The organism is Trujillonella endophytica, from assembly GCF_900110555.1.
GTDB lineage: Bacteria > Actinomycetota > Actinomycetes > Mycobacteriales > Geodermatophilaceae > Trujillonella > Trujillonella endophytica.
This window is the reverse complement of the sequence record NZ_FOEE01000001.1, coordinates 110,925-337,525: the sequence shown is the minus strand read 5'-3', so window position 1 is coordinate 337,525 and position 226,601 is coordinate 110,925. Positions and strand designations below refer to the sequence as shown.

The window sequence follows — 226,601 nt, the reverse complement described above, 5'->3', positions numbered from 1 at the left end:
GCCGGTCGTCGGAGAGCACGAGGAGCTCCGGCGGCAGGCTCGCGGCCACCGAGGAGAGCGCCTCCTCGAGTTGCCCGGTGAGGCGGCGCAGCGACTGCCGGGCCTCGTCCCGCTGGCGACGCAGGTCGTCGACCTCCACCTGGACACCGGCCAGCCGGGACGCAGCGGCCGCCTCGGCCGACTCGCGGTCCCGGTGGGCCCGGGCGTCCTCGTCCGAGCGCCGCTCCCGTGCCGCGGCCAGGAGGGCGGCCGCGTCCGCCCGCGCGGCGGCGAGGACCGCCTCGGCCTCGGAGCGCAGCCCGCGCGCCTCGATGCGCGCGGTGTCACGCTCAGCGACGGCCGCCGCGCGGATGTTCTCGACCTTCTCCAGGCGGGCCTGGGCCTCGGTCCGGGCCTCCGCGCCGATGCGCTCGGCCTCCTCCAGCGCCTGTGCGACGGCGGCGGCAGTCAGCGCCTCGGCCTCCGCCCGCGCGCGTGCCAGGACCTCCTCGGCCTCCCCGCGCCCCTGCGCGGTCTCCCGGTCGCGGGCGAACTGGGCGAGGCGGAGCCGGGCGCTCTGCAGGTCGGCGGAGCAGCCGGCGTACCGGCTCAGCAGGTGGTCGACCTCGCGGCGCGCCAGGGCGATCTCGGACTCCGCCCAGGCCACGTAGTTGTCCACCTGGAGCCGGTCGTAGCCGCGCAGCGCGCCGGGGAACGCCGGGCCGGTGCCCAGCAGGCCGTCGAGGCCGCCCGGGCCGGATCCGGCACGACCGGCGTCGTCCACTCGGTGCTTCCGCTGCGACATCCGGCGCCCCCTGGTTGCCCGTGGCCCCCGGTCGGCGGGTGGCCGCCGGCCCCGTGGGCGAACACTCGCAGACACGGACGGCGCGGCGACGGCGGCGCAGGCGGTGGCCGCGGCGACACCGGCGTAGTCCAGCGGGGCGTGCCCGGCCGGCCACGCTCCGCGGTCGCCAGGTCACGGGCGGATCACGCCGACACCCCCGGAGAGCGCAGCGGGAGCCGGCCCCGGAGGGCAGGCTCCCGCGCGTCGTTCCACCGGCCGTCAGCCGGCGCCGGCTGGGCTCAGAGGGCCCCGCCCGTCATGGGCCGGATCATCGACTCCTGGGTGCAGGTGGCCACGAGCCGGCCGTCCTCGGTGAAGACCTCGCCGACGCCGAAGGCGCGACCGCCGCCGGTGAAGGTGCTGCGCAGCGAGTACAGCAGCCACTCCCCCGCGGCGAAGTCGTCGTGGAAGAACAGCGCGTGGCTGAGCACCCCGGTCGACAGGTTGCGGTGCGCCCGGGAGAGCCCGACGCCCTCGTGCGGCCGCATCGCCGTGCCGATGAACGAGTTGGTGCTCGCCCACGTCAGCAGCGCCTGGGCCACGTCGCGCTCCGTACGGTCGGTGGCCCAGCGCGACCAGTACTGCAACTCCGGCGGGCCGACGAGGGCGGGGTCGAACACGTCGACGGCGCCCACGGTCCGCTGCTCGTGACCCTCCAGGTGGCTGTCCTGCGCCGCGGAGGCGTCCGGGCCCCCCGTGGCCGGCGGCTCACTGTCGTGCCGGATCACGTCGGCCTCGTCAGCACCGAGGAGTACTAGGGAGCGGGCCAGCCGCCGCTCGCCCTGGGTGACCGTCACGGTGATCGACGCCAGGGAGCGACCCTCGTGGAACTTATCGACCTCCAGCGTCACCGGCTGGTCGGCGCGCCCGGTGCGGGCGAAGTTCGAGTGGATCGACGTCACGCGCTTGCCCTGGGCCTCCGCGGTGGCGGCCACGATCGCCTGGGCGATCATCTGCGCGCCCGGGACGACCGGCCCCTCGGTGGCCAGGCAGGAGGCGGTGTACCGGCCCTCCCCCTCGCGCTCCAGCCGGAGCACCGCCAGGAGACCGTCGAGCGTCGGCCGTGCGGGCGCCTCGCCGGCGCTCACGCCTTCGTCCCGTTGGCGGCGGCCTTCTCGGCCTGGATGGTGCCCTGGATGCCGTCCTCGGCGCGGGCGCCGGGGTAGCCGTCCTCGTGGATGGTCGACCAGTGCGCGTGGTTGAGCTCGTGCAGCGTGAAGCACGCCTTGAGCGCGTTCTGGAAGCCCATGTTGTCCACCGACTGGTTGACCGACTCCTTGATCAGCAGCGAGGTGACGGTCGGCAGCGAGGCGATGCGGCGGGCCAGGGCGAGGGTGCCGCCGGCGAGCTCCTCGCGCGGGTAGACCTTGCTGACCATGCCCAGCGCGTGGGCCTCGACGGCGCCGATGGAGTCGCCGGTGAGCAGCAGCTCCTTGGTCTTGCGCGGGCCGAACTCCCACGGGTGGGCGAAGTACTCCACCCCGCACATGCCCAGCCGCTGCCCGACGACGTCGGAGAACTGGGTGTCCTCGGCGGCGACGATCAGGTCGCAGGCCCACATCAGCATGAGGCCGGCCGACATGACGTTGCCGTGCACCTCGGCGATGGTGATCTTGCGGATGTCGCGCCAGCGGCGGGTGTTCTGGAAGTAGTAGTGCCATTCCTGCAGGAACAGCTTCTCCGGGCCCAGCCGGGTGCCGCCGTCGATCTTCACCGTGGGGTGCTGGTCGGGCCCGGGGCTCCACTCGGCGATGGACTGCTTGGAGCCGGTGTCGTGGCCGGCGGAGAACATCGTGCCCTCGGCGCCGAGGATGATCACGCGCACGGTGTCGTCCATCTCGGCGGCGCGGAACGCCTCGTCGAGCTCGACGAGCATGCCGCGGTTCTGCGCGTTGCGCTGCTTGGGCCGGTTCAGGTTGATCCGGACGATCGCGCCGTCGTCGTAGGACTCGGTGGCGATGAACTGGTAGTCCGTCATGCGGTGTTGCCGCCTCTCCGCCCGGCGCCCTCGCCGGGGTGGGTCCGATCGGATGGGAGTGCAGACGTGCAGGGGGTGCGAACACGGCTGAGGCGCCGGCCGGACGGTCGAACTCGTCCGGCCGGCGCCTCAGCAGCGGGTCACGGCCCCGCGAGCGGGGCCCGTTCTCAGGCGGCGATCGCCTTGCTGTCGGCCGCGAAGCCGAACAGCTTGTTCAGGTTGCCGCCCATGACCTTGGCCTTGTCCACGTCGGACAGACCCTCGAGCTCGTTCATGTACTCGATCGGGTCGTGCAGGCCCTCGGGGTGCGGGTAGTCCGAGCCGAAGACGACGTTGTCGACGCCCATGGCCTCGATCACGCCGAGCACGTCCTCCTCGAAGAAGGGGTGCAGCATGATCGAGCGACGGAGGGCCACGACCGGGTCCTCGTCGAAGGCGCCCGGGTTACGGCTGTAGACCTTCTCCATCGTCCCGATGAGGGGCTTGATCCACGAGCTGCCGTTCTCCACCGGCATGAACCGGATGTCGGGGAACCGGGTCGCCAGGCCGTGGCCGATGATCGAGGTCACCGTGTCCTTGATGCCGCGGTACTCGGCGTTCACCAGGTGCCAGAAGGCCGACTTCTTCACAAACGGCATGTGCTCGCCGCCGCTGCCCTCCCACTCGTTGAGGTAGCGGGTCTGGCCGTCGTCGGAGGAGTGCATCCCCACGACGACGCCGGACTCCTGCACGCGCTTCCAGAACGGGTCGTACTCCGGCAGCGCGAACGAGCGGCGGCGGCCGTTGTAGCCGGGCACCGGAGCCGGCCGGATCAGGATCGCCTTGGCACCGCGCTCGAGGACGTAGTCGAGCTCGGCGAGCGCCTTGTCCAGGATCGGCAGCGTGATGACCGGGGTCGCGAAGATCCGGTTCTCGAAGTTGTAGGTCCAGTGCTCGTGCATCCACTCGTTGAGCGCGTGGACCATGACGTGCGTGGCCTCGGGGTCGTCGGCCATGCGCTCCTCGAGCAGCGAGGCCAGCGTCGGCCACATGACCGCACGGTCGAGGCCGAGCTCGTCGAGGACGACCAGCCGGTCCGCCGGGTTGAAGAAGGCCGGAGGCGACTCGATGACCTTGGGCGGCATGCCCTCGATCGACTTGCGCTCCTCGTTGGTCACCTCGCCGAAGCTGGTCTTGTTGCTCAGCGGCTTGTGCTTCGACGAGGGGTTCTTCGCGCGGAACTCGAGCTCGAGGGCGCCGGGAGGGGCGACCTTGCTGAAGGTCGGGTTCGGGATGTACTCGCTGATCACATTGCGCAGCGCGATCTTGGTGCGCCCGTTGACCTGGACGTACTTGACGAGGCCCTCGTACTCCTTCGGGAGGTACTTGGTGAAGGCGTCGGTGGTCTCGTACATGTGGTTGTCGGCGTCGAACACCGGGAAGTCGAGTCGTCGGGACACGAAGGGCCCTCTCTCTGTCAATCGCGGACGCGCCCCGGCCGTACGGCCAGCGGGGCAGCGCGGGGAACTGCGGCCATCCTCGACGCTATCAGTGGGCTGAGTCACTTTCAAGATCTTGAACGGCGTTCACCGCTCCGCAGGGGCGTGTTCCCCGACACAGTCGGGAGCGCTGCGGAGCCGGCCGGCCGGGCCGCGACGGCGGCCCGGCCGGCCATGCGTCAGGCGGCGGCGGGCAGGGCCCCGCTCTCGGCCGGGAAGCCGAGCAGCTTGTTCAGGTTGCCGCCCATGATCTTGGCCTGGTCCGCGACCGGCAGGCTGGCGATCTCGTCGACGAAGCTCGTCGGGTCGTGCAGCCCCTCCGGGTGCGGGTAGTCCGAGCCGAAGACCACGTTGTCGGCGCCGATGGCCTCGACCAGGCCCAGCACGTCCTCCTCGAAGAACGGGTGGATCATGATCGACCGCTTGAGGGCCACCAGCGGGTCCTCGTCGAAGGCGCCGGGGTTGCGGCTGTAGACCTTCTCCATCGTGGTCATCAGCGGCTTGAGCCAGGAGCTGCCGTTCTCCACCGGCATGAACCGGATGTCGGGGAACCGGGTCGCCAGGCCGTGCCCGATGATCGAGGTCACCGTGTCCTTGATCCCCCGGTACTGCGCCCCGAGGACCTTCGAGAAGCCCGACGGCTTCTGGCCGAACGGCAGGAACTCACCGACGTGGCCCTCCCACTCGTTGAGGTAGCGCTGCTGGCCGTCGTCGGAGGAGTGCATGCCGACGAGCACGCCGGACTCCTGCACGCGCTTCCAGAACGGGTCGTACTCCGGCAGCGCGAACGAGCGGCGGCGGCCGTTGTAGCCGGGCACGGGAGCCGGCCGGATCAGGATGGTCTTGGCGCCGCGCTCGACGACGTAGTCGAGCTCCGCGATCGCCTTGTCCACCAGCGGCAGGGTGATCACCGGGGTGGGGAAGATCCGGTTCTCGTAGTTGTAGGTCCAGTGCTCGATCATCCACTCGTTGAGCGCGTGGACCATCACGTGCGTGGCCTCCGGGTCGTCGGCCAGCCGCTCCTCCAGCAGGGAGGCCAGCGTCGGCCACATGATCGCCCGGTCGATCTTCAGCTCGTCCAGCAGCTGCAGCCGCGGGCCGGGCTCGAAGAACGCCGGCGGCGACTCGATGTACTTGGGCGGCATCCCGGCGAGCTTCTCGTCACCGGCCTGCCGCTCCGTGAACTGCGTGGCGCCCCCGACCGGCACGTGCTTGGACGAGGGGTTCTTGGCGCGGAACTCCAGCTCCTGAGCACCGGGCGGGGCGACCTTGTTGAAGGTCGGGTTCGGGATGTACTCGCTGATCGTGTTCTTCAGGGCGATCTTGGTCCGGCCGTTGATCTGCACGTACTTGACCAGGCCCGCGTACTCCGCCGGGAGGTACTTCGTGAAGGCATCGGTGGTCTCGTACATGTGGTTGTCGGCGTCGAACACCGGGAAGTCGAGTCGTCTCGACACGCTGATCTCCTCTTCCTCTGCCTCGTGAGCGCGGCGGGCCGGGGGTGGACACGGATCGGCCGGTCGGGCACGCCTCCGCACCGGCGACCCGAGCCTATCGCGTGGGCTGAGTCACCTTCAATGAGCTGAACCCCCTTCATTCCGAGCCGTTTGCTGGCACACTCGGCCCGTGACAGCAGCACAGCAGCCCCGGCCCGGCGGCGAGGCCGGACCGCGATCCGGCGCGCGCCCTCCTGCGCGGGGGCTCCCGGCCGAGGCAGCCGCGGCGGCGCGCGAGCGTCGCCGGCTGGAGCGGGTCGAGAGCGGCCGGCGCGAGATCCTGGCCGTGGCCGAGGACCTGTTCCTGCGCCAGGGGTTCGACCGGACGAGCCTGGAGCAGATCGCGACCGGCTCGGGCTACTCGGTCGGCAGCATCTACAACTTCTTCGCGGGCAAGGACGCCGTCTACTCGGCGGTCCTCGAGCGGCACGCGACCTCGCTGGGCGACCTCCTGCGCACCGCCGCCGAGTCGGCCGGCACCGGCATCGACAAGGTGGTCGAGATGGCCCGGGCCGCGGTGCTCGACCTGCGCGGCGCGCCCGGCCGCGCCCGCCTGACCGCCACCTCGATGACGACGAACGACCGCGAGCCGGAGGAGAACCGGGGCGCGTTCGGGGCCGTGCTCGCCCGCTACGCCGAGGCGCTCGGCGAGGGTCAGCGCGACGGGACGGTGCGCGGCGGCAACCCGCGCCACCTGGCGCAGTTCGTCGGCGGCCTGGTCCTCGCCCAGGCCCAGGTGGACCCGGAGATCACCGGCGCCCCCGACGGCATCGACCTCGGCGACTTCCTGGACATCGTCCGTGGCGCCCTGGCCCGCCCCGGCTCCGAGGCGCGCCCCGCCTCCTGAGCACTCCCCCGCCGGGAATCCCTCCGACCGGTGCACGGTTGAGAAGGTCAGTAGTTGAACTCTCAACCTAAGAGGCGGGTCCAGTGCAGTTCGGCATCTTCACGGTCAGCGACATCACTCCCGATCCCACGACCGGCCGCACGCCGAGCGAGGCGGAGCGGATCCAGGCGGTGGTGGCCATCGCCAAGAAGGCCGAGGAGGTCGGCCTCGACGTCTTCGCGCTCGGCGAGCACCACAACCCGCCGTTCTTCTCCTCCTCGCCGACGACGACGCTGGCCTACATCGCCGCGCAGACGCAGACCCTGCAGCTGTCGACGGCCACCACGCTGATCACCACCAACGACCCGGTGAAGATCGCCGAGGACTACGCGATGCTGCAGCACCTGGCCGGTGGCCGGGTGGACCTGATGATGGGCCGCGGCAACACCGGCCCGGTCTACCCGTGGTTCGGCAAGGACATCCGCGACGGCCTCCCGTTGGCGGTGGAGAACTACGCGCTGCTGCGCCGGCTCTGGGACACCGAGGTCGTCGACTGGACCGGGAAGTACCGGACGCCGCTGCAGGGCTTCACGTCCACCCCGCGGCCGCTGGAGGGCGTCGCGCCCTTCGTCTGGCACGGCTCGATCCGCAGCCCCCAGATCGCCGAGCAGGCCGCGTTCTACGGCGACGGCTTCTTCGCCAACCACATCTTCTGGCCGCCCGAGCACACCGCGAAGATGGTCGAGTTCTACCGGGGCCGCTACGCCCACCACGGCCACGGCAGCGCCGACCAGGCGATCGTCGGCCTGGGCGGGCAGGTGTTCATGCGCCGGAACAGCCAGGACGCCGTCAACGAGTTCCGCCCCTACTTCGACGAGGCGCCCGTCTACGGCCACGGCCCGTCGCTGGAGGAGTTCAGCTCCGAGACCCCGCTGACCGTCGGCAGCCCGCAGCAGGTCATCGAGCGCACCCTCGGCTTCCGCGACTACGTCGGCGACTACCAGCGGCAGCTGTTCCTGGTCGACCACGCCGGGCTGCCGCTGAAGACCGTGCTCGAGCAGCTCGACCTGCTCGGCGAGGAGGTCGTGCCGGTGCTGCGCAAGGAGTTCGCCGCGCTCAAGCCCGCGCACGTCCCCGACGCCCCCACGCACGCCGCCCGCGTCGCGGCCCGCCGCGCCGCCCAGGCCCGGACCGAGACCCCCGAGGGGGCGAGCACCCGATGACCACGCGCACGCTCGCCGTCGTCAGCGCCGGGCTGAGCACGCCGTCGTCCACCCGGCTGCTCGCCGACCGGCTGACCGCGGCGACCGTCGAGGCCCTGCGGGCGCGCGGGGACGACGCCACCGTCGAGGTGGTCGAGCTGCGCGGCCACGCCCGGGAGCTGGCCGACCACCTGGTGACCGGCTTTCCGGCCGGGGGCCTGCGGAGCGCGCTCGACACCGTGGCCGGCGCCGACGCCCTGATCGCCGTGACCCCGGTGTTCGCCGCCTCCTACAGCGGGTTGTTCAAGACCTTCTTCGACGTCCTGGACGCCGACGCGCTGGCCGGTACGCCGGTGCTGCTCGGCGCGACCGCCGGCAGCGCGCGGCACTCCCTGGTGCTGGAGCACGCGATGCGGCCGCTGTTCGCCCACCTGCGGGCGGTGGCGGTGCCCACGGCCGTGTTCGCCGCGTCCGAGGACTGGGCCGGCGGCGACGGCGGCACCCTCACCCCGCGCATCGAGCGCGCGGCCGGCGAGCTGGCCGACCTGGTCTCCGGGCGGCGGTCGGCCGGCGACGGCGGGGCCCCGCGCCGGTCGGACCCGTTCGCCGACGTCGTCCCGTTCGACCAGCTCCTCCGGGGGCAGTGACCGGGCAACTCCGCGCTTCTGCACGGTGCAGGAGCGCGGAGTTGCCCGTCCGGCGTCAGGCGGCGGCGTCGGGGGACGGCTCGGCGGAGCCGCCGTGCGTGGCCTCGCCGCGCATGATCCGGGCGATCTCCGCCCGGTCGGCGGCCGACGGCAGCCCCCACCCGGGCTCGTACCCGTAGACCTCGCCGAGCGGGGTGGACGACGTCCGGCCCTCCAGGATCTCCACCGCGTCGGAGGCGATCAGGCCGGGGTGCTCGACCCCGCACGCCTCGGCCACCTTCACCAGGTCCCGGCGCAGCGTGGCCACGTAGTTGGCCAGCCGCACGGACTTCAGCTGCGGGTCCAGGCCGCGGGCCAGCCACGCGTTCTGGGTGGCCACGCCGGTCGGGCAGGAGTCGGTGTGGCACCTCTGCGCCTGGATGCAGCCGATGGCCAGCATCGCCTCGCGCGCGACGTTGACCATGTCGCACCCCAGGGCGAAGGCGACGATCGCGTTGTCGGGCAGCCCGAGCTTGCCGCCGCCGATGAACGTCACCTGCTCGGCCAGCCCGCGCCGGGCGAAGGCGGCGTACACCCGCGCGAAGCCGAGCTGGAACGGCAGCGACACCGAGTCGGCGAACACCATCGGCGCGGCGCCGGTGCCGCCCTCGCCGCCGTCGACGGTCACGAAGTCCACGCCCCGGCCGGTGGTGGCCATCAGCTCGGTCAGCTCGTCCCAGAACCCCATGTCGCCGACCGCGGCCTTGATGCCCACCGGCAGCCCGGTCGCGGCCGCCAGCAGCTCCACCCAGTCCAGCAGCCCGTCGGTGTCGGCGAACTCCGCGTGCCGCGACGGGCTGACGCAGGTCTCCCCCACCGGCACCCCGCGGGCCGCGGCGATCTCCGCCGACACCTTCGCCGCCGGGAGCACCCCGCCCAGCCCCGGCTTGGCGCCCTGGCTGAGCTTGATCTCCAGCGCGCGCACCGGGGCGCCCGCGACCAGGTCGCACAGCCTGTCGAGGTCGAAGCGGCCGCGCTCGTCGCGGCAGCCGAAGTAGGCGGTGCCGATCTGGAAGACCAGCTCCCCGCCGTGGCGGTGGTGCACCGACAGCCCGCCCTCGCCGGTGTTCTGCAGGCAGCCGGCGAGCGCGGCGCCCCGGTTCAGCGCCTCGATCGCCGACCCCGACAGCGAGCCGAAGCTCATCGCCGACACGTTGACCACCGACGCCGGCCGGAACGCGTGCGCCCTCCCCCGCGGCCCGCCGAGCACCTTGGCCGAGGGCAGCGCGACGTCGGTGGCCGAGGCCGGGTGCGACGGCGGCACGGTCGAGCCGAACGTCCGGTGCTTGATGATCGGGTAGCCGGAGGCGTGCTCCATGTCGTTGTCCGTGCCGAACCCGAAGTAGTTGTTCTCCCGCTTCGCCGAGGCGTAGACCCAGCGGCGCTGGTCGCGGGTGAACGGCCGCTCCTCCTCGTTGCCGGCGACCAGGTACTGCCGCAGCTCCGGGCCGATCGACTCCAGCAGGTAGCGGGCGTGCCCGATCACCGGGAAGTTGCGCAGCAGGGTGTGCTCCCGCTGGAGCAGGTCCCGGGCGGCGACGGCGGCGACCGCTCCCATCCCGGCCACGGCGGTGCGGACGATGCCTCTCATGCGCCACACCATGCCTCCGCCCGACCGGAGCGGCGAGCGGGGGTCGGCCGGCGAGGTCGCGACCGGTCAGCGGGCGGCGGATTCTCCGCGCAGCCGGGTGACGACCGCCACGCGCAGCGGCACCAGGACGACGCCGTCCCGGGCCAGCCGGTCGCGCAGCAGGCGGCGGTGGCGGAACACCCCGACCGCCCCGATCGCCCAGAACACGTACTGGACGGCGAACGCGCCCCGGAAGGCGTCCCGGTCGTAGGCGGTCGAGCCGCCCGGGGTGAGCACGTCGAGGACCACGCCGATGGCCAGGATGGTCAGCAGCGAGGCCACGAACCCGCCCACGTTGACCACGCCGCTGGCGCTGCCCTGCCGCTCGACCGGGTTCCAGGTGCGGGCGAAGTCGAACCCGATCATCGAGCCGGGCCCGTTCGTGCCGAGCACGACGACGAGCACGACCAGCACCGGCAGCGGCACCCGGCCGGGCCACAGCAGGACGACGGTCCACACCGCGACCGTGGCCACCAGGATCGCGAAGACGAGCGTGGAGCGGTGCAGCGGCCAGCGGCCGCAGAACCGGCCCAGCAGCGGCCCCACGACCATCCCGACGAGGACCAGCAGGGTGAGCAGGGCCGCGGCGGTGCCCGGCGCCAGTCCCTGGCCGACCGTGAGGAAGGGATACCCCCACAGCAGCGCGAACACGGTGCCCGAGAACTGGGTGACGAGGTGGGTGTAGAGCCCGATCCGGGTGCCCGACTCCCGCCAGGTGGCCGCGAGCGACTCGCGGACGGCGGCGAGGCCCGGCGCGGCCGGGCGGACGACGCCGGCGGGGGCGTCGCGCAGCGTGGTCGCCACCAGCACCGCCGCCAGCAGCCCGACGGCGGCCGCGCCGAGGAAGGTGTTCCGCCAGCCGGCCCCGTGCAGCAGTGCGACCAGCGGGGTCGCCGCGATCACCTGGCCGAGCTGGCCGAGGATCCCGGTCAGCTGGGTGATCACCGGGACGGTGCCCCCGGAGAACCACGCGCCGATCACCCGGAGCACGCTGATGAAGGTCATCGCGTCCCCGGCGCCGACGAGCACGCGGGCGACGACCGCGGTCGGCACGTCGGTCGCCAGGGCCAGCACCAGCTGGCCGGCGGCCATCGTGAGGCCGCCGACGACGATGAGCCGGCGGGCGCCGAACCGGTCCAGGGCGACGCCGACCGGCACCTGCATGCCGGCGTACACCGCGAGCTGGAGCACCACGAACAGCGAGACGGCGGACGCGCCGGCGGAGAACCGCTCCTGCGCCTCGGGCCCGGCGACGCCGAGCGACGCGCGGTGGAACACGGCCACCACGTAGGCGGCCAGCGCCACCAGCCAGACGGCGTAGGCGCGCAGCGTCGGCGGGGCACTCACCTCTGGGAAGACGCCCGGCACCCCCCGTGTTCTTCCGCCCGCCGAGCGTGACCTCGCCCACCGGGCGCCGGAGGTCAGGCGGTGGGCGGCACGCCGCCGTAGACCTGGAGCTCGCCCTCGACGGCCAGGATCTGCTGCCAGGGCTCGGGCGGCGGGGAGGAGCCGTCGGCGTAGGCCAGGGTCACCACGTAGCCGGCGTCGTCGGCGCGGTCGGTGTAGCGCGGCCCGAGCTGCAGCTCCCAGAAGTCCGACACCTGGACGTCGACCCCGTCGCGATGGAGGTGCAGCACCACCCCGGTGCCGGGCCAGAACGTGCCGACGAGCTCCTGTCGGGTGGTCCCGGCCATGTCGACGCGGACGACCGGCGGATCCGGGACCGTGCGCAGCCCGAGCCGGTCCAGATCGGCGACCACCGCCGACGCGAGCCCGCTCAGCTCGCCGGTCGTGTCCGTGAACGGCGTCTGCGCGCGGGCCGCCCCCTGGCCGGCGCCCACCACCGCGACGGCGGCGAGGACCGCGAGCGGCGCGCCCACCACTGCTGCGGGCAGCAGGGCCGGACCGCGTCGCCCGGCGAGCGCCCGGACGCCGGTCACCAGTTCGGGCAGCAGGCCCAGCCCCACCGTGATCCAGGCCAGGATGCCGACGACGACGGTCCACCGCGTGATGTAGACGAACGGCAGCCCCTCGATGCGGGTGAGGGCGACGACCCCGGCGGCGGCGACCGCGAGGGTCAGGCCCCCCAGCCACAGCACGTCACCCCGCCGACGGAACGCGGCGACGGCCAGCGCGGCCGCGAACAGCCCGAGGCCCGCCACGACCGCCCACGTCGGCCAGAGCCCGTCCTCCACCAGGTCCTGCTCGGGCGGCACGGCGCCGCCGACGTACGCCGGGAGCTTGGCGAACTCCTCCGCGATGAGCCGCACGGCCTCGGAGGACGAGAAGGCGGCCGGTTCGCCCGAGCCCTCCCGCAGATAGTCCAGCAGCAGGGTGATGTTGCCCGGCTCACCGGTCAGCTGCTCGGTGATCGGCGGCAGCCAGAGCAGCAGCGCCACCAGGGCTGCCGCGAGGAACGAGACCGGCCACCGCAGCCACCACAGGGGGCGGCGCGGTCGCCCGGTCCGCCCCGACCACAGCCGGACGGCCGCCCGGACGCCGAGCCCGAGGACGACCACCGCCGCCACGGCGCCGACCACGGGCGCGAACCCGACGTGGGCCTGGACGGCCAGCGACATCGGCAGCACCGCGACCGGAAGCGCCCAGGCGGACCCGCGGATCACCGCCCAGCACAGGAGGACCCCGGCGAGCAGGGGCAGCACCGGCAGGTGGGGGTTCCAGGAGTCGCGGACGAAGTCGTCACCGAGCAGGCGCACGCTCACCGTCAGCACCAGCAGCGCCCAGGCTCCGGCCAGCAGGCCGCCCCGGCGCGCGACCAGGGCCACCACCGCCATCGAGCTGATGCCGGCCACGGCAACCGCCCCCACGGCGAGGGCCTCGTGGGCGCCGTCCAGCAGCCGGAAGGGAACGGACAGGACGTAGGCGAGCAGCGGACCGGGGTGGTGCCACAGGAAGCGCGAGTAGGCGCCGAGCAGCACCTCGTGCTCGCCGACGTCGTCGACGGTCAGTTCGAGCAGCGCGTGGTCCCCCAGGGGCAGGTAGGGCTCGCCGCGGCCGCGCAGCAGGTCGACGAGGGCCACCAGCGCGGGCAGGGCGGCGGCCAGTACCAGCACCAGGCCGGCCGGCCAGCGCAGCCACCCGGCACGCGGGCGGGCGTCGGTGGGCACCGCCTCCGCGGCCGCGGACCCGTCGTCCCCCTGGTCGCCGACGGCCGGCAGGCCCACGGGCACCGTGTCCGGCGGCCGCTCCCGGTCCTCGACCGGCGCGTCGGCGGGTGAGCTGCTGGTCACCGGGTTGCGGGGCCCGTGCCCGGCATCAGCTGCCCGGCGCCCGGCATCAGGTGCCCGGCCCGCGCGGGATCTCGGCGAACAGCGGCCGCCCCAGGTCGGGCCGGCGGAGGAGCAGGTCGTAGTCGGAGACGTTGCGGGAGACCGACACGAGCAGGTTGCCCGGCGTCGTCGGGATGTCGGGGTGCGCCAGCGGCGTGTACTGCAGGTAGCCCTCGTCGAGGCCGCTGGGCGACTCGAGCACGGGGCGGCCGGGGCCGAACGGACCGGCCGGGCCGTCGGCGGTCCAGATCGCCGCCCAGTCGTTGGGGTCGCCGCCGAGCTTGGAGTAGGCCAGGAACCGGCCGTCCACCACGTCCACCGACAGCATCTGCGACACGCCCTCGACGGCACCGATGAGCGGGGCCGCCCGGCCGCGGTCGTCCTGCCACGTCGCGCCGTCCCAGTACTCCATCGCCGCACCGCTGGTCGGGTCCGTCGCCGGCACCCGCGCGACGTACAGCTCGTGGCCGTAGACGAAGGCCTCGCCGGTGTTGCGGGTGCCGTACAGGTACACCCAGTCGCCGTCGAGCACCGAGGCCGCGCCCCAGTGGATGGCGCCGAGGTCGGGGTCGTCGGGCGTCAGCTGCGCGGCGTCGGCCAGCCGCGGCACGCCGTCCGCACCGACCTCGTACACGGCCACGGTGATGCCGCGGACGATGAAGTCCCACATCCGGTCGCCGCGCTGCACCCGCGTGCAGTAGACGACGACGACGTCGGTCACGTCCGCCGCCGCCTCGGGGCCGGGCTCCATCCGGATCACCGACATCGGCCACACCGACAGCCCGTTGGGGTCGGGGGGCAGGACAGGGCCCTTCGGCTCGGTGACCAGCTGGGAGATGCAGGTGCCGGAGGTGACGAGGATGGAGTTGTCGACCATGCGCGGCTGCACGCCCAGCTTGCGGATCGTGTCCCCCCATACCCAGAGGACACGACCGTCGGCCAGCACGGCGCTGGCCCCGACGTCCGCGGACTGCCAGTAGCGCAGGTCCGCCTCGTCCATCGCCTCGTTGAGGTCGTCGGCGGTGAGGGGCTCCGACGGGTCCGCCGGCGGGCAGGACGGCTCCAGCGTCGCGGTCGCGGCCGCCTCCCCGGTGGACACCTCGATGAGGGCCGAGTCCGGCTCGCCCGAGGGCTCCTCCGCGGTCGGCGCCTCCAGCCGCAGGCAGCCGGTCAGCAGCAACCCCACCACGGGCAGGAGGGCGAGACGTCGGCGGAACACTCCCCCATGGTGCCCGATCACGGCGCTCCGCCGGCCGTCCGCGCGCCGTGCGCCGCGACCCGCCTGCCGGTCCGCCGGCTCGGCAGGCCGGGCAGCACCCCCGCGACCACCGCGGCCAGCGCCACGACCGCCGCCACCTGCTGCCCGGTGGCGGTCGCGTCGGGGTCGGCGATCAGCAGCCCACCGGCGGTGAGCAGCGCGCCGGCGGCCACGGTCGCGAGCACCCCGGCCCGCCACCGCCCGCTGCACTGCGCCAGCAGCCACGCGCCGGCCAGGGCGGCCAGGCCGAACACCCCGCCGACGAGGGCCGTGCCGAAGACCCCGGCGGCGACGATCGCGACGCCCGACAGGACCGGCCCGAGGGCCGGGCGACGCGAGCCGCGGCGGGCGCCGACGGGGATGGTCCGGCGCACCGGGAGGACCGCCAGCACGACGAGCAGCAGGACCGCGCCCGCGCCCGCGGCCAGCACCGTCCGGTAGTCCGAGCCGGGCGGGTAGTCCAGCCGCACCGTGCCCGCGGGCCCGGCCGGCAGCACGTAGCCCTGCTGCCACCCGTCCACGGTCACGGCCTCGAGCGCCTGACCTTCGAGAGTCGCCGTCCACCCGGGGTTCGGGTTCTCCGGGACCACCAGCAACGTGGGCTCGCTGCGCTCCGCGACGTCGACGACGCGGTGCTCGGGATCCCAGCGGACCAGCTCGACCGGCTCGCGGACGCCCGCGTCCTGCTTCACCGAGCGACCGAAGCGGGTGAGCTGGACGGAGTCGACGGCCAGGGCGTCGCTGCTGCGCGCCTGGATCCGGTGCTCGCCGGGGGGCAGCCGGAGCGCGGGGATCGTGTCGCAGGGCTTGATCCGGACCGGGGTCCCGGCCAGCAGCTCGCCGACCGTCGTCCGGACCTCGGTCGCGATCACGGCCGCGTCGACGCGGATCGTGGGGCCGCCACCGGACTCGCAGGTGAGCACGACCGAAGTCTCCCGGGCCGTGACCGGGTTGGCCTCGCCGACCTGCAGCTCGCTGACGCCCACGCCGAGCCGCTGCTCCCAGCGGGTGCCGGGGTCCAGCGAGGTCACCTCGTCGGCGAGGTCGAAGCTCACGGACAGCCGGGAGGTGGTGACCGGGACGAACTCCGCGAGCCCGTCGCCGTTGAGCGCGACGGTGCGGGGAAGCCCGCTGCCGTCGTCGATCGTGATGGCCGTCGGCACCGCCGCCGCCAGGCCCGGCGCCGTGATCACGCGGATCGCCCCGACGGTTCGCTCCTCGGGGAAGTCCACGACGAGGGTCGGCCGCGGGTCGTCGCCGGCGGCGATCCAGGAGGTGGTCGGGTCCCCGTCGAGAGCCGCCACGGGGCTGCCCCGGGGGTCGGCCACCGCCGAGCTGCTGCCGGTGACCGGCAGGGTGCCGCGGACCGAGGTGAGCAGCTCGTCGAGCGCGGCGCCCGGGCGGGCCACCCCGGTGGCCCGCAGGTCGTAGTCGGCCCACGCCGGGACCGAGAACGTTCGGTCGAGGAACACCGGCTCCTCGGTGCCGCTGATCAGGGACCCGGCGCACCGCGGCACGCCCGTGGTGTCCACGACGCAACCGGACCGCCCGCGCTCGGCGTCGAAGGCGTAGGCGGTGACCGGGCCGCCGGCCGGCGGGACGACGACGGTGCGCTGCACGCTCACCCCGGGGATGCGGACCTCGGCCAGGGCGAGGGCCTCCGGGCGCTCCCCGGTCGTGGCCGCGATGGTGAGCGCGGAGGTGTACCCCTGCGGCAGCGGGAGCGTCTGCTCGTCGCCGGTGTCGGCCACCGGGACGACGACGGACCCGGCGTCGGTGGTCAGCCGCAGCTCGCGGGGCCGGGCCACGCCGAGCTCCTCGCCGAGGGAGACGACGACGGTGCTCGCGACGAACTGCCGGTCGGTCGTCAGCCGCCACCACGGGGCCTCGCCGGACTCGTCCCAGGGCGCGGGCCGCCAGGCGGTCGTCGGGTCGCCGTCGGCCGCCGAGAACGGCTGGGTCTCCAGGCGGGTGGGGTTGAAGCCGTCGGGGTCCGACGCGGAGCTCGACGCCGTCGGCGTGGCGCCGATGTAGCGGACCACGCTCTCGGCCGACGCCGCGTTCGACACCACGTAGTCGCGGACCGGCTGGTCGAGACGGGGCTCGTCGTCGACGCTCAGGGCGCCGGAGACGGCGCCGTCGAGCCGGCCGAAGTTGCGCTCCCGGCGGATCAGGGCGTCGGTCACCATCGCGGGCCCGGTCGTCGGTCCGCTGCCCGCCATGAGGGTCGGCCGGCCGGTGATGAGGTCGTGCTCCTCCAGCGCGAGCACCGCCTCGGGGCCGCCGACGACGGTCACGGCCTCCGAGAGGGGCGTCGTGTACGCGCGGGGCGCGGGGTCGGCGACGGCGTAGACCTCGATCGCCGGGGCCTCCTCCTCCAGGCCCGCGTCCCAGACCAGGTCGTCGTCGACCGGCGTGGAGGTCAGCGGCCCGAAGGACGCGACCGGCGCGATGCCGGGCGACAGGCGCAGCGACTGGCGGACCAGCGCCGAGCGCGTCGACCGCGCGTCGCTGGCGTCCAGGTCGTTGCGCAGCACCAGGTGGGAGATGCCGGCGCGCGCCAGGTACCGGGCGAGCCCCTCCGACCCCTCCCCCAGCGCGAGCCGCTCCTCGATGGCGTCCAGCACGCGGATGTGGGCCTCGGGGCTGAGCGGGATGGCGCTGCGGACGTCCCAGGCCGACTCCGCCAGCGGCTGGATGACCTCGTCGTTGGGGCTGCCCCACCGGTAGGTGCCGAACGAGGAGCCCGGCACCAGGAGCGCCCGCCCGCTGGGCTGCTCGGCCTCGAGGAACGCGGCGGTCTGCCGCCAGTAGCCGGGGACCTCGGTGAACCCGGTCGGGGGCGCCAGCTGCCCGGCGACGGCCGGGGAGACCGTGGCCACGAGGGCCAGGACGACGGCGACCAGGCCGCCGCGGGCGGCGACCCGCCCGAGCCGGCGCGCGCCCGGCCGCCCGGCGGGGGCGTGCCGGCCGTCTCGGCGCCGCGCGGCCCACCGCAGCAGCACGGCGCCGAGGTGGGCCGCGCCCAGCACCAGCGGCAGCCGCACGATGAGCTCGAACTTGTGCACGTTGCGCAGCGGGGCCAGGGCGCCGTCGAGGGCGTCGTGCAGCGGCTGCGCCCACAGGCCCTGGACCGTGGCGAGGTGGCCCAGCGTCACCAGGCCGACGCCGGCGAGCAGGCCCAGCACGAGCCAGAGCCGCTCCGGGAGGTCGCGGCGGCACAGCCCGGCCACGCCCGCCGCCACCAGGACGACGGTGCCGGCGACGGGGAGCGCGTCGTGGATCAGCGCCCAGCCCGCGGGCCAGGTCGGGCCGGTCGGCGAGGCGAGCCCGGCGATCCAGTGCGAGGTGCCGCGCAGCGCGCTCAGCAGGCTGGTCGGGAACGTCGTCGCGTGCGCGTTCTCGATGTAGTAGAGGAACGGCGGGCTGAACTTGCCGAGGAGCACCAGCGGGCCCGCCCACCAGGCCACCGCCAGGGCGACCGACGGGACCCACCAGGCGAGCAGCCGGCGGCGCAGCGGCCCGGCGGGCCGGGTCAGCAGGAAGAGCACGGCCAGGGGCAGGACGGCGGCCGTCGCCACGGCGTTGACGCCACCGACGCAGAAGACGGCCAGCGCGGACAGGGTCGCCGCGCGCCGGGCCGAGCCGTGCCGCACCGCGCCCGCGAGGGGCACGATCACCCAGGGGGCCAGCGCCATCGGCACCAGCTCGATCGAGGTCTCCCCCATCTCAGTGACCATGCGCGGCGCCAGCGCGTAGGCGATGCCGGCCACGAGCGCGGTCGCCGGCGTGCCGATCCGCAACCGGCGGGCGAGGACGACGATCCCGGTGAACGCGACGCTCATCAGCGCCGCCCACCACAGCCGCTGCACGACCCACACGGGGAGCCCGGCAAGGTCGCCCAGCGCGAAGAACGGCCCCATCGGGAAGAAGTAGCCGTAGGCCTGGTTCTGCACCTGCCCGGCCGACCCCAGGGGCTCCCACAGCGTGAGCGCGCGGCCGAGGAAGCCCAGCGGGTCCACCGCGAGGTCGATCTTGGTGTCGCCGACGATCCGGCCCGGCGCCTGCAGCAGCGCCAGCACGAGGAAGCCGACGCAAACCAGTGCCAGCCGGAAGCGCACGGCGAGCGCGGTCAGCCGGCCGCGCAGCGGCACCCGCGGACCCGGGGGCGGCGGGAGCTGGGCCGCTGCGGGCCCGGCCGGGGTGTCGGTGACCATCGTCGCCATGGGGACGGCGACCTCGCCGGCGCTCAGGCGGTGAGGACGGGGACCCGTGCGGGCTCGTCCTCACCGGGCTGGGCGGTCGCCGGACGGCTGCGGACGGCCAGGAGGGCGCCGAGGACGACCAGCGCGAGACCGGTGCCACCGAGCGCCCAGCGCAGGCCGTCGTCCATCCCGTCCTGCCGGTCGAGGGCCTGCCGGGCGCGGGCGACCGCGTCGGCGACGGTCGCGTCGGTGGAGCGGAAGGTGCCCGACAGCAGAACGGGTCCGGCCCGGCCGTCGGGGGCGCGGAGCACCGTGAGCACGCTCTCCTCGGCGGTCACGACGACGCCGCTGACCGGCTCCACGAGCAGCGTGCGGGTGCCGCTGTGCAGCACGTCGGCGGACAGGTCGCCCGCCGGCTCGTCGTCGTCGGCTGCGGCGTCGTCGTCGGCGTCCGCATCGGGGGCCGGGCCGAACCACTCGCCCGGCACGGCGACGGTGGCCACGGCCTGCTCGGGGACCTCCTGCTCGAAGCGGAGGACCGCCAGCCCGCGCACCTCGTCCGTGCCGGCGAAGCGGGCCGGGAGCGCCTGCCGCACGGCGCCGTCCCACACGTCGTGGTCGCGGCGCTGGGTGTCGGGCGGGAAGGCCACGGTCAGCCCCGCGACGTCGACCGGCTCGCCGTCGACGGACTCCGCGGCGCAGGGCTGGGCCTCGGCGGTGCGCCGGTCGAGGCAGGCGATGGTGACGCCGGTGTCGATCAGCGTGCCGTCGGCGTCGCTCGTGGTGGTCTGCGCGGTCCAGACGACCGTGTCGTCGTCGGCGTCGCCGGTGTCCTCGTCGCCGCTCACCCGGACCGACCGCGAGAGCTCGGCACCGGTGCGCGGCACGAGGTCAGCGGGGTCGAGGTAGCTGCCCTCACCGGTGGCCACGGTCTCGAACGACTCGTCCAGGGCCAGCTCCTCCGGCGACGGGGTCGGCCAGGTGCCCGCCAGCAGGGCGACGGCGAGCGCGCAGCCCCCGAGCCCGACCACGGTCAGCCCGACGACACGTGCCCGCATGCACTTCCTTCCCCCGCCACGGCCGGGTCGCGACAACCCGCCCAGGCTACCCCGACCGAGCGCCCGGACCGGTGCCGACGAGCCGACGCCGAGGCGGGTTTCAGCCCCGCTTGCGCAGGACCAGCACGAAGTTCCAGGACGCGAACTCGCGCAGCCCCGGCACCCGCGCCACCCAGGCCGCCCACCACGGGTGGTACCGCGGCAGCACGGCGAGCAGGTCGGCGTCCGGGCACGACCGGGCCCACCGCGCGGCCCCGCCGGCCGTGACCCGGAACAGCGACTCGCCGAACCGGTTCTTCGGTTCCGCGCCGGTCTGGCGCACGTACCGCCGACGCGCCCGCATGCCGCCGAGGTAGTGCCACGGCGAGGTCTCGTGCCCGCCCCACGGCGACAACCACGGGGTGTAGGAGAGGTAGACGAGGCCGCCGGGGCGGGTCACCCGCACCATCTCGTCGGCCATGGCCCAGGGACGGCGGACGTGCTCGAGGACGTTCGAGGAGTAGCAGACGTCGACCGCCCCCGTGCGGATGGGCAGTTCCTCGCCGCTGCCGCGCAGCGTGCCCGGCTCGATCTCCCCGCGGGCGGCCATCTCGCCGGCGTCCGGCTCCAGGCCGACGTAGGTGGCGCCGGCGCCGCGGAACGCGTCGGCGAAGTACCCCGGACCGCCCCCGACGTCGAGCACCGTGGTGCCCGGGAGGTCGACCCAGCGGGACAGTTGGGCCACCGAGTCGGCGGCCAGGATGCCGTAGAAGTCGTCGGGGTCCGACTGCTCGCGCCGGAAGGCCCGGAAGAGCGTGACCGACCGTGAGAAGGTGGCCGATCGGTCCATGCGAGCACTCCATTCGGGTTGCCGGTCCCGCGTGTGGGATCGATGGAGTCTGTCACGTGCATTAATGTGCCCCGGGTGCTCGACCGACCCGTGGACACCGACGTCCTGATCGTGAACTGGCGCGACACCACCCACCCCGAGGGCGGCGGGTCGGAGCGCTATGTCCACCAGGTCGCCCAGGGGCTGGCCGCCGCCGGGCTCCGCGTCACCCTGTTCTGCGCCGCCCACGACCGGGCCCCGGCCGACGAGGTCGTCGACGGCGTCCGCATCGTCCGCCGCGGCAGCCGGCTGAGCGTCTACCCGCGGGCCCTGGCCTTCGTCCGGCGCACCCGCCCCCGCCTGGTGGTCGACGTGCAGAACGGCATCCCGTTCTGCAGCACGCTGGTCCGCCGCGGGCCGGTGACCGCCGTCGTCTACCACGTGCACCGCGAGCAGTGGCCGATCGTCTTCGGCCGCGTCATGGGCCGGGTCGGCTGGTGGCTGGAGTCGATCATCGCGCCGCGCGTCTACCGGCGCTCCCGCTACGTGACGATCTCCGAGGCCACGCGCGGCGAGATGGTCGGGCTCGGCATCGGGGCGGAGCGGATCACCGTCGTCCCCGTGGGCATCGAGCCGATTCCGTCCGTGACGACCCGGCGGTCGGCCATCCCCGAACTGGTGGCGCTGGGGCGGCTGGTTCCGCACAAGCGCGTCGAGCACGCCCTGGAGGTCCTCGCCCGGCTGAGCGACCGCTGGCCCGACCTGCGCCTGACCATCATCGGCGACGGCTGGTGGGAGGACCAGTTGCGCGCCGAGGCCGAGCGGCTGGGCGTCGCCGAGCGGGTGACGTTCGCCGGCTACGTCGACGAGCAGGGCAAGCACGAGCTCCTCGCCTCGGCATGGGTGCACCTGTGCCCGTCGATCAAGGAGGGCTGGGGGCTGGTGGTCAACGAGGCCGGCGGCCACGGCGTCCCCACCGTCGGCTACCGCTCGGCCGGTGGCCTGCGGGAGTCGGTCCTCGACGGGGTGAGCGGCGTGCTCGTCGACGACCTCGACGAGATGACCGCCGCGGCCGCCCGGCTGCTGGAGGACGACGAGACGCGCGCGGCGATGGGGGCCGCGGCCGCCCGCCACGCCGCCTCGCTGGAGTGGCCGGTCACCGTCCGCAACTTCGCCGCGGTCCTGGCCCGCTCCGTCCGTGACGCGATCCCGGCCGGCGGCGATCCCGACCTCGCGCACCTCAGCAGCACGCTCGACCGCGTGGCGATCGGGGGCGCCGGCACCGCCGACGGCGCCGTCCCCCCCGCCCTCGACGACCCCGGCACCGCCGCGGTGGCCGGTCGGGCGGGAACGGCATGAGCGGGCGCGCCCGGTGCACCACGCGGCAGCGGGCCGCGGTCGTCCGGGCGCCTCGGTCCGGGGTGCCGCGATGACCGCGACCCCGACCGTCCCCGGCATCGCCCGCACGCGGCGCCAGGCCGCCGTCCCGGCGGCGCTGGTCTCGCTCGCCCTGCTGGGCGTCAACGGGCTGGCCTACGTCTTCACGGTCGCGGCCGCCCGGCTGCTGGCCCCCGAGGCGTACGGCGAGCTCGCCGCCCTGCTCAGCGTCATGTTCATCGGTGTGGTGCCGATGACGGGCCTGCAGACGGCGGCCGCGCTGCGGCTGGGCGCGCTGCGCCGGGACGCCGGCCCCGACGAGCAGCGCCTGACCATGGCCCGGCTGCACGCGGCCCAGCTCGCCGGTGCGCTCGCCGTCGGCGTGCTGGGGCTGCTGGCCGTCGGCCCCCTCGTGGCCCTGCTGCACCTGGACCGCCCGTCGACGGTGCTGTGGCTGGTCGCCGTCCTCGTGCCGCACACGCTGGTCGGCGGCTACGACGGCCTCCTCCAGGGGTGCGGCCGCTACCACCGGCTGGCGATCCTCACCGGCCTGTTCGGCGTGGCCAAGACCGGCGGCGGCGTCGGCGGCCTGCTCATCGGGGGGACCCCCGGGTCCGCGCTGATCGGCATGGCCCTCGGCTGCACGGCCAGCGCGGTGCTGGGCTGGGTGGCCTGCGGCCGGCCGGGGATCGCGCGCGGTGCCCGACCGCACGTCGTCGCCGCCGCGCGGGCGTCGGTCCCGCTGCTCGGGCTCGTGCTCCTGGTGAACCTCGACGTCCTGCTGGCCCGCCACTACCTGCCCGCGGAGCTCGCCGGCGAGTACGCGGTCGCGTCCATCTTCGCCAAGATCGCCTTCTGGCTTCCCCAGGGCGTCAGCGTGGTGCTGCTGCCCCGGCTGGCCAACGCGCGGTCCCGCCGGCGGGTGCTCCCGGCCGCCGTCGCCCTCGTCGGCTCGGTCGGCGCGCTGCTCACCGCCGCCACGGCGATCCTGGGCGCCCGGGCGCTCCCGCTCGTCGGCGGCGCGGAGTACGGCGCGGCCCTCCGCGACGCCTCCTGGGTCTTCGCCCTGCTGGGCACCCTGCTGGCACTGGCCCAGCTGCTGCTGTACTCGGGGATCGCGGCCGCCGACCGGGTGGCCGCCGCCGCGGTGTGGGGCGCCGTCGTGCTCGAGGTCGTCCTGGTGGAGCTGCTGATCGCCCTCGACCTGCTGACCGTGCTGAACGTCGTGTTCGCGGCCGTCACGGCCAGCGTCCTGCTCGTCGCCACGGGCCTGGTGCGGCTCTGGCGCGCCCACATGGCCGGGAGTGTCACCGCCGCGTAGGCCCGGCGCCGCCACCGGACAGCTCACACCTCCGGGACGACTAATCCGCGCTCGCACCGGGCAGGAGCAGGGCGTTCGCCGTCCGGGCCCTCGCCCGGACGGCACCTGCGCTGCACGACGAGAGGAGCCGACGATGGCCGTCATCCACTACACCATCGCCACCGAGGCGGAGAAGTCCGCCGACTTCCGCCGGGTCCTGTGGACCGGGGACAAGACCCAGCTGGTCATCATGACCATCCCGCCGGACGGGGAGATCGGCGAGGAGGTCCACGAGGACATCGACCAGATCCTGACCTTCGTCAGCGGCACCGGCGAGGCGCGGGTCGGCGGCTCGACGAAGAAGGTCGTGCAGGGCGACCTGGTCGTCGTCCCGGCCGGCACGAAGCACAACTTCGTCAACACCGGACCCAACCCGCTCGTCCTCTACACGGTCTACGGCCCGCCGGAGCACGCCGACGGCGCGGTGCACGCGACGAAGGAGGAGGCCGACGAGCTGGAGGAGGCGGGCAAGGACGAGCCGCCGACGTCCGACTGACGTGCGGGCGGGGCTCCCGGACCGGGGGCCCCGCCGCCGTCGGACCCTGCCGCCGTCGCGCCCCGCCGACGTCGCTCCCGCCCCTGCGCCCGCCCCCGCGCCCGCGCCCGTCAGGCCACCTCGCCGTCCCGGCGCGCCCGCGCCGCGTCCAGCACGAACGGGACGAGGACCGCGGCGATCGCCGCGTAGCCCGCCGACGACGGGTGGTAGCGGTCGGCGGCGAACATCGACAGGTCGCCGTCGAACGTGCTGCTCACGTGCGCCGCGACGGCGGCCACCCGCGCACCGGCGGACTCGGCCACCTCCTCCTGCCGGCGCTGCAGCTCGGCGCAGGCCGCGCGCACGACCGGCCGCAGCGCCGGGGGCACGAGCGGGAGCGACGACATGTCCGGCGCCGGGACGACGACGACGTCGGCGCCGGCCGCGCGCAGCGCCCGGACCGCCTCGCCCAGGGCGGTGGCCGCGCGCTCCGGGGCCACCATCCGGGCGAGGTCGTTGGCGCCCACCACCACCACGGCCAGGTCGGTCCCCGGCACCGCCCGGCGCACCTGCGCGGCGAGGTCGGCCGAGACCGCTCCGGGAACGGCGAGGACCGCCAGCGCGACGTCGTGCCCGTCGGCGCGCAGGGCCACGGCCAGCCGGGGGCCGAGGCCGTCCTCGACGCGTTCGGTGCCGGTGCCGAACGCGATGCTGTCTCCGAGGAGGGCCAGGTGCAGGCGGGGAGAGTCCGTCACCCCCGGCACAACACCGGCCGGCCGGGCGTTCTGCCCGCCGGCCGGCGCGCCGGTCAGTGCGCCGGTCAGTGCGGGATCGGGGCCTGCTCCGCGGCGAGCCGCTCGGCACCCGAGGTGGTCTTGAGCGCCTTCTCCCGGATGAACAGGACGGCGACCAGGGCCAGCGCGGCCAGCGGCGTGGCGATCAGGAACAGGTCGGCCGTGGCGCCGGCGTAGGTGTCCTGGACCAGGGTCACGGCCTCCGGGGGCAGCTCGGAGATGTCCGGCGCAGTGGCCTCTCCGTGCCCGCCCGAGCCGCCGCCGGCCGTCCCGAGCCCGTCGGCCACCTTCGCCGCCAGCACCGCGCCCAGGACGCTGACGCCGATGGTGCCGCCGAGACTGCGGAAGAAGGAGACGACCGATGTCGTCGTGCCCAGCTCGGCGGCCGGCACGTCGTTCTGGGCGGCGAGCACCAGGTTCTGCATGAGCAGGCCGACGCCGGCGCCGGTCACGGCCATGAAGATCCCGAGCAGCGACATCGACGTCGCGGCGTCGATCGTGGACAGCAGGCCGAAGCCGAGCGTCATGAGGACGCCGCCGGCGATCAGGTAGCCCTTCCAGCGGCCGCTCCGGGTGATCAGCGCGCCGGCCACGGTGGAGGACACCAGAAGGCCGCCCACCAGCGGCAGGGAGAGCAGGCCGGCCTTCGTCGGCGAGTAGCCCAGGGCCACCTGGAAGTACTGGGTGAGGAACACCGTGCCGCCGAACATCGCGATGCCCACCAGCGCGCTGGCGACGATCGCCAGCGACACGGTGCGGTTGCGGAACAGCCCCAGCGGGATCACCGGCTCCGGCGAGCGCGCCTCGACCAGCACGGCCAGCGCCAGCAGGACGACGCTGCCGAGGACCATGAGCGCGGTCGGGGTGGAGATCCAGTCGAAGTCGTTGCCGGCCAGCGTCACCCAGATGAGCAGCGTGCTGACGCCGGCGGTGAGCAGCAGCGCACCCTGCCAGTCGACGTGCACCTCGCGGCGGCGGACGGCGGTCAGGTTCAGCGTGCGCTGGATGAGCACCATCGCGGCCACCGTGAAGGGGACGCCGAACAGGAAGCACCAGCGCCAGCCGAGCCAGGAGGTGTCGACGATGACGCCGCCGATGAGCGGCCCGGCGACGGTGCCGACGGCGAAGATGGCGCCGAAGACGCCGGCGTAGCGGCCCAGCTCGCGCGGCGGGATCATCGCCGCCATCACGATCTGCACGAGCGCGGTGAGGCCACCGGCTCCGGCGCCCTGGAGCACGCGGGCGAGGATGAGCATCGTGGTGTCCTGCGAGAGCCCGGCGAGCAGCGAGCCGGCCAGGAACAGCGCGAACGACAGCTGGATGAGCAGCTTCTGGTCGACGAGGTCGGCGAGCTTGCCCCACAGCGGCACCGTGGCGGTCATGGCCAGGAGCTCGGCGGTGACGATCCAGGTGTAGACCGACTGGCTGCCCCCGAGCTCGGGGATGATCGTCGGCAGGGCGTTGGTGACGATGGTGGCCGCCAGGATGGCGACGAACATGCCCATGAAGAGGCCGGACAGCGCCGACAGCACCTCCCGGCGGGTCATCGCCGCCGGCGGGCCGTCGTCCGCCGGGCTCGTCGGGGCGGCGGGATCGGCCATCGCGGACACGGGTGCTCCTCGGTTCGTGGTGCTGGATGGTGTCGGTCGGCCGCGCGCCTGCACGGCCGGCGGGGCGGGGCCGGGCGGGTCAGGAGAGCGCGGCGGGACCGGGCAGGCCGGTGGCGACGAGCTCGACGGCCTCGTCGAAGAGCGCGGGCAGATCGACCGGACCCGGGGCGCACGCCCAGCGGACCAGCGTGACGCGGAGGGCGGCCCCGAGGACCGCGGCCAGCAGCACCGGTTCCAGGTCCCGGTCGGGGTCCTGCCCGGCGCGCCGGGCGAGGGCCTCGGCCATCTCCCGCTCCCCCGCGGTGCTGACCTCGACGGCGCGGGCCAGCAGCGCCGGATCGCTGCCGATGACCTCCATGCGGACCCGCCAGCCGCCGCCGTCCTCGTCCGCGGCGATCTCGGCGAGCCCGGCGCGCAGGACGGCACGGGCCGCCTCGCGGGCGGGCAGCGCCGCGGGCTGCTCGGCCAGCTGCCGCGCGAACCGCCCGGGCTCGGCCCCGGCGGGCTGGAGGAGGGCCTCCTCCTTGGAGGAGAAGTGGTTGAAGAACGTGCGGGAGGAGACGTCGGCCGCCGCGGCGATCTGCTCGACCGTGACCTCGGCCCAGCCCTGCTCCCGGGCCAGCCGCAGCGTCGCGCGGGCCAGCGCCGCCCGGGTGTCGGCCTTCTTGCGCTCGCGCAGCCCCGGTCCGGTCACGGGGACCACTTCAGCACATTCGCTTCAGTGCACGCAATCTTTCAGCGTGTGCAGCGTGTCGCACCCGGGAACGCCGAGGGCCCGGACGGCATCGCCGTCCGGGCCCTCACGGAACCTGCCGTCAGTTGCGGGGGCCACCCGCGGCGTAGACGACCTGGCCGGAGACGAATCCGGCGCCCTCGCTGGCGAAGAACGACACGAGGTGCGCGATGTCCTCGGGCTGGCCGACGCGGGCCACCGGGATCTGCGACGCGTTGAACTGGATGAAGTCCTCGAAGCCGACGCCGAGCCGGTCAGCGGTCGCCTTGGTCATCTCGGTCTGGATGAACCCGGGGGCGACGGCGTTGGCGGTGACGCCGAACTTGCCGAGCTCGATGGCGAGGGTCTTGGTGAAGCCCTGCAGCCCGGCCTTGGCCGTCGAGTAGTTGGCCTGCCCGCGGTTGCCCAGCGCCGAGGTCGACGACAGGTTGATGATCCGGCCCCACTTGGCGTCGATCATGTGCTTCTGGGCTGCGCGGGACATCAGGAAGGCACCCTTGAGGTGCACGTTCATGACGATGTCCCAGTCGCTGTCGGACATCTTGAACAGCATGTTGTCGCGCAGGACGCCGGCGTTGTTCACCAGCACCAGCGGCGGGCCGAGCTCGGCGGCGATGCGGTCGACGGCGGCGGCCACCTGGTCGGCGTCGCTGACGTCGGCCCCGACGGCCAGCGCGCGGCCGCCGGCGGCCTCGATCGCCTCGACGGTGCTCTTGCCCGCCGCCTCCTCCAGGTCCACCACGGCGACGGCGTACCCGTCGGCGGCCAGGCGGATCGCGGTCGCTGCGCCGATGCCACGGGCCGCGCCGGTCACGATCGCCACGCGGCTCTGTGCGTCGGTCATGTCACTCCTTCTCCTGCCGGCACCACACGGCGCCGGGTCGTCTCGCTGAGGCTCGACCGACACGGTACGGCCGCGGAACCGGCCTACGCGCGCTGGTCCCCGGGCGTGGCGCTCACGGCCAGATGCTGGCGACGATGATCGCCGCGACCGACAGCTGCGCCGCCGCGCTGACCAGGCTGGCGGGGTGGAAGTCCGGCTCGGTGAGGTGCTGACCGAGGCGGCCGGGCGCGACCAGGTCGAGTGCCACGAACGCGACGGCCTGCAGCAGCACCCCGAGCACGCCGAAGACCACGGTGTAGCCCAGCGCCTCGCCGAACCCGCTGGTCGCGTTGGTCCAGATGGTGGCGAAGGCGATCACCCCCTGGCCGAGGAAGCCCGCCGCCAGGGTGATCGCCGCGTTGATCGAGCGGTGCTCGTAGATGTGGCGCCCCAGGTGCCCGGGGGTCAGCAGGTCGAGGGCGAAGAAGCCGAGGACGAGCAGCGCGAGGCCCACGCCGGTGTAGGCGACGGCGTAGCCGATGCTGGCCAGCATGGGGCGGGAACCTCCGGGCAGGGGGACGCGGGCCTGCTGTGTCTACCTCAGTCCTCGGGGTTCTCGCTCCGCGCCTCACCGGCCTGTCCGCGCCGCCCCGGCCGGGGCACGTGCGGCCGCGGGACGTGCAGGGCCCGCACCGAGGCGAGCGCGGCGCGGCGGGCCTGGGCGCGCTGGCGCGCCCGGCTGGTGCGGGGGGCCCGGGGTTCCTCGCGCAGCAGGGCGTCCAGCCAGTGACCGCGCGGGTCGACGTCGACCAGGAGCGCCTTGACCAGCAGGGTCAGGGGGATGGCCAGCAGCGCACCCAGGGCGCCCAGGGCCCAGCCCCAGAACAGCAGGGCGACGAAGGTGACCGTCATCGACAGGCCCACCGAGTCGCCCACGAAGCGCGGCTGGATCAGCGTCTGGATGACGAAGTTGAGGACGGCGTAGACGATGACGACCGCCCACATGTCCGACCAGCCGCCGTCGAGCAGGGCCAGCAGCGCCGGGGGCAGCAGCCCCAGCACGAAGCCGATGTTGGGGACGTAGTTCGTGATGAACGACAGCAGGCCCCACAGCAGCGGCAGCGGCACGCCGATGATCGCCAGGGCGATGGTGTCCCCGACCGCCACGACGAAGCCGAAGACGGTGCTGACGAGCAGGTAGCTGCGGGTGCCGCGCGCGAACAGCCCCATGGCGATGAGCAGGTGCGGGCGTTCGCCGGCGATCAGCGCGAGGCGCCGCCCGAAGCCGCCGGACTCGATGGCGAGGAACACCAGGGCCGAGAGCAGGAGCAGCAGCGTGGAGGCGGCCTCGGTGAGGCTGGACAGCAGCCCCGTGGCCACGCCCACCAGCTGGCCGTAGTCGATCTCGGAGAGGAGGTCCGACAGCTGGCCGGAGACGACGCCGGCGTCGTTGAGGTCCTCCTGCACCGACTCCAGCAGGCGGTTGAACTCGGGCGCGTAGTCGGGCAGCAGCGCGGCCAGCTGGGCCACGGAGACGACCAGCAGCGCCACGAACGACAGCAGGACCGCCCAGACCAGCAGCAGCAGCACCGAGGCGCTGGCCCACCGCGGCCAGCCGTGCCGCAGCAACCAGCGCTGCACCGGCATGAGCGCGACGACGATGACCAGCGCCAGCAGCACCGGTGCGATCAGCCAGGCCAGGGTCCGGATGCCGCCCAGGGCGATGGTGGCCGCCGCTCCCCCGACCAGCAGCACCAGCCAGCGCGGCAGGCCGCCGGGGGACTCGGGGATCGCGGCCGCGCCGGCGCCCGGTGGGCCCGTCTCGGCCTGGCGGCCGGCGACCTCGAGGCCGACCCCCTCGGGGCCGGACGCCTCGGGCCCGGTGGCCTCCTCGGCGGCGGCCTCGGCCACGGAGGTGTCTGCGTCGGCGGCCTCGGCGGCGGCGGCCCCCAGGGAGTCGGCGCCCGGGGCGTCACCGGCCCGTCGCGCCTCCACGGCGGCGTCGGCAGCGCGAGCGGGGGCGAGACCGCGTCCCCGTCGGGACCGCTCCCCCGGCAGCTCGGGTCGGGCCACCATTCGTTCTCCGCTCTCCCCCGCGCGGCGCCCGCGCCGCTCGCTCGGCGGACGGTGCGCCGCCGCCCCTCTTCAGGGTGTCACGGCCGCGACGGGCGTCAGCGGCCCCCGCCGTCCAGCAGCGCCGCCATCTCCGGCAGGACGAAGAAGGTGGCGGTGTCGCGGGCGCTGGGTCCCCCGGCGTCGGGATCGGCCCCGGCGTCGAGCAGGAGGCGCACGATCTCCGCCGACTGCCGGAAGACGGCGGCGGCCAGCGCCGTCTGCCCCCGATCGTTGGCCCGCCCGTGGTCGGCGCCGCGCGCCAGCAGGGCCGCGACCGCATCGGCATGGGCGTGGTACGCGGCGAGGACCAGCAGGGTGTCGCCCTTGTCGTTGGTGAGGTTCGCGGGCACGCCGGCATCGACGTAGGCCGCCAGCTCCTCGGCGCGCCCGTCGCGGGCCAGGTCGAAGACCCGGTGCGCCAGCTCGATCACCTCGGGGTCGATGCCCCCCACCGGACCGGTTCCACCCGCCGGGCCCGTCACGCGGCCGGCCCGCCGTCGCCGATCCGGTCCAGCAGCGCCAGGACGCGCCGCCAGGCGTCCGCGGAGGCCTCGGCCCACTGGTCGGAGGCGCGGTCGAAGAACGAGTGCGGGGCGCCGTCGTAGACGGCGGTCTCGACCTCCGCGCCGGCAGACCGCATCGTGTCCGCGAGCGCGAGCTGGTCGGCCACCGGCGTCGCCATGTCGTCGCCGGCGATGAGCATGAGCACCGGCAGGCGCGCCGAGGCCGCGGCCTCCCCGACCATCTGCGGCCGGCCGTAGAAGCCGGCGGTGGCCGCCAGCGGGAGCGCGCCCGCGCTCTGGCGCCAGGCGTTGCTGCCGCCGAAGCAGAAGCCGACGGTGATCACCGGGAGGCCGGGCCGGGTGCGCTCGCGCAGGTAGGCGATCGCCGCGGAGGTGTCGCCGTCGATCCCCTCGGCGGTCGCCTGCGGCACGTGCGCCTTCCAGTCGAAGTCCTGGTCGCGGACGCCCTGCTCGGCCCGGCCCGCGGTGCGGGCGAAGTAGTCGATGGCCACCGCCGGGAAGCCGGCCTCGGCGAACCGCTCCGCCAGCGCGACGTAGTACGGGTGCAGGCCGCGGACGTCGGGCAGCACCACCACCCCCGCGGCGGCCTCGCCGGCCGGCGCGGCGAAGGCGGCGTCGAACTCGGTGCCGTCGGGCGAGGTGAGCGTCAGCAGACCGCGCTCGGCGACCTCACCGGAGCGCGGCGGGGCGGGCGGGCGGCTGTCGGCGTCGTGGCACATGGGTCCCTCCCTACCAGGGCGGCCGGGCGGCTCAGGTGTCGGCGGCCCGGTCGGCGGCGCCCGCGCTGCCGCCGAACAGCTGCGCGGCCACCTCGCGCCGCGCGTCGGCGAGCCACTGGTGCTGGTCGTCGGCCTGGGCGACGAGCCGCTCGAGCAGCGCGCGGTCCAGACGCGGCTCGACGGCGGCGAGCTCCAGCAGCGTCTCGAAGCCGGCGCGCTTGGCGAGGACGGCGGTGGCGATGAACTCGAACTCCACGAGGTCGCTGAGCGGGGAGCGCGTGAGCAGGCGCCCGTTGAGCTTGGCGCGGGAGAGCTTCTCCGCCACCCAGGTGCCCAGCTGCTTGTACGTCCGCACCGGGATGCCCAGCGCCCCGGCCATGGACACGTGGGCCGACCGCTCCTCGCGGAGCTCGTCGAGCAGCATCTCCAGGTGGGGCTCGTACGCCGTCCCCCGGTGCCGCGACAGCATCCGGGAGACGAGCTCCACGCCACCGGTGGCCGCGGCCATGTGGTCGTTGACGTAGATGCCCAGCAGGTCGGCGTGGCGGATCCCGCCGGACGCTGTGGACCCGGGGGAAGTGGACTCGGACACGCAGGCCTCCAGGGCCGACCGGACGGGACCGGCCCATTCTCACCGCCGCATGATCACCGCGCGCGGTGACCGGCGGGCCGGTCAGGCCTCGGCGCGGGCGAGCAGCCGGGCCGCGGTGGGGCGCAGCTCGCACTCGAGCTCCCAGCCGCCGGCCGCCAGCCGCTGCCCGACCGCCTGGCGGCTGACGCCCAGCTCCGTCGCCGCCGCGGCCTGCGTGCGGCCGGCGGCCAGGAGGTCGGCCGCCGCCCACGCCGCCGGGCTGCGCCGGCCCACGAGGACGGCCAGCGCCGCGAGCACGGCCTGGGCGTCCAGCGCCTCCCCCGGTCGGACGCCGCGCACCGCCACCCGCCCCGGCCGGCGGGCCGCCGCCGCCAGCGCCGTTCCCGCGGCGAGGACGGCGGGCCCCTCGGCGCGGCCCCGCGTCCGGGTCACGGGCCCGGCGCCCACCCCGATCGGCCCGCGCCCGCTCCGCACCAGCTGCAGCACCCGGTCGACGGCGGCCGCCGCGTCGGCGACCACCACGGGGTCCCCGTTCGCGGCCACGGCGAGCACGAAGGGCATCCCGCGAGACTGCGGCAAGCCTCAGAGCTTGTCGAGCACCTCGGCGGGGAAGCCGCCGGTGGCGACCGGTCCCCAGCGGTCCGGGGTGATCCGCAGCAGGGACTTGCCCTGCTTCGCCATCGCCGCGCGGTACTCGTCCCAGTCGGGGTGCTCGCCGCTGATGGAGCGGAAGTACTCGACGAGCGGTTCCAGCGCCTCGGGCAGGTCCAGCACCTCCGCCGTCCCGTCGACCTGGACCCACGGGCCGTCCCAGTCGTCGGAGAGCACGCACAGCGAGACGGCGGGGTCGCGGCGGGCGTTGGCCACCTTGGCCCGCTGCGGATACGTGGAGACGACGACGCGGCCGCCGGCGTCCACCCCGAAGGTGACCGGGGAGAGCTGGGGACCGCCGGAGCCCCGCCTGGTCAGCAGCACGGCCTTGTGGCGGGGGCGGAGGAAGTCGAGCAGCGCGGCCCGGTCGACCCGGTCGGCGGTGGCGGTCCTGGGCATGCCGATCACGGTAGTGCGAGGTCACGGAAGGGCGACGCCCCCGGCGGTCGTCCGGTGCACGGACGCGGTGTGTGCTGCGATGACGACCATGAGGCTGCTCCCGTCGCGTCGGTCCGGGCCCGGGGACGCCCCCGCCACGACCACCCCCGCCAACAGCCCGCACGCGCTCACCGACGTCCCCGGCGCCGCCACCTCGGCGCCCGCTCCGTCGGACGAGCGCGGACCCAGGCTGCAGCGCGGCATCCGCGCGCTCGCGATCGGCTCGGCCGAGGTGCTGCTGATCGTCCTGGCGATCTACGTGCTGGGCGAGGTCCTCGGCGCGCTGTGGGTGATCCTGCTGCCGATCGTGATGGGGCTGCTGATCACGACGGTCCTCTGGCCGCCCACGCGCTTCCTGCGCCGGCACGGGTGGCCGCCGGCGCTGGCCGCCGCGGTCGTGGTGCTCGCGGCGATCGGCGTCTTCGGCGGGATCATCGCCGTGATCGCCCCCCAGGTCGTCGACCAGGTGGAGACCCTCGCCGACCAGGTCGGGGAGGGGCTGCGCGACGTCCAGGAGTGGGTGCAGGGCCCGCCGTTCAACGTCGACCCGGAGCAGATCGACGACGCGGTGGACGACGCCATCGCCACCCTGCAGGGCCGGGCCGGCGACATCGCCGGCTACGCGGCCACCGGGGCGACCGCGATCGGCAACGCGCTGATCAACATCGTCCTGGCGCTGGTCCTGTGCTTCTTCTTCCTCAAGGACGGGCCGCGCTGGGTGCCGTGGCTGTGCGCGCAGACCGGCCGCCGCGCCGCGCCGCACGTCGCCGCGCTGTCGGCCAAGACCTGGACGACGCTGTCCGAGTTCATCCGCCAGCAGGCCTACGTCGGGTTCATCGACGCGTTCTTCATCGGTGTCGGGCTGTGGATCCTCGACGTCCCGCTGGTGCTGCCGCTGGCCGTGATCACGTTCTTCGCGGCGTTCGTCCCGATCATCGGGGCGTTCGTCGCGGGCGCGTTCGCCGTCCTCATCGCGCTCGTCGACGAGGGCTGGGGCGTCGCCCTGGCGGTGCTGGTCATCGTGCTGGTGGTGCAGCAGATCGAGGGCAACGTGCTGCAGCCGATCATCCAGGGCCGCGGCTTCAACCTGCACCCCGCGATCGTCATCCTGGCCGTGACGGCCGGCACGAGCCTCGCCGGCATCACCGGAGCCTTCCTGGGGGTGCCCGTGGCCGCGCTGATCGCCGTGATCTACCGATACGTCCGCGACGAGCTCGACGGCCGATCACCGGAGGTGGACGGCGCCGGCATGCAGACCCAGGTGGTCGACGACGGGAACGGGGCCACGCTCGCCGCCGAGCACGTCGGACGACCGGACGACAGCGGTCCCGCCCCCGAGGAGGGCTCCGCGCGCTGACCCGACCGGGGGACCATGGGGAATGCCGGCCCCCGCCGCGGGCTTGGCGCAGAGGACGTCATCGATCCGAGGAGCACCCGTGCCGCAGCTACCTGAGGATCTCGTGGAGCTCCTGCCCACGGCCTCGCCCTTCCTGGACCGGGAGAGCGCGCTGGCGCAGCACGCCGACCCGGCCGCGGCCCGCCGCGGGCTGGTGCTGGTGCACGACCTGGCCGGCGACTTCGACGCCGCACGGTCCGGCGCCCTCGCCGGGGCGCACCTGCTGGCCAGCCTGCCGCACGAGGCGATCGCCCGGTTCGACGCCGACGCCCTGGTCGACTACCGGGCGCACCGGCCGCGGATGACCTTCACCGGCGACAGCTACGCCGACGCCACGCTCCCCGAGATCGTGCTGTACGCGCTGGAGGACGACGCGGGCGAGCCGTTCCTGCTGCTGCACGGCGCCGAGCCGGACTTCGCGTGGGAGCGGTTCGTCGCCGCCGTCCGCGACCTCGCCGAGCGGCTGGGGGTGACCTCCGTGGCCGCGCTGCACGCCATCCCGATGCCCGTGCCGCACACCCGGCCGGTCACCCTGACCGCGCACGCCACCCGGCGGCAGCTGATCGAGGACTACCCCGTGTACTGGGGTCAGGTGCGCATCCCCGGCAGCGTGGGCGCGCTCCTGGAGCTGCGGATGGGCGAGGCCGGCGTCGACGCCTACGGGATCGCCGCGCACGTGCCGCACTACCTGGCCCAGGCCACCTACCCGGCGGCGTCGCTGACCCTGCTCGAGCACCTGTCCCGGCTGACCGGTCTGCACCTGCCCACCGAGGCGCTGCGCGAGGCGGCCGAGGCCAACCGCACGGAGGTCGACGAGCAGATCGGCCGCTCGCCGGAGAACACCGCCGTCGTCGCGGCGCTCGAGCAGCAGTACGACGACTTCACCACCGCGCACGGCGACACCGGCCTGCTGGGCAGCAGCGGCCAGGTGCCCAGCGGCGAGGAGATCGCCGACGAGTTCGAGCGCTTCCTGGCCGAGCAGGAGAAGCGCCGCGGGGAGTAGGGCGACGGCGCCCCGCCCGGCCCGCTCACCCCTGGGCGGGCGCGCTCTCCGCGGTATCAGCCCGGCAGTCCGCGCAGAATCCCCAGAACACGACCTCGGCCTCGTCGACGACGAAGCCGGAGGCGTCCGACGGGGTCAGGCACGGGGTGTAGCCGACGGCGCAGTCGACGTCGACGACGACGCCGCAGGCCCGGCACACGAGGTGGTGGTGGTTGTCGCCCACGCGGAGCTCGAAGAGCGCGGGGGCGCCGGCAGGCTCGACGCGGCGGGCGAGCCCCGCGGTGACGAGGGCCTGCAGGACGCCGTAGACCGACTGCGGCGACAGGGTCGGGTGCGCGGCGCGGGCCGCGGTGACGATCGTGTCGGCGTCGGCGTGCGGGTGGGCGCCCAGGACGTCGAGCACGGCCAGCCGCGGGCGCGTGACGCGCAGGCCGGAGTCGCGCAGCCGGGTCGTCCAGGTCGTGTCCATCCCGACCAGTCTCCCCGCTTTTCTTGATCCGGTCAAAAGAGACGGGGAGATCTCACCCCTTCGCCGGACCCGATCCGGGGGTGGAGCCGCGCCGCCGACCGCGGGGCCGCGCCGTGCCACGGCTGCACGGTCACCGGGGCGGCCCTCACGCGAAGACGATCGTGCGGTCGCCCTCCACGATGACCCGGTCCTCCACGTGCCAGGTCACGGCCTGGGCGAGCACCTGGCGCTCGACGTAGCGGCCGACCCGGCGCATGTCCTCCACGGTGGCGCGGTGGTCGACGCGGGCCACCTCCTGCTCGATGATCGGGCCGGCGTCGAGCTCCGGGGTCACGTAGTGCGCCGTCGCCCCGATGAGCTTCACGCCGCGGTCGTGCGCCGCCTGGTACGGATTCGCGCCGACGAAGGCCGGCAGGAAGCTGTGGTGGATGTTGATCAGCCGCTCCGGGAAGCGACCGCAGAAGTCCGCCGACACGATCTGCATGTAGCGCGCGAGGACCACGAGGTCGGCGTCCCCCACGATCTCCAGCGCGCGTGCCTCGGCCTGCTCCTTCGTGCCCGGCGTGACCGGCACGTGGTGGAACGGGATGCCCGCCGTGCGGGCCACCGGCTCGAGGTCGGGGTGGTTGGACACGACGGCGGTGATGTCGGCGCGCAGGTCCCCGGCGCGGACGCGGTAGATGAGCTCCTGGAGGACGTGGTCGGTCCGGCTCACGAAGATCGCCACCGTCGGGCGGTGCGCCGCCTCGGTGAGCCGCCAGGTCATCTGCCACTGCCGCGCCAGCAGGTCCAGCGCGCCCTCCAGCTGGCGCCGGCGCTCGGCCAGGTCGGCGAGGACGAACTCCAGGCGGAGGGTGAACGTGCCCCCGGTCGGGTCGGACGAGTGCTGCTGGGAGTCGGTGATGTTCGCCCCGACGTCGGCGAGCAGCCGGGAGAGGACGGCGACGATGCCCGGCCGGTCGGGGCAGCGCACCACGAGGCGGCCGGCGTCGGCGGTGCTGGGGTCGTGCGGAGCGGGGGCGAGCACGGCGGCCATCGTCCCAGAGCCCCCGCCGGACCGATCCGCCCCCGCCGGACGCGGCCACCCGCGGGGGTGAGGAGGGCGGGCTCCGCCCCCCGTCAGGCCGCGACGTCGGGCAGCCGGGAGCGGGTGCGGTCGGCGACGTCGAACAGGTCCCCGTAGTCCTCGACGCGGTGCAGCACGTCCTCGGTGCGGAAGCGCAGCAGCCCCGGATCGGCGCCGGCGTTCACGGCGTCCACCTCGTCCCAGCCGATCGGGGTCGAGACGGTCGCGTCGGGCCGGGCCCGCAGCGAGTAGGGCGCCACCGTGGTCTTCGCCGGGTTGTTCTGGCTCCAGTCGATGAGCACCTTGCCCGGCCGCAGCACCTTCTCCATCCGCCACACGACCTGGTCGGGCGTCTCGGCGGCGAGCTCCTGGGCCAGCGCCTTGGCGTACCGGCTGGGGTGCTCGCGGTCGTTCACCCGGATCGGGGCGTACACCTGCATGCCCTTGGAGCCCGAGGTCTTGACCACCGGGTCCAGCCCGTCGGCGACCAGCCGCGCCCGCAGCCGCTCGGCGAGCCGGCAGCACTCGGCGATACCGGTCTCGGGCCCAGGGTCGAGGTCGAGCACGAGCAGGTCGGGGAGCGTCGGCTGCCGCTTGCCGCCGATCTGCCACTGCGGCACGTGCAGCTCCAGGGCCGCCAGGTTGGCCGCCCACGCCAGGTCGGCGACGGTCTCGAGCACGACCATGTCGAGCGTCTCGCGGCCCGTGCTGCTGCCGGGGCTCGGGATGGTCACGCGGCGGACCCAGTCGGGCGCGTGCCGGGCGCTGTTCTTCTCGAAGAACGCCTGCCCCTCGACCCCGTCGGGCCAGCGGGTGAACGTCACCGGCCGGCCGGACAGGTGCGGCAGCAGCACCGGCGCGATCCGGACGTAGTAGTCGATCACCTGCGCCTTGGTGAACGACACCTCCGGGAAGAGCACCTTCTCCAGGTTCGACACCTCGAGCTGGCGCCCGTCGATCCGCACCCGCTGCCGGCTCACGCCTGCCACTCCTCGGTCACCTCCTCGGGCTCCAGGTCGTCGCGCAGCCCGCGCCAGGAGGGGTGCCGCATCCGGCCGTCCGCCGTCCACCCGGCGAAGGCCACCTCGCCGACCAGCTCCGGCTCGGCCCAGCGGGCGTCCCGGGTGACCTCGCGGGGCAGTGCGTCGGCGAAGGGCGGGGCGCTGCGGGCGGTGAGCATCCCGTCGAGCTCCCGCAGCGCGGCGTCGGTGAACCCGGTGCCCACGTGCCCGGCGTAGACCAGGCGGCCGTCGTCGTCGTGCACCCCGACCAGCAGCGACCCGACACCGCCGGCGCGCCGGCCCTGGCCGGGCCGCCAGCCGCCGACGACGACGCTCTGCATCCGGACGTGCTTGACCTTGCGCCACTCCGGCGCCCGCACGCCCGCCCGGTAGAGGCTGTCCAGCCGCTTGGCGACGACGCCCTCCAGCCCGTTCTCGAGGCTGGCGGCGTGCACGTCGGCCCCGCCGCCGCGGAACCAGGGGGTGCTCGCCCACCGCTCCCCCGACGGGGCCAGCTCGTCCAGGCGCGCGCGGCGCTGCTCGTACGGCAGCCCGGTGAGGTCCACGCCGTCGAGGGCGAGCAGGTCGAAGACCAGGTAGGTGACGGGCGCGGCCGCGGCCATCCGCCGCACCTCGGGGCCGGTGCGGTGCATCCGGCCCTGCAGGGCGCCGAAGTCCGGCCGGCCGAGGTCGTCCAGGGCCACCACCTCGCCGTCGAGCACGGCGTCCCGCCCGGCGAGGGCGGCCGGGAGCCGGGCGAGCTCCGGGTAGCGGACGGTGATCTCGGTGCGGCTGCGGGCCCACAGCCCGACCCGGCCGGCGCGCGCCAGGGACACGGCGCGGACGCCGTCCCACTTGAACTCGTAGCCCCAGCGGTCGTCCTCGCCGGCCGGGGGCAGCTCGCCGGGGATGGCGAGCATCGGCGCAGGGACGGGCGACGGCTCGGGTCGGACCACCTCAGGCGCTGCGGCGGGTCCGCTTGGCCGGGGCCTTCTCGGCCGTGGCCGTCTTCTTCGCGGCGGTGGTCTTCTTCGCGGGCGCCTTCTTGGCCGGCGTCCTCGCTGCGGGCGCCTTCTTCGCCGTCCGCTTCGCCGGGGCCTCGTCGGCGTCCTCGGCGGTGTCGTCGGCGGCGTCGGCCTTGCGCGGCGCCGTCGCCTTCTTGGCCGGGGCGCGGCGGGCGGGAGCCGGCTCGTCCTCGTCGGCGCTGCCGCCGCGGGCCTTCTCCACGCTGCGGCGCAGCGCGCTCATCAGGTCGACGACGGCGGCACCGGGGTCCGCGGTCTCGGGCACCGGCTGCACCTCGCCGCCGGACTGCTTGGCCTCCAGCAGCGCCGTCATGGCCTCGCGGTAGTCGTCGGTGAACTCGCCCGCGTCGAACGCGCCGGTCATGGAGGAGATGAGCGCCTCGGCCATCTGCAGCTCCTGCGGCCGGACGGTGACGTCCTCGTCGAGGAACCCGAAGTCGGGACGGCGGATCTCGTCGGGCCAGCGCATGGTGTGCAGCACGAGCACGTCGTCGCGCACGCGCAGGGCGGCGAGCGACTCCCGCTGGCGCAGGGCGATCTTGGTGATGGCGACCTGGCCGGCGTTGGCCAGCGCGTCGCGCAGCAGCACGTACGGGCGCACCGCCGGGCCGTCGGGCTCGAGGTAGTAGGTCTTCTCGAAGTGGATCGGGTCGATCTCGTCCTGGTCCACGAACTGCAGGACGTCGATCTCCCGGCGCGTGGACAGCGGCAGGTCGTCGAAGTCCTCGTCGGTGAGGATCACCAGCTGCCCGTCGGGGAGCTCGTAGCCCTTGGCGATCTCGGAGTACTCGACCTCCTCGCCGTCGATGGAGCAGACCCGCTTGTACTTGATCCGCCCGCCGTCGGGGGCGTGCACCTGGTGGAAGCGGATGTCCTTGTCCTCGGTCGCGGAATAGAGCTTCACGCCGATGCTGACCAGCCCGAAGGAGACCGCACCCCGCCAGATCGACCGCACGCCGCGCCTCCTCCCGCCCCCACCTGACCGCCGAACCCGCAGCGTAGGCCGGGAGGGCGACGTCCGGCAGGTCGACGGGAGCGCCCCTCCCCCGTACGGAGGACGCGCTCAGGCGACGCCCTGGGGCTCGTCCTTGGGCGCCGGCTCCAGGCCGCCGTTCTGGATGGCGTCGTAGGCGAACTGGAGGACGTCGGAGGAAGCCACCAGCGTCATCGTCAGCGCGGCCAGCCGGGTGGCCTTCGGCGCCGTCGCATAGCCGAACACCAGGCCGGTCGCCACCCACTGCGCCAGGCAGAACGGGCAGGTGAGCAGCTCGCCGACCGCGTGCTTGGCCCCGCCGTGCTCGCGCACCTCCTCGGCGATCTCCGCGTGGCCGGACGGCCCCTGGAACGACGTGAACGGTGCGCGCAGCGGCGCCGTCACCGGGTCCTTGGCGATGCGGCGGGCCAGCCGGAACGTGGCGACGGCGAGGAGCGCGGCGTCGCCGGGCGGGATCCGGTCGGGCAGCTCGCGGCCGGAGGCGCGGACGGCGGCGGCACCGGCGGTGACCAGCCCCAGGTAGACGCCCATCGCGCCGAGGTCCCCGGCCAGGGGTCGCGCCTCGCCCTGCGAGTACTCCCGCCCCTGGACGCGTGCCCATCGCCGGAACGGGGCCGCGGCCCGCTGCAGGTCTTTCCCGATCGCCATGGGCAGCGCGCTACCCGCCCGCGCCGGCTCCGACCCATGCGACGTCGACGGGGCGGGCTCCCGGCCGGCCGCATGGTCCGGACGCGGGCGGGTAGGCGGGGAGGGACCGCGGCCGTCGGATCGACCGGCCGCCGACGACGCAGCGCGACAGCGCGCGCAGGAGGAGGCAGCACCCCATGACCACGCCCGAGGGCCAGACCGCCCGCGACGTGCACCCCGAGGACGAGGGCATCCCCGAGGTCTCGCAGGACGACTCGCCCACCCAGACCTGGAACGAGGACCCGGAGTTCGCCCCGCTGCCCGGCGAGCGGGCCGGCGCCTCCACGGACTTCGGCACCACCGCGCTCGAGCAGGCAGAGGGCGAGTCGCTCACCGGGCGGCTGGACCGCGAGGTGCCCGACGTGCAGTCCGGCGCCCGGGCCGCCGAGGACCCGCAGCGCGCGACGATGCAGCTCGAGCAGGACGCCTCCACCTCGCCGTCGTCGGACTCCGGCACGAACAGCACGGCCGACGACGTCGAGGCCACGGCCGACGAGCCGGCCGGCGGCGAGGGTCCGGAAGAGGCCGCGATGCACGTGATCGACGGCTGAGGGCTCGGTCTCGGCGGGGTGCGGTCCGGTGGACCGCTGCGTGCAGGTGGACCCGGTGTCGGGGCGGGTTGGCGGCCCCCCGAGCGGTTGTCTACGTTGTATCCGCGGTTGAGCAGGCAGCCGCGCGTACCGTGCCGGGCAACCCGGTGCGGTCGACGTACCGGACGGGCCACGAGCCCAGGGGCGCCGACCCCGGCGTCCCCACGCACTAGAGTGATCCCGCGGCCGTGCCGCCGAGCACAGCCGTTGAGAGGAGCCAGCCCGTGACCACCCCCGACCTGCCCGCCGAGGGGCAGCCCGACGTGTCCACCGAGGGCACCGAGGCCCCCTTCGACGACGTGATCACGCTCTCCACCACCACCGGTGAGGACGGCGTCGTCACGGTGACGGTCGTCGGCGAAGTGGACACCTTCACCGCGCCGGTCCTCCGTTCGTCGCTGGACACCCAGCTCGAGCAGCAGCCCCGCGAGCTCGTGATCGACCTGTCCGGCGTCCAGTTCCTCGGATCCGCCGGTCTGGCCGTGCTCGTGGAGACGCAGAAGTCCGCGCGCAGCCGCGACGTCGAGCTCCGGCTCGTCGCCACCACCCGCGCGGTCACCCGGCCGCTCGAGGTGACCGGTCTCATCGACCTGTTCACCATCGTGGACGGCAGCGCACGCTGACCCCGCGGGCCGTCCGGCCCGCACGCACCGACGACGAGGCCCCGCTCCGGCGGGGCCTCGTCGCGTTCAGGCGTGCAGCAGCCGGCAGACCGCCGCCTCCAGCGCCCGCTGCGCGTCCCGGTCGCCCTCGGCCCCGGCGGCCTCCCGGAGCGCCGGTGCCACCGTCTCGCCGTGCTCGAACCGGTCGACCACCCGGGGGTCGACGTAGCTGGCCCGGCACACCGCCGGCGTGTTCCCCAGCTGCTCCGACACGGCCTTGTACGCCGTGCTGATCACCTTCTTGCGCCCCGTCCTCGAGCGCGGCGGCGGGGCCTCGGCCAGTCGCGCGGCCATCAGCACGGTCGCCGTCCAGGTGCGGAAGTCCTTGGCGGTGATCTCCGCGCCGCTGATCTCCTTGAGGTAGGCGTTGATCTCGGTGCTGGTGACGTCTCGCCACGACCCGTCGTCCACCTGGTAGGCGAGGAGCTCCTCCCCCGTGTCCTCCGGCCGCTCCAGCAGGGTGCGCACCACCGTCGCCGTGGGCCGGTCGGTGATCTCGACCTCCCGCTGGAGGCCGCCCTTGGCGGTGTAGCAGAAGTAGGTCCGCTCGCCGCGGACGGAGACGTGCTCGCGGCGGAGCGTGGCGAGGCCGTACGTGCCGTTGTCCTCGGCGTACTGCTCGCTGCCGACCCGGAACGCCCCCAGGTCCAGCAGCCGGATGGCGCAGGCGAGCACGCGTTCGCGGTTGAGCCCGCGCGTCCGCAGCGCCGCGACCACCTCGTCGCGGACGTCGGGGAGCTGGGAGGCGATCTCCAGCACCCGCTCGTGCTTCTCCGCGTCCCGGCGGGCGCGCCACTGGTCGTGGTAGCGGTACTGCCGCCGGCCGGCCGCGTCGACCCCGGTGGCCTGGATGTGCCCGTTGGGCCACGGGCAGATCCAGACGTCCTTCCAGGCCGGCGGGATCGCCAGGGCCCGCAGCCGGTCCACCCGCTCGTCCTTGATGAGCGCGCCGTCCTCGTCGTGGTAAGCGAACCCCCGGCCGGCGCGCCGGCGCCGCCAGCCGACCCCGTGCACGTCACTCCGGCGCAGTCTCACCCCCGCTGGATGCGCACCGCCGCCGTTCCCCAAACCGCAGGGGGACGACGGTCACCCGCTCAGCGGATGTCGACCAGCCCGGCGAGCCCGCTGATCTCCAGCACGTGCCGGGTGACCCCGCCCTCGGGGGCGTGCACGACCAGCTGCCAGCCCTCGTCCCGCGCGATCCGCGCCATCGCGAGGACCACCCGCACGGCGGCGCTGCTGAACAGGGTCACGCCGACGAGGTCCAGCTCGACCCGGCCGGTGCCGCCGTGGCTGGCTTCGAGCAGGCGGATCCGCAGCTGCTCCGCGCTGGTCAGGTCCAGCTCGCCGGTGACGCGGACGACGGGCCGGGAGCCGCTGCGGTCCACGACCACCGCGGCAGAACCCCCGGCCGGCGGATGCTGGGCCTCCGCGTCGGGGGACCGGCGCAGGCGCAGGCGCAGCGTGACCGTGGTGCCGCGCTCGCCCTGCAGGACGACGCCGTCGACGAGCTGCCGCATGATCAGCAGCCCGCGGCCCCGGCTGCCCGGGTCGCGGTCCGGCGGCCGCCAGGTGCCCTCGTCCCGGACGGTGACGGTGAGCACGCCGTCGGGATCGACCGCGGCCGAGACGTGCATCGGGCCGGGCTCGGAGCCGGAGTAGGCGTGCTCCGCCGCGTTCGCCGCCGCCTCCCCCACCGCGACCATGACCCCGACCCGGTCCTGCTCGCCCATGCCCAGGTGGTCCAGCCACGCGCCCAGCCGCCGGCGGATCGCGGGCAGGGACGCGGGGACCGCCGGCAGGTCGACCCCCAGCGTCGCGGGCGCGACGGCGAGCCGGTGCGCCACCAGGACGGCGACGTCGTCCGGCCGGCTCGCGGGGGCGGGGAGCAGCGCGGCGATCGCGGCGGCGAGCTCGGCCGAGCCGATGTCCTCGCGCGGGTCGGTGCCGGCGACCACCGAGCGCGCCACCTCCCCGAGGTGGGAGAGGCCCTGCGTGGGCGGGGAGCCGCCGGCGGCGACCGCACCGTCGGAGAACAGCACCAGCGTGGCGCCCCGCTCCAGCACGGTCTGCGAGACCTCGGTGCGGGTACCGGGCACGCTGCCCAGCGGCGGGCGCGGCACCAGCGGGAGGAACGTGGTGCGCCCGTCGCGGTCGACCAGCAGCGGGGCGGGGTGGCCGGCGGCGGCGTAGGTCAGCCGCCCGGTGCTCCCCTCCAGGACGCCGAAGAACACCGACGCGCCCTCGACGTCGTCCATCTGCGCCGCGAACTCGTCCAGCGCGGTCACGACGGCCGCCGGCCACGGATCGCGCAGCGCGCTGGAGCGCATCGCGCCGCGCAGGCGGCTCATGGCCCCGGCGGCCGGCATCCCGGCGCCCACCGCGTCACCGATCACGAGCGCGAGCCGGCCGCCGCCGAGGGGGACGGCGTCGTACCAGTCGCCACCGGCCGCGGCCACGGACGTCGCCCTGTCGTAGCTGCCGGAGAGGCGGATGTCGGGCAGCAGCGGCAGGAAGGGCGGCAGCAGCGCGGACTGCGCCTGCTCGACGAGGTCGCCGCCCGACGCGCCGTCGTCGGGACCGCGCGCCTCGAGCACCAGCAGCACGCCGGGCTCACCGGCGACCGACAGCGGCTGCACGACCAGCGTGGCCGCGGGGCCCCCGTCGGCGCCCAGCAGGCCGGTGACGGTCTCGGTCCGGCCGCTGCGCAGGACCTGCTCGGCCAGCTCGATCACGGGCCGGCCGGCCACCCGGGGCAGCGCCGACCGGTCGGTGCCGAGCGCGCGGCCGCGCGCGTTCGCCCACACCGGCGCCAGCCCGGCGCCGGCGAGGCAGTACATCGCCGCCGGGGCGTGCTCGAGAGCTGCCACGAACGCGGTCGGGACGCCATCGGCGGGCGAGCCGTCGGCGGACGGGGCGCCCGGGCTGGTGTCCATCACGGGCGAGGGATACCAGCGCCCGGGGTCCGGTAACCGGTGCGAGCGGGTGGTTTGCCGCCGGGCGGCACGGGTACGTCCTCTCCTCGGCGCCCGTCCGGGTCGCCCGTGCCGCCGGCCGGCCGCGGTTCTCGGGCAGGATGGGACCGGAACCGGCGCCGCCACGGTGGCCGGTCGAGACGAAGGACGAGGGAGCAACGACGCATGGTGGATCGCAGGGGTGCCGTTGCGCAGGACGGACGGCGGGCCGAACGGCTGGAACTGCGGGTACCCACCACGCCGACCCAGCTGCCCGCGGTGCGGGCGATGGCCGGTGACCTCGCCATCCGGATGGACTACGACCTGGACTCGGTCGAGGACCTGCGGCTGGCCGTCGACGAGGCGTGCGCCACGCTCGCGGCGATCGGGCTGCCGGAGGAGCCGCTGACCGTCGTGTTCGAGACGACGCGCACCGGCCTGCACATCGACGCCTGGGTGCCGACCGCCGAGGGCACCGACGTTCCGCGCGACGGCTTCGGCTGGGCGGTGCTGCAGACCCTCGTCGACGGCGTCGAGGCCCGGCCCGCCACGCAGGCGGAGGTCCCGGCCGGCAACGGCGCCGCCACCGCGGTGGCCCTCATCTCCGTGGACAAGTTCCTCCCGGGCCAGCACCCGACCCCGGTCGGTGGCCCGGACCGAAACGTCTCGGTCGCTCGGTGACCCCGGGGGCCGCCACCGGGAACACGACCGCCGAGGAGGAGACCCTGCGCGGGGACGAGACCGTGCCCACGGCCGACCGGGCCGAGGACGACGTCGAGGTCGAGGCCGAGGCCGAGGTCGAGGCCGGCGGGGAGACCGACGCCGACGAGGTCGACGCAGCCGTCGACGTGCCCGTCGCGCCCGACGACGACGTCCCCGTCGTCCCGGCGCCGCGGGCCGAGGACGTCGTCCCCGTGTCCGACAACCGCCGGCGCGCGGAGCGGACGGCGCCGCTGTTCGCCGAGCTCGCCACGCTGGAGAAGGACGACCCGCGGCGCGAGCGGCTGCGAGAGATCCTGGTCGAGGAGCACCTGCCGCTGGTCCGGCACTTCGCCCGCCGGTTCAGCAACCGCGGCGAGCCGTTCGACGACCTCCTGCAGGTCGGCACGCTGGGGCTCATCGCGGCCATCGACCGCTTCGACCCGACCCGCGGGGTGGAGTTCCTCTCGTTCGCCGTCCCGACCATCACCGGCGAGATCAAGCGGCACTTCCGCGACCAGGGCTGGTCGGTGCGGGTGCCGCGGCGGCTGCAGGAGCTGCACCTGTCGCTGAACTCGGCCGTCGGCGAGCTCGCGCAGAAGAACGGCCGAGCGCCGACGCCCAGTGAGCTCGCCCAGCACCTGGGCATCCCGCGCGAGGAGGTGCTGGAGGGCCTCGCGGTCGCGAACGCCTACCGCAGCAGCTCCCTCGACGAGCGGCTCTCCGGCGACGACGACTCCCCCACCCTCGCCGCCACCCTCGGCGAGGAGGACGCGGCGCTGGAGGGCGTGGAGTACCGGGAGTCGCTGCAGCCGCTGCTGGCCACGATCCCGGCCCGCGAGCGGCGGATCCTCATCCTGCGGTTCTTCGGCAACATGACCCAGTCGCAGATCGCCGCGGACATCGGCATCTCCCAGATGCACGTGTCGCGGCTGCTCAGCCAGACGCTCGCCAAGCTCCGCGAGGGCCTGCTCAAGGACTGAGCACCCCGGCGGCGGCGACCGGGACCACCGCGGTCCCGGTCGCCGCTGCGGCTACTGCCGCGGGGGCGCCTGCGGGGGCGGTGGCGGGATCTCCGGCATCGACACGGCCTCCTCGGCCTCCGCGGCGGCCGTGTGCGCCATCGAGTCCGTCGGCGGCAGCGTGGGCGAGGGCACGGCCGGCATCGTGTCGGCCATGCTGGTCATCTCGATCCTGGCCTCGGGCTGCGCGGCCGCCGGGGGAAGCTGGGACTCGAACCAATCGCTGGTGTCCATCTCCCGCGCCGGGCGGGCGCCGTCGGCCGAGGGTCCGACGTCCATCCAGGACTGCCCGTCGGCGTCCGCGCCGCCGAGCCGCGCCAGCCCCTCCAGCGCCTTGCTGAACTCGCTGGGCACGATCCACATCTTGTTCGCGTCGCCCTGGGCGATCTTGGGCAGCGTCTGCAGGTACTGGTAGGCCAGGAGCCCCTGGTCGGGCTTGCCGTCGTGGATGGCCTGGAACACGGTCTCGATCGACTTCGCCTGCCCCTGCGCCTGCAGGTACAGGGCGGCCCGCTCGCCCTCGGCCCGCAGGATGCGGCTCTGCCGCTCGGCCTCGGCCTCGAGGATGGCGGCCTGCTTCTTCCCCTCCGCGGAGAGGATCGCGGCGGCCTTCTGCCCCTCGGCGGTGGTGATCGCCGACTGCCGGGCGCCCTCGGCCGTCAGGATGATCGCCCGCTTGTCGCGGTCGGCGCGCATCTGCTTCTCCATCGAGTCCTGGATGGACGCCGGCGGGTCGATCGCCTTGATCTCCACCCGCGCGACCCGCAGGCCCCACGGACCGGTGGTGCCGTCGAGCACCGACCGCAGCTGGCTGTTGATCCCGTCGCGCCCGGTGAGTGCGCCCTCGAGGTTCAGCCCGCCGACCACGTTGCGCAGCGTCGTGGTGGTCAGCTGCTCCATGCCGGTGATGTAGTTCGCGATCCCGTAGACCGCCAGCCGCGGGTCGGTCACCTGGAAGTAGAGGACGGTGTCGATGCCGACCTGCAGGTTGTCCGCGGTGATCACCGGCTGCGGCGGGAACGAGATGACCTGCTCGCGCAGGTCGATCGTGGCGCGCACGCGGTCGATGAACGGCACGAGGATCGACAGGCCCGGGGAGAGGGTGCGGCTGTAGCGGCCGAGCCGCTCGACCACCTTGGCCTGCGCCTGGGGGACGATCGTCACGCTCTTGGCGATCACGAACGCCACCACCAGCGCGACGACGAGCAGCGCGATCAGCGCAGGGGTCACGGAAGAACTCCCTCGGTCGGGACGGATCGGGACATCACTCGAGCTCCAGCGCGTCGCCCACGACGGCGGTCGCCCCGTCGACCTGGAGGATCCGCACGGTGGCCCCCACGGGGAAGGTCTCGCCGCCGTACTGGCTGCGGGCGGTCCACTCGTCGGCGCCCAGCAGGATGCGGCCGCCGTGCCCGTCGACGGCCTGGCTGACCCGGGCGGTGCGGCCGATCAGCCGGGCGACGCCGTCGAGCTGCTCCGGCGTCCGGTCCAGCAGGTGCCGCTTGGCCAGCGGTCGCACGAGGGCCAGCAGCAGGGCGCTGACGACGATGAAGGCGGCCAGCTGGAGGACGACGGGGCCGCCGAGGAGCGCCACGGTCATCCCACCCAGCGCGCCGCCGCCGAGCATGAGGAGGAACAGGTCGCCGCCGGCCAGTTCGCCGGCCACGAACAGGCCCGAGGCGATCAGCCACACCAACCAGGGGTCCACCTGGCCACTCTCGCATCCGCGGCGCCGGCCAGGTACCGCCCGGACGATCACGTTGCGCGACCGTTGCCCGGGCGCCGGCGCGGCCCGCCGTAGCCTCGCGGGCGTGCACGAACTCCCCGCCGGCAGGTTCGCCGCCTGGGCCACCGCCTGGCTCGCGGGCCGCTGCTCCTTCGACGAGACCCTCGATGCGCTGACCGGCGACGCCGCCGCCTCCGTCACCGGCCTGCCCGGCACGGAGGGCGCGGTGCCCCTCGGGCAGGCGCTGGCCGCCCTGCGCGCGCTGGGCGAGCGCCGGTTCTCGCTGGTGCTGCCGGTGCCCGGCGACGTCCGCGGGCTGCCGCGCGCGCCGGGCCTGACCGAGCAGGCACTCGAGGCCGGCCAGGCTGCTGTCGGCGTCGCCCTGGCGCTGGTGCCGCGGCCGGTGGGCGCGGAGATGGTGGCGTGGACGGCGTTCCCGCTGGCCGGGCGCCTCGCCCCGCCCCCGGTCGAGGGCACGCTGCGGGCGGCGTCCGGCGCCCTCGACCTGGCCGTCACCGACGCGGCGCGCACGCTGGCCTCGCTGGACCTCGCCCGCTGGCACCCCGAGGTGCCCACGCTGCTGGCCGGGATGGCGCGGGCCGCGCAGGCGCCCGGCCTGCCGGACGACACCGACCCGCTCGCCCTGTCGGTGCTGGCGCGCGGGCAGCGGCTGGCCCGGGTGCTCGACCTGGCCAGGACCGACGCGCCCGGCGCCGCCGTCACCACCGCCCAGGCCGCCGCCCGGGACGAGGCGCTGCGGCCGCTGTCGGACGCCGTCCGCGAGGCGCTGGCCGCGGCCTACAACGCCGTCCCCCGCTGACCTCCCGTGATCATCGGCAGGTGGCTGCCGACCCGCCGGTCACCCGCCACCACCTGCCGATGATCAACGGCGGGCGGGCCGCGCCACGAAACAGCAGGCCGCGGGACAGTTCGTGCCCAGCCGCGGGGGGCCGCCCGCGCGGCGCTCCTCGAGCAGCTCCCGCACGGTCGCGACGAACGCCGGGTGCGTGCCCGCGGTCCCGGCCCGGACGAACGTCAGCCCGAGCTCGGCCGCCGTCTCCCGGGCCTCGGTGTCCAGGTCCCACGCGACCTCGAGGTGGTCGCTGACGAACCCCACCGGGAGGACGACGACCGCGGTCTCCCCCGCAGCGGCCAGGGCGCGCAGGTGGTCGTTGACGTCGGGCTCCAGCCACGGCACCGACGGCGGGCCGCTGCGGCTCTGCCAGACCAGGTCGACGGGCCGGCCGGGGTCGACGGCGTCCACGACGGCCCTCGCCGCGGCGAGCAACTCCTGCTGGTAGGCCCCGCCGTCCGGCCCCGCGACCGCCGCCATGGCCTCGGGGACGGAGTGGGCGGTGGCGACGAGCCGTGCGCTGCCGCGCACCTCGGGCGGCAGCCGGTCGAGGGCGGCGGCCAGCGCCTCGGCGTTCGCGCGCACGAACCCGGGAGCGTCGGAGTAGTGCGGCAGCTTCTCCGCGGTGGGCGCACCCGGCCCCAGCACGGCGCGGGCCCGGGCGATGTCCTCGTGGTACTGGCGGCAGCCGGACGCCGAGGCGTAGGCCGAGGTGGCGAAGACGTAGACGTGCTCGATGCCGTCGTCGGCCATCTGCCGCCAGGCGTCCTCGACGTAGGGCACCCAGTTCCGGTTGCCCCAGTACACCGGCAGGTCCACGCCGGCGGCCCGCAGGTCGGCCTCCACCGCCGAGATCAGCGCCCGGTTCTGCCCGTTGATGGGGCTGACGCCGCCGAAGTGCAGGTAGTGCTCGGCGACGGCCGCCAGCCGCTCCGGCGGGATGCCGCGGCCGCGGGTGACGTTCTCGAGGAACGGCAGCACGTCGTCGGGCCCCTCGGGGCCGCCGAAGGAGAGCACCAGCAGCGCCTCGCGGCGGCCGGGCGGCGCGGGCCGGGCCGCCGGCGCGGCGCCGCCGTTGTTGCGGACGGCGAGCGACGGATCGTCGTCGGGGGCCTGGCCGGGATGGATGTCGACGTCGGTCGCGAGGGGCACGACCGTCATTCTCCGTCGGCGCCGCGGCGGATGCGCTCAGACGCCGACGGCGTGGAATCCCCCGTCGACGTGCACGATCTCGCCGGTGGTGGCGGGGAACCAGTCCGACAGCAGCGCGACGACCGCCTTGCCGGCGGGCTCGGTGTCGGTGACCGACCAGCCCAGCGGCGCGCGCCCCTCCCACGCCTCCTCGAACTGCTTCGAGCCGGGGATCGACTTCATCGCCATGCTGCGCAGCGGCCCGGCGGCCACCAGGTTGACGCGCACGCCCTCGGGGCCGAGCTCGCGGGCGAGGTAGCGGGAGGTGGACTCCAGGGCGGCCTTGGCCGCGCCCATCCAGCCGTAGACCGGCCAGGCCACCGACGCGTCGAAGGTCAGCCCGACCACCGAGGACTTCTCGCCGAACAGCGGCCGGCACGCCTGGGTGAGGGAGGCCAGCGACCAGGTGGACACCTGGAAGGCGGTCGCGGCGTGCTCCCACGCGACCTCGGGGAAGCCGTCGCCCATGGCCTCCTGCGGAGCGAAGCCGATGGAGTGGACGACGCCGTCGAGGCTGTCGAAGCCCTGCTCGCGCAGCCGGTCGGCCAGCGTGGCCAGGTGCTCGGGGTCGGTGACGTCCAGCTCGATCACCGGTGGCTCCTGCGGCAGCCGCTTGGCGATCCGGCGGCACAGCGACAGCGTCCGGCCGTAGTTGGAGAGGACGACCGTGGCGCCCTGATCCTGCGCGATGCGTGCCGTGGCGAACGCGATCGACGCCTCGGTGAGGACCCCGGTGACCAGGATCTTCTTCCCCGCCAGCAGACCCGTGCCGCTCATCAGTGCCCCATCCCCAGTCCGCCGTCGACCGGGACGACCGCCCCGGTGATGTAGCCGGCGTGCTCGCCGGCCAGGAAGGCCACGACCCCTGCGACCTCCTCCGCCGAGGCGTACCGCCCCAGCGGGACCTGGCCGATGATCTCCTGCTGCCGCTTCTCGGGCAGCGACGCGGTCATGTCGGTCTCGACGAAGCCCGGCGCCACCACGTTGGCCGTGATCCCCCGGCCGCCCAGCTCGCGCGCGAGGGAGCGGGCCAGGCCGACCAGCCCGGACTTGCTCGCCGCGTAGTTGACCTGCCCGGCCGAGCCGAGCAGCCCGACCACCGAGGAGACGAACACCATCCGGCCCGCGCGGGCACGCACCATCTTCGGGGCGGCGCGCTTGGCGACCCGGAAGGCGGCGGTCAGGTTGGCGTCGACGACGTCGGTGAAGTCGGCCTCCTTCATCCGCATCAGCAACCCGTCGCGCGTGATGCCCGCGTTGCTGACCAGGACCTCCACCGGGCCCTGGTGCTCCTCGACCTCGGTGAAGGCGCGGTCGACGGCCTCGGTGTCGGTGACGTCGCAGGTCACCCCGAAGAGCCCGTCGGGTGCGCCGCTGCCGCGGTGGGTCACCGCCACCGAGTCGCCCTGCTCGGCGAACGCGCGGGCGATGGCCAGGCCGATCCCCCGGTTGCCGCCGGTCACCAGCACCGACCTGCCCACAGTCACTCCCCTGCGCCGACCGTCCCCGTCTCCGCTGGAGAACCTAGTGCCCGGGCCCGGGCGACCGGGGCGGCGGGCACGGCAGACTGGGGCGGTGAGCCTCTCCGACCTGCGCACCGCCCGGGGCGTCGTGCGGCTGCTCAACAGCGGCTCGGGCGGCGTGCTGTGCCTGGCCGGGGAGGTCGACGTCGCCGCGGTCAGCGACTTCGTCCGCCGCTACGGGCGCGAGCCGGCGCGGGTGACCGCGATCGACGCGGGGTCGGTGACCGCGCTCTCGCCGTCCGGGCTGGAGATCCTGCTCGACCACCTGGAGGCGGCCCGGCGCAGCGGCGCCCCGGCGGACCTGCGCACCTCCCCGGCGGTGACGCGCGGCCTGGCCGCGGCCGGTGTCCTCAGGGAGTGGTGGCCGCGCGGTGACGCTGCTTGTGCACCCAGCCGATGAGGCAGTACAGCGCGGCGTGCCCCTCCGCGGAGGCGTAGCCCTGCTCGACCCGGCAGGCCTCGATGAGCGCAGCGCTGTCGGCCGTTCCCGTGCGGGCGAACCGCTCGAGCACCTGACCCGACGGCGTGGTGCTGCGGAACATGTCCGCGATGCCCAGGGCGACGCGATCGGAGACCGCGGTGGTGACCGACGGGCGGCCCGTGGTGCTGCGGTGGTCGAGGACGTCGGCGACCTCGCCCATCACGGTCAGCGCGCTGGCCGGGCTCACGGCCCTGTTCCGGACGATCACGGTGCTCCCCCGTTCCCTGCTGGCGGCTCGGCGACGACGCCGCGCCTGCCTCCTCGCATCGGCGGCCGGCTCCCGCTCCCGTAGCCAGGGCGGGCCCGCACCGCTCCCAGGGGTGAGGCCCGTCCGCGTGGGGGTGACCGAGGTCACCGCGCGCACGGCCGGCGTCGGCGGGGCGTCCGGTCGGCCGGCTCGCCCGTCACGCCTGTCACCTCGGGCATCGCAGCGTCCCCGCCGTGCGCACGGGCAACATGTGACGAAGCGGTCCGCTTCCTCTCGTCCGCACTGTCCTGCCCTGTGACGGGTCGGTCCCCTTACGTTGAGTGCCAGCACGGACGCGCACCGTCGCCGGATCACCGAACCGGTCGAGCGCCCCCCGTGGCCCGCCACCGAGAGGACCTCCCGTGACCCTGCCCCAGCGCTCCCCCGCTCCCCTCCTCGCCCGTCCGGCCGCCTACGGCCAGCGCCCCGTCGCCCGCCCCGCCGCGGGCTGGCCGCAGCAGGGGGGACGCCTCGTGCCGGCCGGCGCCCGCCCGCAGCAGGGCGTCGCCCCGATGGTCCAGCGGCCGGCTCCGCGCCCCGCCGTCTCGTTCCTCACCGTCGCCGAGGTCGCGGCGATCATGCGCGTCTCGAAGATGACGGTGTACCGGCTCGTGCACGGCGGCGAGATGGCCGCCGTCCGCGTGGGCCGCTCCTTCCGGGTCCCCGAGACCGCCGTCCGCGAGTACCTGGCCGACGCCCGCACCGACGTCGCCTGACGCGGTTCGGCACCTCCCCGCAGCCACCCGCGGCGGGATGCCATGACGCGCATCACGCCGCGCCCGCGCGCCGCAGCGGCCAGACTCTTGCCCCCGCCGGTGGCGCCCCGGCACAGTGCGGGGGCCGCGATCCGGCGCGGGCCGACGAGCGGGCAGGGATGACAGAGCACGAGACACGAATGACCCCGCACACCGCCCCCCGCAACTCGCTCGCCGGACTCGGCTTCACCGATCCCGACGGGCGCTCCCGGGGCGAGAGCCTGGGCGAGCGGTTGCTCGGCTCGCTGCTCGACCGCGCGCACCTCATGCCGCCCCGGCTGGTGGGTCCCCTCGTCGCCCAGGAGATCGCCGAGATGGGCGGCCGGGACGTCACGATCTACCTGCAGGACTTCGAGCACGCCGTCCTCCGCCCGCTGGCCGGCCGCGGCCTGGTCGGCGAGCCGGCGGACATCGCCACCACCCCGGCCGGACAGGCGTTCCGCACCGATCACCGCTGCGAGGTGCCGCAACCCGACGGCTCCGTGCGGCTGTACGTCCCGATGCTCGACGGCTCCGACCGCGTCGGCGTCCTGGCGCTGACCCTCCCGGAGGTCGACGACAACGACCGCCGGCTGGCCCAGCGGCTGGCCGGTCTCACCGCGGACCTCATCGTCACGAAGTCCGGGTACACCGACACCTTCGCGCGGACGCGGATGTCGGCCCCGATGAGCCTGTCCGCCCACTTGCAGTGGCAGATGCTGCCGCCGCTGGTGATGACGACCCCGGACATCGCCCTCGCCGGCGCGCTGGAGCCCGCCTACGACGTCGGCGGCGACAGCTTCGACTACTCCCTCGACGAGAACACCCTGCACCTGGCCGTGTTCGACGCCATGGGGCACGGCGTCGAGGCCGCCACCATGGCGACCCTGCTCATCGCCGCCTACCGGCACGGCCGGCTCAGCGGCAGCGACCTCCCCGACATCTACGTCGAGATGGACTCGGTCATGGCCGGCTCGTTCCCCGGGCGCTTCGCCACGGCGCTCATCGGGCGGCTGGACACGACGACCGGCCGGCTGAGCTGGATCAACGCCGGCCACCCCGCGGGCCTGGTGATCCGCGGCGGCCGGGTGATCCAGGAACTGGCCGGGCCGGTATCCCGCCCGGTGGGCCTGAGCGACGCCGTCCCGGCCCTGCACTCCGCCCAGCTCGAGCCCGGGGACCGGATCCTGTTCTTCACCGACGGCGTGGTCGAGGAACGGCTGCCCGACGGCGCCCAGTTCGGCGAGCAGCGGCTGCGCGAGTTCATCGAGGACAACGCCCTGCACCAGTTGCCGCCGGCCGAGACGGTCCGGCTGCTCTCGCACGCGCTGCTCCGCGGCCGCGGCGGCCGCACCACCGACGACGCGTCGCTGCTGATGGTCGAGTGGAACGGGCCGCCGCGGGACGACGAGCTCGCCCGCGGCCTGGCCGGCGCGGTGCCGGCCGGCACGGTCCTGGCCTGAGCCGGGAGCCCTCCGGCTCCGGGCAGGACGTCCTGAGGACCCCGCCCACCGCTCCACCCGGGCCGCGCGGGGACCGAGGACCTGCGGTCGAGGCATGCGTGCCGTGCAGATCACCGAGTTCGGTGGCCCCGAGGTCCTGAACGTCGTCGACCTGCCCGACCCGGTCCCCGACTGCGAGCAGCTGTTCGACGTCGCCACCGCCGAGGGCGCGCGGTCCGGCCCTGCTCCGGCCGGCGAGGACGAGCTGGGGCCTCGGGGTCAGGCGCTCGACAGGAACGCCGTCCCGAACTGGACACGGTGCGCCGCCTCCGGGCGAGACGGCGCCGGACCGGCACGACGGCCGGTAGCCTCCGAGGCGCCATGACCCGCAGCCCTCGCCGGATCGGCGCGCTCGTCGCGGTGGGGGTCCTCGCGATCACGGCGGTCCTCGCGTGGCTCGCCTGGCGGGTCGAGGCCGATGCCAACGAGAACCTGCTCGACCGGCAGGTGGAGCAGGCCGCGAGCGTGCTCCGTGGCGGCGTCTCCCTCCTCCAGGTGCAGCTCGTCGACGCCGGACAGGTAGCGATGGCGACCGATGCCGCGACCGAGCCCTTCGAGCGGTTCGCGGCCGGCCGGATCAGCCCGGCCGGGACGTTCGCCTCCCTGTCCCTGCTGCGGACGGGCGATGGGCCGGCGGAGCTGCTGGCCACAGCGGGCGAGGAACCACGGCTGCCCGACGGCGGCCTGGAGTCGTCCTTCTTCACCGGGCTGATGCCGGACGCCCAGCTGGCCGTGGCCGGGATCCTGCCCGGTGACACGGATCGGCTGGCGGTCGCTGTGATGCCGCGGGACGGGGCGGGGCTGGTGGTCTACGCCGAGTCCGTCGTGTCGCCGGAACCTCAGCCGACGGACCCGGACGACGCCGCGTTCGGCGGGCTGGACTTCGCCGTCTACCTGGGCCGGACCACGGTGGCGGACCAGCTGCTGCTCTCCACCGCCCCAGCGCCGATCGGCGGACAGACCCAGACGGCCACCTTGCCGTTCGGCGACACCGTGCTCACCGTCGTCGGGGCTGCGCCGGAGCCACTGACCAGTCCGCTGTCCACCGCACTGCCCTGGATCGTGCTCGGGGCAGGGAGCGCGCTGGCCGTGGCCGGCGCCGCCGGCGTCACGGCGTTGTCCCGGCGGCAGGCGGTCGCCGAGCGGCTCGCGGCGGACAACGAGCGGCTCTATCAGCAGCAGCGCTCCATCGCCGGCACCCTGCAGCACGCGATGCTGCCCGAGGTACCGCGCATGGACGGGCTGGAGATCGCCGCCCGCTACGTCGCGGGCGTCGACGAGCTCGACGTCGGCGGAGACTGGTTCGACCTGATCCCTCGCGGGCCCGGATGCTGCGTGTTCGTCGTGGGCGACATCTCCGGCCGCGGGCTGCCGGCGGCCACCACGATGGCCTCGCTGCGGTTCGCCGTCCGCGCCTACCTCGCCCAGGGCGACGACATCGCCACGGTGGTCGCCAAGCTGCATCGGCTGCTGGACGTGAACACGGATCACCAGTTCGCCACGGTGCTCATCGGGGAGCTCGACTCGCACGCCGGCCGGCTGCGACTGGTCTGTGCCGGGCACTTCCCTCCGCTGCTGGTCACCGGCGGCCGCGCCCGGACACTCGACTGCCCGGTAGCGCCACCGGTCGGCGTGGAGACGCCCGCTCCGCCGGCGGCCACCGAACTGGCGTTGCCGCCCGCGGGCACGCTGCTGGCGTTCACCGACGGACTGATCGAGCGCCGCGGCGAGGACATCGACACCGGGCTGGCCCGACTGCACGACGCCGTGGTGTCCGCGGACGGAGCGCCACTGGACGGGATCGTCGACCAGGTGATGCGGACACTCACCGCCGACGGCGCGACGGACGACACCGTCCTCCTCGCGCTGCGCTGGACGACGTCGCGCGCCGACGCCCCGGAGTCCTGGACGACGCCGGCCGGGAAGCGCTGCGACGTCAAGACGGCCGGCGGGGCCACCAGCAGTGGCAGCGGCGACAGCGAGGGGGCGGGAACGGCGAACCTCACCGGGGGCCAAGCCCTGACCTGACCTCCAGCGAGCCGTGCAGATCACCGAGTTCGGTGGACCCGAGGTCCTGAACGTCGTCGACCTGCCCGACCCGGTGCCCGGGGACGGCCAGCAGCTCGTCGACGGTTCGGCCGCCGGCGTCAATGTCGCAGACACCCACCACCGGTTGTCTCGCAACTGACCTGAGACACCTCGCGTGCGCGACGCAGCCCGCGCGCATCCCCGTCGCTGCCACGACGTGCTGGTCGGCGATGCGGTCACTGGCTCCCCCGCGATCAGGCCAGTGGAACGGCGCTCGTCCGAACGACCTCGAGCAGACGGTCACACGCACCCGCCGGGCAGACTCCGCGGGACGAGCCCCGACGACGTGCGGGGCAGGGCAAGCTGACCCCGTGCAGCACATCGGGATCGACCTCGCCTGGGGGCTCAAGCAACCCACCGGCCTCGCCGTGCTGGACGACGACGGCCGGCTGGTGCACGTCAGCGCGGTGCGCACCGACGAGCAGATCGAGACCGCGCTGGCCCCGTTCACCGCCGGCCCGTGCATCGTGGCGATCGACGCCCCGCTGGTGGTCACCAACGCCACCGGGAACCGGGCCGCCGAACGGGCGCTGAACGCCGACTTCGCGAGGTTCCAGGCCGGAGCGCACCCCACGAACACCGGCAAACCGGAGTTCACCGACGGCGACACCCGCGGAGGGCGGATCGGCCGGCGCCTACGGCTGGACCTCGACCCCCGCTCGGGCCGCGACCGCCGGGCGATCGAGGTCTACCCGCATGCGGCGACGGTGGCGCTGTTCCGGCTGGGCCGCACGCTGAAGTACAAGAACAAGCCGGGCCGGGTGCTCGAGCAGATGCGCACGGAGCTGCTGCTGCTCATCGACCTCCTCGGCGCGGTGGTCGAGCTCGACCTCGGTGCACCGTTCGCCGCGCTGCGCCAGCAGGTGCAGGCCGCCACCCGCAAGAGCGAGCTACGAGTGGCGGAGGACCAGGTCGACGCCGTCGTGTGCGCCTACGTGGGATGGATCGCCGTCCGGCGCCCGGGCGAGGTGACCGTCTACGGCGACGCGGCCGGCGGTGCCATCGTGACCCCGACCCTGCCGCCGGACCTGGAGCCCGGCCCCCGGGTGACCGCTCCCCCGCCCGACCCGGTGCAGCAGGCCATCCAGGCGTTCGCCGACGGCCGGCCCGAGACCCTGGTCGCCGGGGCGCGGGCGCTCGCGCTCGTCACCGAGGTGCTCGACGACGCCGGGATCAACTACCTGTCGGTGACCGGGCGGACCAAGACCATCGCCTCGTTCGCGGAGAAGGCGGCTCGCGAGGTCGACGGCGTGCCTGTCTATCCAGACCCGGCGCGGGAGATCACCGACCAGATCGGCGTGCGGGTGATCACCTACGTGCAGAGCGACGTGGAGGCGGTCGCCGAGCTGCTCGCTGCGCAGGTGCGGGTGATCGACGACCGCGACATGGGGCGGCGGACCGCGCAGCAGGGCCGGTTCGGTTACTCCAGCCGGCACCTGCTGATCGGCGTGGACCCGGGTCGGGCGGCCGAGCTGCCGGAGCTGGCCGGACGCGTGGTGCAGGTGCAGGTGCGCACTGTGCTGCAGCATGCCTGGGCCGAGTTCGAGCACGACATCCGCTACAAGGGCACGGTGCCGGACGAGCACGCCTCCGAGTTCGACCGCCGGTTCACTCTCGCCGCCGGGTTGCTGGAGCTGGCCGATCGGGAGTTCACCGCGATCCGCGAGCGCCTTCGGGCACCAGTTCCCGGCGACGAGACCGACGACACCGACTCCGACGACCCCCGGATCGCGCCCCGAGAGCTGGCTGCGTTCCTGGCCGGGCAGTACGCCGACGCCGGCTGGTCGCGCCCGGATCACTACACCTGGATCTCCGGCCTGCTGCTCGAACTGGGCGTGACCAGCCTGGTGGAGCTGGGCGAGGTGCTGCGCGGCGCCGACGACAGCGGCATCACCGCCCGGATGGACTACCGCTACCCCCCGGGTGCCGTGCGCCGGCTGGACGACACGCTGCTGGCAAGCTTCGGGCAGCGGTACGTGGACCTGCACGGCAACGCCGACCGGCGGACCGCGCTGGCCACCCGGCTGCAGCGGCTCGCCGGCGGCTGACCGGCGGGACCGGCCGGAACGACGTTCGCGCGTGACGAGGTCATGGCCTCACCCCCATTCCTCACCGGTGCCGGTCGACGCGACGCCAGATGGACGGCTGCCTGCCGGGATCGCTGCTGCCGCCTGTCCGCCCCGTCGGCGACCTCCAGCAGCGGCGCGCTTCCAGGCCTGGCCGGATGTCGACGTCGCGGTGGGGCTCGGCTCGTGTCGCCCTGACCCGGAGCGGCTGAACGCCCGCCGTTCGTCGTCACCCTGCACGGTGTTCGGCCAGCACACTCCTCGGACCGGACGCGCTCGAAGCCCGTGATCGTGGGCCCCAGCCCAGATCGTCGACGGCGCCGCCGACCGCCCGGCAAGCGGCCCGATGGGGCTGGCGAGCGACCGCCGGTCCGACGTCCGCGGTCCCCCGACCGCGAGCACAGCAGTTCCGCGCCGCGTACCGGGGGAACGAGCCGTGCGGACAACGGCCCGGGTCCGGCAGGTGGACGCGGCGGGGGTGCGCCGGGTCGCGCCGCCAGCCCGCCGGCAGGTCCTCGTCGATCTCGCGCGGCACGGGGATGGGTGGCGTGTGCTGCCGCCCGGCGTCGTAGAGGACGAAACGGGCGCCTTCCCGGGGCCGATGCAGTGTCGACATCGTCATGACGCACTCCCGGCGAGATCCGACACCTCGGGCGCGCGCCCATGGCGGGAGCAACCGTGCAGCAGTGGTCGCGTCGGTGGCATGTATCGAACATACGTTCGACGTACGACGGTTGCCACCGCACATGGGGCGCGAACCATACGTCGACGAGGAACTGCAGTGCGCTCGCCGTGGCGAGAGGACCCCTGGCCCGAGCGCCTCCGCAGAGGATCTGGGGCGGCGCTCGGCCGCGTACCGTCGCGCCGGCGTCGTCCCCTAGCGTCCTCTCCATGCGCGCAGTTCAGATCACCGAGTTCGGTGGACCCGAGGTCCTGAACGTCGTCGACCTGCCCGACCCCGTCCCCGGGGACGGCGAGCAGCTGTTCGACGTCGCCACCGCCGGCGTCAACTACGCCGACACCCACCAGGCCGAGAACTCCTACCTGGCGCCGCAGACCCTGCCGCTGATCCCGGGCGCCGAGTTCGTCGGCACCCCCGCCGGCGGGGGCCCGCGGGTGGTGGGCCTGCTCGACGGCGGCGGCTACGCCGAGCGGACGGCCACCCACCCGCGGCTTACCTGGCCGGTCCCCGACGGCGTCTCCGACGAGCAGGCGCTGGCCGTCGTCCTCCAGGGCGCGACCGCCTGGCACCTGCTGCGCACCAGCGCGCACCTGGCCGCCGGCGAGACCGTCGTCGTCATCGCGGGAGCGGGCGGCGTCGGCACGCTGGCCGTCCAGCTCGCCCGCCGCTGGGGCGCGGGGCGGATCATCGCCACCGCCTCGAGCCCCGAGAAGCGCGCGCTGACCCAGGAGCTCGGCGCCGACGCCACCGTCGACCCCGCGCTGGCCGACGACGACCCGAAGGCGTTCGCCGCCGCGCTGCGCGAGGCCAACGGCGGCAAGCCGGTCGACGTCGTCCTCGAGATGACCGGCGGCAACGTCTTCTCCGGCTCGCTGTCGGCCCTCGCTCCCTTCGGCCGGCTGGTCACCTACGGCATGGCCGCGCGGCAGGAGACCCCGGCCGTGCCCCCGGGCGCCCTGATGCAGCGCAGCCGCGCCGTCATCGGCTTCTGGCTGGCCCACTGCATGGCCCGACCCGAGATGATGGACGACGCCATGACCGAGCTCCTGCAGCTCGTCGAGGCCGGCGACCTGCGCCCGGTGATCGGCGGCCGCTACCCGCTGTCGGCCGTGCGCGAGGCCCACCAGGACATCCGCTCGCGCCGCACCACCGGCAAGCTGGTCCTCGACCCTCGTCGCTGAAACGCACCCGGCCGGTCACGTCGAGTGACCGGCCGGGGCGTCTGCGTGACCGGCGCCTCACCCGCGCGGCGGACCTTGCTCGCCTGAACGGGTGGAGAGTCCCCCGCTGACCGTGTGGGATCCCCACACTCGGTGACGGCCGCAGTTGGGGGACAGCGCCGTTTCCTCTCCGTGTGCGGTCAATCGATCGACACGGGGGGAATTCGTGTACCGACGCATGTCCGGATCCGGGCGGCTGGGGCCAAGGGCCGCCACGCTGGGGATCTCACTCGCACTCACCGCCGGCCTCGCCGGCTGCTCCTGGCCCGACGTCAGCATGAGCCCGGATCTCGGCGGCGACTCCGCGTCGTCCGCGGACCCTGCCGAGCCGGCCGCCGAGCGCACCGCCGCCGAGCCCACTGCCGCGACCACCGCCGCCGTGGTCGCCGGGGTCCCCGAGACGCCGGCCCGCCCGGCCGGTGACCTCGACAGCGGCTCGGTCACCCGGGTCCTGGCCGCGGGGGCCCAGACCGTCGTCATCGACTACTGGACCACCGACGACGCCACCACCTGGACGGCGACCGGCGACAAGACCATCCAGCTCGCCTCGCACGTCGAGGGCGGGGACGGCGAGACCGAGGTGCTGGTCACCCGCTTCGTGGTCACCGCCGACGACGGCACCACCCGCACGGTCGCCGTCGAGGACCGCGGCGAGTTCGCGCTCATGCCGCCGTTCAGCTACAGCACCGCGTTCACCGTGCCCGAGTCCGCCGCGTCGGCCGACGCGGTGACCCTCTACGTCCAGTTCGACCTGCTCGTCGAGACCGAGCCGGGTTCCTCGCGCTACTACCGCCAGACCGTGCTCGACACCCTCGAGCTGCCGCTCCTCCAGGAGGTCTCCCAGTGACCGAGCTCGTCGTCCACGGCATGCGGCGGGCCACCGACCGCGTCACCCTGCTCGCCCGCGGGGACTCCAACGTCCCCGACATCAGCTCGCTCGTGCCCGCCGAGTTCGGTGGCTCCGCCGCCGACGAGCAGCGCCGCACCGCGACGATCAGCTGCATCATCCCGGCGTACAACGAGGAGTCGACGATCGCCGACGTCCTCACCTCGCTGCTCGCGCAGACCCGTCCGCCGGACGCGATCCACGTGATCATCAACAACACCGACGACGACACCCCGGAGATCGCCCAGCAGTTCGCCGGCGAGCACTTCCGGGTCGTCAAGGGCGAGGCGTACCACACCGTCGTCCACATCCACGACATCGGCGAGAACCCGGACAAGAAGGTCGGCGCGCTCAACTTCGGCTACTTCGTCAGCCGCGGCTACGACTACATCCTCGGCGTCGACGGCGACACCACCCTCGACCGGCACTGCGTCGAGTGGCTGGAGAAGGAGATGGTCACCGACCCGCGGATCGGCGGGCTGTCGGCGATCTACACCTTCGACAAGACCAAGGTGAAGGGCGCCATGGCGAAGTTCCTCGTCGCCGGGCAGCGCGCCCAGTTCGCCGGCTTCAACATGGACAACCTCGTGCGCGGCCGGAACATGGCCGTGCTCGGCGGCCAGTGCAGCCTCTTCAGCGTCCGCGCGCTGGAGATGGTCATGTACCGCAACCACCAGACCGCCCCGTGGGTGCGCGACTCCGAGGTCGAGGACTCCAAGCTCTCGCTGCAGATCAAGGACGCCGGCTTCAACACGAAGATCAGCGCCCGGGCCCGTGCCTTCGTGGGGCCGATGACCACCCTGCGGGCCCTGCACGGCCAGCAGGTGAAGTGGAACTTCGGCGGCATCGACCTGCTCTGGCCCGGCCAGCGCGGCGACACCAAGGGCCAGCCGCTGCACCCGAACCTGCGGCTGCGCTGGTACGAGAACATCTCGATGGTCTTCAACATCGGCACCCGCATGTCGTTCCTGCTGCTGCTGGCGGCCGCGATGTCGATCGACGCCTTCGTGTTCAACCCGATCTGGCTGATCCCGCCGGCGGTGGCCACGCTGCTGAACCTGCGGATCGCGCTCGCCATGCACGACAAGAGCGCCTCGGACCTGCTCTACGCGTTCCTGTTCGCCCCGGCCGAGTTCTACATGTGGATCCGGATGGGGCACTTCGTCAGCGCGTGGGTGCAGTTCCTGTCGCGGTCGGAGAAGGACAACTGGGCCGCCCAGGCCGCGGCGGAGAAGGGCCGGGGCTCGGCGTACGTCATGCCCGCGGTCTGCGCCGTCGTCACGTTCTGCGTGCTCATCTACGCGTGGGGCCAGCAGAGCGTCGACGTCCAGTCCGCGATCCTGTCGATCGGCTGGCCGGTGCTCTACCTGGTCACCGTGCTGCAGACGGTCTTCATGATCAAGAAGCTGCTCCGGCGCCAGAAGGGCTTCTCGGTCTGACGAAGGACCCCCTCGCCCCCCACCACTCACGCGCTCGCGGTGGGACCCTGAGAGGGGGCAGGGGGGCCCGCGGACGAGTTCGTCCGCGGGCCCCCCTGTCGTTCACAGGAGGCGGCTGGTGAAGAGCAGGCTCATCACGGCGCCGAGCATCGCCAGCAGCACGCCGCCGCGGACGAACCAGTAGCTGACGTCCTGCGGCTCGGTCGTGTAGCCGATCTGGCTGCCGAGGTCGGAGTAGACCTCCTCCAGCTCCTCGGCGCTGGCGGCCTCGCTGTAGCTGCCGCCGGTCTCCTCGGCGATCTCCTCCAGCGCCGCGCGGTCGACCGGCACCGGCACGGACTCGCCCTCGATCTCGACGCTGCCGTAGTCGGTGCCGAACGCGATCGTGGAGACCGGCACGGCGGCGTCGACGGCGGAGTCGATCGCCTGCGTGGTGCTCCGGCCGACGGTGTTGGAGCCGTCGGACAGCAGCACCACCCGCGCCGGCACCTCCTCCTCGGTCTCCCCCAGCGCCGACTGGAAGTTCGCGATCGCCTGCAGCGAGGTGAACACCGCCTCGCCGATCGCGGTGGCCTCCGCCAGCTCCAGGTTGTCGATCGCCGCGCGCACCTGGCCCCGGTCGGTGGTCGGCGTGACCAGCGTCGTCGCGGTGCCGGAGAACGCCACCAGGCCGAGGTTGATCTCCTCGGGCAGGACGTCGACGAACTCCTTCGCCGCCACCTGCATCGCCTCGAACCGGGTGGGCTCGATGTCGGTGGCCTCCATCGACATCGACACGTCGACGGCCATCACGACGGTCGCCCGCTCCCGCGGCACCCGCACCTCGGTGCTGGGCTTCGCGAGGGAGACGATCAGCACGCCCAGGGCCAGGGCCACCATCGCGAACGCGACGTGCCGCTTCCAGCCGGGCCGCTTGGGCACCAGGGTGCCCAGCAGCGCCACGTTGGTGAAGCGGGCGGCGTACTTCTTGCGGCGGAACTGGAGGACGACGTACAGCGCCACCAGCGCCGCCACCGCCAGCAGCCCGAGCAGCCACGCCGGGGACTGCAACGTCATCGGGATGCCCCTCCACTGCCGGCCCGTCGCCGGTCGGCGACGAACCTGACTACGTCCATGAGCCAGTCGCGGTCGGTCCGCAGCTGCAGGTGCCCGGCGCCGGCGCGGCGCAGCGCCCGCGCGATCGTCCGGCGCTCAGCGGCGGCGCCGGCGGCGAACCGGGCGCGGAACTCCGCGTCGCCGGTGGGCACCTCCAGGGTCTCCCCCGTCTCCGGGTCGACGACGGTCAGCAGCCCCACGTCGGGCAGCTCCAGCTCTCGGGGGTCGACGACCTCGATGGCCAGCAGCTCGTGGCGGGCCGAGAGGAGCCGGAACGGGCGCTCCCAGTCGCTGTCGCCGAGGAAGTCGGAGACGACCACCACCAGGCCGCGCCGGCGGGGTGGCCGGCGCAGCGTCTCCAGCGCGGCGGCGAGGTCGCCGCGGCGTCCCCCCTCGGCCCGCGGGGTCGCCACGACCGAGCGCAGCAGCCGGTCGGCGGCCAGCCGGCCGGAGGCGGCCGGGTAGCGGTCGATCCGCTCACCGGTGGTGACGATCGCGCCGAGCCGGTTGCCCCCGCGCACGGTGAGGTGGCTGACGGCCGCGAGGCCGGCGATCGCGAGGTCGCGCTTCTGGCAGTTCGCGGTGCCGAAGTCCAGGCTGGCGGAGAGGTCCACCACCGCCCAGGTCTCCAGCTCGCGGTCGGCGATGGTCTCCCGGACGTGCGGCACCAGGGTGCGCGCCGTCACGTGCCAGTCCATCCGGCGGACGTCGTCGCCGGGGTGGTAGGTCCGCGAGTCACCGGCCTCGGTGCCCGAGCCCGGCACCAGCCCGTGGTGGTCGCCCTGCAGCAGCCCGTCCAGGCGCCGCCGGATGGTCAGCTCCAGCCGCTGCAGGAGCACGTCGGCCGGCCCCTCCGCGAAGTTGGGCGGGGCGCCGTCGCCCCGGCCCGGGTCCACCCCGGACCCCGGCGTCGGGGCACGCCAGGCCTCCGCCGCCGGTACCGCGGCGTCGTCCGGGACCGGGTCGGTACCTTCCTCGCCGGCCTCGACCGGCGCCTCGTCGCGGGGCGCCTCGGGAGCGTCCTGACCGGGCGGCGCCGCCGCGGCCGCCCTGCGCCGCAGCCTCACGCCGACTGCGGCCCGCGCCCGTAGCCGTTGGCGCCCGGCACCTGCGGAGTACCCGGGCTCCCGGGGGCGCCGAGCCCGCCCGGGCCCTGGGCGGCGGGTACCTGCGGCCGCGGCGGCTGGCCGGGTGCGTAGGCCTGGCCGGGCGGGCCGAACTGCGGCTGCTGGCCGGCCGGACCGAACTGGGGGGCCTGACCGCCGAAGCCGGGCACCGCGGGGCCGCCGGGCGCCGAGGGCCCGAACCCGCCGGAGCGCTGCCGCGGGGTCACCTGCGGCAGCGGCACGGTCTGCAGGATCCGCTTCACCACGTGATCGGCGGGCACGCCGTCGGCCAGCGCGTCGTAGGAGAGCACCAGCCGGTGGCGCAGCACGTCGGCGGTGATGTCCAGGACGTCCTGCGGCAGGACGTAGTCGCGGCCGCGGATCAGCGCCAGCGCGCGGCTGGCGGCGATGAGGCCGAGGGAGGCGCGCGGGCTGGCGCCGTAGGAGACCCAGGAGGCGACGTCGTCCATGCCGTGCTCGCGCGGGGCGCGGGTGGCGACCACCAGGCGGACGACGTAGTCGACCAGCGCGTGGTGCACGAACACCTGCGACGCGGTGCGCTGCATGCGGCGCAGGTCGTCGGGGCCCAGCACCGTCTCGGCCACCGGCGGGGTCGACCCCATCCGGTAGATGATCTCCCGCTCCTCCTCCGGGGTCGGGTAGTCGACCAGCACCTTCATGAGGAAGCGGTCGCGCTGCGCCTCGGGGAGCGGGTAGACGCCCTCGGACTCGATCGGGTTCTGCGTGGCCAGCACGAGGAACGGGTCGGGCAGCGGGTGGGTGACCCCGCCGATCGAGACCTGGCGCTCGGCCATGACCTCCAGCAGCGCCGACTGCACCTTCGCGGGCGCGCGGTTGATCTCGTCGGTCAGCACGAAGTTCGCGAACACCGGGCCGAGCTCGGTGTCGAACGAATCGCGCCCCGACTTGTAGATCCGGGTGCCGATGATGTCGGCGGGCACGAGGTCGGGCGTGAACTGCAGCCGGGCGAACCTGCCGCCGACGACCGTCGCCAGCGTCTCGACCGCGAGGGTCTTGGCGACGCCGGGCACCCCCTCGAGGAGCACGTGCCCGCGGGCCAGCAGGGAGACGAGCATCCGCTCCACCAGCCGGTCCTGGCCGACGATGACCCGCTTGATCTCGAAGAGCACGCGCTCGAGACGGGCGGCGTCGGCCGCGGGCGGCACGGGCTGCCCTCCGGTGGAGGCGGCGACCGTGGCGCCCTGGGGGAGGTCGGAGGAGGTGCTGGCGGCCTGGCTCACGCAGCCACCTCGCCGGCGCTCTGCGGCGACGTCCGTCCGACTGCTGCGTTCCCTGGTTCGCTCGCGAGCTCGCTCACGTCGCTCCCTGCTCGTGCCGGATGCCGGCCTCGCGGAGGCCGGCGACGGGGCGGCGTGCCCGTCCCCGGCCCAGTGTCCTACACCGGGGGGTGAACCGGTCGCCGACAGCCGCGACACGACACGACACGGCCGTTCCCCTGCCCGTCGGGCGGGAGGGCTGCTAACCTCGCCGGTGCGTCGGGCAGCTCCCCCCGTGGCTGCCCGACGCCTCAACGCCCAGGGCCCCCGCGCATCGCGCAGGGGCCCTGTTCCGTGGGATCGCCTATCCGGTCGGGCGGACGGCGCCGAAGTACTGGCCCCACCACATGGTCGAGATCTTGACCTTCTGCCCGCTCTCCGGCGCCTGGACCACCTGGTTGCCGCCGATGTAGATGGCCACGTGGTAGATCGACTGATAGTTCGAGCCGGTCCCCCAGAACACCAGGTCACCGGGCTGCAGGTCGGCCCGGGCCACGGTCTGGTCGCGGAATCGGTAGAACTGGTCGCGGCTGGTCCGGGGAATGGAGACACCGGCCTGCGCGTAGGCGTACTGCGTCAGCGACGAGCAGTCGAAGCCGACGACGTCCGCGTCCTCGCCGATGCCGCGCCCGGGGCCGCTGGTGCTGCCCCCGCCGTAGGAGTAGTCGACGCCGATCTGGCTCCGCGCGGCGGTGATCGCACGCTGCACGGTGGAGGCCGACGGCGCGCCGACCGTCGTGGGCACGGGGGCGGGGGTGCCGCCCCCGGAGCCCCCACCGGAGCCGCCGCCGGAGCCGCCGCCGGAGCCGCCCGAGGAGGGCGCCGGGGTGCTGCTGGTCGGCGCGGCCGGGCCACTGCCGGTCTGCGGGGCGGGGCCACTGCCGGCCGGCGCGGCCGCACCGGCGCCGCCGGGGGACGGCGCGCTCGGCGCGGGACGGGCAGCCTGCTGCTGGGCGGAGAGCTGGCCGTACTCGGCCTCCGCGGCGGCAAGCTGCGTCTCGACGGCCGCGCGCTGCTCGCCGAGGGCCGCGGTCTGCGCGCGAGCGGCGCTCTCCTGTGCCTCGGCGCCGGCCAGCTGCGCGGCCGACTCCGCCTCGAGCGCCACGGCCTCCTCCGCCGCGACCGTCGCCTGCTGCTCGGCGGCGGTGGCCTGCTGCTCCAGCACGGTGAGCCGGCCGACGACGTCGACGCGGTGGGTGCCCGCGGCCTCGAGCAGGCTGGCGCGCTCGAGCATCTCGGCCGGGCCGCCGGCGCTCATCAGGGCGGTGATGCCGGGCGACGTGCTGCCCTGCATGTAGCTGCGACGGGCGAAGTCGGCCACGTCGGACCGGCCCTCGGACAGGGCGGCCTCCGCCTGCGCGACGGCCTCCTGGGCCGCGGCCTGCGCGGCCCGCGCGGCCTCCAGCGCGGCCTGGGTCTCGAGGTAGTCCTGCAGCGCGAGCTGGGCGTTCTGCCCGGCCTGAGCGGCGCCGGCCTCCGCGGCGGCGAGCTCGGCGCTCAGCCGGCCCACCTCGGCGGCGGCGGCGTCGCGCTCGGCCTGCGCCGCGGCGACGGCGGAGCCGCCGGGGGCGGCGCCGGCCACGCCGGGGGCGAGCCCCAGCACGACCAGCGCGGCGAGCCCCGTGCCCGCGGTCCGGGCCGCCCAGCGGGTGCGTCGGGTCGCTCGTCTGGTCGCGGATCCGGTGCTCACACCCGGGGCAACGGCGCCTCCCGGGCCCGCCTTGACCGCCGCCTCACCCTCCGGGGTGAGGCGGCGGTGATCGGCTCCCTCAGATGGAGCGGCCCGCGTCGACCCAGAAGCTCTCGCGCAGCTTGAACTTCTGGATCTTGCCCGTGGCCGTGCGGGCGAGCTCGTCGCGGAACTCCACCCGCTTGGGCACCTTGTAGCCGGCGAGCTTTCCGCGGCAGTGGGCGATGAGCCCGGCCTCGTCTGCCTGCTCGCCCTCGGCCAGCACCACGATCGCGGTGACCATCTCGCCCCACTTGTCGTCCGGGACGCCGATGACGGCGACCTCGGCGACCGCCGGATGGCTGAAGACGACGTCCTCGACCTCGATCGAGGAGACGTTCTCCCCGCCGGTGATGATCACGTCCTTCTTGCGGTCGGAGATGGTGAGGTAGCCGCCCTCGTCGACCGTGCCGCCGTCGCCGGTGTGGAACCAGCCGCCCTCGAGGGCCTCCCCCGTGGCGTCGGGGTTGTCCCAGTAGCCGGCGAGCACGGTGTTGCCCTGCGCGAGCACCTCGCCGGTCTCGCTGATCGCGAGGCGCGTGCCCAGCGCCGGCACCCCGGCGCGCGACAGCCGCCGGGCCCGCTCCTCCGGCTCCAGGTCGTCGAACTCGGCCCGCGGGCGGTTGACGGTGAGCAGCGGCGCCGTCTCGGTGAGGCCGTAGATCTGGTTGAACTCCCAGCCCAGCTCCGCCTCGATGCGGGCGATGGTCCGCGACGGCGGCGGCGCGCCGGCCACGATCACGCGCACCCGGTCGCGGCCGGGGATCTCGCCGTCCCACTGCTCGGCGGCGTCGAGCACGGAGTTCCACACCGCCGGCGCCCCGGACATCACGGTGACGCCGTGCTGCTCGACCCGGCGCAGGATCTCCGCGCCGTCGACCTTGCGCAGCACGACCTGCCGGGCGCCGACCCCGGCCATCGCGTACGGCAGCCCCCAGCCGTTGCAGTGGAACATCGGCAGCGTGTGCAGGTAGACGTCGCGGTCGCTGACCTGCATGTGCAGGCCGAAGGTGACGGCGTTGACCCACTCGTTGCGGTGGGTCATCTGCACGCCCTTGGGCCGCGCCGTCGTCCCGCTGGTGTAGTTGATCGTCGCCGTGGCGTCCTCGTCGGGCTCGGCCCAGGGAACGGGCTCGGTGTCGAAGCGGAGCAGCTGCTCGTACTCCTCGCCGATGATCAGCTTGTGCTCGGCCGGGACGCCCGAGAGCGCCGTCTCGAGCTCGGGGTCGACCATCAGCACCCGGGCACCGCAGTGCCCGACGATGTAGCGCACCTCCTCCTGCGACAGGCGGAAGTTGACCGGCACGGCCACCCGCCCGGACGACGGGACGGCGAGCAGCACCTCGAGCAGCCGCGCCGCGTTGTGGCTCACCACCGCGACCCGCTCGCCCGCGCCGACGCCGAGCGCGTCCAGGCCCGCCTGCAGGGCGCGGCCGCGCCGGGCCACCTCCCGCCAGGTCACGTCGCCGAGCGAGGGGGCGGGCTGGTCCGGCTCGTCCACGATGCCGATGCGGTCGCCGTAGACGAGCTCGGCGCGGTCGAGGAAGTCGCGGGTCGTCAGGGGCACGCGCATGGCGTCGACGGTAGTGCTCGACGGCCGCTGCGGCAGGGGTCGCGGACGCGGCCGTCAGGCGAGCAGCAGCCAGAGTGCCGCCGCGACGCCGCCGGTCGCCGTCAGCGCCCGGAGGGTGTCGACGTGCACCAGCCGGCGGTGGACGGCGACGTCCCAGCCGCGGTCCAGCCGCCGGTGCTGGGGCACCGCGCCCAGCGCGGTCAGCTCGAGGACGGCGGCCAGGCACGCCGCCGAGGCCAGCACCGGGAGCAGCGGCGTCCCCGCCGGCCGGTCCACGAGCAGCCACAGCGTGGTGACGGCCTGGCCGGCGAACAGGGGCCCCACCACCCGGGACACCCGCCGCTGGTGGGACCGCTCGTAGGCGGGGAACGCCTCGGGCGGCACGAGGGTCATCTGCGGGTAGACCAGGGCCCGCACCGTCCACTGGAACCCGGCGTAGGCGGCGGCCAGCGCCAGGTGCACGGCCAGCAGCGTCACGCCGCGAGCAGCCGGGGCAGCGCGGTGCCGATGGGCTCGCGGACGACGAGGTCCGCGAGGTCGTCGTAGGGCGTGGGCTCGGCGTTGACGATGGCCACCCGCGCGCCGGTCGCGGCCGCGACGTCGGTCAGGCCGGCGACCGGGTGCACGCCCAGCGAGGTGCCCACGGCGAGGAAGACGTCGCAGTCGGCCGCCGCCGTGACCGCCGCGTCGAGCACCGCGCCGTCCAGGGCCTGGCCGAAGCTGACGGTCGCCGTCTTGAGGATGCCGCCGCAGACCCGGCAGGCCGGATCGGGCTCGCCCGCGTCCACGCGAGCCAGCGTCTCCGCCGTCGTCGTCCGGTCGCCGCAGTCCAGGCACTCCACCCGGTGCACGGTGCCGTGCACCTCGAGCACGAGCCCGGGCGAGGAGCCGGCGGCCTGGTGCAGCCCGTCGACGTTCTGCGTGACCAGCGCACGCAGCCGGCCGGCCCGCTCCAGCCCGACGAGGGCGTGGTGGCCGGCGTTCGGCCGGACGTCGCCGATGCCCAGCTCGCGGCGCATGAGCCACGCCCGGCGGCGGATGTCGGCGTCGGCCACGTAGTAGGACAGCGTCACCAGCTTCTCGGCGTCCGGATCGCGCGTCCACACGCCGTCCGGGCCGCGGTAGTCGGGGATTCCGCTGTCGGTGGAGATGCCCGCGCCGGTCAGCACGGTGATCCGCCGGGCGTCGGTCAGCCAGTCGGGGACGGCGTCGGTCACGCCTCCACGGTAGGCAGGCCGCGGGGCGTGGGCGAGGTCACGGGTGAGGCAAGGGTGGCCTCACCTGCGCATCACCGCGTGGGGGCTGGGATGATCGGGGGTGGCAACGAGCGCGACGCGGACGCCGCGCGCAACCAGCGAGGGGTAGGCGCAGAAGAAGTGGCAGCCAGCAAGGACAGCTTCGGGGCACGGGCGACGCTGAGCGTCGACGGCACCGACTACGACATCTACCGGCTCGACGCGGTGGAGGGCTCCGAGAAGCTGCCCTTCAGCCTCAAGATCCTGCTCGAGAACCTGCTGCGTACCGAGGACGGCGCGGACATCACCGCCGACCACATCCGGACGCTGGCCAACTGGGACCCGTCGGCCGAGCCGAGCGAGGAGATCCAGTTCACCCCGGCCCGCGTCGTCATGCAGGACTTCACCGGCGTGCCCTGCATCGTCGACCTGGCCACCATGCGCGAGGCCATGGCCGAGATCGGCGGGGACCCGGACAAGATCAACCCGCTCGCCCCGGCCGAGCTGGTCATCGACCACTCGGTGATCGCCGACGTCTTCGGCACCCCGGACTCGTTCGAGCGCAACGTCGAGATCGAGTACCAGCGCAACGGCGAGCGCTACCAGTTCCTCCGCTGGGGCCAGGGCGCGTTCGACGACTTCAAGGTCGTCCCCCCGGGCATGGGCATCGTCCACCAGGTCAACATCGAGCACCTGGCCCGCGTGGTGTTCCCGCGGAAGGAGGGCGACCGCACGGTCGCCTACCCCGACACCTGCGTGGGCACCGACTCCCACACCACCATGGTCAACGGCCTGGGCGTGCTCGGCTGGGGCGTCGGCGGCATCGAGGCCGAGGCCGCGATGCTCGGCCAGCCCGTGTCGATGCTGATCCCCCGCGTCGTCGGCTTCAAGCTGACCGGCGAGCTGCCCGAGGGCGCCACCGCCACCGACCTCGTCCTCACGATCACCGAGATGCTGCGCCAGCACGGCGTCGTCGGGAAGTTCGTCGAGTTCTACGGCGCGGGCGTCACCGCGGTGCCGCTGGCCAACCGCGCCACGATCGGCAACATGAGCCCGGAGTTCGGCTCCACCGCGGCGATGTTCCCCATCGACCAGGAGACCATCACCTACCTGGAGCTGACCGGCCGCAGCGCCGCACAGGTGGCGCTGGTCGAGGCCTACGCCAAGGAGCAGGGCCTCTGGCACGACCCGTCGCGCGAGCCCGCGTTCTCCGAGTACCTCGAGCTCGACCTCTCCACCGTCGTCCCGTCCATCGCCGGCCCCAAGCGGCCGCAGGACCGGGTCTCGCTGTCGGACGCGAAGGCCGCCTTCCGCGAGGTGCTGCCGACCTACGCCTCGCACGACGTGGACGGCGACGAGGACCAGGCCGCCGAGGCCACGTCGAGCGTCGACGAGTCGGTCGAGGAGTCCTTCCCCGCGTCCGACCCGGCCAGCCCGTTCGCGTCCGGCAACGGCGAGGCGGGCAAGCCGCACGACGCCGTGACCGCCGGCGGCGCGAAGGGCCGCCCCTCCCGGCCCACCCGGGTGGTCATGGAGGACGGCACCGAGACCGTCGTGGACAACGGCCACGTCGTGATCGCGGCGATCACGTCCTGCACCAACACGTCCAACCCGCAGGTCATGATCGGCGCGGGACTGCTCGCCAAGAAGGCCGTCGAGGCCGGCCTGACGAGCAAGCCCTGGGTGAAGACGACGATGGCGCCCGGCTCGAAGGTGGTCACCGACTACTACGAGAAGTCGGGGCTGACCCCGTACCTGGAGAAGCTCGGCTTCTACCTGGTCGGCTACGGCTGCACGACCTGCATCGGCAACTCCGGCCCGCTGCCGGAGCCGGTGTCGGCCGCCGTCAACGAGGCCGATCTCGCCGTCGTCTCGGTGCTGTCGGGCAACCGCAACTTCGAGGGCCGGATCAACCCCGACGTCAAGATGAACTACCTGGCGTCGCCGCCCCTGGTCATCGCCTACGCACTGGCCGGCTCGATGGACATCGACATCACCACCGAGCCGCTCGGTCAGGGCACGGACGGTCAGGACGTGTTCCTGCGCGACATCTGGCCCTCCCCGCAGGAGGTTCAGCGCACGATCGACCAGGCCGTCTCCGCGGAGCAGTTCGGCCGCAGCTACGAGGACGTCTTCGCCGGCACCGAGCAGTGGCAGAACCTGCCCACGCCGACCGGGCGCACCTTCGACTGGGACGCGCAGAGCACCTACGTCCGCCGTCCCCCGTACTTCGAGGGGATGCCGGCCGAGCCGGCGCCGGTGCAGGACATCAGCGGCGCCCGCACCCTCGCGGTGCTCGGCGACTCGGTGACGACCGACCACATCTCGCCGGCCGGCTCGATCAAGGCCGACAGCCCGGCCGGGAAGTACCTGTCCGAGCACGGCGTCGAGCGGCGCGACTTCAACTCCTACGGCTCGCGCCGCGGGAACCACGAGGTCATGATCCGCGGCACCTTCGCCAACATCCGGCTGCGCAACCAGCTGGTGCCCGGCACCGAGGGTGGCGTCACGAAGAACCACCTGACCGGCGAGACGACGTCCATCTACGACGCCTCCCGCGCCTACATCGACGCCGGCATCCCGCTGGTCGTGCTGGCCGGCAAGGAGTACGGCTCGGGCTCCTCGCGCGACTGGGCCGCCAAGGGCACGGCGCTGCTCGGCGTCAAGGTGGTCATCGCCGAGAGCTACGAGCGGATCCACCGCTCCAACCTCATCGGCATGGGCGTGCTGCCGCTGCAGTTCCCCGAGGGCCAGAACCCCGAGTCGCTCGGCCTCACCGGCGACGAGGAGTTCGCCGTCACCGGCATCACCGCGCTGAACGACGGCGGGATCCCGCGCACGGTGCAGGTCACGGCCGGCGACGTCTCCTTCGAGGCCCGCGTCCGGATCGACACCCCCGGCGAGGCGAACTACTACCGCAACGGCGGGATCATGCAGTACGTGCTGCGCTCGCTGCGCAACGCGGGCTGACCGCCTGATGGACCTGGGTCTGGGCGGCCGCGGGTACCTGCTCACCGGCGCGAGCCGGGGGCTGGGGTTCGCGGCCGCCCGGGCCCTGGTCGACGACGGGGCGCGGGTGCTGGTCAGCGCCCGCAGCCCCGACTCCGTGGACGCCGCCGTCTCCTCCCTGGGGACGGCGGCGTCCGGCATCCCGGCCGACCTCGCCGACGCCGATGCGGCCGACCGCCTGGTCGCTGCGGCGCGGGAGCGGCTCGACCGGCTCGACGGCGCGCTGATCTCCGTCGGGGGGCCGGCCCCAGGCACCATCCTGCAGACGCCCGAGAGCGCCTGGCGGGACGGCGTGGAGAACGTGCTGCTCGGCCCGCTCCGGCTGGTGCGGGCCCTCGTCCCGCACCTGTCCGACGGCGCCTGCATCGGCTTCGTGCTCTCCACCTCGGTCCGCCAGCCGATCGGGCACCTGGCGATCTCGAACGGCCTCCGGCCCGGACTGGCCATGACCGCGAAGGCACTGGCCGACGAGCTCGGCCCGCGAGGCATCCGCGTGGTCGGCCTCCTGCCTGGCACGGTCGCCACCGACCGGATCGCAGAGATCGAGGCCGCCTCCGGCGACGCCGCCGCGATGCGCGCCCGTACCGAGTCCGGCATCCCCCTGCGCCGCGTCGGCCGGCCCGAGGAGTTCGGCCGGGTGGCCGCCTTCCTGCTCTCCCCCGCCGCCTCCTACGTCACGGGCACGATGGTCGCCGTGGACGGCGGCGTCACCCGGTCGCTGTGACGGCGACCCGCCCGCCCGTCCTCGTCGCCTGCGCGCACGGCACCCGCAGCCCCGCCGGCCGGCGCCTGGTCGCGGAGCTCGCGCTCGCCGCGCGGGAACTCCGGCCGGGACTGGACACCACCGCGGCGTTCGTCGACGTCCAGCCGCCGACGGTGGCCGACGTCGTCGCCGGGCTGGCCGCCGCGGGCCGGGCCGCCGTCGTCGTCCCGCTGCTGCTGTCCGGCGGCTACCACGTGCACGTCGACATCGCCGACGCCGTCGCCGCGGCCGACGGCGTCGTGGCGACCCGCGCGCTGGGGCCCGATCCGCGGCTGGTCGAGGTGCTGGCCGACCGCCTGCTGCAGGCCGGCGCCGACCCCCGTGATCCCCGCACCGCGGTCGTGCTCGCCGCCGCCGGGTCCAGCGATCCGCGATCGGTCGCCGACGTCGAGGACACCGCCGCCCTTCTCCAGCGTTCCTGGGCCGGCCCCGTCACCACCGGCTACGGCTCGGCCGCCCGCCCCCCGGTGGCCGACGCGGTCTCGGACGCCCGGCGGGCGGGCGCCGCGCGGGTCGTCGTCGCCGCCTACCTGCTGGCGCCCGGGCACTTCGCGGACAAGCTGGCCGGTGCGGGCGCCGACGCCGTCACCGCTCCCCTGCTGCCCGACGCGCGGATCGCCGCCGTCCTGCTGGACCGCTACGACGCCGCCCGGGGATGACGGGCGGCGACCCGCGCGGCTGGATAGCGTGAGGTGGTGCGCCTCCCGACCCGGATCCTCGTGCCCGCCGTCCTCGCCACCGGCCTCGTGCTGACCGCCTGCAGCGAGGAGGTCGACGGCACCGCCAGCCCGGGGAGCAGCGCCTCGAGCTCGTCCAGTTCCTCGAGCTCCTCCTCCAGCTCGTCCTCGACGTCCAGCTCGCCGTCCGGCGGGGGCGAGTACGAGGAGTTCTGCACCGAGGGCGAGGAGGTCTTCGGCGAGGTGGACGAGGCTTTCGACGCCGCCGAGGGCATGGGCGTGGACGGGCTGGTCGCCGCGCTGCAGCAGGCCGTGGACGCGTTCGACGCGCTCGAGCCCCCCGAGGAGATCGCCGACGACTGGGCGGAGTCGCGGGACGGCTTCGTGCGCCTGCGGGACACCGTGGCCGCGATCGACCCGGCCGCCCCGGACGCCGAGCAGCAGGCGCTGGACATCATCTCCGACGCCGAGATGACGGTCGGCCCGGCGTTCACGCGGGTCGGCGACTGGATCGACGAGAACTGCGACAACGCCTGACGGCGGCGACTCAGGCGCTGAACCCTCCCGGCGGCGGCAGCTCGCCGACCGGCGCCACCACCCGGCCGGTGCGCGGACACGCCCAGGCCACCGCGCCGTCGTGCACCTCGGCGGCCAGCGGGTGGCCGCCCTCGTGGTCCGGACACTCCGGCCAGGCACCCCACAGCAGGTCGACGGCCGCGTCCTGGACCCGCTCGGTCAGCTCGCGCACCTCCTCCGGGGAGCCGGCGATGCCGGTGACCCAGACCCCGACGGCGCTCGGCGTCGCCTCGTCCTGCAGCCACAGAAGCGGTTCCGGGCCGTCCTGCCACGTCACCCGCACCGCACCGGGGCGGGTCCGTTCCAGGTCGGCCAGGGCCGGTCCGCAGGCGGCCGGGAAGCGCTCCGGGGAGGTGGGCACGCGGGGAGGCTAGCCACCAGACAGCCCGGGCGCCGAGGATCGGGCCCATGCCGGCCTACCCGCAGTCGATCGTCCCCGTCGGCTCCGTCGAGCCTGTGCCGCGGCGCGTGCGTGCGGTGCTGGCCGGCCGGGTCGTCCTCGACACCACGCGTGCCCGGTACGGCTGGGAATGGCCGCCCTATCCGCAGTTCCACGTCCCGCTCGCCGACGTCGATCCGGACGTCCTCGTCGACGAGGGCCTCGACGAGGACCGGCCGCTGGGTCGCGCCCGGCGGTACGGCCTGCGCGCCGGCGACGTCGAGCGGCCGGCCGCGGGGTGGTGCTACGCGGACGGCCCCCTCGCCGGCCACCTGCGCGTCGAGTGGTCGGCCCTGGATGCGTGGTTCGAGGAGGACGAGGAGGTCTTCGTCCACCCCCGCAACCCGTACTCCCGGGTCGACGCGCTGCGGTCGCAGCGCCGGGTCCGCATCGAGTCGGGCGGGGTGGTGCTCGCCGAGTCGTCGTCCCCCGTGGTGCTGTTCGAGACCGGCCTGCCCCCGCGGTTCTACCTGCCGCGCCCCGACGTCCGGTTCGAGCACCTCGTGCCCAGCGACACCCGCACGGAGTGCCCGTACAAGGGGCGGACGACCGGCTACTGGTCGGTGCCCGGCGGCCCGGCCGACATCGCCTGGAGCTACGACTTCCCGGCCGCGGCGGTGCTGCCGATCGCCGGTCTGGTCGCCTTCTACGACGAGAAGGTCGACGTGGTGCTCGACGGCGTCGCGCAGGAGCGGCCGGTGACCCACTTCTCCGCCTGACCCGCGGCGGGCGTGGGACCATGGGGGTGAGCCTCGACGGCTCCCCGGACGAGCGGCGCCGTACCCGGACAGCGACAAGACGGCGACCCGTGGAGGCTGTCGTGTCCTGGCTCATGCTCGTCCTGTCCGGCGTCCTGGAGTCGGTGTGGGCCACCGCCCTCGGCCGCTCCGCCGGCCTCTCCCGGCTGGGCCCGTCGGTGGTCTTCGTCGTCGCGCTCGCGGCCAGCATGGCCGGGCTGGCCTACGCGCTGCGCGAGCTGCCGACCGGCACCGCCTACGCGGTCTGGGTCGGCATCGGCGCCGCGCTGACGGTGCTGATCGGCATGGTCACCGGCGCAGAGCCGGTCAGCGCGCTGCGGCTGCTGCTGGTGGCGGGCATCGTGGGCTGCGTGATCGGGCTCAAGGCGCTGCACTGATCCTCGGGTCGGCGCCGACCGCGGCCGGCCGGTCGGGGTCCGCCGACCATTGCGACCACGACCCGGGCCACAGGGCCGCCTCGACGCCGGCCGCGGCGAGCGCCGCCACCTCGTGGGCCGCGGTGACCCCCGACCCGCAGTAGACCCCGACCTCGGCCCCGGGGACCGCGCCCAGCGCGGCGAACCGCTCGCGGAGTACAGCGACCGGAAGGAACGTGCCGTCGGGCGCGAGGTTGGCCGTCGTCGGAGCACTCCGGGCACCGGGCACGTGACCGGCCCGCGGGTCGACCGGCTCCACCTCGCCGTGGTACCGCTCGGCGGCGCGGGCGTCGAGCAGCACCCCGCCGCCCCGCGGCAGGGCGGCGGCCTCGTCGGCCGTCACCGTGGGCATCCCGCCGCCGGGCAGCGTCACGTCGCCGGGCGGGGGGACGACGTCGCCGGCCTCGATCGGACCGCCGGCCGCCCGCCAGGCCGCGAGCCCGCCGTCCAGCAGCCGCACGTCGGCCTGCCCGCCCCAGCGCAGCAGCCACCAGGCGCGGGCCGCCGCCAGCCCGCCGGTGTCGTCGTAGACCACGATCCGGTCGCCGTCGCGGACGCCCCAGCGGCGGGCCGCGGACTGCAGTCGCTGTAACGACGGCAGAGGATGCCGCCCGGCGCCCGGCGCGGGCGGGGCGGCCAGCTCGGCGTCCAGGTCGACGAAGACGGCCGCGGGCAGGTGCCCCTCGATGTACCGCTCCCGTCCCCGGTCGTCACCGAGGGCCCAGCGGACGTCGAGGAGCACCACCCGGCCGGTGTCGGCCAGCAGTGCGACCGCGCCGACCAGGACGTCGTCCCGGGCCGCCGGGCCGCCTCCCGGACCGCCGCCTCCCGGACCGCTCACCGGACGGCGAGCAGGCCGCGCAGCTCCGTGGTGAGCGCCTCGCGCGCCGCGGGCTTGCCGGCGAAGGCGACGGGGGTGATCTGGAAGAGCGAGATCTTCCAGCGATCGGGCCCCTCCTCCACGGCGACGAGCGTCTGCTGGCAGTGCAGCACCGGGTCCAGGTCCTCCTCGCCGGGCGGGATCACGCCGGCGTGGGCGAGCAGGACGGCGACGCCCGGCGCGATCTGGCGCACCGACCGGACCAGCCCGACGTAGGTCGCCGTCGGATGGCTGCCGAACACGCGGCGCAACTCCGAGGCGATCGACAGCCGCCCGCTGGTGTGCGTGCCGTCGTAGCCGACGATGTCCCCGTCGTCGGCGAAGGTGGACGCGACCGCCGCGCCGCTGCGCCGGTTCCACGCCTCGAGGAACGCGGAGTACAGGGCGCGGATCTGCGCGTCCTGCGGATGAGCTGAAGTCAACGGTTCCCCCTGGGTCTGATGGGACAGGAGGAACGGTAGTGGTCAGGCGGCGGGGACCGTCCGACGCTCGCCGTCGGCGAACTGGGTCCGGTAGAGCTCGGAGTACCGCCCCCCGAGCGCCAGCAACTCGGTGTGCGTGCCCGACTCCACGATGCGACCGTCGTCGACCACGAGGATCTGGTCGGCGCTGCGGATCGTGGACAGCCGGTGCGCGATCACCAGCGACGTCCGACCCGCGAGCGCGGTGTCCAGCGCGTGCTGCACGGCCACCTCCGACTCGCTGTCCAGGTGCGCGGTCGCCTCGTCGAGGATGACGACCGCGGGCGCCTTGAGCAGCACCCGGGCGATGGCCAGCCGCTGCTTCTCCCCGCCGGAGAGCCGGTAACCGCGGTCGCCGACCACCGTGTCCAGCCCGTCGGGGAGCGACCCGACCAGCGCCGCGATCCGGGCCCCGGTCAGCGCGGCCCACAACTGCTCGTCGGTCGCGTCCGGCCGGGCGTAGAGCAGGTTGGCCCGGATCGTGTCGTGGAACAGGTGGGCGTCCTGGCTGACCACGCCGATCGTGTCGCGCAGCGACGCCAGGGTCGCCTGCCGGACGTCGACCCCGCCGACGCGGATCGTCCCGCCGGTGACGTCGTACAACCGCGGCACGAGGTTGGCGATCGTGGACTTGCCGGCGCCGGAGTGGCCCACGAGCGCCACGAGCCGGCCGGGCTCGACGCGGAACGAGACGTCGTGCAGCACCGCCGTCGGCCCGCCGTGCTCGGGCAGCGACACCTCCTCCAGCGAGGGCAGCGACACGTCGGAGGCGGCGGGGTAGCTGAAGGACACCGACTCGAACTCGATCGACCGGTCGCCGTCCGGGATCGGGACGGCGTCGGGCGCCTCGCGGATCATCGGCGGCAGGTCGAGCACCTCGAAGACCCGGTCGAAACTGACCATCGCGCTCATGACGTCGACCCGGACGTTGGACAGCGCCGTCAGCGGGCCGTACAGCCGCGACAGCAGCAGGGCCAGGGCGACGACGTCGCCGGGGCTCAGCGAGCCGTTGAAGGCCAGCGTCCCGCCCAGCCCGTAGACCAGGGCGGTGGCGAGGGCGGCCACCAGGGTCAGCGCGGTGAAGAAGGTGCGGCCGTACATCGCCGACAGGACGCCGATGTCGCGGACGCGGGCGGCGCGGCCGCGGAAGGCCTCCGCCTCGACCGCCGGGCGGCCGAAGAGCTTGACCAGGAGCGCGCCGGCGACGTTGAAGCGCTCGGTCATCGTCGCGTTCATCGACGCGTTCAGCGCGTAGGACTCCCGGGTGATCTCCTGCAGGCGCTTGCCGATCCGCCGCGCCGGCAGCACGAACAGCGGCACCATGACCAGCGACAGCAGCGTGATCTGCCAGGAGAGGCTGAACATCACGCCGGCGGTGAGCACCAGCCCGATGACGTTGGAGACCACCCCCGACAGCGTCGAGGTGAAGGCCTGCTGGGCGCCGATGACGTCGTTGTTGACCCGGCTGACCAGCGCGCCGGTCTGGGTGCGGGTGAAGAACGCGACAGGCATCCGCTGCACGTGCTCGAAGACCTGCGAGCGCAGGTCGTAGATGACGCCCTCGCCGATCCGCGAGGAGTACCAGCGGTTGCCGAGGGCGATCGCGGCGTCGACGACCGCCAGACCGGCGATGACCAGCGCGATCCGGACGATGTCGCCGGCGCTGCCCTGCAGCGAGGCGATCCGGTTGATGATGTCGCCGGCCAGCAGCGGGGTGATCACGCCGATCAGCGACGAGCCGACCACCAGCACCAGGAACCAGGACAGCTCACGCCGGTAGGGCCGGGCGATCCCCAGCACCCGGCGGACGGTGCCCTTGGGCAGCTCCCGCGCGGTGACCGACGGATCGCGGCGGAACGAGCGCATCGCCGCCATGGAGGTCATGTTGTTCAGGGCCGGACCTCCTCTTCTCTCGGTACCCGGCAACCATGTCCGGGGACCGGGGATTCCGCCGCCGCCGTCAGCCCTCGGCGAACGACGCCAGTTCGGCCAGCCGGCGGGACTGCGCGGCCCGCTCGGCCGCGTCCTGGGCGGCCGGGTCGTTGCGGACGGCGGAGCGCACCAGCGCCGCGGTCTCGCGGACCGCCCCGACCGGGTGCGCGGTCAGCGCCGCCACCAGCTGGGCCACCGCGGCGTCGAGCCCCTCGGGGGGCACCACCGCGTTGGCCATCCCCAGCGCCAGCGCCTCGGCGGCCGGGACCGGGCGCCCGGTCAGGCAGATCTCCAGCGCCCGCGAGTACCCGACGAGCTCCGCCAGCGTGCTGGTGCCGGTGAGGTCCGGGACCAGGCCCAGCGTCACCTCGGGCAGCCGGAGGCTGGCGTCGTCGGTCAGCACCCGCAGGTCGCAGGCCAGCGCGAGCTGGGCCCCGGCGCCGATCGCGTGCCCCTGGACCGCGGCGATGGAGACGATCCCCGGGGAGCGCAGCCAGCGGAACCCACCCTGGTAGGAGCGGATCCGCTCCTGGGCCTGCTCGGGGGGCATCCGGCCCAGCTCGCCCAGCCCGCCGGGCGTCGAGGGGTCGGCGCCGAAGAGGCTGCGGTCCAGGCCGGCCGAGAACGACCGGCCCTCCCCGCGCAGCACCACGACCCGCACGTCGTCGTCCAGCGACGCCCCCACGGCGGCCAGGGCCGCCCAGGTCGCCGGTGTCTGGGCGTTGAGCTGGTCGGGGCGGTCGAGCGTGACGGTGAGGACGGCGCCCTCGCGCGCCGTCCGCACCCAGCCGTCGGGCGCCGGGCTCACGCCTCCTTCTTGCTGTTGCGGTTCGCTCCCCCACGGCTGCGCAGGCTCGCACCCGACTCCGACAGGAGCCGGTGGACGAACCCGTACGAGCGGTTCGTCGACGTCGCCAGCGACCGGATGCTCTCGCCCCCGTCGTACCGCTTGCGCAGCTCGTCGGCCAGGGACGTGCGGTCCCCGCCGGTGATGCGCTTGCCCTTGCCGAGGTCCGCCGTGCTCGTGTCGGCCATGAGTCCCCTCCGTCAGCAGCCGTCCGGCCTGCCCGGTCGGGACCGCTGCTCGTCCCCTTGGCGCCGCCGTCCCGGTGACCACGGCATCCCGCGACACATGATCACCCAGCCGCTCCCCGCGCGCGCGGCGAGGCCCCGCCGCGCACCGGGCGCCGGTTCTGTCCCACCCCGGGGACACGATGGCGCGCATGACCGGAACCCCCTCCCCCCGCCACCACACCATCGACTACGTCGAGCTGACGGTGACCGACCTGGAGCGTGCGAAGCGGTTCCACGCCGAGGCGTTCGGCTGGCGGTTCACCGACTACGGGCCCGGCTACGCCGGCATCCGCGGGCCGGCCGGCGGCCCGGAGGAGGTCGGCGGCCTCCGGCAGGACGACGCCGTGCGACCGGGGAAGAGCCCGCTGGTGCTGCTCTTCTCCGCGGACCTGGACGCGACGGTGGCCGCGGTCGAGCGCGCCGGCGGGCGGGTCACCGACGGCCCCTACGCCTTCCCCGGCGGCCGCCGCTTCCACTTCACCGACCCGAGCGGCAACGAGCTCGGCGCCTGGTCCGAAGCCTGACGACGTGCCCGGGCGCAGGCCTCCCGCGCTCTCGCACCCCGCTCAGGCCAGCGAGACCAGGTCCGCGAGCTCCTCGCTCCAGGTGTCCTCCGTGCCGTCGGGCAGGATGATCACCTTGTCGGGGTTGAGCGCGCGGACGGCGCCCTCGTCGTGCGTGACCAGCACGATCGCCCCGGCGTAGGTGCGCAGCGCGTCGAGCACCTGCTCCCGGCTGGCCGGGTCCAGGTTGTTGGTGGGCTCGTCGAGCAGCAGCACGTTCGCGCCGGAGACGACCAGGGTGGCCATCGCCAGCCGGGTCCGCTCGCCGCCGGAGAGGGTGCCGGCGCGCTGGTCGACGGTCTCGCCGGAGAACAGGAACGCGCCGAGGATCCGGCGCAGCTCCGTGTCGGTGGAGTCCGGCGCCGACGACCGCATCACCTCGAGCAGGGTGCGGTCCATGTCGATCGTCTCGTGCTCCTGCGCGTAGTACCCGATCCGCAGGCCGTGCCCGGCCTTCACCTCGCCGGTGTCGGGCGTCTCGGTGCCGGCCAGCATCCGCAGCAGGGTGGTCTTGCCCGCGCCGTTGAAGCCCAGCACGACGACGCGGGTCCCGCGGTCGATCGCGAGGTCGACGCCGGTGAAGATCTCCAGCGACCCGTAGCTCTTGCTCAGGTGCTCGGCGGTCAGCGGGGTCCGGCCGCACGCCGCGGGCGTCGGGAAGCGCAGCTTGGCCACCCGGTCCTGCACCCGCACCGCGTCGAGGCCGGCGGCGAGGCGCTGGGCGCGCTTGTCCATGCTCTGCGCCGCCTTGGCCTTGGTGGCCTTGGCGCGCATCTTGTCCGCCTGCGCGGTCAGCTCGCCGATCTTCTTCTCGGCGTTGGCCCGCTCGGCCTTGCGCCGCCGCTCGTCGGTCTCCCGGGCATCCAGGTACCGCTTCCAGCCGAGGTTGTAGACGTCGACCGTCGCGCGGTTGGCGTCCAGGTGCCAGACCTTGTTGACGACGGCCTCGAGCAACTCGACGTCGTGGCTGATGACGACCAGGCCGCTGCGGTGGCTCGCGAGAAAGCCCTTGAGCCAGACGATGGAGTCGGCGTCGAGGTGGTTGGTCGGCTCGTCGAGCAGCAGCGTGTCGGCGTCGGAGAACAGGATGCGGGCGAGCTCGACGCGGCGGCGCTGGCCGCCGGAGAGGGTGCGCAGCGGCTGGGCGAGCACCCGGTCGGGCAGGCCCAGGTTCGTGCAGATGCGGGCGGCGTCGCTCTCCGCGGCGTACCCGCCCATCGCGGCGAACTGGTCCTCGAGGCGCCCGTACCGGCGGACGGCCTTGTCCTGCTCGGCGTCGTCGGCCGGCTCGGCCATGGCGATCTGCGCCTTGGTGAGCTGCGCCTTGAGGACGTCGAGCCCGCGGCCGGAGAGCACGCGGTCGCTGGCGGTGATGTCGAGGTCGCCGCTGCGCGGGTCCTGCGGCAGGTACCCGAGCTCGCCGCTGACGTCGACCTTGCCGGCGTGCGGCACGCGCTCACCGGCCAGCGTGGTGAGGGTGGTGGTCTTGCCGGCGCCGTTGCGCCCGACGAGGCCGATCCGGTCGCCGGGCTGCACCCGAAGGTCTGCGCCGCTGATGAGGATGCGGGCGCCGGCGCGCAGCTCCAGGCCGGTCGTCGTTATCACTGATCCCAGGGTAGGCGCTCCCCGGCGGTTCCCTCCCCCGCAGCGGCGGTGACATCGACTTCACTTCGCCGTCCACAGACGGGTGAGCCGTGACCCGCGCGGCGGGCGGGCCGACGACGATGCCCTCATGACGACGCCGGGCACGATCGGTCCCCCCTGGCTGCTCTGCCCCGTCTGCGGGCGGCCGGCGGCCGGGAGCGGGCCCGCGCCGTGCCCGACGTGCGGGCTGCCGGCCGTCGGCGAGGCGGCCCTGGTGGTGGCCCGCATCGGCGCGACGATCGACGAGCTCGGCCGGGACCGGGACCGGCTGCTGGCGACGCTGCGGGCGGCGACCCCGATGGGCCTCCCGGCGCCCGCTCCCCCGGCTGCCGCCCCGCCTCCCCCGGCTGCCGCTCCGCCGCCACCCCCGCCTCCTGCCCCGCCGGCCGCAGGGGCCGCACCGCCCGCGTGGGACGCACCGCCCGCGTGGGACGCACCGCCCGCCTGGGACGCACCGCCGGCGGGGGACGCACCACCCGCCTGGGACGCGGCCCCCGCGCGGCGACTCAGCCCGCAGCAGGTGCTGCTCGGGCTGGGTGCGCTGCTGCTGGTCGCCGGGGCCGTGGCGTTCGTCGCCGTCGCCTGGGACCGCCTCGGCGTCGCCGGGCAGGCCGCGATCCTGCTCGCCGTCACGGCGGCCCTGTGCGGCGCCTCGGCCCGGTCGGCGCGGCGCGGGCTGCGGGCGACCGAGGAGGCGCTGGCCGGGGCCGGGGCGGCGCTGCTGGCCGTCGACCTCGCGGCGGCCCACGCCCTCGGGCTGGGCGGCGCCGCCGAGGTACCGCCGCGGCTGTGGACGGCGCTGTCGTGCGCCGTCGTCGCCACGGTCGCGCTGGGGCTGGGCCGCCTCACCCGCAGCACCGTCGCCTGGCCGCTGGTCGCGCTCCTCGCCGCCCAGCCCGTTCCGCTGCTGGTCCTGCCCGAGGGGGCGGCGGCGGGCCCCTCCGGCGTGGCGGTCCTGCTCGGGCTCGCGGCGGCCGACGTGCTCGCCGCAACGCTGCTGCGCCCGCAGTTGCGGCGGATCGCCCGGGGCCTCGCCGCGCTCGCGGCGGCCGGGGCCACGGTGCTGGGGCTCGTCGTCGCCTGGGAGTTCTCCCCAGCGCCGTCCTGGACCGCCACCGGTCTCCTGCTGGCCGCCGCGGTCGCCGCGGCGCTCGCGAGCCGGCACCCCGCGCTCGCGGCGGCGTTCCCGGACTCCGGCTTCCCGACAGCGGTCGCCGCCGGGGCGACCGGCCTGGCCGCCACCGGCTCGCTGGACGCGCTGGGCCCGGCCGGGCCCGTGATCGCCACCGCCCTGGGCCTCGCGCTGCTGACCGTGGCGGTCCTGCTCGAACGGCTGCCGGTCGTACGCGCCGCCGCGCCGGCCGCGGGCGGAACCCTGGCCCTGGTCGGAGCGGTGCTGCTGCTGGACGCCGAGCGGCCCGCCGCGCTCGCTTGGCTCGTCCTGGCCGCCGCGGTGCCGGCCGCGCTCGCCGCCGTCCGGCTGGAGCCGTTGCGCGCCCCGGCCGTCGGCGCCGCCCTCGCGGCCCCTCTCGCGGCGCTCCTGCTGGCCGAGGAGGGCAACGCGCTCGGCCCGGCCGCCGCAGGCCTGCTGCTCGCGGGCACCGGCGCCCTCGCCTTCGGCATCGCCACCGCGCGCGCCGACCGTCCGGAGGAGCCGGTGGCCGCGGTCGCCGGGCTGGCGGGCGGGCTCCTCGCCGTGCTCGTCACCGCGCCCACCGGGGCCTGGGGCCAGATCGCGGTGCAGCTGTCGGTGGTCGGCGCAGCGGCCGCCGCGTACGGGCTGGTCGCCGGCCGCCCGCCCGTCGTCGCGCTCGCCGTCGCCGACGGGGTGGCCGCGAGCTGGATCGCCGTCGGCGGCGCGGGGGTGGAGACGGTCGAGGCGTACACCCTGCCCGCCGCGCTGGGGCTGCTGCTCGTCGCGCTGCCCGGGCTGCGGGCCGGCGCCGCGTCGTGGGCGGCCGAGGGGGCCGCGGTCGGCGTGGCACTGCTCCCGTCCGCGCTGGCGGTGGTCTCGGAGCCCTCGGCCGTGCGGCTGGTGCTCGTCGTCGCGGCGGCCGCGACCGCGACCGTCGTCGGCACGCTCACGCACCGGCAGGCGCCGTTCCTGCTGGGCGCCGGCGCCCTGGCCTGGGTGGTGCTCGGGCGGCTGACGCCCTACACACCGCTGCTGCCCCGCTGGATCACGCTCGGCACGGTGGGCGTGCTCCTGCTGGTCCTCGGAGCCACGTACGAGCGCCGCCGGCAGCAGGCCCGTGAGGCGGTCGCGTGGGTGGCCCAGATGCACTGACTCCGGGCCTGCCGGGAGCGGTCCGGACCCCTAGCGTGGACAGGGTGCCGGACCTCTCCTCCCGCGTCCGGCCGCCGCAGATCCTGCTCGCGGTCGGCGCGGTGCTGCTGCTCGCGGGCGCCGTCGGCGGCAGCGCTCCCGGCGCCCGCGCCGGACTGCTGGCCGGGGCGGTCGCGGCCGGGGTCCTGTCGGCACGGGCCGCGGGATCCGGATTGCTCGGCACCCGGGAGGCGCTGGCGGCGACCGCCGTCGTCCTCGCCGCGGTCGCCGTCGACGACGGCGGCCCGCTGCTCGACGGCAGCGCGACGGACGCCACGATGCTGGCGCTGGTGCTGGCGGGGGTCGCCCGGCTGCAGCCCGGGCCGCTGAGCTGGCCGCTGGGGGCGTGGGCGGTCGGGCAACTGGCCGCGCTGCGCGCGGTCGCCAACCTCGCCGCGGGAGTGCCGCGGACCTGCGCCGTGCTGGCCGTCGCCCTCGCCGGGCTGGTGGTCGTGCTCGGCGCCCGCCGGGTGCTGGCGCGGATCGCGCTGCTGACGACGGCGCCGTGGTGGATCGCGGGGGTGGCCGCGGGGATCGGCGCAGCCTGGACCGACGTCGGCAGCGCCGCCATGGCCGCCGCCGGCCTGACCGTCGCCGCGGCGGCCGGGCTCCTGGTCGCCCGGCTGGAGCCGCACATCGGCCCGCTGCTGGGCCCGCCCCGCGCCGCGCCGGTGCTCGCCGGGCTGGTGTCGGGCGGAGCGCTCGCCGGCGCCCTCTCGGCCGGGCCCGGTGCCGAGGTGGTGGCGGGCTACGCGGGGGTGCTGCTGGCCGCTGCTGCCGCGGCGGTGCTCGACGGCTGGCGGCGCGGGCTGCTGCTGCCCGCCGCCCTCGCCGCCGGCACGACCCTGCTCGCGTGCGCCCTGGTCCAGCTCACCGGGACGGCGGCCTGGCGGGAGCTCGCGGTCCTGCTCCTGCTCACCGCCCTCCCGGCCGTCGCGGTCGCGCACCGGCGGCACGAGGACCGGCCGGCCGCCGTCCCCACCGCCGTCGGGTGCCTGGCCGCGGCCGTGCTGCTGGCCGTTCCGGCCGGCCTGCTCGCCGCTCCGCCCGCCGCGGGCCTGCTCACCGCGCTCTACGTCGCCGCCCTGGCCGTCGGGGCCCGGCTCGCGCCCGGCACCCGCCGGCCGGCCGTCGCGGCGGGAGCCGCCGCCGCGGCCGCGGCGCTGGCGCTGCTGGTGGCCGCCGGGACCGGCGGGCAGCTCGCCGCGGCCCTCGCGGTCCAGGGCGCGGCCACGTGGGGCTGGGCCGTCGTCCTCGGGCAGCGCGACGCCGGGGAGGCCGCCCCGGCCCGGGTGGTCGGCGTGATCATGCTGGTGCTCGCCGCGTGGACCGCGGCCGCCGCGGCGGGCGGCGCCGCGCTGGAGGCCTACACGCTGCCGGCGGCCGCCGGGCTGCTGCTGGCCGCGGGCCCCGAGCTCACCCGGGGCGCCTCCTGGCCGGCGTGGGGGCCGGGGCTGCTCGTGGCCGCCGTCCCGTCGGTCCTGCTCTCGGTGGTGCAGCCGGGGGTCGGACGGCCGCTACTGGTGCTGGTGCTCGCCGCGGCCGCGATGGTGGGCGGCTCGGCCGCGGGCGTGCGGACGCCGCTGCTCGTCGGCGCCGGCGCCGCGGTGGCGCTGGCGGCGGGGCTGGCCGTCACGTCGCTGCCGCTGCCCCTGGCCGGCGCGCTGCTGGCCGGGGTCGCCCTGCTGGTCCTCGGCGCCCGGCGGGAGCTGCGCCCGGTCGGCGGGTTCGCCGCGCGCCTGGCCGACATGCGCTGAGCCGGCCCGCCGAGGTGGCGGACCGGCTCATGCGGTGCGGCTCAGACGCGGAAGCCGAGGGCCCGCAGCTGCTCCCGACCGTCGTCGGTGATCTTGTCCGGGCCCCACGGCGGCATCCAGACCCAGTTGATGCGGATGTCGTCCACGAGGCCGGGGCCGGGGCCGCCGGTCAGCGCCGTGCGGGCCTGGTCCTCGATCACGTCGGTCAGCGGGCAGGCCGCCGAGGTCAGCGTCATGTCGATGACGGCGACGTTGTTCTCGTCGACGTCGAGCCCGTAGACGAGCCCCAGGTCGACGACGTTGACGCCCAGCTCGGGGTCGACGACGTCGCGCATGGCCTCCTCGACGTCCTCGATCAGCGCCGACTTGTAGGCCGGCAGCTCCGCGGGGGCGCCGTCGGTCGCGGGTGTGGCGTCGGTGTCCTGGCTCATGCCTTGCCTCCGGCGGGAGTGGTCTCGGTGATCGACAGGGCGCGGGCGCTGGCGTCCTTGAGGGCCATCCAGCTCATCAGCGCGCACTTGATGCGCGCCGGGTACTTCGAGACGCCGGCGAACGCCACGGCGTCCTCCAGTTCGTCCTCGAGCTTCTCGGCCACCGCCGCGTCGCCCTTGCTCTGCATCAGGGTCACGAAGTGGTCGCCGGTCTCCAGGGCCTGCGGCACGGTCTTGCCGATGACGAGGTCGTACATCGCCGAGACCGACGCCTGGCTGATCGAGCAGCCCATGCCCTCGTAGGAGACGTCGGCGATGGTCTCGCCCTCCAGGTGCACCCGGAGGGTCACCTCGTCGCCGCAGGTGGGGTTTACGTGGTGGACCTCGGCCTCGAACGGCTCGCGCAGGCCGCGGCCGTGCGGGTTCCGGTAGTGGTCCAGGATGATCTCCTGGTACATCGACTCGAGCTGCACGCGCTCAGGCCTCCCTGGTCGGTCCGGCCGGCGGGGCCGCCTCGGCAGGCACAACACCGAAGAACCGCTGCGCCTTCCGGATGCCGTCGGCGAGCGCGTCGACGTCGTCGTAGCCGGTGTGCACGTAGAACGTGGCGCGCGTGGTCGCCGGGACGCCGTAGCGGCGCACCACCGGCCAGGCGCAGTGGTGCCCGACCCGGACGGCGATGCCCTCGTCGTCGAGCACCTGGCCCACGTCGTGCGGGTGGACGCCCTCGACGGTGAACGAGATCGCCCCGCCGCGGGCGACCGTGTCCGGCGGGCCGATGACGGTCACGCCGGAGATCTCGGCCAGCCGCTCGAGGGCGTAGGCGGTGATCGCCTCCTCGTGGGCCTGCACGTTCGTCATGCCGAGCCGCTGCAGGTACTCGACGGCGGCGGCCAGCCCGATCACCTGCGCGGTCATCGGGACGCCGGCCTCGAAGCGCTGCGGCGGCGGCATGAAGGTGCTGCCCTCCATCCGCACGACCTCGATCATCGAGCCGCCGGTGAGGAACGGCGGCAGGGCGTCGAGCACCTCGTAGCGGCCCCAGAGGACGCCGACGCCGGTGGGCCCCAGCATCTTGTGCCCGGAGAAGACCAGGAAGTCCGCGCCGAGCTCGGTCACGTCGACCGGCTGGTGCGGCACCGACTGGGCGCCGTCGACCAGCACCAGGGCGCCGACCTCGCGGGCGCGGGCGACGATCTCCCCCAGCGGGTTGATCGTGCCCAGGATGTTCGACTGCTGGGTGACGGCGACGAGCTTCGTGCGCTCGTTGACCACCGTGCCCAGGTCGGCGAGGTCCAGCCGGCCGTCGTCGGTGAGGCCGAGCCAGCGCAGCGTCGCGCCGGTCCGCTCGCACAGCTGCTGCCAGGGCACCAGGTTGGCGTGGTGCTCCATCTCCGTCACGACGATCTCGTCGCCCTGACCGACGGCGTACCGGCGGAACGCGTCCTCCTTGGCGGTGGCCGCGTTGGACAGCGCGTAGGCCACGAGGTTGATGGCCTCGGTGCTGTTGCGGGTGAAGACGACCTCGTCCGTGCGCGCGCCGATGAAGCCCGCGATCGTCGCCCGGGCCGCCTCGTAGGCACCGGTCGCCTCCTCGGCGAGCTGGTGCGCGCCGCGGTGCGGGGCGGCGTTGACGTTCTCGTAGAACCAGCGCTCGGCGTCCAGGACGCTGCGCGGCTTCTGCGAGGTCGCCCCGGAGTCCAGGTAGACCAGCCGCTTCCCGTCGCGGACGGTGCGCGACAGGATCGGGAAGTCCGCCCGGATCGCCTCGACGTCCAGCGGGAGGGGCTGCTGCTGCGCCCCGGCACCGGGACGCGAGACGGTCACTGTCACAGTGCTGCGGCCTCCGCAGCGGCCACCTCGGCCGAGTCCTTCACGTAGGCCGCGTAGCCCTCGCTCTCGAGCTTGTCGGCCAGCTCCGGGCCGCCCTCCTCGACGAACCGGCCTGCGATGAACACGTGCACGAAGTCGGGCTTGATGTAGCGCAGGATCCGCGTGTAGTGCGTGATCAGCAGGACGCCGAGGTCGCTGTCGGAGCGGGTGCGGTTGACGCCCTCGGAGACGATCCGCAGCGCGTCGACGTCGAGGCCGGAGTCGGTCTCGTCCAGGACGGCGATCTTCGGCTTGAGCAGCCGCATCTGCAGGATCTCGTGGCGCTTCTTCTCGCCGCCGGAGAAGCCCTCGTTGACGTTGCGCTCGGCGAACGCCGGGTCCATCTCCAGGCCGGCCATCTCGGTCTTGACGTCCTTGACCCAGGTGCGCAGCTTCGGCGCCTCGCCCTTGACCGCGGTGGCGGCGGTGCGCAGGAAGTTCGACACCGAGACGCCGGGCACCTCGACCGGGTACTGCATGGCCAGAAACAGACCGGCGCGGGCGCGCTCGTCGACGCTCATGGCGAGGACGTCCTCGCCGTCGAGGGTCACCGAGCCCTTGGTCACGGTGTACTTGGGGTGACCGGCGATCGAGTAGGCCAGGGTGGACTTGCCCGACCCGTTGGGGCCCATGATCGCGTGGGTCTCGCCCGAGCGGATGGTGAGGTCGACGCCGCGGAGGATCTCCTTCGCGTCGTCGCCCTCCCCCACGCTCACGTGCAGGTCGCGGATCTCGAGCACGGACACTGTTCTGCTCCTCAGTTGCCGATCGGGGAGTCGACGTCGACGAGAACGTCGTCGCCCTCCACGCGGACCGGGTAGACGGGGACCGGCTCGGTGGCCGGCAGGTTGGTGGGGCGGCCGCTGGTCAGGTCGAAGCACGACCCGTGCAGCCAGCACTCGATGGTCGGGGCGCCCTTGAACTCCTCGACCTCGCCCTCGGAGAGGGGGACCTCGGCGTGCGAGCAGAGGTCCTCGATGGCGAAGACCTCGCCCTCGAAGCGGACGACGGCGACGGCCTCGCGGCCCTCGATGCCGACGGCCTCGAGCTCGACGCGCAACGCGCCGGGCTCCTTGACGTCGGTCAGCGAGCAGAGGCGGGTGAAGGCCATCAGACCTCCACCGGCTGGTCGGCCAGGCCCGGGAGGGCACCCAGGCGCGCCTCCACGGAGGTCATGAGGCGCTCCTGCAGCTCGGGGACCCCGATCCGCTGGACGACGTCGGCGAAGAAGCCGCGCACCACCAGGCGGCGGGCGGTCTCGGCGTCGATGCCGCGCGAGCACAGGTAGAACAGCTGCTCGTCGTCGAACCGGCCGGTGGCGCTCGCGTGGCCGGCGCCGACGATCTCGCCGGTCTCGATCTCCAGGTTGGGGACCGAGTCGGCGCGCGCGCCGTCGGTGAGCACCAGGTTGCGGTTCAGCTCGTAGGTCTCGGTGCCGACGGCGGCCGGGCGGATGCGGACGTCGCCGACCCACACCGTGTGCGCCTGCTCGCCCTGCAGCGCGCCCTTGTAGAGCACGTTGCTGCGGCAGTGCGGGACCGAGTGGTCGACCCAGAGGCGGTGCTCCTGGTGCTGGGTCTCGTCGGCGAAGTAGACGCCGAGGAGCTCGGCCGTGCCGCCGGGGCCGGCGTAGGTCACGTTGCTGACCAGCCGCACGAGGTCGCCGCCGAGGGTGACCACGACCTGCTCGACCGTGGCGTCGCGGCCGACGACGGTGTCGTACTGGCCGCCGTGGACGCTGCCGGGCGCCCAGTCCTGCACCGAGACGAGCCGGACGTGGGCCCCGTCGCCGGCGAGGACGCTGACACCCCCGGAGTAGCGCGCGGAGCCGCTGTGGTCCAGGACGACGGTGACCTGCGCGAACGCGCCGACCTCGACGACCAGCTGCCCCCAGACGACGTCGTCGCCGCCGGTGCCGGTCAGCCGCAGGGTGACCGGCCGGTCCGGCTGCGCCTCGGCGGGCACGCGCACGACCGCGGCGCCGCCGCTGCGCTGCCGGGTGAGCGCGGCCAGCCGGTCGGCCGGCTCTGGCAGGCCCTTGAGCAGGGGGTCGCCGGCCTCGACGCGGGTCAGCTCGACCCCGTCGGGCAGGTCGGCGTCCCACTCCAGGGCGGCGTCGGACGGCGCGCCCTGCAGCAGCGGGCGGATCCGGCGCATCGGGGTGAAGCGCCAGTCCTCCTCGCGGCCGGTGGGGTCGCCGAACGCCTCCGGGTCGGTGGCGGTGAACCGCTCGGCCGGCGAGCCGGTCGGGGTCGGTCCGCCGGAGCTGTGCGCGCCGGGCGCCGCCTCCCCGGCGGAGCCGGTACCGGCCGCCGGGGTGGTCGGCGGGCCGGCCTGTGCGCCCACGCCCGGAGCGAAGAGCTCGCCGGCGAGGGTGGTGGTCTCAGAGCTCTCCGGCATCAGCCGACGGCACCTTCCATCTGCAGCTCGATCAGGCGGTTGAGCTCGAGGGCGTACTCCATCGGCAGCTCGCGGGCGATCGGCTCCACGAAGCCGCGCACCACCATCGCCATGGCCTCTTCCTCGGTCATGCCGCGGCTCATCAGGTAGAACAGCTGGTCCTCGCTGACGCGGGAGACCGTGGCCTCGTGGCCCATGGAGACGTCGTCCTCGCGGACGTCGACGTAGGGGTAGGTGTCCGACCGGCTGATCGTGTCGACCAGCAGCGCGTCGCACTTCACCGTCGACCGGGAGCCGTGAGCGCCCTCGTCGATCTGCACCAGGCCGCGGTAGGACGTGCGACCGCCGCCGCGCGCCACCGACTTGCTGATGATGTTCGACGACGTGTTCGGCGCCGCGTGCACCATCTTCGCGCCCGCGTCCTGGTGCTGGCCCTCGCCGGCGAAGGCGATCGACAGCACCTCGCCCTTGGCGTGCTGGCCGGTCATCCAGACGGCCGGGTACTTCATGGTCACCTTGGAACCGATGTTGCCGTCGACCCACTCCATGGTCGCGCCCTCGTGGGCGATCGCCCGCTTGGTGACCAGGTTGTAGACGTTGTTCGACCAGTTCTGGATGGTCGTGTACCGGCAGCGCGCGTTCTTCTTCACGATGATCTCGACCACCGCGGAGTGCAGCGAGTCGGACTTGTAGATCGGCGCGGTGCAGCCCTCGACGTAGTGCACGTAGGCACCCTCGTCGATGATCATGAGCGTCCGCTCGAACTGGCCCATGTTCTCGGTGTTGATCCGGAAGTAGGCCTGCAGCGGGATCTCGACGTGCACGCCCTTCGGCACGTAGATGAACGAGCCGCCGGACCACACCGCGGTGTTCAGCGCGGCGAACTTGTTGTCGCCGGCCGGGATCACCGAGCCGAAGTACTCCTTGAAGAGGTCCTCGTGCTCCTTGAGCGCGGTGTCGGTGTCCAGGAACAGGACGCCCTGCTCCTCGAGGTCCTCGCGGATCTTGTGGTAGACGACCTCGGACTCGTACTGGGCGGCGACACCGGAGACCAGCCGCTGCTTCTCGGCCTCGGGGATGCCCAGCTTGTCGTAGGTGTTCTTGATGTCCTCGGGCAGCTCCTCCCACGTGGCCGCCTGGGCCTCGGTGGAGCGCACGAAGTACTTGATGTTCTGGAAGTCGATGCCGGACAGGTCCGAGCCCCAGTCGGGCATCGGCTTGCGACCGAACAGCTTCAGCGCCTTGAGACGACGCTCGAGCATCCACTCGGGCTCGTTCTTGCGCGCCGAGATGTCCCGGACGACGTCCTCGTTGATGCCACGCCGGGCGGAGGAACCCGCGACGTCGGCGTCCGCCCAGCCGTACTGGTAGCGGCCGAGCTGATCGATCTGCTCGTCCTGGGTCAGCGGCACGGACTGCTGGGTGCTGGTCATGCGGGCGTCCTCTCCCGGTGGGTCTGGGTGGAGTCGGTGGACGGGGCGGCGGTCGCGGGTCGCGGCGCTCTCCGCTCACCGGGTACAGGGCGTGCGGGCGTGCTTCTGTTCCCCGCTCGGGTGTGCTCCCGGAGTCGCACGGAACCCCGCGGACCCGGCAGGTGCGGCCCCGGGATGTGCGTGGTGCACACCCCGTCGCCGTGGGCGATCGTGGCCAGCCGCTGCACGTGGGTGCCCACGAGCCGGCCGATGACCGCCGTCTCGGCCTCGCACAGCTGGGGGAACTCGGCCGCCACGTGCGCCACCGGGCAGTGGTGCTGGCAGAGCTGCCCCCCGCCGGCGATGGTCGAGGCCGCGGCAGCGTAGCCCTCGGCCGTCAGGGCGGTGGCGAGCGCCTGGGCGCGGTCGACCGGGGCACCGCCGCGCCCGGCCGTGGCCTGCTCGACCGCGGTCGAGCAGCGCTGCTCGAGACCGGACAGCTGGGCCTCGGCCACGGCCCGGACCGCGTCGGACCCCTGCGAGGTGGCGATGTGCCGCAGGGCCGTCAGCGCCAGGTCGTCGTAGGCGTGCGGGAACGTGGACCGGCCGACCTCGGTCAGGTGGTAGTACCGGGCCGGGCGCCCACGCCCGCGCTGGCCGCCCCCGGCACCCGGCATGCCCCGGCGCTCCTCGACGCGGCCCGTGGCGGCCAGCGCGTCGAGGTGCCGGCGGACGGCGGCGGGCGAGACGCCGAGCCGCCCCGCCAGCTCGGAGGCCGTCTGCGGGCCGTGCTCGAGCAGGAGGGCGGTCACGCGATGCCGCGTGCTCCGATCCTCGTTTTCCACAACACGAGTGTGACCTATTTCGGGGACCCCGCAACCAAGGTCGCCCTAACCCCGTGCGTGAGCTCCGTCCCGCCCGTGATCCACCTCACCGATCGGGAGGGCGAACTGCTGGAACGGCCCGTTGCAGGGCCCGCGGCGAGCGTGCGAGGCCCGGGGGCAGCGGGGTCCCTCAACTAGCATCGGTGCGTGCCGGTCCTGCCCGCCCCGCTCTCCACCCTGTCGTTCGGCCCCCGCACCATCAGCCGGGTCGCCCTCGCCAACGCGGTGGCCAACGGGCTCATCGTCGTGACCGGCGGCGCCGTACGCCTCACCGGCTCCGGCCTCGGCTGCCCGACGTGGCCCAACTGCACCGACGCGAGCTTCGTGCCCACCGAGGAGCTGGCCGGCCACGGCCTGATCGAGTTCGGCAACCGCACGCTCACCGGCGTCCTCGCGGTCATCGCGCTGAGCACGCTCGTCGTGGTGTGGCGTTCCCCTCGCCGCGATCTGCGACCCCTCGCCGTCCTGGGCTTCCTGGGCATCCCGGTCCAGGCGGCGCTGGGCGGGATCACGGTGCTGACCGGCCTGAACCCCTGGACGGTCGCCGCGCACTTCCTGCTGTCGGCGGTGCTGGTGGCGCTGATGACCGTGCTGTGGCTGCGCAGCCGCGAGCCCGGCGTCGGCCAGCTGCTGGTCCGTCGTCCGTTCGCCCTGCTGGTCACCGGCATCGCCGTGGCGACCGCCGCCGTCCTCGCGCTGGGCACGGTCGTCACCGGCAGCGGGCCGCACAGCGGCGACCTCGCCGAGGACGCCGACGGCACCCTGCGCGTCGACCGGATGGGCTTCGACCCGGAGCTGGTGAGCCAGCTGCACGCCGACGTCGTCTTCCTGCTCGTCGGCCTCGTGGTCGCGCTGCTGGTGGCGCTGTACGCGACCGACTCCGCCGGCCGCACCCGCCGGGCCGCCCGCGACCTGCTGGTCGTCCTGGCGTTGCAGGGCGTCGTCGGCTACGTGCAGTACTTCCTGCACCTGCCCGCGGCGCTGGTGCTGCTGCACATGGTCGGCGCCGTGCTGGTGACCGCCTACGCCGCGCGGCTGGTGTGGTCGATCCGCGGGCCGGCGTCCGAGCTGCCGCTGGAGGCCGCTCCCCGCGCCGAGGTCCCCGTCTCCCGCTGAGTCCGCGGCGCACGCCGCCATGGTGCGGGCACACGCACTGTGCGCCCGGGGACCGTTCGGGGGCCGGGACGGTCACCCACCGCACACCGCCGTGCAGGACCGCCCTAGACGAGGACGTCGATCGCGATGGCGACCGACAGCAGCGTCATCTGCGTGATCGACACCGAGAACAGCCGCATCGGCCGGTCCGGCACCGCACTGCGGATGCGGTTGAGCCACTGGTGGGACTCCGCGACGTACCAGGCGCCCAGCGCTCCGCCGCCGATGGCGAAGGCCCAGCCCAGCTGGGGGGTCAGCGAGCCCATGAGCAGGGTCGCGCCGAGCGTCGCCCAGGCCCAGGCCACGGACTGCCGGCCGACGCTGACCGGGCCGGCGACCACCGACAGCATGGGCACGCCGGCGCGCGCGTAGTCCTCGCGGAAGCGGCTGGCCAGCGCCCAGAAGTGCGGCATCTGCCAGCAGAAGACGACGGCGAAGAACGCGACGGCCGGCCAGTCCAGCGAGCCGGTCATCGCGGCCCACCCGATGAGCACCGGAGCCGCGCCCGGGAAGGCGCCGAAGACCGTGTTGTGGACCGTCCGGCGCTTGAGCACCATCGTGTAGACGACGGAGTAGGCCAGGATCGCCACCGCGGCCAGCACCGTGGCCAGCGGCGTGGTGGCCACCCACAGCAGGGCGAGCGACGCCGCGGCGAGCACGCCGCCGAAGACCAGCGCGGCGGTCGGCGAGACGACGCCGGCGGGGATCGGCCGGTCGACGGTGCGCGACATCAGGCGGTCGATGTCCCGGTCGTACCAGCAGTTGACGACGTTCGCGGCTCCCGCGGCGAACATGCCGCCCACGAGCGTGGCGGCCACCAGGCCGGTCCCGGGCCACCCGTCGGCGGCCAGCATCATCGCCGGCAGCGTCGTGACCAGCAGCAGCTCGACGAGCTTGGGCTTGGTCAGGGCGACGTAGCCGCCCACGACGGTGGCGAACCTGCGGGCCGGAGCGGCCGAGCGCTGCTCGGAGACCGCGGTCACCGGGTACCCGTCCGCGCGCGCAGGCGGTGCACCACCGGGGAAGGCGCCACCGGGGACGGAGACAGCACGGGGTCCCTTCCGGCCGGGGATCGGACTCGCCGAGGCGAACGGGGCCACTGTAGCCCGGGGCCGCCCCCAGACCCGGCGCGGATGACTAGGGTCGGACACGTTGGTGCTGCGGGCGCAGCGGGTAGGGCCAGGTCGCGACGACGGCGTCGAGGGCGACGCGGTCGTCGGTCCGGCACGGGCCGGGGCCGACCTGGCAGGTCGCCGCACCGCACACCCGTCCGCCGCTCGGGTCGGCCCCCCGACCCGGAGCGACCGACCCGGCCGACCGAGGAGCACCGCCACGATGACAGGCGAGACCAAGAGCACACCGGCCGAGGCGCCGGCCGAGGCCGCGAGCGACAGCCCGACCGGGGACCCTCGCCAGCCACGGCCGACCCTCCCCGCCGACTTCGGCGATCTGGACCGCCGCGCGATCGACACCGCGCGCGTCCTCGCCATGGACGCCGTCCAGAAGGTCGGCAACGGCCACCCCGGCACGGCGATGAGCATGGCCCCGACGGCCTACCTGCTCTTCCACAAGTGGCTGCGGCACGACCCGACGGACCCGAACTGGGTCGCCCGCGACCGGTTCGTCCTGTCGATGGGGCACTCCAGCCTGACGCTGTACGTACAGCTGTTCCTGGCGGGCTACGGCCTCGAGGTCGAGGACCTGCAGGCGCTGCGGACGTGGGGCTCCAAGACCCCCGGCCACCCCGAGGTCAACCACACCCCCGGCGTCGAGACCACCACCGGCCCGCTGGGTCAGGGCGTGGGCAACGCCGTCGGCATGGCGATGGCGGCCCGCCGCGAGCGCGGCCTGCTCGATCCCGACGCCCCCGACGGCGAGAGCCTGTTCGACCACACCATCTGGGCGTTCTGCTCCGACGGTGACCTGGAGGAGGGCGTCAGCGCCGAGGCCTCGTCGCTGGCCGGCACCCAGCAGCTGGGCAACCTCGTCCTCGTCTACGACGACAACCGCATCTCGATCGAGGACGACACGACCGTCGCCTTCACCGAGGACGTCGGCAAGCGCTACGAGGCCTACGGCTGGCACGTCCAGCGCGTCGACGACGGCGAGGACCTGGCCGCGGTCGACGCGGCGTTCGCCGCGGCCCGGGCCGAGACCGCCCGGCCGTCGATCATCGTGCTGCGGACGATCATCGCCTGGCCGGCGCCCACCAAGCAGAACACCGGGGCCGCCCACGGCTCCGCCCTCGGCGACGACGAGGTCCGCGCCACGAAGGAGGTGCTCGGCTTCGACCCGGAGCGCGCCTTCCAGGTGGACGACGACGTGCTGGCCCACGCCCGCTCAGTGGTCGAGGCCGGGCAGTTGGCCCACGCGGAGTGGCAGGAGCGCTTCGACGCGTGGGCGAAGGCCTCCCCCGAGCGCGCCGAGCTGCTGGAGCGGATGCGCGAGCGGCGGCTGCCCGAGGGCTTCGCGGCCGCTCTGCCGACCTTCCCGGCCGACGAGAAGGGTGGCGTGGCCACCCGCAAGGCCAGCGGCAAGGCGCTCGCGGCGCTGTACCCGGAGCTGCCCGAGCTGTGGGGAGGCTCGGCCGACCTCGCGGAGAGCAACAACACCGCGGTCGAGGGCGAACCGTCGTTCCTGCCCGCCAACCGGCAGACGAAGATGTGGTCGGGCGGTCCCTACGGGCGCACCCTGCACTTCGGCGTCCGCGAGCACGCCATGGGCGCGATCATGAACGGCATCGCGCTGCACGGCGGCACCCGCGTCTACGGCGGCACGTTCCTCACGTTCTCCGACTACATGCGCGGGGCGGTCCGGCTGGCCGCGCTCATGCAGCTCCCGGTCGTCTACGTGTGGACCCACGACTCCATCGGCCTGGGCGAGGACGGCCCGACCCACCAGCCGATCGAGCACTTCGCGGCGCTGCGCGCGATCCCGGGCCTGGACGTCGTCCGCCCGGCCGACGCCAACGAGGTCTCCGTCGCGTGGCGGACGATCCTGGAGCACAACGACCGCCCCGCCGGCCTGCTGCTCTCCCGGCAGAACCTGCCCGTGTTCGACCGCGAGCGGTTCGGGTCCGCGGAGGGCACGGCGCGCGGGGCGTACGTGCTGGCCGACGCCTCGGACGGCGAGCCGCAGGTCATCCTGCTGGGCACCGGCTCGGAGGTGCAGATCGCGGTGGCGGCCCGGGAGCGGCTCGAGGCCGAGGGCGTGCCCACCCGGGTGGTGTCCGTGCCCTGCGTCGAGTGGTTCGCCGACCAGGACCAGGCCTACAAGGACCAGGTGCTGCCCCCGACGGTCCGCGCGCGCGTGAGCGTGGAGGCCGGCGTGCCCCTGGGCTGGCGCGAGTTCGTCGGCGACGCCGGCCGGATCGTGGGCCTGACGCACTACGGGGCGAGCGCGGCGTACGGCGTGCTCTACGAGGAGTTCGGCCTCACCCACGAGGCGGTCGTGACCGCCGCCCGCGAGAGCCTCGCGGCAGCCGCCGCGGGCAACGCCGTCCCGGCCGGCCCGGTCGCCGCGACCGGCGGCCTCCCCCACCCCACCGGCGACCGCTGAGCGACCGCCGTCCCCACCACGAGAGGCACTGCCATGGCACAGAACGAGAGGCTCGCCGAGCTGTCGGAGGCCGGGGTCGCCGTCTGGCTCGACGACCTGTCCCGTGACCGGATCCGCAGCGGCAACCTGCAGTCGCTGGTCGACGAGCGCAGCGTCGTCGGGGTGACCACGAACCCGACGATCTTCGCCGCGGCCATCAGCGGGTCCGATTCCTACGACGACCAGTTGCACGCGATGGCCGTGCGGCGGGTCAGCGTCGAGGAGGCGCTGCGCACCATCACCGCCGCCGACGTCCGCGACGCGTGCGACCTGCTGGCACCCGTCGCCGCGCGCCGACCCGGCGACGGCCGTGTGTCGCTGGAGGTGGCGCCCGGCCTCGCGAACGACACCGATGCCACCGCGGCCGAGGCCGCGCACCTGTGGTGGCTGGTGGACCGGCCCAACCTCTACATCAAGATCCCGGCGACGGAGGCGGGCCTCCCGGCCATCCAGACCTCGATCTCGCGCGGCATCAGTGTCAACGTCACCTTGATCTTCAGCCCCGACCGCTACCGGAAGGTCATGGACGCGTACCTGTCCGGGCTCGAGCAGCGGCTGGCCGAGGAGCCGGGCGCCGACGTCTCGGGCATCGCGTCGGTCGCGTCGTTCTTCGTCTCCCGCGTGGACACCGAGATCGACAAGCGCCTGGACAAGGCGGGCGCGGACGCGTCCCTGAAGAGCAAGGCCGGCGTCGCCAACGCCCAGCTGGCCTACCAGGCCTACGAGGAGGTCTTCTCCTCCGACCGTTGGAAGGCGCTCGAGGCCAAGGGCGCCCGGCCGCAGCGGCCGCTGTGGGCCTCGACCGGCGTGAAGAACCCCGAGCTGCCCGACACGCTGTACATCGGCGAGCTCATCGCCCCCGGCACGGTGAACACGATGCCGGAGAAGACGCTGGCGGCCTACGCCGACCACGGCACGCCGGGCACCCCCGTGCAGAAGGCCTACGCCGACGCCGAGGAGGTCATGCAGGCCGTCCGCGACGCCGGCGTCGACCTCGACGAGGTCTTCCGCGTGCTGGAGGACGAGGGCGTGCAGAAGTTCGTCGACTCCTGGGACGAGCTGACCGCGTCGGTGGCGAGCGAGCTCGAGGACAAGAAATGAAGGACCTCGTCCTCCTCATCCCTCGCAAGCTCGGGACGAGCCTCTGGACGAGGCCGACACACTGACAGCTGACCTCCGGCTCCGAGGACGGACACATTGATCGTCAACCCCTTGCGCGACCCTCGGGACCGGCGGCTGCCCCGGGTACCGGACCCCTGCGCGCTCGTGGTCTTCGGCATCACCGGGGACCTCGCCCGCAAGAAGCTGCTCCCCGCGGTGTACGACCTGGCCAACCGCGGGTTGCTGCCGACCAACTTCGCGCTGCTCGGCTTCGCCCGCCGGGACTGGGGCGACCAGGACTTCGCCGAGCTGGCGCGTGAGGCGGCGCGCAAGGCCGCCCGCACTCCCTGGCGCGAGGAGGTGTGGGAACGGCTGGCCGGCAGCGTCCGGTTCGTCCAGGGCGCGTTCGACGACGACGACGCGTTCGACGAGCTGGCCGCCGCCCTCGGCGACCTGGAGAGCAGCCACGGCATCGGCGGCAACGCGGCGTTCTACCTCTCCATCCCGCCGGCGATGTTCCCGGTGGTGCTCAAGCAGATGGAGCGCACCGGGATGGCCGAGAGCACGGCGGAGCGGTGGCGCCGGGTGGTCGTGGAGAAGCCGTTCGGCACCGACCTGGCCTCCAGCCGGGAGCTCAACGAGCTGGTGGACTCGGTGTTCAGCGCCGACGACGTCTTCCGCATCGACCACTACCTGGGCAAGGAGACCGTCCAGAACCTGATGGCGCTGCGGTTCGCCAACACGCTGTTCGAGCCGATCTGGAACGGCCACCACGTCGACTCGGTGCAGATCACCATGGCCGAGGACGTCGGCATCGGCGGCCGCGCCGGCTTCTACGAGAAGACCGGCGCCGCCCGCGACGTGCTGCAGAACCACCTGCTGCAGCTGCTGGCGCTGACGGCCATGGAGGAGCCGGTCGAGTTCTCCGCCGAGGAGATCCGCACCGAGAAGCTCAAGGTGCTGCGGGCGATCTCGCTGCCCGACGACATGGCCACCGCGGCCATCCGCGGGCAGTACGAGCCGGGCTGGCTGGCCGGGCAGCGGGCGCACGGCTACCGGCAGGAGGAGGGGGTCGACGCGGCGTCGACCACCGAGACCTACGCCGCGGTCCGGCTGGGCGTGGAGACCCGCCGCTGGGCGGGCGTGCCGTTCTACCTGCGCACCGGCAAGCGGCTGCCGCGGCGGGTCACCGAGATCGCGCTGGTCTTCAAGCGCGCCCCGCACCTGCCCTTCGCCGACACCGACACCGAGGAGCTGGGCAACAACCAGCTGGTCGTGCGCGTGCAGCCCGACGAGGGGGTCACCCTCAAGTTCGGGTCGAAGGTGCCGGGCAGCGTCATGGAGGTCCGGGACGTCTCCATGGACTTCCTCTACGGCGAGCAGTTCACCGAGGCCAGCCCCGAGGCCTACGAGCGGCTCCTGCTCGACGTGCTGCTCGGGGACGCCACGCTGTTCCCCCGCAACGCCGAGGTCGAGGCCTCCTGGGCGGTGATCGACCCGCTCGAGGAGTTCTGGGCCGGGAGCCGGCCGCACCCCTACCGCGCCGGCGAGTGGGGTCCCCGCGCCGCGGACGAGATGCTCGCCGCGGACGGACGCCGGTGGCGGCGGCCGTGACCCCCTCCCGAGACGCCCGCACCGTTCACGAGGAGATCGCGTGACCACGCTCTGGGACACCACCGGCTCGGCCGTCGTCAAGGAACTGGCCGCGCAGCGGCGGACCGGTGGTGCGGTGCTCTCCGGCGTCGCCCTCACTCTCGTCGTCGTCGCCGACGAGAGCCGCGTCGCCGAGGCGGAGGAGGCCGCGACGGCCGCCGCCGCGCAGCACCCCTGCCGGATCCTCGTGGTGGTCCGCCGCCAGATCGACGCGCCGGTGCCGCGGCTGGACGCCGAGGTGCTGATCGGTGGCCGCCTCGGCCCGGGCGAGGCGGTGGTCATGCGGATGTACGGCCGCCTGGCCCTGCACGCCGAGTCCGTCGTGCTGCCGCTCCTGGCCGCCGACGCCCCGGTCGTCACCTGGTGGCACGCCCCTGCGCCCGAGCGGCTGCAGACCGACGCGCTGGCGGTCATCGCCGACCGCCGGATCACCGACAGCTCCATCGCCGAGGACCACGTGACGGCGCTGCGCACCCGGGCGGAGGACTACTCCCCCGGTGACACCGACCTGGCCTGGACCCGGACCACCCCCTGGCGCGCGGCACTGACCTCCACGCTCGACGCGGTCTCCGGGCGGCGCGGCGACGCGGTGCGGCTGCTCGGCGGCCGGGTGGAGGGCGACCCGGGCAACGCCTCGGCGCGGCTGCTGGCCGGCTGGCTGTCCTCCCGCTGCGGCTGCGGCCTCGACGTCGTCGAGGGCCCGCGCCGGCCCGGCCCCAGCGGTGTCGACGCCGTGGTGCTGCAGCTGGACCAGGACGAGGAGGTGGCGGTCCGCGCCGACCGGCGCGGCGGCGCCGTCCTCACCCAGCCCTACCGCCCCGACGCCACGGTCGCGCTGCCGGACCGCCCGCTGGGTGACCTGCTGGGCGAGGAGCTGCGCCGGCTCGACCCGGACGAGCCCTACGCCGAGGCGCTGGAGGAGGCCACCGGCGTGCGGGGGCTGTCGAACCGCGCCGCCGTGCGCGAGCACGTGTGGCTGGACCCCGCCCGTCCCGACGGCAACGGGGACCGCGACGACGACGCCGAGGAGCCGTCCAGCCCCGCGGCGCCGGTCGCATGAGCTCCTCCCCCGGCGACGACGAGCGGCCCGTGCCGGACGTCGTCGTCCAGCCGGACGCCGACCGGCTGGCCCGCGTGGTCGCCGAGGCGCTGGTGGCCCGGCTGGCCGCCGCCCAGGCCGTGCACGGCGCCGCCTCGGTGGTGCTGACCGGCGGGGGCATCGGGACCGCGGTCCTGCGTCACGTCGCCGAGCTGGCCGCCGAGCCCGTCCGCGAGCGCGTGGACTGGACCGCCGTCGACGTCTGGTGGGGCGACGAGCGCTTCGTCCCCGCCGGCGACGCCGACCGCAACGAGCGGGGCGCCCGGGAGGCCCTGCTCGACGCGGTGGGCGTGCCGGCCGAGCGCGTGCACGCGATGGCGGCCTCCGACGCCGGGTTCGCCGGCCCCGAGGAGGCCGCCGACCGGTACGCCGGTGAGCTGGCCGCCGCGGCGGGTGACGGCCGGTCGCTGCCCCGCTTCGACGTGCTGCTCCTGGGCATGGGGCCGGAGGGGCACGTGGCGTCGATCTTCCCGGGCACGCCCGCGGTGCGCGACGAGCGCCCGGTGGTGGCGGTCCGCGACTGCCCCAAGCCGCCGCCGACGCGGATCAGCCTCGGCTTCCCGGCGATTACGAGCGCCGAGGAGGTGTGGCTCCTAATCTCCGGCGAGGGCAAGGCCGAGGCCGTGGCGCTGGCGCTGGGCGGCGCGCCCCGCGAGGAGCTCCCGGCCGCCGGCGTCCACGGCCGGCGGGCGACGCGGTGGCTGCTCGACGCCGCCGCCGCGAGCCGGCTCCCCGCGGCCCGAGGCTGACCCTCCCGCTGCCAGCGGCCTGCCAGCCGGCTGCAAGCGCCCTCCGACAGGCTCGGGACGTCCCGATCAGCCGCCCCGGAGGACCCCCATGGCCGCCGTCCTGACCCGCACCCACACCTCCGACGACGACCTCCGGCCGCTGGAGATCGTCGCGCCGGCCGCGCCGAGCAGCCCGATCGTCCCGCCGGAGCCGGTCGACCAGCGCCCGCGGTACTGGGACTTCCGGGTCGCCGCCTGGCGGCCCAGCCCGATCGAGGACGGCTGCTGAGGCTGCCGTCAGGCGCCGCGGCGGGCCCGGAGCTTGGCGAGCGCCTCCTCGAGCAGCGCGTCGCCGTCGGCGTCGGTCCGCCGCTCGCGCACGTACGCCAGGTGTGTCTTGTACGGCTCGGTGCGCGGGGCCGGCGGCGGCGCCGCCTGGTCCTGGCCGGCCGGCAGCCCGCAGCGCGGGCAGTCCCACAGCTCGGGGACGTCGGCCTCGGACGCGAACGACACCCGCGTCTCGTGCGCCTGGGCGCACCAGAAGGCCACCCGCCGGCGGGGCGCGGCCTCGCCGCGCTCGGCCTCACCCATCGGACCCGCACCGACCCGCGTGCCGCGGATCGCGTTGCCACCAGCCACGAGCGCCCCCTGGACTCCGGTCCCGATCGCAGACGGCGCTGGACGCGCCGCCGTCGGAAGTCTAGGGCCTGGAGTGGGCGTTCCAGGTCACGTTTTCGCGCGGGATCGGCCGCGGAGCTCCTAGTTCGCCTTGAGCAGGATGCCCAGGCCGACGATGCACACGGCCCAGATGAGACCGGTGAACACGGTCAGCCGGTTCAGGTTCTTCTCGACGACCGACGAGCCGGACAGCGACGAGGACGCCGCCCCGCCGAACATGGAGGACAGGCCGCCGCCCTTCCCGCGATGCAGCAGGATCAGCACCACGAGGAGCACGCTGGTGAGCACCAGCAGCACGTTGAGGACCAGCTCGACCATGGGTCCAGGGTAGCCGAGCCGGTGCGGTGCTCCCGCCAACGACCCGGCACGCGGGCCGCGGACGTCAGCGGACGCCGGCGGTCGCCAGGTCGTAGCTGGCGTAGGGCTCCATGACCACGCCGTTGCGCAGCCGCTGCCCGGCGAGCAGCTGCGCCCGCGTCTCGGCCAGCGGCACGTACGCGGCCGTGTCCTGCGCCGCCGTCGCCACCTCGCGCCACGCCGCCCGGGCGGCGTCCGCGTCCGGCCCCACCGCGACCGCGGCGTCGATTAGTGCGCTGATGGCCGGGTCGACCAGGCGGGCGTAGTTGGTGTTGCCGACCCGGCTCACCGAGCGGCCGTCGACCAGCGGCACGAGGAAGGCCGACGGCGTCGGCACCACCGCCGTCCAGGTCGCGAGGATCATGCCGATGCCCTGGGCCCGCACGTTGTCCGGATCGCCGACGTCGCTGGCGTAGAAGCTGCTGGCCGGCTGCGACCGGACCTCGACGACGATGCCGACCTCGGCGAGCTGGTCGGCCAGTTCCTCCGCCACGGCGACGCTGGCGGTGGCGTCGGGCACCGCCAGCACGGTGCTGAAGCCGTCCGGCACGCCGCAGGCCGCCAGCGCCTCCCGCGCGGCGCCCCGGTCGGCGCCGTCGTCGCTCGCCTCGGGGCCGCCCTCGAGCCCGGCGGGCCAGAGCCGGGAGGCGACCACCGCGTCGGAGGGGCCGCCGAGCACGCGCTGCACCGCGGAGCGGTCGATCGCGGCGACGACCGCCGCGCGGCAGTTCGGATCGGTCATCGGAGCGACGTCCGTGGGCAGCGCCAGGATGCGGACCGCCCCCGTCGTGACCTCGTCCACCCGGTCCTCCAGCGGTACGCCGCCGCTGTCGCCGTCGGCCAGCCGGGCCTGCGTGACCATCTGGATCCCGGTGGCGGAGATGTCGACGTCCGCCGAGCCCGCCAGCAGGGCCTGGTCGCGCTCCAGGCCGGACAGCCCGGTGCGGACGACGACCTGGTCGGGCAGCGCGGTGCGGACGTCGTCGCTCGCCGGGTCCCACTCGGCGTTGCGGTCCAGCACGATCCCGGTCTGGCCGTCGACCGTGGTGATCGCGTACGGCCCGGAGCTCACCGGGTCCCCGCCGTAGGCCACCCCGGTGTCCGCGCCGATCGGGACGGGACTGCTGGAGGGCAGCGCGAGGACGACCGGGAAGTCCGGGGTCGGCGTGCGCAGCCGGAAGGTGATGGTCCGGTCGTCCGGCGTCTCGATCGAGGCGAGGCCGAGCCGGTCCGCCGCCTCGTCCTGGTAGGGGCCGGGATAGGGGTTGGCCGGGTCGTCGAGCAGGTCCACCACCGTGGTGGGGCCGCCGACGACGACGTCGGAGGCGAAGGAGCGCTCGATGCCGTACTTGACGTCGCGGGCGGTGATCGGCGCGCCCGTCTCGAAGCGCACCCCCTCGCGAAGGGTGAACGTCCAGGTCGAGCCGCCGTCCGGCGTCTGGCCCCGGTCGGTGGCGAGGTCCGGGACGAGGGTGTCGGTCTCCCCGGGTCGCGACGAGTAGGTCACCAGCGTGCGGGTGTACAGCCGCATGAGGTTCCACACACCCGACGAGTAGGAGCGCTGGGGGTCGAGGCTGTCGATGTCGCCGGCGACCACCCGCAGGGTGCCGCCGTCGGCGTCCGACGGGGACCGGACGCCGCTCAGGCCGGCGTCGGGACCGTCGCCGAGCACCGGGACCGACGCCCCCGCGTCCTGGCCGCCCGCGCAGCTGACGGCCACGGCGGCGACCAGGGCGACGACGACGGCCAGGCCGAGGATCCGGCCCAGGTTCCCGCGCAGCCACGACGGACGGCGCCGGGCGACCCGCTCCAGCGTGCTGCTCACGGCGCCGGCCGATCCGCTGCCGCGGGGCGCTGCGCTCCCCGCTCGCCGGCGCTCGCTGCGATGCTCACGCCCCTGTTCGCTCACGTACCCGCTCCCCCGGTTGACGGGGAGCGATCAGCCCCCGTCGGCGGCGATCCGACAGATCTGCGCGAACTCGTCGGCATCCAGGCTGGCACCGCCGACGAGCGCACCGTCGACGTCCGGCCCGGCCAGGATCCCGGCCGTGTTCGCGGCCTTGACCGACCCTCCGTAGAGGATACGGACCGCGGCGGCCGTCTCCGGGCCGAAACGCTCGGCGAGCCGGGACCGGAGTGCGCCGCAGACCTCCTGCGCGTCCTCCGGCGTGGCCACCTCGCCGGTCCCGATCGCCCACACCGGCTCGTAGGCGAGCACGATCTCGCCGCCGGGCGCGGTCCCCCGCACCTGCTCGGCGGTCAGCCCCTCGAGGGCGGCGTCGAGCTGCTCGGTGCAGTGCGCGACCTGGCGGCCGGCCTTGCGCACGTCGAGGCCCTCGCCCACGCACAGGATCGGCACGAGGCCGTGCCGCTGGGCGGCCTGCACCTTGCCGGCGACGACGGCGTCGTCCTCCCCGTGCAGCGCGCGCCGCTCGGAGTGCCCGACCACCACGTACGTGCAGGCCAGGGCCGCGAGCATCGCGCCGCTGACCTCGCCGGTGTAGGCACCGGAGTCGTGCAGCGACAGGTCCTGCGCGCCGTAGCCGATGCCCAGCTTGTCGCCGGTCACGAGGGTCTGGACGCTGCGCAGAGCCGTGAACGGCGGCACGACGACGACCTCGGCCGCCTCCAGCTGCGTCTCCTTGAGGGAGAACGCGAGCTTCTGCACCAGGCCGATGGCCTCCAGGTGCGTCATGTGCATCTTCCAGTTGCCGGCGATCAGCGGCCGGCGACCGGTGCGCGGCGCGGGGGCCGGGGTGCGGGCCATCAGGCGGCCCCGTCCTGCGCGAGCACCGCGAGGCCCGGCAGCTCCCGGCCCTCCAGGTACTCCAGCGACGCGCCACCGCCGGTGCTGATGTGGCCGTACGCGGCCTCGTCCAGGCCCAGGGTGCGGACGGCGGCGGCGGAGTCACCACCCCCGACGACCGACAGGCCGGCCACGGCGGCGACCGCGGCGGCGACGCCGCGGGTGCCGGCCTGGAACGGCACCAGCTCGAACACGCCCATGGGGCCGTTCCAGAAGACGGTGCGCGCTCCGCCGAGCTCGCGGCCGAAGACCTCGACCGTCCGCGGCCCGACGTCCAGGCCCATCCGGTCGTCGGGGATGGCGTCGACGTCGACCACGGAGACCTCCGCGTCGGCGCTGAACGCCGACGCCGCGACGACGTCCACCGGCAGCACGATCCGGTTGCCGGCCTCGGCCAGCAGCCGCCGGCAGGTGTCGACCTGGTCGGCCTCGAGCAGCGAGCTGCCGACGCCGTGGCCCTGCGCGGCCAGGAAGGTGAAGCACATCCCGCCGCCGACCAGCAGCCGGTCCACCTTGGGCAGCAGCGCCTCGATGACCGCCAGCTTGTCGCTGACCTTGGAGCCGCCGAGCACGACCACGTAGGGGCGCTCGGGGTCGGTGGTCAGCCGGGTGAGGACGTCGAGCTCGGTGGCGACCAGGCGGCCGGCCGCGTGCGGCAGCCGCAGCGCGACGTCGTAGACCGACGCGTGCTTGCGGTGCACCGCCCCGAAGGCGTCGTCGACGTAGACGTCGGCGAGGGCGGCCAGCCGGTCGGCCAGCTCCCCCCGCTCGGCGTCGTCCTTCGACGTCTCGGCCGCCTCGAAGCGGACGTTCTCCAGCAGCAGCACGTCGCCGTCGCCGAGCGCCGCGACCTTCGCGCGGGCGTCGTCGCCGGCCACGTCGGAGGCCAGCGGCACGTCGGTGCCCAGCAGCTCGCCGAGCCGCGCGGCCACCGGTGCCAGCGAGAACTGCGGGTCCGGGGCGCCCTTGGGGCGGCCCAGGTGGGCGGCCACGACCACGCGGGCGCCGCCGTTCCGCAGCGCCTGCACCGTCGGCAGGCTGGCGCGGATCCGGCCGTCGTCCGAGATGCGGGGCGAGGGCGTCGAGCGGTCCAGGGGGACGTTCAGGTCGGCGCGCACGAGCACGCGCCGGCCCGAGACGCCCTCGGCCAGGAGGTCGTCGAGGGAGCGCATGGTCCGCGTCAGAGCGAGGCGCCGACGAGCTCGACCGAGTCCACGAGCCGGTTCGAGTAGCCCCACTCGTTGTCGTACCAGCCGAGCACCTTGACCATCGGGCCGAACACCTTGGTGAGGCCGGCGTCGTAGATGCACGAGTGCGGGTCGGTGACGATGTCGCTGGAGACGATCGGCGCGTCCGTGTACTTGAGGTAGCCCTGGAGCGGGGCGGAGGAGGCGGCCGCCCGGTAGGCGGCGTCGATCTCCTCGGCCGAGGCCTCCCGGCTCAGCTGCACCGTCAGGTCGGTGGCCGAGCCGGTGGGGACCGGCACGCGGACGGCGTACCCGTCGAGCTTGCCCTTCAGCTCGGGCAGCACCAGGCCGATGGCCTTCGCGGCACCCGTCGAGGTCGGGACCATGTTCAGCGCGGCGGCGCGGGCCCGGCGGAGGTCGTTGTGCGGGCCGTCCTGCAGGTTCTGGTCGGCGGTGTAGGCGTGGATCGTCGTCATCAGGCCGCGCTCGATGCCGAAGGCGTCGTGCAGCACCTTGGCCAGTGGGGCCAGGCAGTTCGTGGTGCAGGACGCGTTGCTGATGATCGTCTGCGAGCCGTCGTACTTCTCGTGGTTGACGCCCATGACGATCGTCAGGTCGTCGCCGGAGGCCGGCGCCGAGATGATGACCTTCTTGGCGCCACCGGCGTCGACGTGCTTGCGGGCGAGGTCGGCCTTGGTGAAGAAGCCGGTGGACTCGACGACGACGTCGACGCCCAGGTCGCCCCACGGCAGGGCGGCGGGGTCGCGCTCGGAGAGCACCTTGATGGCGGCGCCGCCGACGCTGATGCCGTCGTCGGTGGCCTCCACGTCCTGCGGCAGGACGCCGAGGATGCTGTCGTACTTGAGCAGGTGGGCGAGGGTCGCCGGGCTCGTGAGGTCGTTCACCGCCACGATCTCGATGTCCTTGCCGCTGGCGGCGGCGGCCCGCCAGAAGTTGCGGCCGATGCGCCCGAAGCCGTTGATGCCGACCCGTACCGTCACTGCTGGACCTCCCGAGGACCCGTTCGCTGCAGCGGCGGCCGAGCGGGACGCCCGGCCGCGCGTCGGCGAGAACCCTAGCGGGCGCGGGGTCGGCCGGTGCCGGGCCGCCCGGTCGGGGGACCCCCGTCAGTGCACGGGCAGCGGTGGCACCACGGCGCCGTGGCGGTCGAGCGCGCGCCTCGGGTCGAGCGCGGACGCCGCCACGACGCGGTCCCGGCCGGTGGCCTTCGCCGTGTAGAGCGCCCGGTCCGCGGCGTCGAGCAGCGCCGCGCCGGACGAGCCGTCGTCCGGGGAGGCGGCCACCCCGATGCTGAGGGTCACCCGCAACTCGTCGCCGTCGAGGTGGTGCACGGCGGCGCGCACCCGCCGGCGGAGCTGCTCGGCCCGCTCGATCGCCCGGTCGCGCCCGGCGCCGGCCATCACCAGGACGAACTCCTCGCCACCCAGGCGGGCGGCGGTGTCGCCGGCGCGGACGGCGTCCTGCAGGATCCGCCCGAGCGCGGTGAGCACCCGGTCGCCTCCGGCGTGACCGAAGCGGTCGTTGACCGCCTTGAAGTGGTCCAGGTCGACCAGGACCAGGGACACCGGTTTCGCGTCCGTCGCGCCGGCCAGTGCGGCGTCGAGCGCCCGGTCGAGGTGGCGGCGGTTGTGCAGCCCGGTGAGCGGGTCGCGGACCGCCTCCTCCGCGAGCACCGCGCGCAGCCGCTCGATCTCCGCCACCTGCTCGGCGAGCTGCCGGTTGAGCAGCTCGACCGCGCGCTGCCGCGCCTGCTGGTCGCTGACGTCGCGCACCACGAGGATCCGGCCGAGGGGACGGCCGCGGGGATCGGACACCGGCGAGCTCCGGACGTCCAGCCAGCGACCCGGCCGGACCTCCGCGAGGCGGTGGCCGTCGCGGTCCTCCGTCCGTTCCAGGATCGCGACGGCGTGCGGCGCGACCTCGCCGAGGAGCCGACCGACGGCGTCGGCGGGCGCGTCGGGCCGGAACGCCTCGAGCAGCGCACGGGCTGCCGGGTTGAGGTCCAGGATGCGGCCGTCGGGGTCGACCACCAGCACCGCGTCCGGCACGGTGTCGACGACCTGGTCGCGGGCCACCGGCACCACCCGGAGCAGGCCGAGTCGCAGCAGCGCCCAGGAGTCGATGAGCCCGGTGAACAGGAAGCACAGCGGGGTGAGGTCGACGCCGTCGCCGTTGCCGTCGGCCTGGAGCGCCACGGCCAGGACGTTGCCCGCGGTGGACAGGGCCGCCGCCCCGAGCAGGACCCCGATCTGCCGCCGGAAGACGCCGGTGGCCCGCTTCCACCCCCGCGCCAGGCGCCGGTAGGCGAGGGCGACCAGGACGTAGGAGTAGGCGGTGTGGAGCCCGAAGATCGGCCCGAGGGTGATCCGGGCGTCGTCCCCGGCGGCGCCCACCGTGGGGAGGTGCAGCACCAGGTCACGGGTCGCGGGCACGGACGCCGCCACGACCATCACGACGGGCTCGATGGCCAGCAGGGCGGCCGACCGGCGGGCGAGCCGCCAGGAGGGGTCGACGACGGTGCGGGCCACCACGTAGACGGCGACGCACACCAGGCCGACCGAGGCCAGGAGCACCGGCGGGAACACCCGGCGCACGGCGTCGGAGGCGACCGAGTAGACGACCGCGTCGGCCGCCGACCAGGCCGCCACGCCCAGCATCGCCGCGGCCAGCGCGGTCGCGGCCGGGGTCCGGCCGCGCCGCCGCCAGGCCAGCGCCGCCGTGACGAGGGCGACGACCGCGGCACAGGCGAAGACCAGCGCCCAGTGCTGTTGCGTCATCCCGAGCTCCTCCGTCGGCCGCGGCCGACCGGATGGTCGCCACGCCCGGGAGATCGGCTCGGGAGGCGGGGTGCTGAACCGGCCTCCCCCCAGCGGGGGAGACCGGCCCGTTCCGCTACTGCGCGAGCATGTCGTCGGTGACGACGGACTCGGTGTCGGGGATCCCGAGGTCCTTGGCGCGCTTGTCGGCCATCGCCAGCAGGCGGCGGATCCGCCCGGCCACGGCGTCCTTGGTCATCGGCGGGTCGGCGCGCTGACCGAGCTCCTCCAGCGAGGCCTGGCCGTGCTCCAGCCGCAGCCGGCCGGCCACCAGCAGGTGCTCGGGCGCGTCCTGGGCGAGGATCTCCAGCGCCCGCTCGACCCGCGCGCTGGCCGCGACGGCCGCCCGCGCCGAGCGGCGCAGGTTGGCGTCGTCGAAGTTGGCCAGCCGGTTGGCCGTGGCGCGGACCTCGCGGCGCATCCGCCGCTCCTCCCACGCCATGACCGCGTCGTGGGCGCCCATGCGCGTGAGCAGCGCGCTGATCGCGTCGCCGTCGCGCACGACGACCCGGTCGGCGCCGCGGACCTCGCGGGCCTTGGCCGCGATGCCGAGCCGGCGCGCGGCGCCCACCAGCGCCATGGCGGCCTCCGGGCCCGGGCAGGTGACCTCCAGCGAGGAGGACCGGCCGGGCTCGGTGAGCGAGCCGTGGGCGAGGAACGCGCCGCGCCAGGCGGCCTCGGCGTCGCCGATGCCCCCGGACACCACCGACGGCGGCAGGCCGCGCACCGGGCGGCCGCGCTGGTCGACCAGGCCCGTCTGGCGGGCCAGCCCCTCGCCGTGCTTGGCGATGCGCACCAGGTAGCGGACCCCCCGGCGGATGTTGCCGCCGGCCAGCACGCTGACCCCGCTGGTGTAGCCGTAGACCTCGCTGATGTCGCGGCGCAGCCGGCGGGCCACCGAGCCGGTGTCCAGCTCGGCCTCGATGACCACCCGGCCGCCCACGATGTGCAGGCCGCCGGAGAAGCGCAGCAGCGCGGTCACCTCCGCCTTGCGCTCGGAGGTCCGCGAGCACTCCACGCGGGAGAGCTCGTCCTTCACCATCGCTGTCATCGCCATGCCGTCCACCCCCGTCCGGTCCCCACGGGCCCGCTCGTTCCCCCAGGGGTCATCCCCACCTCGTCCTCCCCCAGCAGTGCGGGAGACACCGCCACCACCCCTCGGGTCCGTGCCCAGTCAGGAGCCATGTCCGGCGTCCCCTCCCCCTCGTCGGTGCGCCCTGGCACGGATCGGTCCGTCCCGGGATCCGATCCTCCCGGTAGCACGGTCACCATCGCCATCCGTCAGCCCGCCCCGAGCACGTCGGCGAGTGCCTTCGCGAGCCGCTCGGGATCGTGCCGCGGCGCGCCCCCCGGCTCCGCCACCGGCGCGAGCACGAGTTCGGCACCGCACTCCCGTGCCGCTGACAGGAGACCACAGCGGTCAACAACCGAGTCGACATCGGCGATCACGGTGTGCAGCGCCACTCCGCCCAGATGCCCCTGGAGCACGCGCAGGTGCTCCTCCGGGGAGAAGCCGTCCGTCTCGCCCGGCTGCGGTTCCAGGTTGAGGACGACGACGACGCGCGCGGGGCTGGCGGCCAGCGCGGCCCGCAGCCGCGGCACCAGCAGGTGCGGGAGCACCGAGGTGTACCAGGAGCCGGGACCCAGCGAGACGACGTCCGCGGTGGCGATGGCCTCGAGCACCGCCGGGTGCACCGGGGGGTCCGCCGGTGCGACCAGGATGTCGCGCACCCGGCCCGGCGTGGAGGCGATCGCCACCTGGCCGCGGATGGTGCGGGTGCGCGCGGGGTCGTCGGGATCCACGGTCTCCACCCGGGCCACGAGGTCCAGCGGGACCTCGGCCATGGGCAGCACCCTTCCGCAGGCCCCCAGGAGCTCGCAGAGGGTGTCCAGGGCGCGCACGGTGTCCCCGCCGTGCAGCTCCACCAGCCCGGTCAGCACCAGGTTGCCCACCGGGTGCCCGGCGAGGACGCCGGTGCCGCCCAGCCGGTGCTGCAGCAGCGCGGTCATCTCCGCCCGCCGTTCGCCGTCACCGGCCAGCGCGGCCAGCGCCATGCGCAGGTCACCGGGCGGCAGCACGGGCATCTCCCGGCGGATCCGCCCCGAGGAGCCGCCGTCGTCGGCGACGGTGACGACGGCCGTGAGGTCGGGGGTGAGCTGCCGCCAGGCACCGAGGGCTGCCGCCAGCCCGTGCCCGCCGCCGAACGCGACCACGCGCGGCGGGGCGCCGGGCGTCGCCGCCACTACTCGCGCCCCAGGTCGCGGTGCTGGGCCACGGCCTGGACGCCGTCGGCGGCGAGCCGGCGGGCGAACTCCTCGGCGATCGCGACGCTGCGGTGCTTGCCGCCCGTGCAGCCGACGGCGAGGGTCAGGTAGCGCTTGCCCTCGCGCCGGTACCCGGGCAGGAGCAGCCGCAGGACGTCGAGGTAGCGGTCGACGAACGGGCCGGCGTCGTCCTGGCCGAGCACGAAGTCGCGCACCGCCGGGTCCTGGCCCGTGCGCGGCCGCAGCTCGGGCACCCAGTGCGGGTTGGGCAGGAAGCGCGCGTCGACGACGAGGTCGGCGTCCAGCGGCAGCCCGTACTTGAACCCGAAGCTGAGCACGGTGGCCGTCAGCGGCGGCGCGTGGCCCTCGCGGGCGAAGGCGTTCTCCAGGGTGGCGCGCAGCTGGTGGACGTTGAGGTCGCTGGTGTCCACCCACAGGTCGGCGTCGCCGGCGATGCCGGTGAGCAGCGCGCGCTCCGCGGCGATGCCGTCGGCCAGCCGCCCGCTGCCCTGCAGGGGGTGCTCCCGGCGGTTGGACTCGTAGCGGCGCACCAGCACCTCGTCGCGGGCGTGCACGTAGAGCACGCGCGGGCGGTGGCCGGCCGAGGCGAGCGCCTCGATCGACTCCTGCAGGTCGCTGGAGAAGGCGCGGCTGCGGACGTCGACGATCGCGGCGAACCGGCGCAGGTCGCCGCGGGCGCCGAGCTCGACCATGGGCTGCAGCAGCGCCGGCGGCAGGTTGTCCACGACGTAGAAGCCGAGGTCCTCCAGGACCCGCCCGGCGGTGTTCTTGCCCGAACCGGAGAGCCCGGTGACGACGACGACGTCCAGCGGCGCGGTCTCGGTGCCGGTGGGGTCGACCGGCGGGACGACGTCCCGCTGCGGCCCCGCGCCCTCCTGCGGCTCCGCGCTCACGAGGCCACCCCGCGGACGGGGGCGACCCGGCCGACCTCGGCGGTGGCGCCGGCGCCCGGCTGCGGGGTGCCGAGCTCGGCCGGCCCGTCGGGCCCGAGCGTCGACTCGTCCGGCTCCGGGGGCCCGGCGGGCGTCGCCTCCCCCGGCTCGGCCACGGCGGCCCTGACCACCTCCGCCGTCCGCCGGCCGATGCCGGGCACCTCCATGAGCTCCTCCAGCGAGGCGGCCCGCAGCCGCTTGAGCGATCCGAACCGCTTCATCAGCGCCTTTCGCCGGGTGTCGCCGAGACCGGGGACGTCGTCCAGGAGGGAGACCAGCATGCTCGCCGAGCGCTTCTGCCGGTGGTAGGTGATCGCGAACCGGTGGGCCTCGTCCCGCACCCGCTGCAGCAGGTACAGCGCCTCGGAGGTGCGCGGCAGGATCACCGGGTCGGACTCGCCCGGCAGCCACACCTCCTCCATGCGCTTGGCCAGCCCGCAGACGGCGACGTCGACGACGCCGAGCTCGTCGAGCGAGCGCGCGGCCGCCGCCACCTGCGGGGCGCCGCCGTCGACGACGAGGAGGTTCGGCGGGTAGGCGAAGCGGCGCGGCCGCCCCTCCTCCGCGGCGATCCCCTGGTCGTCGCGCCGGTCGGCCTCCTCCTTGAGGTGCCGGGCGAAGCGCCGCCGCACGACCTCGGCCATGGCCGCGGTGTCGTCGGTGCCGTGGGTGACGGAGAACCGCCGGTAGTCCGCCTTCTTCGCCAGCCCGTCCTCGAACACGACCATCGAGGCCACCACGTTCGTGCCCTGCACGTGCGAGACGTCGATGCACTCGATCCGCAGCGGCGCCTCGGGCAGCTCCAGGGCCTCCTGCAGCTCCGCGAGCGCCAGGGACCGCGCGGTGAGGTCGCTGGAGCGCTTCACCCGGTGCCGGACGAACGCCTCCTTGGCGTTGCGCTCGACGGTCTCCAGCAGGGAGCGCTTGTCGCCGCGCTGGGGCACCCGCAGGCTCACCCGGCTGCCGCGCAGCTCGCTCAGCAGCTCCTCGTAGACGTCGGCGTCGGCGGGGAGCTCCGGGACCAGCACCTCGCGCGGCACCGTCTCACCGGCCTCGCTGACGCCGGTCGCCTCGTCGATCCCCCCGTACACCTGGAGCAGGAACTGCTCGACCAGCTCGCCGGTGCCGATCTCCTCGACCTTGTCCACGATCCAGCCGCGCTGCCCGCGGACCCGCCCGCCGCGGACGTGGAACACCTGGACGGCGGCCTCCAGGTCGTCCTGCGCGAACGCGACGACGTCGGCGTCGGTGCCGTCACCGAGGACGACGGCCTGCTTCTCCATGGCGCGGTTGAGGGCGCCGAGGTCGTCGCGCAGGCGCGCGGCCCGCTCGTACTCCATCGCCTCCGCGGCCTCGGCCATCTCGCGCTCCAGGCGCTTGACCATCGCGTCGGTCCGGCCGGCCATGAAGTCGCAGAAGTCGTCGACGATCGCGCGGTGCTCCACGGCGCTCACCCGGCCCACGCAGGGGGCCGCGCACTTGCCGATGTAGCCGAGCAGGCAGGGCCGGCCGATCTGGCCGGCCCGCGTGAAGACGCCGTTGGAGCAGGTGCGGGCCGGGAAGACCCTGGTCAGCGTGTCGAGGGTCTCCCGGATCGCCCACGCGTGGGCGTAGGGGCCGAAGTACCGCACGCCCTTGCGCTTGGGCCCCCGCATCACCTGCAGGCGGGGGAACTCCTCGTTGAGCGTCACCGCCAGGGAGGGGTAGCTCTTGTCGTCGCGGTAGCGGACGTTGAACCGCGGGTCGAACTCCTTGATCCAGTTGTACTCGAGCTGCAGCGCCTCGACCTCGGTGCCGACGACGGTCCACTCGACGCTCGCCGCGGTCGTGACCATCTGCCGGGTGCGCGGGTGCAGGCCGGCGATGTCGGCGAAGTAGCTGTTCAGCCGCTGGCGGAGGCTCTTGGCCTTGCCGACGTAGATGACCCGGCCGTTCGGGTCGCGGAACCTGTAGACCCCCGGGGTCTCGGGGATGCTGCCGACCGCTGGGCGGTACGAGGACGGGTCGGGCATGGCTCCCAGCCTAGGTCGAGGGTCCGACACGCCGGGACGGGTGCGGACCCGTCCGTCCCACGCGCCACACCCGTCCTCCGCCGCCGCGCGCGGAGCGGGAGCGCGGCCGCCGCCCGCCCCGGTCCCGGAGCACGCCGCTACCCTCCGGCGCATGCCCCGAGGTGCCCGTCCGCCGTCGGCCACCGTCTACGGCATCGACCTGGGCACCACCTACAGCTGCCTGGCGCAGGTGTCGGGCACCGGCGGGGCCGAGGTCGTCCCGCTGCTCGACGGCACCCCGACGCTGCCCAGCGTCGTCCTCTTCGTGGGCCCCGACGACTACGTCACCGGCGAGCGCGCCCGGATCCTGGCCCGCGCGCAGCCCGACGACGTCTGCACCCTGGTCAAGCGGCGGATGGGCGAGAGCACCTGGCGGTTCGTCAGCCACGGGCGCTCCTGGTCCGCGCCCGCCGTCAGCAGCCTCGTCCTCAAGGCGCTGGTCAGCGAGACGGCGTTCAGCACCGCCGGCCCGGTGCAGGACGTCGTCATCACCGTGCCGGCATACTTCGGCGACGAGGAGCGGCGGGCCACCCGGCTCGCCGGTGAGTACGCCGGGCTGACCGTCCTCGACGTCATCAACGAGCCCACCGCCGCCGCGCTGGCGTACGGCTTCGCCCGGCTCGACGGCGCCGGCCCCGAGGACCACCTCGAGGAGGTCGCCCTCGTCTACGACCTCGGCGGCGGCACCGTGGACGTCGCGGTCGTGGAGCTCGCCGACCGCCGGCTGGCCGTCGTCGCCACCGACGGCGACCACGAGCTCGGCGGCGCGGACTGGGACGAGAAGCTCGCGGTCCACCTCTCCCGGGCGTTCCTCGCCGCGCACCCCGACGCGGAGGACCCGCTCGACGACAGCGCCGGCGGGCAGGCGCTCGTGCTCGCCGCCGAGCGCGCCAAGCGGGAGCTCAGCGCGCGCGAGCAGGTCGTGGTCCCGGTGGAGCACGACGGCCGCCGCGCCGACGTCCCGGTCACCCGCGCCGAGTTCGAGCACCTGACCGCCGGCCTGCTCGAGCGCACGATGGAGCTCACCCGGGCCGCCGTCGCCGCCGCCCGCGCCCGCGGGGTCGACCGGATCGACCGCGTGCTCCTGGTCGGCGGCTCCACCCGGATGCCGGCGGTGGCCCAGCGGCTGACGGCGGAACTCGGCGTCCCGGCGGAGGTGCACGACCCCGACCTCGCCGTCGCCAAGGGCGCCGCGGTCTACGGCCGCAAGAAGCAGCTCGAGCGGCTGCTCACCGGCGACCTGGCGACCCGCGGGCAGCTGCGCGACGGCACCCCGCTGGAGTACGCCGCCCCGGCCGACGTCGACGCGGCCTGCGCCCGGCTGGGCGACGCCGTCGGGCTGACCGCGGCCCAGGTCCGGCGCACGGTCGAGATCCAGGTCCTCAACACCGTCTCCCGCGGGTTCGGGGTGCTGGCCCTCGACCGCTTCGGCGAGCCGGCCACGGTCTTCCTGGTGCACCGCAACGACCGGCTGCCGATCGCCGTCCGCCGCTCGTTCGGCACCGTGCACGACGACCAGCGGGTGGTCACCATCCGGGTGGTCGAGCAGGGCGGGGGCGCCGAGTCGCCCCGGCCCGAGGACGCCAAGCTGCTCGCCGAGGCCTCGATCGAGGACATCCCGCCCGGCCATCCGGCCGGCACCGAGATCCAGGTGATCCTGCGGATGGGCTTCGACGGCATCCTCGAGCTCACGGCCCTGCACGAGGGCCTCGCCGACCGGCCCCTGACCGTGCGCGTCGAGACCGGGGCGGCGCTGAGCCAGGCCGACGTCGCCCGGGAGCGGGCGCAGGTCGGGCGGGTGCGCCGCCGGGAGTCATGACGGTGCTCCCCCCGTTCGACGGCAACGCCTACCGCAAGCGGGTGCTGGCCTCGGTCGAGGCCCGCGGCGGTCTCGACGACAGCGATCCGTTCGAGGTGTACGACCTCCCCCTGGACGCCGCCGGATCGCTGTCCGACGACGAGGTGGGCGGCCGGATCGACGCCGTCTGGGCCTTCTGGCAGAAGCAGCGCGACCACCCCAAGTACCGCGGGCTGGTCACCGCCCTGCTGGCCTCGCACGACCGGCTGGCCGCCCAGCTGCGCAGCGCCGGGAGCCGGCAGTGGCTGGCCGAGCAGACCCGCGCCGAGCGCGCCCGCCGCGACGCCGCCCGCTACGCCGAGCTCGACGCCGCACTGGCGCGGCTGGTCGAGCGCTTCGGCGGGGTGCCCGCGGACAAGGTCGCCGGGCTGCGCGGCCTGGCCGCGGCCGCCGGCATCGACGACGCCGCCTTCGAGGCGCGGCTGGACGGGCACCGGCTGCTCGGCGCCGTCGACGCACCCGCCGCGCCGCCCGCGGCCGCCGACCCGGCGGTCGTGCTGCGCCAGGTCCGCGACGGGCTCGAGGAGCTCGGCCGCATCGAGGGCGACCGCGTGCCCAGCCTGCACGCGCTGCTCGAGCTCCCGCCGACCGCCGATCGCGACACCGTCCGGCGGCGGCGGGACGCGCTGCTGGTGGTCAACCGGCAGCGCCGGCCCGACCGGCGGCGGGCGCTCGTCGACGACCTGCTCGCCGCCGCCGGCATGCTGCTGGTGGACGGCGACCCGGCGGTGTACCTCGACGCGCTGGCCGCCGACGTCCGCGAGGCGCTGCGGCCGCGGGTCGCCGCCGCGGTGCTGGTCGAGGACCGGCTGACCGCCGACGACGCGGCCGTGCTCGTGCAGGAGGCCCTGGCCGCCGGTCTCGACCCCGCGCGCGCTTCCGCGGTCGTGTCCGAGCTGGCCGCCGCCGCCGGGACGCCGGTCGACCTGGCTCCCCCGCCGGTCGCACCGCGCGGGCCGGGCGGACGGGTCGACTGGCAGGCGGAGCTGACGGCCGCGCGGGCGGCGCTGCGGGCGGGGCGGCCGACCGCTGCAGGCCGGCACGTCGACGCGGCCCTCGCCGCCGCCCGGGAGATGCTCCCGCCCATCCGGGCCCTGGCCGACGAGGTCGCGGCCGCGGCCACCCGGGCCGACGCCACCTGGCGGACGGTGGAGCCGGCCCTGGCCGCCCGCCGGCACGCCGCCGCGGCGACGGCGCTGGAGCACCTGGTGGCCACCGCTGCCGACGTGCGCGGACCGGCCGGCGACTCCGCCGAGGACCTGCTCGCCGCGAGCCGTGCCGCCCTCGCCGAGGCCGACGCCGCCCTCGCCGCCGCTCCCGTCGGGCCGGAGCGGGAACGGGTGCTCCTCGCGGTCCTGGAGGCGGTCGTGGACCACCCCGCGGCCCGGGCGGAGCTCGCCGCCCTCGGCGTCGCCCCGGCCGGCGGCGTGCACGTCGTCCCGGCGCCGGGCGGGGCGCGCGAGGTCCGGTGGACGGCGTCGCGGTCGGTCGGGCCGGTCGAGTACCGGGTGCTGCGCGTGCGCCCGGACGGCCGGCGGGAGGTCGTCGGCATCACCGCCACCTGCGCGCTCGAGGACGGCGGCTACGGCGAGGTCGCCGCCCACGTCGTCGTCGCGTCGCGGCTGGGGATCGCTGCCGCGGAGGCGGTGAGCGGAGCCCGGCCCGCGCCGGCCGCTCCCCCGGCTCCCCGGGCTCCCGTGGCTCCGGTGGCTCCCGTGGCTCCGGTGGTTCCCGTGGTTCCCGCCACCCCGCCGGCCGGCGCGGTGGTCGGGTCGCTGACGGCCGCGCCGCACGGCCGCCGGCTGCGGCTGAGCTACCCCGTGCCGGAGGCCGGCGCCGCCGAGGTGCGCCGGCTCCCGGCCGGGGCGACCCCGCCCGCCGCCGGCTCCCTCGTCGACCCCGACACCCTGGGCACTCTGGTGCCCGCGATGGTCCCGGGGCTGGCGGTCGACGCCCGCCCGTCGGCGCCGGTCACCGAGTACGTCGTCCTCACCCGGGCGGGCACGGCGGCGGTGGCCGGGGCCGGCACGGCCTGGGTGGTGCTGCCCGCGGTGACCGACGTCGTCGCGGACGGCGACCGGCTGCGCTGGACCTGGCCCGAGGGCTGCACCGAGGTGGTCGTCTCGATCCGTCCGGACGCGCCGCCCGAGGGCCCCGACGACCCCGCCGCCTCGCGGCGGAAGGTCACGCGCGGCCGCTACGACATCGACGGTGGGCTGCCGGGGCCCGACGCCGGCCACGTGGCGGTGTTCGCCTGCACGCGCGCGGGCAGCCGGCTCCTCGTGGCGAGCGAGGCCCCGGAGGGTGCGCGGCTCCGCCCGGCCTGACGGGCGGGGCGCGGGACGCGAGCGTGCGGGAGGTCAGCCGACGGGCTGGGAGCGCCGCACGGCCACGGCCGTGGGCAGGTGCGCGGCGACGGCGGAAGCGCCACGGGCGGCCAGCCGGACGGCGCGGCGGATGAGTGCCACGGCCGCGAGCAGGCCGACCGGCACGGCGACGAAGTCGAACGCGTCGGACACCACGTCCTTCGTGACCACGAGCAGGGACAGGCCGAGGAGCGCGACCAGCACGGCAGCGGCCAGGATGCCCGAGCCGGGCTTGGCCTTCCCCTGCCACGGCTGACCGCAGTGCTGCATGTCCGGGTCGCAGTCGGGCGTGAGTGCGCTCATCGCGGCCTCCCTTTCGAGGCACAGGTGTGCCCCGGTGACGTCTGTCACAGGCACCATACGCGCAGCGTGACGTCACTCACAAGTCCGCCGCTCCGTCGGTCTGCGGGGCGAACTGGCTGACCGTGAACTCCGCTCCCTGCGGGTCGCGCAGGCGCGCGGTCCGCGTCCACGCGTTCTCGCCCGCGTCCAGGACGACGGCGCCGAGCCGCTCGGCGGTGGCCGCGGCCTCGTCCCGGTCGGCCACCGCGAAGACGACGTGCCAGTGCGGCGGCTCCGCGGGCAGGGTCGCGGCCAGGCCACCGATCACGTCGGCGAAGCCGGCTGGCGCCTCCGCCTGCCGCTCGTGGATGTCGGGGTCGACCGTCGCCGCGAGGTGGTCGCCGTACCCGGGCACCTGGACCATCGTGCCGGCGCCGCCGGGCAGCTCCGTCGTCCGCCAGCCGAACAGCGGGACGTAGAAGGCCAGCGCAGCCGACGGGTCGGGGGTGTGCAGGTCGGAGAAGTTCCAGGTGCCGGGCGCGTTGGTCCGCTGCGCACCCGGCCGGCGCCGGGCCTGCCAGAGCCGGAAGGGCGCCCCCTGGGGATCGGTGCAGCCCGCCGTCCGGCCGGCGGGGCCGGCGTCCGACGGAGGCGCGGTCACCGAGCCGCCCAGCGCCGCGACCGCCGCGGCCGTGGCGTCGCAGTCGTCCACGGCGACGTAGGTGTTCCAGGTCGCCGTGCCGCCGGCGCCGGGGGCGAGCGCGGCGACGTCCTGCCCCTCCTGCGTGGCGATCACGTAGGACCCGGGCGCGCCGGGAGGCATCGCGTCGGTGAGCGACCAGCCGAACAGCCCGCCGTAGAACCGCGCGGCCGCGGCCGGGTCGGGCTGCTCGGTGTCGATCCAGCAGGTCACGCCGTGCGGGTAGGTCCGTGGCTGCGTCATCACTCCACCTCCGGGTCGCCGGGTGGGTGATGCTGCCGCCGGGGGGTGACAGGACCGGGGCGCGCGCTCAGCTGGCCTTCTTGCGCACCCGCTTCTTCGGGGCGGCGGCCGCCTCGACCGCGGCCGCGTCGAGCATCGGGAGGAGGTAGCGGCCGGTGTGGCTCCCGGGCACCGACGCCACGAACTCCGGCGGCCCCTCGGCCACCACCGTGCCACCGCGGAAGCCGCCCTCGGGGCCCATGTCGATCAGCCAGTCCGCGCTCTTGATCACGTCGAGGTTGTGCTCGATCACGATCACCGAGTTGCCCTTGTCGACCAGCCCCTGCAGCACCAGCAGCAGCTTGCGGATGTCCTCGAAGTGCAGGCCGGTGGTCGGCTCGTCGAGGACGTAGATGCTGCGGCCGTTGCTGCGCTTCTGCAGTTCGCTGGCGAGCTTGACGCGCTGCGCCTCGCCGCCGGACAGGGTGGTGGCCGGCTGGCCGAGCCGCACGTAGCCCAGGCCGACCTCGGTCAGGGTGCGCAGGTAGCGGGCGATCGAGGGGATGGCGGCGAAGAAGTCGGCGGCCTCCTCGATGGGCATGTCGAGGACCTCGGCGACGGTCTTGCCCTTGTAGTGCACCTCGAGGGTCTCCCGGTTGAACCGGGCGCCCTTGCACACCTCGCAGGGCACGTAGACGTCGGGCAGGAAGTTCATCTCGATCTTCAGCGTGCCGTCGCCGGAGCAGGCCTCGCAGCGGCCGCCCTTGACGTTGAAGGAGAAGCGGCCGGGCAGGTACCCGCGCATCTTCGCCTCGGTCGTCTGCGCGAACAGCTTGCGCACCGCGTCCCAGACCCCGGTGTAGGTGGCGGGGTTGGAGCGGGGTGTGCGGCCGATCGGCGACTGGTCGACGTGGACCACCTTGTCCAGGTGCTCCAGACCGGTGATCGTGCGGTGCCGGCCGGGCACCTGGCGCGCGCGGTTGAGCTCGTTGGCCAGCACCGTGTAGAGGATGTCGTTGACCAGGCTGGACTTGCCCGAGCCCGAGACACCGGTGACGCCCACCAGCACGCCGAGCGGGAACGTGACATCGATGCCCTTGAGGTTGTGCTCCCGCGCGCCCTTGACGACCAGCTCGCGGCCGGGCGTGATCTGGCGCCGCACCTCGGGCACGGTGATCTGCTTGCGCCCGGAGAGGTACTGCCCGGTCAGCGACCGCTCGCTGGCCAGCAGGTCGGCGACCGTGCCGCTGACCACAACCTCGCCGCCGTGCTCGCCGGCGCCGGGGCCGATGTCGACCACCCAGTCGGCGACCTTGATCGTGTCCTCGTCGTGCTCGACGACGATCAGGGTGTTGCCCATGTCGCGCAGCCGGATCAGCGTCTCGATCAGCCGGGTGTTGTCCCGCTGGTGCAGGCCGATCGAGGGCTCGTCGAGGACGTACAGGACGCCGACCAGCCCGGAACCGATCTGCGTGGCCAGCCGGATCCGCTGCGCCTCGCCACCGGCCAGCGTCGCCGCCGGCCGGTCCAGCGACAGGTAGTCCAGCCCCACGTCGACGAGGAACGACAGCCGGGCCTGGATCTCCTTGAGCACCCGGTCGGCGATCGCCCGCTCGCGCTCGCCCAGCTCGAGCGCGTTGAGCCACTCCGAGGCCTCGCCGATGGACAGGCCGGTCACCTCGGCGATGGACCGGCTGTTGAGCTTGACGGCGAGGATCTCCGGCTTGAGGCGGGTGCCGTGGCAGACGGGGCAGGGCACGTCGCGCATGTAGCCCTCGTACTTGTCCCGCATGTACTCGCTGTCGGTGTCGTCGTGCCGGCGCTCGAGGAACGGCAGCACGCCCTCGAACGCGGCGTAGTAGCTGCGCTCGCGGCCGTAGCGGTTCTTGTAGCGGACGTGCACCTGGTCCGGGGAGCCGTGCAGGACGGCCTTCTGCACCTTCGCCGGCAGCCGCTCCCACGGGTCGTCCATGGAGAAGCCGAGCTGCTGGGAGAGCCCGGTGAGCAGCCGGGTGAAGTACTCGTTGCTCATCGAGCCGGCCCACGGGGCGATCGCGCCCTGGCCGAGGCTCTTCCCCGGGTCGGGGACGACGAGCTCGGGGTCGACCTCCTTGCGGGTGCCGATGCCGGTGCACTCGGGGCAGGCCCCGAACGGGGAGTTGAACGAGAAGCTGCGCGGCTCGAGGGCCTCGAAGGACAGGCCGTCGTCGACGCAGGCGAGGTGCTCGGAGAACGTCCGCTCGCGGTGCGGGTCGTCCTCGGGGAGGTCGACGAAGTCGAGGACGACGAGGCCCCCGGCCAGGCCCAGCGCGGTCTCCACCGAGTCGGTCAGCCGCCGCTTGGCGCTCTCCTTGACGGTGAGCCGGTCGACGATGACCTCGATGGAGTGCTTCTCCTGCTTCTTGAGCTTCGGCGGCTCGGTCAGCGGGTGCACCACGCCGTCGACCCGCACCCGAGAGAAGCCCTGCGTCTGCAGCGAGCTGAACAGGTCGACGTACTCGCCCTTGCGGGCGCGGACGACGGGGGCGAGCACCTGGAAGCGGGTGCCCTCGGCCATGCCCAGCACCTGGTCGACGATCTGCTGCGGGGTCTGCCGGGAGATCGGCTTGCCGCAGTTGGGGCAGTGCGGCTGGCCGGCCCGGGCGTACAGCAGCCGGAGGTAGTCGTAGACCTCGGTGATGGTGCCCACCGTCGACCGCGGGTTGCGGTTGGTCGACTTCTGGTCGATGGAGACCGCCGGCGACAGCCCCTCGATGAAGTCGACGTCGGGCTTGTCCATCTGCCCGAGGAACTGCCGGGCGTAGGCCGACAGCGACTCGACGTACCGGCGCTGCCCCTCGGCGAAGATCGTGTCGAACGCGAGGCTCGACTTCCCCGAGCCCGACAGGCCGGTGAAGACGATCAGCGCGTCGCGCGGCAGGTCGAGGTCGACGTCCTTGAGGTTGTGCTCGCGGGCGCCGCGGACGACGAGGCGATCCATGGGTGTCCTGTCGGTCGGAGTGCTCGGTCGGTCGGGCCGGGGGCCGGGTCAGCGGGGTCGAGCGGCGCTGGCTCCACGGCTCGCCGCGGCCGGCGACGGGAGGGGGTCGAAGACCGGCGCGTGACGGCGCCACGGCCGCCGGCGTTCCAGGTCTCCGGCCAGCCAGAGTAGTCGTCTCTCGGCGCCGGGGGGGCCGACCAGCTGGACCGCCAGCGGCCACCCCTGGGGCCGCGTGCCGGCGGGGACGACGGCGGCCGGCACCCCGGCGAGGTTCCACGGCGAGGCGAACGGCCCCCACCGCGCGTTGGCCGTCACGTTGGCCAGGAAGCCCCGCTCGTGCCAGGGCCGGGCGGCCGGCGGCGGCCCGGTGACGACGGGGGTCAGCAGGACGTCGATCGGGCCGTCGGCGTCGCCGGCGAAGAAGGCCTCGGTGCGCCGGCGGAACCGCTCGGCCGGGCCGGGCCGGACCAGGCCGAGGCGGCGCACCCAGCGGCCCAGCCGCGCGTGGGTGCGGCTGCGCGGCTCCAGGGCCGACCGGTCGAGCCCGAGGAACGCCGCGTCGTCCTCCGCGCCGGCCAGCCAGCGGACCATCGCGGCGGCCGCGGCGTCGGGCGGGACGACCGGGTCGCGCCGGACGACGGTGTGCCCCGCCTCCGCGAGCAGCGCCGCCGAGGCCGCCACCGCCGTGCGGGCGGCCCGGTCGGCGCGCACGCCGGGCACCGGGGAGCGCAGGCTCACCGCGATCCGCAGCGGCCGGCCCGGCTCGGGCAGGGGCCCGGGCTCCTCCCCCGCCAGGACGGCGAAGGCGAGCGCCTGGTCGGCCACCGTGGTGGTGAGCGCACCGTTGACGGCCATGCCCGACCGGTCGTCGGCGCCGATGCCCCCGGGCAGGACACCGCGGCCGGCCTTCAGGGTGACCAGCCCGCAGGCGGCCGCCGGCAGCCGCAGCGAGCCCATGCCGTCGTTGCCGTGCGCCAGCGGGACCACGCCCGCAGCGACCGCGGCCGCGCTGCCGCCGGAGCTCCCGGCGGGCGAGCGGGCCGTGTCCCACGGGTTGCGGCTGACCGCGCCGGCCGAGTCGGTGGACGCGTAGAGGCACAACTCCGGCACCCGGGTGATCCCGACGACGACGGCGCCGGCCGCCCGCAGCCGTGCGACCACTACGGAGTCCGCCGTCGCCCGGATCGGCCGGCCGGCCGACGACCCGTCGGTGGCCACCTCGCCGGCCACGGCGACGTTGTCCTTGACCGCCACGGGCACCCCGGCCAGCGGCAGGGACGCGCGGTCGGGCGAGGCGTCGACCGCCGCCGCCTCGGCCAGCGCGGCGGCGCGGCGCACCACGCGGAAGGCGCCGATCCGGGGCTCCACCGCCTCCAGGTGGGCCAGGTGGGCACGCACGACCTCGACCGCGGACACCTCACCGGCCCGCACCCGGGCCGCGAGCTCGGTGGCGGGGAGCCCGACCAGCCCGCTCCCGCTCTCGTCGCCGGGAGACGGGGGCAGACCTCCGCTAGCGTCCATGACCAGGACCGTAGCCGCGGTCGCCGACAGTTTCCGGAGGGAGTCGAGGATGAGCGCGGACACCTACACCGGCGAGGCCACGGTCGGGGGCCCGGCCGCCGTCCGGGAGCTGCCGGGCCTGGTCGTGAGCAAGCTCGCCGTCGGCGAGATGGACAACAACGCCTACCTGCTGCGGGACGTCGACAGCAACGAGGCGCTGCTGATCGACGCGGCCACCGACGCCGAGGCGCTGCTGCGGATGATCGGCGACGCAGACCTGCGGACCGTCGTCACCTCGCACGGGCACTGGGACCACCACCGCGCGCTGCCCGACGTCGTGGCCGCCACCGGCGCCGTGACCGTCGCCCACCCCGCCGACGCCGCCGACCTGCCGGTGCCGGTCGAGCGCACGGTCCAGCACGGGGACACCGTCCGCGTCGGCCGGCACTCCCTCGAGGTGATCCACCTCCGCGGGCACACCCCCGGCAGCATCGCCCTGCTGTGGCGCGGCCCCGGGGACACCGGCCCGCACCTGTTCACGGGCGACTGCCTCTTCCCCGGCGGCGTGGGCAACACGCAGAAGGACCCGCAGCGGTTCACCAGCCTGCTGGACGACGTCGAGCAGCGGGTCTTCGCGCCGCTGCCCGACGAGACATGGGTCTACCCGGGGCACGGCAAGGACACCACGCTGGGCACCGAGCGCCCGCACCTCTCCGAGTGGCGCAGCCGGGGCTGGTGACCGGACCGCGCCGGCCCGCGATCGGGGCGCGGCGAGGAGGTCCCCCGCCGACCCGCCGCCCCTACGGTGCGGAGCATGTCCGGGCTGACGTCGGTGCCGATCGCCTCGATCCCCCTCCAGCGCTTCGAGTCGGTCCTGGACCGGCAGACCTACGGCGCGGTGCTGGAGCACGCCCGGTGGGCGCGCGAGCTGTTCGCCGGCCGGGCCCTGTGGAACGTCAACTCGACCGCCCGCGGCGGCGGGGTCGCCGAGATGGTGCAGTCCCTGCTCGCCTACGCCCGCGGCCAGGGCGTCGACGCACGCTGGGAGGTCATCGCGGGCGACCCGGCGTTCTTCGTCGTCACCAAGCGGCTGCACAACCACCTGCACGGCAACGCGGGTGACGGCGGGCGCCTCGACGGCGCGGCGCGCGAGGTGTACGAGGAGACGACGCGGGCCAACGCGGAGGCCCTCGCCGAGCGGATGGCGTCCGACGACGCCGTCCTGCTGCACGACCCGCAGACGGCGGGCATGATCCCGGTCCTCAAGCAGCTCGGGGTGCCCGTGGTGTGGCGGTGCCACGTGGGCCTCGACCGGCCGCACGAGCTCACGGCGGGCGCGTGGGACTTCCTGCGCGGCTACGTCCGGCAGGCCGACGCGTACGTCTTCTCTCGCCCGCAGTACGTCTGGGACGAGCTCGACCGCGACCGGACGGTGCTCATCCCGCCCTCGATCGACGCGTTCTCGGCGAAGAACCAGGACCTCGCCGAGGACACCGTGCACGCCATCCTCGACGTGGCGGGGCTGCAGGAGGACGGGGCCGCCCGCACCGAGGCCTCCTTCACGCGCATCGACGGATCACCGGGGCGCGTCGAGCGCCGGGCCGAGATCGACGAGGGGCGCCCCCTGCGGTCCACCGACCCCGTCGTGCTCCAGGTGTCGCGGTGGGACCGCCTCAAGGACCCGCTGGGCGTGCTCACCGGCTTCGTGCGGCACGTCCTCCCGCACACCGACGCCCATCTGGTCTACGCCGGGCCGTCCGTGGAGGCGGTCGCCGACGACCCGGAGGGCCGGCAGGTGCTCGACGAGGCCCGCGAGCTCTTCGCCGGGCTGCCCGCGGCCGCCCGGGAGCGGGTGCACCTCGTGTCGCTGCCCATGACGGACCTGGAGGAGAACGCCGCGATGGTGAACGCCCTGCAGCGGCGCGCCGACGTCGTCGTCCAGAAGTCGATCGCCGAGGGGTTCGGGCTCACCGTCGCCGAGGCCATGTGGAAGTCCCGCCCCGTGGTGGCCAGCCGGATCGGCGGTATCCAGGACCAGATCGAGCACCCCCGCTCCGGCCTGCTGGTCGACGACCCGGCCGACCTCGCCGCGTACGGCCGGGCCGTCACGGACCTGGTGCGCGACGCCCCCCGGGCGGTGGGCATCGGCGGCGAGGCCAGGCGACGGGTGGCCGATCAGTACCTGGGGACCCGGTCGCTGGTGCAGTACACCGAGCTGTTCGCGCGCCTGCTCCCGGGCCGGTGAGCCGAGCGGCCGGCGCGGGGCTGCCGCCGGCCGTGGCTACTGCTGCTGGGCGCGGGCGATCAGCCGCTGACCGAGCGACCCGGCCTGGCTGTTGGTGAGCAGCTGCGTCTGCGCCTCGACCAGCCGGAGCACCGCCGGGTCCTCCCGGGCGATCTCCGACGACTGCAGCAGCACGGTGCCCTGGCCGGTGAAGTCGTACTGCCGCTCCTCCCCCGACGCCCGGCCGAAGGCCCCCTGCAGCGCCCCGGCGATGCTGGCCGCCATCCACGCGGCGTCGTGGTGCACCGACGGCGACGGGCAGTCGGCCCAGCCCAGCAGCGCCTCGGGGTCGGCCCGGAACGGCGGCTCGACGAAGATCACCGGCCCGTTGGACGACGCGATGAACCGGCCGGTGCCCAGCAGCGTGACGAAGCCCGGCACGATCGACTGCTTGAGCTCCAGGCCGGTCTCGAAGGCCAGCAGGTTCCCCGCCTTGATCGTCAGGTTGCCCGCGTCGAGGTCGTAGGAGTTCAGGTCGTAGCCGCGGTCGCCGATCAGCAGCCTCCCGTGGCCCTCGGCGATCACCCAGTCCTGCACGTATATGGGGCTGGAGAAGCGGGCCGCGACCCACGCCTGCATCGACGCGTAGGCGGTCACGGCCTCGAAGCGGACGTCGCCGTAGTAGGCGAGCATCGCGCCCTTGCTCATGAACCACGGGGAGTTCAGCGCGATGCTGAAGACGTAGGGGTTGACGTTGTCGTCCACCGGGAGGGTGGCCGCCGTCCAGGTGGTCGCGGGCATGGTCACGTCGGTCCTCAGAACTTCTTCTCGCTGGCCTGCACGTACACGGTCCCGTGCCCGCTGATCTTGAGCTGGATCGCCTCCCCGGAGCCCCGGCCGACGGCGTCGCGGAAGCCGACCTTCGCGGCCAGGTCGACCGAGAGCTGGCCGACGTGACCGACGTAGGCCTGCGGATCGACGCCGATCGTGCCGCCGGAGACCTGGAGGGGGAACGCCCCGCCGTGGGAGAGGACGGCGACCGCGCCGCGACCGTGCACGTTGGTGGTGAACAACCCCTGCCCGGTGAACGCCCCGCGGACCGCCGAGCGGACGCCGCCCGAGCCGAGGAACTGCACGCTCGTCTGCAGGTGGGCGTCGTGGACGAGCAGCCGGTCGGCCTCGCACACCAGCGGCGCGGTGCCGTCCAACTCCAGGACGGTCGCGTAGAGGCCGCGATAGCCGTACAGGACCTCGCCGGCGCCCTCGGTCGCCATCATCGGGTTGGACTCCCCCGACATCGCGGCGCCGACGAACCCGCCCACGCCCTGGCCCTGGCCGTGCACCGGCCGGAACGTGACCTGGCCGCTGTAGCCGAGCATCGAGCCGCGCCTCGCGAGCACCGGCGCCTGCGGGGCGACCCGGGCCCGGACGACCTTGCCGTTCACCGCCTCGAGGGGCATCGGTCAGCGCTCCGCGGACTGGACGAGGACGAGACCGTGGCCGATGAAGCGCAGCGAGAACGGCTCACCGGTGCCCTCGCCGACCACCGACTTCCAGGAGACGCCGGAGACCAGCGACATCTGCAGCGCCCCCCGCGAGCCGACGTAGGCGTCCGGATCGACCACCAGGTCGCTGCCCGGGCTCACCTCGAGCGCCATCACCGGCCCGTCGGACACGAGCGCGATCTGGCCGTGCCCGGACACCGTCGTCGTCGCGAGCCCCTGCCCGCTGGTCACGCCGCGCAGCCCGCTGAACATGACGTCGAGCCGCAACCCGTCGGTGTGCGCCAGGATGTGGTCGCTCTCGGCGGTGAGGGTGTCCCCCGCCAGGTCGACCACCATCACGTCGAGGGCGTCCTTGGCCAGGTACACCCGGCCGGATCCGGCACAGTCCATCAGCGAGATGCTCTCCCCCGCGACGGCGCGCTTGAGCGCCGCGCGCATCCCGCCGCCGCCGCCCATGCCGGAGTGCTTGAACTCGACGTCGCCCTCCACGGCGACCATCGACCCGCTCGCCGCGCGGATGCGCTCACCCGCGAGCTCGACCCGCAACGTCCGCTTGTCCGCGATGAGCCGGGCCACGGCGGGTCAACCTAACGGGCGGTCGCGGAGGCCGCCAACACCGCCCCCCGTCACTCGGTCTCCTCGTCGAACATCGCCACCAGCTCGTCGGCGGTGCAGGCCACGTGCAGCGGCACGACGGACACCAGCAGGTCCGGCCGGCGCTGGTCGACGCCCACCGCCAGGTCCCACGCCGCGCGGGCCGTCAGCGGGCCGAAGCAGGCGTCGTCGCCGTCCTCCTCCACGGCCACCTCGACCAACCAGGTGTCGGAGAGGTCGGCGGCCAGCTCCGCGAAGTCGGGCTCGGTGCCGTCGTCGGGCTCGGGAGCGTCGGCCTGGACGGGATAGATGAGGGCCATGCCCGAACGCTAGTGGCCGGGGTCGCCCGGCGCCCTCCCGGTCAGGTCGATGGCAGCCGGCGCTCCCACCACCGCAGCAGGTGCTCCAGCCGGGCGATGCGCGACCGCGGGCGACCCGAGCGCGGCAGCTCGTGCCCCTCGCCGGGGAACAGCAGCAGCTCCGCCGGCACGCCCCGGCGCACCAGCGCGGCGTGCAGCTGCCGGCCCTGGTCGACGGGGCAGCGGAGGTCCTCCTCCCCGTGCACGACGAGGGTGGGGGTGCGCACGGCGTCGGCGTGCGCCAGCGGGCTGCGCTCGGTCCAGCGCGCGCGGTCGGGCCCGAACGCCAGCTCCGGCTCGTACCAGCCGACGTCCGACGTCCCGGCGAAGCTGTGCGGCTCGGTCAGCGCGCGCTCGACGACGGCGGCGGCGAACCGGTCGGTCCGCGTGATCAGCAGCGCGGCCAGGTAGCCGCCGTAGGAGCCGCCCGCGATCCCCACCCGGTCGGCGTCCAGCCCCAGCTCCGGATCGGCGAGGGCGGCGTCGAGGAAGGCCAGGACGTCGTCGGCGTCGACGGTCCCCCACGCCCCGGCGAGCGCGCGCGCGTGCTCCTCGCCGTAGCCGGCCGAGCCCCGCGGATTGCACTGCAGCACCGCGTAGCCGGCGGTGACGGCGACCTGCACCTCGTCGAGCAGGGTCCAGCCGTGCTGGTCGAACGGCCCGCCGTGCACGAGCAGCAGCACCGGGTGCGGGCCGGGACGGTCGGGCAGGGTGACCCAGCCGTGCACCGGGGTGCCGTCGGGCGCGGCGGCGGTCCGCTCGCGCATGCGGTGCACCCGCCCGGTCGCGGCGAGGGCCCGGCCGAAGGCGGTCAGCAGCCGCCTCCTGCCCGGGGTGATGGCGATCAGCTCCCCCGCCGACGCGTCGTGCCCGACGGAGGCGACGACGACCCCGCCGCCGGCGCCCACCGCCCGCACGGTGAACGGGCCGTCGACCAGCACCTCCGGGGGCCCGCCCGCGAGCGGCACCCGTAGCAGTTCCACCGCACCGCGCCGCTGGACGCCGACGAGGACGCCGCGGTCGGTGACGACGGGTCGGGGCGTCCGGTCGCCGGTCCCGGCCGCGTCCAGCAGCAGCTCGAGCTCGCCGCCGCCGGCCGGCACCCGGCACAGGGCCCGCGCCCGGCCCGGCACGTCCACCCCGTCGGGGCCGAGGTCGGGCACGGCCGTGACGTAGATGGCCGCCCCGTCCGGCGACCAGGCCGGGCGGCTGCACAGCGCGCCGGTGGTGGTCACCCGGCGCAGCCCGGAGCCGTCGGGGCGGACGGCGAAGACGTCGGTGCGCAGGTCCCGCTCGGCGGTGGCGTGCCGGGCGGAGACGAACGCGAGCTCGCCGCCGTCGGGGCGCCAGCAGACGTCGGTGCAGTCGGCGTCCCCGCGGGTGACGACGGCCGGCTCGGGCACCTGGGCGGCGTCGTCGGCGAGGTCGTCGGGCAGGTCGAGCACGTGCACCTGGCTGCGCCGGCCGGTGACGAAGCCGACGCCGTCCAGCCGGGAGCGCAGGCCGGTCACCAGCCGCGGGGCGCCGGGGTCGGGCGCGTGGCCGGTGCGCGCGGTCCAGGCCAGCCGGCGCGAGTCCGGGGACCACACCGGGGCACCGGCGCCCCCGGGGGCGTCGGTGAGCCGGCGCGCGGCGCCGCCCGCCGTGGGCAGCACGTGGACCTGCGGCGGCCCGTCGTCGGAGGCGCCGAGGTATGCCAGCCAGCGCCCGTCCGGGGAGAACGCGGGATCGGTGTCGCGGCCCCCGGACGTGAGCGGGCGGGCCGGCGCGGAGGCGTCGGTGGGCACCGCCCACAGCTGGCTGCGGTACCGGTCGGTCGCGGGGTCCGGGCGGGTGACGGCGACGACCGCGGTGCGCCCGTCCGGCGCGACCGCCGGGGTGCCCGGCGTGCGCAGGAGGGAGAGGTGGTCCGGGCGCACGAGCGCCGACGCTACCGAGGCGGCGCGGCGAGGCGGTTCCCGGCGCCCACGGGGCGCGTCACCCGACCCCGGCGGCCCGCGCGGTCCCGGCGGCGGGCGCGTCCACGGACCCACCGGCCTCGGCCGCCCGCGCGCCGAACCAGCGGAGGATGTCCTCGCCGGCCGCGATGCCGGCCGAGGCCAGGGCGCTGACGTGCGGCGCGGCCCAGCCGGAGTCGTGGATCTCGCCGTGCCTCGGGTGGATCCCGAGGTCGGCGGCGGCGAGCAGGTCGATGTCGAGCAGCGAGTCCCCGGCGGCCAGCGTCGTCGCCGACCCGGCGCGGCGGGCGACCTCGGCCACGGCCGCCGACTTGGTGAGCTCCCGCGGGACGACGTAGAGCTTGCGACCCTGCAGGCTGACCACCCAGCCGGCCGGGCCGGCCCAGGCGGCGAGGGCCGGCAGCACCTCCGGTGGGAGCAGCGCGCGGTCGACGACCCGGTAGCAGAAGAGGCCGGCGGCGATCCGGGACGGCTTGGCCCGGGCGGGGTCGCAGGCGGCCTCCAGCACCGCGAAGGCCTCCTCGACCGGGGCGGCGCCGGCGACCGCGGACCGCACCCGCTCGGCCCAGTCCGCGTCCGGCGTCCCGTCCACCAGGAGCGCGCCGCCGTTGGCGGCGACGGCGTAGCGCTGCGGCGCGCCCGGAAGCCGGACGCGGGCCAGCTGCTCAGGGGTGCGGGTCGTCACCGGGACGACGACGTGCCGGGCCGCGAGCTCGGCGAGCAGCTCCAGCCCCGCCGCGGTCATGTAGCTGATCGGCCGCCCCTCGTAGTGCTCGACCACCACGAGGTCCGCCACCGGGCGCCCCGCGGCCGCCGCCGAGTAGATCAGCGTGCGGTCCAGGTCCGTGGCCACCAGGACGCTCATGCCGTGCCGCCGCGGGTGAAGCCGGGCTTGATGATCCCGACGCAGGAGTAGGTCAGGTCGTCGACGACCTCCACCTCGACGCCCCGCTGCTCCGCCAGCAGGAGCACGTGCCCGAGGGCGGGGAGGGCGTCGCGGCGGACCAGCACCCGCCACGGCACGCGGCGCAGCAGCACCCGCGTGGTCTCCCCCACCCCCGGCTTGACGAGGTTGACGGCGCCGACGTCGTACTCCTGCGCCAGGCGCTCCACGGTGCGCCAGCCCGCCCAGTCCGGGGTGCGGTCGGCGGCGCGGAGGGCGGGCAGGTCGGCGGCGACCCGCTCGCGGACGGCCGCGAACCGGTCGCTGACGGCGTCCAGGAAGGTGCCGGAGACGTCGTCGGCGGCCAGCCCGGCGTAGAACTTCGCGCCGTGGAACTGCCCGGGCCCGATCAGCCGGTCGTTGAGGACGGTGCGCGAGACCAGCCCGGAGACGGTCGAGTTCAGGCACGCCGAGGGGATCAGCACGTCGTCCCGGGTGCCGTACAGCCCCACGCAGCGCCCCGGGTCGGCGAGCACCGCGAGCTCGTCGGAGAAGCCGGCACCCGGCGCCAGGCCGAGCGCCGCGTTCGCCTCGGCGACGGCGTCGGACAGCTCGCGGGTGATCGCGCCCTTGCCGGTCCAGCCGTCGACGAAGAGCACCGACGCGGGGGCGTGGTGGGCGGCCAGCCAGGCCAGCGCGACCTGGTCGATGCCGCGGCCGCGGACGATGGAGACGGCCAGGTGCGGCAGGTCCAGGCCGTGCACGGCCGCGGCCCAGCGGCGCATGAGGATGCCGATCGGCGTGCCGGCCCGGGCCAGGGACACCAGCACCGGCGGCCGCCCGCGCTCGGCGAGGACGAGCTCGGTGACCAGCCCGACGGCCTGCGCCAGCGTGTCCGCGCCCTCGGCGAGGGCGCGGGTGAACAGCTCCTGGTACTCCGGGCTCGGCTGGTACTCCACGGGCAGCGAGGCGGCGTAGTGCGCCACGCCGGACTGCACGGCCTCCTCCCGCTCCTCGATCGGCGCCTCGAGCGGGACGTGGGAGAGGTCGGTGAGCAGCCAGCCGACCTCGTCGGGGGCGTAGGAGCCGAAGGCGGGCCCGCGCAGCGGCTCGGGCAGCACCGGGCGCGGCGGGGTCGGCGGCACGGTCACGACCGTGACCGGCCCGGCGACCGCGCCCGCCAGGACCTCGGGCAGCCGGCCCCCGCCCGCGCCCCCGTCGTCGACGACCAGCACGGCGGCGTCGAACGGGGCGCCTCCGGCCGGCGCGGCCACGTTGTAGGCGAACCGCGGTCCGGGGCCGTCGACCGGGGAGTCGGAGCTGTCGAAGGCCAGGGCCGTGCGGATCGCGTAGCCCGGGGCGTCGACCGGCAGCACCGGGGAGCGCGTGGTGCTGGACACCGCGACCGCCACCCCACGCTCCTCGAGCAGGTCGGCCAGCTCGGCGGCGATCCGCGTGGGCAGGTACATCAGCTCCTCGGTGCCGAGCACCAGCACCCGTGCCCCGGCCCGCGCCGGGAGGGCCGGCAGCAGGCCGCGGGCCACCGCGGCGACGGCGGCGTCGAACGGCGCGCGGTCGGCGGCGGTCGAGCCGTGCCGGGCGCTCTCGCGCACGCCGTCGGGCCAGCCGGCCGCCGCGGGTGCCGGGACGACCCGGCCCGGTGCGGGCGCGCCGCCGCCCTCGCCCGGTGCGGAGCGGGCGACCAGTTCCTGCCCGCGGGCCAGCACGTCGGCGGGCAGCCGAACCTCGCCGGTGACCAGCGCGACGACGTCGATGCGCACGCCGAGCCCGCGCGCGAAGGACTCCAGCCGCGACCGGTCCCCGGCCGACCGCAGGTCCAGGAGGGTCGCGACGACGTACTGCTCGCGCGGTCCGAGCGCCTGCACGGCCCGGACCGTGTCCATGACGGTGTTCCCGGTGGAGAGCTCGTCGTCGACCAGGACCAGCGGCCGGGGGGCGGTCAGCACGCGCGGGTCGTCGGGGAGCAACTGGTGGCTGGTCGCGTGCGAGTGGCTCTCCTCGAACGCGCCGAGGGGCACGGCACCGGGCACGGACCGCCGGGTCGAGGTGAGGCAGTCGGCCAGCAGCGCGTCGGCGACGGCGCCGCCCAGGCCGGTCGCCGTCTCGGCGTAGCCCAGCACGAGCGCGTCGGGAGGCGCCGCGCCGCGGCGGTGCTGGTCGCACAGCGCGAGCAGGCGGCCGCCGGCGGCGGGGTCGCCGCCCGTGACCGCGGCGGCCAGCAGCTTGCCGCCGTCGTCGCCGATCCCGCTGTCGGCGCCGGCCAGCGCGTCCGCGACCAGCGCGCCCAGCAGCCGGCCGGCGCCCAGGACCAGCCGGGGGTCGACCGGGACGTGCTTGCCGAGCACCCGGCTGACGAGCAGGTGCGCGCGCCGCGGGTTCCGGCGCAGCGCCATGCCCACCAGGTCCTCGGCGACCAGGCCCCCGGCCCCCCGGACCGACACCAGCTCCGCATCCAGCCGGTCCGCCGTCCAGCGGCCGGTCCACGGCTCCTGCGGCGGGACGGATCCGCTCACGCGGCCAGCCCGGCGCTCAGGAGGTCGACGAACGAGGTCTCCGGCCGCGCGACGCCGAACACCCGCGCCCGCTGCACGATGCGGGTCGCCCACGCCGCGTGCGGCTTGGACTCGTTCATCTTGTTGCGGTACGCCGAGGCCGCGGCCCCGCCGTCCGTCCGGCCCAGGACGTCGACGGCGTCGGCGTACTCCTCGTGGTTCACCACCGACAGGGCGTGCACCGCCGCCACGTGCGACGGGTGCACCACCGTCTTTCCGACCAGGCCGTTGGCCCGGTCGAGGACCACCTCGCGGATCAGGCCGTCCAGGTCGCGGGCGATCAGGCGCGCGCGCAGCGACCGCTCCCGGTGCTCGGCGAAGGGCGTCTGCCGCAGCTGCGGCTTGAACATGCGCTCGGGGCTGGGGAAGTACTCCCAGACCGGCCCGGTGATGACGTGGCCGGAGCCGTCGGCCCGACCGAACACGTTGACGATGTCGGCGATCACGTCGGCGACGACCCGGACGTCGTAGACGGTCAGCTCGCGGCTGCGCCGGAGCCCGTAGGCGCCGGAGAGGTCGGTCGCGCCGATGCGGACGGCGAGCACGTGCTCCCGGTGCTCGGCGAGCAGGTCCCGCACGCCCAGCAGCACGGCCGTGCGGGACTCCGCGTGCGCCAGCTCCGGGGACTCGAGCACGGGCATCACGCGCAGCATCCGGCCGGTGCTGCGCGACGCGGCGGCGACCGCGGCCAGGAACGCCGGGCCGGTCCGCGCAGTGAACTTCGGGAGCACGAACCCGGTGAGCACCGCGGCGGCGTCGCCCAGCCCGGCCACGAGGGCCGGGATCTGCTCGGGCGTGCGCACCCGGACGAAGACCAGCGGGCCGGCGGCGTCCAGCGCCGCGAGCTCCCGCAGCTGGTCGAGCGCGTTGCACTCGGCGGCCTCGAGGTCCTCGTCGGCGACGGCGTCCTCCAGGCACACCACGACGCTCGTCAGGCCCCCGGCCCGCTGCCGCACGATGTCCTTGGCCAGCGCGGGCCGCGTCGCGGGGCAGTAGAGCGTCGCGCCCAGGGACTGGGCCAGCACGGCGCTCTCGTCGTCCCGCGTGAACGGCTGCGGGGCGAGGGCGAACAGGTTCTGCTCGTCCTCGGCGGAGAAGTGGTCGAAGTGGCGCATCGGTACCTCGTCGGTCATCCACCGTGACGCGGTGGGTGGGCACGGCAGGGGCGGCCGGGGGCCGATCGGACGGACGCTAGCCGACGCCGGACGGCCCCGAACGGGCCCGGGACGTGAACAGTGGGGGTCAGTGGAGGGGCGTCTCGTCGTCCGCCCAGGTCAGGAGGTCGTAGCCGTAGCTGCGGGCGACCTCGCGCGCGGCCCCGGCGATCCGTTCCAGCTCGGCGCGGAGCACGAACTCCCCGTCGACGACGTACAGCGACAGCACCGCGAGCGGCCCCGCGTGCCGGGGGACGTCGAGCGGCACCTCCACCCGCGCCCCGCCGAAGGTCGTGATCCGCAGCGTGCCGCCCCAGGCCAGCTCGCCGCGGGACTCGGAGTAGGCGTAGACCAGCATCCGCTCCAGGGCGCGGGCCTGGCGCAGGTCGAGCGTGAGCTGCTCGTACTCGGCGCGGGCGGCGGCGATCACCGGCCGCCGCGAACCGGGGGGTGCGGCCGTCGGCCCCGTGGCGGCACGCACGAGCGACGACGCGCCGTCGGCGAGCTGGTACAGCGCGCCCAGGCGGAGGTCGCCGACGGCCGGCGAGCAGACCGCCTCCACCGTCAGCGTCCCGATGCCGGACTGCACGCGGTTGAGGGTGAGCGTCGGATCCCGCGGCGTGAGGATCACCCGCCCCCCGGGCTCGACGCGCTCCGGTGGCCGCCGCGCCGTGGCCGCCGGGCCCCCGCTGCCCCTGTGCCCGGTGCCCCCGGTCCCGGCGGGCCGGGCCGACGTGGCCGGTCCTCCGGGTGCCGGAGCCGGTGGACCCCCGAGGTCCAGCGACGTCGACCCGGCCGGCGGCGGTGCGGCCGGGGCCGGTCGGGTGAGGTCCAGCGGCCCCGGCCCCGGCCCCGGCCCCGACCCCGGCCCCGACGCGGGCGCGGTGGCCGGCCGGGACGGCGCGGGCGGCGACAAATCCAGCGAGGAGGACGCCGGCGCCGGGGACGCAGGCGCGGCGACCGGCGGAGCGGAAGCCGGTGGCGATGCGGACGGCCGGCGCGGCCCGGAGAGGTTCAGCGACGCCGGCGGCGACTGCAGCGGAGGCGCCGACGCCGGGGTCCGACGCAGGCTGCGGTGGCGCAGCCAGGGCAGGTCGGTGCGGGGCGGCGCCGACTGCGGACCGGCGATCACAGCGGCAGGCCGAAGTCCGCGGCGATGCCGGCGATGCCCGAGGAGTAGCCGTCGCCGAGGACCTTGAACTTCCAGTCGCCGCTGTGCCGGTAGACCTCGCCGAGGACCAGCGCCGTCTCGGTGGTCAGGGGCGGGGCGAGGTTCTCCGACCGGATCAGCTCCCGGGCACTGCCCGCCTCGCGGACCACGACCGTGATCTCGCGCAGCTGGGCGAGGGTGCGCCGCTGCGCCGTCCCGTCGTTGAGGTAGACCACGACGACGATGCGGGCGATGTCGGCCGGCACGTCGGGCAGGTCGATCTCGACCTGCTCCCGGTCGCCGGCCAGCGTCGTCGTGACCTGGCTGACCGACTCGTCGGGCGACGTCAGCTGGTTGAAGAAGACGAAGTGCTCGGCCGACGGGGCCTTGCCGTGGCTGTCGCAGAGCACGGTGGCGAGCACGAGGTTGTCCTCGAGCACCCGCTCGGCGCCGGCGTTCCAGGACACGCCGACGACGATCCCCGTCAGTCCGGGGATCTCCCGGGTCAGCGCGACGTTCGCGCCGCGCCGCATGGGTGGCATGGCTCCTCAGATCTCGAGATCAGAGCGGGAGAACTTCGTGCGGAGGAAGGCCCCCTGCGTCAGCAGCCCGTCGACGTCCTGCTGACGGCTGGCCTGCAGGACCGCGAGCGCGGCGCCCTCCAGCGCGTCCAGCTGCTCCATCAGCGACTCCCGCGGGGTGCGGCCCGACGCCCGCGGGACGTCGACGAGCGACTCGTCGACCGCGAGGTAGGTCCGCACCGTCGTCGGCAGGTAGTCCGTCGTGGTGGCCCGCACCGACAGGACCGCCTGGATGTCCAGCGGCCGGGCCTCCGACGTGGCCACGATGTCGGAGAGGACGTCGGTGATCCGCCGGGCCTCGACCACCGCCGCGAGCGGGAGCCGGCCGGCGGAGGCGTTGACCAGCCGGACGACGTCCCAGATCGCCGTCCGCAACGCCTCGGGGCTGTCCGCCGGATCGTCCTGGGGCGGAGGCACCACGGGGGGTGCGGGCGACGACCTCCGGAACCACGGCACCGCTGCTCCTCCTCGTCCGCGCTGCGCGCCGGCGTCGCTCCCGGCCCTCGACCGCCCTCGTCACCCGCCGCTGAGCTCCTGGCGGCGGGTGCGCTCCAGGTACGGCTGGGCCCGCTGGATCTGCCCCTCGAGGGCCTGCACGGTCTGTGCCATGGAGTCGACGGCCTGGGCGCGGAAGGTGTCGAGGGCGTCCATGGTCTGGAACACGTTCTCGAAGGCCGCCTGCAGCTTCTGGACGTCGACGGTCGACGTCGCCGCCTGCTGGTTGATCGCCCCGCCCTGGATGCGCAGCTGCTCGGACGTCGACTCGATGAGGTTGCTCGTCACGGTGTTCAGCGCGGTGATCTGGTCCAGCACCAGCTTCTGCCGGCTGAGCGCCTGGGAGACGATGACCGCCGTCCGCAGGGCCGCGATGGTCGTGGTCTGCGCCCGGTCGACGCCGCGGATCAGCTCCAGGTTGTTGCGGCGGATGAGGTCCAGCGCCATGTAGCCCTGCACCGTCACCGCGAGCTGGGTCTGGATGTCCTGCCGCCGCTGGCGCACCGGGAACAGCGCGTCGGACCGGACGACGTTGGCGTCCTCGGTCCGCCCCGCCGCCTCGAGCTCGGCGATCTTCTGCTCGAGGGCCTGGTCGAGGGCGGTGGCGAGCGTGTCGTACTCGCGCAGCGTTCCCATCAGGGTCCACATGTTGGCCTTCTCGGTCTCGATGGCCGCGTTGTCCTTGCGCAGCTCGTCCTGACCGGAGTCCAGCGCCTTGATGATCGCGTTCAGGTGCGACTGCGCCGTCTTGTACTTGTCGAAGTAGCGGTCGATCTTGTCGCCGCCCGGCAGCCACTTGAGGACCTTCTTGACGCCGGTCAGGTCGGCCCGGTTGGGATCGAGGTCGGTGACGGTCCGGCGGAGGTCGATCAGGGTGTTGGAGACGCGCGTCTGCGCGTCCGCGCCGCCGCCCTTGCCCATGGCGGCGGCCGGCCGCTCGAGCATGCGGTTGGAGACGGCCGCGGAGGACCGCATCTCCCGCTCGCCCATGTTCGTGATCGAGGCGACCTTCTCGGCGAACGCCGGCGACCGGCTGTCGAGCGACGTCAGCTCGGTGACGAAGGCGGTCGCCTTGCTGCGCAGCTCGACGGACTTGGCGTCCTCGAGCGGGACGGCCTGGACCGCCTGCTCCGGGGCCACGAGGGCGACCGGCTGCGGCGGGGCGAGCACGAGGGCGCCGCTGCTGGCCGCCGGGGCGGCAGCGGGCGCGGTCGGGGCGGGGGTGGAGCCGAGGTCGAGCTCGGACATGAGGTGGGTGTCCTCCGGTTCAGAGGGCGCTGGCCATGGCGGGCAGCAGGTCGCGGAACGTCCGGCCGGTGGCCGGGATGCCGAGGGCGGTCATGGACCAGCCTGCACCGTCACGGCTGACCTTGGCCATGATCTGCGCGTTGTGCCGGCCCGAGCCGCTGAGGTCGTAGCGGGCGATCTCCGCCTCGTTCGACTCGTCGATGAGCCGGCAGAAGGCGTTCTCGATCTGGGAGAAGTCCTGGCCGGTGAACGAGTTCACGGCGAAGACGATGGTCGTGACGGCGGCGGGGACCGCCGAGAGGTCGACGCGGATCGACTCGTCGTCCCCCTCGCCGGCGCCGGTCAGGTTGTCGCCCGTGTGCGAGACGGCGCCGTCCTTGCTGCGCAGCTGCTGGAACCACACCTGGTCCACCAGGGTGCCCGCGGCGTCGAAGAGCAGCGCGGAGGCGTCGAGGTCGATGGACTGGCTCTTGGAGCCGCCGAAGAAGCCCTTCTTCTTGACCGCGTCCCAGCCCAGCCCCATGCGGACCCGGCTGAGGGCTCCGCCGTCCCGCTTCGCGAGCGAGACCTTCTGCCCCTTGGTCAGGCTGATGCTCATCGAACCCGTTCCTCTCGCCTCGTCCCGCGCGGAACCGCCGGGGGTCGGCCGCGGCGCCGGTCGGCCCGGGCGCGGCCGGTCGTGCACTCGGGGACGTCCGGTCCCCCGGCCGGTCCGCCCCGTACAGGGGCCTCCGGCCGGGGGACGACGGTCAGACGTTGACGCCGAAGTCCCGCGCGATGCCGGCCAGGCCGGAGCTGTAGCCCTGACCCACGGCGCGGAACTTCCACTCGGCCCCGCTCCGGTACAGCTCGCCGAAGACCATCGCGGTCTCGGTCGAGGCGTCCTCGGAGAGGTCGTAGCGGGCGAGCTCGGCGTTGTCGGCCTGGTTCACGACGCGGATGTAGGCGTTGCGGACCTGACCGAAGCTCTGGCCCCGGCCCTCGGCCTCGTAGATCGAGACGGGGAAGACGACGCGGTCGAGCGTGGCCGGCGCGCCGGCCAGGTCGACGCGGATCTGCTCGTCGTCGCCGGCGCCCTCACCGGTCACGTTGTCACCGGTGTGCTCGATGGCGCCGTCGGGGCTGCGCAGGTTGTTGAAGAACACGAAGTGCTGGTCCGAGGCGACCTTGCCGTCCGCGCCGCAGCCGATGGCCGAGGCGTCCAGGTCGAAAGGCTTGCCGTCGGTCGTGCGGGCGTCCCATCCGAGACCGACGGTCACCGTCCGCAGGCCCGGGGCCTCCTTGGTGAGCGAGACGTTGCCGCCCTTGGAGAGGCTGACTCCCACCGCTTCCTCCATCCCTGCCGGGCTCCGCTGCCCGGCGTCGCTGTCCGTGACGGCCGTTGCCGGCCCTGTGCTCATCGTAGGTGCGGCGCGCGCGGGTGTCCGCGCCGGCGGCGCCACTGCCGTGGTCAGTCGGCGCTGCCGCTGAAGATCCCGCCCATGCCGGCGCCGGTCTTCGAATCCCCGGCCCCGGCGTTCTTCTCCAGTGCCTTGGCCAGCCCGTCGATCGTGACCGACTGGAGGATGACCCGTCCGTTCCCCTCGACGGTCGCCAGGGAGAAGCCCTCCCCGCCGAACATCGCGGTCATCGCGCCCTGCCGGTTCATCCGTCCGACGCGCTCGATGCCGTACCGGATGTTCTGGTCCCACGCGACGATGCAGCCGGTGTCGACGCGCAGCTTGCCGCCGTAGTCCGCCGGGTTGATGTCGATGAAGTCCCCCGCGCCGCCGATGAGCAGGCTGCCCGTGCCGGTGAACTTCTCGAGGACGAAGCCCTCCCCACCGGAGAACCCCTGCCGCCCTCCGGCGAAGGCGACGTCGAAGTGCACGCCGGCCTCGGCGGCGACGAAGGCGTCCTTCTCCGCGTACCAGGTGCTGCTGCCGTCGAGCTCCAGCAGCCGCATCTCGCCGGGGAGCACCCCGGCGAGAGCGAGCAGCCCGTCGCCGCCGCGGGTGGAGAAGTGCGTGAACGCGAACGACTCACCGGCGAGCATGCGCTTGCCGGCGTCCATGGCCCCGCGCAGCATGCCGCCGAGGCCGCCGGCTCCCCCGCCACCGCCGGGTGCCTGCTGCGCCGCCGGTGCCGAGGGCGCGGAGAGCTTGGTCTCCATCACGACGTCGGCGGAGGAGAAGAGGAATTTCCCCGCCTCGCTGTAGACGACCTGCCCGGGCCGCAGGGAGACGATGGCCATCTTGGTGGTGGTGCCGACCAGCTGGACGTCGAGCGTCATGGGTTCCCTCCGTGGCCTTGGCGGTCGGTCGACGGAACCGCGCCGGACGCGCGGACCGCCCCTACGGCACCAGGAGTTGCTGCGCCCGGGCCCGCTGGAGCCAGCCGGGGTACTCGTTCATCAGCCGGTCGAACAGCGCGTCGTCGCTGATCGCGCTGCGCCCGAGGAGGTCGGACTCGCTGACCGAGAAGAAGTCGGCGTTGTCGGTGTAGCGGTTGTCCAGGTCGTCCAGCCGCTGCAGGTAGCTGAACTGCTTCGGCGAGCCGATTCCCATGAACTGCCAGAACACCGGCTCGTAGGAGGCGGCCCGGATCTGCTTCGTCGCGACCGCCTTGTCGCTCGGGGCGCCGTCGGTCAGGAACATGACGTACACCGGCACCTGGGCGGGCAGCGGCTCCGTGCGCTCCTGGCTGGTGCCGAAGTAGTGCCGACGGACGGCGGACATCGCCGCGCCGTAGCGGGTGTCGTACTCCAGCTTGTGCCGCCGGGTGAGGTCGGCGATGTACTGCTGGTGTCCCTCCAGCCGCAGGCCCTCGGGCTGGTGCACCTCCTTGCCGAACAGGAAGACGTCGACGACGCCGTCGTCGTCGAACCGCAGGCCCAGCGCCAGGACGCGCTCGCACAGCCGCTGCACCGCGCCGGACCGGAAGAGGCCGCTCATCGACCCGGAGATGTCCAGGACCAGGGCCACCCGCGCCGTGTGCTCGGCCAGGCCGCGCTTCTGCAGGCTCACCCCGGCCGTCTTGACCAGCGACAGCATCTGCGGCGCCTGGTGCTCGAGCTTCTTCTCGAGGTCGACCAGGCGCTTCTTCTCCAGGCTGATCGGCGGCGCGCCGGCCGCTGTCGGCGCCCCGGCTGCGGCGGGCGCCGCGACCGGCGGCGGCGCGTCGATGGGCGGGCCGGCGGGCGGCGCCCAGCCCTGCGCGGACGTCGGGGCAGGAGCCGGGGCCGGTGCGGGCGCGGCCGACGGCTCGTCGACCGTGACGCCGTAGTCGGTGGCCAGCCCCGCGAGCCCGTTGCGGTAGCCCTGGCCGATCGCCCGGACCTTCCACTCGCCGTTGCGCCGGTACACCTCGGCGAACACCAGCGCCGTCTCCGGACCCGCGGTCAGGTCGCACCGCACGGCGGCCGGCGCGTCCGCCGCCGCGGCCACCTCCACCGCCAGGCCGCTCAGCGCGCCGAACGTGCCGGGCCCGTCGAGCGAGGCGCCGATGACGACCTTGTCGACGTCGGCCGGGACCCGCGCCGGGTCGATGCGCAACTGGTCGACCGTGCCAGAGCCCCGCTGGGACTTGCCCAGGTGCCGGACGGCGCCGTCGCCTCCGACCGGCTGGTTGTAGAAGACGAAGTCGTCGTCGCTGCGGACCGTGCCGCCGGCCCCGCACAGCAGCGCCGACAGGTCCATGTCGGTGCCGGGCAGAGGCTGCCAGGTCAGCGTGACGACGATCTCGCCGGACAACCCCGCCTGGGCGAGGCCGACGTTGCCGCCGGGGGTGAGCGTGGTGGGCGCAGGGCTCACTTGCGGCCGGCACCCCACTTCATGCCCCAGCCGTAGGCCTGGTCGAGCACGTCCTGCCCGCCGTGGATGTACCGGACCTCGCGGTTCACCGTCAGGTCGTTGCCGCTGTTGGTGAGCAGCGCGATGGCGCAGAGCGGGGCCCGCGGGTCCGCCTCGTCCAGGCGCACCTCGATCGGGCCGCCGACGGCCGGGAACAGGGTCACCACGCCGTCGGCCGCGGCCCAGTTCGGCACGCCCTCGTAGATGAAGGCGAACACGATGATCCGGCGGATCTCCGCGAGCCGGTTCAGGTCGATGCGGAGGTTCTCGCCGCCGCTGTTGGTGCCCGACCGGTCGTCGCCGTCGAGCGTGATGATCGGTGTCCCGGCGTTGCGCGAGGTGAAGGACCGCCCGAGCGCCTGGACGACGCCCTTGGACCCGTCGGTGAACTCGTAGAGGCACCCCAGGTCCAGATCGATGCTGCCGCCGCCCTGCGTCGCGGCCGCCATCCGCTTGAAGAACCCGCCACCGCCACCGCCCGACTGCTGCGCAGGCCTCGCGTTCCAGTTGAGGTTGACCCTCAGCTCGCCGCCGGCGGCGCCGCTCTTGGTGAGCGACACGCTCGGCGCGCTCTTCGTGAGCGTCACCTTGCCCAGGTTCACCGGCCCCGCCGGTGCGGGGGGCGCCGCGGGCGGCGGCCACCCGGCCGCCGGCGGCGGGGTGGCGGGCGGCGACTGATTCGCGTCGCCCCCACTGCTGGACGGCCGCTTCGTGTAGTCGATCCCCATGCCGGTTCGGCCTCCTCGTCGTAGGGCGTGTGGCGGTGTCGGTCGGTGGACTCGTCAGACCCGCTCGGGTTCGGCCGTCTCCCCGACGTGGACGTCGTGGACGTCGCCGCGGCGGCGCCGGATGAGGGAGTTGATGAACGCGGCACCGATGAACACGACCCCGATGAGGCCGGTGATCAGCTCGGGGATGTGCCACTCGAGGCTCAGCAGCAGGATCGCCGCGAGGGCGCCGATGGCCCAGTGCGCGCCGTGCTCCAGGTACACGTACTCGGCGAGCGTCCCCTGGCGCACCAGGTAGACCGTGATCGACCGGACGAACATCGCGCCGATGAACCCGAGCCCGAGGGCGATGATGATCGGGTCGGACGTGATCGCGAAGGCACCGATGACGCCGTCGAAGCTGAACGACGCGTCGAGGACCTCGAGGTAGAGGAACAGGAAGAACCCGGCCTTGCCGGTGGCCTTGGCGAGCTGGGTGGGGCCGCTGCGGGTCGTCGTCGCGACTCCGCCTCCCTCGATGCTGCCGGCAGGCAGGCGGGGGGTCTCGTCGCCGTCCTCGGTCGTGCCCTCGTCGGCGATCCCGCTGGACTCGAACAGATTGCCCAGACCGTTGACGGCGAGGTAGGTGATCAGGCCCAGGAGACCCGACATCAGCACGGAGGCCCGCTCGTCCTCGGCCGCGAGGAACTCGGCGGCCAGCACGAGCGCGACGGCGGCGACGATGACGGCCAGCGCATCCAGCTTGCCGATCCGCGCGAGCGGGCGCTCCAGCCAGCTCAGCCAGGTGATGTCGCGCTCCTCGAACAGCCAGTCGAGGAACAGCATCAGCAGGAACATGCCACCGAAGGAGGCGATGAGCGGGTGCGCCTGGTCGAGCAGGTAGGCGTAGGTACCCGGCTCGTCGATCTCGCCGCCCTCGAGCGCGAGGTCGACCGCCTCGAGCGGGCCGAGGTTCGCGGTGATGCCCACGATGAGCAGCGGGAATACCAGCCGCATGCCGAAGACGGCGATCAGGATGCCGATGGTGAGGAAGATCTTCTGCCAGAACTCGCTCATCCGCTCGAGCACCTTGGCGTTGACCACGGCGTTGTCGAACGACAGGGACACCTCGAGCACACCGAGGATGACGCAGAGGAGGAACGCCTCCCAGCTTCCGTAGATGAAAGCCACGACGAGGCTGGCGACAGTGACCCCGAAGGACCAGCCGAAGGTTCGCAGGATCACGTTGTTCCTTGCTGTTCAGCGTGCAACGGACAGGGCGCCGCGGAGGCGGGACCCGAGAGGACGGGTACCGGCATCAGCCGCGGCGCCCGGACGACGGTCAGCCGACGTTGACGCCGAAGTCCTTCGCGATGCCACCCAGACCTGAAGCGTAGCCCTGACCGACGGCGCGGAACTTCCACTCGCCGGCGTTCCGGTAGAGCTCGCCGAAGATCATGGCGGTCTCGGTGGAGGCGTCCTCGGAGAGGTCGTAGCGGGTGATCTCGGCGCCACCGGCCTGGTTCACCACGCGGATGAAGGCGTTGCGCACCTGGCCGAAGCTCTGCCCGCGGGACTCGGCGTCGTAGATGCTCACCGGGAAGACGATCTTGTCGCACTCGGCGGGGACGCCGGCGAGGTTGACCTTGATCTGCTCGTCGTCGCCCTCGCCCTCACCGGTGAGGTTGTCACCGGTGTGCTCCACGGAGCCGTCGGGGCTGGTCAGGTTGTTGAAGAAGACGAAGTGGCTGTCGGACAGGATCCGGCCGTCCGCACCGACCATCAGCGCCGAGGCGTCGAGGTCGAAGTCGGCACCGGTCGTCGACCGGGCGTCCCAGCCCAGCCCCACGAGCACGGCCGTCAGGCCCGGGGCCTCCTTGCTCAGGGAGACGTTGCCACCCTTGGACAGACTGACGCTCACGTTCGGTCCTCCTCGACTGGGTCTCGATGACCCGCTCCGATCTCCGGCCCGGACATGGGTCTCGGAGCAGATCGCACAGTATCGGCCCGGTTCGGCCGTGTCGCGTCGCTCACGACGCCGGCGCCGGTCCGTCCGGCCCGCGCCCGGACGACGTCGCGTGCGCCGCGCCGGACCGCTCGCCGGCCTCGACGGCGACGGCGGCCGTGGTCCCGGCGGACGCGGGCTCGGCGGCCGTCGGTACGGCTGCGGCGGCCCGCTCGTCCCGGCGGGACCGGGCCAGGCTGGCGACCGTGGTGACCAGCAGGGTCACCAGGATGACCGCCAGCGACAGCCAGGTCGGAATCTCCGGGACGACCGTGACGTGCTCGCCCCCGTTGATGAACGACAGCTCGTTGGTGTGCAGCGCGTGGATGACGAGCTTCGCCCCGATGAAGCCGAGGATCACGGCGAGGCCGTAGGCCAGGTACACCAGCCGGTCGAGCAGCCCGTCGATGAGGAAGAACAGCTGCCGCAGGCCGAGCAGGGAGAAGGCGTTGGCGGCGAACACCAGGTAGGTCTCCTGGGTCAGCCCGAAGATGGCCGGGATCGAGTCGACGGCGAACAGGACGTCGGCGCTGCCGATCGCGAGCAGCGCGATCATCAGCGGGGTGATGTGGCGCTTGCCGAGGATCCGCGTCACGAGCCGGTCGGAGTGGTAGTCCTGCGTGGTCGGCACGATGCGCCGGACGAGGCGCAGGATGCCGTTCTCCTCGTAGTGGTCCTCGGGCTTCCCGCCGCTGGTGGCCTGCATGTACGCCGTGTAGAGCAGGATCGCGCCGAAGAGGTAGAAGACCCAGCTGAAGTTCTCGATGGCGGCGGCGCCGACGAGGATGAAGACGGTGCGCAGCACGAGGGCGAACGCGATGCCGAACAGCAGCACCTTCTGCTGCAGCTCCCGGGGCACCGCGAAGCTCGCCATGATCAGCACGAAGACGAAGAGGTTGTCCACCGAGAGGCTCTTCTCGGTGATGTACCCGGCGAAGTACTCGCCGCCGTACTCGGGCCCGGCGAACCACAGCACGCCGAGGCCGAACAGGACGGCGAGGCCCACGTAGACGGCTGACCAGGTGGCCGACTCGCGCAGCGTCGGCGCGTGCGGTGTCCGGACGTGGCCGACGAAATCGAAGGCGATCATGGCCAGGATCGCGGCGATAGTCAGCGCCCAGATCCAGAACGGGACGTCCACAGGGGTCTCCTCCGGTCGACATGCAGGTGTCGGTACCGGAGGTCTCTCCCGCCGCTCCTCGTCGGAGCGACCGGCAGCGCCGGAGGCCATGGGACCTCGTGTTGACGACACTGCCGCGCAGGGATACTCCCCTCCACGTGAGACCTGCCCGAGGGCGTGACGACATGGCCGTCGCGTCAGGCGGTCTCGAGGGGGTAAACGCCGCGGCGTCCCGGAGAGTTCCCGGCCGGATGGCGCGGAGTTCCCGGCCGGGTGGTGCGAGTGGTCAGCTCGGCCGCTTGCTCTTCGGCAGGGCCGCGACGATCGCGTCGTAGGAGCCGTCGACGAGCTCCCGGACCTCGTCCGCGGGCACCGGACCCGAGAAGTCCACGGCGTTCCAGCCGTAGCGGCCGATGTAGGAGCTCACGGTGATCGCACCCGGGTACCGGTCGCGCCACTCGGACGCCTCGGCGGCGTCCCGGCCGCACTTCACCCCGACGGTCTCCGGCCCGAGGAATGCGAACGCCTTGCCGCCGACCTTGACGACCAGGTCGACGTCACCCCAGGGATAGGTCTCCTCGGCGCCCGGCTTGCTCAGGCAGTACGCGGCCAGCTCCGCACGGTCCACGCTCGACTCCTCACGACGTCGTCGATCATCGGCAGGTGGCTGCCCGACGCGCCGGCGAACGCAGCCAGACGCCGATGATCAACTGCTGGGGACTTCCCCGCTCAGGCGTGCGCCGCGTCGAGCTGGCGCAGCTCCTTCTTCAGCTCCTGCAGCTCGTCGCGCAGCCGGGCGGCCACCTCGAACTGCAGCTCCCGGGCGGCGGCGAGCATCTGCTCGTTGAGCTGCGTGATGAGGTCGGCCAGCTCGTTGCGCGGGAGGCCCTGCACGTCGATGGAGCCGGCCTTCGCCTTCGCCTTCGACGACAGGCCCGGCACGGGCGACTTCCCACGGGACTGCTGCCGGCCCGAGCCGCCCAGCAGCTCCCCGGCGGTGCCGTCCTCGGCCTCGCGGTAGATGCCGTCGAGGATGTCGACGATCTTCTTCCGCAACGGCTGCGGGTCGATGCCGCGCTCGGTGTTGTAGGCGACCTGCTTCTCGCGCCGCCGGTTGGTCTCGTCGATGGCCTGGGCCATCGACGGGGTGATCTTGTCGGCGTACATGTGCACCTCGCCGGACACGTTGCGCGCCGCCCGGCCGATGGTCTGGATGAGCGAGGTGCCCGAGCGGAGGAAGCCCTCCTTGTCGGCGTCGAGGATGGCGACGAGCGAGACCTCCGGGAGGTCGAGCCCCTCGCGCAGCAGGTTGATGCCGATCAGCACGTCGTACTCGCCCTGCCGCAGCTCCCGCAGCAGCTCGACGCGGCGGAGCGTGTCGACCTCCGAGTGCAGGTAGCGGACCTTGATGCCGAGCTCGAGCAGGTAGTCGGTGAGGTCCTCGGCCATCTTCTTGGTCAGCGTGGTGACCAGCACCCGCTCGTCCTTCTCCGTCCGGAGCCGGATCTCGTGCACGAGGTCGTCGATCTGGCCCTTGGTCGGCTTGACCACGACCTCCGGGTCGACCAGCCCCGTGGGCCGGATGACCTGCTCCACGAACTCGCCGCCGGTGCGGCCGAGCTCGTACTTCCCCGGCGTCGCCGAGAGGTAGACGACCTGCCCGATGCGCTCGGTGAACTCCTCCCACTTCAGCGGCCGGTTGTCCATCGCCGAGGGGAGCCGGAAGCCGTGCTCCACGAGGGTGCGCTTGCGGCTCATGTCGCCCTCGTACATGCCGCCGATCTGCGGCACGGTGACGTGCGACTCGTCGATGACCAGCAGGTAGTCGTCCGGGAAGTAGTCGAGCAGGCACGAGCCGGCCGAGCCGGGTGCGCGGCCGTCGATGTGCCGCGAGTAGTTCTCGATGCCGGAGCAGAAGCCGACCTGCCGCATCATCTCGATGTCGTAGGTGGTGCGCATGCGCAGCCGCTGCGCCTCCAGCAGCTTGCCCTGCCGCTCCAGCTCCCCCAGCCGCTGCTCGAGCTCGGCCTCGATGGAGCCGATGGCCCGCTCCATCCGCTCCGGGCCGGCCGCGTAGTGCGTGGCGGGGAACACGAACAGCTCGTCGACCTCACGCACGACCTCGCCGGTGAGCGGGTGCAGGTAGTACAGCCGCTCCACCTCGTCGCCGAACATCTCGATCCGGACGGCGAGCTCCTCGTACACGGGGAACACCTCGATGGTGTCGCCCCGGACCCGGAACGTGCCGCGGGTGAAGGAGAGGTCGTTGCGGGTGTACTGCTCAGTGACCAGCGTGCGCAGCAGGTCGTCCCGGTCGCGCTCCTCGCCCACCTTGATCTTCAGCGCCCGCTCGACGTACTCCTCCGGCGTGCCCAGGCCGTAGATGCAGGAGACCGTGGCGACCACGATGACGTCGCGCCGGGTGAAGAGGCTGTTGGTCGCGGAGTGCCGCAGCCGCTCGACCTCCTCGTTGATCGAGGAGTCCTTCTCGATGTAGGTGTCCGTCTGCGGGACGTAGGCCTCGGGCTGGTAGTAGTCGTAGTAGCTGACGAAGTACTCGACCGCGTTGTCGGGGAACAGCTCGCGGAACTCGTTGGCCAGCTGCGCGGCGAGGGTCTTGTTCGGCGCCATCACCAGCGTGGGGCGCTGCACCTGCTCGACGAGCCACGCGGTGGTCGCCGACTTGCCCGTGCCGGTGGCGCCGAGGAGGACGACGTTCTCCTCCCCCGCGTTCACCCGCTCGGCCAGCGCCTTGATCGCGGCCGGCTGGTCACCCGAGGGCTCGAAGTCGCTGACGACGCGGAAGCGCCCCCGGGTGGGCCGCTTGAGGTCTGTCTTCGCTCGCACGCGGACGACGGTACGACGGGGGTGTGACAGGACGGCGTCCCTGCGACGTCCGGGCCGGGTGGGACCTGACCGAGAGACGGCACACAGTCGGTGCTCGTCAACGGGCGCCTCGCCCGATAGTGTCCCGCGCGCAGGAGCGGTCCCGGCCGGGGACCAGCGCCACCCGGGTCCCCCGGGCGAGGTCGGACCCCGGCGGGACCGCCCCTTCTGCGCACGACGCCCCCCTCGGCCCCGCCGCGGGGGGCGTCGTCGTCTGCCGCTCCGGCGAGCGTCCGGCCCCTCCGCAGGCCCCGCGGGAGCGCCGCGGAACGTGTCCCTTCCGACACCCGGCGCAGGTGTGGTGGACCACCGGCGCGGGCAACCGGGACCCGGAGCAGTACGCACCGACTCCCCGCCGACGGCCTCGGCGGGGGGCCATCGGCCCCCGGACTGCGGGGGCACATCGCAGGAGGACGGCGTTCCATGACCCAGGTGTGGCCCGGCAGCGCGTACCCGTTGGGCGCGACCTACGACGGCACCGGCACCAACTTCGCCGTGTTCAGCGAGGTCGCCGAGAAGGTCGAACTGTGCCTGTTCGACGACGCGGGCAACGAGGAGCGGATCCGGCTCCCCGAGATGGACGGCTACGTCTGGCACGCCTTCCTCCCCGGCATCCAGCCCGGCCAGCGCTACGGCTTCCGCGTGTACGGCCCGCACGACCCGGAGCACGGGCACCGCTGCAACCCGAACAAGCTGCTGCTGGACCCCTACGCCAAGGCGATCGACGGCTCGATCGACTGGGACGAGGCCTGCTTCGGCTACCGCTTCGACTCCGGTGACCGCAACGACGACGACTCGGCTCCGCACATGCCGAAGTCCGTCGTCGTCAACCCGTTCTTCGACTGGGGCGTGGACCGGCCGCCGCGGACCCCCTACAACAAGACGGTCATCTACGAGGCCCACGTGAAGGGCCTGACGATGACCCATCCCCGGGTGCCCGAGGAACTGCGCGGCACGTACGCCGGCATCGCCCACCCGGCGGTGATCGAGCACCTGCAGGAGCTCGGGGTGACCGCGATCGAGCTGATGCCGGTGCACCAGTTCGTGCAGGACGACACCCTGGTCCAGAAGGGCCTGCGCAACTACTGGGGCTACAACACCATCGGCTTCTTCGCCCCGCACAACGAGTACGCTCAGCACGGCGACGGCCAGCAGGTGCAGGAGTTCAAGGGCATGGTCCGGGCCCTGCACGAGGCGGGCATCGAGGTCATCCTCGACGTCGTCTACAACCACACGGCCGAGGGCAACCACATGGGCCCGACGCTGTCGTTCCGGGGCATCGACAACCAGGCGTACTACCGGCTCGTCGAGGGCGACGAGCAGTACTACATGGACACCACGGGCACCGGGAACTCGCTCAACGTCCGCCATCCGCAGTCGCTGCAGCTGATCATGGACTCGCTGCGGTACTGGGTGACCGAGATGCACGTCGACGGGTTCCGCTTCGACCTGGCCTCCTCCCTCGCCCGCCAGTTCCACGAGGTGGACCGGCTGTCGGCGTTCTTCGACCTGGTGCACCAGGACCCGGTGGTCAGCCAGGTCAAGCTCATCGCCGAGCCGTGGGACGTGGGCGACGGCGGCTACCAGGTGGGCAACTTTCCCGCGCTGTGGACCGAGTGGAACGGCAAGTACCGCGACACCGTGCGCGACTTCTGGCGGGGCGAGGACGCGACGATCGGCGAGTTCGCCGAGCGCATCTCCGGCTCGGCCGACCTCTACAAGCACTCGGGCCGCCGGCCGGTCGCCAGCATCAACTTCGTCACCGCGCACGACGGCTTCACGATGCGCGACCTCGTCTCCTACAACGAGAAGCACAACGAGGCCAACGGCGAGGACAACAACGACGGCGAGAGCCACAACCGCGGGTGGAACCACGGCGTCGAGGGCCCCACCGACGACCCCGAGATCCTCGCCCTGCGCGCCCGCCAGCAGCGCAACTTCCTGGTCACGCTGATGCTCAGCCAGGGCGTGCCGATGCTGCTGCACGGCGACGAGCTGGGCCGCACGCAGAACGGCAACAACAACGGCTACTGCCAGGACTCGGAGCTGACCTGGATCGACTGGTCGTCGGTCGACGACGGCCTGCTGGAGTTCACCAAGAAGCTGACCCGGCTGCGGACCGAGCACCCCACGTTCCGTCGTCGCCGGTTCTTCCACGGCCGTCCGGTGCGCCGGGCGGAGGGCGACCCGGTGCAGGACATCGCCTGGTTCACCCCCGGCGGCGACGTCATGGAGGACGAGGACTGGGACGTCGGCTTCGCGAAGTCGCTGGCCATGTACCTCAACGGGCACGGCATCCGGGAGACCGACGAGCGCGGCGAGGACGTCGTCGACGACTGCTTCTACCTGGCGTTCAACGCCCACCACGAGCCGATCGAGTACACCGTGCCGCCGGCGGAGTACGCCGAGGGCTGGACGGTCGTGATCGACACCGCCGAGATGGGCGAGGTCGAGCCGGTGGCGGTGAAGGCCGGCGAGACGGTGACCGTGCAGGCACGGGCGACGATCGTGCTCCAGGCCGCGGCATGAGCGAGCCCACGGGGGCCACGGGGGCAACGGGGGCAACGGGGGCAACGGGGGCAACGGGGCAGGACACGGCACCGCGGGACCGCCGCGCCGTCCCGACGGCGACCTACCGGCTGCAGGTGACCGCCGACTTCCCGCTGGACGACGCGGCCGCCGTCGTCGACCACCTCGCGGCGCTGGGGGTGAGCCACGCCTACTCCTCGCCGCTGCTGCGCTCGGCCGCGGGGAGCACGCACGGCTACGACACCGTCGACCACGCCCACATCGACGAGGCGCGCGGCGGTCGGGCGGCGTTCGACCGGTTCGTGGCGGCCCTGCACGAGCGCGGCCTCGGGCTGGTGCTGGACCTGGTGCCCAACCACATGGGCATCGCCGACCCCGCCGAGGCGCCCTGGTGGTGGGACGTGCTGCGGCACGGCCGCGGCAGCGCCCATGCCGACGCGTTCGACATCGACTGGGAGTTCGGCGGCGGAAAGGTGCGGATCCCGGTCCTCGGGTCGGCCGACGACGTCGACAAGCTGGACGTGGTGGACGGCGAGCTGCGCTACTACGACAACCGCTTCCCGCTGGCGCCCGGCACCGAGGGCGGCACCCCGCAGGAGGTGCACGCCCGCCAGCACTACGAGCTGGTGGACTGGCGCCGCGCCGACGCGGAGCTCAACTACCGGCGGTTCTTCGCGATCAACACCCTCGCCGGGCTGCGCGCCGAGGACCCGGACGTCTTCGCGGCCACCCACGCGCTCGTGCAGGAACTCGTGGCCGACGGCGCCGTCGACGGGCTGCGGATCGACCACCCCGACGGGCTGGCCGACCCCCGGGGCTACCTGGAGCGGCTGGCCGCGCTGTCCGGCGGGCGCTGGACGGTCGTGGAGAAGATCCTCGAGCCCGGCGAGGACCTGCCCGAGGGCTGGGCCACCGCCGGCACCACCGGCTACGACGCCCTGACCGAGGTCGACCAGGTGCTGGTCGACCCGGCCGGCGAGGCGGCGATGACCGCGCTGGACACCGAGCTGACCGGGGCGCCGGTCGACTACGCCCGGCTCGTGCACGACTGCAAGCGCGAGGTCACCGACGGCATCCTCGGCTCGGAGGTGGCCCGGCTGGTGCGCGTCGTCGGGGAGCTGCCCGGCATCGACGCCGAGCAGCGGACCGAGGCGCTGGCCGAGCTGCTCGCCTCCTTCGACGTCTACCGCAGCTACCTGCCCGACGGCCGCCAGCACCTGGACGCCACCGTCGCCGCCGTGCGCGACCGGCGGCCGGACCTCACCGCCGCCCTCGACGCGCTGCACCCGGTGCTGGCCACGGCGGGCACCGAGGCGGCCACCCGGTTCGAGCAGACCAGCGGGCCGGTCATGGCCAAGGGCGTCGAGGACAGCGCCTACTACCGGTGGGCCCGGTTCGTGATGCTCAACGAGGTGGGCGGCGATCCCTCCCGGTTCGGCACCACCGTCGAGGAGTTCCACGCGGCGCAGGCCCGGCGGCAGGAGGTCAAGCCGCAGGCGATGACGACGCTGTCCACGCACGACACCAAGCGCAGCGAGGACGTCCGGGCGCGGCTCGCCGTCCTGGCCGAGCTGCCGACCGACTGGGCCGGCCTCGTGCGCGGGCTGCTGGCGCGCCATCCGCTCCCCGACCGGCCGCTGGCGCACCTGGTGTGGCAGAACCTGGTGGGGGCCTGGCCGCTGTCGCGGGAGCGGGCGCACGCGTTCGCGGAGAAGGCGGCGCGGGAGGCCGGGCTGTCCACCACCTGGACCGACCAGGACGAGGAGTTCGAGGGCCGGCTGCGGTCGATGGTCGACGCGGCGTTCGACGACGAGCGCACCCGGGCGGAGCTCGACGCGTTCGTCGCGCGCATCGCCGGCGCCGGCTGGTCGAACTCCCTGGCGCAGAAGCTCCTCCAGCTGACCATGCCCGGCGTCCCGGACGTCTACCAGGGCACCGAGCTGTGGGACCACTCGCTCGTGGACCCGGACAACCGGCGTCCGGTCGACTACGACCTCCGCCGCCGGCTGCTGGCGCGGCTGGACGAGGGCTGGATCCCGGAGGTCGACGAGACCGGTGCGGCCAAGCTCCTGGTCGTCTCCCGCGCGCTGCGGGCCCGGCGCGACTCCCCCGAGCTGTTCACCGGGTACGCGCCGGTGACCGCGACCGGCCCGGCCGCGCAGCACCTGGTCGCCTTCGACCGGGGCGGGGCCGTCGCCGTGGCGACCCGGCTGCCGGTCGCGCTCGCCGCCTCCGGCTGGGGGGACACCGCCCTCGCGCTGCCCACGGGCGCCTGGCGGGACCTGCTCACCGGCGAGCGGCTGGTCTCCGACGCGGGCGGCCTCCCCGCCGACAGCCTGCTCGCCCGCCTGCCGGTCGCCCTGCTCGTCCGCGCCTGACACCACCGCCGAACCGGCATGATCACCACGACGACCGACCCCGCCGCTGGAGGCGCCCGCATGTCCGAGCCCGTCGAGTTCGCCGTCTGGGCGCCGATCCCCTCGCGGGTGCGCGTCCAGGTCGACGGCGCCGTGCACGACATGCAGCGCGACGACGACGGCTGGTGGCGCGCGACGGTGGCGGCGGCGCCGGAGGCCGACTACGGCTTCCTGCTGGACGACGACGGCACGCCCCGGCCGGACCCGCGCTCGCACCGCCAGCCCGCGGGCGTGCACGGGCTCTCCCGGCGCTACGTCCCCTCGTCCCACGCGTGGGCCGACGGCGCGTGGACCGGGCGCCCGCTCGCCGGCGGCGTCGTCTACGAGCTGCACGTGGGCACGTTCACCCCCGAGGGCACGCTCGACGCCGCCGTCGCCCGGCTGGACCACCTGGTCGACCTGGGCGTGGACTTCGTGGAGCTGCTGCCCGTCAACGGCTTCAACGGCACGCACAACTGGGGCTACGACGGCGTCGCCTGGTATGCGGTCCAGGAGGAGTACGGCGGCCCGGCGGGCTACCAGCGGTTCGTCGACGCGTGCCATCAGCGCGGGCTCGGCGTGATCCAGGACGTCGTCTACAACCACCTGGGCCCCTCGGGGAACTACCTGCCGCTGTTCTTCCCCGTCTTCGCCGAGGGCGGCGCCAACACGTGGGGCAACTCGATCAACCTGTCGGGGCCCGACTCCGACGAGGTGCGCCGCTACATCATCGACAACGCGCTCATGTGGCTGCGCGATCTGCACGTCGACGGGCTGCGGCTGGACGCCGTCCACGCGCTGGTCGACGAGCGCGCGACCCACGTGCTCGAGGAGATGGCGCAGGAGGTGGACAAGCTGTCGGTGGCCGTCGGCCGACCGCTGACGCTGATCGCCGAGAGCGACCTCAACGACCCGCGGATGGTGACGCCGCGGGTGGCCGGCGGCCTGGGGCTGACCGCCCAGTGGAGCGACGACTTCCACCACGCGCTGCACGCGACGCTGACCGGCGAGGGCCAGGGCTACTACGGCGACTTCGCCGAGGCCGGGCTGGCCGGCCTGGCGAAGGTGCTGACCGGCGCGTTCTTCCACGACGGCGCCTGGTCGAGCTTCCGCCGCCGGCACCACGGCCGGCCGGTGGACACCGCGGCGCTGCCCGGCTGGAAGTTCCTCGCCTACCTGCAGGACCACGACCAGATCGGCAACCGCGCGGTGGGCGACCGGATCTCGGCGTCGCTCTCCCCCGCCCTGCTCGCCGTGGGCGCGACCATCACGCTCACCAGCCCCTTCACGCCGATGCTGTTCATGGGCGAGGAGTGGGGCGCGGCGACCCCATGGCAGTTCTTCACCAGCCATCCCGAGCCGGAGCTCGGCCGGGCCACGGCCGAGGGGCGCATCGGCGAGTTCGCCGAGCACGGGTGGGACGCCGCGGTGGTCCCCGATCCGCAGGACCCCGAGACGTTCGCCCGCTCGAAACTGGACTGGAGCGAGCTCGACCGCGAGCCGCACGAACGCCTGCTCGCGGTGCACCGGGCCCTGCTGGCCCTGCGCCGCGCGCACCCCGAACTGGTCGACGCCGACCTGTCGGCCACGGCGGTCAGCTGGGACGACGCCGACCGGTGGCTGGTCGTGCACCGCGGGACGCTGCGGGTGGTGGTCAACCTCGCCGAACGCGCGCAGGAGATCGACCTGGACCGGCCGGCGGGCGAGGTCCTGTTCGCGACCGGTGAGCTGCCCGGGCTGGACGCCGAGACCGTGACGCTGCCGGCCGAGAGCGCCGCCGTGCTCACCACGACCTGACGTGCGCCGCCTCCTGCCGGTCCCCGACCCCGGCTCCGACACGGCCTCCGACCTCGCCTCCGACGCCGCCCTCGCCGACGCCTACCGGCTCCCCGCCGGCCGGGCGATGCGGGTGAACTTCGTCGGCTCGCTCGACGGTGCGATCGCGATCGAGGGCCGCAGCGGGGGGCTGGGCTCCCCCGGCGACAAGCGGGTGTTCCGCACGCTGCGCGCCCTGGCCGACGTCGTGCTCGTCGGCGCCGGGACGGCGACCGCGGAGGGCTACCGGCCGGTGGCCGCGGACTCCGCGGTGGGCGCGCTGCGCACCGCGCTGGGGCGCCCGGCGACGGCGCCGATCGCGGTGGTCTCGCGGCAGGTGTCGCTGGCCCCGGGCGACCGGCTGGCCGTCGACTCCACGTTCCTGGTCACGTGCGCGGCCTCGGATGCCGGCCGGCGCGCGGCCCTCGCCGACGTCGGCGTGACCGTGCTGGTCTGCGGGGAGGACGAGGTGGACCTGCCGCTGGCGCTGGACCGGCTGGCCGAGCGCGGGCTGGAGCAGGTCCTCTGCGAGGGCGGGCCTGCGCTGTTCGCCGCGGCCCTGGCGGCGGGGTGCGTCGACGAGCTGGACCTGACCATCGCGCCCGCGCTGGTCGGCGGCGAGTCGCGGCTGCTGCCGTGGGCGCTCGCGGAGCCGGCGCGGCCGCGGCTGACGCAGCTGCTGGAGTCCGACGGCGTCCTGTTCACGCGCTACGCGCTCGGCGGCTGAGCCCTTCCGGCTCGGCGCGGGGGGCGTTGCCGGTCGCCCGCGCCGGCATTGCCGGTGTTGCCCGGGCATTGCGGGTCGTGCAGCGCCCGCTATGCCGAGGAACACCCGCAATCGGGGGTCGACGGCGTTCGGCGCGGGAACGTCCCACGGCGGGCGGCGCTCCCTCAGTCGAGGATGACGTCCTCGCCGGACGCGCGCAGCCGCGCCAGGGTGTCGAGCATCCCCTGCAGGACCTCCGGGGAGTGGCCCTCCCACTCCTCGATCTCGCCGACGACCCGCAGCGCGGCGCGGGTCCGGTAGGACTCCGTGGGGTTGCCCGGGAAGCGCTTGTCGGTGACGTTCGGGTCGTCCTCGAACGGGCCCGTCGGCTCCACCTCGTAGATCCGCCCCCGCTCCCCGGTGCCGGCCAGCGCCGTCGCCAGCTCCGCTCCCCAGACCGCGGTCTCCACGCGCGCGGTGAAGTAGACGTGACGGAGGACCCGGCCCTCCTGGAAGTGGGAGCCGTGGCCGGGGACCAGCTCGTCGCCGGCCCGGAGTGCGGCCCGCGTCCCGTGGAAGAAGGGGCCGCGGACGTGGGCGCAGTGCCCGAGGGTCACCGGGACACGGGTGCCGCCGTTCCCGCCGTCAGTCGTCATCCCCGCCGTTCCCGTTCCCGTTGCCGTTGCCGTTGCCGTTCCCGCTGTTGCCGTTGCCGTTCCCGTTGTTGCCGTTGCCGTTCCCGTCGTCGTCCGGAGGAGGCGGCGGGGCGACGGCGTGGGTCAGCGTGACGACGTCGCCGCGGGCCAGCTCGCCCACCGGGGCGACGGCCAGCACCTCGCCGTCGGCCGCGTCCGCCGTCGTGACCGGCCGCAGCTGCACGGTCAGCCCCAGGGCGGTCAGGTCGGCCGCGACGTCGGCGACCGGGCGACCGACGTGGTCCTGCGCCCTCACCTCGATCGGTGGCGGCGCCTGCGACGTCGGAGTCGTCGGGGTGCTGGTGTCCGGCGCACCGGTCGGATCGGCGGCCGATGACGAGGCCGCGGTCGGACCGCCCGCGCCGGACGCCGGGTCGTCCCCGCCGGACAGGGACACCACGAGGACGACGGCCACGGCGGCGAGGAGCACGAGCGCGAGCAGCCCGGCGACGAGACCGCGGCGCGAGCGGCGGGTGGGCCGCGGGGTACCCGGCCACGGCCCGGCGGGCACGGGCCCCGGGTGCGCGGGGTGAGCGGGGTGAGCGGCCGGCGGATGGGCGGCCGCCGCCGCTGCCGCGACGGGTAGCACGCGGGTCACCGGCGGAGCGGTGCTCGGGCCGGGGCGCAGGACGGCGGTCGTCGCCCCCGCGGCGACCTCCGGGGCCCGGCCGGCCAGGAGGGCGTCGACGGCGGCGGCGAAGGCGGCGCCGTCCCGGAAGCGCCGGGCCGGGTCCTTGTCCAGCGCGCGGGCGAGGAGGTCGCGGAGGTCGTCGGGCACGTCCGCCGGCAGGGGCGGCGGAGTCTCGTTGATCTGCTGCAGCGCGACCTGCACGGAGTTCTCGGCGACGAAGGCGCGCCGTCCGGCGAGCAGCTCGTACCCGACCAGCCCGAGGGCGTAGACGTCGCTGGCGGGCGTGGCCGGCGCCCCCTGCGCCTGCTCGGGTGAGAGGTAGTGGGCGGTGCCGATGATCTGGCCGGTCCCGGTGAGCGGCACGCTCGCCGCCGACGACGCGATGCCGAAGTCGGTGAGCTTGCAGGTGCCGTCGCGGGCGACCAGGACGTTGCCCGGCTTCACGTCGCGGTGCACGACGCCCAGGGCGTGGGCGGCCCCGAGCCCGGCGGCGGTCTGCCGGAGCACCGAGGCGGTGCGGGCGGGGTCCAGCCGCCCCTCGCGGCGCAGCAGCTGCGACAGCGACTCGCCCTCGACGAGCTCCATGACCAGGTAGGCCAGGTGCTCGGGCGACCCGGGGCCCACCGGGACCTCGCCGTAGTCGTGCAGCGTGGCGATGTGCGGGTGGCTCAGGACGGCGGTGTGCCGGGCCTCGGCGCGGAACCGGGCGAGGAACGACGGGTCACCGGTGTACTCGCTGCGCAGCACCTTCACGGCGACGTCGCGGCCGAGGCGGGTGTCGTGCGCCCGCCACACCTGGCCCATGCCGCCGGTCGCCAGCAGGGACCGCAGTTCGTAGCGGTCGGCGATCGTGGTCCGGCCCGGCTGCACGCACCGCTCCCCTGCTCGTCCCCTGCCACTGCGGCCCGACAGGTCATGGTCGCCGACGACCCGAGCCGCGACCACACGGGGGCCCTCGCCGGGCGGCACCCGCGGCCGCCGGTGCCGCCGGGTCGCAGCCGCTGCCGCGCTGTGTCGCGGCGCTCGCCACCACACCGCGGCACCCCGCGGACAGCCCGGGCGGGAACGCCGCGAGGGCGGCCCGGGGAGACCCCGGACCGCCCTCGGCGGCGACAGATCAGCGCGCGGCGGAGACCTGGTCGAGCCACAGCAGGACGTCGAGCGCAGCCGAGTCACCCTGCACGGTGTTGTCCACCGTGTGGGGCAGCGTCACCTCGATGACGACACAGACGCTGAAGTTGGCGGGGACCGGCACGATCGCCGGAACGGTCAGCGTGTTCGGAGCGTCCGCCGGGATCTGGACGTCGGTCAGGATCGGGGACCCGCTGGTGGCGTCCTCGCACTGCTCGGCGGTCCCACCCGTGATGTAGCTGACGCTGTAGACGGCGGCGCGGGAGAACTCACCCGGGTCACCGGCCTCGCCACAGGTGTCGCCCTCGTCCCACTCGTCGCCGGAGCAGCCGTGCTCGTAGTCGGTGAGGTCGATCTTCCCGCCGAAGTACCCGTCGAGGTCGCCGGCGTTCTGCACGAAGTAGGGGAAGGTGACCGTGTCCCCGGGCGCCATGTTCTGCGCCTCCTCGGCGACGGGGACCCCGCCGTCTCCGACCACGAGGTCGAGGGTGGCGGCGCCGGCCTCGCCACGGAGGCTCTCGCTGTCGCTGAACGCGGCGAAGGTGCCGCTCGCGCCGAAGGCGATGAGGGCGGCGCCGCCCATGGCGGCGGAGGCGATGGCGATCTTCTTCACGGTGGGTCTCCCTGTCGATGTCCCCGTCGATCGACGGATCTCGCGCCGGGCGCAACGCCGCGGCGAACTGGATACGAGACTCCGGCGCGACCCCTACCGGCGACATCGTCAGAACTGTTGATTGCGGTCCCCCGTCGCCTCGTCCGTCCCAGCCGACCCGCCCGCCGCTCCCACCTCGCCAGCGGCCGGCAGTACAACGCTGTAGTCACTCCTCCGTGGTCTGCTCTCCCGCGACGACCACGGGGGGTCCACGCATGACCAGCACGACCAGCACCACCACCGCACCGGCGACGCTGCGGAGCATCGGCCGGCGCATCGGTTCCGGCCGGCTCACCGCCGCCGCGATCGCCGTCTCGCTCCTGGTCCTGGCCGGCCACGACGCGCGACACGCGGTCATGGCCCTGCTCGGCACCCTCGGGTTCCTGGCCGCCGGCTGCGCCTTCCTGCTGCGCTGGCGCGTCACCGGGAACGAGACGACCGGCCAGCTCGGCGTCGGGCTCCTCCTGGTCGGCCTGCACCGGCCCGCGACCACGGTGACGCACGCCGTCCTCGACGACCGCTGGCCCGCGGTGGGGTCGACGATCGGGATCGCCGTCTGCGCCGTGGCCGCCGTCGCCGTCCTGCGGGCCTTTCCCGGCGCGGGCACCCGACGCCGGCCGACCGCCCTCGCCCTGCTCGGAGCCACGCTCGCCGGCTCCGCGGTGATGGGGCTCGGTTCCGTCCTCCCCGCCCTGGCGCGCCCCGGCCTCGCGGCCGCCTGCCTGGCCATGTCCCTGCTGTGGGGCGCCACCGCTGTCGCCGCGTGGCGCAGCGACCAGCTGAGCTCCGGCCACCGGCGGGCGGCCCAGGAGCTGGCCGCGATCGCCGGGATCCTCTCGGCGCTCACGGCCCTGGCGATGGTCCCGGCGGCGTTCCCCGCCGCCGCCCTCACGGTGCGCACGGTCACCGACCTCGCGTACGTCGCCGCCGCCGTCGTCGCCGTCCTGTCCGCCCTCCGCCGGCTGACCGACGCCCTGGCCGGCCAGGAGCGCTACGTCGCCGGTCTGCTCGAGCAGCTCGCCGGCCACGAGCGCCAGCTCCAGCAGGCCCGCGCCTGCCTGCACGACGCCCGCGCCGCCGTCGCCGGCGTCCGCGCGGCCGGGTCCGCGATCCGGCACGTCGCCGGTCCGGCCCGCACCGAGCTCGAGGACTCGATGTCGGCCGAGCTCGCGCGCGTGGAGCGCCTGCTCCGGCTGCCCGACCGTGCCCCCCGGGTGAGCAGCGTCGACCTGGACCGGCTGGTCCGCCCCCAGGTCGTCAGCCACCGCGAGCGCGGCCTGCGCGTCCGCTGGAACCCGACCGGCGCCGCTCCCGTGCGCCTCGACGGCGACGCCCTCGCCGTGATCGTCGGCAACCTGCTGGGCAACGCCCTGATACACGCGCCCGGGGCCCAGTGCTCGGTGACCGTCGAGGTGGGCGAGCGGCTCACCGTCACCGTCGCCGACGACGGCCCCGGCCTGCCCGCGGCACGGCGCGCGGCCGCCTTCGAGGCCGGCGAGCGGGGCACCGCCAGCCCCGGCGAGGGGCTCGGGCTGGCCATCTCCCGGGACCTGGCCCGGCGCCACGGCGGCGACCTGGTCGCGGTCGACGCCCCCGTGGGCTGCCGCTTCGTCCTGACCCTGCCCGTCACCGCCGCCGAGACCGCGGCTGCGCCCGCGCCGGCCCGGATCCCGCGCCCGCGCCCGGCCGCCGACGCCGCCGTCCTCCCCCTGACCCCCGCCCTGCCGTGAGCCGGCCCGTGCTGCTGGTCGACGACCACTCGCTGTTCGCCCAGGCGCTGCAGCTCGGCCTCGCCGCCGCAGGCCTGCCGGCCGACCGGGTCCTGCCGAGCTCCTCCGCCGCCGTCGTGGCCGCCTGCGCGGCCGCCGCCCCGGCCACCGTCCTGCTCGACCTGCGCCTCGGGTTCGACCCGGACGGCGAACCGATCGACGGCCTGGACCTCGTCGGGCCGGTCACCGCCGCCGGTTGCCGGGTCGTCGTCGTCACCGGGGAGGTCGGGGACGACGTGTGGGGTACCGCCGTCGAGCGCGGCGCCGTCACCGTCGTGGCCAAGGAGACGGCCCTCGACGACCTCGTCCCGCTCGTCCGGGCGGTGCACGCGGGCGAGCGGGTCCTCGGCGAGGGGCGCCGGCAGGACCTCCTCGCGGCCGCCCGTCGCGCCCGCGCCGACGAGGACGCCCGGCTGGCGCCGTTCCGCTCGCTCACCCCGCGCGAGGACGAGGTGCTGCGCTGCATGGCCGAGGGGCTGCCCGCGGCCACCATCGCCTCGACCGCGCACGTCAGCGAGGCCACGGTGCGCACGCAGATCCGTGCCGTGCTGAGCAAGCTGCAGGTGTCCTCGCAGCTCCAGGCCGTCGCCCTGGCCCGGCAGGCCGGCTGGCTGGACCGGCGGAGCGATCTACCGGTCAGCTGATCCGGTCAGGGCCGTCCGTTGCCGTTGCCGTTCCCGCCACCGTTGCCGTTGCCGTTCGAGTTGCCGTTCCCCGGACCCACCGGGGTGACGGGCTGGGTCGGCGGAGCGGGCGGCGTGCCGGGCAGCGGCGAGACCGCCTGACCGGGCGGCCCGACCACGTGCACGGGGACCACCTCGGTGTCGGTGAACCCGCCACCGTCCTGGGCGAGGGCGAGCCGCAGCTCGCCGTCCCACGAGGCCGGCCCCTTCGCGCCAGCCGTGCGGCCGATCATGCCGACGACGACCGTCACCGCGGGCGTGCCCGCGTCGAGCCGCCCGATCGGCAGCGGCGTCGTCCGCAGGGAGCACGCCGAGACGGCCACCGGAGAGCTCAGCGACGCGGCCGTGATCGACAGCTGCACCGGGGGGAGGTCCGCACAGTCGGCGGGCCCGTCCTCGATCGACAGGGTCAGGACGCCGGCGCTGCCGGCGCCGACCGATGCCTGCAGCGAGACAGTGTGCTGGGCCAGCGGGCCGATGCGCCCCGAGCCGTCGTCGTGGAGGTCCGCCGTCACCAGGAGATCGAGCGCGCGCGCCCCCACGTCGGCGCTCGCCGACTCGGTGTCGCTGAAGACGGCGAGAGTTCCGGTCACCCCGAGCAGCACCGTGCCGGCGAGGACACCGCCGAGTGCCCACTGCGTCTGCTGCCTCATGCCGTGCGCTCCGTCCGGCGCCGCCGGCGCGCGAGGAGGAAGAGGGCCCAGCCGATGACGAGGGCCCCCACGAAGACGCCGCCCCAGGCCATCGCCTGGGCGACGAACGAGGAGGTCGCGGCCCGGGGGGCCACCGCCACGCCGTTCCCGATGGTGACCGAGGCGTCGGTCCGGCCGAGCACCTTGCCGCCGTCCGTCCCGGCCACCGGCCCCGGCGCGGCGCCGCCGTCGGTCCCCGGTGCCGTGTCCGCGGGAGCCCCGGCGCCCGTCCCGGGCCCGTTCCCCGTAGCGGCCCGGCCCGCGCCGCCCGGCAGCGCTGCGGCCGCACCGCCCGCGGGCCGGCCGCCGGTCGCCGCGTTCCCCGACGGTGCGTTGCCGGTCGGTGCGTTGCCGGTCGGTGCGTTGCCGGTCGGTGCGTTGCCCGTCGGTGCGTTGCCGGTCGGTGCGTTCCCGGTGGGGGGATCCACCACCGGCGGCACGTCCGCCCACGCGGTCGTCCCGAGCGAGAAGGTGACGGCGTCGGACTGCGCCAGGTTGTTGTCGGCGCGGTCGGCGAAGGTCAGCTGCACCCTCAGGCAGTCGACGCCGGCCCAGTCCGCGGCGCTCAGCGCGACGGGCGTCGGGTCCAGGAGGGCGAGGGGGGTCGGGTCGCCGAGCGCCCGGCAGTCGCCGCCCTCCAGCACGCCGGCGGCCACGGTCGTCAGCAGCTGCGCGGCGAGGTCGCCCTCGTCGTCGTCGCACGCGGTGTCGCCGGCGGCCGTCTCCGGCGCCAGGCACCCGTGCTCGAGCTGCACGAGGTCGGTCACGCCGACCGTGATGCCGTCCGGGGTCTCGTCGTTCCACCCGCTCCGGTCGAGGGCGATCGAGAGGATCTGCGTCGACCCCGGGGCCAGACCGTCCTGGGCCGCGGCGGGGCCGACGGGGAGCAGCGCCCCCACGACAGCCGTTCCCGCGACAGCGGTGAGAGCCAGGGCGCGGTGCACACCGAGGATGTTCCGGCCCGCGGGTACCGCCCCACATCGTCAGAATCGATGATGTCGCGTGCCCGTCCGCCCGCGAGACTTTCGAGCGTGCCCTCCCCCGCCCCCGTCCGCGCCCTGCGGACGGTCGTCGCGTGGGTCCTCGGCCTGGTCCTGCTCGCCGGCACCGGCTGCGCCCTGGGTGTCGCGCTCTACCCGGTGGTGACCGGCGGGCAGTCGCTCGCCGTCCTCTCCGGGAGCATGACCCCAGGCCTGCCGGTGGGCGGGATGGTGTTCACGCGGCAGGTCGACCCGGCGGAGATCGGGGTCGGGGACGTCATCACCTTCGGGCACCCGTCCGACCCCACGGTCCGCGTCACCCACCGCGTCATCGCCGTCGACAGCTCCACCGGCACGCCCGTGTTCACCACCCAGGGCGACGCGAACGAGGACCCCGACCGGGCCCCGGTGCCGGCGTCGGCCGTGCAGGGCCGGCTGTGGTTCGCGGTGCCCGAGATCGGCCGGCTGGTCGCGATCCTGCACTCGCCCAAGGGCGTCGGCGTGCTCGTGGTGCTGGTCTGCGGCCTGCTCGCCGTCCATCCGGGCAAGCGGACGGACGACGACGCCCCGGCCACGGAGCCGGCCCGGAGCGACCCGGGGGTCGACGCGGACGACGCCCGCACGGTGGTCATGGCGCCGGTGCGCGAGGACGGCGGGGCACCGGTGCGCGACGAGCGGCGGGCGCCGGTGCGCGACGAGCGGCTCACGGTGATGGTGGGCGCGGCGCGCCCGTCGGTGCCTGTCCCCCCACCCCTGGCCCGGCTGCTTGACTGACCGCATGGACCTGCCCGTGCTGCCGCCGGTCAAGCCGATGCTGGCGAAGGCGGCCACGAAGCTGCCCACCGCGGACGGGCTGTTCTACGAGCCCAAGTGGGACGGCTTCCGCTGCATCGTCTTCCGCGACGGCGACGAGGTGGAGCTCGGCAGCCGCAACGAGCGGCCCCTGACCCGCTACTTCCCCGAGGTCGTCGAGGCGGTGAAGGCTGCGCTCCCGGAGCGCTGCGTGGTCGACGGCGAGATCGTCGTCCCGGCCGGGGACCGGCTGCACTTCGAGGCGCTGCTGCAGCGCATCCATCCCGCCGCCAGCCGGGTCGCCCTGCTGGCCGAGCAGACGCCGGCGACCTTCGTCGCCTTCGACCTGCTCGCCGTGGGCGACGAGTCGCTGATGGAGCAGCCCTTCGAGCGGCGCCGGGCGCGGCTGACGGAGGTCGTCCGGGCCACCGACCGGGTGCACACCACCGCGATCACCCGGGACCCGGAGACCGCACAGCGCTGGTTCGAGCAGTTCGAGGGCGCCGGGCTCGACGGCGTCGTCGCCAAGGCCGCGGACCTGCCCTACGGCCCCGACCAGCGGCTCATGACGAAGGTGAAGCACGTGCGCACCGCCGACTGCGTGGTCGCCGGCTTCCGCTGGCACAAGAGCGGCCCGATCGTCGGCTCGCTGCTGCTGGGCCTCTACAACGCCGACGGCGACCTGCAGCACATCGGGGTCGCCGCGTCGTTTCCGATGGCGCGGCGCGCGGAGCTGGTCGAGGAGCTGGCGCCCTACCGGGCCGAGGCGCTCGACGGGCATCCCTGGCAGGACTGGGCGAACGCGCAGACGGGCGCCGACGGCGAGCACCGGATGCCCGGCGCGCAGAGCCGGTGGAACTCCGGGAAGGACCTCTCCTGGGTGCCGCTGCGGCCCGAGCTGGTGGTGGAGATCAAGTACGACCAGCTGGAGGGACGGCGGCTGCGCCACACCGGGCAGTTCCTGCGCTGGCGGCCCGACCGGGAGCCGCGCAGCTGCACCTACGACCAGCTCGACGTGCCGGTCCGCTACGACCTGGCCGAGGTGCTTGCCGGGTGAGCCGTGGTGCGGACGCCCTGCGTACCGGCCTGCGCGGGCTCGGCCAGCTCCTGCTCACCGTCGGCTTCGTGCTGCTGCTGTTCGTCGTCTACGAGCTGTACGTCACCGATCTCCTCGCCGGGCAGGCGCAGGAGGAGCTCAGCGACGAGCTGCGCGAGGAGTGGGACGGCGCGACGCCGGCGCCGATCACGCCCGAGGTCGGGGAGCCGTTCGCCTTCCTGCACGTCCCGGGGCTGGGCGCCGGCTGGAACCGGGCCATCGTCGAGGGCACCGGCGCCGACGAGCTCGCCCAGGGCCCCGGGCACTACGTCGGCACGGCGCTGCCGGGCGAGCAGGGCAACTTCGCCGTCGCCGGGCACCGCGTCGGCCGCGGCTCGCCGTTCCTCGACCTCGACCAGTTGCGTCCCGGCGATCCGATCGTCGTCGAGACCTCGGACGCCTGGTACGTCTACCGGGTGCTCGGCGACCCGGCGACGGGCGACTTCGGGGGCGGTCCGGTGCCCGGGCAGCAGATCGTCTCCCCCAGCGACGTCTCGGTGATCTCCCCCACCCCCACGGCCGCACCCGAGGTGCCGCCGTCGGGCGCCTACCTGACCCTCACGACGTGCCACCCGCGGTACTCCGCGCGGGAGCGGCTGATCGTGCACGCCGTCCTCGAGGGGGGCCCGGTCCTGCGGGCCGACGCCCCCGGCGGCCCGCCCGCACTGCAGGAAGGCTGAGGTCGGCTCGTGTACTCGTGGATCTGGCGGCACCTCCCCGGCGGGACCGGCAGCAAGGCGTTCTGCGCCCTGCTGCTCGTCGTGATCGTCAGCGCCGTGCTCCTGTTCCTCGTCTTCCCGCGGGTGGAGCACCTGCTGCCGTTCACCGACGTGACGGTCGATCAGTAGGCACACCCGCTGCGGCTCCCAGGAAGCGCTCCTACCCTGGGGTGATCATGCGTGCTTCCCGCGGTCTTCTCGCCGCTGCGTCCGGCCTGCTCCTCGCCGTCGCCGGATGCACCTCCGGCGACGGCGACGACGCCGACTCCACGGCCGCCGAGTCCTCCTCGGCGGCGGCGTCCACGACGGCCGCGGAGGAGGTCGAGCCGATCGAGCTGCAGGACTGCACCGACGACATCCTGGGCATCGGCGTCGCCAACCCGCGGTCGCTCAGCTACGAGTGCGGCTACCTCGACGTGCCGATCAGCTACGAGGAGTCCGACAGCGAGACGCTGCCGATGTTCGTGCTGCGCGCCCGCTTCCCCGGCCAGACCGAGCGGATCGGCTCCCTCGTGGTGAACCCGGGCGGGCCGGGCGGCTCGGGCGCCGACGCCGCGCTCAGCCTCTCCCAGACGCTGCCCGAGGACGTGCTGCGCCGCTTCGACGTCGTCGGGTTCGACCCCCGGGGCGTGGGCCTGACGACGCCGGTGGAGTGCTTCACCGACGCGCAGAAGGACCAGTTCTTCGCCGACGAGCCGCGGCCGGCCGCCCCGGAGCAGCTGGACGCCGTCCTCGGGCTGTACGACGACGTCGCGGAGGGCTGCGCCGACGAGTACGGCGACGCGCTCGGGGCCTTCAACACGACCGACACCGCCCGGGACATGGACCGGCTGCGGGCCGCGCTCGGCGACGAGCAGCTGACCTACCTCGGCTACTCCTACGGCACGACGCTGGGCTCGACCTACGCCGAGCTGTTCCCCGACCGGGTCCGCGCGCTGGTGCTCGACGCCGCCGTCGACCCCGACGGCGACGTGCAGGCCGACGCCGAGGCCGGGGCCGCCGCCCTGGAGGCGGGCTTCGACGCGTTCGCGGCGAGCTGCACGGCCCTCATCTCGGGCTGCCCGCTCTTCGAGAACCCGCGGCAGTACCTCTACGACATGCTCGGCCAGGCCGCCGCGGCGCCGTTCCCCAGCAGCACGCCGGGCGAGACCCGCCAGGCCACCCCGGGGCTGGTCATGACCGCGGTGACCGCGGCCATGTACGAGCCGGCCTCGTGGCCGCAGCTCTCCCAGGCGCTGCGCGCCGCGCGGGACGGCGACGCGGCCCGGCTGCTCTCGCTGGCCGACAGCTACTCCCAGCGCAGGGGGGACGGCAGCTACGCCAACCTCTTCGACGCCAACTTCGCGATCAACTGCGCCGACACCGCCGAGGACGTGACCTTCACGCGCGAGCAGGTGGCCCCGCTGGCCGCCGACTGGGGGGCGCGCTACCCGCTCTTCGGCGCCGACTCCGCGGCCGCGCTGTACCTGTGCACGGCGTGGGACGCGCCCCGCACGCCGCTGCCCGAACGCGACGCCGAGGGCAGCGCACCGATCGTCGTCGTCGGCAACACCGGCGACCCGGTGACGCCGCTGCCCGGCTCGGTCGACCTGGCCGAGGACCTCACCTCCGGCGTCCTGGTCACCTGGCAGGGACAGGGCCACACGGCCTATCCGAAGACCGCGTGCGTGACGGACACGGTCAACCGCTACCTGATCGACCTGGTCGTCCCGCAGGATGGGCTGGTGTGCCCGGCCTGAGGCCGGCTCGCTGACCTGGGCCTCTCCGGCTCCGGCGGAACGACGAGAGGGCGGGGATGGCCTCCAGCAAGGACGCCGTGGTCCTGCAGGTCGACGGGCACGACGTGCGCGTCTCCAACCCGGAGAAGCCGTACTTCGGCGACCTGGGCATCCGCAAGATCGACGTCGTGGAGTACTTCCTCGCCGTCGGCGACGGGATCCTGTTCGCCCTGCGCGACCGGCCGACGACGCTGGAGCGCTGGCCCGGCGGGGTGTTCGAGGGCGCACGGCTCTCCACCCGGATGGACAACACGGGCGACGCGTTCTACCAGAAGCGGGTGCCCAAGAACGCCCCCGACTGGGTGCCGACCGCGCACATCACCTTCCCCAGCGGCCGGACGGCGGACGAGATCGCGCCCGACTCGGTCGCCGTCGTCGCCTGGTGCGCCAACCTCGGCACGCTGACCTTCCACCCGTGGCCGGTCGGCAAGGACGACGTCGAGTCGCCGAACCAGATCCGCATCGACCTCGACCCGCAGCCGGGGACCGACTTCTCCGACGCGGTGTGGGTCGCCCCGCACGTGCGGGAACTCCTCGCCGAGTTCGGCATGCAGGGCTGGCCGAAGACCTCGGGCGGCCGCGGCGTGCACATCTACGTCCCGATCCAGCCGCGGTGGACCTTCACCGACGTCCGCCGGGCGGTGATCGCCTTCGGCCGCGAGCTGGAACGGCGCCTCCCCGACCGCGTGACGATGTCGTGGTGGAAGGAGGAGCGCGGCGAGAAGATCTTCGTCGACTACAACCAGATGGCCCGGGACCGCACGATCGCCTCCGCGTACTCCATCCGGCCCAAGCCGCACGCCCCCGTGTCGGCGCCGCTGGACTGGGACGAGCTCCCCGACGTCCACCCCACGGACTTCACCGTGCTGACCATGCCGGAGCGCTTCCGGGCCGTCGGCGACAAGCACGCCGGCCTGGCAGAGCACGCGTTCGGCATCGAGCCGCTGCTGGAGCTGGCCGAGCGGCAGGCCGCCGACGACGGCCTGGGTGACATGCCCTATCCCCCGGACTACCCGAAGATGCCGGGCGAGCCGATGCGGGTCCAGCCCAGCCGCGCCCGCAAGCCCGCCGCCGAGGAGGGCTGACCGCTCCCGCCGACCGCGTCGTCACGCCGCGAACGGATCCCCGCCGATCCGCTCGGTGGTGAAGAACAGGGGCATGTGGAAGGTGTCGTCCGGATCGGCCGAGAGCAGGCCCGCGGACAGCCGCTCGGTCCTGATGCCCTTGGCGACCAGCCAGGCCTGCGCCGCGTCGAGGTCGCGCACCTGGAACGTGACGCCGTAGAGCATGTTCTTGTATCGGGCGACGTGCCGGCCGAGCGGCGAGGTCTCGTCGGTCGGCTCCGCCAGTCGCAGCAGCAGGTCGCCGAGCTGCACGACCTCGTAGCGGGCTCCCTCCGCCTCGGACACTCCGGAGGCGATCGGGCGGACGTCGAAGAGGTCGACGTAGCGGGCGAGCGCCTCGTCGAGGTCGCGGACGCCGACCGTCTGGTACGCCAACCGGGTGATGCCCATCGGGTGGATGTTCGCCCACTGCTTGGCCTGCGAGCTCCAGGTGTCGAGCACCCTCGGGTCACCGGGGATGGAGAAGGCGGTCAGCTGCACCATGAGGCCGGCGGTCTGCGCCGGGCTCGGGAAGCAGTAGGTCGCGTCGTCCGGCATCTTCTCCAGCTGCCCGCCGCCGGGCGCACCGATGTAGACCCCGCGGGAGATGAGCGAGTTCCCGAGGCCGACGATGTCGTCGACCTCGTAGCCGAGCGAGTGCAGGTGCGATCCGAACTTCGTGAAGAACCGCCCCACCGGCTTGGTCGGGTCGACCGGCCGGTTGGGTGCCATGACCTCGATCGCCCAGTCGCCGACGACGCCGACGCAGGCCCAGCGGTCCTCCGGCTCCAGGTAGTTGGGCTCGTCCACGCCCATGAACAGCACCGCGCCGAGGACGTCCTCGAGGAAGCGGGCCACCGGCTCGACCGCCTCCGCGACGTGCACGGTGTGGATCCCGAGGCCGATCCCGTACGGGCCGGTCCTGAGCGCCTGTCGTCTCACGCAGTTCTCCTCGTCGTGGGGTCCGGATCCGGCACGGGGGTGCCGACGACCGCGGGGTCGAACCCGAACAGCCGGGTGGCGTTGCCGCCGAGGATCGCCGCGGCGTCGGCCTCGGCGAGGTGCCCGAACTGCTCCTGGACCACCGCCCGGCTGTGCGGGTAGGTGCCCTCGCTGTGGGGGTAGTCCGACCCCCACAGCAGCGGCCCGGTGCCGGTGCGGTCGATGTTGTGGATCCCGGTCGGGTCCCACTGGAACGTGCCGTGGACCTGCCGGCGGAGGTAGTGGCTGGGTTTCTCCGCCAGTTCCGGGCGCACCCAGCCGGGGTTGGCCAGGAACGCGTCGTAGTAGGAGTCGAGCGTGTCCATCGCCCAGGACAGCCACGCGGCGTTGGTCTCCACGAACACGACGTGCAGCCCGGGGTGCCGCTCGAGCGCCCCCGAGGTGGTCAGCAGCGCGGCACTCCGCGGGGCCATCGACTGGGTGGCCAGCAGGTTGGCCACCGCCGCGCCGGGGCCGCGGTAGAAGAGCATGTCGTGCCCGCTGCCCTGGTGCAGGACCACCGGCAGCCCGCACTCCTCCACGGCCTCCCAGAACGGCTCCCAGTGCGGGCTGTTGTACTCCTCCGGCACGCCCCGCAGCGGCAGCATCGCGCTGCCGAGCCCCAGGTCGGCGATCCGGCGCAGTTCGCGCAGCGCCATGGCCATGTCCCAGGTCGGGATCATCCCGGCGCACCGGTGCCGCGGGGACTTCGACTCGAGCGTGTCGAAGATCCAGTCGTTGTAGATCTGGCAGCAGGCCTCGCCGAGCGCGGCGTCGTCCATCTCCCACACGTACAGGCCGATGGTCGGGAAGACGCACTCGGCGTTGATGCCGTCCTCGCGCATCACCGCGAGGCGGTGGGCGAGGTCGTTCTGCTCGTTGCGGGCCGCCTCCTCGGCCGCGTCCGCCTGGCGCTGGGTGAGCGTCGTCTGCTCGTGCCGCCGCAGCTCCCAGGCGCCCTCCTCGCTCGGCCGGATCCGGGCGGGCGCCCGGTCCCGCATGGACGCGGGCAGCGCGTCCCACCACAGCCGGCGCGGCTCGTTCACGTGCGCGTCCGCCGAGACGAGCGGGATCGCGGAGGTGTCCATGGGGCCCCGATCGTGGGTCGATGCGCTGCGTACCCGCGCCGGGACCGGCGCGACGGCGAGGAAGTGACTTTCGAGTCACTTCACGCTATCGGGGCGGGGGAACGGCCGTCAACGTGCCCGCCGTGGGGCATGCTGGCGAGCCGATCCGCACGGTGGAGGAACGGAAGCCCCTCATGACCGAGCCGCCGCCCGCCCGCGACGAGCTGGGCACCCGCGCGCTGGGCCGCCCACCGAACGCCGACGCCGCCGCGACCCGGCGGGCCATCCTCGCCGCGGCGTCCGCTCAGCTCGCCTCCGTGGGCTACGCCGGGATGAACCTGCACACCGTGGCCGCGGACGCCGGGATCACGCGCGCGGCCATCTACCGCTACTTCGAGTCCAAGCGGGAACTCGCGCGGGCCGCGGTCCTCGAGTCCCCGACGTCCTACGAGGAGAAGATCGCCCGGTACGTCGTCGCGGAGGACGGCGTCCTGGAGCAGGTGCGGGCACTGGTGCACGCGGTCGTGAGCCACGCCTTCCAGGACCGGCAGAGCTCGCTCCAGTACTTCGAGCTCGCCCGGCTGGCCCAGCACGACGAGGAGATCGCGGCGGTGTACCGGGCCCGGTCGCTCGGCCTCCGGCAGGTCACCGAGGACATCGTGCGCCGCGGGATCGAGGCGGGCGAGGTGTCGCCGGACGCGGACCCCTCGACCGTCGTCGACGCGATCTCCGGTCTGCTGTGGTCCCTGGGGGCCGGCGCCAGCGAGGCGCCCAACGACACCGTGCGCCGGCAGGTGCTCCTGGCCACCGACCTGCTCCTGCAGGCGCCGCCGTGGCTGGCGCGCGACCGGCCGCCGCAGACCTAGACCGAGCGGGTCCGGCGAGCCCGGACGACGGCACCATCTGCCCACTTTCCTGCCCCGGTGGCGCCGGCGGCCGGTTCGCCGCGTCCGGCGGCCGGCGTGCGACGCCGGGTGCCGCACGATCGCCGACGACGCCGGGCGCACATCGGGCAGCATCGTCGCGACGGGTCCACCGGAGCGCGGGCCCACATCCAGCACGAGGAGCGACATGACGTCCGACGACTTCACCGACCGGGTGGCCATCGTCACCGGTGCCGGACGGGGGCTGGGGCGCAGCTACGCCCTGGCGCTCGCGCAGCGCGGCGCCCGGGTGGTGGTGAACGACCCCGGCTCCTCGGTGGACGGCGGAGTCGGCGAGGAGGACGCGGCGGGCAGCGTCGTGGCCGAGATCCGCGCAGCCGGTGGCGAGGCGATCGCGAACCGCGCCAGCGTCACCGACCCGGCCGGGGTGCAGTCGATGGTCGACGAGACCGTGGACGCCTTCGGGCGGGTGGACATCCTGATCAACAACGCCGGCATCCTGCGCGACCGCTCGTTCCACAAGGTGGACCTGGACGACGTCCTCACGGTGCTCGACGTGCACCTGACCGGCAGCCTGCGGTGCACCCACGCCGTCTGGCCGCTGATGCGCGAGCAGGGCTACGGCCGCGTCCTGTTCACGTCCTCGCAGAACGGGACCTACGGCAACTTCGGCCAGGCCGGCTACGCGACCGCCAAGGCGGCGGTGCTCGGCCTCATGAAGGTGCTGGCCATCGAGGGCGCCGCCAAGGGCGTCCACACCAACACCATCGTGCCGGTCGCCCGGTCCCGCATGACCGAGGGGACGATCATCGGCGACCAGGCGGACGCCGAGAGCCTGCCACCGGAGGCCGTGACCTCCGGCGTGCTGTTCCTGGTGGGCGCGGACGCACCCAACGGCGTGATCCTCAACGCCGGCGGCGGCGCCTTCTCCGTCACCGAGCTCCCCGAGACCCGGGGCGTCTTCCTGGGGCGGGACGCGCAGCCGGAGGACGTCCGGGCCCACTGGGACGAGATCCGCGCCGGTGGCTACGTCGACGTCCTGGAGAACGGCCCGGCGCAGTTCGCCAAGTTCCTCGGCATGGCCCGCGCCGGGTCGCCGGACGAGAGCGCCTGAGACCGCTACCGCTCCCGGACCGCGTACGTCAGGTGGGTGACGCGCGTCGTCGGCTCTGCGCGCAGCGGCTCGAGGGCGATGCGGCCGGCGTCGACGCCGTCGAACAGGCGCACGCCCGTGCCGAACAGCACGGGCGAGACCGCGACCGAGAACTCGTCGACCAGGCCGGCGTTCAGGTACTGCAGGATCGTCGCGCCGCCGCCCGCGATGCGGACGTCGCGGTCGCCGGCGGCGGCGCGGGCCCGGTCGAGCGCGGCCTCGATGCCGTCGCCGACGAAGGAGAAGGTGGTCCCGCCCGGGCGCTCCCAGGGGTCGCGCTCCTCGTGCGTCACCACGACGACCGGCGTGTGGAACGGCGCCTCCTCCGGCCACGCGTGCTCGCCGGCGTCGAACATGCGCTTGCCCATCACGCTCGCGCCCGTGCGCTCGAACGTCTCCCGCAGGATGTCGTCGTCGCGCCCCGTCTCCCCGCCCCCGCCGAGCTTCAGGTTCTGCCGGAAGAACCGCGTCGGGAAGACCCACTGCTGCAGCTCCACCCACTGCCGCCCCATGAGCTCCTCGGGGGACTCGGGCGCGATGAAGCCGTCCAGCGACATCGACACGCTGAAGAACACCTTTCCGGCCATCAGCCCGACGCCCCCGTCCGGACGGTCCCGGCGACGTACGCGGCCAGGTTGCCGAGCGTCTGCTGACCGCCCTCGACGGCGCGGTGCTCCTCGACCGCCGCGTCGCGCAACTCCGCGGTGGGGAACACGGTGCGCATCTCGATCCGGGTCGCCGCCCCCTCGGGGGTGAACGTGAGCACCGACTCGAAGGCGTTCGGATCGCCGCGGAACTCTCCGTGCAGCAGCGCGATCCGCTCCGGCGGGGCGATCTCGGTCCAGGAGATCCACTCGGGATAGTCCGTCCCGTCCGGTCCGTGCATCACGAAGACCCACTCGGCGCCGACCGAGAACTCGAACGCCCGCGTGGTGGTGGAGAACCCCTCCGGCCCCCACCACTGCGACAGGTGCCGCACCGCGGTGAACGCCTCGAACACCAGCTCCCGGGGGGCGTCGAGAACCCGGGAGATGACGATCTCCCGGTCGGCCGTCGCGGTCATGGCTGCTCCTCCTGGCGTGCCTGCTCGAGTTCCCGCACGTACGCGTCCAGCCGGTCGAAGCTCTCGTTCCAGAACTGCTCGAACCCGCCGGTCCACTCGTGGACCGGCCGCAGCCCGCGGGCGTCGAGGCCGTACAGGCGCTGCTTGCCCGCCCTGCGGTCGCGGACGAGCCCGACCTCCCGGAGCACCCGCAAGTGCTTGGACGCCCCCGGCTGCGGCAGCCCCAGCTCCTGCGCCACCTCGGTCACCGGTCGCTCACCGGCCCGCAGCAGCACCAGGATCCGGCGGCGCTGCGGCTCGGCGATCGCGTTGAAGACGTCCGACGTCGTCGCTGCCCGTGCCATGCACCCAATCATATGCCGATATCGGCATACGTCAATCGGCCGGCGCCGATCGGCGGCAGTCAGGAGGACGCGCGGCTCACTCCGGCGGCAGGGCCGCCGCCAGTTCCTCCCCGTGCAGCCGCATGGCCGGCGCGTCCTCGGGCAGCAGCGTGCCGGCCTCGACCATCGCGCCCACCGCCGCGGCCCACTGCGCCAGGTAGTCCTCGCGCGAGCGGTAGCGCTGCCGGAGGGTCTCCGCGGAGTACCGGCGGCGCCCCCCGTACAGCGACGCGCTACCCGTTCCCCCCTTGCGCCCCCGGTGCTCGGCGATCGGGACGGCGATCTCGGGCAGCCGGACGCCGCCGAGCGCGTTGCCGTCCTCCCCCCGGACGATCGTCGGGTACCCCTCCTCCTGCATCGCGATCCGGGGCCGGACGGCGGGCGCCTCGCCGTCCGCGAGCCAGCGGTGCACCGCGCGCAGCGCGGCCTCGTACACCGGGCGCCACGTGACCGGGTTGGTCTCCCACACCCCGGCCTCCTGCGGCAGGGGCCTCCGCCGCACGCCGTGACCGGTACCGGCGACCTCCCAGACGCGGCGCCGGTCGGTGTCCTCGAGCGCCAGCCCGTGCGTGGCGGTCACCTCGAACTCGCTGTTGAGCACGAGCACGGGGACGTCGAGGTCGGCGCGGAGGGTCGTGGCCAGCGGCATGGGCGTCGAGCCGTCGTCCAGGCGCGGCGCGCGACCCTCCCAGACGGTCAGCAGGAAGGCGTCGACGACGCCGTGCAGACCGTGCACGCCGTTGGCGTAGGCGCACAGCCGCATGGCCGACTGCGAGCCGCCGACGGCGACGACCCGCGCCACGGGAAGCCCGCCCATCGGATCGATCCCCGTGGCGCCCCGCCGGGGGCCGACCCGCTGCGCCGCGAGGGAGAAGATGTCGAAGCAGCCGAGGTCGCCCGGGTGGTGCAGGTCGCCGTAGCGGTCGGGGTCGGCATCGAGCAGCGGCGCCCCGCTGCGCTGCTGGAGCCCCATCCCCGCGCCGTAGAGCCCGGCCTCCTGGGCGCTGACGCCCACCCAGGCGTGCCCGCGGTAGACCTCACCCCCGGTGGGGGCGGGCTGCTCGTAGCCGGCGGAGACGTTCTGCCACTCCAGGAAGACCGTGCCGCTGAACGCGGCGGCGTCCCGCGGCCGGACGACGAGGATCCGCGTGCGGAAGTCCGCCTCCCTCGCCGGCTCCGCCGTCCACCGGCCGTCGGGGGTGGGCCGCTCCCCGTCGGCGTGCGTGTAGGCCGACACCCTGCCCTCGAGGACGAACTCCTCGCAGACGTAGCCGTGCTCGGCCAGGACGTCGTCCGCCGGCGCCCCGTACGGCGGCGCGGCGCCCTCCACGGGTCCCTCGACCGTCACGGCCCTCTCGATGGCCACAGTGATCCTTCCGCTCGGAACCCCGCCGGGGCGTGGTGGCCGGGTCGTCGGCCGCGCCCGTCGATCGACATGATGAACCCCGTGCCCAGGGACAGCGCGGTCGGTCAGGTCGACGGGTTCAGTGCCGATGCGATGCTGCCGCTCACCGGCGTCGACGGCCCGGACCTCCAGACGGCGGTCTACGACATCGTCACGTGGGCGACGTCGGCAACCCTGCTCCGGCGGCTGATGGCGGCCGGCGACTTCCCCCTCCGGGAGGACGCCGCGGCGTTCCGGCTGTTCCTGCAGCTGGTCTACCGGGGCGCCGCCAGGCCGACCGAGGTGGCCGCCGCGATCGAGACGAGCCGATCGAACGTGGCACGGATCGGACGGCGCCTGGAGGACGCGGGTCTCGTCGCCCGGCGGCCGGACCCGGAGGACGACCGCGCCGTCGTCCTCGGGCTGACCGAGGACGGTCGCGTCGTGGGGCGGCGCATCCTCGACACCGGTCTGCGGCTGTTCTCCCCCGTTCTGGCCGGCTGGAGCGCGACGGACGTCGCCACCCTGCAGCGCCTGCTCCTCGACCTCGCCGGGCGGCTGCGCACCCCGTGACCCCAGGGTATTGCCGCTGTGGCAATACCCTGGCTAGCGTCATGGCCGCAGCGACGGCGGACCCGGAGACGTCGCCGTCGGCGACCGACCGAGGGGCAGCAGCATGAGCGACGTCGAGAACCAGCACACCGGCAGCGGAGACGACGATGCGCGGACGGCGTACCGGGACCGCTTCCGGGTGGAGCTCGACCGGCACTCCACCGGCTTCCGGGCCGACTTCGTGCAGCTGTCCGACCGGCTGCACGCCACCGCGCCGATCGCCTGGACCGACACCCACGGCGGCTACTGGTTCGTCAACGGGAACCAGGAGCTCTTCGACGTGGCCCGACGGGCCGATGTCCTCTCCAACGACAACGACATCCGCGGGGAGCGGCGCGGGTACTGGGGCGTGCAGATCCCGCCCTCCCCGCGGGACGACGGCCACCAGACCATCGCCGGCTTCCTGGAGATGGACCCGCCCGTGCAGCGCTACTACCGCAACGCGCTCAACCCCTACCTGTCGCCCGCCGCGATCGCCCGCTGGCAACCGGTGCAGGACGAGATCACGCGAGCCTGCCTGGACGAGGTGATCGGGACGGGGCGGATCGATGTCGTCGACGACCTGGCCAACGTCGTCCCGGCGGTGCTGACGATGGCCATGCTGGGGCTGCCGCTGGAGAGCTGGACGCTGTACTCGGAACCCATCCACGCGCAGGTGTACATGCGGCCCGAGGACCCGGACATGGCCCGGATCCAGGACCTCACGATGCAGATGGCGATGTCGCTGTTCGGCAGCGTCGCGGAGATCCGGACGACGCCCCGGCCGGGCCTCATCGACGCGTTGATCAGGGCCGACATCGGGGGTCGCTCCCCCGACGACCTCGAGGTCGTCGGGGCGGTCCTCCTGCTGATCGGAGGGGGGTTCGACACCACGACGGCGCTGACCGCCAAGTCGCTGGAGTGGCTGTCGCAGCACCCCGCGAGCCGGGACCGGCTGATCCGCGACTGGGACGAGCTGCGCGACAGCGCGACCGAGGAGTTCCTGCGCTACTTCAGCCCGCTGCAGGGCGACGGCCGCACCGTCGCCCGGGACGCCGAGATCGACGGGGTACGGCTCGCCGAGGGCGAGCGGCTGTGGCTGTCGTTCGCCATGGCCAACCGCGACGCGGCGGTCTTCGAGCAGCCGCACGCGGTCGAGCTGGACCGGAAGGGCAACCGGCACGCCAGCTTCGGCCTGGGCGTGCACCGCTGCATCGGGTCCAACCTCGCGCGGGCGACCTTCAAGACGATGGTGAAGGCGGTCCTCGACCGCATGCCGGACTTCGTCTGCGACCCCGCCGGCGCGGTCCACTACGACAGCACCGGCACCATCAACGGCATGCGGCACCTGCCGGCCACCTTCACCCCGGGCGAGCGGCGGGGCCCCGGGCTGGCCGAGACGATCGCGCGGCTGCAGCGGGTCGTCGACGAACAGCGCCTCGCCGAGCCGGTGACCACCCGCCCGGGCAGGACGCAGGCCGGCTGAACCGGCCGCCGGGGACGCGCCGACCTAGGACTCTCCCCGGGACGCGCGCCCCAGGGCCACACTTCCGGGCACCACCACGTCCGACTGCCGGATGGTGACCCTGTGACGACCATCGCCGAGGAGCGGGACGAGATCCTGCAGCTCCTCTACCGGTACAACCACACGATCGACGACGGCGACGCCGGCGCGTGGGCCGACACCTGGACCGAGGACGGCGTCTTCGAGGGGGTGCTCCCCGACGGCGCGCGGCTCACCGGCCGGGAGCAGCTCGTCGGGTTCGCGTCCCAGGTGCACGGCATGCGGCACGTCATCGCCAACCCCGTCGTCGACCTCGACGGCGACGCGGCGCGGGTCCGGGCCTACGTCTTCGCCATCGCGGCGGGCCGGATCATCGCCGCGGGCGCGTACGACGACACGGTCGTGCGCACGGCCGCCGGCTGGCGGTTCGCCCGGCGCAGGTTCACGCCCGACCCGACCGCGGCCTGACGCGGACCGTCCCGCCCGTGTGGTCGGCGGCGGACCCGCTGCCCGCCGTCAGGGCGCGGCCGGGGCGGGGCCCTCCGGACGGGTCTCCAGCCACCGCCGGAGCTGCGCGTAGACCCGCGGGTGGTCGAGCAGGTCGAGGTGGTGCAGCCGCCCCAGCCGGTGCACGTGGTCGGGCGGGAACGCCAGCCGATCGCCGTCCCCGGATTCGCCGGTGGCGCTGCGGGGCGGCACGAGCAGGTCCCCGAGCAGGTTCGCCGTCCATCCCGTGGGGTCGGCGGCCAGGGTGGCCAGGACGACGAAGTGGCGGGCGCCGTCGTGCAGGGGCACGTGCGTGTGCCGGCCGGGCGTGCGGGCGTCGAGGTCCCGCTCGGCCCAGTCCTCCTCGACCAGCGTGCCGTGCCGCAGGTCCTTGATGCCGGCGCTGCGGCCGGCCAGGAGCGTCGCCAGCGGCCGGGTCTCCGGCAGCCGGGCCAGGGTGTGGGTGAGGGCGTGCGCGCCGCGCTCCAGGGGTGCACCGAGGTGCGGCGTGCCGAGGGTGACGGTGTCGCGGACCAGCCGCGTCCACGGCCGGGCGGCGGAGGTGCCGCCGCCGGCCCGGTGGAGCGCGCTGCGGGCGACGAGCCCGCCCATCGAGTGTCCGACGAGGACGAGGTCCTGCACCGGGACCGGCCACGCCTCGACCAGGCCCTCGAGCAGCCCGGCCAGCCGGCGGCCGTTGTCGGAGACGTGCAGTCCGGTGTTGTAGCGGACGAACAGGGGGGTGAGGCCGAGGTCCTGCTCGAGCAGGGTCCCGAACGTGACGTCCGGCCGGCCGTGGTGGTGCTCGGACCGGCGGCTCCAGGCGTCCTCGGTCTCCGTCAGGCCGTGCACGAGGACGACGAGCCGGGCGCCGGCCTCCGGGAAGGCCGCCCGCAGCGCCGCCGTCTCGATCGGGACGGCGCGCCCGGACCGCCGCAGCGTCATCGCGGTCGCCAGCGCCGGGGTCTCCCGGTCGAGCAGGTCACCGTGGGTCCCGTTCAGGACCGCCAGCGCGACGCGGGCCGACGGGCTGTCGTCGAGGGGCAGCCCGGTCGCGCGCTCCGCGGCGAGGACACCGGCCACGGAGGCGCCGGCGCGCAGGGCGGCGCCGACCGTCCGGTAGGTCAGGGCGGTCACGACGTCGTGCACCCGCTGCACCGGGCGGGCGAGCGGACCCACGGCGGCGAAGGTCCGCCCGGCGATGCCCGCGTGGACCTCGGAGACCCGGGTCGCGCCGCCGCGCAGCGCGATCCCGGTGAGCCGCGACACCGCGGTGGCCTCGTCCGAGCGCATGCATTCCCCCGCTGGGCCGTTCCGGTGGGACGCCGACCGCGCCGCCGTCCCCATGGTGCGCCCCTTTCCGATCGCGGGGGTGGCCCGCCGACCGCGGGGCGTCAGCCGTCGCTGCGGACGCCGCGGTCGGTCTCGGTCATGTCACCCGTCGCCGGCGTGCCGTCGGCGAGCCCGTACCGCAGGAACACGGTCCCCGTCGGCGACGCGACCGGCGGTTCGAGCAGGACCACGTTGGTGGGCACCGCGCCGCCGTCGAACAGCTTCTTCCCGACGCCCAGCACGATCGGGTGCACCCACAGGTCGAGCCGGTCGAAGAGCTTCTCGCGCAGGAGGGTCTGCACCAGCCCGAGGCTGCCGACGACGCTCACGTGCTCGTGCCGGTCGCGGATCTCGCGCACCGCGGCGGGCAGGTCCGGCCCCAGCTGCGTGGAGCCGGCCCACGACAGGTCGGGGCGGCCGACGGAGGCGACGTACTTCGGCACCCGGTTGAACAGCCGGGCGATCGCGTCGTCCTCGCCGCCCTCCTGGTGCGGCCAGAACGCGGCGAAGATGTCGTACGTCCGGCGGCCGAGCAGCAGCGCGTCGGTGCCCTCGTACGCGGCGGCCACCTGCGATCCGGCGACCTCGTCCAGCAGGGGCGCCTGCCAGCCGCCGAACGGGAATCCCACCGGGTCCTCCCCGGGACCACCGGGCGCCTGCCCGACGAGGTCGAGCGTCGCGAACATCTCGATGTGGATGAGGCCCATGGCGTGCTCCCGATGAGGTCGTCGTCGCGGTCGCCAGGAATGACCCGGCGCGACCGGCGAACTCATCGCCCATGCCCGGGGCAGCGCGGCCCCGGTGCGAGGACGCTGCGGTCGCTAGGCCCGCCCGGCGGCCGCGTCGGGGTGGCCCGCGTAGGAGTCCTTGAAGACGCCGACGTGCAGCAGGGTCGTGGCGACGACCTCGCCGGTGCCCGCGTCGAGGATCCTGGTCGAGGTCCAGTAGGACTCCGTGCGCCGGCTCTGCCCCACCTTCTCGAGGCGGTGTTCGAGGCGGTAGTCGTGCTCGACGAACACCGGCCCCGCCAGCAACCGGACCTCCAGGTCGAGGAACAGCGCGGTGGACGGCGAGCGGACCGGCCAGGGAACGGGGCGCTGGTGCGCCAGGACGCTGATCATCTCCATCGGCACGATCGCCCGACCCCAGGGCGACGTCGCCGCGCCCTCGTCGGTGTACCAGGGGTGCGGCTCGGTGATCCGCGCCAGCTTGTCGTCGAGGGAGAAGGGGTACAGCGGTCCGTGCCGCTCGCGCCGCCGGATGCGGACGGGCTCCGGATCGGTGGCGACCGCGCCGACCTCGAGCCGGTCCAGGATGAACAGCTCCCCCGGGTCGGACACCCGGCCGAGTCGACCCCGCACCTCGCCGTCGGCGGCGGGCTCGCCCACGGACGCGGACCCGACGAGCACCGGCGTCCCGTCGTCCCGGGTGGCGGCGATGCGGGCGGCCCGCGCCTCCGGGCCGGCGTCGGCCGTGAGGGCGGCCTGCACCTGCTGGCCCTCGACGACCATGGTCTGGAAGTGCGCGCCGAGGCAGCCGGAGGTGAACCACCGGTCGCCCCACAGGACGACGGCGAGCGGGTCGAACTGGCTGACATGGGTCGGGCCCTCGATGGGCGCCCCCGCCAGCCCCAGCGCGCCGGCGGTGGCGGGGTCGTGGACGCTCCGCTCCCCCGCCCGAACCTCCTGCTCGACCAGCATCTGGGCCGGTGAGCGCCACGGCCCCGTGATCGTCACCTCGGTGCCGAACCCCATGTCAGTCGCTCCGCCCGGCCGCCACGTCGAGCAGCCGGTCCACGACCCACTGCGGCTCGGTGAGCATCAGGTCGTGGCCGGTGTCGACGTCCCGGACCCGGCCCTGCGACCGCTCCCGCAGCGTCTCCATCGCCCGCCCGGGGATGGTGGACGTGCAGATCAGGTGGGACTCGGGGATCGCCCGCATGGTCGCCTCGTCGCGGAGGACCAGCGGCTGCGAGAAGCACGCCCAGGGCTGCGGCGTGAACCGCTCGTCGGCCCACTGCGCGAGTTCCGGATCGGTGATGCCGAAGAAGCCGGCGAGGCCCGGCATCGGCTTCATCACCAGCTCCACGCCGTCCTCGACGTAGAGCGCCTGACGCACGGGATCGATGCTCGCGAACGCGTGCTGGTGCAGCGACTCGCCGTTCCGCGGATAGGCGGCGTCGAGGTAGACGCGGTGCCCGATGCGCTGGGGAGCGCGGTCGGCCACGCCGGTGATCACCATTCCGCCGTAGCTGTGCCCGACGAGGACGACGTCGCGCAGGTCCTCGTAGAACAGCAGATCGACGACGTCGTCGATGTGGGCGTCCAAGTCGATCCCGGGATGCAGCTCGCGGGTGTGCTCGCCCATTCCGGGCAGCGACGGGGCGTGGACGGTGTGACCGGCGGCCTGCAGCCGCCGGGTCACCGGCTGGTAGCACCAGCCGCCGTGTCCGCCGCCGTGGACCAGTACGAACGTCGCCATCCCGACCTCCCGTAAGTTATCGATCGGTAACTTACGGGGGGAGGTCGCGATGACGTCAAGCAGATCGGCCGATCCCGGCCCGGCGGCCGACCTCGCTCCGCCCCGCCGGCGCGACGCCCGGGCGACCCGCCGGCGGATCCTCGAGGCGGCGCAACACGCGTTCTCCGAGACCGGCTACTCGCACGCGGGCCTGCGCGACATCGCCGCCCGCGCGGGCACCAGCTCCACACTGGTGCTGCGCTACTTCGGCTCCAAGGTCGCGCTCTTCGAGGCGGCGCTGACGGCGGCGATGCCCGTCCAGGACACGCTGCGCTGGAGCCGGGACGAGTATCCGGAGCGACTGGCGGAGGCGCTGCTCGACACCGCCAACCCGGTGCGGCCGCCGCTGATGATCGCCCTCGCGTCGGGCGACCCCGAGGCCGCCGCGGCCGCGGCACGGGTCACCGAGGCCCGGATCATCGGGCCCGTCGCCGCGTGGCTCGGCGGCGCGGACGCGCGGAGCCGCGCGCTGGGCATCGCGGCCCTCGCCACGGGCTTCGCGACCTTCATGCGCCAGTTGCCCCTGACGCCGTTGCCGCCCGCCGAGCAGGCGCACCAGACGGCGTGGTTCATCGGTGCCGTCCGGGCACTCGTGGAAGGCGACGGCGGCCCGCCCGGGGACGCCCCGGCGGGGTGACCCGGCGGGATGGTTCCCCGCCGGCCCGGACGTCAGCGGACGGTGAGCAGGACCTTGCCCCGGGCGCGCCGCTCGTCGAGCTCGAGCAGCGCCTGCGCGGCCTGGTCGAGCGGGTACTGCGTGCCGAGCACGGGGTCGAGCCGGCCCGCGCGCAGCAGCGGCAGCAGGTCGGCCCACTGCTCCTGCACGTACTCCGGGCCCGTGCTCATCCAGTACGCGCCCCAGCCGACACCGACGACCGAGATGTTGTTCAGCAGCAGCCGGTTGACCTTGACGGTGGGGATCTCCCCGCCGGTGAAGCCGATGACGAGCAGCCGACCCTCGACGGCGAGGCTGCGGAGCGAATCGGTGAACCGGTCGCCGCCGACGGGGTCGACCACGAGGTCGACGCCGCGTCCGCCGGTCAGCTCCTTGACCCGGTCGCGGAAGCCGTCGGCGAGGACGACGTCGGAGGCCCCCGCGGCCCGGGCGGTCCCGACCTTGTCCTCCGACGACACCACCGCGATCACCCGCGCGCCGAGCGCGGCGGCGAGCTGCACCGCCGCCGTCCCGACACCACCCGCGGCGCCCTGCACGAGCACGGTCTGCCCCTCGCCCAGCTGGCCGCGCCGGGTGAGCGCGAAGTGCACGGTCAGGTAGTTCATCGGCATCGCCGCGCCCTGCGCGAACGACACGGTGTCGGGCAGCGGGAGCACCAGGCGCGGATCGGCCGCCGCCACCTCGGCGAAGCCGCCGGTGCCGGGGAACGCCGCGACGCGGTCGCCCGCCCGGACGGCGGCGCCCTCGGGCGCGTACCGGACGACGCCGGCGACCTCGGAGCCCGGCACGAACGGCACCGGAGGCTTGATCTGGTACTCGCCGCGGCTCTGCAGCACCTCGGGGAACGACACCCCGGCCACGTGCACGTCCACGACGACCTTGTCGCCGCCTGCCGCGGGCTCGTCGACCTCGGCGAGCCGGACGGCCTCGGGGCCGTCGAGGGTCTGGATCTGGACTGCACGCACGGCGGGGCTCCCTCGGACTCGGACGGGTGGCTCCCCCTGTCTAACAGCCCGCCGGTTCAGGCCTGTGGCGGCCCTCCCGCCGGCCGCAGCGCCTTCTCGAGCCTGTCGATGTAGCTCTCCACCAGCGCCAGCGTCTCCGCGTGCCCGGTGGACACACCGATCGACCGTTCGATGACCGCGACCCGCGCCAGACTGGTCATGATCATCGACAGCGCCGCCGGGGGGACGTCATCCGCGACCCCGGCTCGGCCCATCAGCTCGGCCAGGGCCTCCGCCTGGGCGGTGCGGAACCGCTCGGCGTAGCGGCCGACCTCCGCCCGGAGCGATTCCCGGCGGCTGGCCAGGCTCATGATCTCCATGGTCAGCACGATGCCGGCGGGGTCCGAGCCGAACTCCCACAGGGCACGCAGCGGCTCGGGCGACGCGAGCGCCTCGGCCTGCCGCCGGAGCCCCTCCTCGGCCCGCCGGGTGAAGACCGCGAGGAACAGCTCGTCCATGTTCCGGAAGTAGTAGTGCACCAGCTGCGGCTTGAGCCCGACCCTGCTCGCGACCCGCCTCGACGTCACCGCCGGATAACCCTCGTCCAGCAGGATCCGTTCGGCCGCGTCGAGGAGGACCTCGCGGTTCTTGGCGTCAGGCCCGGCGATCCTGCGCGGTGCCCCCATGCGCCGACCTTCTCACGAGTCGGGAGGCGCCGGGACGACCGCCTCCGGGGCCGGAGAGCCGGCGCGCAGCGACTCGGCCGCCGCGCGGACCGCCTGGAAGATGCCCTGGTATCCGGTGCAGCGGCACAGGTTCCCGGACAAGGCCTCGCGGATCTCCTCGTCCGAGGGGTCCGGGTTGTCGCGGAGGAACGCGGTGACCGAGATGACGAAGCCCGGCGTGCAGAAGCCGCACTGCAGCCCGTGGTGGTCCCGGAAGGCGCTCTGCACCGTGGACAGCCGGCCGTCCGCCGAGGCGATCCCCTCGATCGTGGTGATCTCCGTGTCGTCGGCCTGGACGGCGAACACCAGGCACGACCGGACCGCCTCGCCGTCGACCAGGACGGTGCAGGCGCCGCATGCGCCGTGCTCGCAGCCCAGGTGCGTCCCGGTCAGGCCGCAGTTCTGCCGCAGGTGGTCGGCGAGGGTCAGCCGCGCGGGGACGGTGCCCCGACGGACCATGCCGTTGACCGTCATCCGGACGTCCGTGTCAGCCATTGCGCGCCTCCTGGAGGGCCTTGGTCCAGGCGCGCGCCACCATGGCTGCGCCCACTCGCTTGCGGTACTCGGGCGGCCCGTGGAGGTCCGAGGGGATGCTGTCCAGCCCGGTCATGGCGGTCCGCCCGATCTCGTCCGGACGGACGTCGGCGGCGACGGCTCCGGCGAGTGCCTCCTCGGCGGCGGCCGCTCGCTGCACCGAGGACCCGAGACCGAACAGGCCGATGCCGCAGCGCCGCACCCGCTCGCCGTCGTCGAGCTCCAGCGCCACCGCGGCACCCGCGATGGCGAAGTCCCCGTGGCGGCGGGCCAGCTCCTCGATCGCGAACCCGCTGCGCCCCGCCCGGCGCGGGAAGGAGATCCCGGTCAGCACCTCGTCCGGGTCCAGCGCGGTGCTCCACCAGCCGGTGAAGAACTCCCTGGCCGGGAGGGTGCGCCGTCCCCGTGGTGAGCACGCCTCGAACTCGGCGTCCAGGGCCAGCGCGACGGCGGGGTACTCGGCGGCGGCGTCGGCGTGCGCGATCGATCCGCCGATGGTGCCGCGGTTGCGGATCTGGAAGTGCCCGATCAGCCGGGTGGCGCGCGCGAGCAGCGGCACCGCCTCGGCGACCTCGGCCGACCGCTCGACCGCCGCCTGCGTCATCCCGGCCCCGATCCAGAGGGCGCCGTCGCGGACCTCGATGCCGCGCAGCTCCCCCACCCGGCGGAGGTCCACCAGGTGGTCGACCGCGGCCAGGCGCAGCGCGAGCATGGGCACCAGGCTCTGGCCGCCGGCGATGACCTTGGCGTCCTCACCGAGCTCGCCGAGCAGGCCGACGGCCTCGTCGAGGTCGACCGGGGCGTGGTAGTCGAACGCGGCGGGCTTCATGCCGGGCCCCCGTCCCGCGCGGCCTGCACCAGCGCGACGACGGACGCCGGGGTGACGGGCAACCGGGTCAGCGTCACGCCGAACGGCGCGAGCGCGTCGGCCACGGCGTTGACGACGGCCGGGGGCGCGCCGATCGCGCCGCCCTCGCCGACGCCCTTGTAGCCGCCCGGTCCGGGGCCGGGTGTCTCGACGTGGCCGTACTCGATGGTGGGCACCTCGGTGCTCGTCGGGAGCAGGTAGTCCACGAAGGTGGTGGTGAGGGGGTTGCCGTCCTCGTCGTAGACGCCCTGCTCGAAGAGGGCACCGCCGATCCCCTGGACGGTGCCGCCGGCGATCTGCCCCTCCACCACGTTGGGGTTGATCATCGGCCCGCAGTCCTCGCTGACGATGTAGCGCAGCAGCGTCACCATGCCGGTCTCGACGTCGACCTCGCAGGTGCAGACGTGGGTGGCGTTGGCCCAGATCATCGGGGCCTGCCCCTTGTGCCGGCCGCTGGCCTCGAGGCCCGGCGGCACACCGGGCGGCAGCTTGCCGGTGTCGAAGTAGGCGAGGTCGGCGATCTCGGCGACCGAGATCCCGCTGCCGGGCGTCCCCCGGACGACGGCCTGCCCGCCGACCAGCTCCAGGTCCTCGACGGCCGCCTCCAGGCGGTGCGCGGCGATCGCGAGGAGACGCTCCCGCAGCACGGACGCCGTCTCGGCGACGGCGCCCGCGATCATCGACCCGGACCGGCTGCCGCCCGTGCCGCCCCCGAAGGGCGTGATCGCCGTGTCGCCCTGGATGGTGCTGACGTCGGCCATGTCGACGCCGAGCGCGTCGGCGGTGAGCTGGACGACGGTCGTCTCCAAGCTGTTCCCGCTCGAACCGCCGGCGACGTAGACGTTGACCTTGCCGGAGGGCTCGATGCGGATCGTCGCCCCCTCGGTGCCGAGGAACCCCATGCCCGTGGTGGTCGGCTCGATGTACGTGCTGGTCCCGACGCCGAGGTACCGGCCCTCGGCGCGGGCCCGCTCCTGCTCCGCGCGGAAGGCCTCGTAGTCCAGCAGGTCCAGCGCGTGCTCGAAGGTCTCGAGCGGGGTGACGTCGTCGTAGGGCATGCCGTTGGGATTGGCCACCGGCATCTCGTCCCGCCGCAGCAGGTTCTTCCGGCGCAGCTCGATCGGGTCCATCCCCATCCGGCGTGCCGCGATGTCCAGGAGCATCTCGCGCGACAGCGTCTCGAACTGCCACGGACCCCGGTAGGCCGCACGGGCGTTGGTGTTGGAGAAGACCGACGTGCAGGTGAAGGTGGCCTCGGGGACCCGGTACGGGCCGGGGAACAGCAGGCCGACGACCATGGCGGTCTGCACCGGCCACGGCACCGGGTAGGCACCGGCGTCCTGGACGTGCTCGATCGCGGCCGCGAGGATCCGGCCGTCGTCGTCGAAGGCCATCCGGGCCGCGCCGTGCTCGTGCCGGCCCTGCCCCGCCGACGAGAGGTTCTCCTGCCGGTCCTCGATCCACTTCAGGGCGACCGGCAGCCTGAGCGCGGCGAGCATCACGCACATGTCCTCGCGCTGCGGGACCGCCTTCTGGCCGAACCCGCCACCGGTGTCCCGCATCACCACGCGGACGTGGTGCTCCGGCAGCCCCAGCAGCCGGGAGCAGAAGAGGCGCACCTCGTGCGGGCTCTGCGTCGACGCCCAGATCGTCATCTCGCGGGTGGGCGCGGAGTACTCCGCGATGAGGCCCCGTGTCTCCATCGGCACGGCCGAGTACGCCTGCTGGTGGATCGTCTCCTGCACGTCGTACGCCGCGCCGGCGAAGGTGCCGGCGAGGTCCTCGGCGGGGCGGCCGCCGAGCGTTCCGGCGACGTTGCGCGGGTAGGCCTCGTGCACCAGCTCCTCGGACTCGGTCGCGCTCACGTAGGACACGACCGGTGTCAGCGGCTCGTAGTCGACGACGACCAGCTCGGCCGCGTCCTCGGCGACGTAGCGGTCGACGGCGACCACCAGGGCCACCGGGTCCCCGACGAACCGCACCTCGCCCTCGGCCAGCGGCGGCCGCGGGGTGTCCGGGACGTTCCGGCCGATGAGGGAGTACCAGTGCTCGCGGACGCCGGGGTTCAGGTCCTCGGCGGTGTACACCGCGTGGACGCCGTCGAGGGCGAGTGCCGCGGACGCGTCGATGCTCCGGATCCGGCCACGGGCCATCGGGCTGCGGACGAAGTGGGCGTGGAGCATCCCGGGCCGGACGACGTCGTCGACGAACACGCCGCGCCCGGTGAGCAACCGCGTGTCCTCGACCCGCTGCACGCGCGTGCCGGCGTATCGGGCGGCGGCCGTCACCGGGGCGTCCGTCCGCGGGCCTGGATTCCTGACATCAGCTGGTCCTCCGTCTGCTCGGTCGTCCAGGGGTGGGCTACCGCTTGTTCAGGAGTCCGGCATCGACGGGCACGACGGTGCCGGTCACGTAGCGCGCGTCGTCCGACACCAGCCAGGCGATGGCGTTGGAGACGTCCCGCGCCTCGATCATGTCGACGGGCATGGGGTTGGTCAGCGCATACGCCAGCCCCGGGGAGCGCTCCAGGATCGCCGCCAGGTTGCCGTCGCCGGCCATCGGTGTCCTGACGGCGGTCGGGGCGACGCTGTTGACCCGGATGTTGTGGGGTGCCAGGAAGTTGGCCCAGGACCGCATCAGGCCGATCACGCCGTGCTTGGCGGCGGTGTAGCCGAGGAAGCCGGCCGTCGGGATGCCCACCCCGACCATGCCGCCCGTGGAGCTGGTCAGCACGATCGAACCGCCCTGCCCGCGCTGCAGCATCGAGGGGATCGCGACGCGGCCGGTGTTCCAGACGCCGGTCAGGTTGACACCGATGACCTCGTCCCACTCCTGCTCCTCGGGCACCGCCGGGCCACCCGCACCGATGCCGGCGTTGGCGAGGACGATGTCGACCGGCCCCAGCTGGGCGACGCCCTCCTCGAAGGCCGTGCGGAGCGAGGCCACGTCGCGGACGTCGGCCTGCCGGGCGACGATCCGCCGGTCCAGGGCCTCCACCGCCCGCACCGTCTCCTGCAGCTCCTCGGTGGTCCCCATCGGGTAGGACACCGACTCCAGCTGGGCGCAGATGTCCACCACGATGACGTCCGCGCCCTCCTCGGCGAGGCGGATCGCGTGGGCGCGGCCCTGACCGCGAGCGGCTCCGGTGATGAAGGCGACCTTGCCCTCGAGCTTTCCCATCGTGTGCTCCTCAGGACGTGGCTCACGGTGTCGGCGCGGAATGCGCCGGACGCGCCGGGGCGAGGGGCGGTACCCGACCCTCGGATCGTGGCGCGCGACGGACCGGCACCGAGCCGGGTGACCGGACGGACGAGTCGGCGGTGCCCGGCGGTGCGGTGTGCACGTCGGGCGCCATGCTGAGCGACTGCTCAGCGGATGTCGACGTGGGATGTCTAACGGGCGTCCGGGCGGCTGTCAACCGCGCCCGTCCGGCCGGTCGGGAACGGAGGCACGCGCGCCCGACGGACCCGTCCGGGCATGCGGAGGAGCCGCCCCGGGCGGCGTTCACCCGGGGCGGCTCCTACGGCGGATTGGTGCGGTCAGTCCCGCCGGTGCGCGAACGTGGTGAGGCGGATGGTCTCGGGCAGGGCGCGGAGCGCGGTGAGCAGGTCGTCCGGCATGACCGCGTTGACGTCGGTGAGGACGTAGCCCAGCTCCCCGCGGGTGGCGAGCACCTGGCCGTCGACGTTCAGCCCGTGCTCGCCGACCAGCGCGTCGACGCGGGCGAGGACGCCGGGCACGTTGCGGTGCAGCACGGCGAACCGCTCTCCGGAGCCGCCGTGCAGGGCCACCGTCGGCAGGTTGACGCTCAGCGTCGTCGTCCCGGCCCGGCTGTAGTCGGCGAGCTTGCCGGCCACGAACCGGCCGATGTCGTACTGCGCCTCCTGCGTCGACCCGCCGACGTGCGGGGTCAGGATGACGTTGGGCAGGCCGCGCAGGACCGAGGTGAACGGATCCCCCTGCTCGCGCGGCTCGTCCGGGAAGACGTCGACGGCCGCCCCGGCGATGTGCCCGGACAGGATGTGGTCGCGCAGCGCCTCGTGGTCGACGACGAACCCGCGCGAGAGGTTGAGGAACAGGCTGCGCGGGCGCATCTTGGCGAACTGCTCGGCACCGAACAGGCCGGCGTTGCCGCCCCGGCCGTCGACGTGCAGCGTCACGGCCTCGGCCCGCTCCAGCAGCTCGTCGAGGCTGCTGCACGATTCGGCGTTCCCGAGCGCCAGCTTCTCCTCGAGGTCGTAGAAGACCACCCGCATGCCTAGTGCCTCGGCGAGCACCGACAGCTGGCTGCCGATGTTGCCGTAGCCGACGATGCCGAGCGTGCGCCCGCGGACCTCGTGGCTGCCGGACGCCGACTTGTCCCACGTGCCGGAGTGCAGCGCGCGGTCCCGGTCGAGCAGCCGGCGGGCGAGGCTGATGATCTCCGCGATCGCCAGCTCCACCACGCTGCGGGTGTTGGAGTACGGCGCGTTGAACACCGCGACGCCGGTGCCGGCCGCCGTCGCCAGGTCGATCTGGTTGGTGCCGATGCAGAACGCCCCCACCGCCTTGAGGTCGGGACGGCGGCGCAGCACCTCGGCGGTCACCTGGGTCTTCGACCGGATGCCGAGGACGTCGACCCCGTCGAGCGCAGCCACGAGATCGCCCTCGTCCAGCGCCCCGCGCACGGACTCGACCTCGTAGCCGGCGTTCCCCAGCACCTCGACGGCGACCGGGTCGATGTTCTCCAGCAGCAGTGCCCTGGGCACGTCGTCGACCTCCTCGACCCCAGGCGTCGACATGCGCAGGCACGGCGGGCTCTGTGGTTCAGCTTCTCGTCGGACCGACCTCGGCGCCGGCGCGGCGCACCGCGGCGGACGTGCTGGACGGCGTCAGGACCAGTATGTCTGACCCCCAACGCCACACCGCACGGGGCGATTCCAGGGCCGACCGGCCGGGGAGGCACCCCGCCACCTGGCGGGGAAAGTCCCGCCAGCGGCGCCGATCGTCGCCCCTCCCGGCCCGGCAGGGTTGCGACCGGCGTCACAGGGGACGCCGACGACGACGGAACGGTGGCCCATGCGCAGCACGACCTTCACGACCGTGGGCCTGGCGTGCAGCCTCGCACTCGCGCTCACCGCCTGCGGCAGCGACGACGAGGAGCGGGACGGGAGCGGCGGTGGCACGGGCGGGGGCACGCTCCGCATCGGGGTCCTGACCTCGCTGAGCGGGCCGGCCGCCGCCGCATCCGAGGGGGCGGTGGACGGCATCGAGGCGCGGTTCGCGGTGTACGAGGCCGACGGCGGCGAGTGCGCCGGGGACCTGGACCTCGAGGTGACGGTGGCCGACGACCAGTCCTCGCCGCAGGGCGCGCTGAGCGGGATCCAGAAGCTCGTCCAGCAGGACGAGGTGTACGCGGTCATCGCCGAGAGCGGGCTGTTCTTCGGAGCCTCCCAGTGGGCGGTCACACAGGGCGCCGGCACGCCCGTCATCGGCGGCGCGTTCGACGGCGCCCCCGAGTGGCGGCAGATCCCCGACGTGCCCAACCTCTTCCCGAACTTCACCGTGCCCGACTACGACACCGTCCACTCCACCGCGGGCGACTACTTCGCGAGCCACGGCGCCACGAGGGTCGCCGGCGTCGGGTACGCCAGCCCGAGCTCGCAGGCGGGCCTCGCCAACGGCCTGGCGTCGATCGAGGCGGCCGGGATCGAGACGGTGTACTCCAACGACAGCGTGCAGTTCGGCAGCACCGACGTCGGCGCCATCGTCCTCAACATCATCGACTCCGGGGCCGACTCCCTGTACCTGACGATCAACCCCGACACCGCCTTCGCCATCCTTGCGGGGCTGCGCCAGGCGAACCACCCGATGGACCTGGTCTCCTCCCCGACCGGCTACGGCGCGGACCTGCTGGGGAACCCGACCGCGGTCGAGCTCGCCCAGGGCGTCTCGTTCACCTCGAGCTTCGCGCCCGTCGAGCTGGACACCGACGCCACCCGCCACCTGTCGGACGCGCTGCGCGAGCACGCCGGCATCGAGTCGGGCATCCCGGGCTTCTTCACCGCCCAGGGCTGGTTCGGCGCCGACCTGTTCCTGCACGGCCTGGAGGCGGCCGGGTGCGACTCCTCCCAGGCGGAGTTCATCAGCACACTTCGTGCGAGCACCACCTGGGACGCCGGCGGGCTGTTCCCCGCCCCGATCCCGATGGACGACGTCACCTACGACCAGCAGTGCCAGTACTACGTGACATTGGAGGGCGAGGAGTTCGTTCCCGTCGAGGACGCCTCCCCGCTGTGCGGCGAGCCGATCGACGACTGATCACCGCCCGGCCCGACCGCCCCTCCCCGAGAACGGACGACGATGACGACGACCCACTCCCCCTCCGGCACCGGCGACGGCCGCGTCGGCCCGCCCCCGCCGATGGACGCCGAGCTCGCTGCCGCGCTGGCCACCTTCACCGCGGTCATGCCGCAGCTCACGGCCGAGCTGATCCCGCTCGTGCGGCGGCCGGACCCTGCCGCTCCGACGGACGTGGACCTGGCCCGCGGCGGGACCTTCGCGGTCGAGGAGCGCGCCGTGCCCGGGCCGGAGGGCGCACCCGAGGTGCGGCTGCTGATCTGCCGGCCCACGGCCGCGACCGCGCCGGTGCCCGCGCTGTACTACGTGCACGGCGGCGGCATGATCCTCGGCGACAACCGCCTGGGCGTGAGCGAGGCCCTGGACTGGGCGCAGGACCTCGGTCTCGCCGTCGTCTCCGTCGAGTACCGGCTGGCGCCCGAGACGCGCCATCCGGGCCCGGTCGAGGACTGCCATGCCGGCCTGGTGTGGACCCTCGCGCACGCCGCGGAGCTGGGCATCGACCCCGACCGCGTCGTCGTCGCCGGCCTCAGCGCCGGGGGCGGCCTGGCCGCGGCCCTCGCCCTGATGGCTCGCGACCGCGGCACCGCAGCGCTCGCCGGTCAGATGCTGCTCAGCCCCATGCTGGACGACCGCAACGACACACCCTCGGCCTTCCAGATGGAGGGGCACGGGGTGTGGGACCGGATCAGCAACGCCACCGGCTGGTCGGCGCTGCTGGGCGAGGACCGGGGGACGGCGGCGGTCTCCCCCTACGCCGCCCCGGCGCGCGCGGCCGACCTGTCCGGGCTGCCCCCGACCTTCATCGACGTCGGCTCGGCCGAGACCTTCCGCGACGAGGACGTCACGTACGCGAGCCGACTGTGGGCGGCCGGAGGCCGGGCCGAGCTGCACGTGTGGCCGGGGGGCTTCCACGGCTTCGACACGATCGCCCCGCAGGCGCAGATCTCCCAGGAGGCCCGGGCCGCGCGGCTGCGCTGGCTGCGCCGGCTGCTGGCCCCCTGAACCGCCCTCCGGTGCGCTGTTGCCCGACGTGCTCGACCAGCTCGACCGCCTCGACCTGCTCGACCTGCTCGCCGTCAGCGAGGACGATGTCCGCGTGAACGACCTGGTACTGCGCCTGGCCGAGCTCGACCCGCAGGCCAGCGACGCGCTGCGGGTGATCGGCCACTTCGACTCGCTGGTCGCCTCGCAGGCCGGGCTGCAGTCGATCGTCCGGGGTGCGGCCACGCTCGCCGGCTGCCCGGTGAGACTGACCGATCCCGAGCACCGGCTCACCGTCCGCGTGAGCGCGGACGGGGTCGCGGCACCGCCGGTCGCCGCGGCAGACACCACTTGGCCGTCGACGCCGGTCGGTCCCGACGGCGCGGTCCTGTGGCTGGAGACGTCGCGGCCGCCCGGCACGCTCGAGTCCGTCGTCCTGGAACGCGCCGCCGCGGCCGCCCAGGCCGTGCTGCAGCGCACCCGCGGCCGGCGCCGCGCGCACGATCAGGCTCTGGTGGAACTGGTCCTCGACGCCGGCGCCGAGGAGCCCGAGCGGCTGGCCGCGGCGCGATGGCTGGGCCTGACCGGCGCCTGCCGCGCGGTCGCGCTGGACCGGGATGCACTGGCGCTGCCCGCCGACCGCGCCGTCCCCGAGGGGCGGCGGGCGGGCGTCGGCCCCGCAGTCGACGCCGCTGACCTGCCGGCATCGTGGGCCGCGGCCCGGCTCGCGCTGCGCCTCACCGCGGAGGGGACGGCGGAGGACCCCGGGCCCCGGATCGTGCACGCCGACGACCTCGGCGCCGTGACCCTGCTGGTCGAGGCCGCCGACGCCCGGCCGGAGCCGGTGCCGGACGTCCGGGCGCTGGACCGTGCGAGCGCAGGCCGGCCATGGCTGCTCGTCACGTTGGACGCCGTCGCCCGCGCCGCCAGCCTCCGGGACGCCGCCCGGGTGCTGCAGGTGCACCACTCGACGCTCCAGGAGCGACTGGCCTCCGCCGAGAGCCTGCTCGGATGGCGCGTCCGGCACCCCGAGGGCCGGCTCCGCCTGCAGATGGCGCTGCTCCTCCGACGCGCCGCGAGGACGCCGGCGGCCTGACCGTGTCGGGCCGCCGGCCTCCGTGCGGCGCCGCGGTTCAGCGAGCCTTCTGGCGCAGGTCGTACAGCCGCCGCCGCTCGTGCTTGGAGCGGATCTCGGTGTCGACGTCGGGGCTCAGCGCGCGGAGGGCGCCGACCGTGGCGTCCTCCTTGGCGATGTGCGTGAACGGGTCGAGGCCGAAGAACCGGGTGGTGTTCTGCCAGAGGATCTGCTCGGCCTCGGCGTCGGTCACGCCCGCGCCGGCCATCTCGGCGTGCACGAACTCGGGGGCGTTGGGCCAGATGGCGTCGGAGTGGGGGTAGTCGCACTCCCACGCGATGATGTCGACGCCGATGTCGTGGCGGACCTTGAGCGCGGTCGGGTCGGTGACGTAGCAGGCCAGCGAGTGCTCGCGGAAGATCTCGCTGGGCAGCTTCCCGCCGAAGTCGTGGCCGAGCCAGCGCTGGTTGGTGTAGTGCCGGTCGCAGCGGTCCAGGTAGAACGGGATCCAGCCGATGCCGGCCTCGGACCAGGCGATCTTCAGGTCCGGGTACCTGGTCATCGCGCCGCCCCACAGGAGGTCCTGCGCGGCGAAGGTGGAGACCTGAGTGGCCAGGATGATGAAGTTGTCGATGGGTGCGTCCGGGGCGCCGTTGATCGCGCCGAAGCCCTGGCCGATGTGCAGGCACATGACGACCTCGAGCTCCGAGATGGCCTCGAAGAACGGGCCCCAGTAGTCCAGGTTGTGGTAGCTCGGGAGGCCCTGGATGTGCGGGAGCTCGGGCATCGTGACGGCCTTGACGCCCTTGGCGGCGACCCGGCGCACCTCGGCGACGAGCTCCCGCGGGTCCCAGACCGGCATGATCGCGCACGGGATCATGCGGCCCGGGTACGCGGCACACCACTCGTCGATGTGCCAGTCGTTGTAGGCCTTCAGCATGACCAGCGCGAGGTCCTTGTCCTTCGCCTCCTGGAAGTACCGCGCGCTGAAGCCGGCGAAGGACGGGAAGCACATCGACGCGAGGATCCCGTTGCGGTCCATGTCGCGGATGCGCTGGTGGATGTCGTAGGCGCCGGGCCGCATCTCGGCGAAGGTCGAGGGGTTCAGGCCCCACTCCTCGTTGGGCCAGCCGACGACGGCGTTGAGGCCGATCGTGCCCATCGAGTTGCCCTGGAACCACCACTTCTCGAAGCCGTTCTCGTCGACGATCGACTTCGGCGCCTGGTCCCGCCACCTGGCAGGCACGTGGTTGGCGAACATGTCGGGCGGCTCGACGACGTGGTCGTCGATGCTGATCATGATCATGTTCTCGACGTTCATGCCTGCGCCTCTCCCCTGCCAGGTGCGTCGCGCCGATCCCGTCACGGGCCCGTCGCGGCGATGTAGTCAACTGATGACTTGACGGTAGTCGGGCGGGCGGCGCTAAGTCAACAGGTGACTACAAGTCCGGCCACGCCGTTCTCGTACTCCTGCTCATGACGGCACGGAGCGTCGACGTCAAGAGCGTCACCGGAACTGTGGATAGCGCCCCTGACCTGGGGGTTTCCGTTGATCCGGGGTCTCCTCACCGCTAGAATCGAACACATATTCGAAGCGGTGGGGAGGTGTCATGGGCGAGCTGCGGTCGGCGCTGGACGCCCTCGCTACCCTGGACCTCGACGAGCTGGCCGACGCCGCGCTGCTGGAGCACACCCGCGAGCTCGTGACGGCTTCGCATCGGATCGCCGCCGCGCTGACCCGGGTGGCCCGGCGGGTGGACGTCCGGGGTGCCGCGGAGTTCGACGGGGCGAAGAACGCGAAGCTGTGGCTGCGCGGGCACGCCCGCGTCGCCGGCGCCTCCGCGTCCCGGGTCGTGACCCACGGCCGGGTGCTGGAACTACTGCCGGCCACCGCGCGGTCGTTCGCCGACGGGGTGCTGGGCGCCGACCAGGTCACGGTGATCGCCAAGATCGCCACCCCGCTCCACCTCGACCTGGCCGCGACCCGGGGCATCGACGTCGCCGCCGTCGAGGCTGCACTCGTGGAGCTGGCCGGCCGCGGCACCCACCGCGACCTGGAACTCGCGGTCGCCGACTACCTGGCCAAGCTCGACCCCGACGGACCCGAACCCGACCCCACCGAGGAGCGGTCGGTGACGCTGGCCCAGCACCCCGACGGGACCTGGACCCTCCGCGGCGAACTCGATGCCGTCGGCGGCCAGAAGGTCGCCACCGCCCTGGAGTCGATCGCCGCCGCGAGCCGCTGCGCCGACGACGACCGCACCCGCGCCCAGCGCACCGGCGACGCCCTCGTCCAACTCGCCGATCTCGCCCTCGCCTCCGGCCGGCTGCCGGTGCTGCGGACGGTCAAGCCGCACGTCATCGCCACCATCGGTGTCGAGGATCTGATCGACCCCGCCACCGGCCCCGGCGCGGCCACCACCGGCACCGGCACCCGCCTCTCGGCCGCCCGGGCCCGCTGGCTGGCCTGCGACGCCACCCTCACCCGCCTCCTGCTCGACCCCGACGGGCTCCCCCTCGACGTCGGCCGGGAGCAGCGCGTCGTCCCCCCGCACATCCGCAGAGCCGTCGAACACCGCGACCAGTCCTGCGTGTTCGCCGGCTGCGAAGCCCCCCGCTGGTTCTGCGACGTCCACCACCTCGAAGAGTGGACGATCGACCAGGGCGAGACGTCGGTCGAGAACTCCGCGCTGCTGTGCGAGAGACACCACGCCAAGGTCCATCACGGCTTCCGCGTCGACCGCGACGACACCGCACCACCCCAAGCCCGCTGGCGCACCTACCGCCCCGACGGCACCCAGATCCTCCCCCACCCGCCGCCGGTCACCTGACCGGCGAGACACCGAGCTACCCGCTCTCCGCGAGAGGCGCGGGCTCTCGGCATGCCGCCGACCGTCCGGCCGGACGACGCGACCTCGGGGGGGGTGTCGGCCCGGGCCGGGGCGGCTGGACGGGTGTCGATGTCGGTGCAGCGGCGCTCTCCTCGGGCGGGGCCGCCCAGCGGCGGATCACTAGGGTGACCACGCCACGGACGGCGTCGACGGAGGAGGTGCGGTGACCGAGGAGCAGACGGAGCGGCCCGCCGACGGCCCCCGGCGCCGCGACGCGGCCGCGACCCGGGAGTCCCTGCTGTCCGCGGCGCGGCAGCTCATCGCCCGGGACGGGGCGGGCGCGGTCAGCACGCGGGACGTCGCCGCGGCGGCCGGCGCGAACCAGGCCCTGGTCTACCGGTACTTCGGCTCCAAGGAAGCGCTCCTGATCGAGGCCCTGGCGCAGACCGAGCCCGACCGCACCATCGCCGACACCCCGCTGGCCGACCTCCCGCACACGCTGCTCCGCCGGGCCCTGGACCCCGACACCCCCGCCGAGGTCCGGGCCAGCAGCATGGCCACCCTGGTCGCCGGCGCCGGCACCGACGTCGTCCGCACCATCGCCCGCGACCGCATCCACGCCGGGTACACCACGCAGCTGGCCGAGCGCCTCGGCGGGGAGGACGCGGCGCTGCGCGCCGAACTGGTCGCCGCGCTGATCACCGGGATCAACGCCCTGCGCACCCAGATCGGGACCACGGCCATCGCCGCGGCCGACATCGACGTGCTGGCCACCTACGTCGACCGCATGGCGGCGGCGCTGCTCAACCCGCCCGGGCCGACGGACTGACCCGCCGTCAGCGGCGGCGCGCCGACGGCAGGAGCTCGTTGGTCCCGTAGCTGTTGTCCTCGGGGTTGACCGTGACCCCGGGAGCGACGATCTCGTCGATCCGGTCGAGCACCTCGGTCGGCAGCTCGATGTCGGCCGCCGGGAGGTAGGACTCGAGCTGCTCCATCGTGCGCGGCCCGACGATCGCCGAGGTGACGCCCGGGTGGTTCAGCACGAAGGCGATCGAGAGCTCGATCAGGCTCATGCCCGCCTGCTCGGCGAGGACGGCGAGCTCCTCCACCGCGTCCAGCTTGCGCTGGTTGGCCGGGCTGCTCATGTCGAACCGCGCGCTGGGCCGGGCGGCGGAGGTCGGCGTCCCGGCGGCGTCCTTGCGCCACCGGCCCGACAGCCAGCCCCCGGCCAGCGGGCTGTAGGTGAGCGTGCCCATGCCGTACCGCCGGGTGGTCGCCAGGACGTCCTCCTCGACCCCGCGGACGAGGATCGAGTACGGCGGCTGCTCGGTGACGAACCGCTCCCGGTGCCGCTCGCGGGCGGCCCACTGCGCCTCCACGATCTGCGAGCCGGAGTAGGACGACGACCCGATGGAGCGCACCTTCCCCTGACGGACGAGGTCGGTCAGCGCCCCGAGGGTCTCCTCGACGTCGGTGTCCGGGCTCGGCCGGTGCACCTGGTAGAGGTCGATGTGGTCGGTACCGAGGCGACGCAGCGAGTTCTCGACCGCCCGGACGATCCACCGGCGCGAGCCACCGCGGGCGTTGGCGTCCTCCCCCATCGGCATGAAGAACTTCGTGGCCAGGACGACGTCGTCGCGACGGCCCCGGAGCGCCTCCCCGACGATCTCCTCCGAGACGCCCGCCGAGTACACGTCGGCGGTGTCGACGACGTTCACCCCGGCGTCCAGGGCGCGATGGATGATCCGGATCGAGTCGGCGCGGTCGTCGTTTCCCCACGGGCCGAACATCATGGCCCCGAGGCACAGCGGGCTGACCTGCACGCCGGTGCGGCCGAGCGGGCGGAGCTGCATGGTCGTTCCTCTCAGGAGGGTCGGGTCACGACGGCGGTCAGGGGCGGACGAGGACCTTGAGCGCGGTGCGCTCGTCCATCAGCCGGTAGCCCTCCGGGGTCTCGTCCAGGCCGACGGTCCGGTCGAAGACCCGGCCCGGCTCGATGCGCCCGTCGAGGACCTCGGGCAGCAGCTCCTCGATGTAGGACCGCTGCGCGCCCGGGCCGCCGGTCAGGGTCAGGTTGCGGCCGAACAGGTCGAAGCCCACCGGCCCCTGGTCGTACTGCGGCACGCCGACCCGGCTGATCACGCCGCCGGCGCGGACCACGGCGAGGGCCTGCTCGTAGGCCGGCAGGTGCCCGACGCACTCCAGGACGGCGGAGGTCCCGCGCCCGCCGGTCAGCTCGAGCACCTTCGCGATGCCCTTCTCGCCGCGCTCGGCGACGACGTCGGTGGCACCGAACTCCCGGCCCAGGTCGGTGCGGGCCTGGTGACGGCCCATGAGCACGATCTGCTCGGCACCGAGCCGCTTCGCCGACAGCACGGCGAGCAGGCCGACGGCGCCGTCGCCGATGACCGTGACCGACGAGCCGGCTCGGACCTGGCCGCGGACGGCGGCGTGGTGGCCGGTGATGAGGACGTCGGACAGCGTCAGCAGCGAGGGCAGCAGCGCGGAGTCCTCCCCCACCGGCGCCGTCACCAGGGTGCCGTCGGCGAGCGGCACGCGGACCGCCTCGGCCTGCGCGGTGGAGAAGAACCCGCCGTGCACGCAGGAGGTGGTCAGCCCCGCGCGGCAGAACTCGCAGGTGTTGTCGAAGTAGGCGAACGGGGCGATCACGAAGTCGCCACGCGCGATGGTGGCGACGTCGGATCCGACCTCCTCGACCACGCCGATGAACTCGTGGCCCATCGTCGAGCCCTCGGCCGAGGCCCCCATCGAGTGGTAGGGGTGCAGGTCGCTGCCACAGACGCAGGCGCGGACGACGCGCACCACCGCGTCCGTGGGCGCCTCGATCCTCGCGTCGGGGACGTCCTCCACGCGGACGTCTCCGGGGCCGTACATGACTGTTGCTCGCACGGGGTGGTGCCTTCCTGGTGTGGTTCGGACGGGGGACGGCGGAAGCCGCCGTTCAGGCCTCGGGGATGGGGCGACCGAAGGCCGCGCGGGTGATCTGCTCGGGCTCGGGCCCGCCGCGCACGCCGGTGTCGAGCCCGTCGATCGCGGCGAGCTGCTCGCGCGTGAGCTCGAAGCCGAAGACGTCGAGGTTCTCGGCGATCCGCGACGGCGTGACCGACTTCGGGATGACCTGCCGCCCCTGCTGCAGGTGCCAGCGCAGCATCACCTGGGCCGGCGTCCGGCCGGTGGCGGCCGCGATCTCGCCGATGACGGGGTCGGCCAGGGTGCTGCCGCGCGAGCCGTCGCGGTAGAAGGTGATGCCGCCGATCGGCGACCACGCCTGGGAGAGGATCCCGTGCTCGGCGTCCAGCTCGAGCAGCTGCGACTGGCGGAAGTAGGGGTGCACCTCGATCTGGTTGACCGCGGGCACGACCGAGGTCTCGGCGAGCAGCCGGGTGAGGTGGGCGGGCATGAAGTTGCTGACGCCGATCGCCCGGACGGCGCCGTCGGCGAGCAGCTTCTCCAGCGCCCGGTAGGAGTCGAGGGTGAGCTCGAACTCGTCCGGGAGCGCCTGGTGCAGGATCAGCAGGTCCAGCTGCTCGACGCCGAGCTTGCGGACGCTCTTCTCGTACGCGTGCAGCGTCGCGTCGAAGCCGTAGTCGCTGATCCAGACCTTCGTCTCGACGAAGACCTCCGCGCGGTCGAGGCCCGAGCGGCGGATCGCCTCCCCGACCTCCCGTTCGTTGCCGTAGGCCGCCGCGGTGTCCACGTGCCGGTAGCCGGCGGCCAGCGCCGCCTCCACGGCCGCGACGGTCTCCTCCGGAGCCGACTGGAAGACGCCGAACCCGATCGCGGGGATCTCGACGCCGTTGTTCAGGGCAAAGGTCGGGGCGCTCATGGACCCCACTCTGGGCGCTTCCGGCGAGCGCTGGGAGTGCGGGTCGTTCCGGGTACCGGCAGTGCCTCCCTCGGCCTCGCCGGGCTGCCTACCGTGGGTCCATGGGCGCTACCGGACCGAACGCAGAGATCCGCGAGTTCCTCAGCACCCGGCGGGCCCGGATCACCCCCGAGCAGGCCGGGCTCCCTGTCTACGGCGGCAACCGCCGGGTGAAGGGACTGCGCCGCGAGGAGGTGGCGATGCTGGCCGGCGTCTCGGTCGACTACTACGTGCGGATGGAACGCGGCGGCCTGGGCGGCGCGTCGGAGAGCGTGCTCGATGCCCTCGCCGAGGCGCTCCGGCTCGACGAGGCCGAGCGCGACCACCTGTTCGCGCTGGCGCGGGAGAGCGGAGCCCACGGCAAGCCGCGGCCCCGGACCACGCCGACCGCGGTCCGGCCGCAGGTGCAGCAGCTGCTGGACGCGATGACGAACGCACCGGCGTGGGTCCGCAACGGCCGGCACGACATCGTGGCCACGAACCGGCTGGCCCGGGCGCTGTACTCCCCCGTGCTCGCCGACCCCCGCCGCCCGGCCAACACCACCCGGTTCGTCTACCTGCAGCCCGACGCGGCCCGCGAGTTCTTCGTCGACTACGACCGGATCGCCCGCGACGCCGCGGCGATGCTGCGGCTGGAGGCCGGCCGCAACCCGCACGACAAGGCGCTGATCGAGCTGGTGGGCGAGCTCTCCACCCGCTCGGAGCTGTTCCGCCGCCAGTGGGCATCGCACGACGTGACGTTCCACCGCAGCGGGCAGAAGCGCCTGCGCCACCCCGTCGTCGGGCAGCTGGACCTCGACTTCGAGGGGATGGAGCTCGCCTCCTCGCCGGGCCTGCACCTCAACGTCTACACGGCCGCGGCCGGCACGCCGGCCGCCGACGCCCTGGCCCTGCTCGCCTCGTGGACGGCCGCCCCCGAGCAGCAGGCGGTCGGCAGCGTCCCGGCGACCGGCGACTGAGACCCGGCACCCGCCTCAGTCGCGGTGCCGGACGACGTTGACCACGGTGCCGTCCGGCGCCCGGACGAAGAACCGGCGCACGCCCCAGGGCTCGTCGGTGAGCGGGTGGACGATCTGGTAGCCGAGCTGCTGCGCCTCGGCGTACGCGGCGTCCACGTCGTCCGTCGCCACCGAGACGGCCGGCACCTCGGGCGCCGAGGCGTCGCGCGTGACGAGCTGCAGGTGCGCGCCAGTCTCCGGCGAGGAGTACCGCGCCACCCAGCCCAGGTCGAACTCCTCGGTGCTCAGGCCCAGGAAGCCCGTGTAGAAGCCCTTCGCCGCGTCGAGGTCGGCCACCTCGAGGTCGGCGATGATGCGGGTGACGCGCATGCGGTCCTCCTACCGGATCGGATCCGCGCCATGATCGGCCGCCGGCCGGGCGCTGTCCACGCGCCGCCGGCCCTCAGCCTGCGTCAGCCCAGGGGCGCTCGGCGCCCACGCCGAGGTCGGTGTCGCACCGGCGACCCTCCGCCACGTCCTGCGGCCGGAAGTACACCGTCGACACGGTGACGTCGTCGCCGTAGGCCTGCGGGGTCGCCGGGTCGGTGCCGAGGTCGGCGGCCGGACCGGCGGACTCGATCGAGAAGCGGACGATCCGGGTGAACTGGCAGTCCGCCGACACCGACTCGATGCTGAACGCGATGGGCGGCCGCTCGGTGCCGCGGACGATGTTGTCCAGACCGCCGGCACCGGTCGTCCCCTCGACGAGCTCGATGGCCGCGTCGTCGTCCTGGAGCTCGTCGCTGGCGTTCTGCCGGTGCGTGTGGCCGGAGACGGTCTGGCGCACCTGGCCGGGCAGCAGCTCGCGCACCTCGTCCGCGGCGGCCGGCTCGTGCAGGACGAACAGGTCGACCCCGGCCGGGTCCCCCTCCGCCCCGCCGTCGGCCGCCCCGCCGTCCCCGCCGTTCTCTCCGTCGGCGGCCCCACCGTCGGTCGCCCCGTCCTCGTCGTCGTCCATGCCGAGGGCCTCGCGCACCGCCGCGCGCTGGAGGGGGTCGACGACGTCGGGGGCGTCGGCGCCGTAGGCGCCCGGTCCGCCGTAGACCCGCGGGTCCGGCAGGCCGGCGATGGTCAGCCCGAACGCCTCCACGACCCCCGCGCCGACCGCGAACCCGTCCTCGACGGCGGTCTTGGTGCCGAGGACGGTGACGCCGGGGATGCCCCGCATGATCGCCACGGTCGCCGGGGAGTCGTGGTTGCCGGCCACCCAGACCATCGGGGTGGTGGCGGCCAGATCGGCGATCGCCTGCCGGTACTCGGGGGTGAACTCGGCGGACGTGCCGAACGCGCTCTCGTCCCCGGCGTTGACGATCAGGTCGACGTCGTAGTTGGCCGCGTACTGCGCCACCAGCGGATACGTCGCCGCCAGGTGCATGTCGGAGATCGTCATGATGCGGACGGCGGTGTCGGGCGTCCGCTCGTCGTCGATGTCGGCCTGCAGCGCCGCCTGGATGCCGACCACCGAGCCCAGGACGTCGAAGGCCTTGGACTGCTCGGTGTAGTAGGAGCTGAGCTGGCCGGGGAACAGCTGCGCGGCGGCGAGGGTGCCGGTCAGCCGCGACTCCCGCACCCAGTTCTCGTTGTAGCTGAGGACCCCGTACGCGGCCACGACCAGGGTGACGAGCGCGGCGGCGCCGAACTGCAGCAGCCGCTGCCGGACCTCGTGCTCCCGGCGCGGCCGGCCGCGCAGGTGGCGCACCGCCATCTCGAGCGCGATCGCGATGGCCAGCCCGACCGCGAGGCCCACGACCAGCTCCGCGACGAGCCACCACGCGATGCGCGGCACCTCGGCGGCGAAGTCGACCCGCAGCTCCTCGACGAAGCCCGGCAGGTCCCTGCCGGCCAGCCGGGTCAGCTCCAGGACGTCGACGTCCTCGGGCCGGACGTGGACGCCGAACGGCACGCCGCTGACGTCGGGGAACTCCCAGCTGCCCAGCGTCGTGTCCGCCGTCAGCCCCGGCCGGGTGAACAGCGAGCCCTGCACCTCGAAGGGCACGCCCTGCACGGTCGCCTGGTAGGGGAACGCCTGCAGGAGCGCGGCGGCACAGAGCAGCGGGAGGAGGATCCGGGCGAGCCAGCGGAGCACGAACCGCAGCACCCGCCGGGCGATGCCCCCGGCGCGGTGGGCCAGGTGCTCCAGCCGCTGGCGCCGCGTCGTCGGATACGGCAGCAGGAGCTGCTCGGCGTCGTCGGAACGGCGGGCCATCGCCTCATCCTCCCAGCCGCGGCCCGCTCCCCGCCGATCCACGCCGGTCGGCCCGGGGTCCGTCCCGGCCGCAGGCCGGCTGGTACAACCGCGGGATGAGCACCGAGGCGCCGGCGCTGCTGCTGGCGCTGGACCTCGCCGGGGTCTTCGCCTTCGCGGTCAACGGCGCGCTGACGGCCCTGCGGGTGGCCCGGCTCGACATCGTCGGCGTGGTGACCCTCGGGATGATCACCGCACTCGGCGGCGGGATCCTGCGCGACATCCTGATCGACGACCTGCCCCCCGCGACGTTCAGCGACTGGCGCTACCTGGCCGTGGCCGCCGGCGGCGGGCTCATCGCCTTCGCCGCGGCGCACCGGCTGGACCGGTTGAGCACGCCGATCACCGTGCTGGACGCGGCCGGCCTGAGCCTGTTCGCCGTGACCGGTGCCAGCAAGGCGCTGGACTTCGGGCTCGGTCCGGCGCAGGCGGTGATCCTCGGCGCCGTGACCGGCGTCGGCGGGGGAACGCTGCGCGACGTCCTCGTCCGCCAGGTCCCGACGGTGCTCAGCAGCGGGCTCTACGCCGTCCCCGCGCTGGTCGCCGCGACCGTCGTGGCGGTGGCCGTCGAGCTGGACGCCTACGGGCCACCGGTCGCGATCGGCGCGGCCGCGGCGTGCTTCGCGATCCGGATGCTCGGCGTGCACTTCGACCTCAACGCGCCGTCCCCGCCGAGCCCCCGCCCGCGGCCACCGGACACCGACTGACGGCCCCTCGCGCGCGGCACGTCGTCGCCGCGGCGCCGGATCAGGCCCGGGGCACCGGCCGGACCTCGTGGGCGCCGGCCAGGGCGTGCCCCTCCTCGCAGGTCAGCGCGAGGTGCACCGGCGCCCCGCAGTCCCGGTGCCGCAGCTCCATCGGCACGTCGCCGTCCTCGGCCAGGTAGCGGTCGCCCCACTCCATCAGGGCCACCAGCGTCGGGTAGAGGTCGACCCCCTTGCGGGTCAGCCGGTACTCGTGGCGCTGCCGCTCCCCCTCGACCTGGTAGGGCACGCGCCGGAGGATCCCCTGCTCCACGAGGCCGGCCAGCCGGTCGGTCAGGACCGCCTTGGGCGCCCCGAGGACGCGCTGGAAGTCGGCGAACCGGCGCACGCCGAGGAACGCCTCGCGGAGCACCAGCAGGCTCCACTTCTCACCGACGACGGCCAACGTCCCGGCGACCGAGCACCGGGACCGGTCCAGCAGCAGTTCGCTCACGTTCTCAGGATAGGACCGCTGAGTTCACTTGACGAACTACGCACACCCGTGCAGAGTTCATCCAACGAACTCAGGAGGGGCGATGGACGTGCTGGTGGCGACCCGGACCGTGCGACCCGACGACCTGCCCGCTTTCCTCCGGCTGTGGCCGCGGCTGTCCGCGGAGACGCGGTACCGCCGCTTCCACTCCCCGGTGCACGGGCTGCCGATGTCCGCCGTCCGGCGTCTGGTGCACGTCGACCACGACCGGCGCGACGCGGTGGTGGCCGTACTGGGGGGCGAGGTGCTGGGCGTCGCCCGCTACGACCGCTCCCCCACCGATCCCGCCACGGCCGAGTTCGCGGTGGTCGTTGAGGACGCCTGGCAGGGCATCGGCCTCGGCCGCCAGCTCCTGGGCGAGGTGCTGGACCTCGCCGGCCGGCGCGGGGTGCGCCGGGTGACGGCCACCGTCCAGCCCGACAACGAGCGGGTGCTCGGGCTCGTCCGCCGGCTGCTGCCCGCCGCCCGCGTCGTCCCCGACGACGACGTCTACGCCGTCGAGAGCCCGCTCTCCGCACCGGACCCCGCACCAGCCCCCGTGCCGGCCGCCGTGGCCGGCTGACCGAGAGGAACCGCCATGACCCGCATCCGCGCCGCCCTGTCCCGCGCCCGCGACCGGCGCGCCCACCTGCGCCAGGAGCGCGCCCTGGTCCAGGCCGCCGCCGGTGCGCCGACCCTCGAGTCGGCGCACGAGATCTCGGCCCTGGCGTCCCGCCGCTGACCCACCCGCGGCCCGTCGCCCTGGGCCGCGGCTCAGCGGCTGCGGTAGAGCCTCGTCGTGACCGGGATGAACACCAGGGCCAGCACCGCCGCGACCGCCAGCGAGACGACGATCGCCGCGCCGTCCGGCTCCCCGGCCATCAGCGACCGCGACGCGGTGGCCAGCACGGAGATCGGGTTGACGTCCACGAACGCCTCCAGCGGGCCGGGCAGCGTGGCCGGGTCGACGAAGACGTTGGACAGGAACGTCAGCGGGAAGATCGCCATGAAGCCGGCGTTCATCACGGCGTTCGGGGTGCGCATGAGCAGCCCGAGCACCGAGAAGATCCACGACAGCCCGAACGAGAAGACGACGACCAGCGCCAGCGCCGCGACCGCGCCGGGGAACCCGCCGTCGGGCCGGTACCCCAGCGCGACCCCCACGACGATGATCACCGTCCCGGCGACCACGTAGCGGACGCTGTCGCCCAGCAGCGAGCCCAGCAGCGGCGCCGGCCGCCAGATCGGCAGCGACCGGAAGCGGTCGACCACTCCCTTGGTGAGGTCGGTGTTGAGCGCGACCCCGGAGTAGACGGTGGTGAACAGCACCGACATGACCAGCAGACCGGGGAGCGTGTAGTCCAGGTACGCGCTGGTCGAGCCGGCGATGGCCCCGCCGAACAGGTACGTGAACATCAGCAGGAACATCACCGGCGTCACCGTGACGTCCAGCAGCTGCTCCGGCACGTGCTTGACCTTGAGCATGCCCCGCCAGCCGAAGGCCAGGGCCGCGGTCAGCGGGCCCGGGCGGGGCGGGCGCGGGGTCGAGGAGATGGCCCGCCGCACCGCCGCGGTGGTCGGCGCCGGGGTCGTCGTGGTCATGACAGCTCCTGCAGGGTGTCGGTGGCCGGCGTGGCCGGCCCGGTGGTCGCCTCGTCGTCGGTCGCCTCGGCGGCGTGCCCGGTGAGCGCGAGGAACACCTCGTCGAGGCTCGGCTGCTCCAGGGAGAAGTGCGCCAGCCCGATGCCGGCGCGCGCGAGCTCGGCGACACCGATCGCCGCGCGCTCGGCGTCCACGCCGGTGGACGACAGCGCCGCGGGCTCCGGCTCGGCCACGACCGGGCCGACGCTGCGCTCGAGCACCTGCGCCGCCTCGTCCCGCCGGGCGGGGTCGAGCAGGCGGACCCGCAGCGAGCCCGTGCCGACGGAGGCCTTCAGGTGGCCCGGGGTGCCCTCGGCGATGACCCGGCCGCGGTCGATGACGGCGATGCCGTCGGCCAGCTGGTCGGCCTCCTCGAGGTACTGGGTGCAGAGCAGGATCGTCGTCCCCTCGCCGACGAGGGCCCGGACGATCTCCCACACCTGGTTGCGGGAGCGGGGGTCCAGCCCGGTCGTCGGCTCGTCGAGGAACATCAGCTGCGGGGTGACCACGATGCTCGCCGCGATGTCGAGCCGGCGTCGCATGCCGCCGGAGTAGTGCTTCACCAGCCGGCCGGCGGCCTCGGCGATGTCGAAGGCCTCGAGCAGCTCGTCCGCCCGGTCCCGGGCGGCGGCGCGCGAGTACCCCAGGAGCCGGCCGAGCAGGACGAGGTTCTCCCGGCCGGTGAGGTCCTCGTCGACCGAGGCGAGCTGACCGGTCAGGCTCACCAGCTCCCGCACCGCGTCGGCCTCGGCGACGATGTCGTGCCCCAGGACGCTGGCGCTGCCGGCGTCGGGCGTGATCAGCGTCGCCAGCATGCGGATGGTGGTGGTCTTCCCCGCCCCGTTGGGGCCGAGCACGCCGTAGATCGAGCCGGCCGGCACGGCCAGGTCCACCCCGTTCACCGCGCGCGTGCGGCCGAACGACTTCCCGAGCCCGCTGGCCTCGATCGCCAGTGCTGTTCCTGTGGTCATCGGATCCCTCATCTCGACACCTCGGGAGCATCCCTGCCGGGTACGACCGAATGTCCGCCCCGGAGTCATCGCACGCCAGCGACTTTCCCGGGCCCGGGTGGCTCCGCCGGCCAGGCTGGCCCCTCCCGCGCACTCGAGGTCAACGCCCGCCGCGACCTGCACGTGGTTGGCCACCGCGGGGTGGGGGCAGGGCGAGGGGACGGGCGTGGCATCCCCGCCACCCCCCGAGGGGGAAGGAACCCGCACATGCTCTCCGACACGTCCCGGCCCGTCATCGAGAAGACCCTCCCCGTGGTGGGCGAGAACATCGGCGCGATCGCCGAGCGGTTCTACGCGCACATGTTCGGGGAGCACCCGGAGCTGCTCGACGGCCTGTTCAACCGCGGCAACCAGGCGGAGGGCACCCAGCAGAAGGCCCTCGCCGGCTCCGTGGCGGTGTTCGCCAGCGCCCTGGTGAACCACCCCGACCGGCTGCCCGAGCAGCTGCTGTCCCGGATCGCGCACAAGCACGCCTCGCTGGGCCTGCGCCCCGACCAGTACCAGGTCGTGCACGACAACCTCTTCTGGGCGATCGCCGACGTGCTGGGCGAGGCCGTCACGCCGGAGGTCGCCGCCGCGTGGGAGGAGGTGTACTGGCTGATGGCCTTCGCCCTGATCAACCAGGAGCGCGGCCTCTACAGCGCCCGCGGGGTACGGCCGGAGACGGTGTGGCGGGACTGGCAGGTCACCGAGAAGGTGCGCGAGACCGCCGACGTCGTCCGGTTCACGGTGAAGCGCATCGACGACCGGCTGGTGAAGACCTCCCTGCCGGGCCAGTACGTCACGGTGCGCATGCGCATGGACGACGGCATCCGCCAGCCCCGGCAGTACAGTCTCGTCGCCGCCGACGACGGCGAGCACCGCTCGTTCGCGGTCAAGCGGGTGCACGGCGGCGGGTCACCGGACGGCGAGGTCTCCTGCCTGCTGCACGACCGGGTCGAGGTCGGCGACACCCTCACGATGTCGCTGCCGTTCGGCGACGTCGTCCTCGACGACTCCCGGCCGGCCGTGTTCGCCAGCGCCGGGATCGGCATCACGCCGATGGCCGGCATGCTGTCCCACCTGGTCGCGGCGGGCACCCACCTGGACGTCACCCTCCTGCACGCCGACGTCGACGAGTCGTCGTGGGCGCTGCGCCGCCAGGTGTTCGACGACGTGCGGGCCCTCCCGGAGGGCACCGTGCACGTGTGGTTCGAGCGGGGCGAGGAGTGCAGCCTGCCGGTCGACGGCGTGCACGAGGGCGCCATGGACCTCTCCGAGGTATCCCTCCCCGAGGGCGCCGTCTACTACCTGTGCGGCCCGCTGCCGTTCATGCAGGCCGTTCGCAGCACCCTCATCGACCGCGGCATCCCCCCGCGCGACATCCAGTACGAGGTGTTCGGTCCCGACCTGTGGCAGGCCGACGCCGCCTGATCCCGGCGGCGCCCGGTGCGGGTCACCGGCGCGGGTCAGACGACCAGGGCGGCGGCGCGGGCGCCGAAGGTGTGCGCGGCCAGCGCGGCGTGCCCGTCGCTGACGACGGTCCACGCGGCGACGACCGCGTCGATCTCGGCCTGCCGGTCGGCGGCGGACACGAGGACGGCGCGCGGAGCCGCCCCGCCCGGCATGCCGAGCTCCGCGATGCGCGCGGCCAGGTCGCCGTCCTCCAGGTCCTCGACGTCGACGAGGGCGAGCGGGGCGGTGGCGGTGGCGCTGGTCATGACGGTGCTCCCTGCGGGTCCGAGGCCGGTTCCTCCGGCACGGACGACTCTCGGGGCCGCACCGCAGCGCAGCCGCCCGGGATGCGCAGGATCGGCGCAAGAACCACCCGGGTCCGCGCACGTTCCCGCTCCCCCTGGCACCGGCCGAGCCGATAGGGTCAGCGTCGTCGGGAAGGCCCTGCGATATGGCAGGACCCCGATGCACCACAGCAGCTAGGAGCGAGCAATGCCCGAAGGCACAGTGAAGTGGTTCAACGCCGAGAAGGGGTTCGGCTTCGCCACCCCCGACGGTGGCGGACCTGACGTGTTCGTCCACTACTCGGCCATCCAGTCCAGCGGGTACCGCTCGCTCGACGAGGGCCAGCGGATCTCGTTCGACATCGAGCAGGGCCAGAAGGGCCCGCAGGCGGCGAACGTCAACCCGCTCTGATCCTCCCCCGATCAGTTCGCAGCGCCTCCGCCCGGCATCGCCGGGCGGGGGCGCTGTCGTGTGGGGGGCGCCCGCGGAACGGGGGGCTCAGCGGGCGCGGGGCACGTACCCGCCGACCAGCGCGGACATGAGCAGCGCGCCGGAGTCCGGCCCCACGGCCGACGCGGCCTCCCCCAGTGCCCGCCACCGCTCCCGCTCGACGTCGGTCGGGGCGTTCGCCATCCGAGTGGCGACCTGCTCCAGCAGCCGCGCCCACTGCTCCTGCGGCGTCGGCCACAGCCCGGCCAGCCGCCGCGCCTCCGGCGAGATGCCGGTGAAGCGGACGATCTCCCCCGCGTAGTTGGTCAGCGCCTCCACGTAGCCCGCCGACTGGAGCGCGCGCGCCGCGGCGACCACGTCGGGCTTGGACAGACCGCTGGCCGGCACGACCTGGCCGAGATAGGGGTTGCCGCCGTACTCGGGGCCGTCGACCAGCCGGGCGATCGCCCGCAGCACCGGCAGGTCGCGGGGGAACCAGGTGTCGGGCAGCGGTCCGTCGGGGGCGGTGGTCATGGGAGGCAGTGTCCTCCGGCGTGCCCGTCGGCCCCCTCCAGGGGCCCGCGCCGCGCGGAGCGGGGAGGAGGAGGTCCTCACCGCTCCCGGGGGAGGGTGTTCTCCGGGCGCAGGGCGAGCACCAGCCCGAGGCAGGCGTAGCCGACGAGCAGATGGCCGGCCCCGATCGGACCCGCCAGGTCGGGCAGCGCCGCCGACGCGGGGATGACGACCGGCGCCCAGCTCTCCGCGCCCAGCGGCCAGAACCGGGCCGGGCCCCGCCAGCGCCCCGCGATGGCGATGCGGATGCCGATCGCGCACATGCCGAGCATCGACAGCGGCCAGAAGGCGTCGAGGGCCAGCGCCGCCGGGTTCTCGTTCCACGCCGGGATCAGCATCGTCTGCAGCGAGGACAGGATGGCCAGGCCCAGCATCGCGTGCTCGATGTGCAGGAAGCGGCGGGCCAGCGTCCCGGTGCCCGTGGCCCGCGTGGCCAGCTGGACGGCGACCAGGGCGACCAGCCCGAGCTGGAAGAGCAGCCCGGAGGCGCCGTAGAGGACGTCCTCGGTCCGGGTGGTGTCCTCGCCGAGGTCGAAGACGAGGATGCCGGCGGCCCAGGTCGCCGAACCGACCGCCGTGGCGATCCCGGCCGCGCGGACGGAGCGGACGGTCGGCGGCCGGTGCCGGCCTTCGGACGGTGCGACGCCGTCGGTGCGGGCGAGGGCGGGGCTGGTGCTGATCGACATGCGGGCCTCCTGGGAACGGGCGGCGGTGCCCGGTGCACGGCCGGGGACCACCGTCGGGGGGCGGCGTCCCGGGCACCCAGGGGCTGCTGCCCTCGTTCCGGTCCCCTCACCGTCCCGGGGGACCCGGGACAGCTGCCTCGTGCCCGGCGGGACGCCGATCGGGCACGATCCCCCGGTGACCGCCGCCCCCGACGTCGCGCAGCGCGCCGTCGCCGCGCCGCCGGCCGCCGGGCCGCTCCCCCCGCCCGAGCCGCCCGCACCCCGCGCCCGCCGCCGCGTCGCGCCCGTCGTGGCCTGGGTGGTCGCCCTGGTCAGCGGTGGTGCCACGGTCGCCGCGATCGTCCTCGACGCGGTCACCAGCACCGCGGCGCGGGAGGCCGCGCACGCCTCCGCCGGCTGGATCATCGGCGCTCCCGGCCTGTTCCTCGCCGTGCCGGCCTGGCTGCTGCTGGCCCGGCTCCCCCGCCACCCCGCCTCGTGGGTGGTGGCCGGCAACGCGCTCGTCTGGGGGCTCGACGGTCTGGCCCAGTCCTGGCTGACCCGCGCCGTGCAGGGCGACGAGCCGCTGCCCGGCGCGACCCCGGCGTTCTGGGTCGTCTCCCGCTTCGGGGCGTGGCTGCTCATCGGGCTGCCGCTGCTGCTGCTGGTCTACCCCGACGGCCGGCTGCCCGGCGGGTGGTGGCGGATCGCCGCGGTGGTCAGCCTCGCGTCGACCGCGGTGCTGCCGCTGCTGCTGATGGTCGCCCCCTCGGCCGCCCTCGACGCGGCGGGCGACACCTCGACGCCCGCGATCTACGACGGCGTCGACCTCGACCCGACCAGCCTGCCGCTGCCGTCCGGGCTGGTGGAGGCGGTGGCGCGGGTGGCGCTGCCGGTCGCGACGCTCGGGGTGCTCCTGCCCGTCGCCGCCGTCGTCGCCCGGTACCGCGCGGCCCGCGGGACCCGCCGCGAGCAGATGCGCTGGCTGCTGTGGGCGGCGGTCGTCGACGCGCTGGTCATGCTCGCCACGCTGCTGCTGCCCGGCGACGTCACCTCGCTGGCCCTGGGCGTCGCGGTCGGCCTGACCGGCGCCGCCGTCACGGTCGGCCTGCTGCGACCGCGGCTGGTCGACATCGACCAGCTCCTCGGCGGCACGCTCGTCTACGGCGGGCTGGCCGTCGCCGTCGTCCTGCTGGACCTCGCCGTCCTCGCCGTCGCCGGGGCGCTGCTCGGCGACCGGCTCGGCGACCGCGACGCCACGCTCCTCGCCCTGCTCGTGGTCACCGCCCTGTACGTGCCCCTGCGGGCGCAGGCCTGGCAGCTCGTCCGCCGGTGGGTCCTGGGCGGGCGGGAGGACCCCTACCGGGTGGTCGCCGGCCTGGCCGAGCAGCTCGAGCGGTCCGAGGGCGTCGAGGACCAGCTGCGGGCCGTCACCCGGGCCGTCGCGGAGGCGTTCCGCTCCGCCTACGTCGGCGTGGAGATCGAGGCCGGCCCCGGCCGGCGCCTGGTCGTCGAGACCGGCCGGCGCCCGGCCGGGGTGCAGGGGCTGTCCATCGCCTACCGGGGCGAGGAGGTCGGCCGGCTGCTGCTCCCCCGCGACGGCGTCCGCGCCTCGCTGGTCGCCCGTGACGAGCGGCTCCTGGCCGACGTCGTCCGGCAGGCCGCCGCCGCGGCCCAGGCCAGCGCACTGGCCGGCGAGCTGCAGGCCAGCCGCGAGCAGCTCGTCGCCGCCCGCGAGGAGGAGCGCCGCCGGCTGCGCCGCGACCTGCACGACGGGCTCGGGCCCAGCCTGGGCGCGGTCGTGCTGCGCATCGACACCGCCCGCAACCTCGCCCGCAGCCGCCCCGACGACGCCGACTCGGTGCTGCGGCAGGCCCGGGACGAGGTCGCCGGCGCCCTGGCCGACGTCCGGCGGCTGGTGCACGACCTGCGCCCGCCGGCCCTGGACGACCTGGGCCTGGCCGGCGCGGTGCGCCAGCAGGCCGAGCGGCTGCTGCCGGCCGACGTCATGACGTCGGTGACGGCCGGCCCCGGCACCGACGGGCTCCCGGCCGCCGTCGAGGTCGCCGCCTACCGCATCGCGTCCGAGGCCCTGGCCAACGTGGCGCGGCACGCGGCGGCGATGGCCGTGCGGGTGTCGCTGCTGCGCGACGCGGCGGGCCGGCTGGTCGTCACGGTGGTCGACGACGGCGTCGGCATCGCCCCGGGCGCCCCGGCCGGCGTCGGGCTGGTGTCGCTGCGGGAGCGGGCCGCCGAGCTGGGCGGCCGCTGTTCGGTGACCTGCCCACCGGAGGGCGGGACCGTGGTGCGGGCCGTCCTGCCCGTCGAGGAGGAGAGGCCGGCATGAGCGAACCCGAGGAGCCGCTGCGGGTGCTGGTCGTCGACGACCACCCCGTCTACCGCGACGGCCTGGCGATGCTGCTGGGCTCCGTGGCGGGGCTCGCGGTGGTCGGCGGCGGCGGACGGCGCGAGCGCGGTGACGCTGGCGCTGGAGGAGCAGCCCGACGTCGTCGTCATGGACGTGCAGATGCCGGTGCTGGACGGCATCGAGGCGACCCGGCGGATCACCGCGGAGAGCCCGTCGGTCGGCGTCCTGGTGCTCACGATGAGCGAGGACGACGGCACCGTGTTCGCCGCCATCCGCGCCGGCGCCCGCGGCTACCTGCTCAAGGGCGCCGACCAGGAGGAGGTCGTGCGCGCGATCACCACCGTGGCCGCCGGCGGCGCGGTGTTCGGCCCCGCCCTGGCCCGCCGGATCGCCGAGTTCTTCGCCGCCCGCCCCGGCGGACCGGAGACCGCGTTCCCCCAGCTGACCGCCCGGGAGCGGGAGGTGCTGGACCTGGTCGCCGCCGGCCGGTCCAACGCCCAGATCGCCTCGGCGCTGTTCCTGTCGCCCAAGACGGTCCGCAACAACGTCTCCAACGTGCTGGCGAAGCTGCAGGTGACCGACCGGGCGCAGGCGATCGTCCGGGCCCGGGAGGCGGGCCTGGGACGGTGACGGCGACCCCCCTGCGACCCGCGCGGCCGCCGTACCGTGGAGCCATGACGACGTCCGCCGAGCAGCAGCCGAAGGTCACCAGGAGCGACGCCGAGTGGCGCGCGGAGCTCTCCCCCGAGGAGTACGCGGTCCTGCGCCAGGCCGGCACCGAACGCCCGTGGACCGGGGAGTACGTCGACACGAAGACCGTCGGCGTCTACGCCTGCCGCGCCTGCGGGGCCGACCTGTTCACCTCGGAGACCAAGTTCGACAGCCACTGCGGGTGGCCGTCGTTCTACCAGCCGTCCGCCGCGGACAACGTCGTCCTCCGGGAGGACCGCAGCCTCGGGATGCTGCGCACCGAGGTCCTCTGCGGCACCTGCCACAGCCACCTCGGGCACCTGTTCGACGACGCGCCGCAGACCCCCACCGGCGACCGGTTCTGCATCAACTCCGTCAGCATCCGGCTGCGGCCCGCCGAGGGCTGACCCGCCGGGCGCACGCGGGCGGCCTCCCCCACCTCGGGCGGGGGCCGCCCTACGGTGACGGCCGTGCTGCCCGAACCGGACGACGAGCCGATCATCGTCAAGAGCGACGACGAGTGGCGCGCGCAGCTCAGCACGCGCGAGTTCGCCGTGCTGCGTCGCGGCGGGACCGAGCGGCCCTGGTCGGGCGAATACGTCGACACCAAGATCGGCGGCGCCTACCACTGCCGCGGCTGCGGGCAGGAGGTCTTCCGCTCGCGCACCCGGTTCGAGTCCACCTCGGGCTGGGCGTCGTTCTACGCGCCCAGCAGCGCCGGCAACGTGCATCTGCGCCCCGACCTGACCGGGAAGTTCCCGCGGATCGCCGTCCGCTGCTCGGCCTGCCACGGGCACCTCGGGCACGTGTACGACGACGCCCCGCAGACCCCCACCGGCGACCGCTACAGCATCAACTCGGCCGCCGTCCGCTTCCTCCCCGGCTGACTCAGGCGAGGTCGGCGACCAGTTCCGCGACGGACTTGCGGACGCCGGTGTAGAACGGCACCTCCTCGCGCACGTGCCGCCGCGCGCGGCTGGCACGCAGGTCGCGCATCAGGTCGACGATGCGGTGCAGCTCGTCGGCCTCGAAGGCGAGCATCCACTCGTAGTCGCCGAGAGCGAAGGCGGCCACCGTGTTGGCGCGGACGTCGGCGTAGGAGCGGGCCTGCATCCCGTGCTCCTTGAGCATGTCGCGGCGCTCCTCGTCGGGCAGCAGGTACCACTCGTAGGAGCGCACGAACGGGTAGACGCAGACGAACCTCCGCGCCTCCTCGTCGGCGAGGAACGCCGGGATGTGGCTGCGGTTGAACTCGGCCGGCCGGTGCAGGGCGAACTGCGACCAGACGGGCTCCAGCTGCCGGCCCAGCGCGGTACGGCGCAGCCGGGTGTAGGCCTCCTGCAGGGACTCCGCGGAGGGCCCGTGCCACCACACCATGAGGTCGGCGTCGGCCCGGAAGCCCGCAACGTCGTAGGTGCCGCGGACGACGACGTCCTTGCCGGCGAGCTCGTCGAGCAGCCCCTGCAGCTCGTCGGCCATCGCGGCGCGCTGCTCGTCGGCCAGCGGGCGGGTCAGCCGGAACACCGACCACATGGTGTAGCGGATCGTGGCGTTGAGCTCGTTGGCCCGCTTGCCGACGCTCTTGTGCTCGGTCTGCTCGCTCATGGCCCCATTCTGGCGCGCGCCGGCGGCGGCCCGGTCGCGCGGGTCGGCGATCCCGCGGCGTCAGCCGGGGACGACGGCCAGCGGGCGGCGGTTGCGGCCCGGCAGGCACGCCAGCGCCGCGAGCGCGAGGGCCACGCCGTCCTCCACCAGCGCCGCGGAGAGGTCGGGCAGCCGGGTGCTCGCCCAGCGGCGCCACGCCAGCCCGCCGAACGCCCCCGCCACGGCACCCACGCCCGCCGCGGCGGCCGGCAGGGCGGCGTTGGCCCGCTCGCGCTCGGCCAGCCGGGTCGCCCCCGCGGTGGCCCCGACGAGTCGCGGCACCAGGCCGCCGGGCTCCGTCCGGTCGGGGGTGTCGGGCGACTTGTCCGCGACCAGCTCGCCGACGAGCGCGGCCGCGGCGAGCGCCCGGGCCGGCACCGAGCTCCCGCCCAGCCGGCCGGGCTTCGTGGGCGCGGTCAGCGTCGGGCCGGCGAAGCCCAGCGCAGCCCGGCTGCCCGCGGCCACCCCCAGCGCCGCCGAGCGGAGGGTGAGGCCGGCGCTCGCCGCCCCGCGGGGCACCGCGCGCTCGCGGTCGGTGCGCACCGCCGAGACGATCCCGTGCACGGTCGCCCCGTAGGCGAGGTGCGGGACGGCGTCGGCGAGCCAGTCGGCGCGGCTCCAGGTGCGCGGGTCCCCGACGCCGAGGACCGCGATCGGGATGTCGCACGCGGCCATGGCGGTGGCGCCGGTGGCGACCGCCCCCACCGGGCCGGGCAGCCGGATCCCCGCCGACCGGGCGACGCTCGCCAGCACCCCGGTGGCCAGCCCCGTGCCGATGCCGGCGAGGGCGCCGAGCGCGGTGCGCCGGTCCTCGAGGACCCGCCCGCGCCCGGGCACCTGCGCCCCGGCGACCGCGGCGAGGGCGTCGACCGTCCGCTCGGGCGCGGTGCTGGCCGGCCGGCCGCGGATGGCCATGTCGAGGTAGGTGACGGCGGTGAGGACGGTGGTGCCGGCCGCGCCGGCGACCAGCCCCCGCGTGAAGGTCCCGGGCACTCCCGACCCTGTCGGGCGGGCGCGGGGAGGGCAACCCGGAAGCGGTCCGCGCCGGGGAACCCCCCGTCGGGGGTGACCCCGCCGACCTCGTGCGGGACGGCGATGGCGGCGCCGACGACCTCGAGGCGTCCGAGGTTCGCCTCGGGATCGGCCGTGAACTGCTCGGGCGTGATCGCCAAGGCGTCCCGCTGGTGAAGGCGTTCGGCGACACCGCCGCGGCCGAGCTCCTGCACGGGCAGCTGGCGCCGCAGCCGTACGCCGCGGGCGGGGCCGGCGTCTACTGCTACCGCAGAGCTGGCCCGCGGAGCCGCCGGTGAGGCGCGGCGCCTCGGCATGCCCGTGCCGGACCGGCAGTCCGCCGCGCTGGTCGACCGGGCCGCGCGCGCCGCCCACGACGCCGACCCCCTGACCGCCCGGGAACGGGAGATCGCCGGCCTCGTGGCGCGGGGGTGGACCAACCGGCGGATCGCCGGGGATCTCGTGCTGTCGGAGCGGACCGTGGAGAGCCACGTGCGCAACGTGCTGGCGAAGCTGGATGCGGCCAACCGCACGGAGCCGGCGACCCTGGTGGGCCGGGACTCTTAGCCCGTCCGAGCGGCCGGCACAAGACCCCGCCGCGATCGGCGGATTGAGGGTCTGAGCTGGGGATATGCGTTGAGCCGAACCTTCCTTAGCGGTAGAATCGAACACATATTCGAACGGGTGGGGAGGTGTCCGTGGGGGAGCTGCAGTCGGCGCTGGACGGCCTCGCGACGCTGGACCTGGACGAGTTGCCCGACGCCGCGCTGCTGGCGCAGCTGCGTGAGTTGGTCGCAGTTCAGCACCGGGTGACCGCGCAGCTGACCCGGGTGGCCCGGCGGGTCGACGTGCGCGGCGCGGCGGAGTTCGACGGGGCGAAGAACGCCAAGCTGTGGCTGCGCGGCCATGCACGGGTCGCGGGCACCTCAGCGGGGCGGATCGTGGCCCACGGGCGGGTGCTGGAGCAGCTGCCGGCCACGTCGCGGGCGTTCGCCGAGGGTGTACTCGGTGCCGACCAGGTCACAGTGATCGGCAAGATCGCCACCCCCTTCCATCTCGACCTGGCCGCGACCCGGGGCATCGACGTCGCCGCCGTCGAGGCCGCGCTGGTCCAGCTCGCGGCCGTGGGCACCCACCGGGAGCTGGAGCTCGCCGTGGCCGACTACCTGGCCAAGCTCGACCCCGACGGCCCCGAACCCGACCCCACCGAGGAGCGGTCGGTGACGCTGGTCCAGCACCCCGACGGCCGCTGGACCCTCCGCGGCGAACTCGATGCCGTCGGCGGGCAGAAGGTCGCCACCGCGCTGGAGTCCATCAGCGCCGCCGGCCGCTGCGCCGGCGACGACCGGACCCGTTCCCAGCGCACCGGCGACGCCCTCGTGCAACTGGCGGACCTGGCGCTCGCCTCCGGGCAGCTGCCGGTGCTGCGCACGGTCAAGCCGCACGTCATCGCCACGATTCCGGTCGAGGACCTGGTCGACCCGTCCACCGGGCCCGGGGCGGCGACCGCCGGCACCGTCGCCACGATCTCGGCCGCCCGCGCTCGGTGGCTGGCCTGCGATGGCGTCGTCAGCCGGCTCGTGCTCAGCCCCGACGGGCTGCCCCTGGACGTGGGCCGGGAGCAGCGCGTGGTCCCACCCCACATCCGCAGAGCCGTCGAACAGCGCGACCAGTCCTGCGTGTTCGCCGGCTGCGAAGCACCCCGCTGGTTCTGCGACGTGCACCACCAGATCGAGTGGACCGACGGCGGCGACACCTCGGTCGAGAACTCCGCGCTGCTATGCGAGAGACACCACGCCAAGGTCCACCACGGCTTCCGCGTCGAACGCGACGACACCGCCCCACCCCAGGCCCGCTGGCGCACCTACCGCCCCGACGGCACCCAGATCCTCCCCCACCCGCCGCCACCCTCCTGACCACACGCACCCTCACCCCGCGGCGACCCGGCCGCGGGGGACAGGCGCGCGCCCGGCAAGCCTGTGGATCGACCTTCGGCTCCAGGCCCCCACGAGGCGGCTTCAGGGACACGATCGAGGGTCAGCGAGCGAATCGGCCCTGGCGAGCTGTTTCGCCAGCCCCGTCACGGTGGATCAACGGTCGTGCCTGCCTGAGGTCAGCACCTACGTCGCTCGCGGTCGGACGTGCTGCCAGCCAGTCGGAGCAACGCGAGGCCGTCACTGTGCGACGCCTCGACGAACAGCTCGAACACGCGACCGCGCCCCTCGGGACCATTCGCCCAGGCGAGCACCTCGTGGACGTCAGCCGCTTCCGTCAACCGCCACTCATGGCAGTGCCACATCATTTGCTCCTGGCCAGATGCAGGCTCGCCTGCCGGGCGGTGCCAGAAGTAGACGCGGTAGACCGGGGACTCCACTTCCCAGCGCGTGTCGCGAGGGTCGACCAGTGCGATCATCACCCGGACATCGTGCCGCCCCGAGTCCTGTGGAGAACCGCGCGGACTGCGGCTGACCCCGTCGGCCCCACGCCACGAGGTCGAGCTAGGACAGCAGCTGGTCCACGGCGCGCTCGGCGTCGCGGACGCAGGCCGGGACCCCGACGCCGTCGTACGCCGCGCCGGCCACCGCGAGCCCCGGCACCTCGGCGACCGCGGCCCGGATGGCGACGACCCGCTGCCCGTGCCCCACCAGGTACTGCGGCAGCCCGCCGCCCCAGCGGACCACGCGCGTGGCGACCGGTTCGGGGCGGTCGAGCCCCAGCAGGTCCGCGACGTCGGCGACCACCGCGGCGGCCAGGTCGTCGTCGTCGCGCTGGAGCTCGGCCTCGGCGCGGTACCGGCCCACCGACGACCGCACCAGCAGGTGGGGGCGGTCGGGCGTGGGAGCCAGGTGCGGCCACTTCGCCGACGACACCGTGACCCCCTTGACCAGCCGGCCGGTGACCGGCGGGACGAGCAGACCGGAGCCGGCGGCGACCTCCTGCGCGGGGAACGCCATGGCCACCACCGCCATCGAGGCGTACGGGATGCCCTCCAGCGGCGCGACGGCGCCGGGGGCGGTGCCGGCGAGCAGCCGAGCGGCCTTGGGCGCGGGGGCGGTGACCACGACGGCGTCGGCGGTCAGCGTCTCCGGGGCCGCGGCCGGCCCGACCGAGAGCTCGAACCCGCCGGGCGTCCGGGTGAGCCGGTGCGCCGGCGTGTGCAGCCGGACGTCGGCGCGGGCGGCGGCGACCAGCGCCGCGGGCAGCGAGCCGATGCCGTCGGAGACGGTGACGAAGACGGGGGCGTCGGCATCGAAGCGGCTGCGCGCCCCGGCGTCGCGCGCGGCGGCCGCGGCGCCCAGGACCGAGCCGGCCGCGGGCAGGTGGGCGGCCAGCTGCGGCATGGTGGCCGCCAGGGACAGCTCGTCGGCCCGGCCGGCGTACACGCCGCCGAGGAGAGGCTCCACCAGCCGGTCGACGACCTCGTCACCGAGCCGGTCGCGGAGGAGGTGACCGACCGCCACGTCGCCGTCCAGGCGCAGCGGCGGCAGCCCGGCCTCCGCGGCGACCCGGGCGACACCCTCGGGGGTGAGCACGCCGTCGAGCCCCTCGGCCGACGCCGGCACGCCGAGCACGGTGCCGGCGGGCAGCGGGAACCGGCCCTCGGGGAGGACGACGGAGGCCTGCGTCGTGGCCGGGCGCACCAGCCGGTCGGCCAGGCCCAGGCGCTCGACCAGGCGCACCGCCTCGGGCACACGCGCGAGCATCGCCTCGGGACCGGTGTCGTACCAGTGCCCGGCCAGCTCGATCCGGTGCAGCTTGCCGCCGATCCGGCCGCCCGCCTCGAGGACGACGATCTCGTCGTCCGGCCGCCGGCGGCGCCACTCGAACGCGGCGGTCAGGCCGGCGATCCCGGCACCGACGACGACGAGGCGGCGAGGACGCACGACGTCAGCGCTCCGTCAGGCCGTGGACGAGCTCCACCACCCGGGTCAGCACGTCCGGGTCGGTCTCGGGCAGCACGCCGTGCCCGAGGTTGAAGATGTGCCCGCGGGCCGCCCGGCCCTGCTCGACCACCCGGCGGACCTCCCGCTCGACGGTGTCCCGGTCGGCGAGCAGCACCGCCGGGTCGAGGTTCCCCTGCACCGAGCGGCCCGGCCCGATGCGGCGGACCGCCTCGTCCAGCGGCACCCGCCAGTCGACGCCGACGACGTCGGCACCGGCGTCGCCGATGAGGGGCAGCAGCTCGCCGGTGGCGACGCCGAAGTGGATGCGCGGCACGTCCCGCACGCCCCGCTCCCGGTCGCCGAGGGCGTCGAACACCGCCCGCGAGGAGGGCAGCACCCGCTCCGCGTAGTCGGCGGCCGAGAGCACCCCGGCCCACGAGTCGAACAGCTGCACCGCGGAGGCGCCGGCGTCGACCTGGGTGCGCAGGAACGTGGCGGCCGAGACGGCGAGCTTGTCCAGGAGCCGTCCCCACGCCTCGGGCTCGGCGTACATGAAGGCCTTGGTGCGGGCGTGCTCCTTGGAGGGGCCGCCCTCGATGAGGTAGGTGGCGAGGGTGAACGGCGCGCCCGCGAAACCGATGAGCGGGGTCGCCCCCAGCTCGGCGACCAGCCTGCGGACGGCGGTCTCCAGGAACGCCAGCTGCCCGGCCTGGAGATCCGGCAGCGCGTCGACGTCGGCCACCGACCGGATCGGCGAGGCGATCACCGGGCCGACCCCGGGCTTGATGTCGATGTCGACGCCGGCCACGACGAGCGGCAGCACGATGTCGGAGAAGAGGATCGCCGCGTCGACCCCGTGCCGGCGGACCGGCTGCAGGGTGATCTCGGTGACCAGGTCGGGGTCCTGGCAGGACTCGAGCATCTTCGTGCCGGCCCGCAGCGCCCGGTACTCGGGCAGCGATCGGCCGGCCTGGCGCATGAACCACACCGGCGTCCGGCGGACCGGGAGTCCCATGGCCG

General features: G+C 74.5%; 215 protein-coding genes and 1 riboswitch (2 of these 216 cut by a window edge). Of the genes, 79 read left to right on the top strand and 136 right to left on the bottom strand.

Going from position 1 to position 226,601, the window contains the following annotated elements:
• The 5 genes from BMY88_RS23645 to BMY88_RS01610 form a co-directional block, all read right to left on the bottom strand.
• On the bottom strand, window positions 1-763 hold the 5' portion of the coding sequence (locus tag BMY88_RS23645) for a coiled-coil domain-containing protein (RefSeq protein ID WP_091939438.1). Its footprint begins 17 nt before the window's first position; 763 of the gene's 780 nt are visible here — the first part of the coding sequence; its start codon is at window positions 761-763; the stop codon falls past the left edge of the window.
• A 299-nt stretch (window positions 764-1,062) separates the two neighbouring features.
• Window positions 1,063-1,911, bottom strand: coding sequence for an acyl-CoA thioesterase (locus tag BMY88_RS01625; protein ID WP_091939436.1), 849 nt, complete (start codon window positions 1,909-1,911; stop codon window positions 1,063-1,065).
• Entirely contained in the window at window positions 1,908-2,801 is an 894-nt protein-coding gene (locus tag BMY88_RS01620) for an enoyl-CoA hydratase (RefSeq protein WP_091939434.1), read from the bottom strand. The genes BMY88_RS01625 and BMY88_RS01620 overlap by 4 nt, the downstream gene beginning before the upstream one ends.
• 167 nt (window positions 2,802-2,968) lie before the next feature.
• On the bottom strand, window positions 2,969-4,240 hold the full coding sequence (locus tag BMY88_RS01615) for an amidohydrolase family protein (protein WP_211435415.1): 1,272 nt from the start codon (window positions 4,238-4,240) through the stop codon (window positions 2,969-2,971).
• A gap of 218 nt (window positions 4,241-4,458) precedes the next feature.
• Window positions 4,459-5,736, bottom strand: coding sequence for an amidohydrolase family protein (locus BMY88_RS01610; protein WP_211435414.1), 1,278 nt, complete (start codon window positions 5,734-5,736; stop codon window positions 4,459-4,461).
• Between the two features lie 169 nt (window positions 5,737-5,905).
• Between BMY88_RS01610 and BMY88_RS01605 the strand changes: the two genes are divergently transcribed.
• The 3 genes from BMY88_RS01605 to BMY88_RS01595 all read left to right on the top strand — a co-directional run bounded on the left by BMY88_RS01605 (window position 5,906) and on the right by BMY88_RS01595 (window position 8,450).
• Complete coding sequence (locus tag BMY88_RS01605; protein WP_091939432.1) at window positions 5,906-6,622, top strand: TetR/AcrR family transcriptional regulator; 717 nt, start codon at window positions 5,906-5,908, stop codon at window positions 6,620-6,622.
• 83 nt (window positions 6,623-6,705) lie between these two features.
• Window positions 6,706-7,824 carry an LLM class flavin-dependent oxidoreductase gene (locus BMY88_RS01600; RefSeq protein ID WP_091939429.1) on the top strand — a complete coding sequence of 373 codons (1,119 nt, stop codon included), beginning with the start codon at window positions 6,706-6,708 and terminating at the stop codon, window positions 7,822-7,824.
• A complete protein-coding gene (locus BMY88_RS01595; RefSeq protein ID WP_091939427.1) occupies window positions 7,821-8,450 on the top strand; it encodes an FMN reductase in 630 nt (209 codons plus the stop codon). Before BMY88_RS01600 ends, BMY88_RS01595 begins: the two co-directional genes overlap by 4 nt.
• Before the next feature lie 55 nt (window positions 8,451-8,505).
• On the opposite strand, the gene BMY88_RS01590 is transcribed toward BMY88_RS01595, so the two are convergent.
• From BMY88_RS01590 to BMY88_RS23185, 7 genes are all read right to left on the bottom strand, one after another.
• Window positions 8,506-10,080 (bottom strand): FMN-binding glutamate synthase family protein, encoded by a 1,575-nt coding sequence (locus BMY88_RS01590; protein ID WP_091939951.1) that lies wholly within the window; start codon window positions 10,078-10,080, stop codon window positions 8,506-8,508.
• A gap of 66 nt (window positions 10,081-10,146) precedes the next feature.
• Entirely contained in the window at window positions 10,147-11,466 is a 1,320-nt protein-coding gene (locus BMY88_RS01585) for an MFS transporter (RefSeq protein ID WP_091939426.1), read from the bottom strand.
• Between the two features lie 74 nt (window positions 11,467-11,540).
• The gene (locus BMY88_RS23640) at window positions 11,541-13,370 is read right to left on the bottom strand and encodes a hypothetical protein (RefSeq protein ID WP_091939424.1); all 1,830 of its coding nucleotides are present in this window, start codon (window positions 13,368-13,370) and stop codon (window positions 11,541-11,543) included.
• A gap of 46 nt (window positions 13,371-13,416) precedes the next feature.
• Window positions 13,417-14,628 (bottom strand): DUF5005 domain-containing protein, encoded by a 1,212-nt coding sequence (locus BMY88_RS01575; RefSeq protein ID WP_139220374.1) that lies wholly within the window; start codon window positions 14,626-14,628, stop codon window positions 13,417-13,419.
• 17 nt (window positions 14,629-14,645) lie between these two features.
• Window positions 14,646-18,893: an alpha-(1->3)-arabinofuranosyltransferase gene (locus tag BMY88_RS01570; protein ID WP_091939420.1), complete on the bottom strand. Its 4,248-nt coding sequence runs from the start codon at window positions 18,891-18,893 to the stop codon at window positions 14,646-14,648.
• 23 nt (window positions 18,894-18,916) lie between these two features.
• Window positions 18,917-19,930: a cell envelope lipid trafficking protein PgfA gene (gene pgfA / locus BMY88_RS01565; protein WP_091939416.1), complete on the bottom strand. Its 1,014-nt coding sequence runs from the start codon at window positions 19,928-19,930 to the stop codon at window positions 18,917-18,919.
• 100 nt (window positions 19,931-20,030) lie between these two features.
• Window positions 20,031-20,759 carry a class I SAM-dependent methyltransferase gene (locus BMY88_RS23185; RefSeq protein ID WP_139220373.1) on the bottom strand — a complete coding sequence of 243 codons (729 nt, stop codon included), beginning with the start codon at window positions 20,757-20,759 and terminating at the stop codon, window positions 20,031-20,033.
• Window positions 20,760-20,834: 75 nt separating this feature from the next.
• Between BMY88_RS23185 and BMY88_RS23180 the strand changes: the two genes are divergently transcribed.
• The 3 genes from BMY88_RS23180 (at window position 20,835) to BMY88_RS01550 (ending at window position 23,971) form a co-directional block, all read left to right on the top strand.
• Window positions 20,835-22,097, top strand: coding sequence for a glycosyltransferase family 4 protein (locus BMY88_RS23180; protein WP_211435413.1), 1,263 nt, complete (start codon window positions 20,835-20,837; stop codon window positions 22,095-22,097).
• A gap of 70 nt (window positions 22,098-22,167) precedes the next feature.
• A complete protein-coding gene (locus BMY88_RS01555) occupies window positions 22,168-23,436 on the top strand; it encodes a lipopolysaccharide biosynthesis protein (protein WP_091939414.1) in 1,269 nt (422 codons plus the stop codon).
• Window positions 23,437-23,569: 133 nt separating this feature from the next.
• Window positions 23,570-23,971, top strand: a complete 402-nt coding sequence (locus BMY88_RS01550; RefSeq protein ID WP_091939412.1) for a cupin domain-containing protein — start codon at window positions 23,570-23,572, stop codon at window positions 23,969-23,971.
• Window positions 23,972-24,081: 110 nt separating this feature from the next.
• Here BMY88_RS01550 and BMY88_RS01545 read toward each other — a convergent pair whose 3' ends face one another.
• The 11 genes from BMY88_RS01545 to BMY88_RS01495 form a co-directional block, all read right to left on the bottom strand.
• Window positions 24,082-24,705, bottom strand: a complete 624-nt coding sequence (locus BMY88_RS01545; RefSeq protein ID WP_244524396.1) for an SGNH/GDSL hydrolase family protein — start codon at window positions 24,703-24,705, stop codon at window positions 24,082-24,084.
• A gap of 65 nt (window positions 24,706-24,770) precedes the next feature.
• A complete protein-coding gene (locus BMY88_RS01540) occupies window positions 24,771-26,345 on the bottom strand; it encodes an MDR family MFS transporter (protein ID WP_211435452.1) in 1,575 nt (524 codons plus the stop codon).
• Between the two features lie 88 nt (window positions 26,346-26,433).
• Window positions 26,434-27,048 carry a TetR/AcrR family transcriptional regulator gene (locus BMY88_RS01535; protein ID WP_170860909.1) on the bottom strand — a complete coding sequence of 205 codons (615 nt, stop codon included), beginning with the start codon at window positions 27,046-27,048 and terminating at the stop codon, window positions 26,434-26,436.
• Between the two features lie 121 nt (window positions 27,049-27,169).
• Window positions 27,170-27,931, bottom strand: a complete 762-nt coding sequence (fabG, locus tag BMY88_RS01530; protein ID WP_091939408.1) for a 3-oxoacyl-ACP reductase FabG — start codon at window positions 27,929-27,931, stop codon at window positions 27,170-27,172.
• A 112-nt stretch (window positions 27,932-28,043) separates the two neighbouring features.
• On the bottom strand, window positions 28,044-28,463 hold the full coding sequence (locus BMY88_RS01525; RefSeq protein WP_091939406.1) for a DUF350 domain-containing protein: 420 nt from the start codon (window positions 28,461-28,463) through the stop codon (window positions 28,044-28,046).
• A 47-nt stretch (window positions 28,464-28,510) separates the two neighbouring features.
• Window positions 28,511-29,986: an AI-2E family transporter gene (locus BMY88_RS01520; protein WP_091939404.1), complete on the bottom strand. Its 1,476-nt coding sequence runs from the start codon at window positions 29,984-29,986 to the stop codon at window positions 28,511-28,513.
• 95 nt (window positions 29,987-30,081) lie between these two features.
• The gene (locus BMY88_RS01515; protein WP_091939402.1) at window positions 30,082-30,477 is read right to left on the bottom strand and encodes an ankyrin repeat domain-containing protein; all 396 of its coding nucleotides are present in this window, start codon (window positions 30,475-30,477) and stop codon (window positions 30,082-30,084) included.
• A 26-nt stretch (window positions 30,478-30,503) separates the two neighbouring features.
• Window positions 30,504-31,268, bottom strand: a complete 765-nt coding sequence (locus BMY88_RS01510; protein WP_091939400.1) for a dienelactone hydrolase family protein — start codon at window positions 31,266-31,268, stop codon at window positions 30,504-30,506.
• Window positions 31,269-31,299: 31 nt separating this feature from the next.
• Complete coding sequence (locus tag BMY88_RS01505) at window positions 31,300-31,860, bottom strand: hypothetical protein (RefSeq protein WP_091939397.1); 561 nt, start codon at window positions 31,858-31,860, stop codon at window positions 31,300-31,302.
• Between the two features lie 81 nt (window positions 31,861-31,941).
• The gene (locus BMY88_RS01500; protein ID WP_091939395.1) at window positions 31,942-32,421 is read right to left on the bottom strand and encodes a hypothetical protein; all 480 of its coding nucleotides are present in this window, start codon (window positions 32,419-32,421) and stop codon (window positions 31,942-31,944) included.
• A 21-nt stretch (window positions 32,422-32,442) separates the two neighbouring features.
• Window positions 32,443-32,910 (bottom strand): PPOX class F420-dependent oxidoreductase, encoded by a 468-nt coding sequence (locus BMY88_RS01495; protein ID WP_091939943.1) that lies wholly within the window; start codon window positions 32,908-32,910, stop codon window positions 32,443-32,445.
• 88 nt (window positions 32,911-32,998) lie between these two features.
• Between BMY88_RS01495 and BMY88_RS01490 the strand changes: the two genes are divergently transcribed.
• Together BMY88_RS01490 and BMY88_RS01485 are read left to right on the top strand one after the other, a co-directional pair.
• Window positions 32,999-34,306, top strand: coding sequence for an AI-2E family transporter (locus BMY88_RS01490; protein ID WP_091939941.1), 1,308 nt, complete (start codon window positions 32,999-33,001; stop codon window positions 34,304-34,306).
• A 79-nt stretch (window positions 34,307-34,385) separates the two neighbouring features.
• The gene (locus BMY88_RS01485) at window positions 34,386-35,348 is read left to right on the top strand and encodes a proteasome assembly chaperone family protein (RefSeq protein WP_091939393.1); all 963 of its coding nucleotides are present in this window, start codon (window positions 34,386-34,388) and stop codon (window positions 35,346-35,348) included.
• Between the two features lie 25 nt (window positions 35,349-35,373).
• Here the strand turns inward: BMY88_RS01485 and BMY88_RS01480 are convergent, their stop codons facing one another.
• The 6 genes from BMY88_RS01480 to BMY88_RS01455 all read right to left on the bottom strand — a co-directional run bounded on the left by BMY88_RS01480 (window position 35,374) and on the right by BMY88_RS01455 (window position 40,551).
• Window positions 35,374-35,817 (bottom strand): Fur family transcriptional regulator, encoded by a 444-nt coding sequence (locus BMY88_RS01480; RefSeq protein ID WP_091939391.1) that lies wholly within the window; start codon window positions 35,815-35,817, stop codon window positions 35,374-35,376.
• A 145-nt stretch (window positions 35,818-35,962) separates the two neighbouring features.
• A complete protein-coding gene (gene purU, locus BMY88_RS01475; protein WP_091939389.1) occupies window positions 35,963-36,853 on the bottom strand; it encodes a formyltetrahydrofolate deformylase in 891 nt (296 codons plus the stop codon).
• Window positions 36,854-36,936: 83 nt separating this feature from the next.
• Window positions 36,937-37,863, bottom strand: coding sequence for a non-homologous end-joining DNA ligase (gene ligD, locus BMY88_RS01470; RefSeq protein WP_170860908.1), 927 nt, complete (start codon window positions 37,861-37,863; stop codon window positions 36,937-36,939).
• Window positions 37,860-38,804: a non-homologous end-joining DNA ligase gene (gene ligD / locus BMY88_RS01465; protein ID WP_091939385.1), complete on the bottom strand. Its 945-nt coding sequence runs from the start codon at window positions 38,802-38,804 to the stop codon at window positions 37,860-37,862. Before ligD (BMY88_RS01465) ends, ligD (BMY88_RS01470) begins: the two co-directional genes overlap by 4 nt.
• 37 nt (window positions 38,805-38,841) lie before the next feature.
• Window positions 38,842-39,864, bottom strand: a complete 1,023-nt coding sequence (gene ku / locus BMY88_RS01460) for a non-homologous end joining protein Ku (RefSeq protein ID WP_091939383.1) — start codon at window positions 39,862-39,864, stop codon at window positions 38,842-38,844.
• A 108-nt stretch (window positions 39,865-39,972) separates the two neighbouring features.
• The gene (locus tag BMY88_RS01455) at window positions 39,973-40,551 is read right to left on the bottom strand and encodes a DUF1360 domain-containing protein (protein WP_091939381.1); all 579 of its coding nucleotides are present in this window, start codon (window positions 40,549-40,551) and stop codon (window positions 39,973-39,975) included.
• A 176-nt stretch (window positions 40,552-40,727) separates the two neighbouring features.
• Here BMY88_RS01455 and BMY88_RS01450 point away from each other — a divergent pair, with 176 nt between their 5' ends.
• Both BMY88_RS01450 and BMY88_RS01445 read left to right on the top strand, forming a co-directional pair.
• A complete protein-coding gene (locus tag BMY88_RS01450; protein ID WP_091939379.1) occupies window positions 40,728-41,141 on the top strand; it encodes a hypothetical protein in 414 nt (137 codons plus the stop codon).
• A 263-nt stretch (window positions 41,142-41,404) separates the two neighbouring features.
• The gene (locus BMY88_RS01445; RefSeq protein ID WP_091939377.1) at window positions 41,405-41,803 is read left to right on the top strand and encodes an STAS domain-containing protein; all 399 of its coding nucleotides are present in this window, start codon (window positions 41,405-41,407) and stop codon (window positions 41,801-41,803) included.
• 66 nt (window positions 41,804-41,869) lie between these two features.
• Here BMY88_RS01445 and BMY88_RS01440 read toward each other — a convergent pair whose 3' ends face one another.
• The gene (locus BMY88_RS01440; protein ID WP_244524395.1) at window positions 41,870-42,877 is read right to left on the bottom strand and encodes a DNA topoisomerase IB; all 1,008 of its coding nucleotides are present in this window, start codon (window positions 42,875-42,877) and stop codon (window positions 41,870-41,872) included.
• A gap of 59 nt (window positions 42,878-42,936) precedes the next feature.
• A complete protein-coding gene (locus BMY88_RS01435) occupies window positions 42,937-44,778 on the bottom strand; it encodes a SpoIIE family protein phosphatase (RefSeq protein ID WP_091939373.1) in 1,842 nt (613 codons plus the stop codon).
• A 204-nt stretch (window positions 44,779-44,982) separates the two neighbouring features.
• On the opposite strand from BMY88_RS01435, the gene BMY88_RS01430 reads away from it, so the two are divergent.
• The gene (locus tag BMY88_RS01430) at window positions 44,983-45,477 is read left to right on the top strand and encodes an ATP-binding protein (RefSeq protein WP_091939371.1); all 495 of its coding nucleotides are present in this window, start codon (window positions 44,983-44,985) and stop codon (window positions 45,475-45,477) included.
• A complete protein-coding gene (locus tag BMY88_RS01425; RefSeq protein WP_244524394.1) occupies window positions 45,474-46,478 on the top strand; it encodes an RNA polymerase sigma factor SigF in 1,005 nt (334 codons plus the stop codon). The genes BMY88_RS01430 and BMY88_RS01425 overlap by 4 nt, the downstream gene beginning before the upstream one ends.
• A gap of 51 nt (window positions 46,479-46,529) precedes the next feature.
• Here the strand turns inward: BMY88_RS01425 and BMY88_RS01420 are convergent, their stop codons facing one another.
• Window positions 46,530-47,747, bottom strand: a complete 1,218-nt coding sequence (locus BMY88_RS01420) for an SPFH domain-containing protein (RefSeq protein WP_091939369.1) — start codon at window positions 47,745-47,747, stop codon at window positions 46,530-46,532.
• 34 nt (window positions 47,748-47,781) lie between these two features.
• Window positions 47,782-48,225, bottom strand: a complete 444-nt coding sequence (locus tag BMY88_RS01415) for an NfeD family protein (protein ID WP_091939367.1) — start codon at window positions 48,223-48,225, stop codon at window positions 47,782-47,784.
• Window positions 48,226-48,328: 103 nt separating this feature from the next.
• Between BMY88_RS01415 and BMY88_RS01410 the strand changes: the two genes are divergently transcribed.
• Window positions 48,329-49,063, top strand: a complete 735-nt coding sequence (locus BMY88_RS01410) for a hypothetical protein (RefSeq protein WP_091939365.1) — start codon at window positions 48,329-48,331, stop codon at window positions 49,061-49,063.
• 63 nt (window positions 49,064-49,126) lie between these two features.
• Here BMY88_RS01410 and BMY88_RS01405 read toward each other — a convergent pair whose 3' ends face one another.
• From BMY88_RS01405 to fabG (BMY88_RS01395), 3 genes are read right to left on the bottom strand one after another with little or no spacing between them, the layout of a single operon-like run.
• Entirely contained in the window at window positions 49,127-50,248 is a 1,122-nt protein-coding gene (locus tag BMY88_RS01405; protein WP_211435412.1) for a ferrochelatase, read from the bottom strand.
• 36 nt (window positions 50,249-50,284) lie between these two features.
• A complete protein-coding gene (gene fabI, locus BMY88_RS01400) occupies window positions 50,285-51,064 on the bottom strand; it encodes an enoyl-ACP reductase FabI (RefSeq protein ID WP_091939361.1) in 780 nt (259 codons plus the stop codon).
• A complete protein-coding gene (fabG, locus tag BMY88_RS01395; protein WP_091939359.1) occupies window positions 51,064-51,768 on the bottom strand; it encodes a beta-ketoacyl-ACP reductase in 705 nt (234 codons plus the stop codon). The genes fabI and fabG (BMY88_RS01395) overlap by 1 nt, the downstream gene beginning before the upstream one ends.
• A gap of 94 nt (window positions 51,769-51,862) precedes the next feature.
• Between fabG (BMY88_RS01395) and BMY88_RS01390 the strand changes: the two genes are divergently transcribed.
• The gene (locus BMY88_RS01390) at window positions 51,863-52,210 is read left to right on the top strand and encodes an STAS domain-containing protein (RefSeq protein WP_091939357.1); all 348 of its coding nucleotides are present in this window, start codon (window positions 51,863-51,865) and stop codon (window positions 52,208-52,210) included.
• Here the strand turns inward: BMY88_RS01390 and BMY88_RS01385 are convergent.
• A complete protein-coding gene (locus tag BMY88_RS01385; RefSeq protein ID WP_244524393.1) occupies window positions 52,161-52,478 on the bottom strand; it encodes a hypothetical protein in 318 nt (105 codons plus the stop codon). The genes BMY88_RS01390 and BMY88_RS01385 overlap by 50 nt on opposite strands.
• A gap of 422 nt (window positions 52,479-52,900) precedes the next feature.
• Between BMY88_RS01385 and BMY88_RS24810 the strand changes: the two genes are divergently transcribed.
• The 9 genes from BMY88_RS24810 (at window position 52,901) to BMY88_RS01340 (ending at window position 63,155) form a co-directional block, all read left to right on the top strand.
• Window positions 52,901-53,254, top strand: coding sequence for a helix-turn-helix domain-containing protein (locus BMY88_RS24810; protein ID WP_244524392.1), 354 nt, complete (start codon window positions 52,901-52,903; stop codon window positions 53,252-53,254).
• 179 nt (window positions 53,255-53,433) lie between these two features.
• The gene (locus BMY88_RS01375; protein WP_091939353.1) at window positions 53,434-54,735 is read left to right on the top strand and encodes a PP2C family protein-serine/threonine phosphatase; all 1,302 of its coding nucleotides are present in this window, start codon (window positions 53,434-53,436) and stop codon (window positions 54,733-54,735) included.
• A 94-nt stretch (window positions 54,736-54,829) separates the two neighbouring features.
• Window positions 54,830-55,099: a hypothetical protein gene (locus BMY88_RS24055; protein ID WP_211435462.1), complete on the top strand. Its 270-nt coding sequence runs from the start codon at window positions 54,830-54,832 to the stop codon at window positions 55,097-55,099.
• Entirely contained in the window at window positions 55,096-56,802 is a 1,707-nt protein-coding gene (locus BMY88_RS01365) for a PP2C family protein-serine/threonine phosphatase (protein ID WP_091939351.1), read from the top strand. Before BMY88_RS24055 ends, BMY88_RS01365 begins: the two co-directional genes overlap by 4 nt.
• Window positions 56,803-56,815: 13 nt before the next feature.
• A complete protein-coding gene (locus BMY88_RS01360; RefSeq protein WP_091939349.1) occupies window positions 56,816-56,962 on the top strand; it encodes a Zn-dependent oxidoreductase in 147 nt (48 codons plus the stop codon).
• A gap of 211 nt (window positions 56,963-57,173) precedes the next feature.
• Window positions 57,174-58,910, top strand: coding sequence for a DUF429 domain-containing protein (locus tag BMY88_RS01355; protein ID WP_091939347.1), 1,737 nt, complete (start codon window positions 57,174-57,176; stop codon window positions 58,908-58,910).
• Between the two features lie 909 nt (window positions 58,911-59,819).
• On the top strand, window positions 59,820-60,791 hold the full coding sequence (locus BMY88_RS01350) for a quinone oxidoreductase family protein (RefSeq protein WP_091939346.1): 972 nt from the start codon (window positions 59,820-59,822) through the stop codon (window positions 60,789-60,791).
• A gap of 316 nt (window positions 60,792-61,107) precedes the next feature.
• Complete coding sequence (locus BMY88_RS01345; RefSeq protein WP_091939344.1) at window positions 61,108-61,677, top strand: hypothetical protein; 570 nt, start codon at window positions 61,108-61,110, stop codon at window positions 61,675-61,677.
• On the top strand, window positions 61,674-63,155 hold the full coding sequence (locus tag BMY88_RS01340) for a glycosyltransferase family 2 protein (RefSeq protein WP_091939342.1): 1,482 nt from the start codon (window positions 61,674-61,676) through the stop codon (window positions 63,153-63,155). The genes BMY88_RS01345 and BMY88_RS01340 overlap by 4 nt, the downstream gene beginning before the upstream one ends.
• 102 nt (window positions 63,156-63,257) lie before the next feature.
• Here the strand turns inward: BMY88_RS01340 and BMY88_RS01335 are convergent, their stop codons facing one another.
• The 7 genes from BMY88_RS01335 to BMY88_RS01305 form a co-directional block, all read right to left on the bottom strand.
• Window positions 63,258-64,211 (bottom strand): VWA domain-containing protein, encoded by a 954-nt coding sequence (locus BMY88_RS01335; protein WP_091939340.1) that lies wholly within the window; start codon window positions 64,209-64,211, stop codon window positions 63,258-63,260.
• On the bottom strand, window positions 64,208-65,317 hold the full coding sequence (locus BMY88_RS01330; protein WP_244524391.1) for a DUF58 domain-containing protein: 1,110 nt from the start codon (window positions 65,315-65,317) through the stop codon (window positions 64,208-64,210). Before BMY88_RS01330 ends, BMY88_RS01335 begins: the two co-directional genes overlap by 4 nt.
• Window positions 65,314-66,618: an AAA family ATPase gene (locus BMY88_RS24565; protein ID WP_280138673.1), complete on the bottom strand. Its 1,305-nt coding sequence runs from the start codon at window positions 66,616-66,618 to the stop codon at window positions 65,314-65,316. Before BMY88_RS24565 ends, BMY88_RS01330 begins: the two co-directional genes overlap by 4 nt.
• A gap of 340 nt (window positions 66,619-66,958) precedes the next feature.
• Window positions 66,959-68,344 carry a C40 family peptidase gene (locus tag BMY88_RS01320; RefSeq protein WP_091939338.1) on the bottom strand — a complete coding sequence of 462 codons (1,386 nt, stop codon included), beginning with the start codon at window positions 68,342-68,344 and terminating at the stop codon, window positions 66,959-66,961.
• A 79-nt stretch (window positions 68,345-68,423) separates the two neighbouring features.
• Window positions 68,424-69,956 carry an AMP-binding protein gene (locus BMY88_RS01315; RefSeq protein ID WP_091939336.1) on the bottom strand — a complete coding sequence of 511 codons (1,533 nt, stop codon included), beginning with the start codon at window positions 69,954-69,956 and terminating at the stop codon, window positions 68,424-68,426.
• Window positions 69,957-70,010: 54 nt separating this feature from the next.
• A complete protein-coding gene (locus BMY88_RS01310) occupies window positions 70,011-70,433 on the bottom strand; it encodes a DUF1772 domain-containing protein (protein ID WP_091939334.1) in 423 nt (140 codons plus the stop codon).
• On the bottom strand, window positions 70,430-71,173 hold the full coding sequence (locus BMY88_RS01305) for an SIR2 family NAD-dependent protein deacylase (RefSeq protein WP_091939332.1): 744 nt from the start codon (window positions 71,171-71,173) through the stop codon (window positions 70,430-70,432). The genes BMY88_RS01310 and BMY88_RS01305 overlap by 4 nt, the downstream gene beginning before the upstream one ends.
• A gap of 159 nt (window positions 71,174-71,332) precedes the next feature.
• Here BMY88_RS01305 and BMY88_RS01300 point away from each other — a divergent pair, with 159 nt between their 5' ends.
• The 4 genes from BMY88_RS01300 to BMY88_RS01285 are packed head-to-tail and all read left to right on the top strand — an operon-like array spanning window position 71,333 to window position 76,177.
• Window positions 71,333-74,161 carry an aconitate hydratase gene (locus BMY88_RS01300; protein ID WP_091939330.1) on the top strand — a complete coding sequence of 943 codons (2,829 nt, stop codon included), beginning with the start codon at window positions 71,333-71,335 and terminating at the stop codon, window positions 74,159-74,161.
• Window positions 74,162-74,168: 7 nt separating this feature from the next.
• A complete protein-coding gene (locus BMY88_RS01295; protein WP_091939329.1) occupies window positions 74,169-74,924 on the top strand; it encodes an SDR family oxidoreductase in 756 nt (251 codons plus the stop codon).
• Window positions 74,921-75,622, top strand: coding sequence for a sirohydrochlorin chelatase (locus BMY88_RS01290; protein ID WP_091939327.1), 702 nt, complete (start codon window positions 74,921-74,923; stop codon window positions 75,620-75,622). Before BMY88_RS01295 ends, BMY88_RS01290 begins: the two co-directional genes overlap by 4 nt.
• Before the next feature lie 36 nt (window positions 75,623-75,658).
• Window positions 75,659-76,177: a hypothetical protein gene (locus BMY88_RS01285; protein ID WP_139220371.1), complete on the top strand. Its 519-nt coding sequence runs from the start codon at window positions 75,659-75,661 to the stop codon at window positions 76,175-76,177.
• Between the two features lie 10 nt (window positions 76,178-76,187).
• On the opposite strand, the gene BMY88_RS01280 is transcribed toward BMY88_RS01285, so the two are convergent.
• Window positions 76,188-76,577, bottom strand: a complete 390-nt coding sequence (locus BMY88_RS01280; RefSeq protein WP_091939323.1) for a hypothetical protein — start codon at window positions 76,575-76,577, stop codon at window positions 76,188-76,190.
• A 47-nt stretch (window positions 76,578-76,624) separates the two neighbouring features.
• On the opposite strand from BMY88_RS01280, the gene BMY88_RS01275 reads away from it, so the two are divergent.
• Together BMY88_RS01275 and BMY88_RS01270 are read left to right on the top strand one after the other, a co-directional pair.
• On the top strand, window positions 76,625-77,374 hold the full coding sequence (locus BMY88_RS01275) for a DUF427 domain-containing protein (protein WP_170860907.1): 750 nt from the start codon (window positions 76,625-76,627) through the stop codon (window positions 77,372-77,374).
• Window positions 77,375-77,397: 23 nt separating this feature from the next.
• Window positions 77,398-77,463: riboswitch (guanidine-III (ykkC-III) riboswitch) on the top strand.
• Window positions 77,464-77,475: 12 nt separating this feature from the next.
• Window positions 77,476-77,790: a DMT family transporter gene (locus BMY88_RS01270; RefSeq protein WP_091939319.1), complete on the top strand. Its 315-nt coding sequence runs from the start codon at window positions 77,476-77,478 to the stop codon at window positions 77,788-77,790.
• Here the strand turns inward: BMY88_RS01270 and BMY88_RS01265 are convergent.
• The 5 genes from BMY88_RS01265 to BMY88_RS01245 all read right to left on the bottom strand — a co-directional run bounded on the left by BMY88_RS01265 (window position 77,774) and on the right by BMY88_RS01245 (window position 82,137).
• A complete protein-coding gene (locus tag BMY88_RS01265) occupies window positions 77,774-78,670 on the bottom strand; it encodes a sulfurtransferase (protein WP_244524390.1) in 897 nt (298 codons plus the stop codon). The genes BMY88_RS01270 and BMY88_RS01265 overlap by 17 nt on opposite strands.
• Entirely contained in the window at window positions 78,667-79,131 is a 465-nt protein-coding gene (locus BMY88_RS01260) for an SgcJ/EcaC family oxidoreductase (RefSeq protein ID WP_091939317.1), read from the bottom strand. Before BMY88_RS01260 ends, BMY88_RS01265 begins: the two co-directional genes overlap by 4 nt.
• 42 nt (window positions 79,132-79,173) lie before the next feature.
• Window positions 79,174-81,054, bottom strand: a complete 1,881-nt coding sequence (locus tag BMY88_RS01255) for an ABC transporter ATP-binding protein (protein WP_091939316.1) — start codon at window positions 81,052-81,054, stop codon at window positions 79,174-79,176.
• A 76-nt stretch (window positions 81,055-81,130) separates the two neighbouring features.
• The gene (locus BMY88_RS01250) at window positions 81,131-81,910 is read right to left on the bottom strand and encodes an enoyl-CoA hydratase/isomerase family protein (RefSeq protein WP_091939314.1); all 780 of its coding nucleotides are present in this window, start codon (window positions 81,908-81,910) and stop codon (window positions 81,131-81,133) included.
• Entirely contained in the window at window positions 81,907-82,137 is a 231-nt protein-coding gene (locus tag BMY88_RS01245) for a helix-turn-helix domain-containing protein (RefSeq protein WP_091939312.1), read from the bottom strand. Before BMY88_RS01245 ends, BMY88_RS01250 begins: the two co-directional genes overlap by 4 nt.
• A gap of 188 nt (window positions 82,138-82,325) precedes the next feature.
• Between BMY88_RS01245 and BMY88_RS01240 the strand changes: the two genes are divergently transcribed.
• A complete protein-coding gene (locus BMY88_RS01240) occupies window positions 82,326-82,700 on the top strand; it encodes a VOC family protein (RefSeq protein WP_091939309.1) in 375 nt (124 codons plus the stop codon).
• Between the two features lie 42 nt (window positions 82,701-82,742).
• Here BMY88_RS01240 and BMY88_RS01235 read toward each other — a convergent pair whose 3' ends face one another.
• The gene (locus tag BMY88_RS01235) at window positions 82,743-84,344 is read right to left on the bottom strand and encodes an ABC-F family ATP-binding cassette domain-containing protein (RefSeq protein WP_091939307.1); all 1,602 of its coding nucleotides are present in this window, start codon (window positions 84,342-84,344) and stop codon (window positions 82,743-82,745) included.
• Window positions 84,345-84,471: 127 nt separating this feature from the next.
• Between BMY88_RS01235 and BMY88_RS01230 the strand changes: the two genes are divergently transcribed.
• Entirely contained in the window at window positions 84,472-86,670 is a 2,199-nt protein-coding gene (locus tag BMY88_RS01230) for a DUF2157 domain-containing protein (RefSeq protein WP_091939305.1), read from the top strand.
• A gap of 44 nt (window positions 86,671-86,714) precedes the next feature.
• On the top strand, window positions 86,715-88,466 hold the full coding sequence (locus tag BMY88_RS01225) for an SCO7613 C-terminal domain-containing membrane protein (protein WP_091939303.1): 1,752 nt from the start codon (window positions 86,715-86,717) through the stop codon (window positions 88,464-88,466).
• A 41-nt stretch (window positions 88,467-88,507) separates the two neighbouring features.
• On the opposite strand, the gene BMY88_RS01220 is transcribed toward BMY88_RS01225, so the two are convergent.
• The 8 genes from BMY88_RS01220 to BMY88_RS01185 are packed head-to-tail and all read right to left on the bottom strand — an operon-like array spanning window position 88,508 to window position 95,426.
• Entirely contained in the window at window positions 88,508-88,897 is a 390-nt protein-coding gene (locus BMY88_RS01220) for a metal-sulfur cluster assembly factor (protein ID WP_091939301.1), read from the bottom strand.
• On the bottom strand, window positions 88,894-89,370 hold the full coding sequence (gene sufU / locus BMY88_RS01215; RefSeq protein WP_091939299.1) for a Fe-S cluster assembly sulfur transfer protein SufU: 477 nt from the start codon (window positions 89,368-89,370) through the stop codon (window positions 88,894-88,896). The genes BMY88_RS01220 and sufU overlap by 4 nt, the downstream gene beginning before the upstream one ends.
• A 4-nt stretch (window positions 89,371-89,374) precedes the next feature.
• Window positions 89,375-90,724: a cysteine desulfurase gene (locus BMY88_RS01210; RefSeq protein WP_280138671.1), complete on the bottom strand. Its 1,350-nt coding sequence runs from the start codon at window positions 90,722-90,724 to the stop codon at window positions 89,375-89,377.
• Between the two features lie 2 nt (window positions 90,725-90,726).
• On the bottom strand, window positions 90,727-91,515 hold the full coding sequence (gene sufC, locus BMY88_RS01205; RefSeq protein WP_091939295.1) for a Fe-S cluster assembly ATPase SufC: 789 nt from the start codon (window positions 91,513-91,515) through the stop codon (window positions 90,727-90,729).
• Window positions 91,516-91,526: 11 nt separating this feature from the next.
• Window positions 91,527-91,880: a non-heme iron oxygenase ferredoxin subunit gene (locus BMY88_RS01200; RefSeq protein WP_091939293.1), complete on the bottom strand. Its 354-nt coding sequence runs from the start codon at window positions 91,878-91,880 to the stop codon at window positions 91,527-91,529.
• On the bottom strand, window positions 91,880-93,169 hold the full coding sequence (gene sufD, locus BMY88_RS01195) for a Fe-S cluster assembly protein SufD (protein ID WP_091939291.1): 1,290 nt from the start codon (window positions 93,167-93,169) through the stop codon (window positions 91,880-91,882). The genes BMY88_RS01200 and sufD overlap by 1 nt, the downstream gene beginning before the upstream one ends.
• A complete protein-coding gene (sufB, locus tag BMY88_RS01190) occupies window positions 93,169-94,602 on the bottom strand; it encodes a Fe-S cluster assembly protein SufB (RefSeq protein ID WP_091939289.1) in 1,434 nt (477 codons plus the stop codon). The genes sufD and sufB overlap by 1 nt, the downstream gene beginning before the upstream one ends.
• On the bottom strand, window positions 94,599-95,426 hold the full coding sequence (locus BMY88_RS01185; RefSeq protein ID WP_280138669.1) for a helix-turn-helix transcriptional regulator: 828 nt from the start codon (window positions 95,424-95,426) through the stop codon (window positions 94,599-94,601). Before BMY88_RS01185 ends, sufB begins: the two co-directional genes overlap by 4 nt.
• Window positions 95,427-95,612: 186 nt before the next feature.
• Between BMY88_RS01185 and BMY88_RS01180 the strand changes: the two genes are divergently transcribed.
• Window positions 95,613-96,581: a COX15/CtaA family protein gene (locus BMY88_RS01180; RefSeq protein ID WP_244524388.1), complete on the top strand. Its 969-nt coding sequence runs from the start codon at window positions 95,613-95,615 to the stop codon at window positions 96,579-96,581.
• A 104-nt stretch (window positions 96,582-96,685) separates the two neighbouring features.
• Here BMY88_RS01180 and BMY88_RS01175 read toward each other — a convergent pair whose 3' ends face one another.
• A complete protein-coding gene (locus tag BMY88_RS01175; protein WP_091939284.1) occupies window positions 96,686-97,603 on the bottom strand; it encodes a heme o synthase in 918 nt (305 codons plus the stop codon).
• Between the two features lie 352 nt (window positions 97,604-97,955).
• On the opposite strand from BMY88_RS01175, the gene tkt reads away from it, so the two are divergent.
• The 6 genes from tkt to BMY88_RS01145 all read left to right on the top strand — a co-directional run bounded on the left by tkt (window position 97,956) and on the right by BMY88_RS01145 (window position 105,087).
• A complete protein-coding gene (tkt, locus tag BMY88_RS01170; protein WP_091939281.1) occupies window positions 97,956-100,178 on the top strand; it encodes a transketolase in 2,223 nt (740 codons plus the stop codon).
• A 33-nt stretch (window positions 100,179-100,211) separates the two neighbouring features.
• A complete protein-coding gene (gene tal, locus BMY88_RS01165) occupies window positions 100,212-101,318 on the top strand; it encodes a transaldolase (RefSeq protein WP_091939279.1) in 1,107 nt (368 codons plus the stop codon).
• A gap of 111 nt (window positions 101,319-101,429) precedes the next feature.
• On the top strand, window positions 101,430-102,932 hold the full coding sequence (zwf, locus tag BMY88_RS01160; protein ID WP_244524387.1) for a glucose-6-phosphate dehydrogenase: 1,503 nt from the start codon (window positions 101,430-101,432) through the stop codon (window positions 102,930-102,932).
• 40 nt (window positions 102,933-102,972) lie between these two features.
• Window positions 102,973-104,031, top strand: a complete 1,059-nt coding sequence (locus BMY88_RS01155) for a glucose-6-phosphate dehydrogenase assembly protein OpcA (RefSeq protein WP_091939275.1) — start codon at window positions 102,973-102,975, stop codon at window positions 104,029-104,031.
• Window positions 104,028-104,819: a 6-phosphogluconolactonase gene (gene pgl, locus BMY88_RS01150; RefSeq protein WP_091939273.1), complete on the top strand. Its 792-nt coding sequence runs from the start codon at window positions 104,028-104,030 to the stop codon at window positions 104,817-104,819. The genes BMY88_RS01155 and pgl overlap by 4 nt, the downstream gene beginning before the upstream one ends.
• An 88-nt stretch (window positions 104,820-104,907) precedes the next feature.
• Window positions 104,908-105,087 carry a hypothetical protein gene (locus tag BMY88_RS01145; RefSeq protein ID WP_091939271.1) on the top strand — a complete coding sequence of 60 codons (180 nt, stop codon included), beginning with the start codon at window positions 104,908-104,910 and terminating at the stop codon, window positions 105,085-105,087.
• Between the two features lie 8 nt (window positions 105,088-105,095).
• Here BMY88_RS01145 and BMY88_RS01140 read toward each other — a convergent pair whose 3' ends face one another.
• From BMY88_RS01140 to uvrC, 11 genes are all read right to left on the bottom strand, one after another.
• Window positions 105,096-105,437 carry an RNA polymerase-binding protein RbpA gene (locus tag BMY88_RS01140; RefSeq protein ID WP_091939270.1) on the bottom strand — a complete coding sequence of 114 codons (342 nt, stop codon included), beginning with the start codon at window positions 105,435-105,437 and terminating at the stop codon, window positions 105,096-105,098.
• A 120-nt stretch (window positions 105,438-105,557) separates the two neighbouring features.
• Entirely contained in the window at window positions 105,558-105,794 is a 237-nt protein-coding gene (gene secG / locus BMY88_RS01135; RefSeq protein WP_091939268.1) for a preprotein translocase subunit SecG, read from the bottom strand.
• A 64-nt stretch (window positions 105,795-105,858) separates the two neighbouring features.
• Complete coding sequence (locus BMY88_RS01130; RefSeq protein ID WP_091939266.1) at window positions 105,859-107,658, bottom strand: ABC transporter substrate-binding protein; 1,800 nt, start codon at window positions 107,656-107,658, stop codon at window positions 105,859-105,861.
• Between the two features lie 114 nt (window positions 107,659-107,772).
• Window positions 107,773-108,600 (bottom strand): triose-phosphate isomerase, encoded by an 828-nt coding sequence (gene tpiA / locus BMY88_RS01125; protein ID WP_091939264.1) that lies wholly within the window; start codon window positions 108,598-108,600, stop codon window positions 107,773-107,775.
• The gene (locus BMY88_RS01120; protein ID WP_091939262.1) at window positions 108,600-109,811 is read right to left on the bottom strand and encodes a phosphoglycerate kinase; all 1,212 of its coding nucleotides are present in this window, start codon (window positions 109,809-109,811) and stop codon (window positions 108,600-108,602) included. The genes tpiA and BMY88_RS01120 overlap by 1 nt, the downstream gene beginning before the upstream one ends.
• An 8-nt stretch (window positions 109,812-109,819) precedes the next feature.
• Complete coding sequence (gap, locus tag BMY88_RS01115; protein WP_091939260.1) at window positions 109,820-110,827, bottom strand: type I glyceraldehyde-3-phosphate dehydrogenase; 1,008 nt, start codon at window positions 110,825-110,827, stop codon at window positions 109,820-109,822.
• A 126-nt stretch (window positions 110,828-110,953) separates the two neighbouring features.
• Complete coding sequence (locus BMY88_RS01110) at window positions 110,954-112,624, bottom strand: histidine kinase N-terminal 7TM domain-containing diguanylate cyclase (protein ID WP_091939258.1); 1,671 nt, start codon at window positions 112,622-112,624, stop codon at window positions 110,954-110,956.
• Window positions 112,625-112,739: 115 nt separating this feature from the next.
• A complete protein-coding gene (gene whiA / locus BMY88_RS01105) occupies window positions 112,740-113,720 on the bottom strand; it encodes a DNA-binding protein WhiA (protein ID WP_091939926.1) in 981 nt (326 codons plus the stop codon).
• Window positions 113,721-113,944: 224 nt separating this feature from the next.
• The gene (locus BMY88_RS01100) at window positions 113,945-114,907 is read right to left on the bottom strand and encodes a gluconeogenesis factor YvcK family protein (RefSeq protein ID WP_211435411.1); all 963 of its coding nucleotides are present in this window, start codon (window positions 114,905-114,907) and stop codon (window positions 113,945-113,947) included.
• Window positions 114,907-115,842, bottom strand: coding sequence for an RNase adapter RapZ (rapZ, locus tag BMY88_RS01095; protein WP_091939256.1), 936 nt, complete (start codon window positions 115,840-115,842; stop codon window positions 114,907-114,909). The genes BMY88_RS01100 and rapZ overlap by 1 nt, the downstream gene beginning before the upstream one ends.
• The gene (uvrC, locus tag BMY88_RS01090; protein ID WP_091939253.1) at window positions 115,839-117,893 is read right to left on the bottom strand and encodes an excinuclease ABC subunit UvrC; all 2,055 of its coding nucleotides are present in this window, start codon (window positions 117,891-117,893) and stop codon (window positions 115,839-115,841) included. The genes rapZ and uvrC overlap by 4 nt, the downstream gene beginning before the upstream one ends.
• Window positions 117,894-118,044: 151 nt before the next feature.
• On the opposite strand from uvrC, the gene BMY88_RS01085 reads away from it, so the two are divergent.
• A complete protein-coding gene (locus tag BMY88_RS01085; RefSeq protein ID WP_091939251.1) occupies window positions 118,045-119,751 on the top strand; it encodes an Hsp70 family protein in 1,707 nt (568 codons plus the stop codon).
• The gene (locus BMY88_RS23635; protein WP_170860906.1) at window positions 119,748-122,117 is read left to right on the top strand and encodes a hypothetical protein; all 2,370 of its coding nucleotides are present in this window, start codon (window positions 119,748-119,750) and stop codon (window positions 122,115-122,117) included. The genes BMY88_RS01085 and BMY88_RS23635 overlap by 4 nt, the downstream gene beginning before the upstream one ends.
• A gap of 33 nt (window positions 122,118-122,150) precedes the next feature.
• On the opposite strand, the gene BMY88_RS01075 is transcribed toward BMY88_RS23635, so the two are convergent.
• The 4 genes from BMY88_RS01075 to BMY88_RS01060 all read right to left on the bottom strand — a co-directional run bounded on the left by BMY88_RS01075 (window position 122,151) and on the right by BMY88_RS01060 (window position 127,861).
• Window positions 122,151-122,459: a hypothetical protein gene (locus BMY88_RS01075; protein WP_091939248.1), complete on the bottom strand. Its 309-nt coding sequence runs from the start codon at window positions 122,457-122,459 to the stop codon at window positions 122,151-122,153.
• A gap of 76 nt (window positions 122,460-122,535) precedes the next feature.
• On the bottom strand, window positions 122,536-123,381 hold the full coding sequence (locus BMY88_RS01070) for a VOC family protein (protein ID WP_091939246.1): 846 nt from the start codon (window positions 123,379-123,381) through the stop codon (window positions 122,536-122,538).
• A 67-nt stretch (window positions 123,382-123,448) separates the two neighbouring features.
• Window positions 123,449-126,340 carry an excinuclease ABC subunit UvrA gene (uvrA, locus tag BMY88_RS01065; RefSeq protein ID WP_091939244.1) on the bottom strand — a complete coding sequence of 964 codons (2,892 nt, stop codon included), beginning with the start codon at window positions 126,338-126,340 and terminating at the stop codon, window positions 123,449-123,451.
• 48 nt (window positions 126,341-126,388) lie between these two features.
• Window positions 126,389-127,861, bottom strand: coding sequence for an amidase (locus BMY88_RS01060; protein WP_091939242.1), 1,473 nt, complete (start codon window positions 127,859-127,861; stop codon window positions 126,389-126,391).
• Between the two features lie 49 nt (window positions 127,862-127,910).
• Here BMY88_RS01060 and BMY88_RS01055 point away from each other — a divergent pair, with 49 nt between their 5' ends.
• Window positions 127,911-128,579, top strand: coding sequence for an MBL fold metallo-hydrolase (locus BMY88_RS01055; RefSeq protein WP_091939240.1), 669 nt, complete (start codon window positions 127,911-127,913; stop codon window positions 128,577-128,579).
• Window positions 128,580-128,654: 75 nt separating this feature from the next.
• On the top strand, window positions 128,655-130,085 hold the full coding sequence (locus tag BMY88_RS01050; protein ID WP_139220370.1) for a glycosyltransferase: 1,431 nt from the start codon (window positions 128,655-128,657) through the stop codon (window positions 130,083-130,085).
• A 36-nt stretch (window positions 130,086-130,121) separates the two neighbouring features.
• On the opposite strand, the gene BMY88_RS01045 is transcribed toward BMY88_RS01050, so the two are convergent.
• The 22 genes from BMY88_RS01045 to uvrB form a co-directional block, all read right to left on the bottom strand.
• Complete coding sequence (locus BMY88_RS01045) at window positions 130,122-130,865, bottom strand: AIM24 family protein (protein ID WP_091939922.1); 744 nt, start codon at window positions 130,863-130,865, stop codon at window positions 130,122-130,124.
• Window positions 130,866-130,879: 14 nt separating this feature from the next.
• Entirely contained in the window at window positions 130,880-131,524 is a 645-nt protein-coding gene (locus BMY88_RS01040) for an AIM24 family protein (RefSeq protein ID WP_091939237.1), read from the bottom strand.
• 3 nt (window positions 131,525-131,527) lie between these two features.
• Window positions 131,528-132,145 carry an AIM24 family protein gene (locus BMY88_RS01035; RefSeq protein ID WP_091939235.1) on the bottom strand — a complete coding sequence of 206 codons (618 nt, stop codon included), beginning with the start codon at window positions 132,143-132,145 and terminating at the stop codon, window positions 131,528-131,530.
• Between the two features lie 50 nt (window positions 132,146-132,195).
• Window positions 132,196-132,483, bottom strand: a complete 288-nt coding sequence (locus BMY88_RS01030; protein WP_091939233.1) for a hypothetical protein — start codon at window positions 132,481-132,483, stop codon at window positions 132,196-132,198.
• Window positions 132,484-132,524: 41 nt separating this feature from the next.
• Window positions 132,525-134,441 (bottom strand): S9 family peptidase, encoded by a 1,917-nt coding sequence (locus BMY88_RS01025; protein WP_091939232.1) that lies wholly within the window; start codon window positions 134,439-134,441, stop codon window positions 132,525-132,527.
• A 58-nt stretch (window positions 134,442-134,499) separates the two neighbouring features.
• Complete coding sequence (locus BMY88_RS01020) at window positions 134,500-135,345, bottom strand: HAD family hydrolase (protein WP_091939230.1); 846 nt, start codon at window positions 135,343-135,345, stop codon at window positions 134,500-134,502.
• Window positions 135,342-137,897, bottom strand: coding sequence for a phosphoribosyltransferase (locus BMY88_RS01015; RefSeq protein WP_211435409.1), 2,556 nt, complete (start codon window positions 137,895-137,897; stop codon window positions 135,342-135,344). Before BMY88_RS01015 ends, BMY88_RS01020 begins: the two co-directional genes overlap by 4 nt.
• Window positions 137,894-139,069, bottom strand: coding sequence for an HpcH/HpaI aldolase/citrate lyase family protein (locus BMY88_RS01010; protein ID WP_211435408.1), 1,176 nt, complete (start codon window positions 139,067-139,069; stop codon window positions 137,894-137,896). Before BMY88_RS01010 ends, BMY88_RS01015 begins: the two co-directional genes overlap by 4 nt.
• A gap of 109 nt (window positions 139,070-139,178) precedes the next feature.
• Window positions 139,179-139,679: a hypothetical protein gene (locus BMY88_RS01005; RefSeq protein WP_139220369.1), complete on the bottom strand. Its 501-nt coding sequence runs from the start codon at window positions 139,677-139,679 to the stop codon at window positions 139,179-139,181.
• A gap of 539 nt (window positions 139,680-140,218) precedes the next feature.
• A complete protein-coding gene (locus BMY88_RS01000; protein ID WP_091939225.1) occupies window positions 140,219-140,782 on the bottom strand; it encodes a TerD family protein in 564 nt (187 codons plus the stop codon).
• A gap of 6 nt (window positions 140,783-140,788) precedes the next feature.
• The gene (locus BMY88_RS00995) at window positions 140,789-141,241 is read right to left on the bottom strand and encodes a hypothetical protein (protein WP_091939223.1); all 453 of its coding nucleotides are present in this window, start codon (window positions 141,239-141,241) and stop codon (window positions 140,789-140,791) included.
• Between the two features lie 96 nt (window positions 141,242-141,337).
• Window positions 141,338-142,564, bottom strand: a complete 1,227-nt coding sequence (locus BMY88_RS00990; protein ID WP_091939220.1) for a toxic anion resistance protein — start codon at window positions 142,562-142,564, stop codon at window positions 141,338-141,340.
• Between the two features lie 19 nt (window positions 142,565-142,583).
• Window positions 142,584-143,162, bottom strand: a complete 579-nt coding sequence (locus tag BMY88_RS00985) for a TerD family protein (protein WP_091939218.1) — start codon at window positions 143,160-143,162, stop codon at window positions 142,584-142,586.
• Between the two features lie 151 nt (window positions 143,163-143,313).
• Window positions 143,314-143,889 carry a TerD family protein gene (locus tag BMY88_RS00980; RefSeq protein ID WP_091939919.1) on the bottom strand — a complete coding sequence of 192 codons (576 nt, stop codon included), beginning with the start codon at window positions 143,887-143,889 and terminating at the stop codon, window positions 143,314-143,316.
• A 125-nt stretch (window positions 143,890-144,014) separates the two neighbouring features.
• The gene (locus BMY88_RS00975; protein WP_091939216.1) at window positions 144,015-144,836 is read right to left on the bottom strand and encodes an AIM24 family protein; all 822 of its coding nucleotides are present in this window, start codon (window positions 144,834-144,836) and stop codon (window positions 144,015-144,017) included.
• Between the two features lie 61 nt (window positions 144,837-144,897).
• Window positions 144,898-146,355: a VWA domain-containing protein gene (locus BMY88_RS23175; protein WP_170860905.1), complete on the bottom strand. Its 1,458-nt coding sequence runs from the start codon at window positions 146,353-146,355 to the stop codon at window positions 144,898-144,900.
• Window positions 146,352-147,122, bottom strand: a complete 771-nt coding sequence (locus BMY88_RS00960; RefSeq protein ID WP_091939214.1) for a TerD family protein — start codon at window positions 147,120-147,122, stop codon at window positions 146,352-146,354. Before BMY88_RS00960 ends, BMY88_RS23175 begins: the two co-directional genes overlap by 4 nt.
• A 54-nt stretch (window positions 147,123-147,176) precedes the next feature.
• The gene (locus tag BMY88_RS00955) at window positions 147,177-148,346 is read right to left on the bottom strand and encodes a DUF475 domain-containing protein (RefSeq protein ID WP_091939211.1); all 1,170 of its coding nucleotides are present in this window, start codon (window positions 148,344-148,346) and stop codon (window positions 147,177-147,179) included.
• Window positions 148,347-148,443: 97 nt separating this feature from the next.
• Entirely contained in the window at window positions 148,444-149,022 is a 579-nt protein-coding gene (locus tag BMY88_RS00950) for a TerD family protein (RefSeq protein WP_091939209.1), read from the bottom strand.
• 109 nt (window positions 149,023-149,131) lie between these two features.
• Entirely contained in the window at window positions 149,132-150,247 is a 1,116-nt protein-coding gene (locus BMY88_RS00945) for a TerC family protein (protein ID WP_091939206.1), read from the bottom strand.
• Window positions 150,248-150,512: 265 nt separating this feature from the next.
• Window positions 150,513-150,854 carry an MmcQ/YjbR family DNA-binding protein gene (locus BMY88_RS00940; RefSeq protein ID WP_091939204.1) on the bottom strand — a complete coding sequence of 114 codons (342 nt, stop codon included), beginning with the start codon at window positions 150,852-150,854 and terminating at the stop codon, window positions 150,513-150,515.
• A 101-nt stretch (window positions 150,855-150,955) separates the two neighbouring features.
• Window positions 150,956-153,073, bottom strand: coding sequence for an excinuclease ABC subunit UvrB (gene uvrB, locus BMY88_RS00935; RefSeq protein WP_091939202.1), 2,118 nt, complete (start codon window positions 153,071-153,073; stop codon window positions 150,956-150,958).
• A 462-nt stretch (window positions 153,074-153,535) separates the two neighbouring features.
• Here uvrB and glgX point away from each other — a divergent pair, with 462 nt between their 5' ends.
• Genes glgX through BMY88_RS00915 form a run of 4 tightly spaced genes read left to right on the top strand, consistent with a single transcriptional unit; the run spans window position 153,536 to window position 160,579 of the window.
• Window positions 153,536-155,641, top strand: a complete 2,106-nt coding sequence (glgX, locus tag BMY88_RS00930; protein ID WP_091939200.1) for a glycogen debranching protein GlgX — start codon at window positions 153,536-153,538, stop codon at window positions 155,639-155,641.
• On the top strand, window positions 155,638-158,019 hold the full coding sequence (treY, locus tag BMY88_RS00925; protein ID WP_091939196.1) for a malto-oligosyltrehalose synthase: 2,382 nt from the start codon (window positions 155,638-155,640) through the stop codon (window positions 158,017-158,019). Before glgX ends, treY begins: the two co-directional genes overlap by 4 nt.
• Before the next feature lie 60 nt (window positions 158,020-158,079).
• Window positions 158,080-159,834, top strand: a complete 1,755-nt coding sequence (gene treZ / locus BMY88_RS00920; RefSeq protein WP_091939915.1) for a malto-oligosyltrehalose trehalohydrolase — start codon at window positions 158,080-158,082, stop codon at window positions 159,832-159,834.
• 1 nt (window position 159,835) lies between these two features.
• Window positions 159,836-160,579 carry a dihydrofolate reductase family protein gene (locus tag BMY88_RS00915; protein WP_170860904.1) on the top strand — a complete coding sequence of 248 codons (744 nt, stop codon included), beginning with the start codon at window positions 159,836-159,838 and terminating at the stop codon, window positions 160,577-160,579.
• A 164-nt stretch (window positions 160,580-160,743) separates the two neighbouring features.
• On the opposite strand, the gene arr is transcribed toward BMY88_RS00915, so the two are convergent.
• From arr to BMY88_RS00900, 3 genes are all read right to left on the bottom strand, one after another.
• Window positions 160,744-161,214 (bottom strand): NAD(+)--rifampin ADP-ribosyltransferase, encoded by a 471-nt coding sequence (gene arr, locus BMY88_RS00910; RefSeq protein ID WP_091939194.1) that lies wholly within the window; start codon window positions 161,212-161,214, stop codon window positions 160,744-160,746.
• Window positions 161,204-162,754, bottom strand: coding sequence for a serine/threonine-protein kinase (locus tag BMY88_RS00905; protein WP_244524384.1), 1,551 nt, complete (start codon window positions 162,752-162,754; stop codon window positions 161,204-161,206). Before BMY88_RS00905 ends, arr begins: the two co-directional genes overlap by 11 nt.
• A gap of 247 nt (window positions 162,755-163,001) precedes the next feature.
• Complete coding sequence (locus BMY88_RS00900; protein ID WP_091939189.1) at window positions 163,002-163,628, bottom strand: TasA family protein; 627 nt, start codon at window positions 163,626-163,628, stop codon at window positions 163,002-163,004.
• Between the two features lie 254 nt (window positions 163,629-163,882).
• Here BMY88_RS00900 and BMY88_RS00895 point away from each other — a divergent pair, with 254 nt between their 5' ends.
• Window positions 163,883-165,397 (top strand): sensor histidine kinase, encoded by a 1,515-nt coding sequence (locus BMY88_RS00895; RefSeq protein WP_139220367.1) that lies wholly within the window; start codon window positions 163,883-163,885, stop codon window positions 165,395-165,397.
• Window positions 165,394-166,080, top strand: coding sequence for a response regulator transcription factor (locus BMY88_RS00890; protein ID WP_139220366.1), 687 nt, complete (start codon window positions 165,394-165,396; stop codon window positions 166,078-166,080). Before BMY88_RS00895 ends, BMY88_RS00890 begins: the two co-directional genes overlap by 4 nt.
• Before the next feature lie 5 nt (window positions 166,081-166,085).
• Here BMY88_RS00890 and BMY88_RS00885 read toward each other — a convergent pair whose 3' ends face one another.
• Window positions 166,086-166,772 (bottom strand): SipW-dependent-type signal peptide-containing protein, encoded by a 687-nt coding sequence (locus tag BMY88_RS00885; protein WP_091939183.1) that lies wholly within the window; start codon window positions 166,770-166,772, stop codon window positions 166,086-166,088.
• Window positions 166,769-167,710, bottom strand: a complete 942-nt coding sequence (locus tag BMY88_RS00880; RefSeq protein WP_091939180.1) for a hypothetical protein — start codon at window positions 167,708-167,710, stop codon at window positions 166,769-166,771. The genes BMY88_RS00885 and BMY88_RS00880 overlap by 4 nt, the downstream gene beginning before the upstream one ends.
• 132 nt (window positions 167,711-167,842) lie before the next feature.
• On the opposite strand from BMY88_RS00880, the gene BMY88_RS00875 reads away from it, so the two are divergent.
• From BMY88_RS00875 to BMY88_RS00850, 6 genes are read left to right on the top strand one after another with little or no spacing between them, the layout of a single operon-like run.
• A complete protein-coding gene (locus BMY88_RS00875; protein WP_170860903.1) occupies window positions 167,843-168,565 on the top strand; it encodes a signal peptidase I in 723 nt (240 codons plus the stop codon).
• Window positions 168,566-168,569: 4 nt separating this feature from the next.
• Window positions 168,570-169,640: an ATP-dependent DNA ligase gene (locus BMY88_RS00870; RefSeq protein ID WP_091939176.1), complete on the top strand. Its 1,071-nt coding sequence runs from the start codon at window positions 168,570-168,572 to the stop codon at window positions 169,638-169,640.
• Window positions 169,637-170,359, top strand: coding sequence for a class E sortase (locus BMY88_RS00865; RefSeq protein WP_211435407.1), 723 nt, complete (start codon window positions 169,637-169,639; stop codon window positions 170,357-170,359). Before BMY88_RS00870 ends, BMY88_RS00865 begins: the two co-directional genes overlap by 4 nt.
• Before the next feature lie 9 nt (window positions 170,360-170,368).
• Window positions 170,369-170,527, top strand: a complete 159-nt coding sequence (locus tag BMY88_RS23630) for a hypothetical protein (protein WP_091939174.1) — start codon at window positions 170,369-170,371, stop codon at window positions 170,525-170,527.
• Between the two features lie 47 nt (window positions 170,528-170,574).
• Complete coding sequence (locus tag BMY88_RS00855) at window positions 170,575-172,137, top strand: alpha/beta hydrolase (RefSeq protein WP_091939909.1); 1,563 nt, start codon at window positions 170,575-170,577, stop codon at window positions 172,135-172,137.
• A gap of 56 nt (window positions 172,138-172,193) precedes the next feature.
• The gene (locus BMY88_RS00850; protein WP_091939172.1) at window positions 172,194-173,261 is read left to right on the top strand and encodes a DNA polymerase domain-containing protein; all 1,068 of its coding nucleotides are present in this window, start codon (window positions 172,194-172,196) and stop codon (window positions 173,259-173,261) included.
• Between the two features lie 21 nt (window positions 173,262-173,282).
• On the opposite strand, the gene BMY88_RS00845 is transcribed toward BMY88_RS00850, so the two are convergent.
• Window positions 173,283-174,221: a VOC family protein gene (locus tag BMY88_RS00845; RefSeq protein ID WP_091939170.1), complete on the bottom strand. Its 939-nt coding sequence runs from the start codon at window positions 174,219-174,221 to the stop codon at window positions 173,283-173,285.
• Window positions 174,218-175,348, bottom strand: a complete 1,131-nt coding sequence (locus BMY88_RS00840) for an amidohydrolase family protein (protein ID WP_091939168.1) — start codon at window positions 175,346-175,348, stop codon at window positions 174,218-174,220. Before BMY88_RS00840 ends, BMY88_RS00845 begins: the two co-directional genes overlap by 4 nt.
• Window positions 175,349-175,521: 173 nt before the next feature.
• On the opposite strand from BMY88_RS00840, the gene BMY88_RS00835 reads away from it, so the two are divergent.
• Both BMY88_RS00835 and BMY88_RS00830 read left to right on the top strand, forming a co-directional pair.
• Window positions 175,522-176,193, top strand: a complete 672-nt coding sequence (locus tag BMY88_RS00835) for a TetR/AcrR family transcriptional regulator (protein WP_170860902.1) — start codon at window positions 175,522-175,524, stop codon at window positions 176,191-176,193.
• Between the two features lie 205 nt (window positions 176,194-176,398).
• Window positions 176,399-177,325, top strand: a complete 927-nt coding sequence (locus BMY88_RS00830) for an SDR family NAD(P)-dependent oxidoreductase (protein ID WP_091939164.1) — start codon at window positions 176,399-176,401, stop codon at window positions 177,323-177,325.
• Between the two features lie 5 nt (window positions 177,326-177,330).
• On the opposite strand, the gene BMY88_RS00825 is transcribed toward BMY88_RS00830, so the two are convergent.
• The 4 genes from BMY88_RS00825 to BMY88_RS00810 all read right to left on the bottom strand — a co-directional run bounded on the left by BMY88_RS00825 (window position 177,331) and on the right by BMY88_RS00810 (window position 180,176).
• Window positions 177,331-177,951, bottom strand: coding sequence for a dihydrofolate reductase family protein (locus tag BMY88_RS00825; protein ID WP_091939161.1), 621 nt, complete (start codon window positions 177,949-177,951; stop codon window positions 177,331-177,333).
• Window positions 177,951-178,427 carry an SRPBCC family protein gene (locus BMY88_RS00820; RefSeq protein WP_091939159.1) on the bottom strand — a complete coding sequence of 159 codons (477 nt, stop codon included), beginning with the start codon at window positions 178,425-178,427 and terminating at the stop codon, window positions 177,951-177,953. The genes BMY88_RS00825 and BMY88_RS00820 overlap by 1 nt, the downstream gene beginning before the upstream one ends.
• Window positions 178,424-178,771, bottom strand: a complete 348-nt coding sequence (locus BMY88_RS00815; protein ID WP_091939157.1) for an ArsR/SmtB family transcription factor — start codon at window positions 178,769-178,771, stop codon at window positions 178,424-178,426. Before BMY88_RS00815 ends, BMY88_RS00820 begins: the two co-directional genes overlap by 4 nt.
• 76 nt (window positions 178,772-178,847) lie before the next feature.
• On the bottom strand, window positions 178,848-180,176 hold the full coding sequence (locus BMY88_RS00810; protein WP_091939155.1) for an alpha/beta hydrolase domain-containing protein: 1,329 nt from the start codon (window positions 180,174-180,176) through the stop codon (window positions 178,848-178,850).
• Window positions 180,177-180,257: 81 nt separating this feature from the next.
• Between BMY88_RS00810 and BMY88_RS00805 the strand changes: the two genes are divergently transcribed.
• From BMY88_RS00805 to BMY88_RS00795, 3 genes are all read left to right on the top strand, one after another.
• Window positions 180,258-180,767, top strand: coding sequence for a MarR family winged helix-turn-helix transcriptional regulator (locus BMY88_RS00805; protein WP_170860900.1), 510 nt, complete (start codon window positions 180,258-180,260; stop codon window positions 180,765-180,767).
• A 103-nt stretch (window positions 180,768-180,870) separates the two neighbouring features.
• Complete coding sequence (locus BMY88_RS00800; protein WP_091939151.1) at window positions 180,871-182,271, top strand: cytochrome P450; 1,401 nt, start codon at window positions 180,871-180,873, stop codon at window positions 182,269-182,271.
• Between the two features lie 102 nt (window positions 182,272-182,373).
• Window positions 182,374-182,757, top strand: a complete 384-nt coding sequence (locus BMY88_RS00795; protein ID WP_170860899.1) for a nuclear transport factor 2 family protein — start codon at window positions 182,374-182,376, stop codon at window positions 182,755-182,757.
• A gap of 48 nt (window positions 182,758-182,805) precedes the next feature.
• On the opposite strand, the gene BMY88_RS00790 is transcribed toward BMY88_RS00795, so the two are convergent.
• From BMY88_RS00790 to BMY88_RS00775, 4 genes are all read right to left on the bottom strand, one after another.
• Entirely contained in the window at window positions 182,806-184,068 is a 1,263-nt protein-coding gene (locus BMY88_RS00790) for a lipase family alpha/beta hydrolase (RefSeq protein WP_091939149.1), read from the bottom strand.
• A gap of 101 nt (window positions 184,069-184,169) precedes the next feature.
• Window positions 184,170-184,814: a dihydrofolate reductase family protein gene (locus tag BMY88_RS00785; RefSeq protein ID WP_091939147.1), complete on the bottom strand. Its 645-nt coding sequence runs from the start codon at window positions 184,812-184,814 to the stop codon at window positions 184,170-184,172.
• Between the two features lie 114 nt (window positions 184,815-184,928).
• The gene (locus BMY88_RS00780) at window positions 184,929-185,861 is read right to left on the bottom strand and encodes a hypothetical protein (RefSeq protein WP_091939145.1); all 933 of its coding nucleotides are present in this window, start codon (window positions 185,859-185,861) and stop codon (window positions 184,929-184,931) included.
• 1 nt (window position 185,862) lies between these two features.
• Window positions 185,863-186,588 (bottom strand): alpha/beta fold hydrolase, encoded by a 726-nt coding sequence (locus BMY88_RS00775; RefSeq protein ID WP_091939143.1) that lies wholly within the window; start codon window positions 186,586-186,588, stop codon window positions 185,863-185,865.
• A 49-nt stretch (window positions 186,589-186,637) separates the two neighbouring features.
• On the opposite strand from BMY88_RS00775, the gene BMY88_RS00770 reads away from it, so the two are divergent.
• Entirely contained in the window at window positions 186,638-187,264 is a 627-nt protein-coding gene (locus BMY88_RS00770) for a TetR/AcrR family transcriptional regulator (RefSeq protein WP_091939140.1), read from the top strand.
• A gap of 32 nt (window positions 187,265-187,296) precedes the next feature.
• On the opposite strand, the gene BMY88_RS00765 is transcribed toward BMY88_RS00770, so the two are convergent.
• The 7 genes from BMY88_RS00765 to serA form a co-directional block, all read right to left on the bottom strand.
• Complete coding sequence (locus BMY88_RS00765) at window positions 187,297-188,268, bottom strand: NADPH:quinone oxidoreductase family protein (RefSeq protein ID WP_091939137.1); 972 nt, start codon at window positions 188,266-188,268, stop codon at window positions 187,297-187,299.
• A gap of 56 nt (window positions 188,269-188,324) precedes the next feature.
• On the bottom strand, window positions 188,325-188,933 hold the full coding sequence (locus BMY88_RS00760; RefSeq protein ID WP_091939135.1) for a TetR/AcrR family transcriptional regulator: 609 nt from the start codon (window positions 188,931-188,933) through the stop codon (window positions 188,325-188,327).
• A 12-nt stretch (window positions 188,934-188,945) separates the two neighbouring features.
• The gene (locus BMY88_RS00755) at window positions 188,946-189,467 is read right to left on the bottom strand and encodes a (2Fe-2S)-binding protein (RefSeq protein WP_091939134.1); all 522 of its coding nucleotides are present in this window, start codon (window positions 189,465-189,467) and stop codon (window positions 188,946-188,948) included.
• Window positions 189,460-190,335 (bottom strand): FAD binding domain-containing protein, encoded by an 876-nt coding sequence (locus BMY88_RS00750; protein WP_091939132.1) that lies wholly within the window; start codon window positions 190,333-190,335, stop codon window positions 189,460-189,462. Before BMY88_RS00750 ends, BMY88_RS00755 begins: the two co-directional genes overlap by 8 nt.
• Complete coding sequence (locus BMY88_RS00745) at window positions 190,332-192,662, bottom strand: xanthine dehydrogenase family protein molybdopterin-binding subunit (RefSeq protein ID WP_091939130.1); 2,331 nt, start codon at window positions 192,660-192,662, stop codon at window positions 190,332-190,334. Before BMY88_RS00745 ends, BMY88_RS00750 begins: the two co-directional genes overlap by 4 nt.
• A gap of 73 nt (window positions 192,663-192,735) precedes the next feature.
• The gene (locus tag BMY88_RS00740; protein ID WP_091939128.1) at window positions 192,736-193,554 is read right to left on the bottom strand and encodes a mycofactocin-coupled SDR family oxidoreductase; all 819 of its coding nucleotides are present in this window, start codon (window positions 193,552-193,554) and stop codon (window positions 192,736-192,738) included.
• 359 nt (window positions 193,555-193,913) lie between these two features.
• Entirely contained in the window at window positions 193,914-195,155 is a 1,242-nt protein-coding gene (serA, locus tag BMY88_RS00735) for a phosphoglycerate dehydrogenase (protein WP_170860898.1), read from the bottom strand.
• A gap of 277 nt (window positions 195,156-195,432) precedes the next feature.
• Between serA and BMY88_RS00730 the strand changes: the two genes are divergently transcribed.
• Genes BMY88_RS00730 through BMY88_RS00720 form a run of 3 tightly spaced genes read left to right on the top strand, consistent with a single transcriptional unit; the run spans window position 195,433 to window position 198,793 of the window.
• On the top strand, window positions 195,433-196,674 hold the full coding sequence (locus tag BMY88_RS00730) for an ABC transporter substrate-binding protein (RefSeq protein ID WP_091939126.1): 1,242 nt from the start codon (window positions 195,433-195,435) through the stop codon (window positions 196,672-196,674).
• 42 nt (window positions 196,675-196,716) lie between these two features.
• Window positions 196,717-197,718, top strand: coding sequence for an alpha/beta hydrolase (locus BMY88_RS00725; protein ID WP_091939124.1), 1,002 nt, complete (start codon window positions 196,717-196,719; stop codon window positions 197,716-197,718).
• A gap of 28 nt (window positions 197,719-197,746) precedes the next feature.
• The gene (locus tag BMY88_RS00720) at window positions 197,747-198,793 is read left to right on the top strand and encodes a helix-turn-helix domain-containing protein (protein WP_244524421.1); all 1,047 of its coding nucleotides are present in this window, start codon (window positions 197,747-197,749) and stop codon (window positions 198,791-198,793) included.
• A gap of 37 nt (window positions 198,794-198,830) precedes the next feature.
• On the opposite strand, the gene BMY88_RS00715 is transcribed toward BMY88_RS00720, so the two are convergent.
• Window positions 198,831-200,093, bottom strand: coding sequence for an amidohydrolase family protein (locus BMY88_RS00715; protein WP_091939122.1), 1,263 nt, complete (start codon window positions 200,091-200,093; stop codon window positions 198,831-198,833).
• A gap of 289 nt (window positions 200,094-200,382) precedes the next feature.
• On the opposite strand from BMY88_RS00715, the gene BMY88_RS00710 reads away from it, so the two are divergent.
• Both BMY88_RS00710 and BMY88_RS00705 read left to right on the top strand, forming a co-directional pair.
• Window positions 200,383-201,603, top strand: coding sequence for an HNH endonuclease signature motif containing protein (locus BMY88_RS00710; protein WP_091939120.1), 1,221 nt, complete (start codon window positions 200,383-200,385; stop codon window positions 201,601-201,603).
• A 223-nt stretch (window positions 201,604-201,826) separates the two neighbouring features.
• Window positions 201,827-202,432 carry a TetR/AcrR family transcriptional regulator gene (locus BMY88_RS00705; protein ID WP_091939119.1) on the top strand — a complete coding sequence of 202 codons (606 nt, stop codon included), beginning with the start codon at window positions 201,827-201,829 and terminating at the stop codon, window positions 202,430-202,432.
• Between the two features lie 7 nt (window positions 202,433-202,439).
• Here BMY88_RS00705 and BMY88_RS00700 read toward each other — a convergent pair whose 3' ends face one another.
• The 3 genes from BMY88_RS00700 to BMY88_RS00690 form a co-directional block, all read right to left on the bottom strand.
• Entirely contained in the window at window positions 202,440-203,456 is a 1,017-nt protein-coding gene (locus BMY88_RS00700; protein ID WP_091939116.1) for an aldo/keto reductase, read from the bottom strand.
• Between the two features lie 37 nt (window positions 203,457-203,493).
• On the bottom strand, window positions 203,494-204,498 hold the full coding sequence (locus tag BMY88_RS00695) for a zinc-binding dehydrogenase (protein WP_211435405.1): 1,005 nt from the start codon (window positions 204,496-204,498) through the stop codon (window positions 203,494-203,496).
• A 67-nt stretch (window positions 204,499-204,565) separates the two neighbouring features.
• Complete coding sequence (locus BMY88_RS00690) at window positions 204,566-205,450, bottom strand: aldo/keto reductase (protein ID WP_091939112.1); 885 nt, start codon at window positions 205,448-205,450, stop codon at window positions 204,566-204,568.
• A gap of 101 nt (window positions 205,451-205,551) precedes the next feature.
• Here BMY88_RS00690 and BMY88_RS00685 point away from each other — a divergent pair, with 101 nt between their 5' ends.
• Window positions 205,552-206,448, top strand: coding sequence for a helix-turn-helix transcriptional regulator (locus tag BMY88_RS00685; RefSeq protein WP_091939110.1), 897 nt, complete (start codon window positions 205,552-205,554; stop codon window positions 206,446-206,448).
• Window positions 206,449-206,463: 15 nt separating this feature from the next.
• Here the strand turns inward: BMY88_RS00685 and BMY88_RS00680 are convergent, their stop codons facing one another.
• Both BMY88_RS00680 and BMY88_RS00675 read right to left on the bottom strand, forming a co-directional pair.
• Complete coding sequence (locus BMY88_RS00680; protein ID WP_091939108.1) at window positions 206,464-206,817, bottom strand: VOC family protein; 354 nt, start codon at window positions 206,815-206,817, stop codon at window positions 206,464-206,466.
• Window positions 206,818-206,890: 73 nt separating this feature from the next.
• On the bottom strand, window positions 206,891-208,693 hold the full coding sequence (locus tag BMY88_RS00675) for a metallophosphoesterase (protein WP_091939106.1): 1,803 nt from the start codon (window positions 208,691-208,693) through the stop codon (window positions 206,891-206,893).
• 95 nt (window positions 208,694-208,788) lie between these two features.
• On the opposite strand from BMY88_RS00675, the gene BMY88_RS00670 reads away from it, so the two are divergent.
• Window positions 208,789-209,439, top strand: a complete 651-nt coding sequence (locus tag BMY88_RS00670) for a trimeric intracellular cation channel family protein (RefSeq protein WP_091939103.1) — start codon at window positions 208,789-208,791, stop codon at window positions 209,437-209,439.
• Between the two features lie 40 nt (window positions 209,440-209,479).
• On the opposite strand, the gene BMY88_RS00665 is transcribed toward BMY88_RS00670, so the two are convergent.
• Window positions 209,480-209,929: a winged helix-turn-helix transcriptional regulator gene (locus BMY88_RS00665; protein ID WP_091939101.1), complete on the bottom strand. Its 450-nt coding sequence runs from the start codon at window positions 209,927-209,929 to the stop codon at window positions 209,480-209,482.
• Window positions 209,930-210,011: 82 nt separating this feature from the next.
• Between BMY88_RS00665 and BMY88_RS00660 the strand changes: the two genes are divergently transcribed.
• Together BMY88_RS00660 and BMY88_RS23625 are read left to right on the top strand one after the other, a co-directional pair.
• Window positions 210,012-210,530, top strand: a complete 519-nt coding sequence (locus BMY88_RS00660; protein WP_091939100.1) for a GNAT family N-acetyltransferase — start codon at window positions 210,012-210,014, stop codon at window positions 210,528-210,530.
• 15 nt (window positions 210,531-210,545) lie between these two features.
• Window positions 210,546-210,689, top strand: a complete 144-nt coding sequence (locus tag BMY88_RS23625) for a hypothetical protein (protein WP_170860897.1) — start codon at window positions 210,546-210,548, stop codon at window positions 210,687-210,689.
• Between the two features lie 32 nt (window positions 210,690-210,721).
• Here BMY88_RS23625 and BMY88_RS00655 read toward each other — a convergent pair whose 3' ends face one another.
• Complete coding sequence (locus tag BMY88_RS00655) at window positions 210,722-211,549, bottom strand: ABC transporter permease (protein WP_091939097.1); 828 nt, start codon at window positions 211,547-211,549, stop codon at window positions 210,722-210,724.
• Window positions 211,546-212,559: an ATP-binding cassette domain-containing protein gene (locus BMY88_RS00650; RefSeq protein ID WP_091939095.1), complete on the bottom strand. Its 1,014-nt coding sequence runs from the start codon at window positions 212,557-212,559 to the stop codon at window positions 211,546-211,548. The genes BMY88_RS00655 and BMY88_RS00650 overlap by 4 nt, the downstream gene beginning before the upstream one ends.
• Before the next feature lie 246 nt (window positions 212,560-212,805).
• Between BMY88_RS00650 and BMY88_RS00645 the strand changes: the two genes are divergently transcribed.
• Window positions 212,806-214,011, top strand: coding sequence for a globin domain-containing protein (locus BMY88_RS00645; protein ID WP_091939093.1), 1,206 nt, complete (start codon window positions 212,806-212,808; stop codon window positions 214,009-214,011).
• A gap of 35 nt (window positions 214,012-214,046) precedes the next feature.
• Here BMY88_RS00645 and BMY88_RS00640 read toward each other — a convergent pair whose 3' ends face one another.
• Complete coding sequence (locus tag BMY88_RS00640; RefSeq protein ID WP_091939091.1) at window positions 214,047-214,298, bottom strand: hypothetical protein; 252 nt, start codon at window positions 214,296-214,298, stop codon at window positions 214,047-214,049.
• A 226-nt stretch (window positions 214,299-214,524) separates the two neighbouring features.
• On the opposite strand from BMY88_RS00640, the gene BMY88_RS00635 reads away from it, so the two are divergent.
• Entirely contained in the window at window positions 214,525-214,728 is a 204-nt protein-coding gene (locus BMY88_RS00635) for a cold-shock protein (RefSeq protein WP_091939089.1), read from the top strand.
• Between the two features lie 87 nt (window positions 214,729-214,815).
• On the opposite strand, the gene BMY88_RS00630 is transcribed toward BMY88_RS00635, so the two are convergent.
• Both BMY88_RS00630 and BMY88_RS00625 read right to left on the bottom strand, forming a co-directional pair.
• Entirely contained in the window at window positions 214,816-215,280 is a 465-nt protein-coding gene (locus BMY88_RS00630) for a hypothetical protein (RefSeq protein WP_091939087.1), read from the bottom strand.
• Window positions 215,281-215,357: 77 nt separating this feature from the next.
• On the bottom strand, window positions 215,358-216,005 hold the full coding sequence (locus BMY88_RS00625; RefSeq protein WP_091939085.1) for a hypothetical protein: 648 nt from the start codon (window positions 216,003-216,005) through the stop codon (window positions 215,358-215,360).
• Between the two features lie 175 nt (window positions 216,006-216,180).
• Between BMY88_RS00625 and BMY88_RS00620 the strand changes: the two genes are divergently transcribed.
• The 4 genes from BMY88_RS00620 to msrB (BMY88_RS00605) all read left to right on the top strand — a co-directional run bounded on the left by BMY88_RS00620 (window position 216,181) and on the right by msrB (BMY88_RS00605) (window position 219,929).
• On the top strand, window positions 216,181-218,331 hold the full coding sequence (locus tag BMY88_RS00620) for a sensor histidine kinase (protein WP_139220364.1): 2,151 nt from the start codon (window positions 216,181-216,183) through the stop codon (window positions 218,329-218,331).
• Between the two features lie 129 nt (window positions 218,332-218,460).
• Window positions 218,461-218,982, top strand: coding sequence for a LuxR C-terminal-related transcriptional regulator (locus BMY88_RS00615; RefSeq protein WP_244524383.1), 522 nt, complete (start codon window positions 218,461-218,463; stop codon window positions 218,980-218,982).
• A 44-nt stretch (window positions 218,983-219,026) separates the two neighbouring features.
• A complete protein-coding gene (gene msrB / locus BMY88_RS00610) occupies window positions 219,027-219,449 on the top strand; it encodes a peptide-methionine (R)-S-oxide reductase MsrB (protein WP_091939081.1) in 423 nt (140 codons plus the stop codon).
• 63 nt (window positions 219,450-219,512) lie between these two features.
• The gene (gene msrB / locus BMY88_RS00605; RefSeq protein ID WP_244524382.1) at window positions 219,513-219,929 is read left to right on the top strand and encodes a peptide-methionine (R)-S-oxide reductase MsrB; all 417 of its coding nucleotides are present in this window, start codon (window positions 219,513-219,515) and stop codon (window positions 219,927-219,929) included.
• A gap of 1 nt (window position 219,930) precedes the next feature.
• On the opposite strand, the gene hemQ is transcribed toward msrB (BMY88_RS00605), so the two are convergent.
• Both hemQ and BMY88_RS00595 read right to left on the bottom strand, forming a co-directional pair.
• Window positions 219,931-220,647: a hydrogen peroxide-dependent heme synthase gene (gene hemQ / locus BMY88_RS00600; protein WP_091939079.1), complete on the bottom strand. Its 717-nt coding sequence runs from the start codon at window positions 220,645-220,647 to the stop codon at window positions 219,931-219,933.
• 60 nt (window positions 220,648-220,707) lie between these two features.
• The gene (locus BMY88_RS00595) at window positions 220,708-221,679 is read right to left on the bottom strand and encodes a hypothetical protein (RefSeq protein WP_091939076.1); all 972 of its coding nucleotides are present in this window, start codon (window positions 221,677-221,679) and stop codon (window positions 220,708-220,710) included.
• Window positions 221,680-221,870: 191 nt separating this feature from the next.
• Here BMY88_RS00595 and BMY88_RS24560 point away from each other — a divergent pair, with 191 nt between their 5' ends.
• The 3 genes from BMY88_RS24560 (at window position 221,871) to BMY88_RS00580 (ending at window position 223,613) form a co-directional block, all read left to right on the top strand.
• Window positions 221,871-221,996: a hypothetical protein gene (locus tag BMY88_RS24560; protein WP_280138668.1), complete on the top strand. Its 126-nt coding sequence runs from the start codon at window positions 221,871-221,873 to the stop codon at window positions 221,994-221,996.
• Window positions 221,997-222,012: 16 nt separating this feature from the next.
• Window positions 222,013-222,264: a helix-turn-helix domain-containing protein gene (locus tag BMY88_RS00585; RefSeq protein WP_091939072.1), complete on the top strand. Its 252-nt coding sequence runs from the start codon at window positions 222,013-222,015 to the stop codon at window positions 222,262-222,264.
• Between the two features lie 131 nt (window positions 222,265-222,395).
• Window positions 222,396-223,613: an HNH endonuclease signature motif containing protein gene (locus tag BMY88_RS00580; RefSeq protein ID WP_091939069.1), complete on the top strand. Its 1,218-nt coding sequence runs from the start codon at window positions 222,396-222,398 to the stop codon at window positions 223,611-223,613.
• 197 nt (window positions 223,614-223,810) lie between these two features.
• Here BMY88_RS00580 and BMY88_RS00575 read toward each other — a convergent pair whose 3' ends face one another.
• From BMY88_RS00575 to hemE, 3 genes are all read right to left on the bottom strand, one after another.
• Window positions 223,811-224,113, bottom strand: a complete 303-nt coding sequence (locus BMY88_RS00575; protein WP_091939066.1) for a hypothetical protein — start codon at window positions 224,111-224,113, stop codon at window positions 223,811-223,813.
• Window positions 224,114-224,195: 82 nt separating this feature from the next.
• Entirely contained in the window at window positions 224,196-225,581 is a 1,386-nt protein-coding gene (gene hemG / locus BMY88_RS00570) for a protoporphyrinogen oxidase (protein ID WP_091939064.1), read from the bottom strand.
• A 4-nt stretch (window positions 225,582-225,585) separates the two neighbouring features.
• On the bottom strand, window positions 225,586-226,601 hold the 3' portion of the coding sequence (gene hemE / locus BMY88_RS00565) for a uroporphyrinogen decarboxylase (RefSeq protein WP_091939062.1). Its footprint extends 76 nt past the window's final position; the window shows 1,016 of its 1,092 coding nt (coding positions 77-1,092); its start codon lies off the right edge, out of view; the stop codon is at window positions 225,586-225,588.

What these genes read in the sequence shown, in the direction of transcription:
- BMY88_RS01620 (WP_091939434.1), bottom strand. Translation starts at nt 2,801, where the DNA reads ATGACGGACTACCAGTTCATCGCCACCGAGTCCTACGACGACGGCGCG.
- BMY88_RS01595 (WP_091939427.1), top strand. Translation starts at nt 7,821, where the DNA reads ATGACCACGCGCACGCTCGCCGTCGTCAGCGCCGGGCTGAGCACGCCG.
- BMY88_RS01590 (WP_091939951.1), bottom strand. Translation starts at nt 10,080, where the DNA reads ATGAGAGGCATCGTCCGCACCGCCGTGGCCGGGATGGGAGCGGTCGCC.
- BMY88_RS01570 (WP_091939420.1), bottom strand. Translation starts at nt 18,893, where the DNA reads ATGGCGACGATGGTCACCGACACCCCGGCCGGGCCCGCAGCGGCCCAG.
- pgfA (WP_091939416.1), bottom strand. Translation starts at nt 19,930, where the DNA reads ATGCGGGCACGTGTCGTCGGGCTGACCGTGGTCGGGCTCGGGGGCTGC.
- BMY88_RS23185 (WP_139220373.1), bottom strand. Translation starts at nt 20,759, where the DNA reads ATGGACCGATCGGCCACCTTCTCACGGTCGGTCACGCTCTTCCGGGCC.
- BMY88_RS01555 (WP_091939414.1), top strand. Translation starts at nt 22,168, where the DNA reads ATGACCGCGACCCCGACCGTCCCCGGCATCGCCCGCACGCGGCGCCAG.
- BMY88_RS01550 (WP_091939412.1), top strand. Translation starts at nt 23,570, where the DNA reads ATGGCCGTCATCCACTACACCATCGCCACCGAGGCGGAGAAGTCCGCC.
- BMY88_RS01540 (WP_211435452.1), bottom strand. Translation starts at nt 26,345, where the DNA reads ATGGCCGATCCCGCCGCCCCGACGAGCCCGGCGGACGACGGCCCGCCG.
- fabG (WP_091939408.1), bottom strand. Translation starts at nt 27,931, where the DNA reads ATGACCGACGCACAGAGCCGCGTGGCGATCGTGACCGGCGCGGCCCGT.
- BMY88_RS01525 (WP_091939406.1), bottom strand. Translation starts at nt 28,463, where the DNA reads ATGCTGGCCAGCATCGGCTACGCCGTCGCCTACACCGGCGTGGGCCTC.
- BMY88_RS01520 (WP_091939404.1), bottom strand. Translation starts at nt 29,986, where the DNA reads ATGGTGGCCCGACCCGAGCTGCCGGGGGAGCGGTCCCGACGGGGACGC.
- BMY88_RS01510 (WP_091939400.1), bottom strand. Translation starts at nt 31,268, where the DNA reads ATGTGCCACGACGCCGACAGCCGCCCGCCCGCCCCGCCGCGCTCCGGT.
- BMY88_RS01500 (WP_091939395.1), bottom strand. Translation starts at nt 32,421, where the DNA reads ATGCCCTTCGTGCTCGCCGTGGCCGCGAACGGGGACCCCGTGGTGGTC.
- BMY88_RS01495 (WP_091939943.1), bottom strand. Translation starts at nt 32,910, where the DNA reads ATGCCCAGGACCGCCACCGCCGACCGGGTCGACCGGGCCGCGCTGCTC.
- BMY88_RS01490 (WP_091939941.1), top strand. Translation starts at nt 32,999, where the DNA reads ATGAGGCTGCTCCCGTCGCGTCGGTCCGGGCCCGGGGACGCCCCCGCC.
- BMY88_RS01480 (WP_091939391.1), bottom strand. Translation starts at nt 35,817, where the DNA reads ATGGACACGACCTGGACGACCCGGCTGCGCGACTCCGGCCTGCGCGTC.
- purU (WP_091939389.1), bottom strand. Translation starts at nt 36,853, where the DNA reads ATGGCCGCCGTGCTCGCCCCCGCTCCGCACGACCCCAGCACCGCCGAC.
- ligD (WP_091939385.1), bottom strand. Translation starts at nt 38,804, where the DNA reads ATGCTCGCCATCCCCGGCGAGCTGCCCCCGGCCGGCGAGGACGACCGC.
- BMY88_RS01455 (WP_091939381.1), bottom strand. Translation starts at nt 40,551, where the DNA reads ATGGCGATCGGGAAAGACCTGCAGCGGGCCGCGGCCCCGTTCCGGCGA.
- BMY88_RS01450 (WP_091939379.1), top strand. Translation starts at nt 40,728, where the DNA reads ATGACCACGCCCGAGGGCCAGACCGCCCGCGACGTGCACCCCGAGGAC.
- BMY88_RS01435 (WP_091939373.1), bottom strand. Translation starts at nt 44,778, where the DNA reads ATGGACACCAGCCCGGGCGCCCCGTCCGCCGACGGCTCGCCCGCCGAT.
- BMY88_RS01430 (WP_091939371.1), top strand. Translation starts at nt 44,983, where the DNA reads ATGGTGGATCGCAGGGGTGCCGTTGCGCAGGACGGACGGCGGGCCGAA.
- fabI (WP_091939361.1), bottom strand. Translation starts at nt 51,064, where the DNA reads ATGAGCGGCACGGGTCTGCTGGCGGGGAAGAAGATCCTGGTCACCGGG.
- BMY88_RS01375 (WP_091939353.1), top strand. Translation starts at nt 53,434, where the DNA reads ATGACCCCGCACACCGCCCCCCGCAACTCGCTCGCCGGACTCGGCTTC.
- BMY88_RS24055 (WP_211435462.1), top strand. Translation starts at nt 54,830, where the DNA reads ATGCGTGCCGTGCAGATCACCGAGTTCGGTGGCCCCGAGGTCCTGAAC.
- BMY88_RS01365 (WP_091939351.1), top strand. Translation starts at nt 55,096, where the DNA reads ATGACCCGCAGCCCTCGCCGGATCGGCGCGCTCGTCGCGGTGGGGGTC.
- BMY88_RS01350 (WP_091939346.1), top strand. Translation starts at nt 59,820, where the DNA reads ATGCGCGCAGTTCAGATCACCGAGTTCGGTGGACCCGAGGTCCTGAAC.
- BMY88_RS01345 (WP_091939344.1), top strand. Translation starts at nt 61,108, where the DNA reads ATGAGCCCGGATCTCGGCGGCGACTCCGCGTCGTCCGCGGACCCTGCC.
- BMY88_RS01335 (WP_091939340.1), bottom strand. Translation starts at nt 64,211, where the DNA reads ATGACGTTGCAGTCCCCGGCGTGGCTGCTCGGGCTGCTGGCGGTGGCG.
- BMY88_RS01315 (WP_091939336.1), bottom strand. Translation starts at nt 69,956, where the DNA reads ATGCGCGTGCCCCTGACGACCCGCGACTTCCTCGACCGCGCCGAGCTC.
- BMY88_RS01295 (WP_091939329.1), top strand. Translation starts at nt 74,169, where the DNA reads ATGGACCTGGGTCTGGGCGGCCGCGGGTACCTGCTCACCGGCGCGAGC.
- BMY88_RS01275 (WP_170860907.1), top strand. Translation starts at nt 76,625, where the DNA reads ATGCCGGCCTACCCGCAGTCGATCGTCCCCGTCGGCTCCGTCGAGCCT.
- BMY88_RS01255 (WP_091939316.1), bottom strand. Translation starts at nt 81,054, where the DNA reads ATGACCTCCATGGCGGCGATGCGCTCGTTCCGCCGCGATCCGTCGGTC.
- BMY88_RS01245 (WP_091939312.1), bottom strand. Translation starts at nt 82,137, where the DNA reads ATGGCCGACACGAGCACGGCGGACCTCGGCAAGGGCAAGCGCATCACC.
- BMY88_RS01240 (WP_091939309.1), top strand. Translation starts at nt 82,326, where the DNA reads ATGACCGGAACCCCCTCCCCCCGCCACCACACCATCGACTACGTCGAG.
- BMY88_RS01230 (WP_091939305.1), top strand. Translation starts at nt 84,472, where the DNA reads ATGACGACGCCGGGCACGATCGGTCCCCCCTGGCTGCTCTGCCCCGTC.
- BMY88_RS01220 (WP_091939301.1), bottom strand. Translation starts at nt 88,897, where the DNA reads ATGAGCCAGGACACCGACGCCACACCCGCGACCGACGGCGCCCCCGCG.
- BMY88_RS01200 (WP_091939293.1), bottom strand. Translation starts at nt 91,880, where the DNA reads ATGGCCTTCACCCGCCTCTGCTCGCTGACCGACGTCAAGGAGCCCGGC.
- sufD (WP_091939291.1), bottom strand. Translation starts at nt 93,169, where the DNA reads ATGCCGGAGAGCTCTGAGACCACCACCCTCGCCGGCGAGCTCTTCGCT.
- sufB (WP_091939289.1), bottom strand. Translation starts at nt 94,602, where the DNA reads ATGACCAGCACCCAGCAGTCCGTGCCGCTGACCCAGGACGAGCAGATC.
- tkt (WP_091939281.1), top strand. Translation starts at nt 97,956, where the DNA reads ATGACAGGCGAGACCAAGAGCACACCGGCCGAGGCGCCGGCCGAGGCC.
- tal (WP_091939279.1), top strand. Translation starts at nt 100,212, where the DNA reads ATGGCACAGAACGAGAGGCTCGCCGAGCTGTCGGAGGCCGGGGTCGCC.
- pgl (WP_091939273.1), top strand. Translation starts at nt 104,028, where the DNA reads ATGAGCTCCTCCCCCGGCGACGACGAGCGGCCCGTGCCGGACGTCGTC.
- BMY88_RS01145 (WP_091939271.1), top strand. Translation starts at nt 104,908, where the DNA reads ATGGCCGCCGTCCTGACCCGCACCCACACCTCCGACGACGACCTCCGG.
- secG (WP_091939268.1), bottom strand. Translation starts at nt 105,794, where the DNA reads ATGGTCGAGCTGGTCCTCAACGTGCTGCTGGTGCTCACCAGCGTGCTC.
- tpiA (WP_091939264.1), bottom strand. Translation starts at nt 108,600, where the DNA reads ATGGCCCGCACCCCGGCCCCCGCGCCGCGCACCGGTCGCCGGCCGCTG.
- BMY88_RS01120 (WP_091939262.1), bottom strand. Translation starts at nt 109,811, where the DNA reads ATGCGCTCCCTCGACGACCTCCTGGCCGAGGGCGTCTCGGGCCGGCGC.
- BMY88_RS01110 (WP_091939258.1), bottom strand. Translation starts at nt 112,624, where the DNA reads ATGACGCAACAGCACTGGGCGCTGGTCTTCGCCTGTGCCGCGGTCGTC.
- whiA (WP_091939926.1), bottom strand. Translation starts at nt 113,720, where the DNA reads ATGGCGATGACAGCGATGGTGAAGGACGAGCTCTCCCGCGTGGAGTGC.
- uvrC (WP_091939253.1), bottom strand. Translation starts at nt 117,893, where the DNA reads ATGCCCGACCCGTCCTCGTACCGCCCAGCGGTCGGCAGCATCCCCGAG.
- BMY88_RS01085 (WP_091939251.1), top strand. Translation starts at nt 118,045, where the DNA reads ATGCCCCGAGGTGCCCGTCCGCCGTCGGCCACCGTCTACGGCATCGAC.
- BMY88_RS23635 (WP_170860906.1), top strand. Translation starts at nt 119,748, where the DNA reads ATGACGGTGCTCCCCCCGTTCGACGGCAACGCCTACCGCAAGCGGGTG.
- BMY88_RS01075 (WP_091939248.1), bottom strand. Translation starts at nt 122,459, where the DNA reads ATGAGCGCACTCACGCCCGACTGCGACCCGGACATGCAGCACTGCGGT.
- BMY88_RS01070 (WP_091939246.1), bottom strand. Translation starts at nt 123,381, where the DNA reads ATGACGCAGCCACGGACCTACCCGCACGGCGTGACCTGCTGGATCGAC.
- uvrA (WP_091939244.1), bottom strand. Translation starts at nt 126,340, where the DNA reads ATGGATCGCCTCGTCGTCCGCGGCGCCCGCGAGCACAACCTCAAGGAC.
- BMY88_RS01060 (WP_091939242.1), bottom strand. Translation starts at nt 127,861, where the DNA reads ATGGACGCTAGCGGAGGTCTGCCCCCGTCTCCCGGCGACGAGAGCGGG.
- BMY88_RS01055 (WP_091939240.1), top strand. Translation starts at nt 127,911, where the DNA reads ATGAGCGCGGACACCTACACCGGCGAGGCCACGGTCGGGGGCCCGGCC.
- BMY88_RS01050 (WP_139220370.1), top strand. Translation starts at nt 128,655, where the DNA reads ATGTCCGGGCTGACGTCGGTGCCGATCGCCTCGATCCCCCTCCAGCGC.
- BMY88_RS01045 (WP_091939922.1), bottom strand. Translation starts at nt 130,865, where the DNA reads ATGCCCGCGACCACCTGGACGGCGGCCACCCTCCCGGTGGACGACAAC.
- BMY88_RS01040 (WP_091939237.1), bottom strand. Translation starts at nt 131,524, where the DNA reads ATGCCCCTCGAGGCGGTGAACGGCAAGGTCGTCCGGGCCCGGGTCGCC.
- BMY88_RS01030 (WP_091939233.1), bottom strand. Translation starts at nt 132,483, where the DNA reads ATGGCCCTCATCTATCCCGTCCAGGCCGACGCTCCCGAGCCCGACGAC.
- BMY88_RS01020 (WP_091939230.1), bottom strand. Translation starts at nt 135,345, where the DNA reads ATGAGCGTCCTGGTGGCCACGGACCTGGACCGCACGCTGATCTACTCG.
- BMY88_RS01010 (WP_211435408.1), bottom strand. Translation starts at nt 139,069, where the DNA reads ATGACCGACGAGGTACCGATGCGCCACTTCGACCACTTCTCCGCCGAG.
- BMY88_RS01000 (WP_091939225.1), bottom strand. Translation starts at nt 140,782, where the DNA reads ATGCCACCCATGCGGCGCGGCGCGAACGTCGCGCTGACCCGGGAGATC.
- BMY88_RS00990 (WP_091939220.1), bottom strand. Translation starts at nt 142,564, where the DNA reads ATGTCCGAGCTCGACCTCGGCTCCACCCCCGCCCCGACCGCGCCCGCT.
- BMY88_RS00985 (WP_091939218.1), bottom strand. Translation starts at nt 143,162, where the DNA reads ATGAGCATCAGCCTGACCAAGGGGCAGAAGGTCTCGCTCGCGAAGCGG.
- BMY88_RS00975 (WP_091939216.1), bottom strand. Translation starts at nt 144,836, where the DNA reads ATGACGCTCGACGTCCAGCTGGTCGGCACCACCACCAAGATGGCCATC.
- BMY88_RS00960 (WP_091939214.1), bottom strand. Translation starts at nt 147,122, where the DNA reads ATGGGGATCGACTACACGAAGCGGCCGTCCAGCAGTGGGGGCGACGCG.
- glgX (WP_091939200.1), top strand. Translation starts at nt 153,536, where the DNA reads ATGACCCAGGTGTGGCCCGGCAGCGCGTACCCGTTGGGCGCGACCTAC.
- treY (WP_091939196.1), top strand. Translation starts at nt 155,638, where the DNA reads ATGAGCGAGCCCACGGGGGCCACGGGGGCAACGGGGGCAACGGGGGCA.
- treZ (WP_091939915.1), top strand. Translation starts at nt 158,080, where the DNA reads ATGTCCGAGCCCGTCGAGTTCGCCGTCTGGGCGCCGATCCCCTCGCGG.
- arr (WP_091939194.1), bottom strand. Translation starts at nt 161,214, where the DNA reads ATGACGACTGACGGCGGGAACGGCGGCACCCGTGTCCCGGTGACCCTC.
- BMY88_RS00895 (WP_139220367.1), top strand. Translation starts at nt 163,883, where the DNA reads ATGACCAGCACGACCAGCACCACCACCGCACCGGCGACGCTGCGGAGC.
- BMY88_RS00885 (WP_091939183.1), bottom strand. Translation starts at nt 166,772, where the DNA reads ATGAGGCAGCAGACGCAGTGGGCACTCGGCGGTGTCCTCGCCGGCACG.
- BMY88_RS00870 (WP_091939176.1), top strand. Translation starts at nt 168,570, where the DNA reads ATGGACCTGCCCGTGCTGCCGCCGGTCAAGCCGATGCTGGCGAAGGCG.
- BMY88_RS00855 (WP_091939909.1), top strand. Translation starts at nt 170,575, where the DNA reads ATGCGTGCTTCCCGCGGTCTTCTCGCCGCTGCGTCCGGCCTGCTCCTC.
- BMY88_RS00850 (WP_091939172.1), top strand. Translation starts at nt 172,194, where the DNA reads ATGGCCTCCAGCAAGGACGCCGTGGTCCTGCAGGTCGACGGGCACGAC.
- BMY88_RS00840 (WP_091939168.1), bottom strand. Translation starts at nt 175,348, where the DNA reads ATGGACACCTCCGCGATCCCGCTCGTCTCGGCGGACGCGCACGTGAAC.
- BMY88_RS00835 (WP_170860902.1), top strand. Translation starts at nt 175,522, where the DNA reads ATGACCGAGCCGCCGCCCGCCCGCGACGAGCTGGGCACCCGCGCGCTG.
- BMY88_RS00830 (WP_091939164.1), top strand. Translation starts at nt 176,399, where the DNA reads ATGACGTCCGACGACTTCACCGACCGGGTGGCCATCGTCACCGGTGCC.
- BMY88_RS00825 (WP_091939161.1), bottom strand. Translation starts at nt 177,951, where the DNA reads ATGGCCGGAAAGGTGTTCTTCAGCGTGTCGATGTCGCTGGACGGCTTC.
- BMY88_RS00820 (WP_091939159.1), bottom strand. Translation starts at nt 178,427, where the DNA reads ATGACCGCGACGGCCGACCGGGAGATCGTCATCTCCCGGGTTCTCGAC.
- BMY88_RS00815 (WP_091939157.1), bottom strand. Translation starts at nt 178,771, where the DNA reads ATGGCACGGGCAGCGACGACGTCGGACGTCTTCAACGCGATCGCCGAG.
- BMY88_RS00800 (WP_091939151.1), top strand. Translation starts at nt 180,871, where the DNA reads ATGAGCGACGTCGAGAACCAGCACACCGGCAGCGGAGACGACGATGCG.
- BMY88_RS00790 (WP_091939149.1), bottom strand. Translation starts at nt 184,068, where the DNA reads ATGCGCTCGGACGAGGCCACCGCGGTGTCGCGGCTCACCGGGATCGCG.
- BMY88_RS00785 (WP_091939147.1), bottom strand. Translation starts at nt 184,814, where the DNA reads ATGGGCCTCATCCACATCGAGATGTTCGCGACGCTCGACCTCGTCGGG.
- BMY88_RS00780 (WP_091939145.1), bottom strand. Translation starts at nt 185,861, where the DNA reads ATGGGGTTCGGCACCGAGGTGACGATCACGGGGCCGTGGCGCTCACCG.
- BMY88_RS00775 (WP_091939143.1), bottom strand. Translation starts at nt 186,588, where the DNA reads ATGGCGACGTTCGTACTGGTCCACGGCGGCGGACACGGCGGCTGGTGC.
- BMY88_RS00770 (WP_091939140.1), top strand. Translation starts at nt 186,638, where the DNA reads ATGACGTCAAGCAGATCGGCCGATCCCGGCCCGGCGGCCGACCTCGCT.
- BMY88_RS00760 (WP_091939135.1), bottom strand. Translation starts at nt 188,933, where the DNA reads ATGGGGGCACCGCGCAGGATCGCCGGGCCTGACGCCAAGAACCGCGAG.
- BMY88_RS00755 (WP_091939134.1), bottom strand. Translation starts at nt 189,467, where the DNA reads ATGGCTGACACGGACGTCCGGATGACGGTCAACGGCATGGTCCGTCGG.
- BMY88_RS00750 (WP_091939132.1), bottom strand. Translation starts at nt 190,335, where the DNA reads ATGAAGCCCGCCGCGTTCGACTACCACGCCCCGGTCGACCTCGACGAG.
- BMY88_RS00740 (WP_091939128.1), bottom strand. Translation starts at nt 193,554, where the DNA reads ATGGGAAAGCTCGAGGGCAAGGTCGCCTTCATCACCGGAGCCGCTCGC.
- serA (WP_170860898.1), bottom strand. Translation starts at nt 195,155, where the DNA reads ATGTCGACGCCTGGGGTCGAGGAGGTCGACGACGTGCCCAGGGCACTG.
- BMY88_RS00730 (WP_091939126.1), top strand. Translation starts at nt 195,433, where the DNA reads ATGCGCAGCACGACCTTCACGACCGTGGGCCTGGCGTGCAGCCTCGCA.
- BMY88_RS00725 (WP_091939124.1), top strand. Translation starts at nt 196,717, where the DNA reads ATGACGACGACCCACTCCCCCTCCGGCACCGGCGACGGCCGCGTCGGC.
- BMY88_RS00715 (WP_091939122.1), bottom strand. Translation starts at nt 200,093, where the DNA reads ATGAACGTCGAGAACATGATCATGATCAGCATCGACGACCACGTCGTC.
- BMY88_RS00710 (WP_091939120.1), top strand. Translation starts at nt 200,383, where the DNA reads ATGGGCGAGCTGCGGTCGGCGCTGGACGCCCTCGCTACCCTGGACCTC.
- BMY88_RS00700 (WP_091939116.1), bottom strand. Translation starts at nt 203,456, where the DNA reads ATGCAGCTCCGCCCGCTCGGCCGCACCGGCGTGCAGGTCAGCCCGCTG.
- BMY88_RS00695 (WP_211435405.1), bottom strand. Translation starts at nt 204,498, where the DNA reads ATGTACGGCCCCGGAGACGTCCGCGTGGAGGACGTCCCCGACGCGAGG.
- BMY88_RS00690 (WP_091939112.1), bottom strand. Translation starts at nt 205,450, where the DNA reads ATGAGCGCCCCGACCTTTGCCCTGAACAACGGCGTCGAGATCCCCGCG.
- BMY88_RS00685 (WP_091939110.1), top strand. Translation starts at nt 205,552, where the DNA reads ATGGGCGCTACCGGACCGAACGCAGAGATCCGCGAGTTCCTCAGCACC.
- BMY88_RS00680 (WP_091939108.1), bottom strand. Translation starts at nt 206,817, where the DNA reads ATGCGCGTCACCCGCATCATCGCCGACCTCGAGGTGGCCGACCTCGAC.
- BMY88_RS00675 (WP_091939106.1), bottom strand. Translation starts at nt 208,693, where the DNA reads ATGGCCCGCCGTTCCGACGACGCCGAGCAGCTCCTGCTGCCGTATCCG.
- BMY88_RS00670 (WP_091939103.1), top strand. Translation starts at nt 208,789, where the DNA reads ATGAGCACCGAGGCGCCGGCGCTGCTGCTGGCGCTGGACCTCGCCGGG.
- BMY88_RS00660 (WP_091939100.1), top strand. Translation starts at nt 210,012, where the DNA reads ATGGACGTGCTGGTGGCGACCCGGACCGTGCGACCCGACGACCTGCCC.
- BMY88_RS23625 (WP_170860897.1), top strand. Translation starts at nt 210,546, where the DNA reads ATGACCCGCATCCGCGCCGCCCTGTCCCGCGCCCGCGACCGGCGCGCC.
- BMY88_RS00655 (WP_091939097.1), bottom strand. Translation starts at nt 211,549, where the DNA reads ATGACCACGACGACCCCGGCGCCGACCACCGCGGCGGTGCGGCGGGCC.
- BMY88_RS00650 (WP_091939095.1), bottom strand. Translation starts at nt 212,559, where the DNA reads ATGACCACAGGAACAGCACTGGCGATCGAGGCCAGCGGGCTCGGGAAG.
- BMY88_RS00645 (WP_091939093.1), top strand. Translation starts at nt 212,806, where the DNA reads ATGCTCTCCGACACGTCCCGGCCCGTCATCGAGAAGACCCTCCCCGTG.
- BMY88_RS00640 (WP_091939091.1), bottom strand. Translation starts at nt 214,298, where the DNA reads ATGACCAGCGCCACCGCCACCGCCCCGCTCGCCCTCGTCGACGTCGAG.
- BMY88_RS00635 (WP_091939089.1), top strand. Translation starts at nt 214,525, where the DNA reads ATGCCCGAAGGCACAGTGAAGTGGTTCAACGCCGAGAAGGGGTTCGGC.
- BMY88_RS00630 (WP_091939087.1), bottom strand. Translation starts at nt 215,280, where the DNA reads ATGACCACCGCCCCCGACGGACCGCTGCCCGACACCTGGTTCCCCCGC.
- BMY88_RS00625 (WP_091939085.1), bottom strand. Translation starts at nt 216,005, where the DNA reads ATGTCGATCAGCACCAGCCCCGCCCTCGCCCGCACCGACGGCGTCGCA.
- msrB (WP_091939081.1), top strand. Translation starts at nt 219,027, where the DNA reads ATGACGACGTCCGCCGAGCAGCAGCCGAAGGTCACCAGGAGCGACGCC.
- hemQ (WP_091939079.1), bottom strand. Translation starts at nt 220,647, where the DNA reads ATGAGCGAGCAGACCGAGCACAAGAGCGTCGGCAAGCGGGCCAACGAG.
- BMY88_RS00585 (WP_091939072.1), top strand. Translation starts at nt 222,013, where the DNA reads ATGCCCGTGCCGGACCGGCAGTCCGCCGCGCTGGTCGACCGGGCCGCG.